We start from the raw sequence: 225487 nt of genomic DNA on the forward strand, positions 1-225487 counted from the left end.
CCTGCTGCCGTTCTTCCAGCTCTACACCACCATGGGGCTGATGGACACGCACATCGCGGTGGCGCTGGCGCACCTGCTGTTCAACGTGCCGCTGGCGGTGTGGATTCTGGAAGGTTTCATGAGCGGCATTCCGCGCGAAATCGACGAGACGGCCTATATCGACGGCTACAGCTTCCCGCGCTTTTTCCTCACCATCTTTCTGCCGCTGATCAAGGCCGGGGTGGGGGTGGCGGCGTTCTTCTGCTTCATGTTCAGCTGGGTGGAGCTGCTGCTGGCGCGCACGCTGACCAGCGTGAACGCCAAGCCCATCGTGGCCACGATGACGCGCACCGTGAGCGCGTCGGGCATGGACTGGGCCACGCTGGCGGCGGCGGGAGTGCTCACCATCCTGCCGGGGGCGGTGGTGATCTGGTTCGTGCGCCACTACATCGCCAAAGGCTTTGCCATGGGCCGCGTGTAACGCGGTGGGAGACCCCTATGTTCAGTTGGATGGTCTGGACCACCCCGGTGGCCGTATTTTTTAGCTGCATCGCGCTGATGCTGGTGGGCATGACGGTGTGGGAAATCCGCAGCCCCACGGTGCAGCGCAAAGGCTGGCTGCCGATCGAAACCACGCGCGGGGACCGCCTCTTCATCGGCCTGCTGCTGGCGGCCTACATCAACCTGGCATGGGTGGGGCTGGGCGAGAAGATGGTGCAGTGGTTCGGGCTGGAGCAGGAGCCTTCGGTGTGGATCAGCTTTGTGCTGTCCATGCTGGTGCTGGCGCTGGTGATGCGCAAAGGCTGACGGGATGGTGGCAGAGGCGCTGCGGGTGCGGCGCCGCTGCCCAGCGAACAGGTCTGGCCCGATCCTCCCCCGTGGCCGGGATCCATGTGACGGCGGGGAGCGCTTGCAAACACACCAACAGGAGACAGCTATGAACGTGCAATTTCGGGCCATTGCCTTTGCCGCTGCGGCACTGGTAGCAGGCCATTCCGCCTGGGCCGGTGAAGCCGAGGCCAAGAAATGGGTGGACAACGAATTCCAGCCCAGCACCTTGAGCAAGGACCAGCAGATGGCCGAGATGAAGTGGTTCATCGAGGCGGCCAAGAAGCTGCAGGCCAAGGGGGTGAAAGAGATCGCCGTGGTGTCCGAAACCATCACCACGCACGAATACGAAAGCAAGACGCTGGCCAAGGCCTTCACCGAAATCACCGGCATCAAGGTGACGCACGACCTGATCCAGGAAGGCGATGTGGTGGAGAAGCTGCAGACCTCCATGCAGTCGGGCAAGAGCATCTACGACGGCTGGATCTCGGATTCCGACCTGATCGGTACGCACTACCGCTACGGCAAGATCATGAACCTGACCGACTACATGGGCGGGGCCGGCAAGGAGTGGACCAATCCCGGCCTGGACCTGAAGGACTTCATCGGCATCAGCTTCACCACCGCCCCGGACGGCAAGGTCTACCAGCTGCCCGACCAGCAGTTCGCCAATCTGTACTGGTTCCGCGCCGATCTGTTCGAGCGCAAAGACCTGAAGGACAAGTTCAAGGCCAAGTACGGCTACGACCTGGGCGTGCCGCTGAACTGGAGTGCCTATGAAGACATTGCCGAATTCTTCACCAACGATGTGAAGACCATCGATGGCAAGCCCATCTATGGCCACATGGACTACGGCAAGAAGGACCCGTCGCTGGGCTGGCGCTTCACCGATGCCTGGCTGTCCATGGCCGGCGCGGCCGACAAGGGCATTCCCAACGGCATGCCGGTGGACGAGTGGGGCATCCGCGTGGCGGATGACAAGTGCACGCCGGTGGGTGCCTCGGTCTCGCGTGGCGGGGCCACCAATTCGCCGGCCGCGGTCTATGCGCTGACCAAGTACGTGGACTGGATGAAGAAGTACGCGCCCAAGGAGGCCATGGGCATGACCTTTGGCGAATCCGGCCCCGTGCCGGCCCAGGGCCATATTGCGCAGCAGATCTTCTGGTACACCGGCTTCACCGCCGACATGACCAAGCCGGGCCTGCCGGTGGTGAACGCCGATGGCTCGCCCAAGTGGCGCATGGCGCCCGGCCCCAACGGCCCGTACTGGAAGCAGGGCATGCAGAACGGCTACCAGGACGTGGGCAGCTGGACCTTCTTCAAGAACCATGACGCCAACCGCACGGCCGCTGCCTGGCTGTATGCACAGTTTGTGACGGCCAAGACCACGAGCCTGAAGAAGACCATCGTGGGGCTGACGCCGATCCGGGAATCCGACATCCGCTCCAAGGCCATGACCGATATGGCGCCCAAGCTGGGCGGGCTGGTGGAGTTCTACCGCAGCCCGGCCCGCGTGGCCTGGACGCCCACCGGCAACAACGTGCCCGACTACCCCAAGCTGGCCCAGCTGTGGTGGAAGAATGTGGCCCAGGCCGTGACGGGGGAAAAGACGCCCCAGGCGGCCATGGACACGCTGGCGGAGGAAATGGACCAGGTGATGGCCCGCCTGCAGCGCGCCGGTATGGCCCAGTGCGCGCCCAAGCTCAACCCCAAGGGGGACCCGGCCAAGTGGCTCAGCGACCAGCATGCGCCGTGGAAGAAGCTGGCCAATGAAAAGCCCAAGGGCGAAACCATTGCCTACGACAGCCTGCTGAACGCCTGGAAGAACGGCAAGGTGCGTTGAGTGGGTCTGCTGCCTGCGCACCCTGGGCAGGCAGCAGCGCCAGGCAGGGCGTGTGCCAGGGGCAGCCCTGCCCGCAGTACGGCGTGGCGACGCCGTTTCTTTTTCGTATTGTGAATTTTTGCCGTGTAACGAGCAGAAGCGAAACAAAATTTCGCGCAAAAACGCGCACTAAAAACGAAAAAGAGCGAAAATTCTGTCTGCCCCTTTGGGTTTTTCCGTGGCGCAGCTGTTGTGACCCTGCGGGAAGGCCTTCACCAGATTTTTGCCCATGAACACCACCGCCCCCCAGTCTACCGACCGCGCCGCCCTGCTGGAGCGGCTGGCACAGCCCGAAACCTATGATCTGGCCATCATCGGCGGCGGTGCTACCGGCCTGGGCACGGCGCTGGATGCCGCTGCACGCGGCTTCAAGGTGGTGCTGCTGGAGTCCCACGACTTTGCCAAGGGCACGTCCTCGCGCGCCACCAAGCTGGTGCACGGCGGTGTGCGCTATCTGGCCCAGGGCAATATTGCCCTGGTGCGCGAGGCGCTGCACGAGCGCACCACGCTGCTGCACAATGCCCCCCATCTGGCGCAGCCGCTGGCGTTCGTGATGCCGTCCTACCGCCTGCTGGACACGCCGTTCTATGGTGCCGGCCTGAAGATGTACGACGCGCTGGCCGGCAAGGACGGCCTGGGCCGCACCGAATTCCTCAGCCGCGACAAGACCTTGCGCTTTCTGCCCACGGTGCGCGGCGAAAGCCTCAAGGGTGGCGTGAAGTACTGGGATGGCCAGTTTGACGATGCCCGCCTGGCGCTGGCGCTGGCACGCACGGCTGTCGCCAAGGGGGCGCTGCTGGTGAACTACTGCCCGGCCAAGGAGCTGGTGCACGAAGCCGGCAAGGTGGCCGGGGTGGTCTGCGAAGACGCCGAAACCGGCCGCCGCTTCACCGTGAAGGCGCGTTGCGTGGTCAATGCCACCGGCCCCTGGGTGGATCTGTTCCGCCAGCAGGATGCCGAGCTGCTGGGCAAGCCGGTCAAGCCCATGGTGGCGCCCAGCCAGGGTGTGCACGTGGTGGTGGACCGCGATTTCCTGCCCTCGGACCACGCGCTGCTGGTGCCCAAGACGGCCGACGGCCGGGTACTGTTTGCCGTGCCCTGGCTGGGCAAGGTCATCCTGGGGACCACCGATACGCCCCGCAACGACCTGGCGCGCGAGCCGCAGGCCTTTGCCGAAGAGATCGAATTCATCCTGCGGGAAGCCGGCAACTACCTGAGCCGCCGACCCACGCGGGCCGACATCCGCAGCATCTGGGTGGGCCTGCGCCCACTGGTCAAACCGCAGGACGATGACGGCGAGAACACCAAGAAGATCAGCCGCGAACACACGGTGCTGACCAGCAAGTCCGGTCTGGTGACCGTGACCGGCGGCAAGTGGACCACCTACCGGGCCATGGCCGAGGATGTGCTGTCCGAATGCTTCAGCCAGCGCCTGCTGGATCCGCGTGCCGGCGGCGTGACCGTGCACCTGCCGCTGGTGGGGGCCCCCGCCGCAGGCACCGTGCGCCACGGCATGAATGCCGCCCAGGGGCTGCACAGCTATGGCACCGAGGGGGAGGCCGTGCAGGCGCTGCCCGGTGCCGGTGTGGAGCTGGTGCCTGGCCTGACCGAGGCCATGGTGCGCTTTGCCGTGCGCTTTGAGTATGCGCGTACGGTGGAAGACATGCTGGCGCGCCGCAGCCGCCTGCTGTTCCTGGACGCCCGCCAGGCCGCTGCCGTGGCGCCGCGTGTGGCCGAGATCCTGCAGGAAGAGTTGGGCCAGGACCCCCGCCTGGAAGATTTCCTGGCATTGGCGCAGCAGTACCTGCCTGCTGGCGCCTGAGGGCAGGGCGCCCTTCGGCCGCGGTCCCGGGTGGCTGTTGCTGCGGCGTTCTCCGTCCGGGCCGCACCACGCACCCCACAAGCCGCTTCGGAATGGAGCGGCTTGTGCGTTTCTGGTTTCTGGCAGGCTATTGCGTGTTGCGCCTTTTTTGCGCAGAACGCATTGTTGCAAGGGCCGCGGCAGCTATGGTTTTTTGGGTGTGTCGACGCCGGTGCGGGATGCATTTGCGCAACAGGGGAATGCCTGGCTAAACGCTTGACGCATAAAGGAATTTCTGCGACAATCACAGGCTTCACATGTAAAAGTGTGAGCTTTCTGCCCAGCGGGAAGCCTTTCGGAATGGTCCGAGAGGTGGACGACGGGCCCAAGACTGACCGGCTGTTTTGTTCAGCCCTTGAGAAGTTCTCTGGGGCTGTCGAGATTGCTGGAGCAAGTTGGGAATATTGAAATGATCCAAACAGAATCTCGTTTAGAGGTTGCCGACAACACCGGCGCGAAGTCTGTCCAGTGCATCAAGGTGCTGGGCGGTTCTCATCGTCGCTACGCAAGTGTTGGCGACATCATCAAGGTGAGCATCAAAGAAGCCGCTCCGCGTGGCCGCGTCAAAAAAGGCGAGGTCTACAGCGCTGTGGTGGTGCGCACTGCCAAGGGCATCCGTCGTGCTGACGGTTCGCTCGTGAAGTTCGACGGCAATGCCGCCGTACTGCTGAACGCCAAGCTGGAGCCTATCGGCACCCGCATCTTTGGCCCCGTGACCCGTGAACTGCGCAATGAGAAGTTCATGAAGATCGTGTCCCTGGCCCCTGAAGTTCTCTAAAGGAAAAGCACCATGAACAAGATTCGCAAGGGCGACGAAGTCATCGTGTTGGCTGGCCGTGACAAGGGCAAGCGTGGCGTCGTTTCGCTGCGCAAGGATGACTCCCACCTGGTGATCGATGGCATCAACCTGGTGAAGAAGCATGTCAAGCCGAACCCCATGAAGGGCACCACTGGCGGCATCGTGGAAAAGGCCATGCCTATCCACCAGTCCAACGTGGCTATCTTCAATGCTGCGACCGGCAAGGCCGATCGCGTGGGCATCAAGGTGAACGCCGACGGCACGCGTGCTCGCGTGTTCAAGTCCAGCGGCGCCGAAATCAAGGCTGCCTGAGGAGTAACACATGGCACGACTGCAAAAACTCTATCGCGAAAAGATCGCGGCTGAACTGAAAGAAAAGTTCGGCTACACCTCCGCTATGGAAGTGCCCCGTCTGACCAAAATCACCCTGAACATGGGTGTGAGCGAAGCCGTGGCCGACAAGAAGGTGATGGACAACGCCGTGGCTGACCTGACCAAGATCGCTGGTCAGAAGCCTGTGGTGACCAAGGCCAAGAAGGCTATCGCTGGTTTCAAGATCCGCGAAGGCCAAGCTATCGGCTGCATGGTGACCCTGCGTGGCGTCCAAATGTACGAATTCCTGGACCGTTTCGTCACCGTGGCTCTGCCCCGCGTGCGTGACTTCCGTGGTATTTCGGGCCGTTCGTTCGACGGTCGCGGCAACTACAACGTTGGCGTCAAAGAACAGATCATCTTCCCTGAAATCGAATACGACAAAGTGGATGCTCTGCGTGGTCTGAACATCAGCATCACGACTTCGGCGAAGAACGACGAAGAGTGCAAGGCACTGCTCGCTGCGTTCAAATTCCCCTTCAAGAACTGAGGCAGCGCATGGCTAAGAAAGCTTTGATCGAGCGCGAACTGAAGCGCGAAAAACTGGCCGCTAAGTATGCTGCCAAGTACGCAGAATTGAAGGCCATCGCCGGCGACGCCAAGCGTTCCGACGAAGAGCGTGACGCAGCCCGTCTGGGTCTGCAAAAGCTGCCCCGTAACTCGAACCCCACTCGCCAACGTAACCGTTGCGAAATCACGGGCCGTCCCCGTGGCACATTCCGTCAATTCGGTCTGGGCCGCGCCAAGGTGCGTGAAATGGCCTTTGCTGGTGATATCCCCGGCGTGACCAAGGCCAGCTGGTAAGCAAGCAGGAGAGATACAAGATGAGCATGAGTGATCCTATCGCCGACTTGCTGACCCGCATCCGCAACGCCCAAATGGTGTCCAAGGCCACCGTGTCGGCTCCTTCCTCCAAAGTGAAGGTTGCCATTGCACAAGTGCTGAAGGACGAGGGCTACGTTGACGGTTTCGAAGTCAAGACCGAAGACGGCAAGTCTGAACTCGTTATTACCCTGAAGTACTACGCCGGTCGCCCTGTGATCGAGCGTATCGAACGTGTGAGCCGTCCTGGCCTGCGCGTGTACAAGGGCAGCAACGCAATCCCCCAGGTCCAGAACGGTCTGGGCGTGGCCATTGTCACCACTCCCAAGGGCGTGATGACCGATCGCAAAGCACGTGCTACCGGTGTCGGCGGCGAAGTGCTGTGCTATGTGGCCTAACGGACATTAAGGAGAAATACTGAAATGTCTCGCGTAGCAAAAGCTATTGTGACCATCCCCGCTGGCGTGGATGTGTCTTTGAATGCTGACTCCATCAAGGTCAAGGGCAAGGGCGGTGATCTGTCCCTGGCTATGAACGCTCTGGTGGCTATCAGCAATAACGACGGCAAGCTGTCGTTCGCACCCGCTAATGACTCCCGTGAAGCTGACGCTCTGGCCGGTACTTTCCGCCAGTTGGTCAACAACATGGTCAAGGGCGTGACCGAAGGCTTCGAAAAGAAGCTGTCGCTGATCGGCGTGGGCTACAAGGCCGCTGCACAAGGTTCCAAGCTGAACCTGGCTGTGGGCTTCTCGCACCCCGTCAACTTCGAGATGCCTGCCGGCATCACCGTTGCTACCCCCACTCCGACCGAAATCGTGATCAAGGGTGCTGACCGCCAAGTGGTGGGTCAGCTGGCTGCTGAGATCCGCGCCGTTCGTCCTCCCGAGCCTTACAAGGGCAAGGGCATCCGCTATGTGGGTGAGAAGGTCGTGATCAAAGAGACCAAGAAGAAGTAAGGAGCTGCATTATGTTGACCAAGAAAGAGCAGCGTCTGCGTCGTGCACGTCAAACCCGCATTCGCATTGCACAGCAAGGCGTGGCGCGTCTGAGCGTGAACCGCACCAACCTCCACATCTACGCCTCCGTGGTGTCGGAAGATGGCACCAAGGTGCTGGCTTCGGCCTCCACTGCAGAAGTCGAAGTGCGTTCGCAAATCGGCGCTGCAGGCAAGGGTGGCAACGTGGCCGCCGCCACGCTGATCGGCAAGCGCATTGCTGAAAAGGCAAAGGCTGCTGGCGTGGAGAAGGTGGCTTTCGATCGCGCTGGTTTCGCATACCACGGCCGCGTGAAGGCCTTGGCTGAAGCCGCTCGCGAAGCGGGCCTGCAGTTCTAAGCGGAGCGGATAGAAAATGGCAAAGTTTTCCCCCAAGGTGCAAGACGAAGGTCGTGACGACGGTCTGCGCGAAAAAATGATCGCGGTGAACCGCGTCACCAAGGTTGTGAAGGGTGGCCGTATCCTCGGCTTCGCTGCACTGACCGTGGTTGGCGACGGTGATGGCCGCGTGGGTATGGGTAAGGGCAAGTCCAAGGAAGTGCCCGCAGCCGTGCAAAAGGCAATGGAAGAATGCCGTCGCAATCTGGTGAAGGTTTCGCTCAAGAGCGGCACCATCCACCACTCTGTGATGGGTCACCACGGTGCTGCTCGCGTTGAGCTGCACCCCGCCCCCAAGGGTACCGGCATCATCGCTGGCGGCCCGATGCGCGCTGTTTTCGAAGTGGTCGGTATCACCGACATCGTGGCCAAGAGCCACGGCTCTTCGAACCCCTACAACATGGTTCGCGCCACGTTCGACGCTCTGCAAAACGCTACGACCCCTGCGGAAGTGGCTGCAAAGCGCGGCAAGTCGGTTGAAGACATCTTCACCGCCTGATCGGAGTTCAGCACATGACAACGCAACAAACCGTGAAGGTGCAATTGGTGCGCAGCCCCATTGGCACCAAGCAAGATCACCGCGCTACCGTGCGCGGTCTGGGTCTGCGCAAGCTGAATAGCATCAGCGAACTGAAGGACACCCCTGAAGTGCGCGGCATGATTAACAAGATCGCCTACTTGGTGAAGGTTCTCTGAAAGGATTGATGATGGAACTCAATAGCATCAAGCCTGCAGACGGCGCCAAGCACGCCAAGCGTCGCGTGGGTCGCGGTATCGGTTCTGGTCTGGGTAAGACCGCCGGCCGTGGTCACAAGGGTCAGAAATCGCGTTCGGGTGGCTACCACAAGGTGGGCTTCGAAGGCGGTCAAATGCCTCTGCAGCGTCGCCTGCCAAAGCGTGGCTTCAAGTCGCATCTGCTGAAGTTCAATGCAGAAGTGACCCTGTCCGCTCTGGAGCAACTGGGTCTGGCTGAAGTTGATCTCGCCGCACTGAAGCAAGCTGGCCTGGTGCCCGCTATCGCTCAGGTGGTGAAGGTCATCAAGAGCGGCGAAATCAGCAAGGCTGTGAAGCTGAGCGGTATCGGCGCTACTGCTGGAGCCAAGGCTGCCGTTGAAGCTGCCGGTGGCAGCTTCGCTGAATAAGATCTGAAAGAAGACATCCGTGGCTACTAGCGCAGCGCAAATTGCAAAAACTGGCAAGTTCGGTGACTTGCGTCGCCGACTGGTTTTTCTGCTGCTCGCGTTGGTCGTGTACCGCATCGGGACTCACATCCCGGTGCCGGGGATCGACCCTGCGCAGCTGCAACAGCTGTTCAATGGCCAGCAAGGCGGTATCCTCAATCTGTTCAACATGTTCTCGGGCGGTGCCTTGTCGCGCTTCTCGGTGTTCGCTCTGGGGATCATGCCGTACATCTCGGCATCGATCATCATGCAGCTGATGTCTTATGTCATCCCGACATTCGAACAGATGAAGAAGGAAGGTGAGGCGGGTCGTCGCAAGATTACCCAATACACCCGCTATGGCACTTTGGGCCTGGCAATCTTTCAATCCCTGGGTATTGCAGTCGCTCTGGAAAGCCAAGCAGGTCTGGTGTTTGCTCCAGGCATCGGTTTCCGCCTCACGGCGGTGGCCAGCCTGACAGCAGGCACCATGTTCCTGATGTGGTTGGGTGAGCAGATCACGGAACGTGGTCTGGGCAACGGCATCTCCATTCTGATCTTTGCTGGTATCGCCGCAGGCCTGCCCAGCTCGATCGGTGGATTGCTGGAGCTGGTGCGCACCGGTGCCATGAGCATTCTGGCCGCGATCATCATTGTTCTCGTGGTGGCTGGCGTGACGTATTTCGTCGTGTTTGTCGAGCGAGGCCAACGAAAGATCCTGGTGAATTACGCACGCCGTCAAGTCGGCAACAAGGTGTATGGTGGCCAGTCTTCGCACTTGCCGCTGAAGCTGAACATGGCAGGTGTGATTCCTCCCATCTTCGCTTCGTCCATCATCCTGCTGCCCGCAACGGTGGTGAACTGGTTCAGTGCAGGGGAGTCCATGCGCTGGCTGAAGGACATCGCAGGTGCTCTGACCCCCGGTCAGCCCATCTATGTGATGCTCTATGCAGCCGCCATCATCTTCTTCTGCTTCTTCTACACCGCCCTGGTTTTCAACAGCCGGGAAACTGCGGACAACCTGAAGAAGAGCGGCGCCTTCATCCCCGGGATTCGTCCTGGTGACCAGACGGCTCGTTACATTGACAAGATCCTGGTGCGTTTGACACTGGCTGGTGCTGTCTACATCACCTTTGTGTGCTTGCTGCCCGAATTCCTGATCCTGAAGTACAACGTTCCGTTCTACTTCGGTGGTACATCGCTGCTGATTATTGTGGTGGTGACCATGGACTTCATGGCACAGGTGCAGAACTACATGATGTCTCAGCAGTACGAGTCACTGCTGAAGAAGGCCAACTTCAAGACATCTGGCAATTAAGCAAGAAATGGTCTATCCTTGCGGGTTCGCCCGTAAGGTGCCCCAACCTCGTGAAGAGCCCTGCGCAATTCTTGTCGGTCACAGGCAGTGTCCAGGACAAGAAAGAGCTCGGATGAAAAGTTTTAGGAGAATGAAATGAGAGTTTCGGCTTCGGTCAAGAAAATCTGCCGCAACTGCAAGATCATCCGCCGCAAGGGTGTGGTGCGCGTGATCTGTACCGACCAGCGCCACAAGCAGCGCCAAGGTTGATTGAAAGTATTAGAGGACTACTAATATGGCACGTATCGCCGGCATTAACATCCCGCCGCACAAGCATGCTGAAATCGGCCTGACCGCCATCTACGGCATTGGTCGTACCACTGCACGCAAGATCTGCGAAGCATGCGGCATCGATTACTCCAAGAAGGTCAAGGACCTGACTGACGCTGATCTGGAAAAGATCCGCGACCAGCTGACTCCCATGACCCTGGAAGGTGACCTGCGTCGCGAGACCACGATGAACATCAAGCGTTTGATGGACATCGGTTGCTACCGTGGTTTCCGTCATCGTCGTGGCCTGCCCATGCGTGGTCAACGTACCCGCACCAACGCTCGCACCCGCAAGGGTCCGCGCAAGGGCGCAGCGGCACTGAAGAAGTAAGGATTGAGAGATCACTATGGCAAAGTCTCCTTCTAACAACGCAGCTCAACGCGTGCGCAAGAAAGTTCGCAAGAACATTTCTGACGGTATCGCTCACGTTCACGCTTCGTTCAACAACACGATCATCACCATCACCGACCGCCAAGGCAACGCTCTGTCGTGGGCCTCGTCGGGTGGCCAGGGCTTCAAGGGTTCGCGCAAGTCGACTCCCTTCGCTGCTCAGGTCGCTTCGGAAGTGGCCGGCCGTGCTGCTATCGAACAAGGCATCAAGAACGTGGACGTGGAAATCAAGGGCCCCGGTCCTGGCCGCGAATCTTCGGTTCGCGCCCTGGGTGCTCTGGGTATCCGTATCACTTCCATCTCGGACGTGACACCGGTTCCCCACAACGGCTGCCGCCCTCAAAAGCGTCGTCGTATCTAATCTGTACTGAAGACCACCGCCGCCCTGGGTGTTTCACCCTGGGCGGCTCCCGTGCGTTATTGGCACGGTAGATGAAACAAAGGAAATCAAGTGGCACGTTATACCGGCCCCAAGGCCAAACTCGCCCGCCGTGAAGGCACCGACCTGTTCCTGAAGAGCGCTCGCCGCTCCATCGCGGACAAGGCCAAGTTCGACTCCAAGCCCGGCCAACACGGTCGCACCTCCGGTCAGCGTACGTCTGACTTCGGTCTGCAACTGCGTGAAAAGCAGAAGGTCAAGCGCATGTACGGCGTGCTGGAAAAGCAATTCCGCCGCTACTTCGCTGAAGCCGATCGCCGCCGCGGCAACACCGGCGCCATGCTGCTGACCCTGCTGGAAAGCCGCCTGGACAACGTGGTGTACCGCATGGGCTTCGGCTCCACCCGCGCTGAAGCACGCCAACTGGTGTCGCACAAGGCCATCACCGTGAACGGCAAGTCCGTGAACATTCCTTCCTTCATGGTCAAGGAAGGCGATGTGGTCGCTCTGCGCGAAAAGTCCAAGAAGCAAGCCCGCGTGGTCGAAGCCCTGCAACTGGCTTCGCAAGTTGGCTTCCCCGCTTGGGTGGAAGTGAGCCTGGACAAGGCTGAAGGTACCTTCAAGAAGGCTCCTGACCGCGACGAATTCGGCGCCGACATCAACGAATCTCTGATCGTTGAACTGTACTCGCGTTAATTTTCCCGGTTTTTAGCAACCCGTCCCTACGGCGCGAGGCATCGCGCCGTAGGTGCTTCACCAGCCTTACCGGTGTAACGAGCCGGGGGTATTGAGAGGAAGTCTGCATGCAAACAAATCTGCTGAAACCCAAGACGATCAATGTAGAGCAGCTGGGCCACAACCGTGCCAAAGTGACCCTGGAGCCTTTCGAGCGCGGCTACGGCCATACGCTGGGCAACGCCCTGCGTCGCGTGTTGCTGTCGTCCATGGTGGGTTATGCAGCGACGGAAGTCACGATTGCTGGCGTGTTGCACGAGTACTCGTCCATCGACGGTGTGCAAGAAGATGTGGTGAGCATCCTCCTGAACCTCAAGGGCGTGGTGTTCAAGCTGCACAACCGTGATGAAGTCACCCTGAGCCTGCGCAAAGACGGCGAAGGTGTGGTCACCGCTGGTGACATCCAGACTCCGCACGATGTGGAAATCATCAACCCTGATCACGTCATCGCCACCCTGTCGCAAGGCGGCAAGCTGGATATGCAGATCAAGGTGGAAAAGGGCCGTGGCTATGTGCCCGGTAACGTGCGCCGCTATGGTGACGAGTCGACCAAGTCGATCGGCCGTATCGTGCTGGACGCATCGTTCTCGCCCGTGCGCCGCGTGAGCTACAACGTGGAATCCGCTCGCGTGGAACAGCGTACCGATCTGGACAAGCTGGTCGTTGAAATCGAAACCAACGGCGCCATCAATGCCGAAGACGCCGTGCGCGCATCCGCCAAGATCCTGGTGGAACAACTGGCTGTGTTTGCACAGCTGGAAGGCGAGTTCGGTGAAGGCGGCATCCTGCAAGCCGGCGGCAACCAACGTGCCAACGCAACGTTCGATCCGATCCTGCTGCGCCCTGTGGATGAGCTGGAACTGACCGTTCGCTCGGCCAACTGCCTGAAGGCAGAAAACATCTACTACATCGGTGATCTGATTCAGCGCACCGAAAACGAGCTGCTCAAGACGCCTAACCTGGGTCGCAAGTCGCTCAACGAAATCAAGGAAGTCCTCGCTTCGCGTGGCCTGACCTTGGGCATGAAGCTGGAAAACTGGCCACCCGCTGGCCTGGAAAAGCGTTAATTAGACGCTTTTTTCAGCATCACGCTATAATCTGCGGCTCCCCACCCGAGAGGGTGGTGGGCCGCAACATTTATACAGTGCACCGGGCAGTACCTGATACGGCTTGCCCGCAAACATCAAATCAAAGGAAAGCACCATGCGTCACGGTCACGGCCTCCGCAAACTGAACCGCACTTCGTCTCACCGCAAGGCGATGCTGCAAAACATGATGAATTCGCTCATCGAGCACGAAGCCATCAAGACCACCGTCCCCAAGGCCAAGGAACTGCGCCGCGTGATCGAGCCCATGATCACCCTGGCCAAGGTTGACTCCGTTGCCAACCGCCGTCTGGCTTTCGACCGTCTGCGCGACCGTGACAGCGTGACCAAGCTGTTCAACGTGCTGGGTCCCCGCAACGCCAAGCGTCCTGGCGGCTACACCCGTATCCTGAAGATGGGCTTCCGCGTGGGCGACAACGCTCCCATGGCCTATGTGGAACTGGTTGAGCAAGAAGAAGTGGCTCAAACCCAAGCTGCAGAATAATTCTGTGCTATAATTTGGACATATCGCGAGGTGGAGCAGTCTGGTAGCTCGTTGGGCTCATAACCCAAAGGTCGTTGGTTCAAATCCAGCCCTCGCAACCAAATTCATCAACGCCTGCTGGAAACAGCAGGCGTTTTTGTTTTTGCATCTCCCATGCCCCATCGGAGCATCGGCTCCGCCGGCGTCGCATGGGTCTGGAGGCACAGCCGGCACGATCTGTGCAGCGCTGGAGAGCGGGCGCCCAGGCATTCGCCGTGCACCGGTGCTGCGGGGCAGTGCAGGACCCACGCAGCGGCCTGTATCTGCTGGCTTTGCACATATGCGCCGCATGCGCCTTGCTACCAGGCGCATGCCTTTGTCTTGAATCTGAAGCGGTTGCGGCAGCGACCGCGCCTCTTTGGAAGAAATGCAGCCCGCTTTCGGCAGCGGCTGCCCCCGGAATTCGCTATGCAGACCCTCACTGGCACCACCCTTGGCATCGACTTTGGCACCTCCAACTCCGCCATGGCCTGGCGCCAGGGCGCGCGTACGGCACAGCTGCTTGCGCTGGAAGGCGGCGCCACCGGCATGCCCACGGCGCTGTTCTTCAATACGGAAACCCAGGGCACGCACTTTGGCCGTGACGCCATGCGCCAATACCTGGCGGGGGAAGACGGTCGGCTGATGCGCTCGCTCAAAAGCCTGCTGGGCAGCAGCCTGCTGCAAGACAAGACGGCCGTGCATGGCCAGATGGTCAGCTACCAGGACATCATTGCGCTGTTCCTGAAGCAACTCGCCCAGCGAGCCCAGCGGGAGCTGGGCGGCTTGCCCGAGCGCGTGGTGCTGGGCCGCCCGGTGCATTTTGTCGACGCCCACCCCGAGCGCGATCGCCAGGCGCAGCATGCGCTGGAGCAAGCCGCGCAGGCCGCTGGTTTTGCGCAGGTGGAGTTCCAGCTGGAGCCCATTGCCGCCGCGCTGGACTACGAACAGCGCCTGGAGCGCGAGACCGTGGTGCTGGTGGTGGACATCGGCGGCGGCACCTCCGACTTCACCGTGGTGCGCCTGGGGCCGCAGCATGCGGGCAAGCCCGACCGCACGGCCGACATCCTGGCCACCAGCGGCGTGCACATCGGCGGTACCGATTTTGACCACCGCCTGAGTGTGGACACGGCGATGCCGCTGCTGGGCCTGCGCCACACCGGGCCCAGCGGCCGCGAAGTGCCCAGCCGGGTGTTCTACGACCTGGCCACCTGGCACCTGATCCAGTGGCAGTACAGCCCCAAGGCGCTGCGCGATGCGCAGGCCCTGCGCACCGACTACCGGGACCCGCAGCTGCACCAGCGCCTGATGGCGGTGCTGGAAGAACGCCTGGGCCACCGCCTGGCCGATGCGGTGGAGCAGGGCAAGATCCAGGCTTCCAGCACCGGCGGCGATGCCCTGCTGGACCTGGGCTGGCTGGAAACGGGTCTGCAGACCGGCATCACCCAGGACGGGCTGCACCGCTCGCTGCAGGCACCGCTGGTGCAGGTGGTGGAGTGTGCCCAGCACTGCGTGCAGCTGGCGGGTTTGCCGGCCGGGGGCGTGGATGCCATCTACCTGACCGGCGGTTCGTCTGCACTGCGTACGCTGCGCGATGCGCTGGCCCAGGCCTTCCCGGCCGTGCCCCAGGTGGAAGGCGATCTGTTTGGCGGGGTGGCCACCGGCCTGGCTTACGCCTGAGGCCGCGCGCAGCGCCTGTCCAGGCGCTGCGCCTGCTTATGCGGCTTCGTCGCCGTCCTGGTCCGCACGCTTGAGCTGCAGCGCCAGGTCATACAGCTGGTTGCGGTTGCCGCCGGTGATGTCGGCCGCCAGCTTGACGGCGGTCTTGGTCGGCAGCTCGGCCAGCAGCAGGCGCAGCACCCGTTCGGCGTCGCCGTCGTCCTGGTGCACGGCCACCGGGTGCAGCACCACCACAAACTCGCCCTTGGCGCGGGTGGCGTCGCCATTCAGCCAGGCGGGCAGGTCCTGGGCGGCATGGGTGCTGATCTGCTCAAACTGCTTGGTGATTTCGCGCGCCAGCGTCACCGGGCGCTCACCCAGCACGGCCAGGGCCTTGGCCAGCTCGTGGATGCGGTGCGGGGCTTCCAGCAGCACGGTGCAGCGCGGCTCGGCCGACAGCCGCTGCACGGCGGTCTGGCGCTCGGCATTCTTGGAGGGCAGGAACCCGGCAAACACAAAGCCGCCATCGGTCTGGCCCGGCGGCACGCAGCCGGCCACGCTGATGGCGCTGGTGATGCTGCTGGCACCCGGCAGCGGCATGCAGCGCAGCCCGGCCGCCTGCACGGCGGCGCACAGGCGCGCGCCGGGGTCGCTGACGCCGGGGGTGCCGGCATCGCTGACATAGGCGATGCGCTGGCCCTGCTGCAGGCGTGCGATCACGCCGGCGGCGGCTTCGGCCTCGTTGTGCTGGTGCACGGCCAGCAACTGGCTGCCGGGGCGCTCCAGGCCATAGCTGCGCAGCATGCCCTGGGTGTGGCGCGTGTCTTCACAGGCCACGGCGTCGACCAGCTGCAGCACATGCAGGGCGCGCAGCGAGATGTCGGCCAGGTTGCCGATGGGCGTGGCCACCACATACAGCGCGCCCTGCGGATAATTCTGGGCAGCCGCTGCCTCGCGGGCAGCATGCAGGGCCGGAGCGAAAGAGGTGCTCAATGGGTTTCCTTGGAAAAAAGCCGCCGCTGGAGGCAAAAAAGCCGCCGCCGGAGGCGGCCACAGGCCGCACGCCGGGGCAGCAGGCCGAAGACCGGGCGTTGCGCCATGCGCTGGCGCGCGGCTGGCGGCTGATAGAGCGCAATTATCGGACGCCTGGGCGCGGTGGGGGCGAGATAGACCTTATCTTGCGTGCCGCGGATGGCATGGTGGTGTTCGTGGAGGTGCGCAGCCGCACCAGCAGCCAGTTCGGAGGGGCCGATGGCAGCATCCATGCGGCCAAGCGCCAGCGCATCGTGCTGGCCGCCCGCCACTGGCTGGCGCGCCAGCCGTCGGTGCCGGCCTGCCGCTTTGATGCGGCCCTGGTGCAGCAGGACCAGCTGCAGTGGCTGGAGGCGGCCTTCGACGCAGAATGAGGCCGGGCGGCAGCGCCTGCGGCCCGCCGCTGCCGGGCTTCGTTGCCCCAGGGGCGTTGCACACAGTGCCAGCACAAACTTTCTGCTACCAAAGGTATAACGCAGCACAGGTATCATCGCAGCCCATGCTAGAGCTACGTATCCAACAGCATTTCATCGACAGCGCCGACCTGAAATACCAGGCCGCCCAGGCGCTGAGCCAACCCATTGCCTTGGCCGTGCAGGCCATTCTGGCCAGCGTGACCAGTGGCGGCAAGGTGCTGGCCTGCGGCAGCGGCGTGTCCGCCAGCCAGGCCCAGACCTTTGCCACGCTGTGCGTGACCGGCTTCGAGCGCGAACGCCCCGAGCTGGCCGCCATGGCCCTGGGCAGTGATGGCGGGCTACTGGGCGGCTCGGCCGGTACGGCGCCGGGCTCGCAGTATCTGGCGCGCCAGGTGCGTGCGCTGGGTCAGGCGGGCGATCTGCTGCTGGTGATCTCGGTCAGCGGCAACGACCACAGCCTGCTGGAAGCCGTGGATGCGGCGCACGAGCGAGAAATGATGGTGGTGGTGCTCAGCGGCCATACTGGCGGTGCCCTGGCTTCCCGGGTGCGCGAGACCGATGTGCTGATCTGCGTACCGCATGAGCGGGCTGCGCGCGTGCGCGAAGCCCATGAGTTGGTGGTCCATTGCCTGTGCGACGGCGTGGACACACAGTTGCTTGGCGAACAGGAGATGTTATGAAGCGAATGGGTTCCCCTCTGGTACGCGCAGTCTTGGCTGCGGCAGCCATCACTGCAGGCCTGTCGGGTTGCGTGCCCCTGGTGGTCGGCGGCGGCATGGCCACCGCCGCACTGTCGGCGGCCGATCGCCGCACGACCGGTACGCAGGTGGAAGACCAGGGTATCGAGCTGCGGGCGCAGGACCGCATCCGCCAGTCCCCGCTGAACGAGCGCAGCCGCGTCAACATCACCAGTTTCAACCGCAAGGTGCTGATCACCGGCGAAGTGCGCAACGAGCAGGACAAGCAGGAAGTGGCTCGCATCGTGCGCGATGTGAACAATGTGGACGGCATCCACAACGAGCTGGAAGTGACGCCGTTTTCCTCTTCGCTGGGCCAGCGCAGCAAGGACACCATGATCACCAGCCAGGTCAAGGGCAGCCTGATCAATGCGCGGGATCTGCAGGCCTCGGCCATCAAGGTGGTGACCGAGATGAACGTGGTCTACCTGCTGGGCATCGTGACCGAGCGTGAGTCCCGGCGCGCCGCGGAAATTGCCCGCGGTGTGAACGATGTGCGCAAGGTGGTGCGGGTGTTCGAGCTGACCACCGAAGATGCACTGGCCAACTACATGCCCGGCAGTGCGCCGGTGACGCGCGACCCTGCGGCAGAGAACTGACCGCCAGGGTTGCTACGCCAAACGCCAAATGCAGAGCGGCAGCCGTGAGGCTGCCGTTTGTTTTTGGGGGCAGCCCGAAGCTGCACCGATCAGCGCAGGCGGCGGATCAGGCTGGAGGTGTCGTTGCGACCGCCGTCCATGGCCTGCACATCGGCGTAGAACTGGTCCACCAGAGCGGTCAGCGGCAGGCGGGCGCCATTGCGCTTGGCCTCGTCCAGCACCAGACCCAGGTCCTTGCGCATCCAGTCCACGGCAAAGCCGAAGTCGAACTTGCCTTCCACCATGGTCTTGCCGCGGTTTTCCATCTGCCAGCTCTGGGCCGCGCCCTTGCTGACCACGTCCAGCACCTTGTTCACATCCAGTCCGGCCTTTTCACCGAAGGCAATGGCTTCGGACAGGCCTTGCACCACGCCGGCAATGCAGATCTGGTTGACCATCTTGGTCAGCTGGCCCGCGCCGCTGGCGCCCATCAGCGTGAAGGCGCGCGAGAAGCACTGGGCCACCGGGGCCACGGTGTCGAACACGCTCTGGTCGCCGCCGCACATCACCGTCAGCGCACCATTCTGGGCACCGGCCTGGCCGCCGGAGACCGGGGCGTCGATGAAATGCTGCCCCTGGGCCTGTGCCGCGGCATACAGCTCGCGGGCCACTTCGGCCGAAGCGGTGGTGTGGTCGACAAAAATGGCGCCCGCCTGCATGCCGGCCAGGGCACCGTCGGCGCCCAGCACCACGGAACGCAGGTCGTCGTCATTGCCCACGCAGCAGAACACGATGTCGGCGCCCTGGGCCGCCGCACGCGGCGTGGCGGCTTCGGCGCCGCCGAATTCGGCCACCCAGGCCTGGCGCTTGGCGGCACTGCGGTTGTACACGGTGACCTGGTGGCCTGCCTTGGCCAGGTGTCCGGCCATGGGGTAGCCCATGACGCCCAGGCCCAGGAAGGCAACTTTGCGGGAAGGAGTGGCAGCGTAATCGCGGGGGGTGATGCTCGACATGTCGGTGGATCAGAAAGGCAGAAAGCAGCGCACAGACGCTGCGGCGAAGCCCCCATGGTGACACAGGCGGCCCCGCTTGTCGCCCCTTCTTGCGACAGATCAGACACTGGTGAAGTGGACGCCGGCGGGGCCCTGCTCCGGTCCCGGGGGCGGGTTGTGCGGGCTGTCTCCAGGTGGCACAAGGGTTTGGTACGCTCCACGGCTTATGACGACCATAGCCGAGAACCTTCAGCGCATACACAGCCGCATGGCACGCGCCTGCGATGAGGCACAGCGCCCCCACGCCAGCGTGGGTCTGCTGGCCGTGTCCAAAACCTTTGGTGCCGATGCCGTGCGCGAGGCGGCGCTGGCCGGCCAGCGCGCCTTTGGCGAGAACTACATCCAGGAGGCGGTGGACAAGATCGCCCAGGTGCGCGCCATGGCCGATGTGCCCCCGCTCACCTGGCACTGCATAGGCCCGATCCAGAGCAACAAGACCCGGCTGGTGGCCGAACACTTTGACTGGGTGCACACAGTGGACCGGCTGAAGATTGCCCAGCGACTGTCTGACCAGCGGCCTGCCGGCCTGCCGCCGCTGCAGGTCTGTCTGCAGGTGAATGTGGACGGAGGCGAGACCAAATCCGGCTGCAGCCCGCAGGACGCGCTGGCACTGGCCCAGGCCGTTGCCGCCCTGCCGCAGCTGCAGTTGCGCGGGGTGATGAGCATTCCCGATCCCCAGCCTAGTCCCGAGGCCATGCTGGCCGTGCACCAGCGGGTGGCGGCCGTGTTTGCGCAGATCCGCGCCAGCGGCCTGCCGGGGCTGGAGACCTTCGACACCCTGAGCCTGGGCATGACCGACGATCTGGAACTGGCCGTACAGGCCGGCAGCACCCTGGTGCGCGTGGGCAGCGGCATCTTTGGCCGCCGCAGCTACCCGGCAGCGCCTGTCGCCTGAGTGCGCGCCACCGTGATGGCCTGCGCCAGATCAGCCGAAGGGGGACAGACGGCATATTAAGATGGGGACATACCTGTCCGACCCGGTGGCCACAGAGCCACCCGCCGGACCTGATCCATAGCTCAAGGAGATACCCCTTCATGCCCGGACTGTTGCCCGATATCGATCCCGATGGACTGCTGGAATTCTCGGTGGTCTACACCGACCGCGCCCTGAACCACATGTCCAAGCGCTTTGCCGGCGTGATGCAGGACATTCTGGGGACGCTCAAAGAGGTCTACCACGCCCACACCGCTGTGCTGGTGCCTGGCAGCGGCACCTTTGGCATGGAAGCCGTGGCGCGCCAGTTCGCCAATGGCGAGAAGGTGCTGATCGTGCGCAACGGCTGGTTCAGCTACCGCTGGACGCAGATCTTCGACGCCGGCAACTTTGGCCTGGGTGGCGGTGCCGTGGTCTGCAAGGCGCGCAAGCAGGGCGAAGGCAGCCAGGATCCGTGGACACCCTGCCCCGCACAGGACGTGGCCGACACCATCCGCGCCGAGCGCCCCAAGGTGGTGTTCGCCCCCCATGTCGAGACGGCCAGCGGCATCATGCTGCCCGACGACTACATCCGCACCATCGCCGATGCGGCCCATGATGTGGGCGCGCTGATGGTGCTGGACTGCGTGGCCTCCGGCGCCATGTGGATCAACATGGAAAAGACGGGCGTGGACGTGCTGATCAGTGCGCCGCAAAAGGGCTGGAGCAGCTCGCCCTGCTGCGCCATGGTGATGCTCTCGGCCCGTGCACGCGAAGCCATCGAACACACGCAAAGCTCCAGCTTCTCCTGCGATCTGAAGAAGTGGATGCAGATTGCCGAAGGCTACGAAAAAGGCCAGCACGCCTACCACACCACCATGCCCACCGACGCCCTGGTGCGCCTGCGCGACGTGATGCTGGAAACCCGTGCCTACGGCTTTGAGAAGGTGCGCGAGGAACAGATCGCCCTGGGCGACCAGGTGCGCAAGCTGCTGGAGTCGCGCGGTTTCCCCAGCGTGGCGGCCGGCGGATTCAAGGCCCCGGGTGTGGTGGTGAGCTACACCACCCACCCCGACATCCAGAGCGGCAAGGCCTTCCTGAATGTGGGTCTGCAGACCGCTTCGGGTGTGCCGCTGATGTGCGACGAAGGTCCGGATTTCAAGACTTTCCGCATCGGCCTGTTTGGCCTGGAGAAGTGGCACAACGTGGACCGCACCGTGGGCCATCTGCGCGATGCGCTGGACCGCATCGGGGTGTGATGCCCTCTGAGTCGGTGTGTGCCTTTCCCTGCTCCGGCGGCGCCGCAGGGGCAGCCCCAGCGCGGTGCACCGGCCTGTTCTATGGTTGAAAGGGCCGTTCCGGTGCAGCGCATGCGCGGGCACGGCCCCAGTGAAAGGAAATTCCCATGTTTGTACGCATTGCAGGCGCTGCCTGCCTGATGGGCGCGATGCTGGCCGGTCACGCATTGGCACAGTCGCAACCGGTGACCTCGGCCAGCGGCCTGGTCTATGAAAGCCTGAAGGACGGCACGGGCGCAAGCCCCAAGGCCACGGACAAGGTGAAGGTGCATTACCGCGGCTACTTTCCGCAGACCGGCGCGGATTTCGACAGCTCCATCACCCGGGGCGAGCCGATCGAGTTCCCGCTCAACGGCGTGATTCCCTGCTGGACCGAAGGTGTGCAGAAGATGAAGGTGGGGGGCAAGGCGCGCCTGACCTGCCCACCGGGCATTGCCTATGGCAGCCGTGGTGCGGGCCGGGTGATTCCGCCCAACGCCACGCTGATGTTTGAAGTCGAGCTGCTGGGCATCAACGGCAAGTAAGCGCCGCGGCGTGCCGCCGGTCGGCGACCGCTTCCGCCCGATGCCGCGCTGCGGGGCGCATCGGGTGCAGGGGTATGGCCTGCGGCACGGTGGCTCAGGCTGACGAGGAGTGGGCATGCGCGGGCCCGCCCACGCCCACGCGGTCCATCTGCCTGGGGCGGGGACAGCCTTGCGGCAGGCCCCGCCCGTGGACTTACTTGTAGAACACCTCGACCGGGCCCTTTAGCTTGATCAGCAGCGGGTAGCCCTTGCGGTCGACGGTCTTGCCGGCAGGCACACGCACCCAGCCTTCGCTGATGCAGTATTCCTCCACATCGAAACGCTCCTTGCCGTTGAAGCGGATGCCGATGTCGTGCTCAAAAATCGCGGCCACATAGTGGGGGCTGCGCGGGTCGATGGACAGGTGGTCGGGCAGTTCGGGGCGGGTGTCGCTCATGTTGCAGGTCGGTCAGAAAGTTGTGAATGCCCGGATTGTCCGGGATTTGCCTTGGCCCTGGCGCCCGCTGCCGTGCTGCGGCTGCGGGAGCGCCCTACACCGGGCAGCCACCAACGCGTGCTAGGCTGAAACCGCCGCTGGAGCAGATGGGCTGCTGCAGCGCGCCGGAGTGAACCGCACGCCTATGAGTTCGACTGCATCCGCACTGCAACGCGCCAAGCGCCTGGCGCTGGGTCTGCTGCTTCTGGTGACGGCCGTGTTTGTGGCCACGCATTTTCTGCCGCAGACGCTGCTGGTGCGCTGCCTGCAGTCCATGGCCGAAGCTGCCATGGTGGGTGCGCTGGCCGACTGGTTTGCGGTGTCGGCACTGTTTCGCCACATCCCCATTCCCTGGGTGCAGCGGCACACGGCGATCATCCCGCGCAACAAGGACCGTATCGGCGAGAACCTGGCCGTTTTCGTGCGCGACAAGTTCCTGGATGCGCCCTCGCTGGTGGCGCTGCTGCGCCGCCACGATGCCGCCCAGTCGCTGGCTGACTGGCTGGGCGCGCCCTGCAACAGCCAGATGCTGGGCCGCCAGCTGGCCCGTCTGGCCCAGGCCGGGCTGGAGATGGTGCAGGATCGGCAGGTGGAGCGGTTGCTGACCCAGACGCTGCGCAGCGTGCTGGCGCAGGTGGACCTGTCGCGCTCGCTGGCCACGGTGCTGGGGGCGTTGACGCAAGGCGGTCGCCACCAGGCGGTGCTGGACGATGTGCTGCGCCGCATCGGCGGCGTGCTGCAGCAGGCCGATACGCACCACTTCATTGCCGAAGCCATCGTGCAGTGGCTCAAGCGCGAGCACCCATTGAAGGAAAAAATGCTGCCCACCGACTGGCTGGGCGACAAGGGGGCCGAGTTGGTGGCCCAGGCACTGGAAAGCCTGCTGGACGACATCGCCCACAACCCCCAGCACCGCATGCGCGAGGCCTTCGATGCGGCCGTGCAGCGGCTGATCGTGCGGCTGCAGAACGACCCGGACTATGCGGCGCGCGCCGAGCAGGTGCGCCACTATCTGCTGCACGACGAGAAGCTGGCCGCCTATCTGCGCGACCTGTGGGGCGGCATGCGCCAGCGCCTGGAGGCGGATCTCGACAACCCGAAATCCCATATCGCGCGCAAGCTGGGTGGCCTGGGGCGCTGGCTGGGTCTGTCGCTGGCACAGGATGCGGCGCTGCGCCGCTCCATGAACGAACGGCTGGAGCGCTGGGCGCAGGCGCTGGCGCCCGAGGTATCGGAATTCATTGCCCGCCACATCCGCGAAACCGTGCAGCGCTGGGATGCACGCGAGCTGTCGGCCCTGGTGGAGCAGCACATCGGCAAGGACCTGCAGTTCATCCGCATCAACGGCACCTTGGTGGGCGGCGCCATCGGGCTGCTGCTGTTTGCCTTCAGCCATCTGCCCGAACTGCTGCGCAGCATGCCGCGCTGAGCCTGCCTCACGTCAGCGGTTGGGGGGCGGTTGCCAGTGCCTCCTCGGCGAGAGTGGCAAACACCAGCCGCACTTCCAGCCCCTGTGCCTTGCCGGGCGGGGGCGACAGCAGCTCCAGCTGGGCGTTGTGCCGGTCGGCGATGCTGCGCACAATCGACATGCCCAGCCCATAGCCGATGTGGCGGGTGTCACCGCGCACATGGCGCTCCAGGATCTGCAGGCGCTGTGTCGCATCCAGGCCGGGGCCGTCGTCGCGCACGGCCAGGGCCGGTGGCTGGCGCAGCACGGTCAGCACCACTTCGCCGCTGGAATAGGTGAGGGCGTTGTCGATCAGGTTGCGCAGCGCAATGGCCAGCGTGTCCATGTCGCCTTGCACCCAGACCGGGGCCGCGTCCTCGGGCGGCTCCCAGTCCAGCCGGCGCTGGGCGCGGGGGTGCTGCCAGAATTCCTGGGCCATGGTGGTCGCCAGCTGCAGCAGGTCGACGGTGTGAAAGCGCGCCGTGTTCCCCGCTTCGGCGCGTGACAGCTGCAGCAGGCGCTCAGTCCGGTGGCTCAGGGTTTCCAGGGCGGTCAGGGCGGTCTGCGCCTCGCCCACGGCAATCTGCGTGCTGCCTTGCAGCTGGGCCTGCTCCACCGCCGTGTGCAGCCGCAGCCGCACGGAGGCCAGCGGGGTGCGCAACTCGTGCGCGGCATTGGCGGCCAGGGCGCGTTCCACATCCAGCGCCTGGTGCAGGCGGTCCATCAGCTGGTTCACGCCTTCGCCCACCTGGCGCAGTTCCAGCGGCAGGTCCTGCAGCACCAGGGGCTGCAGATTGCTGCTGCTGCGCTCTGTGATCTGCTGCTGCAGCCATTGCAAGCTGCGCAATTCCTTGCGCGCAATGTGGCGGATCAGGCCGGCCAGCACCGGCAGCATCAGCAGCAGCACGGTGATCAGTCCGGTCAGCGTGCCGCTGCGGACTTCGGCACGTTCGCCCAGCGGGTCGGCCAGCTGCAGCCACAGGTCATCCTGCGGGGTGTACAGCGTGTAGATGCGGTGTTCGATGGAGTTGTGAAACCCCGGTTTCAAGGGGGCATCGAACGGGGTGATGGGGGCGCCGCGCGAGCGCAGCAGCACCTTGCCGTCGGGGGTGCGCAGCTGCAGCAGCAGGGGCTCCGGGTGGTCATCTCCGGGCACTTCGCCCATGGTCAGGATGTCCTGGCCCGGGGTGTCCGCATCGATGCGCGACTGCCGGACGTCCAGCAGGGCAGGGTAGAGCTGGCGGTGGGCGCTTTCCACCAGTTCGGTGTCGAAGTTGTGCTGGATCTGGGAATCCACATACCAGGCGACCAGGGCCGTCCCCAGCGCCCAGACGGTGATCACCGCCACCACCAGCGGGCGGGTCAGGCGGTAGGCCAGGCTAGCGGGAGCGGGCTTCATGCCACCGCCAGCCGGTAGCCCGTGCCGCGCACGGTCTGGATCAGGGGGCTTCCCAGTTTGCGCCGCAGCCGGCTGATGAACACCTCCAGGGTGTTGCTGTCCGAAGTGCTGTCCCATTGGTAGAGCGCTTCCAGCAGCCGTTCGCGGGTGAAGGTCTGTTCCGGCCGGCTGGCCAGCACGCGGAGCAGGGCCCATTCCTTGGGGGTGAGCACCACCGGCAGGCTGTGGACCTTGACCACCTCGCGTGCCAGGTCGATGCTGACCGGCCCGCGCTGCAGCACCGGGCTGGCCTGGGCGCTGCGACGGCGTTCGATGGCGCGCAACCGGGCCAGCAGCTCTTCGGGGTCATAGGGTTTGACCAGGTAGTCGTCAGCGCCGGTGTCCAGGCCGCGGATGCGGTCGCTGACCTGGTCGCGGGCGGTCACCACCACCACGGTGGGGGGATCGTCCCGCCGGGGCAGGTGCTGCAGCAGCTCCAGGCCATCGCCGTCGGGCAGGTTCAGGTCCAGCAGGATAGTGGCGTAGTGGGTCACGGCCACCAGGGCGCGTGCAGTCGTCAGGTCGGGGGCCAGGTCCACCTTGAATTGCTTGCTGTGCAGATAGCCCAGCACCGCCTGGGCCAGGGCTGCATCGTCTTCCACCAACAGTATTCGCATGGTGCAGGGTCATGAACGGAAAGCACCAGTGTAGAGACGCTGGCGGCCCGAGTTGGAAAAAAGCCGTTCAACCCGAAAACTGAACGAAAACTGAACGAGCGGTTCACTGCGGGTTCAGCTTGTGGGCCTACCGTACGGGCCCATGCACAATATGTTTCCCGGCCGCGGCGATGCCATGCCTGCGGTGGCACTCCCCACGTCCGATTCCGTTCCTGCCGATGCTGCACTGCCGCATGTCGGTCGCCGCTGGCGTTGGCCCGTGCTGCAGCTGTCGCCCCGCACTGTGGCCGGCGTGCTGGTGCTGTGGTGCACCTTGCTGTTGAACCAGGCCCTGTGGCAGAAGCTGGCGGGGCTGGCCGATTTCTCGGACCCCTGGATGCTGCGTCGGGCGGTGATGGCGGTGTTGGTGGGCTGTGCCACCTATCTGTGGTTCATGTTGTGGTCCTGGCCGCGCCTGCGCCGTGGTGCCTGGAGTGCCACCCTGCTGCTGGCCGCAGTGGTGCAGTACTACATGCTGCACTATGGCATGGTGATGGACAGCAGCATGGTGCGCAATGTGATGCAGACCAACTTCACCGAAGGTCTGGCGCTGTTCAGCCCGGTCCTGCTGGTGCATGTGGCGGTGTTTGCCGGTCTGCCGGTGCTGTGGCTGTACCGCGGGGTGCGCTGGCAGGAAGGCCGGGGGCGGCGTGCCTGGGGCCTGTCGGCACTGGCGGTGCTGCTGGCGCTGGGGACCCTGCTGGGCGGCAGCGTGGCCATGTACCGCCAGCTGGCGCCGCTGATCCGCAACCACACGGAAATCCGCTTTCTGATCAACCCCCTGGCCACGGTGGTGTCGTTCGCGCAGGTCACGCTCAAACCCATCTTCAAACCGAACCGGCCGTTCCGCGCCATCACCGAAGGTGCTGCCCTGGGCAGCAGCTACGGTGCGGCATCTGCCGTGGCGGCTGCCACGCACAAGCCGCCGCTGCTGGTGCTGGTGGTGGGGGAAACCGCGCGTGCCGACCACTTCGGCCTGAACGGCTACCCGCGCGACACCACGCCCGAGCTGGCGGCGCGCCAGGTCATCAACTGGCGCCAGGCCTGGTCCTGCGGCACCAACACGCTGGCATCGGTGCCCTGCATGTTCTCGCACCTGGGCAAGTCGGGCTACGAAGGCCGCAAGTTCGAATACGGCAGTCTGGTGGATGTGCTGCAGGCCGCCGGCCTGGGGGTGGACTGGCTGGACAACCAGTCCGGCTGCAAGGGCGTGTGCGACCGCATTCCCCATGCCCAGGCCGACCAGGTGGCCACGCCGGCCGAAGTCAAGCAATGGTGCAAGGACGGGGAGTGCCTGGACCAGCTGATGGTGGGCCTGCTGGACCAGCGCCTGCAGGCCCTGCCCGAGGCCGCACGCAGCAAGGGCGCGGTGCTGGTGCTGCACCAGATGGGCAGCCACGGCCCGGCGTACTACCGCCGCTCCAGTGCGCAGACCAAGCAGTTCAAGCCGGAGTGCACCACGCACGTGACCTCGGACTGCAGCCATGCCGAACTGGTCAATGTGTATGACAACAGCATGCGTGAAACCGATCTGTTTCTGGCCAAGACCATCGATTGGCTGCAAAAGAAGCAGGACCAGTACGCCACGGCGCTGATGTATGTGTCGGACCATGGCGAGTCCTTGGGCGAGAACGGTCTGTACCTGCATGGCCTGCCTTATGCGATCGCCCCCGACACGCAAAAGCATGTGCCCTGGGTGCTGTGGCCCGGCAGCCTGCAGGCGCGCACCGGCATGAAAGAGGCCTGCGCCCGCTCCGGAGCGGACCAGCGCATCACGCACGACAACTACTTCCACACCGTGCTGGGCATGCTGGATGTGCGCAGCCCGCTCTACAAGCCGGAGCTGGACATGCTGGCCACGTGCCGTTCCTGACGCCGCACGAAGGCGTGGCGGACCGCACCACACCAAAGGGGGCTCTATCGCCCCCTTTTTTTGTTCCCGCTGCCCGCCCGTAATCAGCGATGCGGTGGGCGGGGCGTGGGTGCCGTTTATGGCGTCGGAATGGCGCTGCCCGTGGCGGCATGGGCCTGGTAATGCACGGCCGGCTGGCCGCAGGGACGCCCGGCCAGCGCCGCATTCAGGCGTTCCAGCATGGCCGATGTGGCAGGGGCCGGGGACGCATCGGCCCGCCAGTCCGGCCGCACGAACTGCACCCAGCCCACCCAGGCCAGCAGTTGCAGCAACTGGCTGACCGCGCCGGGCTGTTGGGCATACAGCGGCAGTTGCACCAGCTGGGCATAGCTTTGCGGGCCCTTCTGCAGCGCCGCCAGCAGCGGGGCCACATGTGCCATGGGCATCTGCACCGGACCGATGCGGGTGTCGAGCGTGAAGGCTGCCGGCAAGGGCACCTGCAACGAGGGTGCTGCCGGTAGCCGGGCGATGCGCTGTGCCAGCAAGGCGTGGCGGTGTGCGTCGGCAGACAGCACGTTGCCTTGGGGGTGCTGGCGCTGGTAGAGGTCGCGGCGCTGGTTCTGGTTGCGGGCAATGTCCTTGAAGGTTTCCTGGGCGGCCACGCTGCAGCCTTGCTGGCGCAGGCGGTTCAGCAGCGGCAGGGACTGTTCGGGCAGCGACGCACCGTCGATGTTTTCCAGCAGCGTGGCACTGCCGGCGTAATCACAGCCGGAGCGTGCGAGATCGGCCATGACATCGGCCACGTGCAGGGACTCCCAGTGCGCGTTCAGAAATTCATGGGCGATGTAGCGGCGGTCCATGCCGCGCAACTGGCCCAGTTCCGCCGCAATGCGCGGATGTTCGCTGCAGTAGCCGGTGCCGGCTTCGGTCATCTGCTGCAGCAGGGCCAGGCCGGCATCGGCCTTGTCCGTGGAGCCGCCGGCCATGCCCTGCGTGGTCAGGTGTGCCAGTTTTTGCGCGGCGGCCATGGAGGCGGAGCCGGGCTGGCTCATATAGGCCAGGTACAGCACACCGCCGGGCTGCAGGTGGCGTTCCAGCAGCTGGCGCAGGGCGGCGCGGTTGCTGGCGCTGATCCAGGAGTACACCCCGTGGCTGACGATGAAATCACAGGGGGGCAATGCGGCATCGGTCGAGTGCAGCGCGGCCTCAAAGCTCTGGCACACGAAGCGCACATTGGCCACGCCCACCGCCTGTGCCAGGGCCTGTGCCTGGGCGATGGCATCCGGATTGAGGTCCAGTCCGATGAATTGCCCCTGCGGGTTGGTGGCGGCCGCAATGACCGTGCTGATGCCCGTGCCGCAGCCCAGTTCCAGCCAGGTGTAGGGCTGCTGCAGATCAGGTGTGCGGCGCCCCAGTGCCTGCAGGGCGCTGCACAGCCAGACGGGCATGAGCTCGCGGTGGAAGTAGTCGGGGTAGGCCACGTCGGTGACGTAGCCATCCAGGTGCGCGGCAGGGGATGTCATGGGGCGGCAGGGGGAAGAAACAATGCAAAAGCCTGCAGCCAGGGCTGCAGGCTTGATGGTGTCACAGCTGCGGGTGCGCGGGCTGCCCGGGTGGGCAGGTCTACGCGTCCTGCAGTCTGCGACCAGCGCCGGAAGTGCCCCTGCCGGGTACAGCGCCGGGGCTGCACCGGGCACAGGGGCGCGCGGCTTAGAAGCGGCCGGTCAGCGACACGTAGTAGGCACGGCCCAGTTCGTTGTAGGTGGAGGCGCCTGCGGCGGAGTTGTTGGACTCGCGGTACAGGCGCTTGTCCGCCAGGTTGGTGATGCCGAAGTTCAGCGCATAAGACTTGTTGATCTTGTACTGTGCGCCAATGCCGTACAGGGCGTAGGAGCTCACTTCCTGCAGCTGTGCTCCGGTGGAGGCCGCACCACCGGTCTGGATGGTGCGCGGTTCCTGGCGGCCGTAGAACGTGGCGTTCAGCTGGGTCGACCAGTTGGCGTTGATGGTCCAGTCCAGTGTGGAGTTCACGGTGTACTTGGGAATCACGGACAGCGGTTGGTTGCTGTCCTTGTTGTGGTTCTTCAGCATGTAGGTGAAGTTGTTCACCAGCTTCAGCGTGTTGCCGTTCTTGCCATCCAGCGGCACGGTCAGATTGCCTTCGAAGCCCTTGACGATGGCCTTGCTGGCATTCATCCACTGGTAGACCTGGGAGGTGCCGACCACGACCGGCGTGCCGTCGTTCATTTCGGCGTAGATCTTGTCCTTGTAGTCGTTCTGGAAGTAGCTCAGGCTGGCGTCCAGACCGTTGTGGTTGGTGTACGCAACCCCCAGTTCCTTGTTGATACTGGTTTCGGCCTGCAGATCGGGGTTACCCACGACGTAGCAACCACCGCCCAGGCTGGGCGAACTCACCGGGCAGCCATTGCCCATGGTGAAGTACAGGTAGTTGTTGTTGGTCTGGTACAGATTGGGCGCCTTGAAGGCACGGGCGATACCGCCCTTGACCTGCCAGCTGTCGTTCAGCTGGTAGGTGGCATTCAGGCTGGGGCTCCAGTTGTTGCCCGACTGGCTGTGGTGGTCAAAGCGCACACCCGGGGTCAGGATCAGGTTCTGGATGGGTTCGAAGTTGTCTTCCACGAACAGCGCGAAGTTTTGTGCATCGGACTTGCCGCTGCGGGTGCCTGCGCTGCCCACCAGGCCACCGACGTTGTTGGCGCCCGTGCCCGTCGTCTGGCTCATGGCTGCGGCATCGTCCAGCTTCTCGTTGCGGTACTCGAAGCCCGTGGTCAGCATGTGCGTGGTGCCGCCCAGCTTCAGCGGGGTGTTCACTTCCCCGGACAGGAAGTAGTTGCCCAGCTTGGAAGTGATTTTGTCCGTAGTGCTGCTGATGGAGCCTTCGGGGCCACCGGCCAGCGCCACGGGGTTTTGCCAGCGGCGGGTGTTTTCGTACTGGAAGATCAGGCGCGAGGTGCCCCAGTCCCATTTGCCGCGGTGGGTCACACCCAGGGTGTTGCGGTTGGTGCGGTTGGTTTCCTGGCCCAGCAGCGATTCGCGGATGGGTGCATTGGCGTCGATGCTGACGGCGGTTTCACCGGCGTATTCGTTGGTCTGGCGGCTGGCGCCCATCTCGAACTCCAGCACCTGCTGGGGCGTCAGGTCCCAACGCAGCAGGGCGTTGATGTCCTTGTTCTTCACACCTTCGCGGCCGGCGGGGGCCATGGCGGTGGTGGTGGAGGCAGTGCGGTTCAGGTCGGGGCTGTCCGCATCGCTGTGGGCCATGTTGCCGAACAGGCGGAAGGACAGGTTTTCTGCCAGCGGGCCGGACAGGTTGAAGCTGCTGCGCTTGGTATCGCCTTCCTTGGAGTCTTCCTGGAACTTGCCGTAGACGGTGACCGAGCCTTGCAGCTTGTCGGTGGGCTTCTTGGTGATGATGTTCACCACACCACCGGCGGCGCCCGAACCGTAGCGTGCGGCCGCAGGGCCACGGATGACTTCGATGCGCTCGATGGCTTCCACCGGGACCCAGTTGGAGTCGCCACGGGTGTCGCGCTCGCCGCTTCGGCCCATCTTGGCGCCATTGCGCGATTGCACGGGCTTGCCGTCGATCAGGATCAGGGTGTTTTCCGGGCCCATGCCGCGCAGGTCGATCTGGCGGTTGTTGCCGTACTGGCCGGAGGCGGAGTTGCCGGTCAGGTTGACGCCCGGCATGGTGCGCACCAGCTCGGAAATGTCGTTGGCGGGAGCGCGTTCGGTCAGCTCTTCCTGGGTGATGACGGACACGCCCAGGGCCTGTTTGAGTTCTTCTTCGGCGGTGGCGCGGACCGTGGTTTCACCCAGCACGGTGTCGGTGGCGGCCTGGGCAGCGGTCAGATGGGCGGCCATCGCAATGGCGGAGAGGGCAAAAAGGCGGAAATTCAGTGAGCGGGACATGAAGCTGCAGTAAAGAATTCGTTAACAGGAATCGTTCTCATTACATTGTAGTTACATGCTGTACGATCGCGAATTGTTCTTGTTTGCATGTTGTTGTTTTTTGCTAAAAAAAGCGTGTTAAATAGCGATGGATGCTGCAGGAAGTTGTGAATAGTCAACTTCATTGAAAGGAATGCCATGCTTGGAACCCCTCTGACTCCGTCGCGCCGCCACTGGTTGGCTGCTGCCCTGGCAGGCGCCTGCGGCTGGGGAATGGCTGCCGGCGCCTGGGCGGCCAGCCCCGCTGCGGCCCAGGCGCCCATTGCCATCGCGCATGCCAAGGGCGTGACCCGGGTGCCTGCTGCACCGCAGCGCGTGGTGGTGTTTGATCTGGGGGCGCTGGACACCATGCACACCCTGGGCCTGCCGGTGGCCGGGGTGCCCAAGGCGCAGTTTCCGGACTATCTGCAAGGCTATGCCGCTGCCCGCTATCCCGTGGCAGGCAGCCTGTTCGAGCCGGATTACGAGGCGCTGAGCCGGATCCGGCCGGATCTGATCATTGTGGGCGGCCGCTCCGCCGCCAAGTACGAGCTGCTGCGCAAGATCGCGCCCACGGTGGACTTCTCGGTCAACAACCAGCAGATGCTGCAGGACATGGGGCGCAATGTGACGGCCCTCGCCAGCCTGTATGGCAAGCAGGCCCAGGGCCAGGCGCTGGTCGACCGGATGCAGCAGGAGGTGGCGGGGTTGCGCCAGCTCTCCAGCCAGGCGGCGCCCGGGCTGCTGCTGATGGCGGTGAACGACAAGATCATGCCCCAGGCGCCGGGTTCACGTTTCGGCTTTCTGTTCGATGTGCTGGGCGCACAGTCGGCCCTCACCGCACAGCAGTTGCCGGCGCGCGGCACGGCCTATACCTTTGACGATGTGGCCAGGCTCAACCCGCAGTGGCTGTATGTGATCGACCGCAACACCGCCACCGGGCAGGCGGCCGGCGGCGGCGCCATCATCCCGTCGCAGCAGGTGTTCGACAACGTCCAGGTCAAGGGCACGGCGGCCGGCCAGAAAGGGCAGGTGGTGTTTCTGGATCCCAAGGGCTGGTATCTGATGGGCAGCACCGGCCCCACGGCCTTGCTGGGCAATGTGGTCCAGCTCAAGCAGGTCTACCAGGCAGCCGTCCGGTAAGCGGAGGTCACCTGGGGCGGGAAGGGTCGGCCCGGAGTGTCAACCGCCGCGGCCTTCTGCAGGGCCACCGCTGCCGTGCTGGCTCTGGCCGGCATCGGCTTCATCGCCATGCAGCAGGTGTTCGCCGATCTGGCGCCAGGCCTTGGCGGCGTCGTGCTGGCCAGCAAAGTGGTGGCAGCTGGCGGCCGTCATGGCGATGCGGCCGTTGCTGGGCTCCAGGTCGAATGCCTTTTCGCACTGGGCGGCGGCATTGGCCCACATCACGGGCGCGTTGGGCGATTCGTCCTTTTGCAGGGCATGGGCCTCGGCCATCCAGGCCTGGGCCAGGCGGAAAGCCGCCTCAGCCTGCTCGGGGTCGGCCTGGTGGGCGCGGTAAAACTCCTTGCCGGCGGCCTGCCACAGGGCACGTGCCTGGGTGAAATCGGCGGTGGCAATGTGCTGGGCCTCGCGCACCAGCGCGTTGCCTGCTTCCATATGGGGGCGGTAACTGTCTTGAGACATGGGGGGCATTGTCGCCTGCCTTGGCATGCAGTGGGAGATGATGCGCACTTGATGTAGCACAGATATCTGGCATCTAGGCGACACCCGGTGTGGGCGATAGGCAGCATGTGCGCGCAAACGTTCACCACTGCAGGCAGGGAACCAGATAATCGCCCGCATGCTGGAGCAGATTCGACGCGACCGACGCCTGGGCACCACGGTGCTCCTGCTGTGCGTTGCGCTCTGGCTGGTGGCGCTGTGGGCCGGGGTGCGCGTGCGCGCCATGCCCGGCCCGGCACCAATGGCGGCCATGGCGCCTGCCAGCCTTGCCGAAGCCCATGGCACTGGCCATACCGGCGGCTCCCACGGCTCCCATAATGCCCAGCAAACCCACGACAGCCACGATAGGCACAGTGCGGCGGAGCCGGACGCAGGCAGTGCATCCGAACCTGCGCATGAGCACGGCGGTCACCATGGTCCGGATTGCGTGCTGTGCATCGCCCTCAGCCCGCCGGCCTCGGTGGCCGTGCTCGTCTACCGTCCGCCTGTGCCACGCCAGGGACTGGGATGGCACGCCCCGGCGCAGCCGCCGCTTTCGCGCCTGGCCGCTGCGCCGCTGCCGGCACGCGGTCCGCCCGCAGTCTTCCACGCCTGAGTGCGGCATGCCGTAGCGCATGCCGCGAACTTCCCCGTTTTGAAGCCCTGCCGACCGCGTGCGGAGGGTGCAGGCCGCATGGCCTGTGCCTGCCTGCGCCGGTGGGCGGCGGCGTGGATTTCGCATGCCAACTTATTCCGTTTTTCCCCGGGCCGCGGCTGCGCGTGCCCCGCAGTTCCGTTTCCGCTGGTCGCCCTGCGCCCTGGTCTGTGTGCTGGCCGGGTTGCCAGCCATCGGTATCTCCAGTGCCGCTGTGGCGGCCAACGCCAACGCCAGCGACACGGCGCAAGCGACACCAGACGCCCCCGGCCGCGCACTGGGCGAGGTGGTGGTCACTGCGGTGCACGACCATTCCCCCGTGCAGGTGGTGGCCGACCCCAAGCAGCCGCGCCAGCCGATTCCGGCCAGCGATGCGGCCGACTACCTCAAGACCATTCCCGGTTTTTCGGCCGTGCGCAGCGGCGGGTCGAACAGCGACCCTGTGTTCCGCGGCCAGTTCGGATCGCGCCTGCCGCTGCTGACCAACGGCACCAACCTGATCGGTGCCTGCCCGGCGCGCATGGATGCGCCCAGCTCCTATATCTCGCCGGAGACCTATGACCAACTGACGGTGGTCAAGGGCCCGCAGACGGTGGTGTGGGGACCGGGTGCCTCGGCAGGGGTGGTGCGTTTTGACCGGCTGCCGCCCCAATTCACCGAACCCGGAGCCCGCCTGTCTGCCAGCCTGCTGGGTGCAAACGGTGGCCGGAACGACCAGACCGTGGACCTGGAGGCCGGCAACGCCCAGGTCTATCTGCGTGCCACCGCCAACCATTCCCATGGGCAGGATTACAAGGACGGCAACGGCCGCCGCGTGCCTTCCGGCTGGGACAAATGGAATACCGATGTGGCCGTGGGTTTCACCCCCGACGCCCACACCCTGCTGGAGCTGAGCGCCGGCGCGGGCGATGGTGAAGCACGCTACGGCGGCCGCAGCATGGACGGCACACAGTTCCGCCGCGACAGCTGGGGCCTGCGCTTTGAAAAGCAGCACCTCACGCCCTGGCTGGCCAAGCTGGAGGCGCAGATCTACCGCAACCAGGCCGACCATGTGATGGACAACTACACGCTGCGCACGGCCCCCACCACCGGCATGATGGCGGGCGGCATGGCCAGCAATGTGCGCCGCACCACCACCGGAGGCCGGGTGGCGGCGACGCTGCTGCCGGCTGACGGTTGGCAGCTGGTCACCGGTTTTGACGCCCAGCGCAGCCCGCACGACAAGCGCAGCGGCACGCCCAGCCTGTCCTACGACACCCAGGCATGGACGCGGGATGCCAAGTTCGCCAACTGGGGCTGGTTTGCCGAGCTGGGCTGGCAGGCCAGCGAGCGCACGCGCTGGGTGGGCGGGCTGCGCCTGGACCAGTCCGAGGCCTGGCGCTATCCCACCAGCAGCAGCGGCATGGGTGGAATGGGTGGAATGGGGGGCATGGGCGGTATGGCCGCTGCCACGGCCGACAACGACCGCGACCGCAGCGCCATGCCCAGCGGGTTTGTGCGCTGGGAGCAGCAACTGGCGTCCGGCGCCACGGTCTATGCCGGCCTGGGCCATGTGCAGCGCTTTCCGGATTACTGGGAACTGATCTCGCCCAGCAACAGCGCCGCCACGGCAGGCAATGCCTTTGCCAGCCTGAAGCCGGAAAGAGCTACCCAGCTGGATGTGGGCGGGCAGTGGAAGGGCGAGGGCTGGCAGGCCTGGGCATCGGGCTATGCCGCCGTGGTGCAGGACTACATCCTGTTCGACTATGTGGGCATGGCCTCCAATGTGCGCAACGTCGACGCACGCCGTGCCGGTCTGGAACTGGGGGGCAGCCGCCAGCTGAGCACCGCCTGGGCGGCGCAGGCCACGCTGGCCGGCACCTGGGCGCAGAACCGCAGCGATGGCCGGCCACTGCCGCAGACACCGCCGGTGGAGCTGCGCCTGGGGCTGGACTACGCCCAGGGTCCCTGGACTGCCGGGGCGCTGTGGCGCCTGGTGGCGGCCCAGCACCGCGTGGCACAGGGGCAGGGCAATGTGGTGGGGCAGGATCTGGGGGTCAGCGCCGGGTTCGGCGTGCTGTCGCTCAACACCAGCTACCGCGTGAACCCGCAGCTCAAGCTGCTGCTGGGCGTGGACAACCTGTTCGACAAGGCCTATGCCGAGCACCTGAACCTGGCGGGCAACGCCGGCTTTGGTCTGCCCGGCAACACGCGCATCAACGAGACCGGTCGCACCTGGTGGTTGCGCGCCGACATGAAGTTCTGACGCAGCCTGCAGGGACGGCACCAGGCGGTCCCCGCGTGCGCGCGGTGGCCCGCGGTGACCCACGGTGGCCGTGCTGCACGGGGTTACGATCGGCCGTCCTTCTCTCTGACAGCCCCGCCCATGGGCGGGGCTGTGTGCAAACTTCACCATGACATTCAGCGAACTTCTGGAGGCCGTGCGCGGCGCCTATACCGACACCCTGTCCCAGGCCGTGCAGCAGCAGGCCTGCCATGTGGAGCCGGCCTTGCGCACGGCGGACGGTGCGCTGGCCACCGAAGGGGAACTGGGCCTGCCTTGCCGCTTGGATGCCATCGTGCAGCAGGACGGCAACAGCCTGACCGTGGATGCGCGCAGCCGTCTGCAGTTCGATCCGGTGCAGCTGCAACTGGCTGGCACGGCCGTGACCATGGTGCCGTTCACCTGGGACTGGCTGCAGTTGGAGGTGCAGGGCCTGGGCCGGGACCGGGTGGCGCATACGCTCCAGGACTGGTTCTGGCAGGGGTTCGACGCCGAAGACCAGAATGCCCTGGCGGCCGATGGCCTGTATGGCGTGCTGCACTTTCTGTCGGACCTGCAGCCAGCCGGCGAAGGCTGGCGCAGTGCGGTCGACCTGGGCTCTGCCCCGGCCGAGGCGCTGGAAGAGCTGCTGTGGCGGCTGTCCGATGCCGGGGCGACCCAGGTCGCGCTGGGCTGAGGTCGCCCGGGTCTGCGGGCGGCGGGCGCTGTGGAATATAAAGATGATTTGTTTATAAGTAAGTCGAAATTTATTCGTTTTCAGAATGAAGAGGGCTTTCTAGACTGGCTTCCAACGTCATCCGACCGCCAGAAAAAGGAAGCCCGCCATGTCTGCCGTTCTCGCCACCTACGATTTCTCCCGTCCCTCCCGCCTGCAGGAGGCGGCGGTGCCGCCGCAGGATTTTGTGATCCGGCCGGCCCCGGGTGCCGCAGGCAATCTGGGGGCGGAAGTGGTCGGGCTGGACCTGTCCCGTCCGCTGTCGGATGCCGACTTCGAACGCCTGCAGCAGGCGCACTGGCAGCACCATGTGCTGGTGTTCCGCGACCAGCGCATCACCCCGGCCCAGCAGGTGGATTTCAGCCGCCGCTGGGGCCCGCTGCAGATCCATGTGCTGCGCCAGTTCCAGCTGGCGGGCCACCCCGAAATCCTGCAGGTCTCCAACATCCGTGATGCCCAGGGCCAGCCGGAGGGGCTGGGCGATGCCGGGCAGCTGTGGCATTCCGATCTGTCGTACAAGGAAAAGCCTTCTCTGGGCAGCCTGCTGCACGCGCAGGAACTGCCCAGCGAGGGGGGGGACACCCTGTTTGCGGACCAGCATGCCGCTTATGACGCGCTGCCGCAGGCCGTCAAGCAGCGCCTGGAGGGGCTGCAGGCCGAACACAGCTACCTGCTGCACTACGAAACGCTGCGCGCCAAGAGCCCCTGGCGCCCGGCGCTGACGCAGGCGCAGGTCGATGAGGTCAAGCCGGCCGTCCACCCCGTGGTCCACACCCATCCCGGCAATGGCCGCAAGGCACTGTTCGTCAGTGAGCATTTCACCAGCCGCGTGCTGGGCCTGACGGATGACGAAAGCCGCGATCTGCTGGACCAGCTGTTTGCCCACAGCGTGCAGCCGCAGTTTGTCTACCGCCACCAGTGGCAGCCGCACGACCTGGTGTTCTGGGACAACCGTTCGGTGCTGCACCTGGCCAGCGGCACGCCGGAACACCTGCGCCGCAAGCTCTACCGCACCACGGTGGAAGGCGATACGCCCGTGGCCTGATGCCGCGCACTGCCTGTGCTGCCCCGCAACGCTGCAGATGCCGCACCGCCGGGGAGCACTCTTGATTCCACCGCCCATGCTGCGCCATTGCGTGGCGTGAACGGGTTGCTTTGACGCTGCAGGAGCAGGTGTTGCTGCTGCTAACACTGCTCCGCAGCCTCCGTCTGGACTTCACCTTCACCATGAAAAAAATCTTTCACCTCCCCGCGCTGCGCCGTTCCGTGACCGGCACCCTGGCCGCTACCGCGGTGCTGGCCGCCGCCATGGCTGCACCTGCCGCCCATGCCAAGGAAGGCCAGCTGCGCATTGCCCAGCAGTTCGGCATCGTCTACCTGCTGCTGAACGTGGCGCAGGAGCAAAAACTGATCGAAAAGCACGGCAAGAGCCGGGGCGTGGACATCACGGTGGACTTTCTGCAGCTTTCCGGCGGCGCAGCCATCAACGATGCCCTGCTGTCCGGCAATGTGGATATCGCCGGGGCCGGCGTGGGCCCGCTGTTCACGCTGTGGGACCGCACCAAGGGCAAGCAGAACGTCAAGGGCGTGGCCTCGCTGGGCAACTTCCCCTATCTGCTGGTGAGCAACAACCCGGCCGTCAAGACCATTGCCGATTTCAGCGACAAGGACCGCATTGCGCTGCCGGCGGTGGGCGTGTCGGTGCAGTCGCGCATTCTGCAACTGGCATCGGCCAAGCAATGGGGCGACGCACAGTACAACAGGCTGGACCGGTTGCAGGTGGCCATTCCCCACCCCGAGGCAGCCGCGGCCATCATCAAGGGCGGCACGGAAATCACCGCCCACTTCGGCAACCCGCCGTTCCAGGAGCAGGAGCTGGCCGCCAACCCACAGGCGCGCGTGGTGCTGAACTCGTACGACGTGCAGGGCGGACCGGCCTCATCCACCGTGCTCTACGCCACCGAGAAGTTCCGCAACGACAGCCCCAAGACCTACCGTGCCTTCCTGGATGCACTGCACGAGGCGGCGCAGTTCGTGCAGAAGAACCCGGAGCAGGCGGCCGATATCTACCTGAAGGTCACTGGCGGCAAGCAGGACCGCAAGCTGGTGCTGGACGTCATCCGCAGCCCGCAGGTGCAGTTCACCGTGCAGCCGCAGCGCACGCTGGCGCTGGGCCAGTTCCTGCAGCGTGTGGGGGCCATCAAGGCCACGCCGGCACAGCTGTCGGATTACTTCTTTGACGATCCCCGCGTGGCGGGCGGCAACTGACGCGGCGCCGGTTTTCCGCTTGGGAGAAATGACGATGACACGCTTTGCAGCGGTGCGCCAGCGCTTCTGGCAGCAACTGGCAGCCGAATGGGAAGGCCCGGCCGGGCTGATGGCCGGGGGCCATTGGCACACCGATCTGGCCGAAGCCGCGGCCGTACCCGCCGCCGTCATGCCGTGGCCGACCCATGCGGCGCCGGTGCACAGAACGGCCGTGGGGCAGGAGGCGGCAGCATCTGCCGCCGCTGCCGCAGGCGAAGTGTCGGCGCACGCAGAGCACGGCACCCAGCCGCTGCTGCAGGTGCAGGATGTGAGCCTGGTCTACGCTACCACGCGGCAGCAGGTGCGGGCCACGCACCGGGTCAGCCTGGATGTGTTCGAAGGCGACCGCTTTGTGCTGCTGGGCGCTTCGGGCTGCGGCAAGAGCAGCCTGCTCAAGGCGCTGGGCGGCTTCATCACCCCGGCCGAAGGGCAGATCCTGCTGGACGGCCAGCCGGTGCACGGGCCCGGTCCGGACCGGGTGGTGGTGTTCCAGGAGTTTGACCAGCTGCCGCCCTGGAAGACGGTGCGCGAGAACGTGATGTTCCCGCTGCTGGCCTCCGGCCAGCTGCCACGCGCAGCGGCACGCGAACGCGCCGATGCCGTGATCGCCAAGGTGGGCCTGGCGCAGTTTGCCGATGCGCACCCGCACCAGCTGTCCGGAGGCATGAAGCAGCGCGTGGCCATTGCCCGTGCGCTGGCCATGCAGCCGCGCGTGCTGCTGATGGACGAGCCTTTTGCCGCGCTGGATGCGCTGACCCGCCGCCGCATGCAGGAGGAGCTGCTGGCGCTGTGGGAGGAGTTCCGCTTCACGCTGGTGTTTGTCACCCATTCGATCGAAGAGGCGCTGGTGGTGGGCAACCGGATTGCCATCCTCTCGCCCCATCCGGGTCGGGTGCGGGCCGAGGTCAACAGCCATGCCTTCGATCTGGCCAGCCAGGGCAGCGAAGCCTTCCAGGCCACGGCCCAGCGCATCCACCGCCTGCTGTTCGAGGCGCCGCCCGTGGCCGCTTCGCCCACCGCTCCCGGTGCGCAGCCGCCGTCGGCGGCCCCGCCCGTGCGGGAGGCGCGCGATCTGGCGGACGGTCTGCAACCCACCTGGGCCACCATGCCCGTCAGCCTGTGAGCACGCCATGAGCACGATCACCGCTATCCCGGACCGGAATCCCCAGGCGGCCACCCAGCCACCGGTGCGCCCGGAATACGAACGCGCGCTGGAGCCTCTGGGCACGGTCGCTCCCACCCAGCCCCTGTCCTGGTTTGCCCGGCTGTGGGGACTGGCCGCCGTGCGCCGGGGGCTGATCCTGGCCGTGCTGGCGGCGCTGTGGCAGGCGCTGGCGCTGTGGCAGGACAACGATCTGCTGCTGCCCACGTTCACCGCCACGGTGCGCGCTCTGGTGGAAGGCTGGGCCAGCGGCGAGCTGCTGGGCAAGGCCGTGGCTTCGCTGGTGGTGCTGGTGCAGGGCTATGCGCTGGGTATTGTCGGTGCGCTGGTGCTGACCACGCTGGCGGTGTCCACCCAGCTGGGGCGCGATCTGCTGACCACGCTGACCAGCATGTTCAACCCGTTGCCCGCGATTGCGTTGCTGCCGCTGGCGCTGCTGTGGTTCGGTCTGGGCCAGGGCAGCCTGCTGTTCGTGCTGGTGCATTCGGTGCTGTGGCCGCTGGCGCTGAACACCTATGCGGGCTTCCAGGCCGTGCCCGAGACGCTGCGCATGGCGGGGCGCAACTACGGACTGTCCGGTGTGCGCTATGTGCTGCAGATCCTGATTCCGGCCGCGCTGCCGTCGATTCTGTCGGGCCTGAAGATCGCCTGGGCCTTTGCCTGGCGCACGCTGATTGCGGCCGAGCTGGTGTTCGGTGCCTCCTCCGGCAAAGGCGGGCTGGGCTGGTACATCTTCCAGAACCGCAACGAGCTCTACACCGACAAGGTGTTTGCCGGCCTGCTCACCGTGATTGCCATCGGCCTGCTGGTGGAGACCCTGGGCTTCCACACGCTGGAGCGCCTGACGGTGCGCAAATGGGGCGTGCAGCGCTGAGCACTGCCTGGGCGCCGGTCTCGCGGTTCGCCTGGGTGCGGCGCCGAAGGGTGTTGCCGGGGCGGTAGACGGCAGGTTCTGGCAGCATGCAGGGAGGTGCTGTGGGGCGCCGCCTTCTGAAAGCCTGCTGCCATGACATTGCCACACCGTGTTTCCTCCGTCGCCTGTGCATGGCTGCTTCTGGCATCGGCCGGGGTGCAGGCCCAGGTCCAGACCGCCTACCCCGATGCCGCGGCCAGTGACCCGGCCCGCATGGGGTGGATGGTGGGGTCGCCGCCGCCTGCCGACCGCGTGCTGCGTTTTGACGATGGTTCGTACTTCCGCTTTCCGGCACTGCGCTGGAGCGTGGCCCATTTTCGCCAGCTGATGCCCACGGTGAATGTGTCGCGCGGGCTGGGAGCCCCTGTGGCGCTGCCGCGTGCGTTGCGCCGTGATATCGATGCGCTGCAGTTCCTGCCCCTGGGGTCCGACCAGCCCATGAGCTGGGAGCAGTCGCTGGCCGCCAATTACACCGACGGGATCGTGGTGCTGCACCGCGGCCGCGTGGTGTACGAGCGTTACTTCGGTGCGCTGCAGCCCCAGGGCCAGCATGCGGCCATGTCGGTGACCAAGTCGTTCGTGGGCACGCTGGCCGCCATGCTGGTGGCCGAAGGCCGGCTGGACCCGGCACGCCGCGTGGCCGACTATGTGCCGGAGCTGGCGGCTTCCGCCTTCGGCAGCGCCACCGTGCGCCAGGTGATGGACATGACCACCGGCATCCGCTTCAGCGAAGACTATGCCGATCCCAAGGCCGAAGTCTGGGCCCATGCGGCCGCAGGCAACCCGCTGCCCAAGCCGGCGGACTACAACGGCCCGCGCAGCTATTACGAGTTTCTGCAGACGGTGCAGCCGCTGGGCACGCATGGCGCGGCCTTTGGCTACCGCACGGCCAATACCGATGCCCTGGGCTGGGTGCTGGCGCGGGTTTCCGGGCAGTCGGTGGCCGAGCTGCTGTCCGACCGCATATGGAGCCGGCTGGGCACCGAGCAGGATGCCTATATGACGGTGGATGCCACCGGTACGCCTTTTGCCGGCGGCGGCCTGAACCTGGGCCTGCGCGACATGGCACGGTTCGGAGAGATGCTGCGCAATGGCGGGGTGTTCCAGGGCCGGCGCATTCTGCCGGCCGCTGCGGTGGCCGACATCCGCCGCGGCGGCAATCCGGCCGATTTTGCGCAGGCCGGCTACCGCCAGCTGCCCGGCTGGTCGTACCGGAACATGTGGTGGGTGACGCACAACGCCCACGGGGCCTTTGCCGCGCGTGGCGTGCATGGCCAGACCCTCTACATCGATCCCCAGGCCGAGATGGTGATCGCGCGGTTTGCATCACACCCGGTGGCCGGCAATGCGGCCAACGACGCCACCTCGCTGCCGGCCTACCATGCGCTGGCGCTGCACCTGATGCGCTCCGGCAAGGCGCCCTAAGGCGGCCTAGCGGGTCAGGCCATCTGGCTGATGGTCTTTCGAAAACGCGCGAGGGACAGGGCGAACAGCGCAGCGCCGATCACGGCCAGTGCGGCAAACGGCTTCCACACCACGTCCAGGCCTGCGCCGCGGTAGAGGATGGCCTGGCCCAGTTCCACAAAGTGCGTGGTGGGCGCCAGCAGCATGATGTCCTGCACCAGCTGGGGCATGGATTCGCGCGGGGTCATGCCGCCGGACAGCAGCTGCAGCGGCAGCAGGGTCAGCACCATCAGCAGGCCGAACTGGGGCATGGAACGCGCCACCGTGGCCATGAAGATGCCCATGGCCGTGGTGGCAAACAGGCACAGCGCCGCGCCGGCCATGAACAGCGGAATGCTGCCTTCGATCGGCACCTGCAGAAAGCCGCGCACCACCAGATTGAGCGACACCCCGGCCGCCACCAGCACCACCGCCCCCATGGACCAGACCTTGGCCAGCATGATCTCGGTGGGGGTGACGGGCATCACCAGCAGGTGTTCGATGGTGCCGTGCTCGCGCTCGCGGATCAGGGCCGCGCCGGTCAGGATGATGGACAGCATGGTCACGTTGTTGATGATCTGCATCAGCCCGCCGAACCAGACCTTGTTCAGCGACGGGTTGAAGCGCGCACGCAGCTCCAGATCCACCGGCAGCGCGCTGGCCGAGCGGTGGCGCTGGGTGAATTCAGTGATTTCGGCCGTGACGATCTGCTGGATGTAGCCGCTGCCCGAAAACGCCTGGCTCATGCGGGTGGCGTCCACATTCAGCTGCAGCTCGGCCTTCTTGCCGGCCAGCACGTCGCGCTGGAACCCGGGGGGAATGGTCAGGGCAAAGGTGAAGCGGCCGGCATCCATGCCGGGGTCGACCTGCTGCCATTCCAGCATCTGCGGGGGCATGAACTGCGGCGGATAGAAGGCCGAGCTGATGCGAGCCGACAGCGGCGACTGGTCCTGGTCCACGATGGCGATGGGCGCGTGGTGCAAGGTCTCGGGCATGGCCGAGGCGGAGGTGTAGACCGAGGCGGTGAAGGTGTAGACGATGAGCACCAGCATCACCGGGTCGCGCCACAGGCTCCACAGTTCCTTGACGCCCAGGCGCCAGATGTTCTTCAGGCTATGCAGCATGGCATGGCTCCCCCTGCATGGTTGGGTGGTTCGTGCGGGGCGCCGGGCCCGCAGGCGGGATGCCTGGGGGGACCCCGGTCGCATGCCCGGACCCCGTTCGCCAGCGGCAGCGCGCCGGCGCCGCTCCGCCGCGAGGCGGCCGTCGCCCCGCCCCCGCGCAGCGAGCGCGTGGGGAGAAGGCGGACAGCGACGCTGGGCGGTGTTCCATCATTTTTCCTGCTTGGGCAGTGCCCAGATGGCAATGCCCATGATCACGGGGATGGCCAGCAGCAGCGGCACATAGGCGCTGCCCAGGTCGTGCAGGCCCAGGGCCTTGCTGAACACGCCCCGGCTGATGGCGAACATGTGGGTGGCGGGGTAGATCTCGCCAATCCAGCGGCCCGCGCCTTCCAGCGAGCTGACCGGGTCGGTGAGGCCCGAAAACTGTGTGGCCGGAATCAGGGTGCCCAGCATGGCGAAGAACAGGGCGGCGATCTGGCTGCGGGTGACGGCCGAGGCCAGCAGCCCCATGCCGGTGGCGATGATGGCAAACAGCACGGCGGCCAGTGTCAGCGCCACAAAGCTGCCGGTCATGGGCACGCCAAAGGCGAACACGGCCATGGCGCACATCAGCAGGTAGTTCAGCAGCGCCAGGGCCACATAGGGCAGCTGTTTGCCCAGCAGGAATTCCGTGCGGGTCACGGGCGTCACGTACAGGTTGACGATGGAGCCCAGCTCTTTTTCACGCACCACGGCCAGGGCGGTGAGCATGGCGGGGAACATCAGCAGCAGCATGGGAATCACGGCCGGCACCATGGCCGGCAGGCTCTTCACGTCCGGGTTGTAGCGAAAGCGCGTTTCGATGGAGACCTGGCTGCCCATGCTGGCCCCCGTGCGCTCGCGCACCTGCTGGGCCAACCAGTGCTGGTGCATGCCCTGCACATAGCCTTTGACGGTCTCGCCACGCTGGGGCATGGCGCCGTCGAACCAGGCGCCCACGGCCACCGGGCTGCCGCGCAGCACGTCGCGGCCGAAGCCCGGCGGGATCTCGATGGCCAGTGCGATGGCGCCGCTGCGCATGCGCTGGTCCAGGTCCTCGTAGGAGGTCAGTGGAGGCTGCTCGATGAAGTAGCGCGAACCCGACAGGCTTTGCGTGTAGCTCTGGCTCAGCGTGCTCTGGTCACGGTCCAGCACGGCGAATTTCAGGTCCTCCACATCCATGCTGATGCCAAAGCCGATCACCACCATCAGCACCAGCGATCCCACCAGGGCCAGCGTGGCGCGCACCGGGTCGCGCTGCAGCTCCAGCGATTCGCGCCACAGATAGCTCCACAGGCGCTGCAGGCTGAAGCGGGCAGGGTCCTTGCCGGCATCCGGCGCCGTGACGGCAGGGGCGGCCGTCGAGGGGGCAGCGTCCTTGGGGGCATCGAGCTGCGGCGCCGCCTCGCCCGAGGCTTCGACCAGATAGCCGATGAAGGCCTCTTCCAGGGTGGCTGCGCCGCGCTTGGCGGTGAGCGCGGCGGGCGTGTCGCTGTCCAGCACCTTGCCGGCGTGCATCATCGACATGCGGTCGCAGCGTGCGGCCTCGTTCATGAAGTGGGTGGAGATGAAGATGGTCACGCGGTCGCGGCGCGACAGCTCCACCAGCAGGCGCCAGAACTGGTCGCGCGCCACCGGGTCCACGCCCGAGGTGGGCTCGTCCAGGATCAGCAGTTCGGGCCGGTGCACCATGGCCACGGCCAGCGACAGGCGCTGGCGCAGGCCCAGGGGCAGCTTGTCGGGCAGGTCCTGGCGCTCTCCGGTCAGGCCGAAACGCTCCAGCATCTCCTGCACGCGTGCCGGCACATCGGCTTCGGGTACGTGGAACAGCCGGGCGTGCAGCACCAGGTTCTGTTCCACCGTCAGCTCGCCGTAGAGCGAAAACGCCTGCGACATGTAGCCCACGCGCTTGCGCGTGGCGATGTCGTTGGGATTCACGGCCTTGCCGAACAGCCAGGCCTGGCCTTCGCTGGCCGGCATCAGTCCGGTCAGCATCTTCATGGTGGTGGACTTGCCGCAGCCGTTGGAGCCGAGAAAACCAAAGATCTCGCCCCGGCGGATGCGGAAGTTCACATGGTCAACGGCGACAAAATCGCCGAAGCGCATGGTCAGGTCCTGGGCCTCGATGGCGATGTCTTCCGCGCCGCCGGTGCCGGCGGGCAGCGGGGGAATCACCACTTCGGCGTGGCCGCGCTTCTTGGCTTCGGGCAGCAGGGCAATGAAGGCCGCCTCCAGCGACTGCGTGGCGGTGCGTGCCAGCAGCTCGGCCGGTGTGCCGGTGTCCAGCACCAGGCCGTCGTCCATGGCCACCAGCCAGTCAAAGCGCTGGGCCTCGTCCATATAGGCCGTGGCCACCAGCACGCTCATCTGCGGGCGGGTGGTGCGGATGCGCTGGATCAGATCCCAGAACTGGGCGCGGGCCAGCGGGTCGACGCCGGTGGTGGGCTCGTCCAGGATCAGCAGGTCCGGATCGTGGATCAGTGCACAGCACAGCCCCAGCTTCTGCTTCATGCCGCCCGAGAGCTTGCCGGCCGGACGCTGCAGGAATTTCTTCAGGCCGGTGCTCTGCGTCAGATCGTCGATGCGGGCGCGGCGCTCGGCCGCATCGTGGCCGAACAGGCGACCGAAGAACTGCAGGTTCTCTTCCACCGACAGCGTGGGGTACAGGTTCTTGCCCAGGCCCTGGGGCATGTAGGCGATGCGGGGGCAGACGCGGTCGCGGTGCGCCTTGCTGCGCATGTCGCCGCCCAGCGCCCAGACTTCGCCCTGCTGCACCGCGCGGGCGCCGGACAGCAGCGACAGCAGACTGGACTTGCCCACGCCGTCCGGGCCGATCAGGCCCACCATGCCGCCCGCGGGAATGTCCAGCGTGATGCCGCGCAGGGCCTCGGTGGCGCCATAGCGCAGGTGCACATCCTGCAGCCGGGCCGCAGGCGGGGCGGAGAGGGAGATGGCCATGCGCGCTTACTCCGGCAGCTTCACCTGCAGGTGGGCGGGCCACTGGGCGCCGGGTTCAGCCAGCACCCAGGCCTGGCCGGGCAGGCCGGTCTTGACCTGCTTGAGGTGTTTCTGCAGCAGCTCGGGGTCGATCTGGGCCCTGACGCGGAACATCAGTTTCTGGCGCTCGCTGGCGGTTTCCACGGTCTTGGGGGTGAACTGGGCCGTGCTGGCCACAAAGCTCACGGTGGCAGGAATTACCCATTGCGGCGCGGCGTCCAGCACGATGCGCACCTCCGAGCCCAGCGCCACGCGGCCGGCCACGGTTTCGGGCAGGAAAAAGCCCATGTAGACGTCCGACAGGTCCACCAGGTTCAGCACCTTGCCGCCGGCACCCAGCACCTCGCCGGGCTGGGCCAGACGGAACTGCACGCGTGCATCGCGCGGTGCGGTGAGCTGGCTGTCGTCCAGTTCGGCATCGACGCGCTGCACGGTGGCGGCCGCGGCCTTGACGGCAGAGTCCGAGCCGGTGACGTCGGCACGGGCCGCCTCGATGGCGGCCTTGGCGGCGGCGGCCTGGGCCTGGGTGGCCTTGAGTGCGGCTTCGGCGCCGCGCACGCGGGCACGGTCATCGTCCAGCTCCTGCACGGCGCTGGCGCCTTCCTTGGCCAGGGTTTCGGACCGGGCCAGGCGGCGGCGGGCCGCGTCCAGCTCGGCTTCACGCTGGCTCACCATGGCCAGTGCAGCGGCGTGGTCGCTTTCGCGCAGCGCCACCTGGGCCTTGGCGGCGGCCACGGTGTGCACGGCACGGTCCTTGCCGGCCACTGCTTCGGCGCGCTGGGCCTGCAGGGCGTGGATCTGCATGCGTGCCAGCAGTTCGCCGGCCTTCACGAACGCGCCTTCGGTGACCAGGATCTCTTCGACCCGGCCGCCGAGCTTGGTGGCCACGTCGATCTCGGTGGCCTCGATGCGGCCGTTGCCGCTGGCCAGGCCGGCATCGGCATGGCTGGCCTGCCATTGCTTCCAGGCGTAGCCGCCGGCCAGCACCAGTGCGGCGGCCACGGCCACCAGGGTCAGGGATTTCTGGGTACGGGGGGACAGGGACATGGCGGTGGACTTTGGTTAGGGGTTCACGGGGGCCGGTGCGCCACCCAGGGCCGTGTACAGGCTGACCTGGGCGGTCTGCAGCGCGTAATGGGCCTGCACCGCCTGCTGGGCGGCGGTGAGCAGGTCGCGCTGGGCATCCAGCACATCCAGATAGGGCGAGGCGCCGTTGTCGTAGCGCAGCTGGGCCAGGCGGGCGCGTTCCTGCAGCACCTGCAGGTTGTCGCGCTGCACCTGGGTCTGGCGGGCCAGGTGGTGGCGGGCGGACAGTGCATCGGAGACTTCGCGGAAAGCGGTCTGCACGCTGCGCTCGTAGCTGGCCACGGCACTGTGCTGGCGCACGGCCGCCAGGTCCAGGTTGGCGCTGCGGCGGCCGCCATCGAAGATCGGCAGCGAGATGCTGGGGGCAAAGGTCCAGGCCTGGCTGCCGGAGCCGAACAGCCCGTCGAGCTGGGCGCTGGCCGTACCAAAGCTGCCGGTCAGTGCAATGCGCGGAAAGAACGCGGCGCGTGCGGCGGCCACCTGGGCGTGGGCGGCCTGCAGCTGGTACTCGGCCGCGACGATGTCCGGCCGGGCCTGCAGCAGGGCCGAGGGGAGGCCCACCGGCACGGCGCGGAACACGGAGGCCCCTGCAGGCAAGGCCGGCAGTTTGGCCAGCTGGGCCGTGGGCTGGCCCGTCAGCTGCGCCAGGCTGTGGGCGATCTGGGCACGTTCCTGTTCTAGCGAGACGGCCAGCGACAGCGCCTGGTTGTGCAGGCTTTGCACCTGGGTCAGCGCGTACTTGGAGATGCTGCCCACTTCATAGCGGCGGGTGAAGATGCGCAGCGTTTCTGCCCGGCTCTCGACGGTGCTGCGCGCCAGGCGCAGGCGTTCGTCCAGCTCGCGCAGCGCCAGGTAGCTGCGCGCCACCTGGCCCAGCAGGCTGAGCTGGGTGGCCCGGGCGCCTGCGGCAGTGGCCAGGTACTGCTGCAGGGCGGCTTCGTCCAGGCTGCGCACGCGGCCCCACAGGTCCAGCTCCCAACTGTTGAGGCCCACGAACACCTCGTGGTCGCTGCCGGTGACCGGGCGGCCGCTGACATTCAGGTCACCCGGCACGCGGGCGCGGGCGTGGCTGCTGCCCACCGCCAGCGTGGGAAAACGGTCGGCCCGCTGGATGCCATGGGCGGCACGGGCCTCTTCCACGCGCAGCAAGGCCAGACGCAGATCGTGGTTGTGGGCCAGGCTCTGTTCCAGCAGCTGGGCTAGCGTGGGATCCTGCACCATGGCGCGCCAGTCCGGCAGGACGGCATCTGCAGCGGCGGTGCTGCCGACAGGACTGTCTGTGGGCCACTGGCCGGGCACCCGGGGCACAGCCACTGAGCAAGGCGGTGCACAGCACGGCAGCGACCCAGGTGGGGCGACCCAAGAGGGGCGTAAATACAGGTGTTTGCATGGCAAGGCACTCGGTATGGCCAGTTCAAGACCGGCACATGGGCCACGGGACCATGGCCCTTGTTACTTGACAGTGTCATTGCCAAGCCTCGGGCCTGCCTTGAGTTAAGTCAAGCGCGCTACCGACTGGTCGGTTTTTAGCGACACATCGATCGCGTGCTGCATGGAAGGTTCGTGTGCAGTGCGGTCAGGGACGCAGCAGGCGCAGCAGCAGGGCCTGGTGCTGGGGGCGCAGCGCGTCCAGCTGGGAGGGCGTCAGCGGCTGGCCGCTGGCCAAAATCATGAACACGCTGTGCAGCAACGGTACCAGCAGCAGGCTGCAGTCCAGCGGTGCCGGGTGGGCGGGCAGCAGGCCCTGGTCGATGGCGCGCTGCATCAGGCGTGTGTGGGTCTGGGCATGCAGCTGCAGCATGCGCTGGTGCCAGTCCCGCATGGCAGGTGGCAGGCGCGGGCTTTCGGCCAGCAGCAGGCGCAGCACGGGCAGGGTGGTGGGCTCGGCCAAGCGTTGCAGCGTGTGGTCCACGAAGGCATTTACCAGCTGCTCCAGGGTCTGCACATGATCGGGCCACCAGTCCTGCTGTTCCACCAGGGGGCGTTCCAGCAGGGTCTGCAGCAGGGCCTCCTTGCTGGGGAAATGGGCGTACAGCCCGCCCTTGGACAGCTGGGCCGCCTGGGCGATGTCCTCCATGCGGGCCGCGGTGTAGCCCTGGCGCGAGAACTCGGCAAGGGCGGCGTCCAGGATCTGCTGAATGCGGACAGCGGTCGGCAGGCGTTGGCGGCGTGGTGCGGTGGGCATGGTGCGTGCGCAGGTGGAATCGCCGCAGCCGGTGATCACACCGGTGGCGGCAGGCGGTTGAGCGCCATCTTGCACCAGGCCCGAAAGAGTTTGCCTGCGCTGGCGCAACCTTTGCCAGGTGTGCCTGGCGGTGATGCCTTCGGCGCAGGGGCGCGGGCCACGCTTTGTACCCGGATGTCAGGCCGGGCGGGCGGCTGGCTGCTGCGCCAAGGCCCCCGCCGCGGCCATGAGGCCATGGGCGCCCCAAGGCGGCTGGCAGCCGTCAGAATCGGGGCAGATCGGGGTGGCTGATCTGCCCGCCACGCACCAGCATCTTGCCGTATTCGGCGCAGCGGTTGTGGGTGGGAATCACCTTGCCGGGATTCAGCAGACCGGCCGGATCGAACGCGGCTTTCAGCGCAAACATCTGCAGGTTCTCCTCGGTGGTGAACTGGGTGCACATGCTGTTGAGCTTTTCCACGCCCACGCCATGCTCGCCCGTCACCGTGCCGCCCATGGCCACGCTGGTTTCCAGAATGTCGGCACCAAACAGCTCGCAGCGGTGCAGCTCGTCCGGATCGTTCGCATCGAACAGAATCAGCGGGTGCAGATTGCCGTCGCCGGCGTGGAACACGTTGGCGCAACGCAGCTGGTACTTCTTCTCCATCTCCTGGATCGACAGCAGGATGTCGGCCAGGCGCTTGCGCGGAATGGTGGAGTCCATGCACATGTAGTCGGGGCTGATGCGGCCCGATGCCGGGAAGGCGTTCTTGCGGCCGCTCCAGAAGCGCATGCGCTCCTCTTCGCTGTTGCTCACGGTGATGGCGGTGGCGCCGGCATTGCGCAGCACGGCGCTCATGCGGCCGATTTCCTCTTCCACCTCTTCGGGCGTGCCGTCGGATTCGCACAGCAGAATGGCTTCGGCCGTCAGGTCGTAGCCGGCCTTGACGAAGTCTTCCACGGCGGCCGTCATGGGCTTGTCCATCATCTCCAGACCGGCCGGGATGATGCCCGCCGCAATCACGGCGGCCACGGCGTCGCCGGCTTTGCGCACATCGTCGAAGCTGGCCATGATGCAGCGCGCCAGCTGTGGCTTGGGCACCAGCTTGACGGTCACTTCCGTCACCACGGCCAGCATGCCTTCGCTGCCGATCATGGCGGCCAGCAGGTCGTAGCCGGGGGCGTCCAGCGCGTCGGAGCCGAACTCGACCGGCTCGCCTTCGATGGTGAAGCCCTTGACCTTCAGCACGTTGTGCACGGTCAGTCCGTATTTCAGGCAGTGCACGCCGCCGGAGTTCTCGGCCACATTGCCGCCGATGGTGCAGGCGATCTGGCTGCTGGGATCGGGGGCGTAGTACAGGTTGAAGGGCGCGGCCGCCTCGCTGATGGCCAGGTTGCGCACGCCGCACTGCACCAGGGCCGTACGGCTGAAAGCGTCCACCTTCAGAATCTTGTTGAACTTGGCCAGCGACAGGGTCACGCCCATGGCATGGGGCATGGCGCCGCCGGACAGTCCCGTGCCCGCACCGCGTGCCACCACGGGCACCTGCACGGCGTGGCAGGCCTTGAGCACGGCCTGGACCTGGGCATAGGTCTCGGGCAGGCAGACCACCAGCGGACGCTGGCGGTAGGCGGTCAGGCCGTCGCACTCGTAGGGAGTGGTGTCTTCGCTCTGGTAGAGCAGGGCATGCTCGGGCACATGGGCGCGCAGGGCGGCGACCACTTCGGCCTGGCGGGCGGCGCGCTCGGACGCGCTCGGGGTGTGGGTGGGGCTGGCTAAGCTCATAGCCTGCCACTGTAGAGGAAGGCGGCCCGCCCGTGCGTGAGTTTTCTTGCAGCCCCGTGTGAAATGGTGCGGAGCGGCAAGGACGACCGTTTCTGCGGGGGCGTCCGTGCCGGCAGCACGCTAGGGCGGTGCCCCGCGCCTGCCTGGCCGCAGGCCGGCTTCACCGCGTGGCGCAGCTTTTCAGATGGCCTTGCTGACCCATTCGGCAAAGGCCGCACATTCCCAGCGGTCCATGGTGCCGGTGCGCCAGCACAGGTAGTGGGCATGGGGACTGGGCACTTCCAGATCGAAGAGGCGCACCAGCGCGCCGTTGTCCAGCCAGGGGGCGCCCAGCTTGAGCCGTACCGGTGCCACGCCCATGCCGGCCGCCGCAGCGTCGCACAGCAGGCCGATGTCGTTGAACTGAGAGCCTTCGGAGGGTTCGGGCCAGGCCAGGCCGGCGGCGTCCAGCCAGGTGCGCCAGGGCTCCAGCGGGCTGCGCAGCAGGGGCACGTTTTCCAAGTCGGCCGGGGTGTCGAAGGGGCCGTAATCGCGCACGAAGGCGGGCGAGGCCAGCGGGGTCAGCACATCGCGGGCGATTTCCATGTGCTCCACGTCAGCGTAGTGGCCGGGACCGTAGCGCACCATCAGATCGGCGTCTTCGGCCACCACGTCCAGCAGCGGGATGGCCACCTGCAAGGTCAGGTCGATCTCGGGGTAGGCCGCGGTGAACTGGCTCAGCCGGGGAATCAGGATGCAGCGTGCAAACGTGGGCGTGACAGCCAGCTTGAGCCGCCGCCGCCCCGTGGGCATGCTGGCGCCGGGAAAGCGCTGCAGCGCGCCCAGGCCTTCGCGCACCTGGGCCAGGTAGGCGCTGCCGTCGGTGGTCAGGGAAAAGTCGGCCCGCCCGAACAGGCGGGTGCCCAGGGTCTGCTCCAGCTGCTTGACGCGGTGGCTGACGGCACTGGGCGTGACGCACAGCTCCTCGGCCGTCTGGGTCACGCTGCGCAGGCGCGCCAGGGCCTCGAAGGTCAGCAGGCACTGGATGGGCGGAATCCGCCGCGCCGCACTGCTGTTGAAGAAGGCCTGCGGCGGCGTGGTCACCGGCAGCTGCGGCGGTTTCGAGGCGGGCGAGACCATGGGCCGGGTGTCAGCGGAAAACGACGGTCTTGGTGCCGTTGAGGATCACGCGGTGTTCGCTGTGCCACTTCACGGCACGGGCCAGCACCTGGCTTTCGGTGTCGCGGCCGCGGGCGGTCAGGTCTTCCACGGTGTCGGTGTGGTCGGCACGGGCCACGTCCTGCTCGATGATGGGGCCTTCATCCAGGTGCGCCGTCACGTAGTGAGCGGTGGCTCCGATCAGCTTCACGCCCCGGTCATGGGCCTGGTAGTAGGGCTTGGCTCCCTTGAAGCTGGGCAGGAAGCTGTGGTGGATGTTGATAGCACGGCCAGACAACTTTTGACACAAATTATCCGACAGGACTTGCATGTATCGTGCCAGCACCACCAGTTCTGCGCCTTCCGCCTCGATAATTTCCATCTGGCGTGCTTCGGCCTGGGCTTTGGTGGCCGCGGTCACGGGGATGTAGTGGAAGGGAATGTTGTAACTGGCTGCAAGTTGGTAGAACTCGCGGTGGTTGCTGATGATGGCGCGGATGTCCACGGGCAGCAGGCCGGACTTCCAGCGGAACAGCAGGTCGTTCAGGCAGTGGCCTTCCTTGCTGACCATGATCACGGTTTTCATGGCTTCAGAGCGGGCGTGCAGGCTCCATTGCATCTGGAAGGGCTCGGCCATTTCGGCGGTGGCGGTCTTCAGCGTCTGCATGTCCTGGCTGTCGCATGCGAATTGCACGCGCATGAAAAACAGCCCGGTGGCGTTGTCGTTGTACTGGGCAGCCTCTTCGATGTTGGCGCCCTGTTCCAGCAGAAAGCCGGAGACAGCATGCACCAGGCCGCGGCGGTCAGGGCACGAGAGAGTAAGAATATAGGCTTGGGTCATAGCCCTGCAATTGTCGCAGCAAGCTGGGGCAAGCCAGGGATTGAGGTAATACATGCAGCAAGAGGGCTCTGTCCCGCAATTGGCCCCGTGGCGGGCCATGGCTTTTTATGTGGCATTCGGCCTGCTCTGGTTTGGGGCTGCCGAGGTGCTGGCTCCGCATTGGGTGGACGACCCGGTGGCTTTGCCGGGGCTGCTGCGCTGGAAGACCTATATCTTTGTCTTCATCACCGGTTTGCTGGCCGCCTGGCAGGTGCGGCGCATGATGCGCGCCGAAGCCGCTCGCGTGGCCACCATGCAGGAGTTTTTCCACATCGTGCGCCATGCGCCGGTCGGCATTGCCCGCGTGGAGCCTGGAACCGGCCATGTGCAGTGGGCCAACGGCCGGCTGTGCCGCATGCTGGGCCTGACACTGCAGGAGCTGGCACTGCGGGACTTCCGTGCGCTGGCGCCGTCCCGCGATGAAGGTGAAGCGCAGGAACAGATGCGCCGCCTGCTGAACGGCGAGATCGACCACTACCAGAACCAGCGCACGGTGCGCAACGCCGAAAACGGCCGCAGTGCCACGGTGCTGTGCACGGTGGCCGTGGTGCGCAACAACCACGGTACGCCCATGCTGGTGCATGTGCTGCAGGACCTGAGTGAGATCGAGGCCGCCCGCCAGGCCATGGACTACAGCACCCAGCAGCTGCGGCTGGCGCTGGACGGCAGCGGCAGCGGCATGTGGGACTGGGACATGGAACGCCGCCGCTACACCTTCTCCGACGGGGTCGCGGCCATGCTGCGCTACACCGGCAAGGACCTGGCGCATGACGTGCGCTTCAAGGAACTGCTGCACCCGGAGGACCGCGAACAGGTGCACCGTGCCGTGGCCCAGGCGCTGCAGACCGGCGCCCTGTTCGAAGTGACGGCGCGGGTGCGCTGCTTCGATGGCGAATACCGCTGGTTCCAGGCGCGCGGCACGCGCCACCTGGATGCCCAGGGCCGGGTGCTGCGGTTCTCCGGCATCTTCACCGACCAGACCGAACACCGCCGGGAGCAGGATCGGCTGCGCCTGGCCGCCACCGTGGTGGACAACACCATGGAAGGCGTGGTGGTGACGGACTCGCAAAGCCTCATCCTGTCGGTGAACCCCGCGTTCACCCGCCTGCTGGGCTATACGGAGCAAGAGCTGCTGGGACGGACGCCGCGCGCGTTCAAGTCCGGGCGCCACGGCCAGGCGTTCTACCAGGGCATGTGGCAGGCGCTCAACCAGACGGGCCACTGGCGGGGCGAGATCTGGAACCGCCGCAAGAACGGCGACATCTTCCCGGAGCGCATGTCGCTGAGCGCCGTGTACGATGCCCAGGGCGCCGTCACCCACTATGTCTGCATGTTCACCGACATCTCCGAGGAGAAGGCACAGCAGCAGCGGCTGGAGTTCCTGGCCCACAAGGACCCGCTGACCGGCCTGTCCAACCGCTCCTGGTTCGGCCAGGAACTGGAGCGTGCAGTGCAGCAGGCCCGCCAGGGCAGCGAGCAGATGGCGGTGCTGCTGCTGAACCTGGATCGTTTCAAGGATGTGAACGACAGCTACGGCCATCTGGTGGGGGACGAAGTGCTCAAGCACATTGCCCGCCAGGTGCAGGGCGCACTGCGCCCCGGCGACATGATCGGCCGCATGGCGGGCGATGAAATCATCGTGCTGGCCCGCGAGCTGCATGGCCATGGCGACGCGGAAGAAATTGCCGAGCGCCTGATCCGGGCCGCCGCTCAGCCCTGGCATTCCCCGGACGGCTTTGCGGTGGTGGTCAGCGTCAGCGCCGGCATCTGCATGTTTCCCGAACATGCCGACACCACGGCCTCCCTGCTTCAGGGGGCTCATGCCGCCGTGTACGGCGCCAAGGAAGGGCGGGGCGAAAGCAGTGCCTGGTGCTTCTACGACGAAGGCATGACCGCTTCCGCGCGCGAGCGCATTGCGCTGGAAGCCAAGCTGCGCCTTGCCATGGGCCTGGGGCAGATGCAGCTGTACTACCAGCCGCAGGTGGACATTGCCAGCGGCCGCATCGTGGGCGCCGAAGCCCTGCTGCGCTGGAACGAGCCGCAGGAAGGCTTCATCTCCCCGGCGCGCTTCATTCCGGTGGCGGAAAGCTCGGGCCTGATCGGTCCGCTGGGCGAGTGGGTGATCCACGAAGCCTGCCGCCAGGCGCAGGCCTGGCGCATGCAGGGCCTGCCGGAGGTGTCGGTGGCGGTGAACGTGTCGCCGCACCAGTTCCTGCTGACCGATGTGGCCGGCTGCACCGCCCGGGCCCTGCAAAGCTCGGGCTACAGCGCCCAGGCGCTGGAGCTGGAGATCACCGAAAGCGCGCTGGCCGAGCGGCCGGACGAAGCCCTGGCCGTGCTGCGCAAGCTGCGCGAGCTGGGCGTGCGCCTGGCGATCGATGACTTCGGCACCGGTTACTCGTCGCTGGCCCACCTCAAGCGCTTTCCCATCGATGTGCTCAAGATCGACCAGGGTTTCATCCGCGACATCCCGCACAACGGCGACGACATGGCCATCAGCCGGGCCATCATCGCCATGGGCCGCAGCCTGGACCTGCAGGTGCTGGCCGAAGGGGTGGAAACCGTGCAGCAGCTGGACTTTCTGCGCAGCAACGGCTGCGATGCCTTCCAGGGCTATCTGTGCAGCAAACCCTTGCCTGCGGCCGAGTTTGCGGCGCTGCTGGCGGGCAGCGGGGGCACGGCGCGGATGGCCGGCCATGCCGTCCAGCCGGTGGCGCTGACGGCCGATGATCCCGGCACCGACAGCCTGTAAATACCAGAAAAAAAGGCGCGCGTATGTGACGGCCGACATGCGCGCGCATTCCACGGGACATGCCGGGGCACTGGCCCGCGGCAGGTCAAACAGCGGCACAATAGCGTCTTCATTTCAAGCCTTGCCCCCTGCTGCCTTCAGCAGGCCGGATGCAGGGCTTTTTCTCGTTCATTCCCCCTTGTTTGCCCCGCGTGCTCCGCTGTGAGCAGGCTGCGCCGCTGCGTTGCAAAAATGGTACGTGGCGACCGGGAACGGCCCCTGCGCCCTGTATGGATTCGCAGATGTAGGAGCCCAAAACTTGGGGCATGATGGACAGAATTTGACGGTTATTTTGGATTGGCAATGGCTGCAGCCCCCCGGCTTGCAGATCCCCTAAAGGGTGTGGAAAACAATGAAGCGCGAAGACATGAACGTGGCTGCACAAAACGGTTTGACGGAACAACCCATCAGCCTGGACGTGCTGAAGGAAAAGTACCTCAAGGCCGGTGAATCCGGCATGGAAGACCTGTTCCGCCGTGTGGCCCGTTCGCTGGCCTCGGTCGAGAACGAAGACCAGCGCGCCGCGCAGGAAGCCCGTTTCCTGCAGAACCTGCGTGCCGGCGGCATCGGCGCCGGCCGCATCATGAGTGCCGCGGGCACCAACATCCAGGCCACGCTGATCAACTGCTTCGTGCAGCCCGTGGGCGATTGCATCCAGGGTGTGGACGACGAAGGCTTCCCCGGCATCTACGAAGCGCTGCGCGAAGCGGCCGAAACCATGCGCCGCGGCGGTGGTGTGGGCTATGACTTCTCGCGCATCCGCCCCCGTGGTGCCGAGGTGAAGGGCACGGCCTCCATGGCTTCCGGCCCCTGCAGCTACATCAATGTGTTCGACCAGTCCTGCTCCACCGTGGAGTCGGCCGGTGCCCGCCGTGGAGCCCAGATGGGCGTGCTGCGCATCGACCACCCCGATGTGCAGGAATTCATCACGGCCAAGCGCACCCCGGGCCGCTGGAACAACTTCAACGTGTCCGTGGGCGTGACCGGCGGCTTCATGCAGGCCGTCGAACAGGACGCCGACTGGGAACTGGTGCATGGCGCCAAGCCCGGTGCCGGCCTGATCGCCAAGGGCGCCCGCCAGCGTGCCGACGGCCAGTGGGTCTACAAGACCGTCAAGGCCCGCGCCATGTGGGACAGCATCATGAAGTCGGCCTACGACTTCGCCGAACCCGGCATCCTGTTCATCGACAACATCAATACCGACAACAACCTGTCGTATTGCGAAACCATCAATGCCACCAATCCCTGTGGCGAGCAGCCCCTGCCGTCCTACGGCTGCTGCGATCTGGGCCCCATCATCCTGACGCGCTTCGTCAAGAACCCCTTCGGCATCCACGGCACGGCCGAGTTCGACTTCGCCGCCTTTGAAGAAGTGGTGGCGACGGAAGTGCGCATGCTGGACAACGTGCTGGATGCCACCTTCTGGCCGCTGCCCCAGCAGCGCGACGAAGCCATGGCCAAGCGCCGCATCGGCGTGGGCTTCACCGGCATGGGCAACACCCTGTGCATGCTGAAGCTGCGCTATGACAGCCCCGAAGGCCGCGACATGGGCGCCCGCATCACCGAAGTGATGCGCAACGCCGCCTACGCCGCTTCGGTGGAGCTGGCCAAGGAAAAGGGCGCGTTCCCCAAGTTCGACGCCAAGGGCTATTTGAAGGCCGGCACGTTCGCCAGCCGCCTGCCCAAGGCCCTGCAGGATGCCATCAAGAAGCACGGCATCCGCAACAGCCACCTGCTGTCCATCGCGCCCACGGGCACGGTGTCGCTGGCCTTTGCCGACAATGCCTCCAACGGTATCGAGCCGCCGTTCTCCTGGACCTACACCCGCCGCAAGCGCGAGGCCGACGGCTCCACCAGCGAGTACACGGTGGAAGACCACGCCTGGCGCCTGTACAAGGCCATGGGCGGTGACGTGAGCCAGCTGCCCGAGTACTTCGTCTCGGCCCTGGAGATGAGCGCGGCCGACCACATCGCCATGATGCAGGTGGTGCAGCCCTTCATCGACACCTCGATCTCCAAGACCGTGAACATCCCCGAAGACTACCCCTTCGAGGACTTCAAAAACCTGTACCTGGGCGCCTGGAAGGCCGGCCTCAAGGGCTGTGCCACCTACCGTCCCAACTCCATCCTGGGTGCGGTGCTGGAAACCACCAAGCCCAAGGAAGAAGCCAAGCCGGCTGCCGCTCCCGCCAAGGAAGAAGTGCAGGTCGTGATCGACCCCATGCGCACGGTGATCGAAAGCCGTCCCAAGGGCTCGCTGTCGGCCGTGACCGACAAGATCGAGTACTGGACCCAGGAAGGCCAGAAGCGCCTGTACCTGATCGTCTCTTTCCTGCCCGTGGAACGCCCCGAAGGCGGTACCGTGGACCGTGCCATCGAGTTCTTCATGCCCGTGGGCCAGAACGGCGAATCGCAGCAGTGGATCACCTCCAGCATGCGCCTGCTGTCGCTGGCTGCACGCGGCGGTTTCCTGGAGCGTGCGCTGGAAGACATGCGCAAGGTGGTCTGGGATCGCGGCCCAGTGCGTCTGGGCACGTTCGAGCGCCCCGACGGTGCCCGCGTGCCCATGTGGCACGACTCGGAAGTGGCGGCCATCGCCTACGCCATCCAGCAGATCCTGGCCGAGCGCGCCCGCTCGCCCGAGCAGCTGCAACTGGCGCTGACCGATGCGCAGGAAGCCGTGACCCCCAGCGTGCACGAGCAGCACAGCGACAAGGCCGGCGCCCAGCTGATGGCCGGCAAGAAGTGCCCCGAATGCGGTGCCCACGCCATGATCCGCAAGGATGGCTGCGAGTACTGCACCTCCTGCGGCCACCTGGGCAGCTGCGGCTAAGCCCAGGCCCGCGGTGAAGCCCCTGCATGCAGTGGGCTTGTCGACACGAACGGCGGCTTGCATCAATGCAGCCGCCGTTTTTTTGTGCACCATGGCAGACAGCGGCGGATTGCAACCGCCCCGAAGGATGAACCCATGACCAGCCGTGTGGCCCTGCCCGGCCTGCGCTCCCCCGGTGCGGGCTTTGACCAGCCGTTCGAGATGCTGGGCGCCTGCCATGAGCGGGTGCAGCGCACCCTGGATCTGCTGCAGCGCCTGCAGACCTACCTGGCCGAACAGGGCGTGGACGACAGCGCACGCCAGGCCGCGCGCGATGTGCTGCGCTATTTCGATGTGGCCGCGCCCCTGCACCATGAGGACGAGGAGCTGCACATCTTCCCGCCCTTGCTGCAGCCCGGCACCGACGCCGGCACCCAGGCCGTGGTGCGCCAGCTGCAGCGTGACCACGTGGCCATGGCCGCCTGCTGGGCCCAGGCCCGTATGCCGCTGCAGGCACTGGCCGGCGGGGTGCAGCAGGCTTTTTCGGCGGCGGACCAGGCGCTGTTGCAGCGCTTTGCGGGTCTGTATGCCGACCACATCCGGCACGAGGAAGGGCAGGTCTACCCCGCGGCCCGGCAGCTGGTGGACGCGGCAGGCCAGCAGGCCATGGGGCGTGAAATGGCGGCGCGGCGCGGGGGCTGAGCCCCGCCGTGCAGGGCCCGCCCTGCTGCACGTGCGACAGCGAAGGGATGGCGTACTTTGGTTTTGATAGCTGCCAGGGCTCCAAGAGCAGGCAATAGAAGCCCATTCGGCGGAAAATTTGCTGCAGCGCACAAGCCGGTGATACTGGGCGCTTTGTTGCTTTCGCCACCCCGCGCGCTGCATGCCTGGGCATGCACGCCCTGCGCCGGGGCTGCTTTCTGCCCCGCCTACCCTCCATGCCCCGACTGAACTTTGCGACCCGCGCGGCGCTGACCCTGGCCCTGGCCTGGGCCGCCGCACTGCTGTGTACGGCGCTGCACACCCCGCTGCCCTGGATGATCGGGCCGCTGCTGGCCACGGCCCTGTGTTCCATGACCGGCGCCCCCACGGTCAGCTGGAACGTGCTGCGCAACCTGGGCCAGTGGACCATGGGCACCGCGCTGGGCCTGTACTTCACGCCCCAGGTGGCGCGCATGGTGGGCAGCCTGTGGTGGGCCATCGGCCTGGGCATTGTCTGGGCGCTGCTGCTGGGCTGGGCGTTTAGCGCCTGGCTGTACCGGCACAATGCCGCACGCATGCCGCAGGTGCCGGCGCCGCAGCTGCGCGCCACGGCCTACTTTGCCGGGGCCATTGGCGCGGCGTCCGAGATGACCTTGCTGGCCGAGCGCGAACATGCCCGCACCGACCTGGTGGCCGCCAGCCACAGTCTGCGGCTGTTGATCGTCACGGTCAGCATTCCGTTTGCCTTGCAGTGGCTGGGGGCGCAGCCACTGCCCGACCTGATGCCGGCCGCCATCCGCACCGTCCAACCCCTGGGGCTGGCGTTGCTGGCGGGATTGACGCTGTGCGGGGTGGCGCTGATGCAGCGCACCGGCCGGCCCAACCCCTGGTTCCTGGGGGCGCTGGGCGTGTCCGTGGGGCTGACGGTGGCCGATGTGCAGCTGTCGGCGCTGCCGGTCAGCTGGGTGAATGCGGCGCAGCTGGTGATCGGGGTCAGCCTGGGCGTGCGCTTTCGGCGGGAATTCCTGCGTGCCGCACCACAGTGGCTGGGGTCGGTGGCCGTGGGCACGGTGGGCCTGATGGTGGTGTGTGCCGGTTTTGCCTGGCTGCTGCACTGGGCCACAGGCCTGCCCTGGGTCACGCTGGTGCTGGGGACTTCCCCTGGCGGCATTGCCGAGATGGCCATCACCGCCAAGGTGCTGCAGCTGGGGGTGCCGGTGGTCACCGCCTTCCAGGTGTGCCGCCTGATTGCCGTGCTGCTGCTGGTGGCGCCGATGTACCGGCGTCTGTATCCGCAGCATTGAGGCGTTGTCAGTTCCGCGGGGCTGAATACCACGCTGCACGGTGAGACATGGTGTCGCCCGCGGCGCAAAAAAGCCGCAGCAGCCCGAAGGCTGTGCGGCGGGAAGCCCATGCGGACATGGGCGGTACCGGATGGATCCGATGTGCTAATCAGTACCGTGCATCGGCAGGTTTCTTGCCGTTGGGCCAGTCCTTGAGCTTGGGCGCAAAGTCCGGGCGCGGCTGGTGGCTGAAGTACTCGGCCACGTCCACGGCGTCCTGGTCGGAGAGGCCGCCCTGGCCCAGCGGGAAGTTGCCGTGGAAGGCGATGGGCATGTTGCGCTTCACAAAGGCGGCGGCGGTATAGGTGCGGGCCAGACCGGCGCCGATGTTGAAGGACTCATCGCCCCACAGCGGCGGATAGACCCACTGGCCCTTGGCGTTCTTGATGCCTTCGCCGTCGGCGCCATGGCACAGCGCGCACTGCTGGGTGTAGATCTGCTTGCCGTTTTCCGCATTCGGAATGATCTGCTGGCTGATCTTGCCCACGCCCCGGCCTTCGACCTTGTCTTCGGGCTTGGTCTCGTTGCGCATCCAGTCGAACAGCGCGACCATGGCCTTCATCTCGTCCGAGTCCAGCGGCAGCGGCTTGCCGTTCATGGAACGCAGGAAACAGCCGTTGATGCGGTCTTCCAGCGTGATCACCCGGCCGGCGCGCGGCGCGTAGCTGGGGAAGAAGGCCGAGATGCCGATGTAGGGCGAGCCGTCGGCCACGGTGCCTGCGTTCAGGTGGCAGCTGGCGCAGTTCAGCGCATTGCCCACGTTCTTGGGTAGCAGGTCCCGCGTTTCGATGTTCAGGCGCGCGCCATAGACCAGCTGGTCGGCATTCTTCTCGTCCAGCATGCGGGCCAGGCGCGGGGTTTCGAAGGGGCGGCTGTTTTCGCCCTTGGCGTCCAGCGTCTTGCGCAGCGATTGCACATCCCGGGCCTGGACCTCGGGCGCATCCTTGCGGCCCCAGTTGCGGCGGGTGAAGTTCAGGATGTCGGCAATCTCCTGGTTGCCCAGCTGGGCGAAGGCCGGCATGGTCAGCGGGCGGCTGTGCGCCTGGGTCACGGGGGTGGTCCAGCCGGTCAGCATGATGTGGATCAGCGTGCTGGCGTTGTCTGACTGCAGCGAGCGGTTGCCGGCCAGCGGCGGGAAGATGCCGTCCACGCCCGCGCCGTCCGAGCGGTGGCAGTCCGCGCAGAACTGCAGATAGCCCAGGCCGCCGCGTGTGCGGTACAGGTCGGCCGGCACGTTGTAGTGCGCGGCGGCCGTAGTGGCCAGCGCCTCGGTGCTGCCCACGCTGCGTGCGGGAATAGCAATCACCGGCGCCGGGCCCTGGGCCACCTGCATGGGCAGGTCGTTCTTGCCGGCCGGCAGGGCCTTGAGGTAGGTGCCGATGGCCAGCAGATCGCCGTCGCTCATGTACTGGGTGCTGTGCTGCACCACGTCCACCATGTTGCCGGAGACCGAGCCATGGCGGTTGCGCCCGGTCTTCAGCAGCTCGGCCGTTTCCTGGGGCGTCCACAGGTCGCGCAGGCTCAGTGCGCGCCAGCCTTCCACGGTTTCACCGGCCAGGAACAGCGGGCCGTTCGGGCCTTCGCTGGTCATGGTCTTTTCCTGGAAGGCGATGCCGCGCGGGGTGTGGCAGGCGCCGCAGTGGCCCAGGCCCTGCACCAGGTAGGCGCCGCGGTTCCATTCGGCGCTCTGGCCGGCCTGGGGCTGGAAGGGGGTGTCGTCCAGGAACAGCCAGTTCCACAGTGACAGGCCCCAGCGCTGGTTGAAGGGGAAGCCCATCTCCGATGGCTGGTTGACCGCCTGCACCGGCGTCACGCCCTGCATCAGGTAGGCATACAGGGCCTGCATGTCGTCCTCCGTCATCTTGGCGTAGGAGGGGTAGGGCATGGCCGGGTAGAGGTTGCGGCCGTCGGCCGCCACGCCCTTGCGCATAGCACGATCGAACTGCGCAAAGCTGTAGCCGCCCATGCCGGTGGCCTTGTCGGGCGTGATGTTGGTGGAGTAGAGCTTGCCGAAAGGCGTCTCCAGCGCCAGGCCGCCGGCCATGGGGGCGGTCTTGCTGCCGGTGTGGCAGGCCACGCAGTCGCCCAGACGGGCCACATAGCGGCCACGCTCCACCAGGGTGCGCTGCTCGGCCGTCAGGTCGGCGGCGTAATCGGCGGGCAGGTCGTCAATGACCTGGGGTGCAGGGGCCGGGGCGTGCTCCTGCACGGCGGCGGTGGCCAGGTGCCAGCACACGCCCAGCACGGCGGCCAGGGGGACAAGGCCATATTTGTAGATGATTTTCATGCCATTTTCTCCACACGGGATAAGGTGGTGGGGTGATATTGCCTTCACTGCATGTCATAAAAATAAAATCATGCGCTGCTGCGTTGATGTGCATCAGCCAAATAATGCATTTTCCACGTGCCATGAAAATCAGCCACCCAGGGCATCAACACCTCGCCGTGCTAGTGGCAGGGTGTGCTGTGGGTGGCTGCGGAGGGCGCGCTGGAGGCGCCGGATTCAGTGCGGATGCAACAGGGTTGTGCTTGGCGTGCTATGAAGAGTGAAGGTGTATTGCACCCGATTATCGGCAGTCGGCGCGAGAATAAATCGATTGGCACAGCGATATTCTCAGAAAAATTGCATGCTTAATGGGTGGTTAATTATTCTGGTTTAAGAAAATAAATAATGCCTGCTTGAATATCCCAATGATTATTGGGAACGGGTGTGCTGACCGGCATCCCGGTAAATACGGGCGCCATGAAAAAAGCCACAGCCCCGGGATCGGGACTGTGGCCATGTGCTGTGGTTGGGCGGTGGCCCAGGCTCAGAAGCTGTAGGCCAGGTTCATGCCGGTGCTCCAGCTGCGGCCGGGGGCGCCTTCGTAGTAGCGGCTGTTGCCGTCGTTGACGATGACCGAGCCCACGTACTGGCGGTCAAACAGGTTGTCCACGCGGGCAAAGGCACGCAGGGTCCAGGGGCCCATGACCTTGCGGTAGCCCACGCTGGCGGCGGCCACGGTGTAGCTGGGGGCGGCTTCGCTGTTGGCGTCGTTCACGAACACCTTGCCCATGTGCTCGGCGGACACGCCCACCGTCCACTCGGGGGTAATGCGGTAATCCAGCCCCAGCCACAGGTGCTGCTTGGCCAGGCCGGGCAGGAAATTGCCGGCCGCGGCAGTGCCCGATGCCTGGCGGAACGTGGCGTCCAGGTAAGTGTAGGCGGCCTGCAGCTGCAGCTGTGGCGTCAGGCGCAGGTCGCCCTGCAGTTCCACGCCCTGGCGGCGGGTATCGCCGGCATTGCGGTAGGTGGTGCGGCCTCCCGCGCTCAGGTCGCTCACAATCTCGTCGCTGGTATTGGAGCGAAAGATGGCTGCGCTCCAACTGCCTCGCACGTCTCCGGTCAGGCGCTGGCGGTAGCCCACTTCGTACTGGGAGCTCACGCTGGGCTGCAGTGCGGTATTCATGCCGCTGCCGTCGTTGCGGTAGGACATCTCGGCGAGGGTTGGCGTCTCAAAGCCTCGGCCCGCGCTGGCGTACAGCGTCTGGTTGGTGCTCAGTTGGTGGGCCAGCGACACCACCGGCAGGGCTTTGTGCTGGCTGGTGCTGTCGGAGTCATCGGGGTTGCCGGGGCGGATGAAGCGGTCATCAATCTCAAACTTGACTCGGCTGTAGCGCAATCCGGTGTCCAAGCTCCAGCGGGGGGCCAGTTGCCAGGTGGCTTGCACATAGGGGTCGATGTTGGTGATGGTATTTTTTTCGTCGCGGCTCAGATTGCCTTTTACGCCAATGGCTGTTGGCGCATTGACATTGCCCGTGTAATTCTTATAGCCCTTGCGATCTTCTTGCACGTAGTCCATGGCCAAGCCCGCTGTCACTGTGACGGGGATAGGTGCATCGCTAAATTTTCCTGTCCAACGCGCATCGACACCGGCGTAGTCACGAGACATATCGATCACACCACCCGCGTGCTTTGCATTCTCTTGAATGGCATAGCCAGAGCTATTTTTCAAGGGTATAGATTGGTACTGCTCCATAGACCGGTGCCCGGCGTATGCAGTCAAGGCCACACTGTGGGTGCCATTGAATTTGCGCTCATAAGTGGCGCCCATTTGGGTCTGCTTGAGCGACTTGCGGGTGTCGAAGCTCTCGGCGACAGGGGCATTGCCGTTGTCTGAGTCCATAGAGGCCCGGCGCGGGTTGGCTTGATATTGCTTCCAGGTCAGGCCCTGGGGATCCTGTGCATCCGACTCCATGGTGTTGGCGACGATGGTCAGCTGTGCATCGTCACCGATGGCGGTGCTCAGCTTGGCATTGGCGATGTTGCGGTCGGCGGCGCTGTGGTCGCGGTAGCCATCGGTGAGAAAGCGGCTGGCGCTGAGCACATAGCTCAGGCCCTGGGCCGTCTGGCCGCTGGCCTTGGCCGACAGGCGCTTCTGGCCGTTGCTGCCCACGGCGAAGCCGCCTTCCACGCTGGGGGCGCCGGTCGGGGTTTCGGTGTACATGCTGACCACGCCGCCGGCCGAGTTGCCATACAGCGCCGAGTACGGGCCGCGCAGCACTTCCACGCGCTCCAGGCTGGCAATGTCGATGTGCGAGAGCGAACCCTGGCCGTCTGGCATGGTGGCGGGAATGCCGTCCACATACAGGCGCACGCCGCGCAGGCCGAAGGTGGAGCGCGCACCGTAGCCGCGCACGGACAGCTGCAGATCCTGGGCGTAGTTCTGGCGGTTCTTGATCTGCAGGCCGGGCACACTGGCCAGGCTTTCGGACAGGTTGACCTGCAGCTGGCGGTCGCGCAGGGCTTCGCCGTCGAGCACGGTGGCGGAGGTGGGCAGGGCCTGCAGGCTGGGGCTGCCGGCCGCAGAGCGCACTTCGGTGGTGGCCATGACCGCGTCTGCGGTCGGGGTCTGTGCGGAGGCAGCGGCACAGCACAGGGCGCAGGCTGCCGCAATCAGGGAGGGGGACGTGGTGAGATGCATGGGGGAGTCAGGGTGGGCACCGCGCCATGCCTGCGAACCCCAGGCGGGCCGCTTGCCGCTCCCATCATGGTAGTAACCCTGGGTCTTGTGTGCAGGCGTTGCCCACGATAAACGCGTTGCGGACAGGGTCGGTGCCTTCGCCGCAGGCCGGGTGCCAGGCACAAAAAAGGCCGCTGGTGCGGCCTTGGGGGGAGGTGTAATCAGGGGTCAGTGCACCAGCACCGGGTTCTGGGCCAGGCCGGAATACAGCTCCAGCGTGTCCTCGACTTCTTCCTGGGTGGGCGATTCACGCTGCCACTCCAGGATGACTTTCTGAAACATCTCGGCCCAGGAGCCGTCCAGGTAGACCTCCTTGCCCGAGCGTTTGTCCACGATTTCGAAACCGTGGCGGGGCATGGGAGGTGCCGGGGTCTTGCCGTCGGCGAGGGTGATGGCGGAGGGTGTCTCCAGCTCGGGCTGCATGTGCAGGACCACAAAGGAATCCGAGTCGTAAAGCATTTGCATAAATAGCACCTCCTGTTGCCTGTTGCAGGCTCTAGATGGCCGCCGTGGCGGCGGTTTCAAGGGGGAGTCCCTTGGTCCGGTCGTCACAGTCCCAGTATTCCATGGAAATGCCCTGGCGCGCAGGATGCTTGCACAACACCCTTGTGGGCGGTATTCAAGGGCTGCTGTGGGATTGCAGCCGCAGGTCGGCGTAGTCGCCGTTGCTTTCGCTCAACCGGATGCGCACCGGCAGATAGCCCAGTGCCGGGGCCAACCAGAGCTCGGCTTTCTGGTCGCGGCCGTTGCGCGGCAGGCGTTCAAGGCGCAGCGTGTCCAGCGCGCCGCCCGGCAGCTCCAGTGGCTCGGCGCCGTGCATCTGGAAGGTCCAGGGCTCCACGGCCTTGGTACTGGCCGTGGGCAGGGTGATTTCAGCGCCGGCGGGGTAGCGCTGTGGTGCGGCGGCCAGCAGGCCGGCCAGCTGCAGGAACACGCTGAGCCGGTCCTGCGTGCCGGGGGCGATGCGGGCCAGCGGGGCCTCGGGCTCGAAACGTGCCAGGCCGGCGACCCAGTCCATGCTGGCTGCACGCAGCTTTTTGCGCGCCCGGTCTTCGAAGCGGTCGGGTTGCAGGCCGCTGGCGGTGATCTGCCCGCGGCTGGCCTGGGAGCGTGTGCCCAGCAGGAAGGCACTGATCTCCTGGCTGGCCTGGTAGGACGGGCCTTGGGGCTGCCACCGCAGCCTGGCGCTGGCGCTGTAGCTGAAGCCCTTGACCTGGCCCTGTACCTGGAACACCAGCTGTTGGGCCGGTGGCGCCTGGTAGGCCAGATCGGTCTGCCGTGGCTGGCCGGGGGCGGCGCGCAGGCTGATGCCCTGGGGCGGGGCATTGGCATTGCCCGGCGGGGAGCTTGCGCTGTCCTCGTCGTCTTCGTCGTCCGCCGGCGCGGGCGTGGTGGACGGTGCGGCTTCGGCGGCGGCATTGTTCCCCGCAGGCTCCGGCATGGCGTCCGGCGTCGGTTCGGGCGCTGCCACAGGCTCCGGTACGGGTTCCGGCGCAGGCGGTGGAGCGGGCTGGGGGGCTGGCGCCGGAGGGCGTGGCTTGGGTGCCGGGGCGGGCTTGGGGGGCGGCGGAGGTGGTGGAGGCGGGGGCGGCGCAATGCTGCGGGTGTCAAACACCGGCGCAGTGTCGGTTGTAGGGGCTTTGGCGGTGGTCTGTCCCCAGGGCAGATCGTTTAGCAGCCACCAGTGGGCGGCGCCCACCACAACGGTCAGCAGCAGAATCACCAGGATGCGGCGGCGCATGCTCGGACCTTTCAACCGGCCGCCGTGGGCGTGGGCTGCACGGGCGACACCATGGCGCGGTGGCCGAGGTCGTGCGACAGCTGCTGCGCCATGGACTGCAGCGGGGTGTGCACGCTGCCGCCCCAGGCGGTGTCGAAACCGGCCGTCGCTCCCAGGCTGAGAATGCCCAGTGCCAGGTGGCCGCTGGCGTTGAACACCGGGGCGCAGAACGCCGCAGTGCCCGGCAGCAGGGTGTCGATCACGTGGGCGCAGCCCTGCTGGCGTATGCCAGCCAGCAACTGCTGCAGTGCGGCATCGGTGCGGGGGAGGTCGCTGCGTGCGCTGCTGCCGGCCTGCAGCAGTTCAGCGGCCAGCAGCGGCGCGGTGAGTGCCGGCGGCATCCAGGCGGCAAAGCAGCGGCCGGTGGCAGAGCTGAGCAAGGGCATCACATCGCCCAGGCGCAGATGGGCCACCACAGCCTGGGGGCTGGGTTCCCAGTGCACCAGGGTGGGGCCGCGGTTGCCCCAGACGGCCAGGGCCAGCGTGTGCGGAATCTGCGCCTGCAGTGCCGGCAGGCGTTCGCGGGCCAGGCGCACCGGGTCCTGGCGCTGCAGCGTAGCCAGGCCCAGGTGCAGGGCGGCCGGGCCCAGGTCGTAGCGGCCGCGTGCGTCCTGCACCACCAGGTCCAGGCGCAAAAAGCTCACCAGGTAGCGGTGGGCCTTGGCGGCACTCATGCCAGCGGTGCCTGCCAGGTCCTTGAGCATCAGCGCGCGCCCTGCGCCGGCCAGTGCCTGCAGCAGGGTGAAGCCCACTTCCACCGATTGGATGCCCGCGCGTTCCTTGTCCATTGCACTAGAATTTTGTTTAGTTAAATCCATTTCACTGAACGTAATTCTGGCAGACCGCAGCGGTCTGCGGCATGGAGGCACAGGCCAATGAAACTCGCCACCTACAAAGATGGTTCCCGTGACGGCCAACTGGTCGTCGTCTCGCGCGATCTGCGGCTGGCCCATTATGCGACTGGCATCGCCAGCCGGATGCAGCAGGTGCTCGATGACTGGGCTTTTCTGGCCCCGCAGCTGCAGGACCTCTACCACCAGCTCAACCACGGCAAGGCCCCGCATGCCTTCCCGTTCGACCCGCAACAGTGCATGGCGCCGCTGCCGCGCGCCTACCAGTGGGCAGATGGCTCGGCCTACATCAACCATGTGGAGCTGGTGCGCAAGGCGCGCAATGCGGAGGTGCCGGCCAACTTCTACACCGACCCGCTGATGTACCAGGGCGGCAGCGATGATTTCATCGGGCCGTGTGACGACATCGTGGTGCCCAGCGAGGCCATGGGCATCGACTTCGAAGCCGAAATCGCCGTGGTCACCACCGATGTGCCCATGGGCAGCACGCCGGTCCAGGCGCTGGACGGTATCCGCCTGGTGATGCTGGCCAACGATGTGAGCCTGCGCAACCTCATTCCCAACGAGCTGGCCAAGGGCTTCGGCTTCTTCCAGGCCAAGCCGGCCACGGCCTTCAGCCCGGTGGCGGTGACGCTGGACGAGCTGGGCGACAGCTGGAAGAACGGTCGCCTGCACCTGACGCTGCAATCCACCTGGAACGGCCGCAAGGTGGGCATGTGCGATGCCGGTGAGGACATGACCTTCCACTTCGGCCAGCTGATTGCCCACATCTGCAAGACGCGCAATGTGCGGGCCGGCTCCATCATTGGCAGCGGCACGGTCAGCAACCCCGGGGTGGAAACCGGCAAGGGCAAGGCCAAGCGCATGGAATGGCCCAAGGGCTACAGCTGCATTGCCGAGAAGCGCTGCATCGAAACCATCCAGGACGGGGCGCCGCAGACCGAATTCATGAAGTTTGGCGACACCATCCGCATCGAGATGAAGGGCAAGGACGGGGCCAGCCTGTTTGGTGCCATCGACCAGAACGTGGTGCCGCCCGGTGCCGATCGGGGTGATGGTGCCGATGACGAATAAGCCAGAAAGGAACCAACAGCGCATGCAGCACGGCAACCCGATGCGGTCTCCCTGGAAGCGCCGCTTGGCGGCCGCGCTGCTGGCATGGGGCGCAGGCTGGGGGCTGGCACAGGCTGCAGCGCCTCCGTCCGGCAAACCGGCCCCTGCGGCGCAGGGCTGCCCGCCCACGCTGGTGGCGCCCAGCCAGCAGGAGCTGGTGCTGTTGCAGCGCCATGCGCGCGACCGCGGCATGCTCTGGAAGCTGGAGCATGGCGGCCGCACCAGCTGGCTGTACGGCACCATCCACGTCAACAAGCTCGAATGGATGATGCCCGGACCCCGCACCATCCGGGCGCTGATGGGCGTGGACCGCCTGGCGCTGGAACTGAATCTGCTGGACCCGGCCGTGCTCCAGGCCTTGACCGAAGGCCTGCGCGCCCGCAAGGGGGCACCGCCGCTGCCGCCGGCGCTGCAGCAACGCCTGGACCGCCAGCTGCAGGCCGCCTGCATGCCCGAGGCCCTGGCCCCGCTGCGGCCCGAGGCCCAGCTGGTGACGCTGCTGACCATGGTGGGGCGCCATCAGGGGCTGGATCCGCAGCTGGGGGTGGACCTGGTGCTGGCCGGTGCGGCCCATGCCCAGGGCAAGCCGGTGATCGGGCTGGAAACCCCGGAAACCCAGCTGCGTGAGCTGGTGTCCGACGACCCGGCCGAGGTGCAGCGCAGCGTGGACAGTGGCTTGCGCCAGCTGGAGCGCGCGGACGCGCCACAGCAACTGGCGCGCCTGGTACAGGCCTGGGCCGATGGCGATGTGCGCCAGCTCGAACGCTATCCGCAGTGGTGCAACTGCCTGAACACGGCGGAGGAGCGCGCCGATTACGCCCGCCTGATCGACGGCCGCAACCCGGGCATGGCCCGCGCCGTTGCCGAGCAGCTGCGTGCCGGCCACACCCTGTTTGTGGCCGTGGGCGCCATGCACCTGGTCGGTCCCCAAGGCCTGCCTGCGCTGCTGGCGGCGCAGGGCTTTGACGTGCAGCCGGTGGCATGGGGCAGCAGGACGCCGGGCGGCGCTGCGGGCACTTCTGGCGTAAAAAAGGCGCCCGCGCAATAGCGGCAAGCGCGGGCGACGGACCCGCGCGGATTGCGGCAGCATGGAGGCCAGAGCGGCTTCCGCCGCCCACAGGAGGCAGAGCATGGATCGCAGACAGTGGCTGGCCGGCACCGCAGCGGTGGCGGCCGGCGGACTTTGGGGGACACGGGCGCTGGCGCAGACCGCTGCCCCCGGCCTCGCCGGCTGGCCGCGCCAGAGCATCCGGTGGCTGGTGCCCTATCCGCCGGGCGGTGGCACCGATGTGCTGGCCCGCACCGTGGCCGAGGCCATGCGCCCAGCACTGGGCCAGCCCATCGTGATCGAGAACAAGCCCGGCGCCTCCACCAATATCGCGGCCCACCAGGTGGCCACGGCGCGGGCGGACGGCTACACCCTGATGTCCGCCGACAATGCCGTGCTGGCCTTCAACGAACACCTGTTTCGCAAGCTGCCGTTTGAGCCGGCCCGGGACTTCAGCTACATCGGCGGCATCAGCCGCTTTCCGCTGGTGTTGGTGGTGAACCCGGCCTTTCCGGTGCAGACGGTGGCCCAGTTGCTGGAGCGGGCCCAGGCCCAGCCGGGCGGCATCCATTACGCCTCACCGGGCAATGGGTCTCCCCACCACCTGGCCATGGAGCTGTTCAAGCAGCGCACCGGGGCACAGCTGACCCATGTGCCCTACAAGGGCGCGGCACCGGCCGTGGCCGATGTGATGGGCGGGCAGGTGCCATGCATGTTTCTGGACCTGGCCGCCGGCCTGCCGCTGATGCAGACCGGCAAGGTGCGGCCGCTGGCCAGCGGCTCGGCCCAGCGCCTGGCTGCGCTGCCCCAGGTGCCCACGCTGGCCGAAGCGGGAGTAAGCGGTGCCGAGGTCTATGCCTTTCAGGGCGTGCTGGGCCCGGCCGGCATTCCCACGGCGGTGGTCGAGCGGCTCAATGCCGAGCTGAACCGCGCCCTGGCCAGCCCCGCCGTGGCGCTGCGCCTCAAGGAACTGGGCATGGATGCGCTGGCCGGCAGCCCCACCCAGTTCTACACCCAGGCGCGCGAAGAGGCGCGGCGCTGGGGCGAGATCATCCAGCGGGCGGGTGTGCAGCTGGATTGAGGGGTAAGGCCTGCCGCCATGGGCACCGGAGTGTGCAGCCGTGCGCTGGGCCATGGTTGAAAAATTCTTTGCAACCACGGGCCAGAGATGGGCGGTGGCGCCAGGGAGGGCATGCTCCGATCTGGCAGGGCTGCAAAGCGTTTTTCAATAGGTACACCGCCGCAGGGCGCAGGCGCTGCGTACGGGAGCCCGCAGCACCCTGGACGCGCGAGCTAGACGGTCTCCGCCACTTTCCTGCCCGGCATGAAGACTTTCACCCGGTTGCGGCCGGCGCGCTTGGCGGCGTAGAGCATGTTATCGGCCTGCTTGAAGACCGTGGGCATGTCGCTGCTGCCATCGGGCCAGCTGGAGACGCCCTGCGAGATGGTGATGTGGCCCACGTTGGGCAGCTCGGTGCTCTCCACCAGCAGGCGCAGGCGTTCGGCCACCTGGGCGGCAATGTGGCGGGGCGCACCGGGCAGCAGGATCACGAACTCTTCACCGCCCACGCGGCAGGGCAGATCGTCGATGCGGGAGACATCGCGCATCTGCAGGGCCAGGTGCTTGAGCACGGTGTCGCCCACGTCGTGGCCGAAGCTGTCGTTCACCCGCTTGAAGTGGTCAATGTCGATGGCCAGCACCGCAAACGGCGTGCGGTTGGCGGCAAAGCTGGCCAGGGCGGTATCCAGGTGGCGGCGGTTGCCCAGGCCGGTCAGCGGGTCGGTGTGCACATCCTGGCGCAGCTTGGTGATGTTCTTGTGCAGCAGGCCCAGGCCGACCAGCATGGCCTTCTTCAGCTCCTGCGCTTCGTAGTACCAGGACTGGACGGACTGGATGGTCTGCGCCGTCTCCGGGCGGTCCATGGTGTGGGCGCCATTGGCCAGCTGGCGCAGCGGCTGGGCGATGCGGCGTGCGCCCCACCAGATCAGCAGCAGCAGCAGCACAGTCAGCGGCAGCGTCTTGTAGAGCATGGTGCGCATCAGCGCATCCAGCGGTGCCAGGGTGGCGCTCTGCGGGCGCTGGGCCACGATGCCCCAGCCCGCGGATGGCACGAAGGCGTAACCGGCCAGCATGGGCACGCCCTGGCTGTTGGTGATGGCGATGCGCCCCGAGTGGCCGCTGACCGCCTGGTCGATGGCTTGGTTGCCGGTGACCGTATCCCCCACGCGCTGGCTCTGTGGGTGGTAGATGATGCGCTTGGCCTTGTCCACCACGTACAGGTAGGAGCCGTCCTCGTAGAAATGTTCGCCCAGCAGCTTGTCCAGCATGCTTTCCTGCTTCAGGTAGATGCTGCCACCCACGGCACCCAGGTAATCGCCCTGGGAGGAAAAAATGGGCTGGGACAGAAAGATGATCAGATTGCCTGCCGTGGACATAAAAGCCTGGCTGATCACCGGGCCCTGCGTGCGCAGCGAATCCTGCACAGCGGTGCTGGTCAATGTCCTGCCCTTGATCTGCAGGGTCTCCGGCGAGGTGGCCAGCACCGTGCCCAGCGGGTTGTAGATGGTGACGGAATTGAAGCTTTGGGTCTGCAGGCGCAGGCGCGTGGCTTCCTCCATCAACTGGTGCTCATCCTCCATGTGCTCGGCCAGCAGCTTGGCGGTGTACGCCAGCTGCTGCAGTGCCGACTGCAGGAAATCGTCGGTGCTTTTGGCCAGCTTGCGGGCGTAGGCGGCGTTGCTGTCCTGGGTGGTGTCGATCAGCTGCTGGCGCTGCACCGTGTAGCCCGCGTAGAAGGTGTTGGCAAACGGCAGGAGGGCGCTGCACAGTGTCAGGCCCAGGATGAGGCGGCGTAAGTCCATGGCGCAGGGACAGGGCGGAGGTCCTGCCCGTCAAAAAGCGGCTAACCGGTAGCCAGACGGAGGCTGCGGCATGCAGCGTGTGCGGGGGCGGAGCGACCTGGGCCGTGTCTGCGGAACGCAGTCCCCGCCGATGAACGGATTATGCGTGGGACCGGCGACCAGCGTTGTAGGCTGGCCGCCACGGCGGTGCGGAATTGCGCCGCGGCCGGGTGTGCTGCGCCGATGCGTGCAGGTACGCACGCAGGCCAGCGTGCCAGGATGTGCCCTGCCGCCGAGGGGCACCCCTGTCTGAGGTCGTGAAAGAAAGCGCAGGCTGAACCCCGGCACCCGCCGCCCGCGCCGCAGATGCCGGAGGAGCTGCCGATCAGTAGTGCACCACGATCTTGCCGAAGTGCTGGCCGGTCTGCTGGTGGGCAAAGGCGGCGGGCAGTTGCTCCAGCGGGTAGCGGCTGTCGATGACCGGCTTCCAGGCAAACTGCTCCAGCGCACGCACCATGTCCTGCTGGTGTTCGCGGCTGCCCACGATCAGGCCTTTGAGCGTTTGCTGCTTGCCCATCATCTCCGCCGTGGGCACGGCGCCGGCAAAGCCGGTGAGCACACCGATCAGTGCGATGTGGCCGCCGGGCGCACAGGCGCGGATGGACTGCGGCAGCGTGCCGGGGCCGCCCACTTCCACCACGATGTCCGCACCGCGCCCGCCGGTGGCGGCCAGCACGGCATTGCCCCATTCGGGCTGGTCCTTGTAGTTGATGACCACGTCGGCGCCCAGGGCCGTGAGCTGTTCGGCCTTGGCGTGGCTGGAAGTGGTGGCAATCACGCGCGCCCCCATGCTCTTGGCCATTTGCAGCGCAAAAATGGAGACACCGCCGGTGCCCAGCACCAGCACGGTCTGACCGGCTTGCAGGCCGCCGTCCACCACCAGGGCGCGCCAGGCCGTCAGGCCGGCCGTGGTCAGCGTGGCCGCTTCTTCATGGCTCCAGCCGCGGGGGGCATGGGTGAAGGCGGTGGCCGGCAGGGTGACGGATTCGCGTGCAAAGCCATCCACGCCGTCGCCGGGCACCAGCTTGAAGTCGGACGGGACATGGCGGCCGGCCAGCCAATGCGGGAAGAAGGTGGAGACCACGGCATCTCCCACGGCGAACTCGGTCACGCCCGCGCCCACGGCGGTGACCACGCCCGCGCCGTCGGCCATGGGAATGCGACCGTCGGCTGTGGCCCCGGGGCGGCTGGCGACCAGCAGGTCGTGGTAGTTGAGCGAGCTGGCGTGCACGCGCACCTGGATTTCGCCGGCGGCAGGCGCGGCGGCAGCGGGCAGCTCCACGGGGACCAGGTGGTCGAGGCCGCCGGGGGCGGCAATGTGCATGGCTTTCATGGCAATCCTTGGGTGAGAAATACGATGGGGTGTATGGTGCAATGCAGCGGCTGGCAGCGCCAGAACCGACATATTTGTGGGGTAGTATTAAAAATGTAAGTAATGCGCCAGCAAAGGCTTTGCGCTACGCTGCCGGGCTGCGGCATGCCTGCCCCGCACCACCCAGGAGGACCGTGATGAAACGTTTGAATCGCAAGAGCGGCTGCGCCGTGGAGGTGACGCTGTCCGTGATGGGCGGCACCTGGAAGCCCATCATCCTGTTCCATCTGCTGCATGGCAAAAAGCGCTTCAGCGAGCTGGACCGCCAGATCGGCGGCATCACCCAGCGCATGCTGACGCTGCAGCTGCGCGAGCTGGAAGAGGCCGGGATTGTGGAGCGCACGGTGCACGCCGAAGTGCCGCCCCGCGTGGACTATGCGCTGACCGCGCTGGGCCAGACGCTGCAACCGGTGCTGCTGGCCATGCGCCACTGGGGAGAGACCTATGCGCGCGAGCACCTGCAGGAAGATGCCGCCCCTGCGCACTGCACCATGGACACCGAGGCCGCCGTGCCGCTGCAGCGCGCGGCATAGGCACCAGAGGGCCTGCGGCCAGCGGAACAGGACCCAGCGCGCAGGAACGCTGGCTCCTGCGCGCTGGCTGGGCCGCCACCGGGGCGGCGGCGTGGCTTACTTGCCGGCGGTCAGCGTGGTGTAGCTGTGGATCAGGTTGCGGTAGTCGGGGATGTGGTTGCTGAACAGCTGGCCCAGGCCCTCGATGTCATTGCGCCAGTCGCGGTGCAGTTCGCAGGCCGCGCCGAACCAGGTCATCAGCTGGGCTCCGGCCTGCTCCATGCGGCTCCAGGCGGCCTGCTGGGTCATGCTGTTGAAGGTGCCCGAAGCATCGGCGATGACGAACACCTCGAAACCTTCTTCCAGGGCCGACAGCACCGGGAAGGCCACACAGACTTCGGTCACCACGCCGGCGATGATCAGCTGCTTCTTGCCAGTGGCCTTGACGGCCTTGACGAAGTCTTCGTTGTCCCAGGCGTTGATCTGGCCAGGGCGTGCAATGTAGGGGGCGGTGGGGAATTTTTCCTTCAGCTCGGGCACCAGCGGGCCGTTGGGGCCGGTTTCAAAGCTGGTGGTCAGGATGGTGGGCAGCTTGAAGTATTCCGCCATGTCGGCCAGGGCCAGGACATTGTTCTTGAACTTGTCCGGGTCGATGTCGCGCACCAGGGACAGCAGGCCGGTCTGGTGGTCCACCAGCAGCACGGCGGCATTGTCTTTGTCGAGGCGAACGTAAGGCTTCTTGCTCATGGGAGTCTCCTTGGGAACGGGGGGAAGAATCCGGCGGGCGGGCCCGCCGGAGGAAAAATGGATGGTCAGTGGGCCAGGGTGGCGCCGGAGCTGCGTGCGGCTGCCGGCATGCGCCCGAAGCGGCCGCTGCGGAAGTCGTCCAGGGCCTGGTCAATCTCGGCCTCGGTGTTCATCACGAACGGGCCATGGCCAACCACGGGCTCGTCAATGGGCTCACCCGACAGCCACAGCAGTGTGACTTCGTTGTTGGCCTCCAGCTCCACCACATCACCGGCACGGTCCATGTGCACCAGCTGGCCGGCACGCACCACGTCCTGGCCGTTGACCATCACCGTGCCGTGCAGTACCACCAGCGCCAGCGTGTGGCTGGGCTGGGCATGCAGCTGCGTGCTGGCACCGGCATTCAGGCGCACATCCCACACATTGATGGGAGTGAACGTACGGGCCGGGCCATGGGCGGCGGCAAAGTCACCGGCAATCACACGCACCGAGCCGGCGCCGTCGGGCAGCGCCACGCGGGGAATGTCGGCGTTCAGCAGGGTCTGGTAGCCGGGGGCGGACAGCTTGTCCTTGGCCGGCAGATTGACCCACAGCTGCACCATCTCGAAGGCGCCGCCCTGTGCGGCATAGGCTTCGGAGTGGTACTCCTCGTGCAGGATGCCCGAGGCCGCTGTCATCCACTGCACATCCCCGGGGCCGATGGTGCCGCCTGCGCCGGTGGAGTCGCGGTGGGCGACTTCACCGTCGTAGACGATGGTCACGGTCTCGAAGCCCCGGTGCGGGTGGGTGCCGACGCCGCGGCGGCCGGTGGTGGGCGTGAACTGGTGCGGGCCGGCATGGTCCAGCAGCAGAAACGGGCTGAGGGCGCGGCCATGGTCGCCGTAGCTGAACAGCGAGCGCACCGGGAAGCCATTGCCCACCCAGTGGGGACGGGGGCCGTCGTATACACCCAGAATCTTCTTCAGCATGGCGCTCTCTCCTTGGTCGGTACCGCTGCAGCGTGGGGCTGTCAGTGGTGCGTTGAACATGGATGAAGTATGGAATCAGAACGATGTTCGCGGTAGACTGCAAAAAATCACTGCAGCGTTCTATTTTTGAAACAATGAAACTGCCCGACCTCAACGACCTGTACTACTTCGCCCTGGTGGTGGAGCACGGCGGCTTTGCGCCTGCCAGCCGCGCCCTGGGCATCCCCAAATCCAAGCTCAGCCGCCGCATTGCCCAGCTGGAAGAGCGCCTGGGGGCCCAGTTGCTGCTGCGCTCCACACGCAGCTTTGCCGTGACCGAGGTGGGCAAGCGCTACCACGAGCACTGCCGCGCCATGCTGACCGAGGCCGAGGCGGCCGAGGAATCCGTGGCCATCACCCATGCCGAGCCCTGCGGTGTGGTGCGCATGAGCTGCCCGGTGGCCCTGCTGGCGGCCCAGGTGGGCAAGATGCTGGGCGCGTTCATGGTGCTGCATCCACGCGTGCAGTTGCAGGTGGATGAAACCAACCGCCGCGTGGATGTGGTGGCCGAAGGGCTGGACCTGGCCATCCGCGTGCGTCCGCCCCCGCTGCAGGATAGCGATCTGGTGCTGCGCACCCTGGCCGAGCGAGGCCAGTGCCTGGTGGCCAGTCCGGCGCTGCTGGCGCAGTGCGGTCAGGCGGCGGGCCCCATGGATTTATCGCACTGGCCCAGCCTGGAGATGGGGCTGCCCCAGGAGACCCACCGCTGGGTGCTGCTGGGGCCGGGGGGAGAGCGCGCCGAGGTGCGCCACCAGCCCCGGCTGGTGACCCAATCCATGCTGGCGTTGCGCGATGCCGCCCTGCAGGGGGCGGGCGTGGTGCAGCTGCCCCGCATGTTCATCCAGGCCGAGCTGGACAGCGGCGCCCTGGTGCAGGTGCTGCCGGGGTGGGCACCGCGTGTGGAAATCATCCACGCTGTCTATGCCTCGCGCCGGGGCCAGCTGCCGGCGGTGCGGGCGCTGCTGGACTTTCTGGTGCAGCAGTTCCAGGCGCTGGAAGAGGACTGAGGCCGGCGGCGCACGCCCAGTGGCGCGAGGGCCAGGGGCCAAGGCCGAAGCGCCGGAGCCGGGCGCGGTGCGTTACGCCAGCCGTTCGACCTGCACAGCACAGTCGTAGAAGCAGGGCGCACGGCCGATGTCGGTCAGCTGCTGGTGCGTCAGCTCGTTCACATTCGTGCCGTTGGCGCCGTGCTTGCGCCACCACAGGCCCAGCCCCACCACCACGCCGGCACGGGCGCGGCCGTTCAGGCTGGCGTGGCAGACATGCTCGCCCCGGGCATTGAAGACGCGCAGGGCATCACCGTCGGCAATGCCGCGCGTGGCGGCATCGTCAGGGTGCAGCTCCAGCAGCGGGCGTTCTTCCATGCGCTGCAGGCTGGCCACATTCGCAAAGCTGCTGTTCAGGAAGTTGCGCGCCGGTGGCGAGATCATGGCCAGCGGGTAGGCGGCGGTCGGGGTCTCGTAGTTGGGTAGGTAGTCCGGCAGGGTGTTGATGCCCCGCTGGGCGAGCAGCGGGTTGTCGAATTCGCACTTGCCGGAAGGCGTGGCAAAGCCGCCTTCGGCGAACGGTGCATCGGCCACTGGAATGCGGGCAAAGCCGTGCTGAAGCAGCGCATCAAAATCCACCGTGGTCTGGGCGACGGCGGTGCGGCACAGATCCTCGTCGCTTGCGTGAAAGTGCGGTGCCGCAAAGGCCGGGTCGAGCCTGGCCATGTGCGCGGCCAGGGCGCTGAAGATCTGCGCATTGCTGCGCGCCTGGCCTTCGGGGGCAATGGCCGGGCGGTTCAGCAGCACATCGGTGTGGCCGTAGCTGCCGTGGATGTCCCAGTGTTCCAGCTGGGTGGTGGCGGGCAGCACATAGTCGGCATGGTCGGCGGTGTCGGTCAGGAAATGCTCCAGCACCACGGTGAACAGGTCTTCGCGGGCAAAACCGGCGGCCACCTTGGCCGACTCCGGGGCCACGGCCACGGGGTTGCTGTTGTAGACCACCACGGCCTCAACCTGGGGGCCCCAGTGTGCGTCCCCGGGATGCAGCAGCACATCGCCGATGGTGCTCATGTTCAGCGTGCGCGGACGGCGGTCACCCAGCAGCTGCGGCAGCTGCAGTGCCGCCTTGTTGAAGGGGGACACGCCCGAGCTGGACAGCAGCAGGCCGCCGGCACGGTGGCGCCAGGCACCGACCAGGGCCGGCAGGCAGGCGATGGCACGCACGGCATTGCCGCCCCCGCGCGCACGCTGCATGCCGTAGTTCAGGCGGATGGCGGCGGGCCGGGTGGTGCCGTAGGCGCGGGCCAGCGCCGTGATCTGTGCTTCCTGCAGCCCGCAGACGGCGGCGGCACGTGCAGGCGGCCATTCCAGCGCCCGGGCCTTCAGCGCATCCCAGCCCAGGGTGTGCCGGGCGATGTAGTCGTGGTCCAGCCAGTCGTTGCGGATCAGCTCGTGCATCAGCGCCAGGGCCAGCGCGGCATCGGTGCCGGGCAGCAGCTGGAGGTGCTCATGGCATTTGTCGGCGGTCTCGCTCTTGCGTGGGTCGATGCAGACCAGCCGGGCGCCGTTGCGCTTGGCCTCCTGGGCATAGCGCCAGAAATGCAGGCTGCTGGTGATGGCGTTGCTGCCCCAGATCAGGATCAGCTGGCTCTCGGCAAAGAACTCCACCCGCATGCCCAGCTTGCCGCCGTAGGTGGCGGTCAGGGCCTCGCTGCCGGCACTGGCGCAGATGGTGCGGTCCAGCAGACTGGCGCCCAGCTGGTGGAAAAAGCGCCGGTCCATGCTTTCGCCCTGTACCTGGCCCATGGTGCCGGCGTAGCTGTACGGCAGGATGGCTTCGGGGTTGTGCTGCGCAATCGTGTGCAGGCGCCGGGCGATGTCGCCCAGGGCCTCGTCCCAACTGACCGGGGTGAACTGGCCGCTGCCTTTGGGGCCGCTGCGCTTGAGCGGCTGGAGCACCCGGTCCGCGTGGTAGGTGCGCTCCGTGTACTTGCTGACCTTGGCGCAGAGCACGCCGCCGGTGTGCGGATGGTCCGCGTTGCCCTGCACGCGCGTGGCCACGCCGTCGATCACGGTGGTGCGCAGCGAGCAGGTGTCCGGACAGTCGTGGGGGCAGGCGCCGGTGACGGTGGTGACAGCGGAGTCGGGGAGAGCAGACATGGCGGTGGGGGCGGTCGTGGGGAGGAGGCGGGGCAGACCGGGGCGGTCTGGCCCTGCACAGGTTTTTTGCGCATTTCACCACGTCCTGTGCCGTGCGCCGTGCATATGCATATCTGCTGCAGTGCAGCAGGCTGGCGCGGTGCGCAGCCGTTCCCGCCGTGGCCGGCCGCTTGCCGCGCAGCTCCCGGGCCTGGGCTGCGGCGGAAGGGGCGATACTGTGCGGCAGCGGAGGCGGTTCCTCCGCAGGGGAGTGGAGAGATGGGCAAAGCCATGCGTATTCTGGCGCTGCTGGGCGTGCTGGCGGCGGCCTATTTCGCGTACCGCTACGGCGTGCGCTGACGGTTGCACGGTGCACGATGGCATGAAATATGAACGCAGCGCGCGCAGGGTGAATGGGTGCTGCTATGCTTTTTGTCGCAGGCCCTGCCCGCTGTGCGGGTGGCAGGCCCTGGCTGTGTGCCAGCGCTGCCCGCCCTGGATTTTTGGAAAGACCGCTGTATGTCCCTGACCGCATTCCTGGCCGACCAGGCCCCCCAGATCACCGCCATCCGCCGTGACCTCCACGCTCACCCCGAGCTGTGCTTCGAAGAAGTGCGTACCGCCGACCTGGTGGCGGCCACGCTGACCGGGTGGGGCATTCCCGTGCACCGTGGCCTGGGCACGACCGGGGTGGTCGGCATTCTGCACGGCCGGGACGGTGGCACCAACGGCAAGGCGATTGGCCTGCGCGCCGACATGGATGCCCTGCCCATGCAGGAGTTCAACACCTTTTCCCACGCCAGCCAGCATGCCGGCAAGATGCACGCCTGCGGCCATGACGGCCACACCGCCATGCTGCTGGCGGCGGCCCAGTACCTGGCAGCCCACCGCGACAGCCTGGACGGCACGGTGTACCTGATCTTCCAGCCGGCCGAAGAGGGCGGTGGCGGCGCGCGCGAGATGGTCAAGGACGGGCTGTTCACCCAGTTCCCGATGCAGGCCGTGTTCGGCATGCACAACTGGCCCGGCATGCGCGAAGGCACGATGGCGGTGGGCCCCGGCCCGGCCATGGCGTCCAGCAATGAATTCAAGATCGTGGTGCGCGGCAAGGGCGGGCATGCCGCCATGCCGCACATGGTGCTGGACCCGGTGCCGGTGGCGGCACAGATCATCACCGCGCTGCAGACCATCGTCAGCCGCAACGTCAAGCCCATCGAGGCGGGCGTGGTGTCGGTCACCATGGTGCACGCCGGCGAGGCCACCAATGTGGTGCCCGACAGCGTGGAGCTGCAGGGCACGGTGCGCACCTTCACGCTGGAGGTGCTGGACCTGATCGAGCGCCGCATGGAAGAGGTGGTGCGCGGCACCTGCGCCGCCCATGGCGTGCAGTGCACGTTCGAGTTTGTGCGCAACTACCCGCCGACCATCAACACCGCGCCCGAGGCGGACTTTGCCCGCCGCGTGATGGCCCAGGTGGTGGGCGAGGCCAATGCACTGCCCCAGGAACCTTCGATGGGCGCGGAGGACTTTGCCTTCATGCTGCTGGAAAAGCCCGGTGCCTACTGCTTCATTGCCAATGGCGACGGCGACCACCGCGCCATGGGCCACGGCGGCGGCCCGTGCACCTTGCACAACCCCAGCTACGACTTCAACGATGCGCTGATCCCGCGCGGTGCGGCGTTCTGGGTGCTGCTGGCCCAGCAGTGGCTGGAGCAGCCCACACGCTGAGCGCTGGCGCAGGCTGACCATCTGCCCTGGCGGTGGGCGGTCTTGCGGGGCGGAGGTGGCCGGGGCACCCTAGGGTAAAGCCGGATATGGCGAATGCGAACGATCGTGCTTTTTAAGCCGGTTTGTCGCTACACTGCAGGTATTCCATGACCCGCGAGGAGATGCCTTCCATGTCCGATCTGAACGCCACGTTCGAAGCCGCCGTTGCCAATTCCAAGACCCTGAGCGAGCGTCCCGACAACGCCACGCTGCTGAAGATCTACGCGCTGTACAAGCAGGCCACCGAAGGCGACAACGAGGCCAAGAAGCCCAGCTTCTCCGACATGGTGGGCCGCGCCAAGTGGGATGCCTGGGAAAAGCTCAAGGACACTTCGCTGGACGATGCCAAGCAGCAGTACATCGATCTGATCGAATCGCTGCGCTGAGCCTCTGCGTTTCTGCATCGCACACACAGCTTCAAGGTAGGCGGCCCGCCCGGGCCGCTTTTTTTATGGCTGCCGCAAGGGAGCGGCGGCGGGTTGGTGTGCGGGTGGCTGCACCGGCATCGGTGACCCAGGCCTCACCGCATGCGGGCAGCGAGGACCGGCAAGCCTGGATGGCCCCAGAGCCCCTGCGGCGTTGAAAGGGCCTGCGGTGCTTGCCATGGCGTGGGCATCCGGCCAGCCACTGCGTGGCACGGCGGCAGCGGCCCTGGCCCCGGCATCGCTCAGGCCGCCGCGGCCATGTCGTCGAACTGGGCGCGGAGCTTGGCTTCGATCTGGTCCTTGAACATGGCGGCCAGAAAGCCCAGCGAGGCGCGCAACTGCAGCGCGTCGGCGCTCACATGCAACTGGCCGTCGATGCCATTGCCGCTGAAGTGCAGCACATCGTGCTCGCCCCCTTCCTCGTAGCGGCATTCCACGCCGAACTTGGCCTGGGCCTTGTCGGCCCACAGACGGGCGTGCTGGCGGGCGGTGGGCAGGCCCAGGGTGTGGGGGCGGTCAATCTGGATGTCGGACACAGTCGGGATGCGGTGAAGTGGGGGGAAGCGCGGCGCACAGCGCCGCCTGGCGTTGCGCCGCCGGCAGCCGGGCCAGCGCGCGCACGGCATCATAAAAGCGCGGCCAATCCCCGCCGGCCTGCTGGTGCATGGATACGAAGGCCGGCACCCAGTCCTCGTAGGCGCCCAGTGCGGCAAAGCTGGCATTGTTGGCCTGGGCCACCCAGGCATCGGTCAGTGCCCAGGGATCGGTGGGCGTGGCCACGGCCGGTGCCGCAGCGGCGCGCTGGGCCAGCACGGCCTGCCATTCCTGTTGCCAGCCGGCCCGCAGCCGGGCGTAGCGCTGGTGAAAGTCCGCCAGCACCGTCCGCTTGCGTGCCGCAAGTGTGTCGGCCGACCAGGGGGAGCGGGCGTGTTCGGCATAGAGTTCCGCCAGGGTGGCACGGGTGCTGCGCGTCAGTTCGCGCCACTCCTGGCGGCGCAGTTCGGCCGCCGCAAAGGCGGCCTGCAGCGCGGGGGAGGCCTGCGTGGTCAGCCACTGCTGCGTGCCCAGGCGCTGCACAGCGGTGGCGAAGGATTCGTTGAAGGCCGTGTCGTCCTGCACATACAGCAGCTGGTGGGCCAGCTCGTGGAAGACCAGTCCGGCCAGTTCGGGCTCGCTCCAGCGGATGAAGGTGTTCAGCAGCGGATCCCCGCCCAGCCAGTTGAACCAGCCCAGCGTGGAATAGGCGGGCACGCCATAGACGTGCACTTCCAGTCCCTGCTGGCGCAGCCTGGCGGCGTGTTGCTGGGCATCGGCTTCGGCAAAGTAGCCGCGGTAGCCCACGCAGCCCAGCACCGGGTAGCACCAGCGGTGCAGTTCCAGCGCATCGTCGGGGGCGGCCACCACGTTCCACACCGCGCTGCTGCGGCCCAGATCGGCGTAGCGGCGGTAGCTGGCGTTGTCGGGCAGGGCCAACTGCTGGCTGGCAAAGCTGCGGATCTGCTGTGCGCGCAGCAGGCGCTGGCGCAGGGCGTCGGGCCGCTGCGGGTCTTGCGCGGCCTCGGCCACCGGGCGGGCCGCAGCCAGCATCCGTACCTGGCCGGCCGCTGCCTGCCAGTAGTAGCCCAGCGGGCTCTGGGCGGCACAGCCCGCCAGCAGCAATGCCGCAGCCAGGCTGGCGCCACTGCGCCGCCAGGGCATCGTGCGGCAGGGTCGGTCCGGGCTGACTACACTCTCAGCTTTGTTGCTTTGCGTATGGCGCACTCTGATGGATTGGTTCACGCTGTTTTTGGTGGTTTCGGTAGCTTTGTACCTGCTCAAGGTGCAGGAGCAAAGGCAGCGGGTTTTGCTGCTGGCCTCGTTTCTGGGCGGCACGCAGATTGAAAAGCTGCTGGGCACCTTGATGGACGGCTATCTGCGTGCCGCCGGAGAGCAGGATCCGCAGCGCCAGGCCCAGGTCTGGGCCGTGCTGGCGCAGAACGAAGAGAAGCTGGTGGGCCAGTTCCAGCGCTTTGCCGACGATTTTGCCCAGGTGCCGGACAACCGGGCCCGGGTCAGCACCCTGCCGCTGGCCTTGCCCTATTTCGACCGGATTGTGCCGGCGGCGTCCTTTGACATGCGCGAGGCGCTGCAGCTGCACGCCCAGGCCATCCGCGCCGCCTGTGGCGACGAGAGCATGACGCCGCAGCAGCGCAAGGAACGCGCCTTCACCATGACGGCCGAGCTGATGCTGATGCAGCACACCTGCCACTGGTTCTGCAAGTCGCGCACCGTGGCGTCGGTGCGGCTGATGGCCCGCCACAAGAGCAGCTACGAACAGGTGTTGCAGTCTGTGGCACCCCAAACCTTGTACGCTTACAAAAAGTTGCTTAAAACTGCATAAACTGCAGAATGGGTGCGGCCTGTGCTGCACCCGCACCCGCCAAGGCTGCGCACCCGGAAATGTGCGCCTGCGCAGCACGGCCGGGTCGGACATTTGCCATTGACGCACTGCAAGGCGTGCGAAGAATGGAGCGCCATGAAAGTCATGCTCTCCCAGCTGGAGGCGCGTCTGGCCTCACTCTCCACCCCTGTCCTTGTACAGCTGCCTGCCGGGCGGTGGATCGGACCGGAAGATGCCCCCGTGCGCCTGCGGGTGCGTTCGGCCCTGGCCCTGCCGTTCCTGACCGATGGGCAGATCGGTTCGCTGGGCACGGCGATCGTGGAAGGCCAGGTCGACGTGGAGGGCACCATGCGCGACGTGATGGATGCCGCCGCCGGCCTGCTGGACGGGGAGGACCCCCTCAAGCCGCAGCCCGGGCGCTGGACCAGTGCGGTGGGCAAGATGCGCTCCATGGCCATGCACACGCTGGTGCGGGATGCGCAGCAGATCGAGTTCCACTACGACCTATCGGATGACTTCTACGCGCTGTGGCTGGATCCGCGCCGGGTCTATTCCTGCGCCTACTACCGTGACCCCGGAATGACCCTGGCCCGGGCCCAGGAGGCCAAGCTGGACCATATCTGCCGCAAGCTGCAGCTGCAGCCGGGCGAGCGCTTTCTGGACATCGGGGCGGGCTGGGGCGGGCTGCTGCTGTGGGCGGCCGAGCATTACGGGGTGGAGGCGCATGGCATCACGCTGTCGCACAACCAGTACCACCATGTGCAGCAGCTGATTGCGCAGAAAGGCCTGCAGGGCCGGGTGCACGTGGAGCTGTGCGATTACCGCCAGAAGTCCGCTGCGGACCCGTTCGACAAGGTGGCGTCGGTGGGCATGTTCGAGCATGTGGGCCGGGCCAACATGCCGGAGTACTTCCAGACCGTCAAGAAACTGCTGCGGCCCGGTGGCATGGCCCTGATCCACGGGATCACGGCCGGCGGGGTGGACAACCACGAGCTGGGCGCCGGCATGGGCGAGTTCATTGGCCGCTACATCTTTCCCGGCGGGGAGCTGCTGCATGTGAGCACCGTGCTGCACGACATGGCCGGCAGCGGCCTGGAGATGGTGGACACCGAAAACCTGCGGCCGCACTATGCGCGCACGCTGTGGTCCTGGTCGGACGCGCTCGAGGCGCAGCTGACGCAGGCGGCCCAGATCCTGCAGCAGCAGGTGGCGCCCGAGCGTGCGGACAAGGCCCTGCGTGCCTACCGCCTGTATCTGGCAGGCTGCGCCATGGGATTCGAGCGCGGCTGGATGGCGCTGTACCAGATGTTGGTCATCCATCCGGACGGTGATTTGCGTCAAGGCAAGCTGCGTGGAGCACAATCGGCTTACCCTTTCCAGCGTGACTATATGTACCGATAAAAGGAGCAAGCACCATGGCCTATAAATTCAAATCTCGCGCAACCGCCGACCTCACCATGCTGGATGCCCCCGGCAAGCAGATTATGCTGGTCCTGGGCAAGACCCCAGGCGAGCCTGGCATCGTGACCGTGGAACAGATCCCCGGCGCCATCAGCGCCCTGGAAACGGCGGTGGTGGAAGACGAAAAGCGCCGCAAGGCCCTGGAGGAAGAGGTCAAGAACGGCAACCCCAAGGCCGGTGAAGCCCTGGCCAAGCTCAGTGACGAGCTGGGGGCCGTCAGCCTGCGCCAGCGCGTCAAGCCGCTGGTGGACATGTTCCGCGCCAGTGCCCAGGAGGGCAAGGACGTGACCTGGGAGCGTTGACCCGGGTCTGCTCCGCCTGTGCAGGATGCACAGGCCCTAAAAAAAAAAACGGTGCCAGAGGCACCGTTTTTTGATGGTGGCAGGCGCTGCGAGAGCAGAGCTGCCATGCCTGGCTTAGTCGGCGAACTGGCCGGCGGCCTTGATGACCTTGCCCCAGGCGTCGATTTCCGACTTCACGAATTCCTTGTGGCCGGTACGCTCCACGCGGTTGTCGGTGGCAACGATGGCACCCAGGCCTTCTTGCTTCTGGATGAAGGTGGGATCCTTCAGGGCTGCCTTCAGCGCCGTGTTGATCTGGGCCATGACGGCTTCCGGCGTGCCCTTGGGAGCGTACAGGCCGTGCCAGACGGTGACGTTGAAGCCCTTCACACCCGATTCGTTCAAGGTGGGCAGGTGCTTCAGGGCCGGGGTCTTCAGGCGTTCCTTGGTGGTGACGGCGTAGCCCTTGACCTTCTTGGCTTCGATCTGCGAGCTGGTATTGGTCGTCTGGTCGCACATCAGGTCGATGGTGCCGCCCATCAGGTCGGTGATGGCAGGCGCCGCGCCCTTGTAGGCCACGGTGGTCATCTGCACGTTCACGGCGCTCTGGAACATCAGGCCGCACAGGTGGCCGGCCGAACCCAGACCGGAGTGGCCCAGATTGACCTTTTCCTTGTTGGCATTGATCCACTTGCTCAGCTCGGCGTAGTTGGCAGCTTCCAGCGTGGGACGGCCCACCAAGGTCATGGGCACGTCGTTGATGATGCCCAGGAACTCGAAGTCGTTGAGCACATTGAACGACAGCTTGCGGTACAGCGAGGGGATGGTGGCCATGCCGATGTGGTTCAGCAGCAGGGTGTAGCCATCGGGCTGGGCGCGGGCCACTTTGGCGGCGCCGATGGTGCTGCCGGCGCCGGCAGCGTTTTCGATCACCACCGTGGCGCCGCCCAGGGGCTTGCGCAGGGCTTCGGCCAGATCGCGGGCGACACGGTCGGTCGGGCCACCGGCCGCGAAGGGCACCACGATGGTGATGTTCTTGCCAGCGGCAGGGAAGGCTTGGGCGTGGGCACCGCAAGCGGCAGCGGCGGCAACGGCCAAAGTGGCCAGACGGATGGTGCTTTTCATTGACTCAACTCCTACGAAAACAAGGGCGCCATGGTGTCTAACATCTGCCGTAATCGGCCTAGTACTAACCCGAGCGGTTGAGGGCACGGTTTTAAGAGCTACAAGCCGTTACGCATTGCGCTGCAAGCCTCAAGTGCTCCTTTTTTTGAAGTCAAGAAATTGGAAGAAACCAGGGGGGAGCACCACCGTGCGTCAGCAAGTTGTCAACAACTGTCGCATTTGCGTCAGCGGTGGCCGGGTGTTGATCTGGGGCATTGCGCGGTGGCCGTCGCGGCGCACGGATTGGGGGCAGAACACGGCCTGTATGGCCTTGGGGGCCAGGGATAGGCAAAAAAAACAGCATGGAGCCCGCCTGCGGGCGGTTTCCATGCTGCCGGGCGGACTGAGGCTCAGCGGTAGCTGCGCGCGTCCTCGATCACTTTGCCGTCATTGGGCAGGCTGCCGGGCGGCAGCAGCTGCACATCGCCGCGCAGCTTGGTTACGTCACGGATGGCGTCGCCAATCAGCCGGGCCAGGCCTTCGGCGGTTTCGGTGGTCTCCACCTGCAGCGCCATCTGGTCGTTGGCCATCTCGCCGCTGACCACCAGGCGTGCTTTCAGAATCTGCGGGAAGCGCTTGGCCACCTCGGCCACCTGGGCGGGATGCACGAACATGCCACGCACCTTGGTGGTCTGGTCGGCACGACCCAGCCAGCCCTTGATGCGGGCGGCGGTGCGGCCGGTGGGGCAGTGGCCGGGCAGCACGGCCGACAGGTCGCCGGTGCCGAAGCGGATCAGCGGGTAATCGGTGTTCAGCGTGGTGATCACCAGCTCGCCCACTTCGCCTTCGGCCACCGGGTCGCCGGTGCCGGGGCGCACGATTTCCACGATCACCCCTTCGTCCAGCACCAGGCCTTCGCGGGCGCTGGTTTCATAGGCGATCAGCCCCAGATCGGCTGTGGCATAAGCCTGGTAGGCGGCCACGCCCCGCTCGGCCAGCCAGTCGCGCAGCGAGGGCGGGAAGGCCTCGCCGCTGACCAGGGCCTTGGTCAGCGTGGGCAGCGGCACCGCCTGTTCGGCAGCCTTTTCCAGAATGATCTTCAGAAAGCTGGGCGTGCCGATGTAGCCGGCCGGACGCAGCTCGGCCATGGCCTGCACCTGCTGCTCGGTCTGGCCGGTGCCGCCGGGGAAGACGGTGCAGCCCAGGGCATGGGCACCGGTCTCCATCATCGAGCCGGCGGGCACGAAGTGGTAGGAGAAGCAGTTGTGGATCAGCTCGCCGGGGCGAAAGCCCGCCGCGTAGATCGCACGGGCCATGCGCCAGTAATCGCCACGCGTGCCTTCGGGCTCATAGATGGGGCCGGGGCTGCTGAACACGCGGGGCATCTGCCGACCGAAGCCGTGCGTGGCAAAGCCGCCGAAAGGGCTGTGGGCCAGGTGGTCGCGTTGCCGCTGCAGCAGCTCGTACTTGCGGGTCACGGGCAGCTGGGCCAGCGCTGCGCGGCTGGTGATGCGGCTGGCATCCACGCCGGCCAGGATCTGCGCAAAGGCCGGGGAATGCTGCTGGGCCTGGGCAATCTGCGTGGGCAGACGGGCCAGCAGATCGGCCTCGCGCTCGGCGGGGCTGCGGGTTTCCAGGGCGTCGTAGAACGAACTCATCTCAGGGCTCCTGCATGCGGGAAGAAGTTTTCAGAAAAAACAGGCTCTACCGCCGAAAGCAGGTGCGGTAGCAGCGGTGGATGCAGCAGCGGTGCCCGGCACCGCTGCGGATCAGGCCAGCCAGCGCTTGCGGCGCTTGTAGCTCTTGGCGTCCTTGAAGCTCTTGCGCTGGTCGCCGCCCACGCCCAGGTAGAACTCCTTGACGTCTTCGTTGCTGGCCAGGTCGCTGGCCGAGCCGTCCATCACGATGCGGCCGCTTTCCATGATGTAGCCGTAGTCGGCGTACTTCAGCGCCATGTTGGTGTTCTGCTCGGCCAGAAGGAAGGTTGTGCCTTCCTTGGTGTTCAGGTCCTTGACGATGTTGAACACCTCTTCCACGATCTGCGGCGCCAGGCCCATGGAGGGCTCGTCCAGCAGCACGATGTTGGGGTTGCTCATGATGGCGCGGCCAATGGCGCACATCTGCTGCTCCCCCCCCGAGGTGTAGGCCGCCTGGCTGGTGCGGCGCGTCTTGAGGCGGGGGAAGTAGTTGTAGACCTTCTCCAGGTTGGCCGCGATCTCGCCCTTGTCGGTGCGGGTGTAGCTGCCCGTCATCAGGTTTTCTTCGATGGTCAGGTGGGCAAAGCAGTGGCGGCCTTCCATCACCTGCACCACGCCGCGCTGGACCAGCTCGGCGGGCGACAGGTTCTGGATCTGCTCGCCGCGCAGCTCGATGGAGCCCTTGGTGACCTCGCCACGCTCCCCCTTGAGCAGGTTGGAGATCGCCCGCAGCGTGGTGGTCTTGCCTGCGCCGTTGCCGCCGAGCAGGGCGACGATGCCCTTTTCCGGCAGTTGCAGCGAGACGCCTTTGAGCACCAGGATGACGTGGTTGTAGATGACTTCAATGCCGTTGACATTGAGGACGATGTTCTTGGGTTCCATGTGCGTGCCTTTCAACCAATCGGCAGGCCTGCATGCCGCCGGAATGCGGGGAGCGAGCAGGACTGTCGGCTGGGCACTGCCGCACGGGGGCGGGCAGTGCCGGTGCGCAAGCGCGGGCGGCCGCGGCATGCAGCACAGAGGGCCGCATGCCGGGCCGGAGGCCCTTACTTGCAGTCAGCCGCGGCGCGGCGGGTGTGCTTCTTCTCGGCCAGGTACTTGTCGCCCTGTTCCTTGATCAGCGGCTCGATCACCTTGTCGTCGGACTGGTACCAGTCGGTGCCCATGTTCCACTTCTTGCCGTCCCAGGTGTGGATGCGGGCCGAGGTGGAACCCATGTGGTCGGCGCAGCTGGTCTTCAGCGGGCGCATCACCTGGTCAAAGCCCAGTTCCTTCAGGCGGGCTTCGGTCAGGTTCAGGTTTTCATAACCCCAGCGGACCTGCTCGCCGGTCATGGGCTTGCCCTTGCCGAACTTCTCTTGTGCCGTGCGGATGGCTTCCACCGTCAGCATGGAGATGATCATGCCGCGGGTGTAGAGCACGGAGCCGACTTCGTCGCGCGGGCCGGTGCCGGCCTTCTTGTCGTGCACGTGCTTGAGCACGTCCTGGGCCACCTTGGTGCTCTGGCCGTAACCGTTCAGTGCCAGGGTCTGGTAGCCCTTGGCGCCTTCGCCCACGTCACGGACATCGGGTTCGGCGCCGGCCCACCACACGCCATACAGCTTGTCACGCGGGAAGCCGGTGGCCTGGGCTTCCTTCAGCGCAGTGGAGTTCATCACGCCCCAGCCCCACAGCAGGGCATAGTCGGGACGGCTCTGGCGCAGTTGCAGCCAGGTGGCCTTCTGTTCCACGCCAGGGGCGGTCACGGGCAGCAGCTGCAGCTCGAAGCCATGCATCTTGGCGCGCTGCTGCAGCACGGGGATGGGTTCCTTGCCGAAGGGGCTGTCGTGGTAGATCAGCGCGATCTTCTTGCCCTTGAGCTTGTCCAGGCCGCCGGCCTTCTTGCCGATGTGCTGGATCAGGATGTCGGCGCCGGTCCAGTAGCTGCCCATGAAGGGGAAGTTCCACTGGAAGGCATTGCCGTCCTTGGCGATGGACAGACCGTAGCCCAGCGTGATCAGCGGGATCTTGTCCACGGGTGCTTTTTCGGTAAGCGCAAAGGTGATGCCGGTGGCCTGGGGGTCAAAGGCCGCCACATTGGGCTTGCTCTTCAGGCGTTCGTAACATTCCACGCCGCGGTCGGTGGCGTAGCCGGTTTCGCATTCTTCGTAGGTGATCTTCACGCCATTGATGCCGCCATCGCGCTCGTTGATCAGCTTCAGGTAGTCCTGCTTGCCGTTGGCCCATGGAATGCCGTTGGGGGCGTAGGCGCCGGTGCGGTAGGACAGCAGGGGGATGAACTGCTCATTGGCCTGGGCCGATGCGCTGCCGGCAAAACCGGCGCCTGCTGCAACCAGGGTGGCCGCCAGGGCCAGACGGGTGAACTTCATGGTTTGTCTCCTTGAATGGAATCGATCTAACGTCACCGAAAGCGCGCTGTGCGCGCACACACACCTTGCAAACTCAATCCGCATCAATGCGGGAAAGGCCAGACACGCATCTTTTGCTTGCCAATCGACCACAGCTTGGCCAGACCATGGGGCTCCACGATCAGGAACCACACGATCAGCCCGCCGAAGATGATGAATTCCGCGTGCGACACACCGGCCGTGGAGATCTCGAAGCCGAACAGACCGGCCACGGCAGGCAGTAGCAGGCTCAGGAAGATGGGCAGCACCACGATGAAGGCCGCACCAAAGAAGCTGCCCATGATGGAGCCCAGGCCGCCGATGATCACCATGAACAGCAGCTTGAAGGACACGTCCACCGAGAAGGCGGCGGGCTCCCAGGCCCCCAGGTGCACAAAGGCCCACAGCGCACCGGCCACGCCGATGATGAAGGAGCTGACGGCAAAGGCGCTGAGCTTGGCGTACATGGGGCGGATGCCGATCACGCTGGCGGCCACGTCCATGTCGCGGATGGCCATCCATTCGCGACCGATGGCGCCGCGCACCAGGTTCTTGGCCAGCAGCGCGATCACCACCAGCACTGCCAGGCAGAAGATGTATTTGGAGGTGGCCGATTCGATGGGCATGCCGAACACCTGCAGATTGCTCACCGACACCGAACCCGAGGGCGAGTCGTTGGTGAACCATTTGATGCGCAGGAACATCCAGTCACTGAAGAACTGCGCCGCCAGCGTGGCCACGGCCAGGTACAGGCCCTTGACCCGCAGGCTGGGCAGGCCGAACAGGATGCCGAAGAAGGTCGCGCACAGGCCGCCCAGGATCAGCGCCGGAATCAGCGGCATGCCGGGAATGCGGACGATGAAGTTGTAGGCGCCGTAGGCGCCCACGGCCATGAAGGCGCCCGAGCCCAGCGAGATCTGGCCGCAGTAGCCCACCAGGATGTTCACGCCCAGTGCGGCCAGCGACATGATGACCAGCGGAATCAGGATGGCGCGGTAGAAGTAGTCCGATGCAAACATCGGCACCACCAGGAAGGCCGCGGCGATCAGCAGCAGGATGGCCACCTTGTCCTGGCGGATGGTGAAGATCTGCTGGTCCGCCCGGTAGCTGGTCTTGAACTGACCGTTCTCACGATAGAACATGTGTGTCTCCTAATTGTTCTTGGGGTGGACTGGTCAGACGCGGTCGATGATCTTCTCGCCGAACAATCCCTGCGGACGGAACAGCAGGAACACCAGGGCCAGCACATAGGCAAACCAGATTTCGATACCGCCGCCCACATAGGGGCCCAGGTAGACCTCGGACAGCTTTTCGCCGACGCCGATGATCAGGCCGCCGATGATGGCGCCGGGGACCGAGGTCAGACCGCCCAGGATGACCACCGGCAGCGCACGCAGCGCCACGGTGGTCAGCGTGAACTGCACCCCCAGCTTGGAGCCCCAGATCATCCCGGCCACCAGGGCCACGATGCCGGCCACGCACCACACGATCACCCAGATGCGGTTCAGCGGAATGCCGATGGACTGGGCGGCCTGGTGGTCGTCGGCCACGGCGCGCAGGGCCCGGCCGGTGCTGGTCTTCTGGAAGAACACGGAGAGGGCAGCCACCAGGCAGGCGGCGATCACCGCAGCGATCACGTCTTCCTGGTTGACCATCACGCCGCCGTCAAACACCGAGTCCAGCAGGAACACCGGGTCCTTGGGCATGCCGATGTCGATCTTGTAGATCTCGCTGCCGAACAGCGTCTGGCCCACCCCTTCCATGAAGTAGGTGATGCCCAGCGTCGCCATCAGCAGGGTGGCGGCGTCCTGGTTCACCAGGTGGCGCAGCACCAGGCGCTCGATCACCCAGGCGCAGACGAACATGATCGCGGCGGCGATGATGAAGGCAGCGACGTTGGAGACGATCTTGTTCTCGATGCCGGTCCACTGCGGAATCCATTCCGCAAAGCGCGCCATCGCCAGCGCGGCGAACAGCACCATCGCGCCCTGGGCGAAGTTGAAGACGCCCGAGGCCTTGAAGATCAGCACGAAGCCGAGTGCCACCAGGGCGTAGAGCATGCCGGCCATCAGGCCGCCAAACAGGGTTTCCAGAAAGAATGCCATTGCGGGTCTCCCGTGTTCCGTGGTGTCAGTGGCTGGTGCCCAGATAGGCACGGATCACGTCTTCGTTGCTGCGCACTTCTTCGGGGGCGCCGTCACCGATCTTCTTGCCGTAGTCCAGCACCACCACGCGGTCGGAAATGTCCATCACCACGCCCATGTCGTGCTCGATCAGCACGATGGTGGTGCCGAACTCGTCGTTCACGTCCAGGATGAAGCGGCACATGTCCTGCTTCTCTTCCACGTTCATGCCGGCCATGGGCTCGTCCAGCAGCAGCACCTGAGGCTCCATGGCCAGGGCGCGGCCCAGGTCCACGCGCTTTTGCAGGCCATAGGGCAGCTGGCCCACCGGCGTCTTGCGGTAGGCCTGGATTTCCAGGAAGTCGATGATGTGTTCGACGAATTCGCGGTGGGCGATTTCTTCCTTCTCGGCCGGGCCGATGCGCAGCGCCTGCATCAGCAGATTGCTTTTGATCTTCAGGTTGCGGCCGGTCATGATGTTGTCGATCACGCTCATGCCCTTGAACAGCGCCAGGTTCTGGAAGGTGCGGGCCACGCCCATTTCCGCGACCTGGCGGCTGTTCATGTGGTCGAACTTGTGGCCCCGGAAGGTGATGGAGCCTTCCGAAGGGGTGTAGACCCCGTTGATGCAGTTGAGCATGGAGCTCTTGCCGGCGCCGTTGGGGCCGATGATGGAACGGATCTCGTGCTCGCGCACATTGAACGAGATGTCCGTCAGGGCCTTCACGCCACCGAAGCGCAGGCTGATGTTTTGGATGTCCAGGATGACATCGCCGATTTTTTTGTCTGTCATGGCTGCTTGCCTCGTTGCGGGTCAGGCGGCGGCGCGCGCGGCCGGGTAGGTCTTGACATCCAGGATCTGGAGCGTGGCGCTGACGCTGCCGGTGCGTCCGTCCTCGAACTTGACCAGGGTCTCGATGAACTGCTCCTTCTTGCCGCCATACAGCGCATCCACCAGCACGCCGTATTTGTCGGCGATGAAGTTGCGGCGGACCTTGCGGGTGCGGGTCAGCTCGTCATCGTCCGGGTCCAGTTCCTTGTGCAGCACCAGGAAGCGCGCGATCTGGGTGTCGGCCATGCCGGGCTCGGTGGCCAGATCGGCATTGACCTGGCCCAGGCATTCGGCCACCAGCTCCAGCACCTTGGGCTTGGAGGCCAGGTCCACATAGCCGCCGTAGGGGATGTTCTGGCGCTCGGCCCAGTTGCCAACGGCCTCGTAGTCGATGTTGATGAAGGCACAGACTTCGTCGCGGGCATTGCCGAAGCACACGGCTTCCTTGATGTGCGAGAAGAACTTGAGCTTGTTCTCGATGTAGTTGGGCGCAAACATGGCGCCGGTGTTCATCTTGCCCACATCCTTGGCGCGGTCGATGATGCGCAGGTGGCCGTCGGCATCCAGCACGCCGGCGTCGCCGGTGTGGAAGTAGCCGTTGTCATCGATCACCTCGGCGGTGGCGTCGGGGCGCTTGTAGTACTCCTTGAGCACCGACACGCCCTTGACCAGCACCTCGCCGTTGTCGGCGATCTTCAGCTCGATGCCGGGAGCGGCCTGGCCCACGGTGTTCAGCTTGACATGGCCGTTCTTCTGGATGCAGACATAGGCGCAGGTTTCGGTCTGGCCATACAGTTGCTTGAGGTTGATGCCGATGGAGCGGAAGAAGCGGAACAGGTCCGGGCCGATGGCTGCGCCGGCCGTGTAGGCCACGCGGATGCGCGACAGGCCCATCACATTGCGCAGCGGCCCGTAGATCAGCAGATCGCCCAGCTTGTACTTGATGCGGTCCAGTGCGCTCACGGGCTTGCCGTCCAGGATGTCGGCGCCCACGCGCTTGGCCAGCTGCATGCATTTTTCATACAGCCACTGCTTGCCCTTGGCCGCATCTTCCATGCGGATGGAGACCGAGGTCAGCATGCCCTCAAACACCCGGGGCGGGGCGAAGTAATAGGTGGGGCCCACCTCGCGCAGGTCGATGGTGACCGTGCTGCCGGATTCCGGGCAGTTGATGGTGAAGCCCGCCACCATCCACTGCGCCAGCGAGAACAGGTGGTCGCCCACCCAGGCCGGAGGCAGGTAGGACATCACATTGTCCGCAGGGTTCAGGCCGTCGACCTCCACCGCGCCGCGGGCCGAGCCGATGAAGCTGCTGTGCGTCTGACACACGCCCTTGGGTTTGCCGGTGGTGCCCGAGGTGTAGAGGATCACCGAGACGTCGGAGGCCTTCACCTGCTGCACCATGCTGTCCCAGACCCCGGGATGGGCCTGGTCCCAGGCGCGGCCCCGTTCCATCAGCTGGGCGGTGCTGATGAGGCCGGGCTGGTCGTACTTGCGCAGACCGCGGGGGTCGTCATAGATGATGTGGCGGATGCCGGGCACGGTCTCGCGCACTTCCAGCAGCTTGTCCACCTGTTCCTGGTTTTCGGCAAAGGCGAAGGCCACCTCTGCATCCTGCATGACGAAGGACATTTCCTGGGCCACGGCGTCCTGGTAGAGCGGAATGGGGACGCCGCCTATGCTTTGCACCGCCACAAAGCCCATGTACAGGTGGGGGCGGTTGTCGCTGATGAACGCCAGGTTCTGGCCCTTGGCCAGGCCCAGGTCGGCCAGACCGCAGGCCAGGGCGCGCACATCGCGAGCGACTTCGCCCCAGGTCCAGGTTTGCCAGATGCCGTACTCTTTCTCACGCAGGGCGGGCGCGTCGGGGCGCTCGGCGGCGTGCTTCAGGAGCAGATGCGGGAATGTGTTGCTCATTCCGGGTCCTCACAGGATGCTGGTTTCAGGCCGTTCCACCGGGCGCAAGCCCCATGGAGTGGTGGTGTTGCAGCGATGGTAGGAAGCGGTTTGACGCCGGGTTGTCTTTGCGATGACTTTCCGGGGGAAACTCCTTATCGGGAAAACACGCGCCGTCTGTCGGACGATCGCTGAAGTGCAGGCATATCGCCTTGCGGCACGTCACGGACGCTGGGCCAGCGGCGTAAATTTGTCGCCCGGAAGGCCGCTTTTGCACATTTGTCTGCCATGGCGCAAAGCCTGCTTACAAGCCTGGGGAAAACCCAATATTTTTGTAACCACAGATCGGGAGATGCTTGCAGCCATGAGTTCGCCACCGTCCCTCCACCAACGTCGCCGCGCCCCTTTGCCCCATGAACTGGACGAGATCCCCTGGCTGCGCCTGCTCCAGTCGCCCGAGCGCGAGCGGGCCATTGCCGATCTGCAGGTGGGCGAGGCCGAGGCCGGCGAGCTGATCTGTGCCGTCGGTCGTCCGGTCACCTACTGGTTCGGCCTGGTCGAAGGCCTGCTGAAGATGAGTGCCGACAACGCACAGGGCATGACCATGACCTTCACCGGCGTGCCCCCCGGTGGCTGGTTCGGCGAAGGCACGGCCCTCAAGCGCGAACCCTACCGTTACAACATCCAGGCCCTGCGCAAAAGCGTGGTGGCGGGCCTGCCCGTGGACACCTTCCATTGGCTGCTGGACCACTCCATTGGCTTCAACCGCTTTGTGATGAACCAGCTCAACGAGCGGCTGGGCCAGTTCATCGCGGCGCGGGAGATCGACCGCCTGAACAACCCTGAGGTGCGGGTGGCACGCAGTCTGGCCGCGCTGTTCAACCCCGTGCTGTACCCGGGCGTGGGGGTGGTGCTGCGCATCACCCAGCAGGAGCTGGCCTATCTGGTGGGTCTGTCGCGCCAGCGCGTCAACGAGGCCCTGGCGGCGCTGGAGGCCGAAGGCGTGATCCAGGTGGAGTACGGCGGGCTGCGGGTGCTGGACCTGGCGGGCCTGCGCGGGCGGGTGTTCGAGCCCGGCGGCAGCGCGGCAAAGCCCCGTGCTGCCGAGGTGCACAAGAGCCAGTCGAACGGCGGGGAATCGGCAGTGGCGCGACAATAGCGCCCCCATGTCCTCGACACCACCCAAATCCAACGATGCGGATAATTCCGCATCCCGGGCCACGCTGCGCGTGAAAGCCCCTGCCGCCGCGCCTGCCGCGGCGCCCGCTGCCCGCAAGCCCGGCCCCCGTGCCGGCGGCAAAGACTCCGGCGCGCCCCGTGGCGGTGCCGGCCGCCGTGACGACCGTCCCCGCCGGGATGACAGCCGCGGCGACCGCGAGGGCTATGCGCCCCGCGCAGACCGTGGCGACCGTTTTGAACGCAACGACCGTCCCAGCCGTCCCTACGCACCGCGTGACGGCCAAGGCGGCGGCCGCGACAGCCGTGGCGAAGGCGGCTTTGGCCGCCCGGACCGTCCCTACCAGCCGCGCGGCGAGCGCAGCGAAGGCTTCCGTGGCGACCGCGAGGGCTACGCACCCCGCGCTGACCGGGGAGATCGCGGCGGTGAGCCTGGCGACCGTTTCGAACGTTCAGACCGACCCAGCCGTCCCTACGCCCCGCGTGACGGGCAGGGTGGTGGCCGCGACAGCCGTGGTGAAGGCGGTTTTGGCCGCCCGGACCGTCCCTACCAGCCGCGCGGCGAGCGCAGCGAAGGCTTCCGTGGCGACCGTGAGGGCCATGCGCCCCGCGCCGACCGTGGCGATCGTTTCGAGCACAACGACCGTCCCAACCGCCCTTATGCCCTGCGTGACGGGCAAGGTGGTGGCCGCGACAGCCGTGGCGAAGGCGGCTTTGGCCGCCCGGACCGCCCCTACCAGCCGCGCGGCGAGCGCAGCGAAGGTTTCCGTGGCGACCGCGAGGGCCATGCCCCCCGCGGTGATCGTGGTGGTGAGCGTTTCGAGCGTTCGGACCGCCCCAGCCGCCCCTACGCCCCGCGCGACGGGCAAGGCGGTGGCCGTGACAGCCGTGGCGAAGGCGGCTTTGGCCGTCCGGACCGTCCCTACCAGCCCCGCGGCGAAGGCCCGCGTGGTGAGCGTGGCGGCGAGCGTTTCGAGCGTTCGGACCGCCCCAGCCGTCCCTACGCCCCGCGCGACGGGCAGGGCGGTGGCCGTGAAGGCTTTGCCCCCCGCGGCGATCGCCCGGAGCGCGGTGACCGCGAGCGCCGCCCCCAGCGTGACGACCGCGCTGCCCGCCCCGACCATCGCACCCGCGACGATTTCCGTGCCGAACGCCGTGCCGGCCCCCAGCCGGGCGAAGAGCGTTCCTACGGTGGCATCCGCACCTACCGCGCACCCGAAGCGCTGGGTGGCAAGGCCGCTCCGGTGAAGATCATCCGTCCCGAGCCCGTCGCGCCGCGCGAAGATGCGCGTCCCGGCGACGCCCGCATCAACAAGCGCATGGCCGAGATGGGCATGTGCTCGCGCCGCGAGGCCGATGAGTGGGTGGAAAACGGCTGGGTCAAGGTCAATGGCGTGGTGGCCGTGATGGGCCAGTTGGTGGTGCCCAGCGATCGCATCGAGATCGACCGCGCCGCCCAGGACCGCCAGGAGCAGCAGGTCACCATCCTGCTGCACAAGCCCATGGGCTATGTCAGCGGCCAGGCCGAAGACGGCCATGAGCCCGCCGTGGTGCTGATCAATCCCCAGACGCGCTGGAACCACGACACCAGCAAGACCCACTTCAACTTCAGCCAGCTCAAGGGCCTGGCGCCTTGCGGCCGTCTGGACATCGATTCCGTGGGCCTGCTGGTGCTGACCCAGGACGGCCGCGTGGCCCGCCAGATCATTGGCGAGGACTCCACCATGGACAAGGAGTACCTGGTGCGCGTGACCTATGGCGACCGGGAAGTGGACATCCAGTCCGTCTTCCCGCTCGACCAGCTGGCCCGCCTGCGCCACGGTCTGGAGCTGGACGGCGAGCCGCTGCAGCCCGCGCAGGTGGACTGGCAGAACCCCGAGCAGCTGCGTTTTGTGCTGACCGAAGGCAAGAAGCGCCAGATTCGCCGCATGTGCGAACAGGTGGGCCTGCACGTGGTGGGCCTGAAGCGCATCCGCATCGGCAAGGTGGTGCTGGGCAATCTGCCGGTGGGCCAGTGGCGCTACCTGGGTGCCAACGAGCAATTCTGATCCGGAAAAAGCGAGCGCCCTGGGCGCTCGCCCAGACGGACCGAAAAAAAGGAGCGCAAGGCGCTCCTTTTTTGTCCCCCATCGACGGCCAGGCCGCGCGGAGATGGATGCTCAATCGTCCTTGCCGTTGCTCAGCAGGGCCTTGTAGATGACCGCACCGACGATGGCGCCCCCGATGGGAGCCACCCAGAACAGCCACAGCTGGCTGACGGCGATGTCGGGGCCGAACACGGCCACGCCGGTGGAGCGGGCGGGGTTGACCGATGTGTTGGTCACGGGGATGGAGATCAGGTGGATCAGCGTCAGGCACAGGCCGATGGCCAGGCCGGCAAAGCCGGCGGCAGCGCGCTTGGCGGTGGCGCCCAGGATCACGATCAGGAAGATGGCGGTCATCACCACCTCGGTCACGATGGCTGCGGTAAGGTTATAGCCGCCGGGGGAGTGTTCGCCGTAGCCGTTGGTGGCAAAGCCTCCAATAGCCGCACCGGCCTTGCCGGTGGCAATCACAAACAGAATGCCGCCGCCCACAATGGCGCCCAGCACCTGCGAAATCACATAGCCCGGCAGTTCACCCCAGGAAAAGCGCCCGCCCACGGCCAGCCCCACGGAGACGGCCGGGTTGAAGTGCCCGCCCGAAATGGGACCCAGCGCATAGGCTCCGGTGACCACCGTCAGACCGAAGGCCAGCGCCACGCCGGCCAGGCCGATGCCCACCTCCGGAAATGCGGCGGCCAGTACGGCACTGCCGCAGCCACCCAGCGTGAGCCACAGGGTACCGATGAACTCGGCCGACCATTTCTTCAGATTGCTGTGCATGCGCATCCTCCATTTGCAGTTGCCACAAAAACGCCGGTCCATGCAGGTGGTTGCCGGTACTGGCGCGGATCATAGAAAGCGGCCGCTCATCGCGGGAGGGGACAACTGTCAAGAAACGTCCCCATCGTGGAAGCCCAGGCTAGCGCATGTCGGTGTCAGCGTGTAGCAGCCAGGCTCTTGAAACTGTGGCAGCAGGCCCTAAATGTGGCTGCGTCGTGGTCTATCGACACCAGGGCGTGGCGGTCATGCCACACTTGAGGGCTCGGTGGAGCCCCACCCCGATTTCGTATTTACCAGAAGAACCCCTATGAGCAAGCAAACCCATTCCTTCCAGGCTGAAGTGGCCCAGCTGCTGCACCTGGTCACGCATTCGCTGTACTCCAACCCCGAGATCTTCGTGCGTGAGCTGGTCTCCAACGCCTCGGACGCCTGCGACAAGCTGCGCTTCGAAGCGCTGAACGACAGCAGCCTGTACGGCGACCAGCCCAACCTGGAAGTGCGCATCGCCTTCGACGACAAGGCCAAGACGCTGACCATCACCGATACCGGCATCGGCATGAGCGCACAGGAAGCCATCGAGCACCTGGGCACCATCGCCAAGAGCGGTACCAAGGCCTTCATGGACAAGCTTTCGGGCGACCAGAAGACCGATTCCCAGCTGATCGGACAATTCGGCGTGGGCTTTTACTCCGGCTTCATCGTGGCCGACAAGATCACCGTGGAATCGCGCCGCGCCGGCCTGGCCGCCAGCGAAGGCGTGCGCTGGACCAGCTCCGGTACCGGCGACTTCGAAGTGGAGCAGATCACCCGCGAGCCGCGCGGCACCAGCGTGATCCTGCACCTGCGCGAAGACGCACGGGAATTCTTGAACGGCTGGAAGCTCAAGCAACTGATCACCAAGTACTCCGACCACATCAGCCTGCCCATCCTGATGGAAAAGGAAGAGTGGAAGGACGGCGAGAACGACCAACCCGGCGCCATGGTCAAGACCGGCGAATGGGAAGCCGTGAACAAGGCCAGCGCGCTGTGGACCCGTCCCAAGAAGGACATCACGGACGAGCAGTACGTCGAGTTCTACAAGGCCATCAGCCACGACTACGAAGCCCCGCTGACCTGGAGCCACAACCGCGTCGAAGGCAATACCGAGTACACGCAGCTGCTGTACATCCCGGCCAAGGCCCCGTTCGACCTGTACCAGCGCGACAAGCACGCCGGCATCAAGCTGTATGTGAAGCGGGTCTTCATCATGGACGACGCCGAAGCGCTGATGCCCCAGTACCTGCGCTTTGTGAAGGGCGTGATCGATTCGGCCGACCTACCCCTGAACGTGAGCCGCGAGCTGCTGCAGGAAAGCCGCGACGTGAAGCTGATCCGCGACGGCTCGGTCAAGCGCGTGCTGTCCATGCTGGAAGACCTGGCCCGCCACGACAAGCACGAAGCAGCGGCCGATGCCGAGGTGACCGATGTGGTCAGCGACGAAGACAAGGCCAAGGAAGGCAAGTACAGCCAGTTCTATGCCGAGTTCGGCGCCGTGCTGAAGGAAGGCCTGGGTGAGGACCATGCCAACAAGGACCGCATTGCCAAGCTGCTGCGCTTTGCCTCCACCACGCACGACGGTCTGTCCACTTCGCTGGCCGACTACAAGGCGCGCATGAAGGAAGGCCAGGAGGCCATCTACTACATCACCGCCGACACCCTGGCCGCCGCCAAGAACAGCCCGCAGCTGGAAGTCTTCAAGAAGAAGGGCATCGAAGTGCTCCTGATGACCGACCGCGTGGACGAATGGGCACTGAACTACGTGCAGGACTTTGACGGCACGCCGCTGCAGTCCGTGGCCAAGGGTGCCGTGGACCTGGGCAAGCTGCAGAACGAAGAAGAGAAGAAGGCGGCGGAAGAAGCCGCTGAAGCCTTCAAGCCGCTGCTGGCCAAGCTGAAGGAAGCGCTCAAGGACAAGGCTGAAGACGTGCGCGCCACCAGCCGTCTGGTGGACTCGCCCGCCTGCCTGGTGGTGCAGGACGGCGGCATGAGCCTGCAGATGGCCCGTTTGTTCAAGCAGGCCGGTCAGGCCATGCCGGAGAGCAAGCCGGTGCTGGAAGTGAACCCCGAACACCCGCTGATCAAGAAGCTGGACGGATCGGTGCATTTCCACGATCTGGCGCAGATCGTGTTCGATCAGGCGGTGCTGGCCGACGGCGGCATGCCGGAAGACCCGGCCGCCTATGTGAAGCGTGTGAACGCGCTGCTGGTCTGAGCCAGCGCTGAGCCTGCGGGCAGGCCGTCCGGTCGTCCGGTCTGCCCCGTGGATCCCCGACCCCGGCCCCTTGGGTGCCGGGGTTTTATTTTTTGGCGGGCTGTCCTAGCCCACCCGCGCCAGCCGGCGGTCCCACAGCACCACGGCCAGGGTGAGCAGACCCAGCGTGGCGCCGGCCAGGCTGGCGCCGCCCCAGCCGGCCTGCAGCCAGGCCCAGGCGCCCACGGCCGAGCCGCTGGCCGCCCCCACGAAGTAGGTGGTCATGTAGACCGCATTGATGCGCGAGCGTGCCTGCGGCTCCAGGGCATAGACCACGTTCTGGTTGCTGATGTGCAGCGCCTGCAGTGCGCCATCCACCACCAGAAAACCCAGCAGAAAGGCCCACAGGCTGTGACCGCCCTGCCACAGCAGGGTCCAGCCGAGCAGCATCAGCAGGCCGCCGGCCAGGGTGGTGGCCTGTTCCCGGCCCCGGTCGGCCATGCGGCCGGCCACATTGGCCATCAGGGCGCCGGCAATGCCGACGATGCCGATCAGGCCGATCTGTGTGTCGTTCAGCCTATAGGCCGGGCCGGCCAGCAGCAGGGCCATGGTGGAGAACAGCACGCTCACCGTGGCAAAGCCCAGCCCGCCAATCAGCGCCCGGCTGCGCAGGCGCGGGTGCTGGCGCCAGAGCTGGCCCAGCGACCGCAGCACGGCGCCATAGCCCAGCCGCACCACCACCGGGGCCCTGGGCAGGGCACGGGCCAGCAGCACGGTCATGGCCAGTGTGGCCACAGCGCCTACGCCGTACACCGCGTTCCAGCCGCCCAGGCCCGACAGCACACCGGCCACACTGCGCGCGGCCAGAATGCCGATCAGCAGGCCGCTCATGACCAGCCCCACGGCGCGGCCGCTGGTGCCCGGCGCGGCCAAGCTGGCCGCCATGGGCACCAGCACCTGGGCGGCCACGGAGAACAACCCCGTCATCCCCGTGCCCAGGGCCAGCAGCGCAAAGCTGTGGCTGGGGCCGCTGAGCCCGGACAGCGCCATGCCGGTGGCGGCCAGCACCATCAGGCTGAGCACCAGGCGCCGGCGCTCCAGCATGTCGCCCAAGGGAACGAGCAGCAGCAGGCCGAAGGCATACGACACCTGGGCCAGCGTGACGATGCTGGCGGCCTGGCCGTCATGCACGCCCAGTTCCTGGGCGATGGAGTGCAGCAGCGGCTGGTTGAAGTAATTGGCCCCCGCACACAGGCCGCAGGTGGCGGCCATCAGCACCAGGGTGCGGGTGGACAGGGGCGTGGGGGTCGTGGCGGCAGACACGGGGGCGGCGCTCACAACCACTCACAAAGGGCGCACGGCCGTGGCTTCCACCTCGATCAGCATGCCCGGCAGGGCCAGCTTGGGCACGGGAATCAGCGTGCAGGCCGGAAACGGCAGCGGCGGCTGGTGGGCCTCGCCCCAGTACCGGCGCAGCGCCTGTTGCCACAGGTGAAAGCGCTCCAGCGAATGGTCCACGATCAGCACCGTGAGCTTGGCGACATCGGCCATGTCCGCATGGGCGGCATGCAGGGCGGTCTGCACATTGGCCAGGGCCTGGTGGGCCTGGGCCGCAAAGTCGTCCGGCAGTTCGGCGGCCATGTTTTCGCCCCCCTGGCCGGAGACAAAGACCCAGCGCAGCGGCGATTCCACCCGTACCACATGGGTGTAGCCGTTGGGGGCGGCGTCATACAGCCCGGGGGGCTGCAGGTGCTGCAGGTGGCCGCTCTGGGAGGCGGGCAGGGCGGTGGGAGAGGAGGAGGACGGAGCAACAGCGGCAAGGGCCTGGGCCATGGAGGAGATTCCGAATCAAGAAGCGCGGGATGGGAGAGAGGGTGCCGTGGTGCCACACCAAAGCAGCACCCAAACAGGTTATATTCTTCAACCTCAAGTTCACTTGAGGTCAATAGCCTGGACCCATGCTTTGCAAGGCTTTTACGTACCGAAATCGACACATGCGAAAGGCTGTTAGCGATGTGGGAATCTACCGGCGCGCCGCGCCACCGCTGCGTGCAGCAGGCCGTGCCTGGCGAGAAGGCGGATGACAGCGGCACCGATGGCACGCTGCTGGCCGTGGGCGAGGTGGCCCGGCGCAGCGGCGTGCCGGTGTCCACGCTGCATTTCTACGAATCCAAGGGCCTGATCCACAGCGTGCGCACTGCCGGCAACCAGCGCCGCTATGCGCGGGTGGTGCTGCGGCGGGTGGCGGTGGTCAAGGTGGCGCAGCGCATGGGCGTGCCGCTGGCCGAGATTGCGGCGGCGCTGGACGCGCTGCCGCGTTGCACGCCCACCGCCCAGGACTGGCGGGCCTTGTCGGAACGCTGGCGCGGCGATCTGGATGACCGCATCCGCCAGCTGACGCAGCTGCGCGACCAGCTCGATGGCTGCATCGGCTGCGGCTGCCTGTCGCTGCAGGACTGCCCGCTGCGCAATGACAGCGACCAGCTGGCCCATGCCGGGCCGGGGCCACATTTCCGCTGAGTCCCCGCAGGGGGATCAGGCGGCAGCTGCCACGGCCATGGGCGGCAGGCGGTAGATGCGCCATAGCACCCACAGCGTGAGTGTGCCCATGGCGGCGCAGTACAGCGGCAGCGCGGTTTCCAGCCCCATGTGGTCGGCCATGCTGCCCAGTACCATGATGGGCAGCATGGAGCCGATGTAGCCAATCACCAGGTAGGTGGAAATCAGGCCGGAGCGGTTGCGGGCCTGTGCCACGCGGTTGACCAGCGACATGCCGCCGATGTTGCACAACCCGTGGCCCAGCGCCACGGTGAGCACGCACAGCACAAACAGCAGGCTGGAGCCCAGGTAGTTGTTGACCAGCAGGATCAGCATGCTGGCGGCCAGTGCACCCAACCCGGCCTGCGCGCACCAACGGCTGCTGCGGGCGCGGGACAGGAACTGAAACCCGGCGGACAGAAACAGAATCATGCCCAGTGCCAGCCCGGACACGGCCGGTCCATGCCAGGGGACCATGCGGGCCATGAAGCTGGGGGCCAGCGAGGCAAACAGGCTGAAGGCGCCAAAGGCCAGAAACACGCACATGCTGGCCAGCAGGTAGCGGCGGCGGTGCTCCGGTGCGGGCAGCGTGATCTGCGGCATCCAGCTGGGGGCCACCAGGGCGGGGTTGGGAGTGGGCACAGGCACCTGGTGGCGGATGCGGCCCAGCGCCACCACGGCCAGCACCCCCAGCAGCAGCGAAGGCACATAGGCCGTCAGCAAAGGCTGTGGCAGCCACTGCGCCACCACGCCGCCCAGCACCGGGCCCAGGCCAAAGCCGAAGGCAATGGTCAGGCTGGCCATGGCGGCGGCGCGCTGCAGATCGCCCTTGTTGTTGAGCTGGGTGAGCCCCAGCGAGGCCGAGGTGGTGATCATGCCGGAGGCCAGCCCGACCAGCACCCGCGCCACGGCAAAGCTGGCGTAGTTCCAGGCCAGCGCACTGAGCAGCGAGCCGGCCGTGACGATGACCAGCCCCCAGCGCAGCACGCGGACAAAGCCGTGCCGGTCCGACAGGCTGCCCAGGGTCAGCAGGCTGAGCATGGCGCCGGCCATGTACATGGCATAGACCAGGGTGATGTCACTGGTCTGCAGTTGCCACAGGGTTTGGTAGAGCGGGTAGAGCGGGCTGGCCAGGGCGGTGCCCATGACGCCCACGCACATGGAGAAGCACACCCAGGGATAGGGGGCCCATTTGATTTGCATGATCGGACAGTGAGTAAGGGAGGCGGCAGGTGCATTTCCATGGCCCTGCGCCGGGTATGGAGGCGGTCGGTCGGTGGAAGACCGCTGCCTGCATACAATTAAAAATGACTTTTCGGTCAATTTTGTGAATTCTAAGGAGAAAACCCGTGTCTGTGCCGCGCACTGCTGTCTGCAGCCCTGATGCCGTCCCGGAAAAGGACGGTGCGCCCGTGGCCGAGGCGGTGTGCCGCCGGCGCGGGCCCAGCCTGGACAAGACGGCACAGACGCAGCGCCAGATCACCGAAGCCGCGCTGGCCATTTTTCTGGAGCAGGGCATCACCCGCGCCACCATGGCGCAGATCGCGGCGCGGGCCGGCGTGGCCAAGGGCACGATCTACACCTACTACCCCTCCAAGGAGGCCTTGCTGCGCGGCGTGGTGCTGCAGGCCCTGGCGCAGTCGGCGGCCTACCAGCCGCTGTGCCGACGGCCGGGCGAAACCGCCCAGGCCTTGCTGCGCCGCAGTCTGCTGCCGACCATGGAGGCCATCGAGCGCAGCGACCGTGGGAGCCTGGCACGCCTGATACTGACCGAAGCCAAGCAGCACCCCGAACTGGCGCGGCTGTACAAGGAACTGGCATTCGACCCCTGGCAGCAGCATGTGCTGGGCATCTTGCAGCTGGCCTGTGAAGAAGGCGAGCTGCAGAGCCAGGCACCGGAAGACTATGCCCGCCTGCTGGCCAGTCCGTTCTGGATGGGGATGGTGCACAACGGCCTGCTGACGGACGACCCGCAGCAGCACGTGGCTATCGCGCCCTTGATGGAACAGCTGATTGCGTTACTGTTTGCCTCACCCCTGCCTTCTTCCTCCCAGCCTGTTCGGAGCCTGCCATGACACCCCACACCACCTTTGCCATTCGGGACGCACAGACGGCCAAGGCCCGGCCGCATGCGGGCCGTTCCCTGGCGGTTGTGCTGGGGCTGGCGGCGTTGTTGGCGGGCTGCGGCTCGGTGGGGGCTGGGGTGGGTGTGGGCATCCCGGTGGGGCCGGTGTCGCTGGGCGTCGGTCTGGGCAGCGGCGGCGTGAGTGCCGGGGTCGGCACCGGCTGGGGCCCGTTGGGCGTGGGGGTGGGAGTCAACCAGCGCGGTCAGGTGACGGGCAATGCCGGTGTGGGGCTGTCCACGGGCGTGGGTGGAGCGCGCGTGGGGGCCGGGGTCGGTACGTCGACCGTGCTGCATGACCCCGCCCGCGCGCCGGCACCGGCGGCTGCCACACCTGCCGGGGCGGCTACGGCGGAGCACACTGCACCGGCCGAGGCGCCGATGCAGTGGCGCGATTCCAGCGGGCAGGTGGTGCCCACCTGCCGCGTCGAAGGGCGCTGCTGAGCCGCTCGGGTCAGCGGGTGTCGGTCTGCAACTGGGCGTGCAGCTGGGCCAGGCCGCTGCGGGCACTGGATTGCAGCGCCGGCAGCAGCGCGATGGCCGATGGCAGATCGGTCGCATCGGCCAGTTGAGCGGCGAGCTGGCCCAGCCGCTCCAGCCCGAAGGTGGCGACGCTGCCGGCCACCAGGTGGCCCTGCTGGCGCAGCAGGGCGAGATCGCCCCGGGCCTGCTCCAGGGTGTCCAGGCGGTGTTCGAGGTCTGCGCTGAACTGTTGCACCAGGGGTGCCAGGCGCGCGCCCGGCACATGGCGGCGCAGGACTTCGACGGCCGCCGCAGCAAAGTCGGGGGCGGGCGCAACGCCGCAGGGCTGCAGCGCTTGCGGCGCCAGCGCGGAGGCACCAAGGCCCTGCTGCAAGGGCGTGGCGCTTTCCCCCAGCGTGCGTGCCAGGGTCTCCCACAGCGTGGCTTCCACAATGGGTTTGGCCACCAGGCCGTTCATGCCGACGTCCTGGCAGTGGCGCAGGTCTTCCGGGCGGGTGTGTGCCGTCATGGCCAGCACGGGCACATGGCGGTAGAGCGGGTGGGCACGCAGGCGGCGGCAGAAACTCCAGCCATCCAGCCGCGGCATCTGCAAGTCGATCAGGATCACGTCGTAGTGGTCCGAGGCATGCTGCAGCAGCCGCTCCCAGGCGAATTCGCCATCGCTGCTGCAGTCCAGCTGTGCCCCGCTGGGACGCAGAAAGCCCTGCAAGACCTCGAGGTTCAGGGCGTGGTCATCCACCAGCAGCATGCGCCGCCCCTGCAGTGCCGGAATGGAGGGCAAGGCCGAGGTGGCCGCTGCGGTGTCCGGGGCCATGGCCACCGCCAGGACCGTGGTGAACCAGAAGCAGCTGCCCTGGCCGGGGCGGCTGTGCAGGCCGGTCTTGCCATGCATCAGCTGTGCCAGCCGGTGCACGATGGCCAGGCCCAGGCCGGTGCCGCCAAAGCGCCGGGAGATGGAGGCATCCACCTGAAAGAATGGGCGGAACAGGTGCGCCGCATCGGCACGGCTCAGACCAGGGCCGGTGTCGGACACGCTCCAGCGCAGCAGCACCTTGGCAGTGGAGGCGGTCGGCAGGGCGGCCACCCGGATGCGGATGCGGCCCCGGGCCGTGAACTTGATGGCGTTGTGCACCAGGTTGAGCAGGGCCTGGGTGAGTCGGTACGGATCTCCGCAGAGCCAGGGCGGGACCTGGGGCGCGACCTTGCAGTCCAGCTGCAGGCCTTTGGCATGCAGGTCTTCCTGGCACATGCGGCGCACATCGTCGATCACCTGGTCCAGCGCGAACACCGTGTGCTCCAGCGTGACCCGGTGGGCGTCGAGCTTGGAGAAATCCAGCACGTCGTTGGCCAGGCTGCGCAGCAGCCGGCCGGCGCGGTCCAGGTTGTCCAGCTGCTGCTGCTGTGCCTGGGGCAGGGACGCGCGCTGCAGCAACTGGGTCATGCCCAGCATGGCATTCAGGGGGGTGCGGATCTCGTGGCTGATGGTGGCCAGAAAACGGGACTGCTCCAGCGCGGCGGTTTCCGCAGCCTGCTTGGCCTGGGCCAGCGCCAGGGACTGGTTCTTTTCCTGGGTGATGTCCAGCCAGCCGCCGTTGAACAGCACGCTGCCATCCGGCAGCCGCCGGGTGCTGGCCAGGATCTTGAACCAGGTGGCGCCGGGCAGCCGTGGCGGGGTCACCAGCAGGTCGTGCGTGACCGATTCCAGCGTGTGCACGCTGCGCATGAACTGCTCCCACAGCGCCGGTTCCTGGTGGGGGGTGAGCGCGTGGCGCACCACCGCTTCCCAGCGCGGCGTGACAAAGCGCAGGTCGCTGTGTCCCTCCCGCGTGAGGTGCAGCTGGAAGATGGCCACCGGCACCGCGCCGGTCAGCTCCAGCAACTGCTCGGAGAGCAGCTGCGAGGCCTGGGCCTGCAGCACCTGCGCCGACAGCATCTCGTTGTGGAGCATGCTGTCGCGAAAGCCCTGAAGTGTCATGGCCATGGTGCCCACTTCATCCTGGCGCTGCTGGGGCAGGGGAGGGAGGTGGTAGTCCCGCCGCAGCAGGCGCTGCATGCTGCGCGTCATCTGCGCAATCGGCTGGGAAATCCAGCGCACGGCGGAGGCCGCGGACAGGGCGCTGACCAGGCAGATGGCGGACACCACGGCCAGAATGATCAGCACGATGGCTTCCTGGCGGGCCACGCGCTGGGCTTTGCCCAGATCGGTGTAGAGCTTCTGGGTCAGGTACTGCAGCCGCTCGATGTCCTGGCGCAGGATGCGCATGGCGGGCGTGAAGTTGTATTCGATCAGTCCCTGGGTCAGATCGTGGTCGTCGGCCGATGCGGCATCCACCACGGCATGGCCCAGCAGGAACAGGCGCTGGGAGCGCTGGTCCAGAAACTCGATTTCCAGGGCCAGCTCCGGGGAACGGCGGGCAATGCTGCTGAGTTCGTGGCGCAGGTCCATCTGGATCTGCAGCAGCTGTTGGCGGATCTGCGACAGGTCGAACAGCTCCTGCGCGGCAGGGGCGCTCAGGATCTCGCGTGTGGCATCGCTGAGGTAGACCGCAATGGTGGCCAACTGCAGGGTGTTTTGGGTCTCCTGGTTCAGCCGCGTGTAGTAGCGCGCGTCCACCTTCTGCCAGAGCAGCATGGCGCTGATGGCAATCACGGCGGACAGCGTGCCCGTCAGGCCGACCAGGGCCGCCGTCTTGGTGGCCAGGGGCAGATTGGCCAGCCACCGGCCCAGGCGCTGGCCTGCCGACCACCGCATCTGCGCAGCGCGCTCTGGCAAGGCCATGGGATCCGGGGCTTTCATGCGGTGCGAAGGGGGGGGGGAAGGGTGGGGGCACCCCGGTGGCAGTACCGTGCGGGTGTACCGGCCGATTCTGCCGTGCTTACAGCCGTTCCAGGCGGTAGCCGGTGCCATAGACCATTTGCAGGGCGAACCGGCAGGGGTGTTGGAGGTCATGGCTGAGGCCCAACTGCAGCTTGCTGCGCAGCTGGGAGATGTGCGTGTCCAGCGAGCGGGTTTCCACCGCCGGCTTGCCTTGCCAGAACAGCTGGTGCAGTTGCTGGCGGGTGACCAGCTGGCCGGAGTGGCTGAACAGGTGCTGGGCGATGGCGTATTCCCGTCCCTTGAGGGCGACACGCTGGGCGCCGAATTCGACGTGGCGGCCATCCGGGTCGAAACGGTAGGGGCCGAACTGCGGCGTGTGCGGGCGGCCCGGGCGGTAGGAGCGGCGCAGCAAGGCCTGGACCCGGGCCATGAAGACCGGCAGCTGCAGCGGCTTGGACATGAAGTCGTCGGCACCGGCTTCCAGGGCCTGCACCAGGTCGCGCTCCTGCTGGCGCTGGGTGGCAAACAGGATGGGCAGCTGGGCGCCATAGTGCTGGCGTGCCGCCCGGACCAGCTCCGGGCCCTGCATGTCGGGCAGCAGCCAGTCCACCACCAGCATGCCCAGATCCGGGTTGCAGCCCGGCTCCAGGAAGGAATGGGCATCGGGGAAAAGGCGCACCTGGTGGCCCGCGTGTTCCAGTGCTGCCTGCAGCAGACACTGCATGCTGCTGTCGTCATCCACTATGGCTATCAGCATGGTGTCCTCGGATGGAAAGCCCAGAGCGTACCGCTGTCTGGGGAACGTTGAAACAAAATGTTTCAATATCCGCCATTCAAATCGCCAATGGTTCTTCTTCCATGGTCAGGACCTGGGACAGCAGGATAGAAGTTTGTTCCAGCCAGTAGGCTTCGGTTCCAAACCAGGGGAAGGCGCGGGGAAATGCCGGGTCCTGCCAGCGCTGGGCCAGCCAGGCGCTGTAGTGGATCAGGCGCAGCGTGCGCAGCGGCTCGATCAGGCGCAGTTCGCGCCGGTCGAAGTCGCGCAGCTGCTCATAGCCTTCCACCAGGGTGGACAGCTGTTGGCTGCGTTGGCGCCGGTCGCCGGACAGCAGCATCCACAGATCCTGCACGGCCGGGCCCATGCGGGCATCGTCCAGGTCCACGAAATGGGGGCCGCCCTGGCCGTTGTCGTCCACCGGCGTCCACAGGATGTTGCCGGGGTGGCAGTCGCCATGCAGGCGGATGGCGCGCACCGGGGTCTGCGCCAGTGCGTCGCGGGCCATGGCCAGTGCGGCCTCGCAGGCCGCCTGCCAGCGCGGCCGCACATGGGGCGGGATATCACCATGGGCCAGCAGCCATTGCAGCGGGGCGGCGCCCATCTGCTGGGCGTCCAGCGTCGGACGGTGGACAAAGTCCTGCTGGGCGCCGACGCTGTGCAGGCGGGCCAGAAAGCGGCCAATCCATTCCAGCGTGTCCCAGTCATCCAGCTCCGGCGTGCGCCCGCCGCGCCAGGGGCTGACGCTGAAGGCAAAGCCTGCATGCTGGTGCACGGTGCGGCCCTGCAGCTCCAGCGGGGCGACCACGGGGACTTCGGCCTGCACCAGCTGGCGCGAGAAGTCATGCTCCTCGGCGATCTGTGCCGCCGTCCAGCGCCCGGGCCGGTAGAACTTGGCCACGACTTTGCTGCCATCGTCCAGGCAGGCCTGGTAGACGCGGTTTTCGTAGGAGCCCAGGGCCTGCAGGCGGCCGTCGGGCCACAGTCCGGTGCCGGACAGGGCGTCCAGCACGCAGTCGGGCGTCAGCTGCGCATAGGGGTGGGTGGATTCGGTGGTGCTCATGCGGCCACATTGTCGTGTGCGTTCAGTGCCGCAAATGGCAGATGTTGTTTCACCAGGATGACGGTGCACGGGGCATCGCGGGCCACTCTCATGGGCACGGTGGCCACCAGGCGCTGCATCTGCAGGCCGTGTGTGGCGGCCCCCAGGATCATCAGCCCCACGTTGTTGCCTTCGGCATAGCGCACCAGGGCCTGGGCCACGTCGGTGGCTTCCAGCACGTGGTAGCTGACACCATGGCCGTGCAGGTCCAGCGGCTGTGCCCACTGCTTGAGGCGTGAGCGGTGCTGCCGGTGCAGCGTGGTTTCGCTGCGCTGGGCATCGGTGCTGCTGCTGGCCGAGGGGGAAATCACCGTCACCACGGCCAGCCGGGCGCCGGGGCGTATGCCCAGCGAACGGGCCACGGCCTGGCGCAGCGAGTACAGCGTGGCATCCGTCACGTCCTGGTGGGGGACGGCCACCATCAGGATGGGGCGTTCGCCGATCTGCTCGCTGGGCAAGGGGCTGGGTCGGTATTCCATGCCCGCCGCGCGCACCCAGCGCCGCAGCTTGGCACCCAGGGACAGGCCGTGCAGCCGCTGGCTGCGTTCGGTCAGCGGCACCTGTTCGGGGTGCTGCAGGTCAAAGGCCAGCTGGGCGGCCGTGGGGTAGCGCTGGGCGGCCTCGGGCTCCAGGCAGCGCAGGATGATTTCCTGCATCCATTCCGGCAGGTCGGGGCGCAGTGCGCGCGGCGGCTCGGGCGCCATCCACATGCGCTGGCGCAGGCCGCCGCTGGTGGCCGGGTTGCCAAAGGGCAGCTCGCCGGTGACCAGCTCGTACAGCATCACGCCGATGGCAAAGATGTCGCTGCGCAGGTCCCCGCGCACGCCCACGATCTGTTCGGGGGCCATCCAGGCGGGCGAGCCCACGGCCTTGCGCAGCTCTTCGGCCAGCAGGTCGGGGTAGTGGGCGTGGCAGGACAGGCCAAAGTCCAGCAGCACGGCGGCCCCGTCTTCCTTGATCAGCACGTTGCCGGGCTTCAGGTCCAGGTGGCAGCAATTCTGCTGGTGCAGGCTGTGGGCGGCCTGGGCCATGGCCGCCCCCAGCTGGGCCACCTGGTGCAGGCTGGGGCGCTCGGGCTGGTCCAGCCAGTGCTGCAGCGTGTGGCCGTGCACCTGCTCCATCACGATGTAGGGCAGGCGCAGCAGATCGCCGGCGGCCACAAAGTGGGGCACATGCGGGCCGGTCAGCACCGGGTGGATCTGCAGCTCGACCTCGAAGCTGACGATGTTCTCGGCCCCGTCCCCCGCCGTCATGCGCGGGATCTTCATCACCAGCGGAAAGCCGGGGCTGCTGGCGGCCTGGCGCGCACTGGCGTATTCCACGGCATAGATGTGGGCCATGCCGCCTGCGTGGATGCAGTCGAGGATGCGGAAACCGTCGACTTCGGTGCCGGGTGCGAGCTTTTTCATCGTCCCTCCTGCAGGCGCAGGGCAAATGCTTCGGGCAAGGGGGTGGCGCGCACCGCGCGGGCGGCGGCCTCGTGGTCGTAGGCCACGCGGTGGAACGTCAGGGTGAAGGCCATTTCGTCGAACAGCGCGTACATGGCACGGGTGTCGCCATCGCGGGGCTGTCCGCAGGAGCCGACGATGGCCAGCCACTGGCGGTAGGGTGGCACCGGCACGGGCACGCCGGGCTGGGGCGTGAAGCGCATGAGCTTGGCCGTCGGGGTCAGAAAGTACAGCGCCTGCTCATGCACATGGCCGCTGAAGACATAGCGGATATTGGGATCCAGCTGGGTGGCGGCGCTCATGCTGCGCTCGGCCGCCGCGCTGTTGTCCACGTAGTGCCAGCGCTGCGGGCCGTCGGCACTGGCATGCACCAGCAGCACCTGGCCGGCCTGGAAGGTCAGCGGCAGTGCGCCCAGAAGCTGGCGCTGCGCGGGGCTGAGCTGGTCGTGGGTCCACTGCGCGCCCTGGGCCCCTACATGGGTCACCTGTTCGGGCGGGTTCACGGCAATGGCATCGTGGTTGCCCTGCACGGCCCAGGCGCCTTGCGCCACTTCCTGCATCACCTGTTCCAGCACGGCCGCGGGTTCGCCGCCATAGCCCACCAGATCGCCCAGAAAGGCGACGCGCGTGGCGCCCTGGGCCCGCGCGTGCGCGAGGCAGGCCGTCAGGGCCTGGCGGTTGGCATGGACATCGGAGATCAGTGCGAGCTTCATGCCGCCCATCTTGGGCGCCCAAGCTGGCGGTGGGCTTGCAAGCGGTCTACGGGTTTGACCTAGGGGGCGGGCGCAACGGATCCAGGAGGCTGCTGTGTGAGGCGGGGCCTGCACTGGCACACTGCGGGCATGTCCGATGCTTTCCCTTTGTCCCAGCCCTGCGAAGACCGCGACTTTACGGACTGGCACCAGAACTGCCCCTGGTGCGCCGTGTGGGTGGTGTGGATTGCCTCCGAGGCCGTGGATGCCACCATCCAGGCGGCCCGCCACGCGCTGGGCGATGCGTTGCTGTCGCGCTATGCCCGCCAGCCCCACCTGACGGTGGCCTACCGCGGGCTGTGCGACGAAATGGCCCATGTGGCGGCCGAATTCGGCCCTGCCCAGCTGCAGGCCGATCTGGCGGCCCTGCAGGCGCTGGCCCAGCCGCCGTTTGCCGTCCAGCTGCAGGGCGTGGGCAGCTTCACCACCGTGCCCTATCTGGGTGTGGGGCAGGGTGCGGACATCCTGGCGCGCTTGCACGATGCGCTGGTGCCCTGGCCGCCGGCGCCGGGCTGGCATTACGTGCCGCATGTGACGCTGGGACATTACGCACGGGCCCTGCCGCTGCTGTGGGCCGTGGACCAGTTGCACACCGTGGGCGTGGGCCAGCCTCTGCTGCCGCTGGAGGTGCAGCAGCTGGCGCTGGTGCGCTATGCCAGCCATGACATTGCCGGCCCGCTGGTGCTGGAAGGGCTGTGGGATCTGCAGCAGCAGCGCTATCTGCCGCAGCCCGGTGCACTGTGGGGAGCAGGCTGAGGCGCCCATGAAAAAACCGGGCGCCAGGCCCGGTGGGGTTGCGGAGTGGCAGACACTCCATGCCCTTTGCTACGCACAGCCTCTGCGGCGCAGGACCGCAGAGGGGCGGCTCAAAACAATCTTCAGGCGATCTTCAGCGTCACGTCGATGTTGCCGCGCGTGGCGTTGGAGTAGGGGCAGACCTGGTGGGCAGTGTCCACCAGTTGCTGGGCCTGGGCCGAGTCCATGCCGGGCAGGTGGATGGTCATGCGCACGGCAATGCCATAGGCCTGGCCCACGGGGCCCAGGTCCACTTCGGCGTCCACGGCCAGGTCCTGGGGCAGTGCCAGTTTCTGGCGTGCCGCCACGGCCTTCATCGCGCCGATGAAGCAGGCGGAATAGCCCGCGGCAAACAGCTGCTCGGGGTTGGTGCCTTGGCCGGCACCGCCGGGGGAGGACAGGGCAATGTCCAGGCGGCCATCGTCGGTGCGCGAAGCGCCATCACGTCCGCCCGTGGTGTGGGCGTGGGCGGTGTAGAGAACTTTGTCGAGCTGTGCCATGGTGTCTTCCTATGCAAGAGTGTCCGGCAGTGCGGACGGGTGGAGGAAATCGTCTCTCTTCATTACCGGCGCGGCACCAGCTGCGCACGCAGGGCGTGGAGCTGGCCGGTGAGCGCCTGCAATTCGGGCAAGGTGCACTGCGTGCTCTGCAGCACGCAGGCGGGGATTTTTTCTGCCGCACTGCGCAGCGCGCGGCCGGCGTCGGTCAGCGCGATGCGCACGCGGCGCTCGTCCTGCGCATCGCGCAGGCGTGTCAGCAGGCCCGCCGATTCCAGCCGCTTGAGCAGCGGGGTCAGCGTGCCGGAGTCCAGGTACAGGCGTTCGCCCAGTTCCGACACCATGAGCTGGTCGCCTTCCCAGAGCACCAGCATGACGAGGTACTGCGGGTAGGTCAGGCCGATGTCTTCCAGCAAGGGCTTGTAGAGCTTGGTCATGGCCAGCGATGCCGAGTACAGCGCAAAGCAGACCTGGTTGTCCAGCTGCAGCAGTCGGGCACTGTCGGGGAGGAGGTCGGAGTCGGAACGCATGGGTAAATTATTGCCTGCAATTAAATTGTGTGCAATTTAATTGCGATGCCCATGCTGCCAGCAGGGCGGAATGCCGGCCACGCCACGCCACGCTGCGGCCGGCATGGCTGCGGCTAGGTTCCGGTGAACCGTGCCGGACGCTTTTCGATGAAGGAGCGCACGCCTTCGGCCGCGTCGTCGCTGTGGGCCAGGCGCTGCTGCACGGGGATGAAGTCCGCCACGGCCGCAGCCTGGCCCAGCTCGATGGCCTTGAGCACGTTCTGGCGCGTGGCCACCACGGCCTGCGGGGCCTGCTGGGCAATACGTTCGGCAATGCGCAGGGCTTCGGCCAGTTCCTGGCCGGCGGGCAGCACTTTCTGTACAAAGTTGCAGCGCAGGGCTTCGGCACTGTCGAACTCGTCCCCGGTCAGCAGGTGCAGCATGGCATTGCCCACCCCGGCACGTTCGGCCATGCGCAAGGTGGCACCGCCCGTGGGCATGATGCAGCGCTGCACTTCCAGCTGGGCAAAGCGGCAGTTGTCGGCCGCCACCACGATGTCGGCGCCCAGCATCAGCTCGATGCCCACGGTGAAGCAGATGCCCTTGACCGCGGCCACCATGGGCTTGGCGCGGCGGCGGTAGCCCACCAGGCCATAGTCGTGTGGCTCCACCAGCCCGGGCGGGATGGCTTTCTTGCCGCCCTTCAGATAGGCCGACATGATGGGCAGGTCCAGGCCGGCGGTGAAGTGCTCGCCAAAGGCGTGCAGCACGCCCACGCGCAGCGCCGGCTCGTCGTCCAGCCGGGTGTAGGCCTCGGCCAGCTGCTGGAACATGGCGGGCGTCCAGCCATTGCGTTTGGCCGGGCGGTTGATGCCGATCAGCAGCACATGGCCGCGCACTTCGCAGTGGATGCTGCCCTCGGGTGGGGGCGTCGGGGTTTCGATGGCAAGGGGCATGACAGGTCTCCTGCGCCGCACCTTAGGGTGCCCCACGGCCGGGCGCAGTCGCCCAGAAGACGAAAAGCCCGCGACCTGTCTCGCAGGTGTCGCGGGCTTGGCAGCGAAAACCGGCGGTGGCGCTGCGTCAGCGCACACCGGCCAGGGTCGCTTTAGTAGGTGTACACACCCTGGCCGGTCTTGCGGCCCAGGCGGCCGGCGGCCACCATTTCACGCAGCAGGTAGCTGGGGCGGTACTTGCTGTCGCCGAACTCTTCCAGGTAGACCTCCATCACGGCCAGGCACACGTCCAGACCGATCATGTCGGCCAGGGCCAGCGGGCCGATGGGCTGGTTGCAGCCCAGCTTCATGCCGGCGTCGATGTCTTCGGCGGAGGCCGTGCCTTCGCTCAGCACCTGGAAGGCTTCATTGATCATGGGCACCAGAATGCGGTTGACCACAAAGCCGGGGGCGTTCTTGACGGTGATGGGCGACTTGCCCAGCTTTTCCGACAGGGCCTTGACGGCGTCGTGCGTGGCGTCGCTGGTCTGCAGGCCGCGGATGATTTCCACCAGCGCCATCATGGGCACGGGGTTGAAGAAGTGCATGCCGATGAACTTGTCGGCGCGCTGGGTGACGGCACCCAGCTTGGTGATGGAGATCGACGAGGTGTTGGTGGCCACCAGCACGTCGTCATCCAGCAGCGCGTCCAGCTGCTTGAGGATCTTGACCTTCAGCTCGTAGTTTTCGGTCGCGGCTTCGATCACCAGCTGGGCGCCCTTGAGGTCGTCATAGCTGGTGGAGGTCTTGATCAGCGACAGGGCCTTTTCCTTGTCGGCGGCGGTGATCTTTTCCTTCTTGATCAGGCGGTCCAGGCTGCCGGACACGGTGGCCACGCCTTTTTGCACGGCGGCTTCGGAAATGTCCACCATCACCACGTTGATGCCCGACACGGCGCATGCCTGTGCGATGCCGTTGCCCATGGTGCCTGCACCCACGATGCCCACTGTCTGGATTGCCATATGAAAAGTCTCCTGAGAAAGAAAAAAAGCTCGGGCGAGATGGTATCGAAATTCCGTGGCATCCCCGTTAATGTGTAGCCCACTGTGCTGCTCGACAAGGCACGGATGGGACATATCCAATGCGAGACTACATCGTGATCGGGGGAGGGGCTGCGGGCTCGGTGCTGGCCGCGCGGCTGAGCGAGGAGCCTGGCACCCAGGTCTGCCTGCTGGAAGCGGGGCCGGAAGACGCCAGCCCGCTGCTGCGCTGCCCGGCAGGCCTGGCGCTGCTGCCCAAGACGGGGCAGTACAACTGGGGGTTCGCCACCACCCCGCAGTCCGGTCTGAACGGGCGGCGCGGTTACCAGCCCCGGGGCAAGGTGCTGGGCGGCTCCAGCGCGATCAACGCCATGATCTATATCCGGGGGCTGCCGTCCGATTTCGACTTCTGGGAGTCCGCAGGCAACCCGGGCTGGGGCTGGGATGACGTGCTGCCGTATTTTCTGCAGGCCGAAGGCAACAGCCGGGGCGCAGACTGCTGGCATGGCGCAGAGGGGCCGCTGCAGGTGAGCGATCTGCAGTCGCCCGACGCGCTGAGCCAGGCGTTTGTGCAGGCCGGCATGCAGGCGGGCTACCCGCGCAACACGGACTTCAATGGCCACAGCATGGAGGGCGTGGGCCTCTACCAGGTGTTCCAGCGCCAGGGCGCACGCTGCAGCGCCTACCAGGCCTATCTGGCGCCGCACCGCAGTCGCCCCAATCTGGAAGTGCGCACCGGCGCCCAGGTGTTGCGCATTCTGCTGGACGAAAACCGCCGCGCCTGCGGGGTGGAGGTGCTGTGCGGCGGCCGGCGCGAAACCCTGCACTGCCGGCGCGAGGTGCTGCTGTGCGCCGGCGCGCTGCAGTCGCCGCAGCTGCTGATGCTCTCCGGCATCGGCCCGGGGGCGCATCTGCACGCACTGGGCATGCCGGTGCAGGTGGACCTGCCCGGCGTGGGGGCGCACCTGCACGACCACCCGGATGTGACGGTGGTGCACAGCCTGCCGGGCACGGCGCTGGGCGTGGGGGTGTCGCTGCCCGGCCTGCAGCGCATTGCCCGGGGCGCATGGGAGTGGCGCCAGCACCGCACCGGCATGCTGACTAGCAATCTGGCGGAAGCGGGTGGCTTCATCCGCAGCCGGCCTGCAGAGCCGGAAGTGGACCTGCAGCTGCATTTCCTGCCCGGCAAGCAGGCTGACCATGGCCGGGGTCACCCCTGGGGGCATGGTTTCAGCTGCCATGTCTGTGTGCTGCAACCCGCCAGCCGGGGCCAGCTGCGGCTGGCCAGCCCGGACCCGATGGCGGCGCCGTTGATCGACCCGCAGTTTCTGTCCCATCCCGACGACATGGCGCGCCTGGTGCGCGGGGTACAGCGGGTGCGGGAGATACTGCGCCAGCCGGCGCTGGCGCAGCTGGGCGGACGGGAGATGGCGGAGCTGGACGCGGTGCAGGACGAGCGCGCCATCGCAGACTGGGTACGCAAGCGGGCCGATACCATCTACCATCCGGTGGGCACCTGCCGCATGGGGGTGGGTCCGCAGGATGTGGTGGACAGCCAGCTGCGCGTGCATGGCGTGCAGGGGCTGCGGGTGGTCGACGCCTCGGTGATGCCGCGCATCACCAGCGGCAACACCCAGGCCCCGACGGTGATGATTGCCGAGCGTGCCGCTGCGCTATTGCGCCATTTCGCCGCCGCGTGAAGCGCCGAGGTGAGCGCCTGCTTGGGGTGCAGGGCTGGCGGGGGTGGCCGGAATTGTTGCAGCGCAATAATTTATCGGGGTATAAAGCGTCATAGTCGTTTTGCGCAGCTTTGACTTGTGTCAAGCAGGGCGGAGTTGCTTTTGGTTTTCCGGGGCTTATTGCCGAGAATTGGTGCTTGTGCATCCATTTGTAAACCCGAGACACTGAGGCCATTTCATGGAGAACACCCCCTTCGCCGTGCCGGCGATCGATCCCAGCAAACAGCTTGATGACCAGGTGCAGGCGCAACTGAGCCGCCTGTGCATGGGCTTGTCGCCCATTGCCCTGGGGCTGGCGGCAGCCGACTGGGCCATGCACCTGGCGGCGTCGCCCGGCAAGCAGATGGCGCTGGCACACAAGGCGGTGGAACTGTCGCGCGAAGCGGTGCAGCGCAGCCTGACGCCCGCCAATCCCGAGACCCCGGAAAAAGACACCCGTTTCAAGGACTCCGCCTGGTCGCAGTGGCCGTACAGCGCGCTGAAGGAAGGTTTCAAGGCCAGCGATGCCTGGTGGCGCGAGGCCACCAAGGTCGACGGCATGACCCGCCACCACCGCCACATGGTGGATTTCTTTGCCCGCCAGGGCCTGGATGCGATGTCCCCGTCCAACTGGGCGGTGACCAATCCCGAGGTGCTGGCCAAGGCCCGCGAAACGCAGGGCGAAAGCCTGCGCAAGGGCTTTGAGCATTTCACCCAGGACCTGAAGGCCCTGCGCAAGGCCAAGGCCGATACGCCGGCCGAAGCGCTGGAGCCGCTGGAATTTGCCGTGGGCAAGGATGTGGCCTGCACGCCCGGCAAGGTGGTGTTCCGCAACCACCTGATCGAGCTGATCCAGTACCTGCCCACCACGGCCAAGGTGCAGGCCGAGCCGGTGCTCATCGTGCCGTCGTGCATCATGAAGTACTACATCCTGGACCTGTCGCCCGGCAACTCCATGGTCAAGTACCTGGTGGACCAGGGCCACACGGTGCTCATCGTCTCCTGGCGCAACCCCGATGCTTCGGACCGCGACCTGAAGATGCAGGACTACCTCTCCAGCGGTGTGCTGGCGGCGCTGGAAGCCACCAAGGCCCGCACCGGTGCGGCACGCGTGCACACCATGGGCTATTGCCTGGGCGGCACCTTCCTGGCCATCGTCGCGGCCACCCTGGGCCGCCTGGCGCGCAAGAAGCCCGGCGCCTGGAGCGCCAAGGAAAAAGCCCTGGTGCCTGCCGACCTGCCGGAGCTGGCCTCCGTCATGCTGCTGGCGGCGCAGACCGATTTCTCCGAACCCGGCGAGCTGGGGGTGTTCATCGACGACGACCAGCTGGAGAGCCTGCGCCGTTCCATGGCGGAAAAAGGCTATCTGTCGGGACGGCAGATGGGCGGCTCCTTCCAGTTCCTGGCCTCCAAGGACCTGGTCTGGTCGCGCAACACCAGCCGCTATCTGCTGGGCGAGGAAGACAGCAGCTTCGATCTGATGAGCTGGAATGCCGACCAGACCCGTCTGCCGGCGCGCATGCACACCGAGTACCTGACCTCGCTGTTCCTGAACAACGCGCTGGCCAACGGCCAGTACCGCTTTGCCGGGGCCACTGTGGCGCTGATGGACATCAGCGCGCCGATGATGGTGGTGGGAACCACGCGCGACCATGTCTCGCCCTGGAAGTCGGTCTACAAGATCCACCTGCAGACCGATACGCATGTGACCTTTGTGCTGGCCGCCGGCGGCCACAACGCGGGCATTGTGTCGGAGCCCGGCCGCCCGCGCCGCAGCTACCAGATCGCCAGCGTGGAAGACGGCCAGGGATGGATCGATCCCGACGACTGGGTGGCCCAGGCGCCGGTGATCCAGGGTTCCTGGTGGGAAGCCATGCACGCCTGGATCAGTGCCCGCTCCGGCGCGGCGATCCAACCTCCCGCCATTGCGGCGGAAAACGTGGTGTGTGATGCACCCGGTGACTATGTGATGGTGCGCTATGCAGACTGAAAACACGACAACCGAACTGGCCCTGCAGGAACATGTGGAGCGCCTGAGTGCCTCCATCGAGCGGCTGAACGCCCGCATTGCACGCCTGGCCACTGCGCTGGATGTGTCGCTGGACAAGGACAGCGAGGTGGAGCGGGTGCTGCAGCGCGAAACCAGTGCGCCCGGCGATACCCGCCAGCACCGCATGCGGGAAGAGCTGCGCGGCCTGCTGGTGCTGCGCTACGGCGTGACCACGCGCTTCACCCAGAAGCTGGGTGCGGAAGTGACGCGCGACCTCTTCATCTACGCCGAAGAAAAGCTGCTGCGCGAGGGCTTCCGCCCCGGCGCCGACGGCATCGATCTGCGCGCGCTCGAAGCAGAAGCGGCCTGATTCCCCATTTTTGATAGCGGCCTGCGCGCACTCAAGCGGCGTGCAAGGCGAAAAACCACCAAAGCGCCAGAGAGCGCTGCGGCCCCGCTTTACCCCGAAAGATCCTCTGACCATGACACAAGCGTCTTCCTCCTTCACTCTGCAAGGCAAAAAAGGCCTGATTCTGGGCATTGCCAACGACCACAGCATCGCCTGGGGGTGCGCCAAGATGGCCGTGCAGCAGGGCGCCCAGGTGGTGGCATCCTGCCTGAACGACAAGGCCCGCAAGTATGTGGAGCCGCTGACCCAGCCGCTGGGGATTGATCTGGTCAACTGCAATGTGGAAACCGAAGGCGAGCTGCAGGCCCTGGTGGACCATGCGGTCAAGACCATGGGGCAGATCGACTTCGTCATCCATTCCATCGCCTGGGCGCCCATGGAGGACCTGCACGGCGATGTGGTGGACAGCTCGCGCGAAGGCTTTGCCCGCGCCGTCAGCGTGTCCTGCCACTCGTTCGCCGAAGTGGCCAAGCTGTGCGCGCCGCACATGCCCAATGGCGGCAGCATGCTGTCCATGACCTACCTGGGCTCCGGCGAAGCCGTGCCCAACTACGGCCTGATGGGGCCGGTCAAGGCGGCGCTGGAATCGATGGTGCGCTACATGGCCATGGAGCTGGGGCCGCGGAACATCCGCGTGCATGCGGTGTCGCCCGGTCCCATTCTGACCCGTGCGGCCTCGGGCATTGCCGAGTTCGACAAGCTGATGCAGACCGCCATCGACAAGGCGCCGCTGCAGCGCCTGGTGACGCTGGAGGAAATTGCCAGCCTGTCGGCCTTTTTGTGCACCGACGCCGCGTCGGGCATGACCGGCCAGACGATCTATGTGGACGCCGGCGTCCACGCCATGGACTGAGCGCGTCCCCACCGCCAGCAGCGCGGGTGCCGCGCCGCCTTTTTCGTACAGTTTGACCGAGGTATCCCATGAACATGCAGAACCCGCACATCGACGAATGGATGGAAAACGTCACCTATGACGAGCTGAGCGTGGGCCAGAGCGCCCGCCTGGTGCGCACGGTGACGGTGGAGGACATCCAGGCCTTCGCTGCCGTCTCGGGCGACATCAACCCCGCTCACCTGAACGCCGAATACGCCGATGCCACCATGTTCCACGGCGTCATTGCCCACGGCATGCTCGGTGCGGCACTGATCTCGGCCCTGTTCGGCACGCAGTTCCCCGGCCCCGGCACCATCTACCTGGGCCAGGAGCTGAAGTTCACCAAGCCGGTGCGCATTGGCGATACGCTGACCGTGCTGGCCACGGTGACGGAAAAGGACGACGAGAAAAAGCGCATCGCCGTGGACTGCCAGGTCAGCAACCAGAAGGGCGAGGTGGTGCTCAAGGGCGTGGCCCGCCTGATGCCGCCCACGCAGAAGGTGCGTGTGCCCCGGGTCAACGCCCCCCAGATTCAGCTGTTCGACCCTGAAGCGCGTCAGAAGGCGCTGCTGGCCCGCACCGAAGGGCTGGACGCCGTGCGCTGCGCCGTGGTCCACCCCTGTGATGAAGGCTCGCTCAGCGGTGCCTTGGACGCGGCACAGCACGGCCTGATCGTGCCGGTGCTGATCGGCCCCGAAGGCCGTATCCGCCGCGTGGCCGAAGAAGCCGGCCTGAGCCTGGAAGGGGTGGAGATCCTGCATGTGGAGCACAGCCATGCGGCGGCCCAGCTGGCGGCCGAGATGGCCGCCAACAAGGACGTGGAAGTGCTGATGAAGGGCAGTCTGCACACCGACGAGCTGCTCAAGGCCGTGCTGGGTCAGCCTGCGCTGCGCACCGGACGCCGCCTGTCGCATGTCTTCCGCTTCGATGTGCCGCTGTATGCCAAGCCGCTGCTGATCACCGACGCGGCGATCAACATCCGCCCCACGCTGCCGGAGAAGGCGGACATCATCCAGAACGCCATCGACTTTGCCCGCATCATGGGCACGGAAGCGCCCAAGGTGGCGGTGCTGTCGGCCGTGGAAACCGTCACGCCGACCATTCCGTCCACCATCGACGCGGCGGCGCTGTGCAAGATGGCCGACCGGGGCCAGATCAAGGGCGGGCTGCTGGATGGCCCGCTGGCCTTCGACAACGCCATTTCACCTGAGGCCGTGCGCATCAAGGGGATTGACTCGGCCGTGGCCGGGCAGGCCGACATCCTGGCCGTACCGGACCTGGAAAGCGGCAACATGGTGGCCAAGCAGCTGGAGTACCTGGCCGGCGCTTCCGGCTCGGGCCTGGTGCTGGGCGCGCGCGTGCCTATTGCGTTGACCAGCCGTGCCGACGGCCCCACGGCCCGCGTGGCGTCTGCCGTGCTGGCCGTGCTGGCCGCGCACGACAGCCGCAAGAAGCAGGAAGCCGACGCGTGGAAGAGCGGACACTGAACCGCTGACTGATGGGGCCAAGCGGCCGCTGAGCCGCCGCCCGACCGCCATCCAAGGAGAAAACAATGGCCATTCTTGCCGTCAATGCCGGATCGTCCTCGCTGAAGTTCTCGCTGCACCCGCTGCAGGGCGGACAGGTGCAGCCCCATGTGCTCTCGGGCAACATCCAGGGGCTGGAGCCCGGCGGCACGCCGGCCATGGGGTGGACCTATCTGGGCAAAAAGCACCAGGAAGCCCTGGTGGTGCCTGCCGGCACCGCCCCTTTTGTTGCCGCACTAGAGAGCCTGCGCGCCCTGGTGCAGAAGCTCGAAGCCGCGCCCGACATCGAAGCGGTGGCCCACCGCGTGGTGCATGGCGGTGGCGTGTTCACCGAAAGCGTGCTGGTCACCAAGGAGGTGCTGGAACGCCTGGCCTGCTTCAATTCGCTGGCACCGCTGCACCAGCCGCACAATCTGGAAGGCATACGCCGCTTTCAGGCCGCCTTCCCGCAGTTGCCGCAGATTGCCTGTTTCGACACCGCCTTCCATGCCACCATGCCCGAGGTGGACTACGCCTTTGCCCTGCCCAAGGCGCTGCAGGAAGAAGGCGTGCGCCGCTATGGCTTTCACGGCCTGTCCTACCAGTACATCATGGGCATGTTGCTGGAGCACACCCTGCGCGGCCGTGGCCGCGTGGTGATGGCCCACCTGGGCAACGGTGCCAGCCTGTGCGCGGCGCTGGCCGGCTCCAGCGTGGCCACGACCATGGGCTTTTCGGCCCTGGACGGCTTGATGATGGGCACGCGCAGCGGCTCGCTGGATGCCGGGGTGCTGCTGTACCTGATGGAGCAGGGCTGGACCCATGCCCAGATGGAAAAGCTGCTCTACAAGCAAAGCGGCCTACTGGGGGTGTCCGGCATCTCGGCCGATATGCGCACGCTGCGCGCCAGCGACAGCCCGGATGCGGAACGTGCCATCCTGCAGTTCACCCACCGCGTGATCCGCGAAAGCGGTGCGCTGATGGCCTGCCTGGGCGGTCTGGATGTGCTGGCCTTTAGTGGCGGCATCGGCGAGAACGATGCGGTGCTGCGCGAGCAGGTCTGCAACCGCCTGGCCTGGACGGGGCTGCGCATCGATGAAGAGCGCAACCGCAATGCCGATGGCAAGGCGGCTTACGCCATCCATGCGCCCGACAGCCGCGTCGAAATCTGGGTCATTCCCACCGATGAAGGCCGTGTGGCGGCGCGCGAAGCGGCGCAGCTGCTGCAGACACTGAAGGCGGGTGGCCAGACCACGCCGTCGCTGGCACCGGCTTCCGTGGCCTGAAGCGGCATGCCCCACCGTGCGGAGGGGCCGCGGGGGCCCATGCGCGCCAGCGTGCGCAGCGGATGGCGCAGCACAGCGCCCGCTGCGCCGCCCGACGGGGAGGCCTGACAGCCTGGGCGCCAGGCGCCCGGTCCGGCAGGTTCTTGCTTACTGGAACGCCACTTCGTCGAAGCTGCGCAGCTTGCGGCTGTGCAGGCGTTGCGAGCCGCCCTGGCGCAGCAGTTCTACCGCGCGCATGCCGATGCGCAGATGCTGGTCCACACGCTCGCGGTAGAAGTGGTTGGCCATGCCCGGCAGCTTGATCTCGCCGTGCAGCGGCTTGTCGCTGACGCACAGCAAGGTGCCATAGGGCACGCGGAAGCGGAAGCCGTTGGCGGCGATGGTGGCGCTTTCCATGTCCAGCGCCACGGCGCGGCTCTGGCTGAAGCGGCGCTGGGGCAGGTTGTCGGGCAGCAGTTCCCAGTTGCGGTTGTCGGTGCTGGCCACGGTGCCGGTGCGCATGATGCGCTTGAGGTCGGGCCCTTCCATGGCCGTCACATCGGCCACGGCCTGCTGCAGCGCCTGCTGGATCTCGGCCAGGGCGGGAATCGGCACCCACAGCGGCAGTTCTTCGTCCAGCACATGGTCCTCGCGCACATAGGCGTGCGCCAGCACATAGTCGCCCAGCTCCTGGCTGTTGCGCAGGCCGGCACAGTGGCCCAGCATCATCCAGGCATGGGGGCGCAGCACGGCAATGTGGTCGGTGATGGTCTTGGCATTGGCCGGGCCCACGCCGATGTTGACCATGGTGATGCCGCTGTAGTCCTCGCGCACCAGGTGGTAGGCCGGCATTTGCGGCAGGCGGGGCGGTGCGGCACCCAGTTCGTCGATGGCCTGGGTTGGCAGCCCCGTCCGGCGGGTGACCACGTTGCCGGGCTCGATGAAGGCGATGTATTCGCTGTCTTCCTTGGCCATTTCGGCATGGCCCAGGCGGATGAATTCGTCGATGTAGAACTGGTAGTTGGTGAACAGCACAAAGTTCTGGAACCATTCCGGCGCGGTGCCGGTGTAGTGGCGCAGGCGGTGCAGCGAATAGTCCACGCGCGGCGCGGTGAACAGCGACAGCGGGAACGCCTGGCCCGGCTGGGAGCGCCAGGTGCCGTTGGCAATGCCGTCGTCCATGGCTTCCAGGTCGGGCAGGTCGAACACATCGCGCATCAGGATGCGACGTTCGGGGGACAGGCTGCCTTCCACATGGTCGTTGTCGGCGAACGAGAAATGGATGGGAATGGGCTGCTGGCTCAGCCCCACCTGGATGTCCACCCCATGGTTCTTGCGCAGCAGGCGGAACTGCTCCTGCAGGTAGCGCGCAAACAGGTCGGGGCGGGTGATGGTGGCGTCGTAGCGGCCCGGGCCCTCGACAAAGCCGTAGGCCAGCTTGGTGTCGGCGCGCGCCACGGTATGGGTTTCGATGCGCACCAGCGGGTAGTAGGCGTGCACCGGTGCGGAGAGCTGCTCTCCCGCGACAAAGCGGCGCATGGCATCGCGCAGGGTATCGACCTGCTCCTGGTAGAGCGCCTGGACGCAGGCCAGTGCAGCGAGCGGGTCGTCAAAACGGCGCATGCGCGCCGCAGAAGAAGTGTCTGGGGCAGGGTAGGGCATACCTTATTGTGCGACATTCGTGTGACAGCTGCGTGGCTGGGCTGGCGCAGCGGTGCGTGCCGACAACGGCCGTGTCCGCTGTCCGCATGGTCCACGGCAGGGCCGGCGGCGCGGCACAATGCAGCCGCCGACCTGCGCACGCAGGCCAGGCCATGGCCGGTCAGGGGACGGGTGCAGGCCGGATGGAGCAAGGAAGATACGGAAATGCTGAGCGTGGTACAGCGCGTCAAGACGGCGCGGGTGGAAGTGGACGGCCGGATCACCGGCCAGATTGAACAGGGCCTGCTGGCCCTGGTGTGCGCCGAACAGGGCGATACCGAGGCCGAGGCCGACAAGCTGCTGGCCAAGATGCTCAAGCTGCGCATCTTCCAGGACGATGCCGGCAAGATGAACAAAAGCCTGCAGGATGTGGGAGGCGGCCTGCTGGTGGTCAGCCAGTTCACCTTGGCGGCCGACACCAGGGGCGGCAACCGCCCCAGCTTCACCGGCGCGGCCGCTCCGGCCGAGGGTCAGCGCCTGTACGACTATTTCGTGGCACAGGCGCAAGGCAGCCACCCGGTGGTCCAGACCGGCATTTTTGCCGCCGACATGCAGGTGCACCTGGTCAACGACGGGCCGGTGACCATTCCGCTGCGCATAGCGCCGGCGGTGGCCGCAAACGGCCACTGAGCCGGGCCGCTGCCGGCGCTGGCGTACCCGGGCGGGGTGCCGGCTCACTGCATGGCGGCCCTGCACAAAGCCCGGGTGCCCGGGATAATCGCGGCATGAACACTTCCTCCAGCGCCGCCCAGGCCACCGCACCCACCGCTTTCTCGGCGCTGCCCCTGTCCCCCGAGATGCTCGCCAATCTGCAGCAGCTGGGCTATGCGCAGATGACGCCTATCCAGGCGGCCAGCCTGCCGCTGACACTGCAGGGCAAGGACCTGATTGCCCAGGCCAGCACCGGCAGCGGCAAGACCGCCGCCTTCGGTCTGCCCATGGTGGACCGCCTCAATCCGCGCTGGTTTGCCGTGCAGGCGCTGGTGCTGTGCCCCACGCGCGAACTGGCCGACCAGGTGGCCACCGAGGTGCGCCGCCTGGCCCGCGCCCAGGACAACATCAAGATCGTCACCGTCTATGGTGGCGTGCCGTCGCGCAACCAGATCGCCTCGCTGGAAAACGGGGCCCACATCGTCGTCGGTACGCCCGGCCGGGTGATGGATCTGATGGAGCGCGGCAAGCTCGACATCAGCAACCTCAAGACCCTGGTGCTGGACGAGGCCGACCGCATGCTGGACATGGGCTTCCTTGGCGATATCGAGACCGTGGTGCGCCAGTGCCCGGCCGATCGCCAGACGCTGCTGTTCTCGGCCACCTACCCGGACGGCATTGCCAGCCTGGCCACCCGCTTCATGCGCGACCCGCAGACCGTGAAGGTCGCCACCCAGCACAGTGCCAACAAGATCGTCCAGCGCTGGTACGAGGTGGATGCCAACGACAAGATCTACACGGTGCCCAAGCTGCTGGCGCATTTCCGCCCCGAGTCGAGCATTGCCTTCTGCAACACCAAGCAGCAATGCCGCGAGGTGGTGGCCGAGCTGCAGGCCCAGGGCTTCAGCGCACTGGCGCTGTTCGGGGAGCTGGAGCAGCGCGAGCGCGACGAGGTGCTGGTGCAGTTCGCCAACAAGAGCTGCAGCGTGCTGGTTGCGACCGACGTGGCGGCACGGGGCCTGGACATTGCCGATCTGTCTGCTGTCATCAATGTGGATGTGACCCCGGATCCCGAGGTGCACATCCACCGCATCGGCCGCACCGGCCGGGGCGACGCGGAAGGCCTGGCGCTGAATCTGGTGTCCATGGACGAAATGGGCAGCGTGGGCAAGATCGAGCAGCTGCAAGGCCGCGCTTCGGAGTTCTTCCCGCTGGAGGGGCTCACGCCGGCCGCCGGCGGTGAGCTGCTGCCGCCGATGGTGACCATCCAGATCATCGGCGGACGCAAGGAGAAGATCCGCGCTGGCGACGTGATGGGCGCCATGTGCGCCGACTTCGGTTACACCCGCGAGCAGATCGGCAAGATCAGCGTGAACGACTTTTCCACCTATGTGGCAGTTGACCGCCATATCGCCTCGGCGGCCTGCGCCAAGCTGAATGCGGGCAAGGTCAAGGGCAAGACGGTGAAGGCGCGCCTGCTCTGATCCCCTGGCCCCATGTGCTCTGGACCGCCTGGAGGCGGGTGGTGCGCGCAGGCCGGACGCAAAAAAGGCCTGGCAGCACGGCCAGGCCTGGGGGACACGGCAGGTGCTGCCGGATGGCTTATTTCAGCAGGCCTTGCACCTTGGCCAGTGCGGCCTGGCCGCACTTGTCGTCCAGGTGGCCGCCGGGGGCGCCGGCAATGCCCACGGCGCCGATGACTTCGTCACCGGCCTTGACGGGCAGGCCACCGCCCAACAGCAGGTAGCCCGGGATATGCACCAGATTGGCGGCACCGGGGTTCTTTTGTGCGCCTTCCATCATCGCCAGGGTGTTGTTCTTGGCGGATGCCGAGGTGAAGGCCTTGAGGCGGCTGCCTTCCAGCGTGTGGGGGCCGGCGTTGTCGGCACGCTGTACGGCACGCACGGTGCCGGCGCGGTCGACCACGGTGGCGGTGACGGCATAGCCATCGGCCGCGCAGGCGGCCACGCTCTGGGCCGCGATCTGGTTGGCCAGTTCCAGCGACATGTTTTTTTCCACGCGCACAGCCTGTGCATGGGAGGCGCTGGCGATCAGGCCCAGGCCCAGAACGAGTGCGGAAGAGAAGGTGCGGCGCATAGCAATTTTTCCTCAGTGAAAAGTGGCGCGCAGACAGTGCAGCGCTCGGTTGTCACTGTAAAAATTGCAGCAGCCAGGCGCCATTCGTGCGGCTACGCCCGGGCCTGCGTAGAACTACGGAGCGAGCGGCGTCGGCGGCTGCAGGCCGCGCACGCTACAGCTCCGTCAGCGGGGCATAGCGGCGAATCAGCCAGGCCAGCGAGGGTGCCTGCAGCTTGGCGAACAGATTGGCCCGGTGGGTTTCCACGGTGCGGGGCGACACATCCAGCGCACGGCCGATTTCCTTGTTGGTCAGTCCCTGCACGATCAGGGCCAGCACCTCGCGCTCCCGGGGCGACAGCTGGGCGTAGTGCTCCTGGGCCGCGCGGTCGGCCTGGGTCCGGGCGCGCAGGCGCACGTGCTGGCGTACCGCCGTCTGCAGGGCTTCCAGCAGCACTTCGTCATCGACGGGCTTTTCCAGGAATTCGGCCGCACCGCCCTTGAAGGCCCGCCGGCACATATCGACCGTGCCATGGCCGGTGAGCAGAATGACGGGCTGGTCTACCCCTTGCTCCATCAGCTGCGCCAGCAAGGCCAGCCCGCTGACGCCAGGCATGCGCACATCCAGCACGATGGCGCCGATGGACTGGCGGTCGAAGTGCGCGGCGAACAGCACTGGGTCGGCCCAGCTTTGCACCCGCAGGCCCACGGTGCTGATCAGCAGGGCCAGGCTGTCGCGCACGGCCTGGTCGTCGTCCACCAGGTGGATCAGTGGGGAGTGTTGGTGGTCACCGGATTCGGGCATGGAAGACATCAAGGGGTATCCGCGGCGCGGGTGGGCATGGCAGGCAGCTGCAGCTCGAAGCAGGCGCCGCACAAGGGGCCGCCGTCCGCCAGCCGCAGCTGGCCGCCCATGGATTCGGCCAGACCCTGGCTCAGCGTCAGCCCCAGGCCCAGACCCTGGGCGCGCGTGGTGGCAAAAGGGGTGAACAGGCGCTCGCGCAGCTCCGGGGCAATGCCGGGGCCGTTGTCCTGCACGGTCAGCAGCAGGTGCCGGCCCTGCGGGCGGTGTTGAATCAGCAGCTGCCGCTCGGCCGCGGGCACCTGCTCCATGGCCTGCAGGGCGTTCAGCAGCAGGTTGTGCAGGATTTGCTGCAGGGCAATCGGGTCGGCCTGGGCGGGCGGCAGGGGCGGCGTCGGCACCGGCGCCTGGCATTGCACCTGGCGCTGGCGCAGTTCGGGCTCCAGCAGGTGAAGGGCATCGGCCACGGCCTGTGGCAGCGGCACGGCCTGGGACTGCGTGGCGGTATCGGGCCGTTCCACCAGACGGCGCAGCCGACCGATCACGGCCGAGGCGCGCTTGGCCTGCTCGGCGGCCTGCTGCATGGCCTGGCGCGCGGCGTCCACATCCGGCTCGGCGTCGTCCAGCAGGCGGCGTGCGGCCTGGCTGTTGGAGAGGATGGCGGTCAGCGGCTGGTTCAGCTCATGGGCCATGCCGGCGGCCAGTTCGCCCAGGGTGTTGAGGCGCGCAATCTGGCCGTATTGCAGCAGCTGTTCGGCCCGCTGGCGGGCGGCGCGTTGCTGCCAGGCGGCCCGCAAGGCAGCCACTGCCAGTGCCCAGGCCAGTGCCCAGACCAGCATGCTGGGCCACGGCAGCAGGCGCGGGTGCAGCTTGTAGCGTTCATGCAGCTCCAGCACTTGGCTGGGGGAGGACAGGGTCTTGCTGACGGACAGGGCCCAGCCGGGCGCCTGGGCATCGTCCGCGCCGTGCTGCAGCACCAGGCTTTGCGCGCCTTGTGCCAGCCAGATGCGCACCGGGCTGTGGCTGGCGGGATAGGGCCATTCATCGGCGGGCACGGTGGCGTGCAAGTCCAGTTTCAGCGCGTAGCTGGCGGGCTGGCCGGCCTGGACCACAAACAGCTTGCCCTGGGCCAGGCGGCTGGCGTCCATCTGCGCATGGCCGCTGGCGGCGGACTGCTGCTCCAGCGCCTGCAGGTCCGCCGGCCAATGGGCCGGCCAGGGCTGGTCGTTGCGCCGCTGGGCCACGCCCAGCACCTGGGGGTACAGCGTGGAGAGCCCGCTGCTGCCGGCATTGGCCGCGGCATCGCCGGACAGGGCCGGCTGCAGCAGCGACAGCGTGGCCAGAATGGCATCGTGCTGCGCCAGCTGCTGGCTCAGCAGCCGGTGGGCCACGCGGGCATTGGTGGTGAAGGTTTCGTGCAGTTCCTGCAGGCGTTGCTGGGCCAGCCACGCGGCGCCGCCGCCTGCGGCGAGTGCCCAGGCCAGCAGCCATCCAAGCCATGGGCGCTTCCAGTTCATGGCGCGGATTGTGGCATCCGAAAGGATCCTCCGGCACCGGTGGGGGCGTCCATGCCCGCCGCGCCGCCGTGGCCCCGGGCGCGCGGATGCGGCCGGGTCAGCCCTTGGCGAAGAACAGGCCGGCCATCACCAGGCCGGTGGCCACAATGCCCCAGCGCAGCACGGGCGCAGGGATACGGCGCGCCACGCGGGCGCCGCCATAGCCGCCGGCGGTGGCCGCCACCATCATCAGCAGGGCCTGCGGCCATTCCACAATGCCGCCGACGGCGTAGATGGCCACGGCAATGGCCGTCAGCAGGGCGGAGACCACGTTCTTCATGCCGTTCATGGCGTTCAGCTGGGTCTGGCCCAGCAGGCCGAACAGGGCCAGCAGCAAGATGCCCAGGCCACCGTTGAAGTAGCCGCCGTAGATGGCCACGGCCAGCATGCCCAGGGCGGCCTTGCCGGCGGACGGGGCGGCGTGCGCCGCGTTTTTGCCGGCGGCCCAGGCGCGCAACTGCGGACCGAAGGCGAACAGGGCGGTGGCGGCCAGCAGCAGCCAGGGCACCACCTTGCGGAAGGTCGCATCGGGCGTGAACAGCAGCAGCGCGGCGCCGGCCGATCCGCCCAGCAGCGACAGTGCCACCACCTGCCGCATGGACAGACCGGGGGGCGGGGCCATGTCGTCCTTGAAGCCCCAGGCCCCGGCGGCGTAGCCGGGCAACAGGGCCACGGTTCCGGTGGCATTGGCCACCACGGGCGGCACGCCGGTGAAGACCAGAGCGGGCAAGGTCAGAAAGCTGCCGCCGCCTGCCACGGCGTTCAGCGCGCCGGCCACAAAAGCGGCGGCCAGCAAAAGTGCGATATGGCTCGCAGGGCCCAGGCCCAGAGCTTCCATGCAGTTGTCTCCCTATCGGTGTTGTTGTGCGGTCGGTGCTCCGGGGCGGTCTGCAGCCAGTACCCCGTGGCGCGATCTTAGGGGGAGGTGCGGCGCGGTTTGGCTCGGCTGCAGCAAAGCAGTTTTGCGCGAACCACTTAAAAGCTTATTTGGAAATAAAGAAGTTGTTAAATATTCTTTTGAGGAATAAAAAAGACTTCGCAGAATGCGGCTCCTGCCTTCAAGGAGTGTCCCGTGAACCTGCACCGCCATCTTTTCTGCACCGCCTGGGCCGCCTGCGCCATGGTGGCCGTGCCGCTGACTGCCCTGGCGCAGGGGCCGGACTACCCCGCCCGCGCGGTGAAGCTGCTGGTGGCGAACGGCCCGGGCAGTGCCCCGGACATCCTGGCACGCCAGGTGGGCCAGCAACTGTCCAAAGGCTGGAGCCAGCCGGTGCTGGTGGAGAACAAGGGTTCGGCCGGCGGTGTCTCGGCGGTCGATGCCGTGGTCAAGTCCGCGCCGGACGGCCACACCTTGCTGGTGGGCGGAGACGGAGCCATCACCATCATGCCCCACCTGCAGCAGCACCTGCCGTATGACGTCAAGCAGGATCTGGTGCCCATCATCAAGCTGGGCCAGGTCGATTTTGTGCTGGTGGCCCACCCGCGCCATGGTTTCAAGACCGTGCAGGACCTGGTGAAGGCCGCGAAAGCCAGGCCGGGCGGGTTGAACTACGCGTCGGCCGGTACGGGCAGCGCCCTGCACCTGTCGATGGAGCTGCTCAAGCAGCGCGCGGGCTTTTTTGCCACCCACATCCCCTACCGGGGCGGCCCACAGGGACTGCAGGATGTGCTGGCCGGGCAGGTGGATGCCATGTTCATTGCCGTGGCGCCGGCGCTGGCGCATATCCAGAGCGGCAAGCTGGTGGCGCTGGCCGTGTCGGGTGCGCAGCGCAATCCGCTGCTGCCCCAGGTGCCCACCGTGGGCGAGACCTATGCGGGCTACCAGTCGGCCACCTGGTTCGGCCTGTTCGCCCCCAAGGGCACGCCCCAGCCGGTGCTGCAACAGCTGGCGCGCGATGCCGGCCAGACCCTGGCCGATCCCCAGCTGCGCAGCCAGCTGGCCCAGCAAGGCATTCAGACCACCGGCGAGACGCAGCAGGCATTTGCCCGGCAGGTGCAGGGCGACTATGTGCGCTACGCACAGCTGGTGCAGGCGATCGGCTTGAAGCTGGAGTGAGCGGCGGCCAGGAGGAGGCCGCCCGAGGTTGTGTGGCGCGCAGCGCCGTGCCTACTTGGCGTACGGGTCGGCGTAGCCCAGCTCGGCCATGATGTCGGTCTCGTAGGCCTCCATCTCGTCGGCATCGGCCTCGCTGGTCTCGTGGTCCCAGCCCTGGGCGTGCAGCGTGCCGTGCACCAGCAGGTGGGCGTAATGCTCTTCCAGGGTCTTGTTCTGTTCCTGCGCCTCGCGCTCCACCACCGGGCCGCAGATCACCAGGTCGGCCATCACCGTGGGTTCCTGCTGGTAGTCGAAGGTCAGCACATTGGTGGCGTAGTCCTTGTGGCGGTACTCGCGGTTGAGCTGCTGGCCTTCTTCGGTGCCGACGATGCGCACCGTCATTTCGGCATCCACTGCCAGCGCATGGCGGATCCATTTCGTGACCAGACTGCGGGTCAGCAGGGCGCGGTGGGCGGCCAGGTTGTCGAACTTGCCAAACTGCAAGGAGAGTTCTAGTTGGTTGAGAGCCATATCAAATGTCCAGTGTGCGCGCTCCGTCCGGGCGCCTGGCGCCGCCCATGCCGTGGGGCAGACGCCCGGCAGCGCCGGATCGCCGCCAGGGCGGCCGGGTCGATTGAGGCCAGGGCGCGAAGCGGTGCGGGAGGTCAGCGGGCGCGGCCGGTCCCGTTGGCGTCGTAGGCGTCCACAATGCGCGCCACCAGCGGGTGGCGCACCACGTCGGCGCTGGTGAAGCGGTTGATGGAGATGCCCTTGACCCGCTTGAGCACGCGTTCGGCGTCGATCAGGCCGCTCATCGCCCCCTTGGGTAGGTCGATCTGGCTCACGTCGCCCGTCACCACGGCCTTGGCGCCAAAGCCGATGCGGGTGAGGAACATCTTCATCTGCTCGGGCGTGGTGTTCTGCGCCTCGTCCAGGATCACAAAGGCGTTGTTCAGCGTGCGCCCGCGCATGAAGGCCAGCGGCGCGATCTCCAGCGCATTGCGCTCGAAGGCCTTCTGCACCTTGTCGTAGCCCATCAGGTCGTACAGCGCGTCGTACAGCGGGCGCAGATAGGGGTCGACCTTCTGTGTCAGGTCACCGGGCAGAAAGCCCAGGCGCTCGCCGGCTTCCACAGCCGGACGGGTCAGCACAATGCGCTGCACGGCGCTGCGCTCCAGCGCGTCCACGGCGCAGGCCACGGCCAGGTAGGTCTTGCCAGTGCCGGCCGGGCCAATGCCGAAGGTGATGTCGTGCTTGCCGATGTTTTCCAGGTACATGGCCTGGTTGGGCGTGCGTGCGCGCAGGTCGGCGCGGCGGGTGGTCAGTTGCACGGCGGTGGCGTCGGGCTCCAGCATCTCGGCGTCGCCGGCCAGCATCAGCTGCAGCGTGTCGTCGGAGATGGGGGCGTCGGCCATTTCATACAGGGCCTGCAGCAGCTCCATGGCCTGCTGGGCCTTGGCCTTGGGGCCGTCCACCTTGAATTGCTCGTGGCGGTGGGCGATCTTGACCTGCAGCCCCACTTCGATGGTGCGCAGGTGGGCATCGGCCGGGCCGCAGAGATTGGCCAGGCGCAGGTTGTTGTGGGGTGTGAAGGTGTGGCGCAGTATCACGCGGATAATTCCATCCAATGTGCCGCTACCACAGCGGCGAAAGTAGCGGTAAAAGCAGCGGCTTAAGGAAACCAATGATAGGCAAACTGACGGGCACCCTGATCGAGAAGAACCCTCCCGAGGTTCTGCTGGACGTGCATGGCGTGGGCTATGAGGTCCAGGTGCCCATGAGCACGTTCTACAACCTGCCCGGGCTGGGCGAGAAAGTCAGCCTGTTGACGCACTTTATCGTGCGCGAGGATGCGCAGCTGCTGTATGGGTTTGCCACCCCGCAGGAGCGTCAGACTTTTCGCGAGCTGATCAAGGTCAGCGGCGTGGGGCCGCGCACCGCGCTGTCGGTGCTGTCGGGTATGGGGGCCGACGATCTGGCCCAGGCCGTGACGCTGCAGGAAGCCGGTCGCCTGGTCAAGGTGCCTGGCATCGGCAAGAAGACGGCAGAGCGCTTGCTGCTGGAGCTCAAGGGCAAGCTGGGCGACGCGATCGGCGGCAGCGGTGCGGCGGCCCAGATCAAGAGCGATGCCCAGGGGGACATCCTGCAGGCCCTGGTTGCGCTGGGCTATTCCGACAAGGAGGCCACCGCCAGCCTCAAGGCGCTGCCGGCCGATGTCGGTGTCTCCGAAGGCATCAAGCTGGCGCTCAAGGGCCTGACCAAGTAGGCACGGCTGCCCGGCCATGCCCGCCGTGGCGGGAGCGCCGAGGGGCGGCTGGGCTTATTTGCGGGCTGCGGCCTGCAGCTTTTCGACTGCGGCCCGGGTCTGCGCCACATGGGCCTCGGGGTCGGAGCCGATGTGCACGAACTTCACCTTGCCGTCCTGGCCGATCACGTAGGAGATGCGGTCGGCACGCGCCGGGTTCGCGGCGGCTGCGGCGTCGTAGGCCCGGATGGTCTGGGCCTGGGGATCGGAGGCCACGGCAAACTGGTCGCGGCAGGCTTCGGTGGAGAAGCGCTGCAGCGTGGCGATGTCGTCGTGCGACATGCCCACCACGGTGGCTCCCAGCGCGGCGAACCGGGGCGTGGCCTCGGCAAAGGCATGGGCCTCCAGCGTGCAGCCCTGGGTGAAGGCCTTGGGGAAGAAGTACAGCACCACCGGGCCTTTTTTCAGCGTGGCAGCCAGGTCGAACGTAAAAGGCTTGCCTGCCACGGCTGCGGGCGTGGTGAATGCGGGCGCGGCGTCGCCCACCTGGAGGGCCGCCTGGGCCTGGGCGGCGCACAGCAAGGCCAGTGCGGCCGCCGTCTTCAGCACGCGGGGAAAGGTCATGGCAGTTCCTGAAAAAGAGTGCAAAGGGGCTGCCAGCATGCCACGGCCGGCCACGCTGGCATAGCGCAGACCGCACGCCCTGCAGGGCGGCAGGGCCATGCAGTGACCCAATCCCGCCACGGCGGCGCAGGGTGGTGCAGACACGGCACAATCCCTATCATGACCATTGTTGTTGAAGATCTGGGCCCGGCATCGGAGCCTGCGCCGCGCATGGTGTCGGCGGGTGCTGTTTCCAAGAGCGAGGAGCAGCTGGAGCGCGCCCTGCGCCCCAAGATGCTCGAGGAGTACGTGGGCCAGCAAAAGGCGCGCGAGCAGCTGGAAATCTTCATCGGCGCGGCCCGCAAGCGCGGCGAGGCACTCGACCACGTGCTGTTGTTCGGACCGCCCGGCCTGGGCAAGACCACGCTGTCCCACATCATTGCGGCGGAGCTGGGGGTGAACCTGCGCCAGACCAGCGGTCCGGTGCTGGAAAAGCCCAAGGACCTGGCGGCCCTGCTGACCAACCTTGAAGCCAACGATGTGCTGTTCATCGACGAAATCCACCGGCTCAGCCCCGTGGTGGAAGAAATTCTCTACCCGGCACTGGAGGACTACCAGATCGACATCATGATCGGTGAAGGCCCGGCGGCGCGCAGCATCAAGCTGGACCTGCAGCCCTTCACGCTGGTGGGCGCGACCACGCGGGCCGGCATGCTGACCAACCCGCTGCGGGACCGCTTCGGCATCGTGGCGCGGCTGGAGTTCTATACGCCGGAGGAGCTGGCGCGCATCGTCACCCGCAGCGCCGGTCTGCTGGGCGCGCCCATTGATGTGCCGGGGGCACAGGAGATCGCCAACCGCTCACGCGGCACGCCGCGTATCGCCAACCGCCTGCTGCGCCGGGTGCGTGACTATGCCGAGGTCAAGGGCGACGGCAGCATCACCCAGGACATGGCGCGCAAGGCGCTGTCCATGCTGGATGTGGACCCACGCGGCTTTGACGTGATGGACCGCAAGCTGCTGGAAGCCGTGGTGCACCGCTTTGATGGTGGCCCGGTAGGGGTGGACAACATTGCCGCCAGCATCGGCGAGGATGCCGGCACCATCGAGGACGTGATCGAGCCCTATCTGATCCAGCAAGGCTATCTGCAGCGCACGCCACGCGGGCGCATTGCCACCAAGGCGGCCTACGCCCATCTGGGCCTGGTGCAGCCGCCGTCGGTGGCGGGCGGCTTGTTCGGCGACTGAGTGCTGGCGGGCGCTCGAGGGGGCTGCACTGGGCGCCCTCGGCGGCGGTGCCGGCCGGTGCCTCAGGCCTGCTGGCTGGTTTGCAGCATGCCGTGCACGATCAGCCACTGGGCGGCGTAGTAGGTGCCCAGCACCCCCAGCCCCGCCCAGGCCAGCGGGTGCACAAAGCGGTCGACGGCCAGCAGCGTGTCGCTGAGCATGAACAGCAGCGCCCCATAGGCCACGCAGCGCGCCGCGCGGCTGGCGCGCACCAGGGCTCGGCCCACGGCCTGCGCGGCCATCAGCGCGATCACCAGCACATAGGCGGCCACGGGCAGGCGCAGTTCCGCGGGCAGATGGTCCCACAGCATGCTGTAGACCCCGGCGGCCAGCAGCAGGCAGGCCGCCAGCGGGGTGCGCCGCGGCAGCCAGGGGGCATCCAGCGCAAACAGCCGGATGTAGCAGACATGGGCGCACAGGAACGCCACCAGACCGGGGATGAACAGCCCGTCCAGCATCAGGCAGACATCCCCCGCCAGGCTGAAGGCCAGGGCCGCCAGCAGCCAGTGGCGCGCCCGCAGCCGCCGGGCGCTGCGCGGGGCAAAACGCGGGGCACAGACCGCCAGCAGCGCCGCCACCATGGCCAGCGGCTTGAACAACCGGTGCAGCTCCACCCAGCCGGCCTGGGCCGTGAGCATGGCGCCAGCCCCCACCGCCAGCAGAACCCATTGCCAGACATGGATGCGGCCAGGGGGCATGAAGATGGTGCGCATGGTGGGCAAGGCAAGTGGCATTGGCCGCAGTGTGCCGCGCAACGGCGGGGGCGGCATGGGGTGCTTTCCCCGTGGTGCGCCGCTGCAACGCGTGCCGGCAGTCCGCACAGCTCGCTCGGTCCGCTCTCGGTGGGCGCGGGCATGAAAAAGGCTGCCGAAGCAGCCTGTGTGTGGCGCGGTCGCCTTCAGCTGTCGCTGCCCCGCGCTTCGATGGCGCGGTTGATGCCCAGGGCCGCCAGTGTGCAGATGGCGCCGGACAGCAGGTACAGGCCCACGGCCACCGGGCCGAAGCGCGAGGACAGGCCCAGCGCCACCAGCGGCGCAAAGGCGGCGCCCAGCAGCCAGGCCAGATCGGACGAGTAGGCTGCGCCCACATAGCGCAGGCGGCGGGAGAAATTGGCCGTCACGGTGCCGGAGGACTGGCCGTAGGACAGGCCCAGCAGCACAAAGCCCACCAGGATGAAGGTGTTCTGTCCGGCGCTGCCGCCATCCAGCAGGAAGGGGGCAGCAAAGCTGAACAGACCGATCAGCACCGCCATGGTGCCCAGGGTGTTGCGGCGGCCAAAGCGGTCGGCCAGCTTGCCCGACACCAGAATCCCCAGGCCGGCCAGCAGGCCGCCCAGCACCTGGGTCCAGAGGATGCTGGTGACGCTGTCTTCGCCGAACATGGTCATCCAGGACAGCGGGAACACCGTGACCAGGTGGAACAGAGCAAAGCTGGCCAGGGCCGCCAGGGCGCCGATCAGCACGTTGCGGCCTTCACCGCTGCGCGTCAGCTCGAAGGTGGGTACGGGCTCCAGTTCCAGCTTTTCCAGCAGGCGGGTGTAGGACTGGCCCACCACCAGCCGCAGGCGTGCGAACAGGGCGACCACGTTGATCGCGAAGGCCACGCAGAAGGGGTAGCGCCAGCCCCATTCCACAAACTCTTCGTGGCTCAGCGCCTTGTAGAGGTAGGCAAACAGTGCCGCTGCCACCACAAAGCCCAACGGGGCGCCCAGCTGGCCGATCATGGAATACCAGCCGCGCTTTTCGGGTGGGGCGCTCAGTGCCAGCAGCGACGGCAGGCCATCCCAGGAGCCGCCCAGGGCCAGCCCCTGCAGGATGCGGAACAGCACCAGCAAGGCGATGGCATAGCGGCCCAGGTCAACATAGCCGGGCAGCAGTGCCATGCCCACCGTGGCGGTTCCCAGCAGGAACAGCGAGATGGTCAGCTTGGTGGCACGGCCCCAGCGCTGCTGGATGACCATGGAGATGGCGGTGCCGATGGGGCGGGCGATGAAGGCCAGCGAGAACACGGCAAACGACGCCAGCATGCCGTTGAGCAGGGTGTAGTGGGGGAAGAACACGTGCGGGAACACCAGCACGCAGGCAATGCCGAAGACGAAGAAGTCGAAATACTCGGACGATCGGCCGATGATGACGCCGGCAGCGATTTCGCCGGGAGAAGCCTCTTCGTGCGTGTCGGCGTCGGACAGGTCTTCCGAGCCATGGAAACCGCCAGCAGGTGCGATGTTCGGATAAGCGAGGCCACTCATGAAACACACTCCTATGAGGTTGGTGTGCCTCCCTTCTACGCCCTTGGGCAGGGGCTCGCAATCGGATAAACGGCTTTTTAGGGGAAGTTCCCGATCTTGACGGCCATCAAGTGGCGACGGGCGGCAGCTGGAGGGCGGTCAAGACCCGGCTGTCAGCAGGGTTAGTGGCCAAAGTGCGCTGCCCCGGCGGAGGGTAAGGCGCGTCCTGGGGTTAGTGTGTAAGCGTTAACCCGTGCCGTTCAAGCAGAAAAAAATGCCGTGGAAACAAAGAGTTAAGGACTTTTTGCCGCGAGGGGCATAAAACGCCTAACTGATGTGCTTCGGCCTTGCAATGACCCAGCGCAGGGCTGCGGTGGACAAAATGTCCAATCGCAAAAAACCTTGATCGAAGTAAATTCGCAACGTCTTGTAATCCGCGCCGACATCCGTCTGTGCGTGTCTTTTTGCGTCTATAGCATGTTTCAATCCAAGGAAATCCGTGGGCCCGCGTGGCTCGCGGCGGCCGCCTTGATAGCCAGTCTGACTGGTTGCAGCAAGGCCGTCGTACTCAATCCCGCAGGTGACATCGCAGCCCAGCAGGGCCAGCTGGTGGTGACTGCCACCCTGCTGATGTTGATCATCATCGTGCCGGTGATTCTGTTGACGCTGTTGTTCGCCTGGAAGTATCGCCAGTCGAACACCGAAGCCGAATACGATCCCGAATGGCACCATTCCACGGCCCTGGAGCTGGTGATCTGGAGCGTTCCGCTCATCATCATCATCGCCCTGGGCGCGCTGACCTGGATCAGCACCCACAAGCTCGACCCCTACCGTCCGCTGGACCGTGTGTCTGAAACTAAGGCCTTGGCGCCCGAAATCAAGCCCCTGGAAGTGGAAGTGGTGGCCATGGACTGGAAGTGGCTGTTCTTCCTGCCCGAGCAAGGCATCGCCACGGTGAACGAGCTGGCTGCACCGGTGGATCGCCCGATCCGCTTCAAGCTGACCGCCACCTCCACCATGAATGCGTTCTATGTGCCTGACCTGGCCGGCATGATCTATGCCATGCCCGGCATGGAAACCCAGCTGAATGCGGTGATCAACAAGGAAGGCGTGTTCCACGGCTTGGCATCGCACTACAGCGGTGCCGGTTTTGCCGGCATGACCTTCAAGTTCCACGGTCTGAGCAACGAAGGCTTCGACGCCTGGGTTGCCAAGGCCAAGGCCGAAGGCCAGCCCCTGACCCGTGACGCCTACCTCGACCTGGCCAAGCCCAGCGAGCGGGATCCCGTGAAGCGCTTCTCCAGCGTGGAAGACGGCCTCTACAGCAAGGTGCTGAACCGTTGCGTGGAAGACGGAAAGATGTGCATGCACCACATGATGGCCATCGACGCTGCCGGCGGCGAAGCCTACATGAAGGCCGCAGGTCTGAACCTGCCCCAGGACGTGTGCACGGTCCAGAACGCTGACCGCGTGGTGGCCCTCCTGGACCAACGCGATCAACCGGGTGCTGTGGCACAGCAGTAAGCATTGACGGCGGTCTGGCCTGCGCCTGCGAGCGGGGCCGCCACTTAGCAAGAGACTCGATATGTCTGGAAATACAACCTTGCCCAACGATCCGCTCATCGGGCGGATCAGCTGGGACGCCGTACCGATGGCGCATGAGCCCATCGTGTTATGGACTTTCATCGCCGTGGTCCTGGGTGGCCTGGTGATGATGGCGGCACTGACCAAGTTCCGCCTCTGGGGCCCTCTGTGGCGCGACTGGATCTGCTCGATCGACCACAAGAAGATCGGCATCATGTACATGATCCTGGGTCTGGTCATGTTCCTGCGCGGCTTTGCCGACGCGGCCATGATGCGTCTGCAGCAGGCCATGGCCTTCGGCGACAACCTGGGCTACCTGCCTCCGCACCACTACGACCAGATCTTCACCGCCCACGGCGTGATCATGATCTTCTTCGTGGCCATGCCTTTTGTGACCGGCCTGATGAACTATCTGGTGCCGCTGCAAATCGGTGCGCGTGACGTGTCCTTCCCGTTCCTGAACAACTTCAGCTTCTGGATGACCACGGCCGGTGCCGTGCTGGTGATGATCTCCCTGTTCCTGGGCGAGTTCTCCACCTCGGGCTGGCTGGCACTGTCCAATCTGGGCAACCAGAGCGGAAGCACCGGTCTGGATTACTACATCTGGGCATTGCAGATTGCCGGTGTGGGTACGACGCTGTCGGGTATCAACCTGATCGTCACCATCATCAAGATGCGCGCCCCCGGCATGAACCTGATGAAGATGCCCGTCTTCGTCTGGACCTCGCTGTGCACCAACGCCCTGATCGTGGCGTCCTTCCCCATGCTGACCGCGGCCCTGGTGCTGATGTCGCTGGACCGTTACCTGGGTACCCACTTCTTCTCGAACGACTTCGGTGGCAACGCCATGTTGTACGTGAACCTGATCTGGATCTGGGGTCACCCTGAGGTGTACATCCTGGTGCTGCCGGCTTTCGGCGTGTTCTCGGAAATCGTGGCCACCTTCAGCAAGAAGCGTCTGTTCGGTTACACCTCCATGGTGTACGCGACGGTGTGTATCACCATCCTGTCCTACCTGGTGTGGCTGCACCACTTCTTCACCATGGGTTCGGGCGCCAGCGTGAACACGTTCTTCGGTATCACGACGATGATCATCTCGATCCCGACGGGCGCCAAGATCTTCAACTGGCTGTTCACCATGTACAAGGGCCGCATCAAGTTTGATCTGCCCATGATGTGGACCGTGGCCTTCATGTGCACCTTCGCCATCGGCGGCATGACCGGCGTGCTGCTGGCAGTGCCTCCGGCCGACTTCGTGCTGCACAACTCGCTGTTCCTGATCGCGCACTTCCACAACGTGATCATCGGCGGCGTGGTGTTTGCCGTGTTCGCCGCCATCAACTACTGGTATCCCAAAGCCTTCGGCTACAAGCTGGATGTGTTCTGGGGCAAGTGCTCGTTCTGGCTGTGGCTGGTGGGCTTCTGGGTGGCCTTCACGCCCCTGTACATCCTGGGCCTGATGGGTGTGACCCGCCGTGCCAACCACTTTGAAGATCCGTCGCTGCAGATCTGGTTCATCATCGCTGCGCTGGGCGCCGCCATGATCGCCGCCGGTATCGGCTGCTTCCTGATCCAGCTCGTCGTCAGCTTCTTCAAGCGCGACCAGCTGCGTGACGAGTCCGGCGACCCATGGGGTGGCCGTACGCTGGAGTGGGCCACTTCCTCGCCCCCTCCCCAGTACAACTTTGCCTTCACTCCCGTGGTGCACGACATCGATGCCTGGTGGGACATGAAGAAGCACAGCTACCAACGTCCGCTGACGGGCTTCCAGCCCATCCACATGCCCGCCAACACCGGCGCCGGCGTGGTGATCTCGGGCCTGTCGCTGGTATTGGGCTTTGCGCTGATCTGGCACATCTGGTGGCTGGCAGGCGTGTCGTTCGCAGCCGTGATCGTGGCTTCGATCATCCATACCTTCAACTACAAGCGTGACTTCTACATCCCGGCCGCCGAAGTGGTCGCCACGGAAGAAGCCCGCACTCTGCAGCTCGCTCGCCATGTCTGATATCCGTCATAACGCAGGCGCCGCAGGCGCCCTGGCTCCGCGGGAATACCACCTCGCGCACGAGCCCCATCCAGAGAACGGCACCTCGCTGGGCTTCTGGCTCTACCTGATGAGCGACTGTCTCATCTTCGCTGCCCTGTTCGCCACCTTTGGCGTGCTGGGTCGCAACTATGCCGCCGGCCCCACGGGCAAGGAACTGTTCGACCTGTCGCTGGTGGCCATCAACACGGCCTTCCTGCTGCTGTCGTCCATCACCTTCGGCTTTGCCATGCTGCAAAAGCAAAAGAAGAACGTCAGCGGCACGCTGACCTGGCTGGCCATCACCGGCGTGCTGGGTCTGTGCTTCCTGGGCGTGGAACTCTATGAGTTCCACCACCTGATCCACCAAGGTGCCACGCCCCAGCGCAGCGCCTTCCTGTCGTCGTTCTTCACGCTGGTGGGCACCCACGGCCTGCACGTGACCTTCGGCCTGATCTGGCTGGTCACGCTGATGATCCAGATCAGCAAGCACGGCCTGATCGAAGCCAATGTGCGTCGCATCAACTGCCTGTCGATGTTCTGGCACTTCTTGGACGTCGTCTGGATCGGTGTGTTCACCTTTGTGTATCTGATGGGGGTGCTGTAAATGAGCGCACACGACCTTCACGCCGGTCATGGCGACCATCATGACCACGATGATCTGCACGTCACCATGGGTGACTACGTCAAGGGCTTCATCCTGGCGGTGATCCTGACGGTGATTCCGTTCTACCTGGTGATGAGCGGTGCCATCGAGGATCGCGCCACCGGTCTGGTGGTGCTGGGTGCCTTTGCCATCGTTCAGGTGGTGGTGCACATGGTGTACTTCCTGCACATGAACGGCAAGATCCAGGGTGGCTGGACCATGCTGTCCACCGTCTTCACCGCGGTCTTCCTGGCCATCGCCGTGGCCGGTACGCTGTGGGTGATGTACCAGATGAACGCCCACATGATGCCGACGCACGAGAGCGCTCCGGCAGTCAGCCAGCCCGCCGCGGCGGAAACGGCTGCGCCTGCGGTGCAAGCGCCTGCCGCAAGCGAAGCGGCTGCACCGGCTCCTGCCGAGCAGCCTGCCCATGGTGCCCATGGCAGCAACTAATGACGGTTGAAACTTCGGGGGCGCGCAAGCGCACCCGCTCCACCTTCACGAAGGCGGTGCTCGCGTTAGCGGGCATCGCCCTTTTTATTTCCTTCCTCAGCCTGGGGACGTGGCAGGTGCAGCGGCGCGCATGGAAGCTCGATCTCATCGAGCGCATCGACCAGCGCGTACATGCCCAGCCGGTGGCCGTGCCGTCACCGGCCGACTGGCCCCGGGTCAGCAAGGAAACCCACGAATACCTGCCGGTGTCCGCGCAAGGCCAGTGGCTGGAAGGGCGCAGCGTGCTGACCCAGGCCGTGAGCGAGCTCGGTGCCGGCTTCTGGCTGCTGACGCCGCTGCAGCAGGCCGATGGCTCCCAGGTGCTGGTGAACCGCGGTTTCGTGCCGACCGCAGAGCGCAAGGCGTTTGCCGACCGCATTGCGGCCGCTGCCCCCGGTACCGCCGGTGCCGCCGCCGAGACGGTGGCCGTGACCGGCCTGCTGCGCCTGAGCGAGCCCAAGGGCGGCTTCATGCGCGAGAACGCTGCGGCCGAAGACCGCTGGCATTCGCGCGATGTGGCGGCCATTGCCGCTGCCAAGGGGTTGGCGCAGGCCGCGCCGTTCTTCATCGACCAGGGCCTGCCCGGCCAAGCCGTGGCCGAGAACCAGTGGCCCCGCCCCGGCATGACGGTGATCCAGTTCAGCAACACCCACGCGGTGTACGCGCTGACCTGGTACGGCCTGGCGCTGATGGTGCTGCTGGCCGCCTGGCTGGTGGTGCGCCATGAGCGCCGCGCGCGCGAGGACGCCGCTGCGTAAGAACGTGGGCTGCCTGCGGCTTTCTACCGTCCTGCCGAGGGGATTCCCAACGGCAGGGGTGGTGCCAAGGGCACAGGCAGCGCTTCTTTTTGAGGTACTGGCGCAATAGCCGTATGCACAGCGCCCCCACCCGGCGCAGGGACAACGGGGCGCGGCGCACCTGGGCACAATCATCGGGTGCTGTTTGCTGCCGAACCTTCCTCCTCCCGCGTTGAACGCAACACGGAACGCAAGAACCTGCGCCTGCTGATCCAGCTGCGCTGGCTGGCCGTGGTGGGGCAGGTCATCACCATCTCGCTGGTGCATTCGGGCATGGGCATTGCCCTGCCGCTGCTGCCGATGATGGCCGTGGTCTCGGCCCTGGCGCTGACCAATCTGGGCTATATGCTGTGGCTGCAGTGGCGCCCGGCCACCGTCACGCCCCGGGTGCTGTTCGGGGCCTTGCTGGCCGATGTGGTGGCCCTGGCGCTGCAGCTGTACCTGAGCGGGGGGGTGAACAACCCCTTCATCTATCTGTTCCTGCTGCAGGTCATTCTGGGCACGGTGTTGCTGCGCCCGCAGTACGCCTGGGCCATGGTGGGCATCACCGCCGTCTGTGTGGTGGCGCTGGCGTTCTGCTACCAGCCGCTGCCGGTGGTGCTGGGCGGGGGGCTGCCCAATCTGTACACCCTGGGCCTGCTGATCTGCTTTGCGCTGACCACCATCCTGATGGTGGTGTTCATCACCCAGGTGGTGTCCAACCTGCGCCAGCGCGACAGCCGCCTGGCCGACATGCGCCAGCGCGCCAGCGAGGAAGAGCACATTGTGCGCATGGGCCTGCTGGCCACCGGCGCGGCCCATGAGCTGGGCACGCCGCTGGCCACCATGTCGGTGATCCTGGGGGACTGGCAGCACATGCGCCAGGTGCGCGAGGATGCCGACATGATGGCCGATCTGGCCGAAATGCAGGAACAACTGCTGCGCTGCAAGGCCATCGTCAACGGCGTGCTGCTGTCGGCGGGCGAGACGCGGGCGGCCGGGCTGGAATCGACCACGCTGCTGCAGTTCCTGGAGCAACTGGTGGCGCGCTGGCGCCAGCACCACGAACCCGAGAAATTCTTCTTCACCCACCAGCTCGAACGCGATGTGCCCATCCTCTCGGATACCGCGCTGGAGCAGGTGATTTGCAATGTGCTGGACAATGCTTTCGAGGCATCGCCGCAGGAGGTGCACCTGCACCTGGAACGCAGCGACGACCAGCTGGAACTGGTGGTGCGCGACCTGGGCCCCGGCTTCACCGAGGCCATCCTGGCCAACCTGGGCAAACCCTACCAGTCCACCAAGCAAGGCCGTCCGGGCCGGGGCGTCGGGCTGTTCCTGGTGGTGAACGTGGTGCGCTCCCTGGGCGGCAGCGTGCAGGCCGGCAACCGCATGCACGGCGGTGCCGAGGTGCGCATCCGCCTGCCGCTGGCATCCATCACTCTGGAGAACGACCATGGACACCCCACGCCAATTGCTGCTGGTTGAAGACGATGCCGCCTTCGCCCGTACGCTGGCGCGCTCGTTCGAGCGGCGCGGCTACCAGGTGATCCAGGCCTCCAGCGCGGAAGAGGTGGCCGAGCTGCTGCAGGTGCACCGCCCGCAGTATGCGGTGATGGACCTGAAGCTGGCGGGCAATGCCTCGGGCCTGAGCTGCGTGCAGATGCTGCACCAGCACAACCCCGAGGCGCTGATCGTGGTGCTGACGGGCTTTGCCAGCATTGCCACCGCCGTCGAGGCCGTGAAGCTGGGTGCCTGCCACTACCTGGCCAAGCCGTCCAATACCGACGACATCGAAGCCGCGTTCGGCCGCCTGGAAGGCGATGCCGAGGTGGAGCTGACGGCGCGGGCCACCAGCATCAAGACGCTGGAGTGGGAGCATATCCACGAGACCCTGGCCGAGGTGGATTTCAACATCTCCGAAGCCGCACGCCGGCTGGGCATGCACCGCCGCACCCTCGCCCGCAAGCTGGAAAAACGCAGGGTGAGCTGAGGCTGCTGGCCTGCGCTTCGCAGCGCACAGCACAACAGCACAGATCGCCGTTGAGGCGATGCCGGTCTGCCCGGGTGGATCGGGCCCGCGCCGGGAGGTGTTGGCGGTTTGCCGCACAATCCCCCTGCCTGCGCGTTGGCCACCCCGGGACCGAGGCTGAAGCTGGCGACCCACAAAAAAGCCCGCTGCGGGTACAGCGGGCTGGGGTGTCTGTCGGGCGGAGACCTTTTTTCGGCGTGTCAGTACACCGTGCCCACCAGATAGTGGTCGATCAGCAGGGCGGCAAACACGCCGCTGAGGTGGATCAGCGAGAAGCGGAAGGTCTTGCGTGCCAGCGCGTCGGAATAGTTCATCCACAGGCGCAGCGCATACCAGCTGAAGCCCAGGCACAGCACGCTGGCCACGGCCAGGTAGAGCCAGCCGCTCATGCCGAAGATGACCGGCAGCAGGCAACCGGCAAACAGCACCAGCGTGTACAGCAGGATCTGCAGCTGGGTGTAGCGCGGGCCGTGGGTCACGGGCAGCATGGGCAGGCCGGACTTCTTGTAGTCTTCCACGCGGTACAGCGCCAGGGCCCAGAAGTGGGGCGGGGTCCACAGGAAGATGATCAGGAACAGGATCAGCGCTTCGGGGCCCACATCGCCGGTCATGGCGGCCCAGCCCAGCACGGGAGGCATGGCACCGGACGCGCCGCCGATCACGATGTTCTGGGGGGTGGCGGGCTTGAGCACCACGGTGTAGATCACCGCGTAGCCAATGAAGGTGGCCAATGTCAGCCACATGGTCAGCGTGTTGGTGAAGGCCAGCAGGATGGCCGCACCCACGGTGCACAGCAGGGCCGAGAAGGCCAGTGCCTGCTGCGGCGAGAGCTCGCCCTTGGCCGTGGGGCGCCAGCTGGTGCGCTTCATCCGCGCATCGATATGGCGTTCCACCAGGCAGTTGAAGGCGGCGGCCGCGCCGGCCACCAGCCAGATGCCGATGCAGGCCACGGCCATGTGCACCCACTGGGCGGCGGTGGGCAGGCCGGGGACGGCCAGCACCATGCCGATGAAGGCGCAGAACACGATCAGCTGCACCACGCGGGGCTTGGTCAGGGCGTAGAACTGGGTCCACCGCGACGGGGAGGTAAGGACTTCGGCATTCATGCGCGAGCTCTCCGGGCGCCTTGGGGCGCATGCAAAACAGAAACAGAAGGGGCGGTGCGGGTGGCGGCCAGCGACCAGGTCAGCACCAGCACCAGGGCGGCGGCGCCGCCGGTGTGCAGCACGGCGGCCACCAGGGGCCAGTCCAGCACCACGTTCGACAGGCCGGTGGCCACCTGCAGGGCCAGCAGGCCCAGCAGCCATTTGCGCTGCACGGCCAGCACGGGCTGCTGGCGCAGCTTCCAGGCCAGGGTCAGCAGGGCCACCACCACGGCGTAGGCCAGCAGGCGGTGGACGTAGTGGATGGCGGTCAACGCCTCGAAGTGGATGGGGTTGCCATTGGCCTGCAGGCCCAGCGGGCGCCACAGCTCGAACGCCTGGCTGAAGTCCATGGCCGGCCACCAGCTGCCCTGGCACTGCGGGAAGGTGGTGCAGGCCAGCACGGCGTAGTTGGTGCTCACCCAGCCGCCCAGGGCCGCTTGCAGAAACACCAGGGCCAGGCAGGCCATGGCGCCGTGGCGCAGGGCGGCTGGCAGCGGGGCGGGTGGGATGGCGTTGCCGAACTGCTGGTGGGCCACGGCCTGCACGCACAGCAGCATCAGCAGCACCGTGCCACCCAGCAGGTGCAGGGTGACGATGGCGGGGAAGAGCTTCATGGTCACCGTCAGCGCGCCGAATGCGCCCTGGAGGCAGACCCAGAACAGCGTGAACGAGGCCCAGGCCGGGTGCATGGCCCCGCGCAGCGGGCTGCGCAGGTGCTGGCGCCAGGCCAGCACGGTGAGGGCGATGATCAGCACGCCCACGCCGGTGGCCAGGTAGCGGTGGATCATTTCCACCCAGGCCTTGCCATGGGTGACCGGGCCGGTGGGCATGGCGGTCTGGGCGGCGGTGATTTCCGCGTGTGCGCCCAACGGGCTGGCGTTGCCGTAGCAGCCGGGCCAGTCGGGGCAGCCCAGGCCGGAGTCGGTCAGCCGGGTGAAGGCGCCGAACAGCACCAGATCGAAGGTGAGGAACAGCGTGAGCACCGCCAGCGCCTGCCAGCGGCGCTGGGCCCCGGCATGCCGGTTGCGGCGCCAGACCCACAGCAGGGGCACCAAGGCGATGAGGGTGCCGAGCAGCATCAACTCCAGCACGGGTGCCAGATCGTAGAGTGCCTGCTCGGTCATCAATGCTCCTTGCCTGATAGCTACAACTGCAGGTGGTTCAGACCTGCAGCACAAAATTCGCCCCAACCGGCCAGCGGTCCAGGGTGGCCGGTGAGGGCCGGGGGGGTGTCGCAGAGAAAGGTGGCATGCACCCATCATGGCGTGGGCCCGACAGGCTGTGTGCTGGGGGCAACCCCGCCACGGCCGCACCTTCTGGGACGAAGGTGGTGGCAACCCGGACACGGCAAAGCCGCACCATCCACGGCACGGCGGCACCAAAAAACTGCGCGTTGTTTGATGTGCCGCAATTTTACCGGGCTGCATTGGTGCTTGGTGTGGGCGTGGACAATCTGTCCACACCGGCGCCCTCGAAAAGGGACTCCACGGCGCGGTCCGGCGCATGCACCCTGGCCGCAACGGCCCATGCCGTGGCGGTGCGGCGGCGGTTCCTGTGACAGGTTGTCGAAGAGGGGTTGAAAAAATCTTTTCAACCCGGCGGTACGTCCATCCTTGGGGCGATGCGAGCAGCGTCGCACGGCATGCGCGGATTGAAAAAATCTTTGCAGTCTGCAGGAACGCCGCATACCGGGCGATGGTCTGGTGTTCCACTCACCGCCGGCTTCGTCGCGGTTGCGCGTGCCCGCAGCGCCAGGGTCAGCGCTTGCCCAGCGCGTCCTTGATCTTCTGGTCGGTCTTGTACTGGCTCAGCGCGTAGACGGCCCAGATGGCCGCAGGAATCCAGCCGATCACCGTGATCTGCAGGATCAGGCACAGCAGGCCGGAAAACGGACGGCCGATGGTGAAGAACACGGAGAAAGGCAGCAGCAGGGCCAGAAGCAGTCGCATGGCGTATTCAGTCGGGTCGAAGGGGCAAAGGGGCCGCAGGGTGCGGCCACCGCTGCGCATTATCGGCAGCGGCGGGGTGCGCCGCCGGCGCAAGGTCATCCCTGGGCGGTGTCCCAGGCGGTGCCCACCTGCGCGGCCTGCATGCAGGCGTAGAGCTGGGTGCCGCCATGGTTGGCGCCGGGCCAGACCTGGTAGCTGCAGTCCAGACCGCGCACGGCCGCCAGGGCCGCAGGCAGATCGGCTGTGTTGCCCAGGCCCAGCGCACGCGCTGCCTGGGCGGCGGCTTCGCGCTCGGGATTGGCCGGGTGGTTGGCAGGGCGGCGGCCGGCCAGCTCTTCGCTGCCCTGGCTCAGGTGCAGGCTCAGGGCGCCGGGCAGCGCCTGGCCCTGCTGGCCGTAGCGCGCAATGAAGCGCTGGCATTCCTGTACCACCACCCCATCGCCCCACCACAGCGAGGGGCTGGCTGCCACGTGGCGCTGGAACATGCCGGGGCGCGTGAGCAGGGCGTGTAGCGTGCACAGTCCGCCATAGGAATGGCCGACCAGGGTTTGCCGCTGGGGATGGAGGGGCAGGGCGGCGCGCAGCAGCGGTTGCAGCTGCTGGGCGATGAAGTCCAGGAACACATCGGCCCCGCCCTGGGCGCGGCCCTGGCTGTCGGGGCCCACGCCGTTGTACGGCAGGGTGTAGTCATAGGTGCGGGCGGTGCGGTCGTGCACCTCGCCGCTGTGCTCCGGCAGTGCATGGCCCAGGCCCACGACGACGGCGCTGCCGCTGCGCATTTCCGGTCCGCGGGCGCTGCGGTTGTGTACCAGCTGGGCGATGAAGGGGAACATCAGATTCCCGTCCAGCACATAGATCACCGGCCAGCCGCCAGCCGGTGCCGTGCCCTCCGGGACATACACCAGCACGCGGTGCTGGCGTGCCGCGTTGCTGCCCGGCAGCGGGGCGGCCGGCAGGTCGAAGCTGCGCACCCCCGGCATGGACCAGGGCTGCCAGTGTTGCGCGTTGGACGAAGGCGTCATGGATGCTGTCGATTCCGCCTGGGTGGCACAGCCCGCCAATGCCAGGGCCGGGGCGGCGAGGGCGCCGGTGAGCCAGTCACGGCGGGAAGGGGTATACGGGCTGGAGGCAGACAATTCAGACATGGAGAGCAATCACGGCAAGAGCGAAATACGGGCGCACGGCAGCAGATGCCGTGCATCCGCCGGAGTGTATTTGATATTCATTCGCAATAAGAGCGTGAGCGGCCGGCGATGGCGCTGCAGCTGGGGCGGCAGCGCGGCGGTAGGCCTCTGCAGCGGGCATGCCGTGTGCGCCAGCGACCATGGCGGCGCTGCCCGGACCCGTCGCCCAGGCGGTTGGCCGCCGCAGGCCGGGCGGGCATACTCAGGCGCTTGTGATGAGGAGTTTCCAAGCATGACCACTTTCACCCTGAGCAGTCCCGACATTCCCGCTGGCGGCAGCGTGCCCGCCCACTTCGAGGCCGATGTGTTTGGCTGCGGCGGTCGCAACGAATCGCCCGTGCTGCAGTGGACCGGTGCCCCGGCCGACGCCCAGAGCTTTGCCGTGACCGTGTACGACCCGGACGCACCCACCGGCAGCGGCTGGTGGCACTGGCTGGTGGTGGACCTGCCCGCAGGCACCAGCGAACTGTCGGCCAATGCCGGCGCCAAGGGCAGCAGCACCTTGCCCGCTGGCGCGCGCCAGATGCGCAACGACTACGGTGCCTTTGCCTGGGGCGGCATGTGCCCCCCGCCCGGTGACAAGCCGCACCGCTACATCTTCACCGTGCACGCGCTGTCGGTGCCCAAGCTGGACATCCCGGACGACGCCACGGCCGCGCTGACCGGTTTCATGGTCAACGCCACCACCATCGCCAAGGCGTCGTTCACCTCGACCTACGCCCGTCCGGCGTAAGGGATCGGTTCAGCCGCCCTGCACCGGGCGGCCCATGGCAGACAGCCGGGCTGGAGGATCCAGTCCGGCTGTTTTTTTGTGCGTAGTGCACGCCGGGTGGCGGCCGCTCGCGTTCAGCTGAAGACTTCGTCGCGGGCGCTGTCGGCCAGGTGGGAGACATCGCCCCAGCCGACCAGGCTCAGGCCGCCCGGGGTCCACAGCAGGCGGTTGATAGCGGCGTTGCCGAGTTCCCAGGTGCGCGGGGCCTGCAGGTCCTGGTGGGTGGCCAGGCGGTAGAGCACGTCCATCACGCCGCCGTGCGCCACCAGGGCAATCTGGCCGCCGGTGTGCTGGGCGGCCAGCCGCTCTACCGTGTGCTGGATGCGGCTTTTCAGCATGGCCAGCGATTCGCCCCCGCCATCGGGCACGAAGTCCGGGTCGCGCTTGCGCCAGCGCAGCGCCTGCTCGGGCTGCTCGGCCTCGATTTCCTTGAAGGTGCGGCCTTCGAAGCTGCCGAAGCAGCGTTCGCGCAGACCGCTGTCCAGCACCAGGGGCGCGCCGGTGGTGCCGGCCACGGCCTGGGCGGTGGTCTGGGCGCGGGCCAGGTCGCTGCTGTAGATGGCGTCCAGCCGTTCGCCCGCCAGTGCCTCGCCGGCGCGTGCCGCCTGCCACAGGCCGATGTCGTTGAGCGGAATGTCCAGGTGGCCCTGGATGCGGGCGTCCACGTTCCAGGCGGTTTCGCCGTGGCGGATGGCAATGATGCGGGTGGCTTGCATGCGGAAAAGCCCTGGCACACAGCAGGCTGCGCCGAGGCGGGAAAACCAAGGATCGGTGCGCACCCGCAAGGGCGGCCCGGCGTTCGGCCCATGGGCCTGTCAAACCATTGTCACGCAAAAGCGGCAGGGGGGCTGCGGTCGCGGTTTTGCTGCACTGCATGAGCGAGCGCCGTGTAGGGAAATAGCCCGCATGCAGACCTTTCCGCTAGCCTTGTCTGACATCTTTGGCGGCGCTGCCAGCCTTCGTGGCCTGCGATGCTGTCAGCCGGTGGTCAGCTTGCACGGACGGTACGGTAGCCAAGCCTGCTACAAATAAAAAAGCGTGCAGCGGCCTAGGGAAACTCCCAAAAGCTAACTACTAATTCGAATAAAAAACAAGATATAACATCATTCTGGTTATATGTTGCACTGGCCGGGTACGCATCTTGCTGCCGGCTGCATTCCCTCTCGACTGCCCGTTGCGGGCACTGACCTTTCTCGGAGACTTTCATGACCTTGAAGACCCTGGGCACTGCCCTGCTGGCCGCTGGCCTGTTGACTTCGGTGGGCCTGGCCCAAGCGGACACCGTGCGCTGGGCACGTTCGGCCGACGTGACCACGCTGGACCCCCATGTGTTCAACACCGGCACCAACTTCGTGCTGATGCACCAGATGTATGAAACCCTGGTGAACCGCAGCGCCGACGGCAAGCTGGAGCCCACGCTGGCGCTGTCGTGGAAGATGACCAGCGACCCCAGCGTGTGGGAGTTCAAGCTGCGCCCGAACGTGAAGTTCCATGACGGCACGCCGTTCACCGCCAAGGATGTGGTGTTCTCGCTGAACCGTGCACGGGGCCCGAATGCGCAGGTGAAGTCGCTGCTGGCTTCGGTCGAAGACATCAAGGCCGTGGACGACCTGACGGTGCACGTGAAGACCAAGGGCCCGAACCTGATCTTCCCGAACAACCTGACCAATCTGTTCATCATGAGCGAGAAGTGGTCCAAGGACAACGGCGCCGTGGATACGCAGGACGCCACCAGCAAGACCGAAAACGGTGCCACGCGCGCCGTCAACGGCACCGGCCCCTATGTGCTGGCCAGCCGCGAAGTCGATTCCAAGACGGTGATGAAGCTCAACCCCAACTACTGGGGCAAGGGCAAGGCCCCGCTGCAGGTGACCGAGCTGGTCTATCTGCCCATCAAGTCGCCCGCCACCCGTGTGGCCGCGCTGCTGTCGGGTGAAGTCGACTTTGCCCAGGACATTCCTGCGCAGGACGTGGCACGCCTGAAGCAGGACAGCAAGCTGCGCATCAACGAAGGTCCGGAAAACCGTTCCATCTTCCTGGGCCTGAATGTGGGTGCGCCCGAGCTCAAGAGCAGCAATGTGAAGGGCAAGAACCCGTTTGCCGACCCCAAGGTGCGCCAGGCGGTGGAGCTGGCCATCGACCGCGACGCCATCAAGCGCTCGGTGATGCGCGGCCTGTCCATCCCTTCGGGCGTGATGGCGCCGTCGTTCGTGAATGGCTATGAAAAGGCCATGGCCGCCTATCCCAAGGCGGATGTGGCCAAGGCCAAGGCCCTGCTGGCCGAAGCCGGCTACCCCAACGGCTTTACCGTCACGCTGCACACCCCCAACGACCGCTATGTGAACGATGAAGCCATCAGCACGGCCGTGGCCGGCTTCCTGGGCCGCATCGGCATCAAGACCGAAGTCTCGGCCCGTCCCATCGCCATGCACAGTGTGGGCATCGTGAAGGCGGAAAGCGACTTCTACCTGTACGGCTGGGGCGTTCCCACCTATGACTCGGCCTACATCTTCGACTTCCTGGTCGCCACCCGCGGCAAGGAAGGCCGTGGCGCCCAGAATGCCACGCACTACAGCAATGCCGAGCTGGACAACAAGATCATCTCGCTCTCGTCCGAAAGCGACAAGGCCAGGCGCGATGCCACGATCAAGCAGATCTGGGACGTGGTGCAGAAGGAGCGTTTCTACATTCCGCTGCATGACCAGGTGATCCACTTCGCGTCGGTCAAGAAGATCAACGTGCCGGTGCACCCTGACAACGTGCTGCACTTCAAAGACGTCAAGTTCGTGAAGTAAAAGTCTATGCTGGTCCATCTGCTGCGCAGGCTGGGCCAGTCAGTCTTGGTACTGCTGGCCGTCTCCTTTATTTCCTTCATGGTGTTCCGCCACATCGGCGATCCCACCATCAGCCTGCTGGGCGAGGACGCAACGCTCGAAGAGCGCGAAGCGCTCACCGAAGAGCTGGGTTTCAACAAGTCCGTTCCCCTGCAGTACCTGCACTATGTGGGCAAGGTGCTGCAGGGCGATCTGGGCATTTCCTACCGGCTCAAGCGGCCGGTGGCCGACATCATTGCCGAGCGTCTGCCCGCCACGCTGGAGCTGGCGTTGACCGCGGCGGTCTTTGCGCTGCTCATCGGTGTGGTGCTGGGGGTGTACACCGCGCTGCGGCGTGAAGGCTTTTTCAGCCGCGCCATCATGACGGTGTCGCTGGTGGGGGTGTCGCTGCCCACCTTCCTGATCGGCATCGGCCTGATCTACCTGTTTGCGGTGGAGCTGCGCTGGCTGCCCTCGTTCGGACGGGGCGAGACGGTGAAGATCGGCGGCTGGGAAACCGGGCTGCTGACCGCCTCCGGCCTGGCGGCCATCATCATGCCCGCCATCACGCTGGGCTTCTACAACATGACCTTGATCATGCGGCTGGTGCGGGCCGAGATGCTGGAGGTGCTGCGCTCCGACTACATCCGCTTCGGTCGTGCACGCGGCCTGAAGGAACGGGATCTGTATTTCGGCCATGCGCTGCGCAACACGCTGATTCCCGTCATCACCATTGCCGGTCTGCAGATCGGCTCGCTGATCGCCTTTGCCATCGTCACCGAAACCGTGTTCCAGTGGCCGGGTGTGGGCCTGCTGTTCATTTCCTCCATCCAGGGCGTGGACGTGCCCTTGATCGCCGCCTACCTGATGTTCATTGCGCTGCTGTACGTGGTGATCAATCTGCTGGTGGACTTTTTGTACGTGCTGGTGGACCCCCGCCTGCGAAAGAAATAAGGGGGCAGCATGACTGACACCGTGAAACAAGAAGTGGCGCAGCCGCTGCCGCGCGGCTGGAAGGCCAGCGATTCGCCGGTCAAGCGCGCCTTTGCCAAGTCGCGCCTGGTGCAGGTGGCCTGCGGCACGCTGCTGCTGATCGTGCTGGCCACCATCTTTGCGCCTTTGCTGGCCTGGCAGAACCCGTTCGATCCGGCCAACCTGGATTTGATGGATGCCTTCACCGCTCCCTGGAGCCAGGGCATGGGCGAGGCCTTCTACCCGCTGGGCGCGGACGACCAGGGCCGCGATGTGTTCAGCGCCATCCTGTATGGCCTGCGCATGTCGGTCTTTGTGGGCGTGTCCGCCGTGGCGCTGTCGCTGATCATCGGCGTGCCGCTGGGGCTGATCGCCGGCTACGCCGGCGGCTGGTTCGACACGCTGCTGATGCGCATCGCCGACATCCAGCTCACCTTCCCGGTGATCCTGGTGGCCCTGCTGATCTTCGGCATTGCCCGCGGCCTGCTGCCCGAGGGCTACCGCGACGACATGGCGGTGTTCGTGATCATCGTGGCCATCGGCCTGTCGGACTGGGTGCAGTACGCCCGTACCGTGCGCGGTGCGGTAATGGTGGAAAAGCAGAAGGATTATGTGCTGGCCGCCCAGCTGATCGGCCGTTCGCAGACTGCCATCCTGACCAAGCACATCCTGCCCAACCTGCTGGCGCCGATCCTGGTGATTGCGACCATCAGCTTTGCCCACGCCATCGTGGCGGAATCCACGCTGTCCTATCTGGGCGTGGGCCTGCCGCCCACTTCGCCTTCGCTGGGGACCTTGATCCGCATCGGCCAGGGCTTTCTGTTCTCGGGGGAGTGGTGGATCCTGCTGTTCCCCTCGCTGGTGCTGCTGGCGCTGGCGCTGTCCGTCAACCTGGTCGGCGACTGGCTGCGTGACGCCCTGAACCCCAAGCTGCAATGACCATGACCACTGACACCATCCCTACCGTGGCTGACGGTGATGTGCCCGTGCTGCGGGTGCGCCACCTCAGCGTCACCTTCGATACCTACAAGGGCCCGGTGCATGTGCTGCACGACGTGTCCTTCGACATTGCGCGCGGCGAAATCCTGGGCGTGGTGGGCGAATCGGGCGCAGGCAAGTCCATGACCGGCTCGGCCGTCACCGGCTTGATCGAACCGCCGGGCCGCATCTCCGGCGGCACGGTCGAGCTGTTTGGTCAGCGCATCGACCAGCTCACCGGCGAAGACCTGCGGCGCATCCGCGGCAAGCGCATCGGCACCATCTTCCAGGACCCGCTGACCAGCCTGAACCCGGTCTACACCGTGGGCCGACACCTGGTGGAAACCATCCGCACCCATTTGCCCGTCAGCGAGAAAGAGGCCGAGGCCCGCGCGCTGGCGCTGCTGGAGGAAGTGGAGATTCCCCATGCCAAGGAACGCCTGGCGCAGTACCCGCACCAGTTTTCCGGCGGCATGCGCCAGCGGGTGGCGATTGCGCTGGCGCTGTGCGCCGAGCCCGAGCTGATCATTGCCGACGAGCCCACCACGGCGCTCGACGTGTCCGTGCAGGCACAGATCATTGCCTTGCTGCGCAAGGTCTGCAAGGAGCGCGGTGCCGCAGCCATGCTGATCACCCACGATATGGGCGTGATCGCCGAGACGGCCGACCGTGTGATGGTGATGTACCAGGGCCGTGTGCTGGAGACCGGCCCCGTGCGCCAGGTGCTGGATGCGCCGCACGAGCCCTACACCCAGGTGCTGATGGCGGCCATTCCCAGCGTGCACCAGCGCGTGGTGCGCCTGCCGGTGCCCGAAGTGGGGGGCGGACCCGTTCCGGCGGCCGTGCCGTGGACGCCCAAGGCAACGGCTGCGGAGGCCCAGGGGGCCGGTGCGAAGCCGCTGCTGGAGGTGCAGAACCTGGGCAAGGACTACGACCTGTCCAGCGGCTGGCTGGCCCGGCTGCTGGCGCGCGAGGAGAAGAAGATCCTCAAGGCCGTAGACGGTGTGTCCTTCAGCATCCGCAAGGGCACGACGTTTGGCCTGGTGGGGGAGTCCGGCTCGGGCAAGTCCACCGTGGCACGCATGGTGGCGGGGCTGACGCCGCCCACGCGCGGCACCATCCTGTTCGACGGCGTGGACAAGTGGAGCCCCGCGGCCCAGACCGTGGCCATGCGCCGGCGTTTCCAGATGATCTTCCAGGACCCGTATGCCAGCCTGAACCCCCGTTGGACGGTGGAGGAGCTGATTGCCGAGCCACTGCAGGTGCTGGGCATCACCCGCAACAAGGACGAAACCGCTGCACGCGTGCAGGAGGCGCTGCGCCGCGTGCGCATGAAGCCGGACGACGCCAAGAAGTACCCGCACCAGTTCTCCGGCGGGCAACGCCAGCGTATCGCTGTGGCGCGTGCCCTGGCCAGCCAGCCTGAATTCATCATCTGCGATGAGCCCACGTCCGCGCTGGACGTGTCGGTGCAGGCCCAGGTGCTGAACCTGATGCGCGATCTGCAGGACGAGTTCGGCCTGACCTATCTGCTCATCAGCCACAACCTGGCGGTGATCCGCCACATGTGCGACGACATCGGCGTGATGCAGCGCGGCAAGCTGGTGGAAGCCGGTGAGGCCGCTGCCGTGCTCGACGCCCCGCAGCATGCCTACACCCGCGAGCTGATGGCGGCGATTCCGGACATTGCCCACGTGCATGCCTGAACCCGGTGCCCGTCATGGACGGGCACCGCTGCCAGCCCCCTCCAACGAGGCACCGGCCTGCGGCTGCAGCGCCGCGCGGGGTCAGTCCTGTGCCCTGTCCTGTGTGGCGGCCTCGGGGTTGACGAGCTGCGTGCGCAGCGTGGTCAGGATTTCTTCGGACAGCGCCGGGTTGCCGGCCGCCGTGGCGCGTGCCAGCACCAATGCGCCCACCATGCTGGACAGCATGGTGATGGTGCGTGCGCGTTCCTCGGGCGTGGCAGGGCGTTGGTCGCGTGCGCTGGCAGGCATCAGGGCGCGGGCAAAGCGCTGGATGTTCTGCTCCACGCCCTGGGCAAACACCGCTGACATCTCCGGCCCGGCGCGGGCCGCATCCACGGCCAGCGCCGCAGCAGGGCAGCCGTTGCCAGGGTGGTCGCGGTGGGTGGTGGACAGGTAGCTGTCCACCAGGGACTGCAGCAACTGCTCGGGCCCGGCGTCAGCGCGCGGTGTGTCCAGCGCCTCCAACGGCGTGATGGTCCAGTCGAAGGCCCGCAGGCAGGCCTCGCGCGCCAAGGCATCCTTGGACTCGAAATGGCGGTACAGCCCGCCGTGGGTCAGGCCGGCGTCGCGGGTGATGTCGGCCACGCCGACGCCGGCCAACCCGTGCTCCCGGTACAGGCGGGCGGCGGCATCGACGATGCCGGCGCGGTTCTCTGCAGCTTGTGCCTTGGATACTTTCATGGTTTTAGATGATGCTAATCATCAAAACAATTATGATGATGCCTCTCATCATAAGTGCCGGGCTTCCCGGCTGCCTACCATGAAGCAGTTTTCCCTCTCCATTGCCCTGCCGCTTGTGGCGCCGATGCTGGCCGGAGGCCGGGCATGAGCCGCCGCGTCGTGATCACCGGCCTGGGGCTGGTCTCGCCCCTGGGCTGTGGCGTGGAGCTGGCCTGGCAGCGTCTGCAGGCCGGGCAGTCCGGCATCCGTGCGCTGGATGCGGCCGTGTGCGACGGCATCGACACCCGCATCGGCGGACGCGTCCCGGGTCTGGAAGAAGACCCCGAAGGGGGCTGGAACGCCGATGCCGTGGTGTCGGCCAAGGACCAGCGGCGCATGGACCGCTTCATCACGTTCGCACTCGGGGCGGCGGACCAGGCGCTGGCCCAGGCCGGCTGGCACCCGCAGGACGAGGTGGCGCGGCAGCGCACGGCCACGGTGATTGCATCCGGCATTGGCGGCTTCGGGGCGATTGCCGACGCCGTGCGCACCACCGACACCCGGGGACCGGGGCGGTTGTCGCCCTTCACGGTGCCGTCGTTTCTGGTGAACCTGGCGGCCGGTCATGTGTCGATACGCCATGGTTTCAAGGGACCGATTGGCGCGCCCGTCACCGCCTGTGCGGCCAGCATCCAGGCCGTGGGCGATGCGGCGCGGCTGATCCGGGCGGGCGAGGCCGATGTGGCCTTGTGCGGCGGCAGCGAAGCCTGTATCGACCGAGTCAGCCTGGGCGGCTTTGCGGCGGCCAAGGCGCTGTCCAGCGGCTTCAACGACCAGCCTGAAAAGGCCTCGCGCCCCTTCGATGCAGCACGGGACGGCTTTGTGATGGGCGAGGGTGCCGGCATGCTGGTGCTGGAGTCGCTGGAGCATGCACTGGCCCGTGGTGCCCAGCCGCTGGCCGAAGTGCTGGGCTACGGCACCTCGGCCGACGCGTACCACATCACCGCCGGCCCCGAGAGCGGGGAAGGTGCGTTGCGGGCCATGCAGGCGGCGCTGGCCCAGGCCGGTCTGCAGCCTGGGCAGATCCAGCACCTGAACGCCCATGCCACGTCCACCCCGGTGGGGGACCGGGGCGAGCTGGCGGCCATCCGGACCCTGTTTGGCGCCGCCATGGCGCAAGGCCAGGGGCCGGCCATCACCGCCACCAAATCCGCCATCGGGCATTTGCTGGGGGCGGCTGGGGGCGTGGCCAGTGTGTTCACCGTGCTCGCGCTGCGCGACCAGACCGTGCCACCGCTGCTGAATCTGGCGCAGCCCGATGCCTGGGCTGAGGGCATGGACCTGGTGCGTGGCCAGGCACGGCCGGTGGCCATGGCGCATGCGCTGCTCAACGGTTTTGGCTTTGGCGGTGTCAATGCCTCGCTGGTGCTGGGGCGCTACCCGGGCTGAGCCTCGGGGCGGTACGCGGCCATGAAAAAAGGCTTGCCGTAGGCAAGCCTTTGGTTCCTCTGGCGCCATCCGGCAGCGCTGGCGCTGTGGTCTGCGCCAGCGCTGCGAGATTCAGAGCAGTGACTGGGCATTGTTCAGCACAAAGTCGCAGGCTTTTTCCTTCACGTTGCTCTTGACCTTGTCCAGGCTGAAGCTCTTGCCGTCCGAACCGGTGACCATGCCCATCAGGCCGTTCTGGTAGCCCTGGTCCTTGGGCTCTTCCTTCTGGCCCAGGCCCAGCTTGCCCAGCAGCTGGTCTTTCACCTGGCTGGCCTTGTCGGCGTTCAGGTAGTTGTTCTTCATGCAGTAGGTGATCACGCCGGCGGCATTGCTGGCCGTGCCCGATCCGGTCAGGCCGCCCAGCCCCAGGGCCGACAGTCCGGCCGCACTGCCAGTGCTGCCGCTGTTGCCGCCCAGCAGCCCGCCCAGACCGGAGCTGCTGCCTTCGCTGGCTGCGCTGCCCGAGCCACTGCCCAGCTTGGAGGCACCGTCGCGCAGTGCATCGCCCCAGCCTGCGGCCTGGGCGGGCAGGGTGGCGGCGGCGAGGGTGGCGGTCAGCAAGGCGGTGGCAAATGCGGTTCTCATGGTGTGTCCTTTGCAGCAGCGCCCGGCAAGGTGGTGGGAGCGGAGGCTCGGCGCGGGCGAGGACTGCAAGGTAGCACGCTGCCAGGGCGACGTCATGCCGCAAATGTGGAAGATTGCAACGCCGTTGTCACAGTTTGTGTGTCCCCGCGCGCGCGGGTGTCCGGGCACGCCAGGGCCGGGCGCAGCGGTGCTTGGCCCCGGACGGCCGCCGCTCAGTCGAGCAGGGCTGCCACTTCCTGGGGGGTGAGGTAGCGCTGGAACTCCACATGCGGATCCTGCGCGGCGTGACAGGCGCTGGTGAAACCGGACCAGCGGCGGCTGCAGCCGCCTTCGCCGTCCAGCGCGATCAGCACGCGCAGGCCCTGGCGGGAGGCAAAGCTGCGCAACGGGGCTTCGCCCCAGGCCCAGGCCATGGGATTGACCAATTGGCCCCCGGCATAGGCCGTGGCCTGCAGCCACTGGAAGGCCGCGGTGTCCGAGTCGGCGTCGTCGTCCACATCGCCGTCTACATCGCTGTCCATATCGGCAGTCGGGGCGCCATCGGATGCGTCGGATGCAGCGTCTGCGGCGTCCCAGATCTCCGGGCGCACGCGCAGTGCCTGGCCGTGGTGGCGGATCAGCCGCTGCAGCATCGAAAACGCATGAAAGCCGTTGTTGGCGGCATGCACGCGGGCGATGAAGCCCGTGCCCGATGCTGGCAGCACCACGGCCAGCGCGTCCTCGTAGCTGATGTCGGCGGCCAGCACCAGGTAGTACAGCTGCTCGAACGGCAGGCTGTCGCTGCGGTGCAGGGTGGCCAGCAGTGCTTGCAGTGCGCTGTGGGCCAGAAAATCGGCATGGTTGCGCCGATCGCGCAGCACCATGGTCATCAGCGGCAGCACCAGCAGGTCGGCCGCTTGGTGCAGCAGCTCTACTTCCCAGCGCTGGTCGCGGGGGACGGCGGCCATCTGTGCCTGGGCATCTTCCCAGGCCTGCAGCGCCGCGGGGTCGGGGGGCTCTGTGTCGTCCTCTTCCACCGCTTCGGCGCAGTAGGGCTGCAACTGCTGCAGCCAGCGGTACAGCAGGTCCAGGGCCACCGGGAACAGCACGCGCGGGTCGGCATCGTCCTCCACCAGAGTGCCGCACATCAGGGCCAGCATGGCCGCGCGCTGGGGCGGCAGCTCGGGCAGCAGGGTGGCGCAGCCTTGCAGGATGGATGCGGTGTGCAAGGGATCGCGGGCCCGCTGGTAGAGCGTGGCCAGCGCGGGGCGGGCGAAGAAGGTGGCGATGGTTTCCTGTGCATCGGCGCAGGACAGGGGCTGGCGCAGCAGGGCCAGCAGATCGGCGGGGAAGTCGGCGGTGTCCAGAGGCATGGCGGTGGATGGTAGCCGAGTGCGTGGCGTGCACCGCGCAACCGTGCGGCTGGTAGCGCCTCCTGCCGGCGCCGCCGGCAGCGATCACGCGGGCCGCAATTGGCCGTGCAGGTCGATGCGCAGCCTGCGCGGCCCCTGGGGGGGCTGCGGGGCGTGCAGCGCCTGCTGCATCAGGCCCGCCAGGGTGCGGGCCACGGCCGGGTGCTGCTCCAGGTGGGCGGCCACGCGGTGGTCGGCCCCTTCCAGCACGATGTGCTGCAGGCGGGCGCCGGCGGCATCGGCCAGGGCGCTGAACACCTCGGCGGGGATGGGACTCCACACGGTGTGGTGGCTGCCATCGGGCCGCTGCAGCGTGGTTTCTCCGGCGGCGCGGCCGGCCGGGGCGCCGTGGGCCGTGGCCTGCAGGCCGTCCCATTCGCCCTGGACCAGCAGCAGCCGGCCGGCAAACCGGCGCACAAAGTCCAGCGAGCGCGACTGCAGAAAGCCGAAGGGGGTGGAGATCGCCTCCCGGAACGGGGCGCCAAAGTGGGGGGCGCTCCAGGCGGCTTCCGGGTACAGCGCCGGGCCGCACAGGGCCAGCACCTGGATCTGGTCGGCATGGTGTTCGGCCACGCGCATGGCCAGTGCGCCGCCCATGCTGGAGCCGTAGACCATGCGCAGTTGCGGTCCCAAGCGCGCGGCAAAGCGCAGCGCTTCCTGCAGGTTGTGGGCCAGCGATGTCTGCTCTACCGGCATCGGCGAATCCGGCCCGTGGCCGGACAGGCTGGGGGCCATGCTGCCCACGCCCAGCTGCTGCAGCGGTGCCAGCAGGCCGTTCAGGCGCTGGAGATTGGAGCGCGCACCGTGCAGGGCCAGCAGCGGGCAGTCGGCTGCCGCCCCGGCGGGGCGCAGCTGACCCGGCAGGCGGTAGCCCGCAAATGCTTCGGAACAGGCTGCGGTGGCGGCGTCGGCAGCCAGTACGTCCGGGGCCTCATCGACTCCCTGTGCGCCGCGCGCGTTCACGGTGTGCTGCGCGGCGCGGTGGCGGGTGTAGCACTTGCCGGTGTGGCGGCAGCCCCGGTTGCCCCCGGGGCCTGGTTGGCTGGCAGTTGCTGGATGGTGGAGCGCACCGCGCGGTCGCCCTGGGGCGGATGGGGGAAGCCGGTCAGCGCGGCGTCGAACAGCACGCTGTAGATCACGCGGTCGTCGGTCCAGACCTCGTCATAGGCGGCCGAGGTCTCGTAGACGATTTTCTGGGTCTGCTGGTCGCGCATCACCAGCTTGACGGAGCGGTAGTACACCATGGGGGGCGCGTCCATCATCCAGCTCATGCCCATGCCGCCGCCCCAGCGGCCGCCATAGCCCAGGCCCCAGCCAAACATCGGGCCGGGCGGGCCGTAGTACGGCCAGTTGTTGGCCCGGCCGTAGCTGGCTGCGGCCATCACCTGGACCACCAGCTTGGCCTTGCCCGGGGTTTCGTCGCGGGTCAGGCCCACGCGCTGCAGCGACTGTTCCGCCTGGCGCTCGATCAGCGCAAAGCTTTGCTGCTGGGCCATGGAAGGCAGCAGCTCCATGCGGTAGGTGGGGGGCACGGGCAACTGGGCCAGCGTGGAGTAGCTGCTGACGCTGCTGGTGATCTCGCGCGGGCCGGAGGCGCAGCCGGCCAGTGCCAGCGCGGCGGCTGCTGCGACGGCCAGTGCCAGGCGGCGGGATGTCAAAAGGTGGTGCGACATAGAAAGCTCCCGGTCGGTGCGGCGGCCGTGCAGGCCGCCTTCATGCAGATTGTGACCCGTTTGTGGCCTGGCAAGTTCCGGGCCGCTGCGCAGGTGCAGGCCGACGGGCACAAAAAAACCCCGCAGAGCGGGGCTGGATGCCGGGGCAGGCGAGGGCCATGCCCAGAGGGCACAGGGCGGTCAGCCCAGCTGCACCACCTGCAGGCCGCCGGGCAGGGCGGAGGCGGTCGGCAGCTCTTCGTGGTCGAAAGCCATGTCGCCGTTCGGGTCGGCAATGCCAGTGGCCTTGGCGTCCTTGAAGTTGTGCAGCTGGGGATCCATCATGTGCGTGGTCACGATGTTGCCCATGGCGCGGAACATGCTCTCGATGCGGCCGGGGAATTTCTTGTCCCACTCGCGCAGCATTTCGCCGATGGCCACGCGCTGCAGGCCGTCCTGGCTGCCGCAGAGATTGCAGGGGATGATGGGGAAGTTCTGGTACTGCGCCCAGCGGGTGGTGTCCTTCTCGGGCACATAGGCCATGGGGCGGATCACCACATGCTTGCCGTCGTCGCTGACCAGCTTTGGGGGCATGCCCTTCATGCGGCCGCCGTAGAACATGTTCAGCATCAGTGTCTGCACGATGTCGTCGCGGTGGTGGCCCAGCGCCACCTTGGTGCAGCCCAGCTCGTCGGCCACCTTGTACAGGATGGCGCGGCGCAGGCGCGAGCACAGGCCGCAGGTGGTCTTGCCCTCGGGCACCACGCGCTTGACCACGCTGTAGGTGTCCTGGGTTTCGATGTGGTAGTCCACGCCGATGGACTTGAAGTACTCGGGCAGGATGTGATCGGGGAAGCCGGGCTGCTTCTGGTCCAGGTTCACGGCCACCAGGTCGAACTTCACCGGCGCGCGCTTTTGCAGCTTGCGCAGGATGTCCAGCAGCGTGTAGCTGTCCTTGCCGCCGGACATGCAGACCATGATCTTGTCGCCTTCTTCAATCATGTTGAAGTCGGTGATGGCCTTGCCCACTTCGCGGCACAGGCGCTTTTCCAGCTTGATCTGTTCGCGTTCGATCTTGATCTTGCCGGGCTTGGCGTCGGCGGCGGTGGTTTCGTCTGCCGCGGGTTCTTCGGCAATCCAGGGGTTGTCAGTCACAGCATTCATGGGGTTCACCATTGTCCGGTTTCGATGCGAATGGCCACTTCGCAGTCGTCAAAAATTTCCAGTTTTGCAATCTTCACGCGCACGCCGTACACGCCGGGCAGCAGCATCAGGCGCTGGGCCAGCTTGCCGATAAGGCTCTCGAGCAGGTTCACATGCTCGGCGGTGCACTCGTCGATGATGATCTGGCGCACCTTGCGGTAGTCCAGCACATGGGTGATGTCATCGTCCTGCGGGCGCAGCGGCTGGGGGCCCAGGTTCAGCTCCGCGTCCACCTGAATCGGCTGGGGCGCGGTTTTCTCGTGGGCCAGAATGCCCAGATTGGCGTTGAAACGCAGGCCGGTGAGGGTCAGCGTCTGGCTGCCTGTCGCAGCGTGGGTCATGGTTGTGCTTCGGTTAAAAGCGCTGCAGCGTCCGGGCGCAGACGGAAGGTCTCCACGCCCACGGCCTCGCAGTCGGGGTATACATCGGGTTTGCTGGTGGCCACGCGGGCGGCCACCACACCGGGGTGGGCCAGCAGCGCGTCCAGGATGGCATCGCCCAGGGTTTCCTGCAGCCCGATGTGTCCCTGGCCCACGGCCCGGTGCACCACCTGGCGCACAAAGTCGTAGTCCACCACTTCCTCGATGGCATCGCGCTGCGGCGTGCTGGTGTGCAGCGGCACGTACAGATCGATGTCAAAGCGCATGCGCTGGGGCGCTTCGCGTTCGAAACCGTGGATGCCGATGGACGCCTGCACCTGCAGGCCGCGCAGAAACAGCCGGCGGCATTGTGCCAGCAAGGCGGAAACAGCGTGCGGGCTGGGAAATGGCGAGGTCATGGGGAAATAGTGAAAAAGTGGGCGTGGGTGCCTCTGGCGGTGCTCAGGCGCCGTTGTGGACCATGAACATCACGTCGCGCTCCAGCGGCACCAGATGCTGACCATTGTCCACGCTGAGGGATACGCCCGTGATGGCCGGGTTTTCGGCCAGGAATACCGCCGTGCGCGCCACATCGGCTGCCGCCAGCGGGCGGCGCAGCAGGTTGACGCGGGCAGCGCGCTGGTAATTGGCTTCGCTCTGCGGGCCGCTGGGGTACATCAGTCCCGGTGACAGGCCCACCACCCGCACGGCGGGCGCCAGTGCCTGGGCCTGCAGCACCACGGCCCGCTCCAGCGCCAGCTTGCTCAGGGTGTAGGAGAAGTAGTCGGGGTTGAGGTTGTGCACCTTCTGGTCCAGCACATGGATGGCGACCGGGCTGTGGGGGCCGGCCAGCGGTGTCCGGCCCAGGCGCACCGCCCATTCGCCGGCCAGGGACAGCGGTGCCAGCGTGTTGGTGTGCAGCTGGCGGTCGACCCGGCCCCAGTCCAGGTGGAAGTCCTGGGCGCTGTCGGGTTCGAAGGTGGAGGCACTGTTGACCAGGGCCGTGGGCAGGGTGCCGGTGGCAGCGGTGAAGGCATCCAGCAGGGCGGGCAGGGCGGCGCGGTCGGCCAGGTCCGCCTGCAGGGCCACGGCCTGCACGCCCAGGGCGCGCAGCTCGGTGCAGGTGGCCTCGGCCGCCTCGCTGCTGCGCAGGTAGTGGCAGGCCACGTTCCAGCCGGCGCGGGCAAAGGCCAGACAGAATTCGCGGCCCAGGCGCAGGCCGCCGCCGGTGATCAGAACCCAGGGTGTCATGTGCGGGGGGCTTTCGTGTGCAGCGCGTGCCAGACGCCGGCCATGAAGAAGGACAGATCCTGGATGAAATACAGGCGCTGTGCCGGCTCCAGCAGGAAATCCTTGGGCAGGCTGCGGTAGAGGATCAGCGCCTGGCAGTCGCTGCCGTCGGCGCACTGCAGCTTGCCGGGGCTGGGGTTGAGCAGGTAGCCCTCGGCTTCGGCGCCCTGCAGGGTGTGGGACAGCGGGCCCAGGACAGGGTCGCCCAGCTGCACGCGCTCATGCAACTGCTGGCCCAGGGTGCGAGGAAAATCCTTGCCCAGCAGCTGGTGGGTCAGGCCCAGCAGCTTGGCGTCGCTGTTCTGGCCGAAAACCAGGGCCAGCACGACCACCAGCACCGGCAGTGACAGGGTGATGAGCTGCATGGCGCGCGAGGCCATATCGTCTTTTTGTGCCCAAAGCCCGTAGGCCAGCATGGTCAGGCCGCCGACAACGACGACAATCATCAACCCGAAGATGACGACGCGCGCCCACAACGGCAGCACCAGCAGGCGCAGCCAGCGCAGCAATTCACTTGAAAGACCCAGTTGGTTGGTAGAGGCAGCGTCGCTCACAAGGCATACATTGAAGGTGGAAGACCCAGGTCTTCCGTCGGGAAGAGACCTGCATGATGGAAAGCTCCGAAAGTTTACCGGGCGCCCTGGCGTCGCACATCCAAAACGCCATGGCCCAGCAGGGCGGCTGGCTGCCGTTCGACCGGTTCATGGCGCTGGCGCTGTACCAGCCGGGCCTGGGCTATTACGCCAACGACCGCGCCAAGTTCGGCCAGATGCCCCAGTCGGGCAGCGATTTCGTGACCGCGCCCGAACTGTCCCCCATTTTCGGCCAGTTGCTGGCCGTACAGCTGGCCGAGGCGCTGGTCAGGACCGGTACCGACGAACTGTGGGAATTCGGTGCCGGCACCGGCGCGCTGGCGTTGCAGCTGCTGCTGGCCTTGCGGGCGCAGGGCGTGCCCGTGCGCCGCTACACCATTGTCGATCTGTCCGGCACGCTGCGGGCGCGCCAGCAGGAGACGCTGGCCGAATTTGCCGGTCTGGTGCATTGGGCGGATGCCTTGCCCGCACAGTTCAGCGGCGTGGTGCTGGGCAACGAGGTGCTGGACGCCATGCCGGTGCAGCTGCTGCAGCGCACCCAGGGGCGCTGGCATGAGCGCGGCGTGGTGGCGGATGGCGCCGGCTTTGCCTGGCAGGACCGGCTGACCGAGCTGCGCCCACCCCTGGAGATCGAGGGCGCGCACGACTACCTGACCGAGATCCACCTCCAGGGCGATGCCTTTGTCCGCACGCTGGGCGAGCGGCTGCAGCGTGGTGCGGCCTTTTTCATCGACTACGGCTTCGGCGAGAGCGAGTACTACCACCCGCAGCGCCACATGGGCACGCTGGTCTGCCACCACCTGCACCAGGTGGACAGCGATCCGCTGGACAAGGTGGGCCTGAAGGACATCACCGCCCACGTCAACTTCACCGGCACCGCCGTGGCGGCGCAGGACGCCGGTTTTGACGTGCTGGGCTACACCACCCAGGCGCATTTCCTCATCAACTGCGGCCTGCAGCAGAAACTGGAGCAGCTCACGCTGGCGCAGCGCGCTCCGGCGCTCAAATTGATGCTGGAGCACGAAATGGGCGAGTTGTTCAAGGTGATCGGACTGGTCAAGGGTGTGCAGGCCTGGGAGGCCTGCGGTTTTGCCCAGGGTGACCGCACCCACCGCCTGTGACGGCGAGAGAGAGCCCCCTCCCATGATCCGCTGGATGCTGCTGATGTTCATGGTGCTGGTGCTGGTCAACAGCGCCACCGGCTGGGTGCGCAAGATCGGCCTGGGCCGGCTGCCGGGGGATGTCACCCTGCGTCTGCTGGGACGTGAGATTTTTCTGCCCTGCGCCAGTTCGGTGCTGCTGACGGTGGGGCTGTTCAGCCTGGTCAAGCTGGTGGCCTGGCTGATGTGAGGAGGTCCAAGGCAGCTTGGGCCCCACCCGGCTTGCAAAACCGGCATCCGGCGTCACCTACAGACATTGCTTTCGACCACGGAACGAGGAACCGCATGACCACGCCCGAGACCCTGCACATCGTCTGCCCCCATTGCCACAAGACCAACCGGGTGGCGGCGGAGCAACTGACCAGCGCGCCCGATTGCGGCAGCTGCCACCAGCCGCTGTTCACCGGCGCTCCGGTTGAACTGGACGCCGACAGCTTTGCCCGGCAGGTGGGGCGCAACCAGATTCCGGTGGTGGTGGACTTCTGGGCACCCTGGTGCGGTCCCTGCCGCATGATGGCCCCGGGCTATGCCCAGGCTGCCCAGCAGATGGAGCCGGCCGTGCGCTTTGCCAAGCTGGACACGGAGGCCTTCCCCCATGTGGCCGCACCGTTCAACGTGCGCAGCATTCCCACCATGATCGTCTTCAAGGGCGGCCAGGAAGTCGCCCGCGTCTCCGGCGCCATGCCGCCGGGCGAGATCATGCGCTGGGTGCAGTCGGTGGTGTAGGCCCCTGGCGGGGGGCCGTCCAGGGATTGCAGCCCGGCGGGCGCCAGACCACGCAGCCGCTCAGGCCGGTACGGTGTGCGAGGCCGCCAGTCGCTGCAAGGCCGACACCAGCGCGGCGATGTCTGCTTCGCTGGTGTGCCAGGCCACCGAGGCGCGCACCACGGCGGTCAGGCCCCGGGCCTGCATGTCCAGCGGGGTGTAGCCCATGCCGCTGGCGGCCACCTGGATGTCCTGGGCCAGCAGGGCCTGCTGTACCTGGGCCGGGGTGTAGCCCTCCAGCGTGAAAGGCACGATGCCGCAGCCCGCAGGCGCATCCGGCAGGCTGTGCAAGCGCAATCCCGGTACCTGCGCCAGGGCAGCACGCAACTGGGTGGCGCGTTGGGCAATGGCGGCAAAGCGCTGCGGCCAGCCCTGGGCCTGTGCGGTATCCAGTGCGGCCAGCAGGCCGAGCCGCAGGGCCATGGAGGCTTCCGACTGCTCCAGCACCCGCGCATCCTGGCGCAGCACCGGGCCGGTGGGCGTGATGGGGCAGGACACATGGTCCACCGTCATGGGCTGCAGCCGGGCAGCAAAACCGGGTTTCAGGTACACCAGCCCCGTGCCGCGTGGGCCGCACAGCCATTTGCGGCCGGGGGCCGTCAGCGCATCGCACTGCAGCGCCTGGACATCCACGGGGATATGGCCCAGTGCCTGGGCCGCGTCCACGATGTGGGGAATGCCGTGGCGGGCGCAGAGCTGGCCCAGGGCAACGGCGTCATACACCGTGCAGCCGTTGGCGGGAACCCAGGTGAGGGCGACCAGCTTGACGCGCGCATCCACCGAGGCCTGCAGCGCCGCCATGTCCAGTGCACCGCCGGGCGTGCAAGGCATTTCCTCGACCACGCAGCCGGTGCGCGCCTGCAACTGGCGCAGCATGGCGTAGTTGCCGCCCCATTCCCCGGGGGTGACCAGCACGCGGTCACCGGCCTCCAGCGGCAGCGCACCCACGACGGCGCACCAGCCGTGGGTGTTGCCAGTGGTCAGTGCGATGTCGGTGGGCTGGCAGTGCAGCAGTTCGGCCAGCCGGGCATAGAGCTGCTGGAGCTGGGGCTGCACCTGCTGGGAGGCAATGTAGGCGCCCAGCGCCTGCTCGCGCTGCATGTAGTGGGAGACGGCGTGGAGCACGCTGTCCGGCATCAGACCGCCGGCGGCTTGGTTCAGGTAGTGCATGGAGTCGGTGGTGGGCTGGCCTGCCCAGGTGGCAGGTTGTGCCTCCATGCTACCGCGTGGCGGTGCGCTGACCGCTTTTTCTGGGCAGGGTGCGCATTGCCGCCCTGGATGGCCGGACAGCCCCAGGGGACGTGCCCGTGCGTAATTCAGTTCCAGGAGCTGCGGGAGCCCCGCTGCTGCCAGCCTGCCGGCGCCGGTACGCCGTGCTGGAACACTCCATCCCAGGCAATCAGCGCTTGCTGGCGCAGCGGCTGGCCCAGTTCGTCGGCCAGCAGCAGTTCGGCGCAGGCGTAGACGCGGGAGATCAGGCCTTCGCGCGTGCGGGCGCGCACCAACAGGCCGGGCAAGCAGCTGCTGGTGGCGCTGTAACAGCCGGTATCGGAATTCCGCTGAACCTGCACACGCAACAACAGGACTGCACCTTGGCGGCCGCACCAGCGCCACAGCGGAAAGCCTACGGGATACATCGTTTTCTCCTGCCCGCAGCGATGGTCTGCGGACGTGATTGCGGGGGCAGCACGCCTCCAGAATGGGGGCGCGGCTGCCAAGACTGCGCGTATGGTGCGGCGCACACATGAATATTGGATGAATCGCGGAACAGATGCGGAGGGGCGTTCAGCAGCGCAGCACCGTGTAGCGCAGGCGGGCCAGGGACAGGGTGTGCTCGGCTTCGGCCTTGACGTCGGGTTTGGCGCGTCGGACGGCGCGCTCCAGCACCGGCAGGCGGGTATCGAGGGCGCTGCATTCCAGCTTGGCCGCAAAGGACAGCTGGCTGCGCCGTGCCGCGATGGCCAGCTGTTCAGGGGTGAGGTTGAGGTTGGGCGACAGCGCCACGGGCCGCAAGGGCTGGGCGGCAGGGGCGGATTCCGGGCGGTACAGCAGCTGCAGGCGTGCGTCTTCCACCGCCAGGCTGCCCGCAAGGCTGCCGCCGAGGCCCAGGGCCAGCGCAATGCCAAGGATCACAGCGTGCAGAGAGGGCATGGTGGTGTGGAGGTGGAACAAGACCCTCCATGGTGCGCGCGGTACCGTGGCATGGCGCAGGCGTCAGCCGGGTTCGGACGTCCGCAGCGTGGCCAGTTCCGCGTCGGTGAACACGCGCGACCGGGTGAGAAAGGCCTTGCCCTCGGGCCCTTCCAGCGAGAAGGTGCCGCCGCCGTGGGTCTCGATCACGTCGATGATGAGCTGGGTGTGTTTCCAGTAGGCGAACTGCGAGACGCTCATGTAGAACGGCAGGCCGCCGATCGTGCCCAACTGCACGTCGCCGGGGCCGATGGTCAGCTCCCCTTCGATATAGCAGTTGGCCGCGCTGTTGTCGCAGCAGCCGCCAGACTGGTGAAAGAACAGGTGCGGCCCGTGCTTGGCCCGGAGCAGTTCGATCAGCTCCAGCGTCGCCGGGGTGGCAATGACACGCTCGACCATGGTTGTCTCCTGTGAATGCACCGCCACCAGCGGGTGCTGCTGGCGGTGCAGGCGCTGCAGCCGGGGCTCAGGTGGCGATGTCCAGCACCACCCGGCCTTCGATCTGGCCCTGGTGCATGCGGGCAAAGATGTCGTTGATGTTTTCCAGCTTGTCGGTGGAGACCGTGGCTTTCACCTTGCCCTGGGCGGCAAAGTCCAGCGACTCCTGCAGGTCCAGCCGGGTGCCGACAATGGAGCCGCGCACCGTGATGCCCTTGAGCACCATGCTGAAGATGGGCAGCGGGAAGTCGCCCGGAGGCAGGCCATTGAGCGCAATGGTGCCGCCGCGGCGCACCATGCCCAGCGCCTGCTCGAAGGCCTTGGGTGACACGGCCGTGACCAGCACGCCGTGCGCCCCCTCGATTTCCTTTTGCAGATAGGCCGCCGGATCGGTGTTCTTGGCGTTGACCGTCACCGTGGCGCCCAGCTTGCGGGCCAGTGCCAGCTTGGTGTCGTCGATGTCCACGGCCGCCACATTGAAGCCCATGGCCTTGGCGTATTGCACGGCCATGTGACCCAGCCCGCCCACGCCGGAGATCACCACCCAGTCGCCGGGTTTGGCTTCCGTCATCTTCAGGCCCTTGTAGACCGTGACGCCGGCGCACAGCACGGGCGCGATCTCGATGAAGCTCACATTCGACGGCAGGTGGCCCACATAGTTGGGGTCGGCCAGCGCATAGTCGGCAAAGCCGCCGTTGACCGAGTAGCCGGTGTTGGTCTGCGATTCGCACAGCGTTTCCCAGCCGCCGATGCAATGCCGGCAGAAGCCGCAGGCACTGTGCAGCCAGGGCACGCCCACGCGGTCGCCTTCCTTGACGTGCTTGACGTTCTTTCCCACCGCTGCCACATGGCCCACGCCTTCGTGGCCGGGAATGAAGGGCGGGTGGGGTTTGACTGGCCAGTCGCCTTCGGCGGCGTGCAGGTCGGTGTGGCAGACCCCCGAGGCGGCGATCTTCACCAGGATCTGGTCGTCGGCCGGGCGGGGGACCGGCATTTCTTCGATGGTCAGCGGTTTGCCAAAAGCGCGCACCACGGCAGCTTGCATGGTCAGGGGAAGCGTCATCCGAACATCTCCTTGAAGCAAGGGGCGCAGCCGCCATGAGGCCGGATACGCCCAGGGCAAGAGCCTGCACATTCCAGGTCTGTGTCTGCTGGTATGGCAGGGCATAGGGCCCCCGGGCCAGGCTGCCCGGTGCGGCATCCATCGTGGAAACCGATAAAAGGTAGGTTGCCATGGTGCAGCTTGCGCACCATCGGCATGGGTGTCAAGTGCGGGGAGGCTGGGGAGGTGCCTGCTGCAGGCCTTGTCTGACCTGCAGCAGGAAACAGCAGGAAACAGCAGGAAACAGCAGGAAACAGCAGGAAACAGCAGGAAACAGGGCTTCAGAAGAAGCCGAGTTTCTGCTCGGAGTAGGAAACCAGCAGGTTCTTGGTCTGCTGATAGTGGGACAGCATCATCTTGTGGTTCTCCCGTCCCACACCCGATTCCTTGTAGCCGCCGAACGCAGCGTGTGCCGGGTAGTGGTGGTAGCAGTTGGTCCACACGCGGCCGGCCTTGATGGCGCGGCCCATGCGGTACGCCACATTGCCGTTGCGGCTCCACACGCCCGCCCCCAGGCCGTAGAGGGTGTCATTGGCCAGGGCCAGGGCTTCTTCCTCGGTCTTGAAGGTGGTCACGGCCAGCACGGGGCCGAAGATTTCTTCCTGGAAGATCCGCATCTTGTTGTGGCCCTTGAAGATCGTGGGCTGCACGTAGTAGCCGCCTTCCAGCTCCGGGCCCAGCTGGGCCTGGGCGCCGCCGATCAGCACCTCGGCGCCTTCTTGCTTGCCCAGGTCCAGATAAGACAGGATCTTGGTCAGTTGCTCCTTGCTGGCCTGTGCGCCCATCATGGAGCTGGGGTTCAGCGGGTCGCCATGCTGGATGGCGGCCACGCGTTTGAGCACTCGTTCCATGAATTTTTCATAGATGGATTCCTGGATCAGCGCACGGCTGGGGCAGGTGCAGACCTCGCCCTGGTTGAAGGCAAACAGCACCAGGCCTTCGATGGCCTTGTCCAGAAAGCTGTCGTCCTGGTCCATCACGTCGGCAAAGAAGATGTTGGGCGACTTGCCGCCCAGCTCCAGGGTGGCCGGAATCAGGCTGTTGGCCGCTGCCTGGGCAATCACCCGGCCGGTGCTGGTGGAGCCGGTGAAGGCGATCTTGGCAATGCGCTTGCTGGTGGCCAGCGGCATGCCGGCTTCGCGGCCAAAGCCGTTGACGATGTTCAGCACCCCCGGCGGCAGCAGGTCGCCGATCAGGCCGGCCAGCACCAGGATGGAGATGGGCGTGGATTCCGCGGGTTTCAGCACCACGCAGTTGCCGGCGGCCAGCGCAGGCGCCAGTTTCCAGGCGGCCATCAGGATGGGGAAGTTCCAGGGAATGATCTGCCCGACCACGCCCAGCGGCTCGTGGAAGTGGTAGGCCACGGTGTCGTTGTCGATCTGGCTGATGCCGCCTTCCTGGGTGCGGATGGCGCCGGCAAAGTAGCGGAAATGGTCGGCCGACAGCGGGATGTCGGCATTCAGCGTCTCGCGGATGGCCTTGCCGTTGTCGATGGTTTCCACATAGGCCAGCAACTCGCGGTTGGCATCGATGCGGTCGGCAATCTGCAGCAGGATGTTGCTGCGCTCGGTGGCCGAGGTCTTGCCCCAGGCATCGGCAGCCGCATGGGCGGCATCCAGCGCCTTGTCGATGTCGGCGGCCGTGCTGCGGGCCACCTTGGTGTAGACCCTGCCGTTGATGGGCGTGACCACGTCGAAATACTCGCCATTGCTGGGAGGCACCCACTGGCCGCCGATGTAGTTGTCGTAGCGGTCTTGGTATTTGTGCAGCGCACCGGACTGACCGGGAAGGGCGTAGGCCATGGCAAATCTCCAGCAACAAAAGGACACAGGGGGTGGATGGGTGTGGGCGTGTTCCCACGAGGCTGTGGGACCCAACCCCTTCATATTCCTCCGTCGTCCTGCCCCCGGGAGAGGCGGTTTTCCCTTGCGGGTGTTCCCGCAGCGCAGCACAGGCCCCGGTGTGCCGGGTTCAGTGCGCCGGGTGCAGGGCGTGCAGCGCGGCGGCCACGGCCTGTTCCCGGGCCTGGGCCACGGCGTCGCCAATGGCCTTGCCTTTCAGCCCCCGCTGGGCGGCGGCCTGGGCCACGGGGGCTGTCTCCACGGCCAGGGCAGCATCCAGCGCGGCCTGCAGGCGCGGGCGCTGGGGGTAGGCCGCGTTCTCAAAGCCGGTGCGCCCGCGGGCATCGCATTCGCAGGCCAGCAGGGCTTCGGCAAAGCGCGCCGGCTTGCGGATGGCATCGCAGCGTTCCAGCAGGCGCAGCACGGCGGCGGCATTCAGCTCGCTGCTGCGATGGATGTTGCCGTGCTCGCGCGCCACCACATCGGCCAGTTCCCGGCAGTCATTGGGCACGCGCCAGCGCTCGCACACGGCCTGCAGCAGCCGGGCGCTGCGCTGCTCGTGGCCGATGTGGCGCGGCAGCACATCGGCCGGCGTGGTGCCCTTGCCGAAATCGTGGCACAGGCAGGCAAAGCGCACCGTCAGCGGGGCGTCCAGCCGGGCTGCCATGTCCAGCACCAGCATGGCGTGCACGCCGGTGTCGACCTCCGGGTGGTATTCGGCGCGCTGGGGCACGCCCCACAGGCGGTCCAGCTCGGGCAGCAGGCGCTGCAGCGCGCCGCAGTCGCGCAGCAGGCCGAACATGCGCGAGGGCTGTGCTTCCATCAGTCCGCGGCTGATCTCCTGCCAGACGCGCTCGGGCACCAGGTGGTCGACCTCGCCGGCGTCCACCATCTCGCGCATCAGCTGCAGGGTTTCGGGGGCCAGTGTGAAATCGGTGAAACGCGCCGCAAAGCGTGCCACGCGCAGGATGCGCACGGGGTCTTCGCGGAAGGCATCGGTCACATGGCGCAGCACCCGGGCCGCCAGATCGGCCTGGCCGCCATAGGGGTCGCACAGGGCGTCTGCGCTGTCCCAATCCGCGGGTGCGGCGATGGCATTGATCGTCAGATCGCGCCGCGCCAGGTCTTCCTCCAGCGTCACATCCGGGGCGGTGTGGACCACAAAGCCGCGGTAGCCGTGGCCGTTCTTGCGCTCGGTGCGGGCCAGCGCATACTCCTCGTGCGTATCGGGGTGCAGGAATACGGGGAAGTCCCGCCCCACCGGGGTGTAGCCCCGGGCCGCCATGTCCTCGGGCGTGGCGCCCACCACCACCCAGTCGGTGTCGTGAAAAGGCCGCCCCAACAGGCGGTCGCGCACTGCGCCGCCAACCATATAGATCTTCATGGCCGAAGTGTAGGCGGGGGCGCCATGCCCTGCAGCCGGTACCCGGGCGCCGCTGCTGGACCCCGGGATGGCGTGCCGGGTATCAGGGCTGGGGCAGGCTGCGCTCGGCCAGCATCCCGCTGGCGGTGCGGTAGGGCTCCTCGAACTCGCGGAAGTCTTTTTCCTCCAGTGCGGCACGGGTCCATTCGCGCACGGACGGCAGGGCCAGCACGCGCTGCACATAGGGCTGGATGTGCTGGGGCAGCGGCAAGGCGTAGCGGTCCAGCCGCAGGCAGACCGGGGCGAAGAAGGCGTCGGCTGCACAGAAGTTGCCAAACAGCAGCGGTCCGCCGTGGGTGGACAGCTGCTGGCCCCACATGTCGATCAGGCGGTAGACATCGTCGCGCACGCCAGCCTGCTCGGCCCAGATCCGGGCGCCCACTTCGGGCAGATGGGCTTCCACATTCATGGGGCAGTGGCTGCGCAGCGCGGTGAAGCCGCTGTGCATTTCGGCGCACAGGCTGCGGGCGCGGGCCCGGTCGGCCACCGGGGTGGGCCAGACGCCCGCCTGCGGAAAGCGTTCGGCCAGGTACTCGGTGATGGCCAGGGTATCCCAGATGGCCAGCCCGTCGTCCACCAGCAGCGGCACCTTGCCGGTGGGGGTCAGCCCCAGCATCGTCTGCTTGAAGTGCGAATCCGGGGCAAAGCTGTCGAAGCGCACCTTCATCTCTTCAAATGGAATGCCCAACTGGCGCAGCACCAGCCAGGGCCGCAACGACCAAGATGAGTAGTTCTTGTTGCCTATGTACAGCTGAAGCATGGGCCGACCTTTCTGTGCCGAGAATGCGTGCAGGGGGCGGGGGAGCGCATGATGTCCTACTGTAGCCGCAGCGCTACATTTGCGGTGTGTAATCGGGCGCTATGCATACCTCGGCCCTTGTCATGTTCTCGGGCGGTCAGGACTCCACCACCTGCCTGGCCCACGCCCTTTCCAAGTACGACCGCGTCGAAACCCTGGGGTTCGACTACGGCCAGCGCCACCGGGTGGAGTTGCAGGCGCGCCACACCGTGCGCGACCGGCTGCGCGCCCAGTTTCCGCAGTGGGCCCCCCGGCTGGGCGAAGACCATGTGCTGACGCTGGATGTGCTGCAGCAGATCGGCGGCTCGTCGCTCACCGAGGATGTGGCCTTTGCCATGCAGGCCGACGGCCTGCCCAACACCTTTGTACCCGGGCGCAATCTGCTGTTTCTGACCCTGGCCGGTGCACTGGCCTACCGGCGCGGGCTGCAGGTCATCGTCACCGGCGTGTGCGAGACCGATTTCTCCGGCTACCCCGATTGCCGCGACGACACCATGAAGGCCATGCAGCTGGCGCTGAACCTGGGCCTGGAGCGGCGGCTGCGCATCGAGACGCCGCTGATGTGGATCGACAAGGCCCAGACCTGGCAGATGGCACAGGACCTGGGAGGAGACGCGCTGGTGGAGCTGGTCGTGCGCGACACCCACACCTGCTACCAGGGCACGCGCGATGCGTTGCACGACTGGGGCTACGGCTGTGGCAGCTGCCCGGCCTGCGAGCTGCGCGCCAAGGGCTGGCAGCGCTGGCGGGCGGCGGCAACAGACTGAGCGACTGCCGCGCGGCAAGCCCGCAGCCCATGGCCCGCTCGCCAGTTGTCTTCAGCTCAGAGTGGGTACTTCCTTGCGGTCTGCCTGCAGGCCTGCTTGGGCATGCGGCTCAACGCGCCGTGTGGGTGCCTGGCCGGGGACGCAGACCACGTTCCTGCAGCTCGCCCTGCAAGGCGGTGAGCTGGGCGGCCAGCCAGGCCTGGCTTTCGGGAAGGTCCCGCAGGCAGTCCCAGAGGGCATGGTGCTGGTCCGGTGTCAGCGCCTGCGGGCCCTGGCTGCGGCCAATGGCCATCAGCCGCTGTGCTTCGGCGTAGGAGATGCGTGACTCGGAGACGGGGGGCGCAGGGGCATCCTCTACAAGACGGCCTTCCTCCAGGGGAGGGGTGGCAGCGCCGGAGGGGAAGGGTTCCGCAGCGCAGACGGGAGCAGGCGGAGCCGCAGGCTCCGCATCCAGGTCGGCAAACAGGTCGCGCGTGGGGTCCATGCCCGGCCCGCTGGCGGCGCGGGCGTCGTTGGCAGCGGGACGGGTGGGCCGGGCCATTGTGGGCCTCAGCGGGTGGGCAGATCCGGCAGGGGCCAGACCACACCGTTGTCGTTCAGCAAGGCGTCCAGCGGCTGGTCGTGGGCCTCGGGCTCGAAGTCGTCCACATAGGCTTCGCGAAAGCCCAGTCCCACGGTGAAGGGCTTGGGCCGCAGCGTGGCCAGGGTGCGGTCGTAAAAGCCACCGCCATAGCCCAGGCGGTAGCCGCCGGTGCCGTAGCCCACACAGGGGACGAACAGCAGCGTGGGCTGGATCACCTCGGTGTCCTTGGGCTTGGGAATGCCGTAGGCGTCTTCCTCCATGGGGCAGCCCGGATACCAGACGTGGAAGGTCAGCGTCTTGTGTTCCTTGTTGATCACCGGTAGGCCGATGCGGCGGCGCAGGGGTTTGTCCAGCAATTCCCCATCCTCTTTCCAGCGGTGCAGAATGGGCAGCGGATCGAATTCGCCCTTGATGGGCCAGTAGGCGCCGATCACGGTGTCCGGGCGATCCACCAACCAGATGCGCATCACCTGCTGCAGCAGGTCGCTGCGGTGTAGGCGATCTTCCATATTCCGGCGCTGTTCCACCAATCGGCGGCGTAGGGCTGTTTTGTCCATCACATAATTCCCCCATGCATTGGCTGAAGATTCTGACACCGCTTTGCGCGGCCTCCCTGCTTTCCGTCGTTCCCTCTTTGGGTTTTACCCAGACGACCGGGGATGATGTGCTACTGCAAATGCAGCAAGCCTTCCGCAAGGGCGACAAAGCCGCGCTGGCGCGGCTGTTGCCAGCCGCCCAAGGCCATGCGCTGGAGCCCTGGGCCGCGTACTGGGAGCTGCGCGTGCGTCTGGATTCCGCCACACCGCAGGAGGTCCAGGCCTTTTTGCAGCGCTGGCGCGGTACCTACCAGGAAGACCGCTTGCGCAACGACTGGCTGCTGCAGCTGGGCAAGAACCGCGACTGGACCACCTTCGCGCAGCAGCACGCGGATTTCCGCATGCAGGACGACCGCGAGGTGCGCTGCTACGCGCTGACAGCGGATCTGCTGCAGGGCAAGGCACCGCAGAACATCGCGCAAGAGGCAGTGCGGCTGTGGCACACGCAGGGCGCGAACGACGACGGCTGCGCCAACCTGGCCGCCACGCTGTACGCCAACAAGCAGCTCAAGGAAGAGGTCATCTGGCAGCGTGCGCGCCTGGGCGCAGAACTCAACCGCCAGGGCCAGGCCAGCCGTGCCGTGGGCATCGTCGCGCCGGAGATGCAATCCCAGGTGGGCGATGTGTTTGCCTCGCCCATCAAATACCTCAGCGGTACCAGCAAGAACGCGCGCGGCAATGTGCGGCGCGAACTGGCCCTGCTGGCCATCATCCGCATGGCCGCCAACGACCCGTCCCAGGCCGCCGACCAGATGAACGCGCGCTGGGCCAACCAGCTGCGCACCGAGGAACGCAACTGGGCCTGGGGCTTGATCGGCAAGATGGCCGCACGCAAGCTGGACCCCACGGCCGTGACCTACTTTGACAAGGTCACGCGCAGCAGCGATCTGGACGACGACGCCCTTGCCTGGAAGACCCGTGCCGCGCTGCGCGCCGGCAACTGGAGCTTGGCACGCAAGGCCATCGACGGCATGAGCAGCACTGCCCAGGCCGACCCGAGCTGGGTCTACTGGAAGGCCAAGGCAATCGCCTCCGGCCGCGTGGTGACCGAGCACGAAAAGAACGAATCGCGCGCCCTGTTCGAGCGCATTGCCGGCGTGGACGGCTTTTACGAACAGCTGGCACTGGAAGAGCTGGGCCAGCGCGTGACCGTGCCGCCGGCCCCGCAGCCGCTGACGCCGGCGGAAAAAGAGGCGGCCGAGAAAAACCCCAGCCTGAGCCGCGCGCTGTACGCCATCCGCATGGGGCTGCGCAGCGAAGGCGTGCGCGAATGGAACTACGCCACCAACCTGCACGACAGCGGTGGCATGGGCGACCGTGCGCTGTACGCCGCCGCCGACCGCGCCTGCCGCGCCCAGGTGTGGGACCGCTGCATCAACACCAGCGAACGCACCCGCGGCTTCATGGACTGGAAGCAGCGCTACCCCATGCCTTTCCAGGAGACGGTGCTGGCGCGCTCGGGCAACATCGGGCTGGATCCTGCCTATGTCTATGGCCTGATCCGCCAGGAGAGCCGTTTCATCATGGATGCGCGCTCCGGTGTGGGCGCCTCCGGCCTGATGCAGGTGATGCCTGCCACCGCCAAATGGACGGCGCGCAAGATCGGCATGAACGACTTCACGCCCGGCATGATCAATGACCGGGACGTCAACATCCAGATCGGCACCGCCTACCTGAAGCTGGCGCTGGACGATTTCCAGGGCTCCATGGCCATGGCCGCTGCCGGCTACAACGCCGGCCCCGGCCGCCCGCGCAACTGGCGCAACGGTCCGGTGCTGGATGGTGCAATCTGGGCCGAGAACGTACCGTTCACCGAAACGCGTGACTATGTGAAGAAGGTACTGGCCAACACCACCAACTACGCCGCACTGATCACCGGCCAGCCCCAGAGCCTGCGCGCACGCCTGGGCACCGTCGGTCCCAAGCCGGTGGAGGCACCGGCCGACAACGCCGAGCTGCCGTGACTCCTCGTGTCCACCGGCACGCTGCTGGCGCTGGCCGCAACGCTGGTGCTGGGCTGGCGCGCCAGAAAGCCCTGAGCTAAGCAACCTGTGGTGGACCGCAAGCCGCTTTCCATGCCGTGAGACGGGGGAGGCGGCTTTTTTCATGGGGTGCCAAGCCGTCAGCGGTTGTGCAGCACCCCGCCCTGCACGGCGGCGGCGCCGGAGCGCTCCAGCTCGTGCACCAGGCTCTGTGCCCAGGCGGTGGGCGTGTCGGCGGCAAAGTAGCGGGTGTGCAGCGTGCGGAAGTAGGGGGTGGCCAGCATCCACCGGAGGGCGTCGGCCGCGGCAATCTGCTGCCATTCCAGCAGCTTGTATTTCAGCAGCACCTTGGCGGCGTAGCGCGCGTGTTTGCGCGGATCGGCCACAAAGCCGGTCAGCTTGCGTCGTGCCTCGGTCAGGGCTGCAGCCACATCGGTGAACAGCGCGCCGTGGCCGGGCAGCACCACGGCGGGCTGCAGTGCCTCGATGATGTCCAGCGTGGCACCGACCTCGGCAAAGGCGTGGATGCCTTCGATCTCGGGGAAGACCACGCCAAAGCCGTGCTCCCACAATGCATCGGCCGAGATCAGCAGGCGCCGCTCGGGCTCGAACAGAATGACGGAATGCGGGTCGTGGCCCGGTGCCGCATGCACCTGCCAGGGGCGGCTGCCCAGCATGACCTCGGTACCGGCCTGCAGCAGTCCCTCCACACGAAAGCGCGGACAGTCCTGGCCGGTGGGGCGGTAGCTCAGCCTCTCTTCGTCCCAGACGCGGACCGCGGCGGCTTCGCCTGGGGGGATCCAGGTCTGCACGTCCGGGTAGGCGGCCTGCAGCGCCGCATTGCCGCCGCAGTGGTCGCTGTGCAGGTGGGTGTTGAGGATGCGCGCCAGCGGCAGGGCCCCCAGGCTGTCCTGCACCAGGGCCACGGTTTGCTCGGCATGGAGGCAGTAGCCGGTGTCCACCAGCGCGGCGGCGCTGTCAGGCCCGCTCGCCTGGAACAGGTAGTTGTTGGCGGACAGCCAGCCGCGTTCGAGGACAGTGATTTCAGGCCAGAGCAGGGGGGCAGCAGTCATGCAGTCTCAGCAAAGCAAACCCCGCGCCACCGGAGCGGGGTGCGGGGCATAGAGGAGGCACAGCGGGCAGGATCAATGCGGCGCTGGCGCAGCCGGACTGCGCAGTTCGCGCCGCAGGATCTTGCCCACATTGGTCTTGGGCAGCTCGTCGCGGAACTCCACGAAGCGCGGGCATTTGTAGCCCGTGAGGTGGGCGTGGCAGTGGCGAATCACCGCTTCTTCGGTCAGCGATGGGTCATTGCGCACCACGAACACCTTCACGGCTTCGCCCGAATGTTCGTCAGGCACTCCGATGGCCGCACATTCCACCACGCCGGGGCACAGGGAGATGACGTTCTCGATCTCATTGGGGAAGACGTTGAAGCCACTGACCAAGATCATGTCCTTCTTGCGGTCGATGATGCGGGTATAGCCTTGCTCGTCCATGACGCCGATGTCGCCGGTGCGCATGAAGCCGTCGGCGGTGAAGGTCTTGGCAGTTTCCTCGGGCTGGTTGTAGTAGCCGGCCATCACGTTGGGGCCGCGGATGCAGATTTCGCCGGATTCGCCCAGCGGGCGGTCGTTGCCTTCGTCGTCCTTGATGGTGATGTCGATGCCCGGCAGCGGCAGGCCGATGCTGCCGGTGAAATGCTGGGATGTCACCGGGTTGTTGGTGCCGATGGCGCAGGTCTCGCTCATGCCCCAGCCTTCGATCATGGGGCAGCCCGTCACCTGCTGCCACTGCTTGGCCGTGCCTTCGCTGGCGGCCATGCCACCGGCCTGCGAGGCGCGCAGCTGTGAAAAGTCCAGCGTGCGGAACTTGGGGTTTTGCAGCAGGGCGTTGAACAGCGTGTTCACCGCCGGCAGGATGTGGAATGGACGCTTGGCCAGCACATCGACAAATTTGGGGATGTCGCGCGGGTTGGGAATCAGGCTCAGGCTGGAGCCCTGGCGAATGGCGAGCAGGCACAGCGTGAGCGCGAAGATGTGGTACAGCGGCAGTGCGGCGATGCTGTGGACTTTCGACAGGTCTGGCAGGCCCTTGAGCGCGGGGGCAAACCAGGCTTCGGCCTGCAGCGTGGCGGCGATGATGTTGCGATGGGTCAGCACTGCGCCCTTGGACAGGCCGGTGGTGCCGCCGGTGTACTGCAGGAAGGCGATGGAGTCGTGCGTGGCCTGGCTGGGCTGCAGCGTGCGGTTGGTGCCCTGGGACAGCGCATCGCGGAAGTGGGTGAGCGTGCGCCCTTGCAGCGGCAGATCGAAGGGCGGCACCATCTTGGCCAGGTGGCGCACGGCAAAAGTGATCCAGCGGCCGAACACCGGGCCCAGCAGATCTCCCATGGAGGTCAGGCAGACATGCCGGACCTGGGTGCGCTCCAGCACCTGGGCCAGCGTGTGGGCAAAGTTCTCCAGAATCACGATGGCCGTGGCGCCGGAATCCTTGAGCTGGTGTTCCAGTTCGCGCGGGGTGTAGAGCGGGTTCACATTCACGCAGGTGTAGCCGGCACGCAGCACGGCGGCCATGGTCACCGCGAACTGCGGCACATTGGGCAGCATGATGGCCACGCGAGCACCGGGCTCCAGTCCCAGGGTTTGCAGCCAGGCGCCCAGGCGGGCGGAGAGCCGGTCCAGTTCGGCATAGTCCATCCACACATCCATGCAGACCGAAAACGGATGGCTGGCATGGCGCTTGAAGGACTCCTCCAGCAAATCGGCCACCGAGCGGTACTGGGTGGTGTCTATGTCAGAGGGCACGCCTTCGGGGTAGTGCTGCAGCCAAATGCGGTCCATGCTTTCTCCTGTTGCGGGGAAATGGGTGACAAAAAGTGTGTCCATTCTGTGTGGCTGCCTGGGCTGCGCCATCGGGCTTGTCCTAGGGATTAGGGAAGGTCCGCAAAGTGCGCGCGGGGCGGCACAGGCCTGCATGGTCACAATGCAGGCAGGAGGAACTGACCCATGGTGGCCTGGTGGTTGCGGGGAATGACACTGCTGAATCTGGCAGTGCTGGTGGTCTGGCTGGCCTGGGCCTGGCCGCAATCGGTGCCATGGGCGCTGGGCGGGGCGTTGCTGTGGGCGCTGGCGGGGCGCTGGTGGCTGGGGCAGCAGTTTGTCTGCCTGGCCCTGGTGCGGCGCAGCCGAGGCGAGCCGCCGCTGCCGTTGGCGACGCTGTTGCGGGCCTGGAATGCGGAATGCCGCGTGTCGCTGCGCGCCTTTGGCTGGGACATGCCCTGGGCCGAGCACGCCCAGGCGGACTATGTGCCCGACCGTCCGCCGGGCCGGCCCGTGGGCAGCGCTGGCGTGGTGCTAGTGCATGGCTGGCTCTGCAACCGTGCTATCTGGGCCGATGCGCTGCACCAGCTGCGTGCCGCAGGGGTGCCCTGCATCGCCGTCAGCATGCCGTTGCTGCTGCACCGTGTGGGCACGGGCCGGGCGGTGCTGGACGGTGCGGTCCGGTGCATGCAGGCGGCCACGGGCCGGGCGCCGGTGGTGGTGGCGCACAGCATGGGCGGGCTTGTGGTACGGGACTGGCTGCGCAGCCTGACGGATGCCGATGCCCCCCACCGCCCGCAGCAGGTGGTGACGGCGGGCAGCCCCCACCACGGCACCTGGATGGCTTACTGGGCACTGGGGCCGAATGTGGCGCAGATGCGCCCCGGCAACGCCTGGCTGCAGCAACTGCAGCGGGACGAGGCACGGCCCGGCAGCACGGCCAGCCGGGTGCAATGGCATTGTGCGCTGTCCGATACGGACAATATGGTCTTCCCCGGCACCACGGCCTTGCTGGAAGGCGCCACGCCGCTGTGGCTCAACGGCATGGCCCATGTGGAGATGCTGCAGGCCCCGGCGCTGTGGACGCTGGTGCGCCAACTGGTGGCGCAGGAGCCACAGGCCCGGCCAGCGGGGCGCCCGATGGGTGGGATAGAGACCGGGAATGCGCAGGCCGAGGCCCGGTCCATCATGTAGACGGCTGTACCCGGCGCTGCCTGTGCGCAAGGCGGTGCGGGGTCAGGCGGTTGGCGTATGGCTGGCGGGCTCAGGCGCAGCGGGCGTGGTCGGTGGCACCGGCGCCGCATCGGCCCGGTTGCGCACCAGGTGGATGTCCGTGGCCGAGGACAGCGCAATGCCTTGCTCGGCGGTCTGGCGCAGCAGCTCGAACAGCAGGTCGCTGCGCGTGCTGTAGACCTGGCGCGGGCTGGAGACATGGCCGAAGCTGGTGATGTTGATCACGCTGCCGCTGAGCGAGTCCACGTACATCGACGGAGCCGGGGCCTCCAGCACGGCTTCGTGGCTGCGGTAAATGCCCAGCAGCAGTTCCTTGAGGCGGACCACATCGGTGCTCAGCGGCACCGCAAAAGCGATGGAAATGCGGCCCAAGGCGCCGTCCATCGTCAGGTTCTGCACGGACTTGGTGATCAGCTCGGAGTTGGGAACGATCAGCGTGGACTTGTCGTCGGTCTGGATCTCGGTGGCCCGCACGCTGATGCGGCGGATGTCGCCCACCTGGTCGCCGATGCGCACGCGGTCGCCCAGCTTTACCGGGCGCTCGGCCAGCAGGATCAGGCCGGAGACAAAGTTCTGCGTGATGGCTTGCAGACCGAAACCGATACCCACGGACAGCGCACTGGCCAGCAGCGCCACTTTCTCAAAGCCGATGCCCAGTGCGGCCAGCGTCCACAGGCCCGAAAGGATGATGCCCACATAGCGGGCCACCGTGCTGATGGAGTTGCGCGCGCCGATGTCCAGATCGGTCTTGGGCAGATAGGTTTCCACCAGCCAGTGCTGCAGCACGCGGAAGACGGTCAGGCCGATCACCAGCACCACCAGTGCGCGGCCGATGGCCATGGGCTTGAGCACGGTGTCTCCCACCGGCAGCCCACCCTGGGCGGCGCTGGCCGTCCAGCCCAGTAGGCTGCTGGCATTGCCAAAAGGCGCAGTCAGTGCGGCCAGGCCCAGCAGCAGCAGGCTGACGCGCAGCAGGGCCGACAGCAGCACGCCCACCTGTTCCACCCGGGTGGGGCGCAGGCCCATGCCCTGGGCCAGACCGCGGCCGGGGCGGCTTTCCGGTGAGAAGAACCAGGTGCACAGGTCGTCGGCAAACTTCATCAGCAGCGACGTGGCCAGCACCACCACGGTGATCCACACCATCTGCGTGGCCACGAACACCGAGAAGTTCAGATAGCCCAGCAGGGCCGCCACCAGGGCGGCCAGCACCGTCAGATGCCCGCCCAGCCAGGCGAACATCAGCCAGCTGCTGCGCTGCACGGGACGGCCGGCGTCTCCATGTTCGCCCTTGGTGGCGGGCGCGGCCAGGCGCTGGCGCTGCTGGGTGATGGTGACGAGCACCGACAGGATCAGGCCCACATAGGTCAGCGCGATCAGCCCGTCCAGCGCCACCGTGCTCACCGCGCTGGTGCGTGCGGCAATATCCACGGCATTTAGCATCATGGCGAACCAGGTCAGGAAGGCGGCGCCCCAGGCGTAGCGGGTGAGGGTGGGGGCGGCAATGTCGTCGATCGCCAGCAGGCGCCAGCTGGGGCGCTTGGGCACCAGCGTGCTGGCACTGATGGACAGGAAGAAGGCCGCCACGAAGGCCGCCTGGATCCAGGCGTCGGCCACGCTTTGCAGGCGCGGCGTGATGGCATCGATGGCACGCAGGTGTTCGATGAACACCAGGCTGGCCAGGCCGGGCAGCACCGTGCCCACCAGCAGCAGCCACACGGCCAAGCCGGTGCGCCGCAGGCGGCCGTCCGGGGCGCGCTCCGACGCGGCATAGCGGTAGCCCAGGTGGCGCAGGCCCATGCGCAGCGGGAACAGCAGCAGCAAGGCCAGCACGATGCCGCGCAGCGGCATGGCCCAGCCATGTTCAGCAATCGCCGCGCGGAAGCTGGCCTGGCCCAGGCGGGTGAGCCCGCTGATGCGCTGCAGGTCCAGCGGCAGCTGTTCGGAGAATTGCTTCCACAGCGCGGGCGACAGCGGCGACAAGGCCTTGCTGGCGATCTGGGCGTTGAACTGCTGGGTGCGCAGCTTCTCGATGGATTCGGCCGTCTGCGCAGCTTCCACCGACAGCAGCTTGCCGCGCTTGATGGCGGAGTCCAGGTCGCCGTGTTCCTGGGCCAGCTCCTTGCGCTGGCGGGTGAGGTCGGTGCTTTCCTCCACCCCTTCGACCTTGGTGCCGAGCTGCTCCACCCGCTGGTCCAGCTGCTTGAGCAGCGGCTCCAGGGCGGTGACGGCGGCATCGGCGTCGCGCTTGGATTTCAGCGCCTGATCGGCCAGGACTTGCAGCGTGTCGGAGGTCTCGGCGTCGTCCAGCGATTTGCGCACCTTGTCGAGCGAGGCCGCGGCGGCCTGGATCTGTGCCTGTGGCGTGACCTGGGGTTCGGGAGGGAGCAGCGCGTCGGCTGCATGGGCCACACCCATGCAGCCCAGCAGGGCCAGATGCAGGGCCAGCAGCCAGCGCAGCAGGCGGGTGGGGCAAAAGGACAGGATGGAAGTCGGCACAGTCAAAGCGGTGAAAAACAAGGGGTGCGGTGGATGGGACACAGGCGCTGCGCGCGGCACAGCCGTGCCGGCCTGCGCAGAAAAGCCGATGGTCGTGACTATAGGCACTGTACGTGCATAGCGGTTTCGGCGTGTGACGCCTGGACGGGACGGCGCCGCTGCGGCAGCTCCCAGGTGCGCAGCGGCCGGCCTTGTGCGGCGTACGGGCGGGAGCGGCGCGCAGGCCTGCTGCTTGCAAAAGGGGAGCTGCCGGTGGGGTTGTGCGGGCTGTTGGTGATGCAAATGCACACCAAATGAAGCACGATCGCACAGCAGCTGCTATGAAAAACAGACTGCTCCCAGCGGCATGTGCCGCTGAGCGCGCCTCAGACCGAAATGCTGGCCTCGCCCGGCAGCCGCTCATCGGCCGCGATCTCCGGCAGCTGACGCAGCCGGTCATACAGCGGTGCAAAGTCGTTGCTGGCAAAGTCCAGCAACTGCTGCAGGTCGTCGATGACGAAATAGGTGTGCTGGTAGTCGTCGATGCGGTAGCGCGTGCGCATGGTGCGCTCCAGCTGCAGTGGCAGGCGCTGGGGAATGGGGCTGGTGACGCTGTAGGCCAGTTCGCCGGCGGAGCTGAGGATGCCCGCGCCATAGGCCTTGATGCCGTCGGCTTCACGCACCAGTCCGAATTCGATGGTGTACCAGTACAGGCGCGCCAGCAGCTCGGTGGCGCCCAGATCGGCCGCCTTGAGCCCCCCCGCGCCATAGGCCTGCATGTAGTCGGCCAGCACCGGATGAAAGAGCAGCGGCACATGGCCGAACAGGTCGTGAAAGATGTCCGGCTCGACGATGTAGTCCAGCTCGTCCCGGGTGCGGATCCAGTCGGTCACCGGAAACCGGCGCTGGCTGAGCAGGCGGAAGAAATCCACTTCCGGAATCAGCCCGGGCACGCCGACGAGCTGCCAGCCGGTGGCAGCCTGCAGGCGGGTGTTGATGTCCTCGAAGTGTGGAATGCGCTCGGATGCCCCGAGCAGGGGAAGGCAGGCGATGAAGTCGCTGCTGGCCCGCCCGGGCAGCAGCGCCCGCTGGCGGGCGTAGAGCTGGCGCCAGGTGGCGTGCTCCACCTCGGTGTAGGCCGCATAGTTCTGCGTGCAGGTGTAGTCGCTGGCCGCACGGCTGTAGTCTCCGCGCGGCGGGCGGCTGGACTGGCCGTAGACGACAGGGCGGACTTCCATGGTGGCTCTCCTGACAGATTGGATATCGCAACGTGGCTGGAAGTTCTGGTGTCCCCGCTCAGAGCACACCCCGGCGCATCTGGTCGAGTTCGATGCTCTCGAACAGCGCCTTGAAGTTGCCGTTGCCAAAGCCGTCGTCGCCCTTGCGCTGGATGAACTCGAAGAAGATCGGCCCGAGCTGGTTCTCGCTGAAGATCTGCAGCAGCAGCTTCTGGCCCGTGCCGTCGATCAGGATCTTGCGTCGCTTCAGCTCGGCCAGCGGCTCGCCATGCTCGGGCAGGCGCTTGTCGATCAGTTCATAGTAGGTGTCGATGGTGTCGAGCAGGCGCACGCCGCTGGCACGCAGGTGGTCCACGGTGGTGTACAGGTCGTCCGAGCCCATGGCGATGTGCTGGATGCCTTCGCCCTGGTACATGTCCAGGTACTCCTGGATCTGGCCGGCTTTTTCTTTGCCTTCCTCGTTGATGGGGATGCGGATCTTGCCGCAGGGGCTGGTCATTGCCTTGCTCTTGACACCGGTGACCTGGCCTTCGATGTCGAAGTACTTGATCTCGCGGAAGTTGAACAGGCGCTCGTAGAAGCTGGCCCATTCCACCATGCGGCCGCGGTGCACGTTGTGCGTCAGGTGGTCGATATAGGTCAGGCCATGGCCGGGTACGTGCAGCATGTCCTGGCTGCTGATGCCCGGCAGGGGCACAAAGTCCACGTCAAAGAAGCCGATGTTGCCGATATCGCCGGGTTGTGCGTCGCCTTTGCCGCGCCAGCGGTCCACCAGGTAGATCAGGCTGTCCCCCACGCCCTTGATGGCGGGGATGTTCAGCTCGCCCGGGGTGGCCGTGCCGGCATAGCCCCAGGCGCCCAGGGCGATGGCGCGCTCATAGGCGGCCTTGGCATCGTGCACGCGGAAGGCAATCGCGCAGACGCTGGGGCCGTGCAGGCGGGCAAAGCGCTGGGCAAAGCTGTCGGGCTCGGCGTTGACGATGAAGTTGATCTCGCCCTGGCGGTACAGCAGCACGTTCTTGTGGCGGTGGCGGGCCACGGCGCGAAAGCCCATGCTTTCGAACACCTTGCCCATGGCCTGGGGGTCGGGGGCGGCAAATTCGATGAACTCGAATCCGTCCGTGCCCATGGGGTTGTCCCAGGCGGAGGTGCTGTCGGAAGCGGCGGCGGGCAGGGGGGCGTTCATGGCGGTCTCCTGTGTGCTGTGGGGCAGTGATGGTCACCAATGTAGATTTGCTGCGCGTCAAGAAAGCTGCGTCCTGTGCGGAAGGCAGGTGGTGGGTGGCAGGAAAAATGCGCCGAATGTGGTTTTGCTGCATATTTCCCAAGCTTCTAGGGTTAATACTTAGCTGTTTGGTATAAAATCCTGCGTCATGAGTTCACTCCACGCAATAGACAAGCTTGACCGCGCCATCCTGCGCCGGTTGATGGAAAACGGGCGCGAAACCTATGACGTCATCGGCGAGCAGGTGGGCCTGTCGCCCAGTGCCGTGCTGCGCCGGGTCAAGCGGTTGGAGGAGTGCGGCGTCATCGACCGCTATGTGGCCCTGGTACCGCCCGAAAGCGTGGGCCTGGGCCTGACGGCCTATCTGAACGTGCGCCTGGAGAAGAACACCGAGACGCACAAGCGCAACCCCATGGACCTGTTCAAGGCCAGTGTGCAGACCTGGCCTGAAGTGGTGGAATGTGCTTCGCTGACCGGAGAAATGGACTATCTGCTGCGCGTGGTGGTGTCCGATATGCAGCACTACAGCCGCTTCATCATGGATACGCTGCTTAAGCACCCCAGTGTGTCGGATTGCAAGACCAGCTTTGTGCTGGACCGTGTCAAGGGCACTACGGCAATTCCGCTGTAACTGCGGCCCCGACCGAAGGGGCTGCTTGTGGCAGCGCAAACAAGGGCGGTGCAGGGGTAGATCCCGGGTAAACCCTGTGGCAATGTTGCCACCGAACGGCGGAATGTCCTTATTTATGTTGCAATGCAGCAATTCGTGCAGGCCGGCACTTTCCGGCCACAGGTTGGTCAACGTGCCCCGAGGGGCCCTAAACGGAAAGAGTGGGGAAGTGTCATGAGCAGTGAATGGCTGTCTGCCTCGTTGAGAGCAGGATCGAGCATCTTTTTGCCCCGGTTCGCCTCGAACCGCCTGCCCAGTCTGGTGCCCATCCGCGAGCTGGCACCGCGCCACCGCGACCGCATCCTGGCCCACCTGCTGAAGCTGGACACCGGTGACCGCTATCTGCGCTTCGGCTACGCCGCCAATGACGAGCAGGTCAAGCGCTATGTGGAACAGCTCGATTTCGAGCGCGACGACATCTTCGGCATCTTTAACCGCCGCCTGGAGCTGGTGGCCATGGCCCATCTGGCGTATGTGGACCTGGCCAACCACAGCAACTGCGCCGAGTTCGGCGTGTCCGTGCTCAAGAGCGCCCGGGGCAAGGGACTGGGTGGCCGTCTGTTCGAGCGTGCGGCGCTGCATGCGCGCAACCATGGCGTGGACATGATGTTCATCCATGCACTGTCCGAAAACACGCCCATGCTGAAGATTGCCCGCAGCGCCGGGGCCAAGGTGCAGCGTGACGGCACCGAGTCGGAAGCCTATCTGCAGCTGCCGCCGGGCGATTTCGACTCGCGCATGGCGGAGATGGTGGAGACCCATGTGGCCGCCGTGGACTACCAGTTCAAGAAGCAGGCCAAGCAGTTCTGGGAGATCCTGGCCGATGTGCAGGAAATCCGCAAAGGTGTGCAGGAAGGCCGCCACCAGGCCGGCGAGTAAGGTTTGACTCTCTGTCATCCCCAAGGGCTGCCCATGCTGGGCGGCCCTTTTTCATGGGCAGGCCATGCCTGCCCTGGGGGCCTGCGGTGGGCCGGCGTGCACCATGCCGCAGCAGTGCCTGGGGCATGGGCTTGCGGGGTGCATGGGGCCTGTGCGGGGGAATCCGCTATCCTAGGAGCCTGTTTCACTACCGCACGTCCTGCACCTCTGTCTGTGTCAGACCCCCACCCGCAGCGCTCTTCCGACCGCGAAGACAAGCGCAGCTTTCTGCAGAAAGTCGTCGAGTTCATCAATCCCGGTCCCGACAGTCCCGGTGAACTCATCGAAACCCTGGCGGATGCCGAAGACAACGAAGTCATTGGCGCCGACTCCCGCGTGATGCTTGAAGGCGTCATCCGCATGGCCGACATGACAGCCGGTGATGTGATGGTGGCCGCGCCGCGCATCGACTTTCTGGACATCAACGAAACCTACGAAGCCCTGCTGCACCAGGTGATCACCACGGCGCACTCGCGCTTTCCGGTGTACGAGGGCGAGCGGGACAACATCATTGGCGTGCTGCTGGCCAAGGACCTGCTCAAGCTGCAGCGCTCGCCGGGCCTGAACCTGCGCGCGCTGCTGCGACCGGCCATTTTTGTGCCGGAGAGCAAGCCGCTCAACGATCTGTTGCGCGTTTTTCGCAGCAACCGCAACCACCTGGCCATGGTCATCGACGAGTTCGGTGCCACTGCCGGTCTGGTGACCATCGAGGATGTGCTGGAAGAGATCGTCGGCGAGATCGAGGACGAATTCGACATTCCGGAGGAAGAGGGCGACATCTTTGCGCTGGCCGATGCCACCTACCGTGTCGCCGGCCGCACGCCGGTGGAGCGCGTGGCCGAATTCTTCGGCGTGGCGCTGGTGGCCCGCGACCCGGAAGAGGAATTTGACACCATCGGCGGTCTGGTGGCCCATGCGCTGGGCCATATGCCGCGCCGCGGCGAGCACTGGGAGAGTGCCGGTCTGCGCTTTGAAGTGCTGCACGCCAAGGGCGGCGCGGTGCACTGGTTCAAGGTCACGCGCCTGGGCTCGGGCGATTAACTGCTAATCTGCGGGGCCCGCGCCGCTGTGGCGCAGCCCTTGCGGTGGCAGAGCGTCCTGATCCTGGAACCAGGGAGCTGCCGCCGGGTGCCTCCCGCGCCGTGCCCGCTGTTCCCTGACTTCACCCGCCCATGCCTTCCGTGTTTGCCCCTTCTTCACACACCGCTGCCACCCACCGTTTTCTGGGTTGGGGCTGGTCCGCCGGCATGCTGCTGGCCGGTGAGCTGCAGGCCATGTCTCTGGCCTGGCCGGGTTCGGGCCAGGCCCTCTGGTGGCTGCAGCTGCTGAGCCTGGCGGCACTGGCGACCGGCCTGCTGCATGCGCCCACGGCGCGCAGCGCGGCCTGGCGCGGTTTTGTCTTTGCCACGGCCTGGCTGGCAGGCACCTTCTGGTGGCTGTTCATTTCCATGCACACCTATGGCGGCCTGCCGGCGCCGCTGGCGGTGCTGGCGGTGCTGGCGCTGGCGGCCTTTTTGGGCGCGTACTACGCGATTGCCGCCTGGGGCTTTGTGCGGCTGCGGCCCATGCAGCCTGCCTGGGCTGCCCTGGTGTTTGCCGCCTGCTGGACGCTGGCGGAGCTGGCGCGCGGGACGCTGTGGACCGGTTTTCCCTGGGGCGCTGCCGGCTACGCGCATGTGGACGGGCCGTTGGCGGCCCTCCCACGCTGGGTGGGCGTCTACGGCACGGGCGCTGTCGCGGCCTGGTCGGCCATGCTGCTGGCCCAGATGCTGGCCACGCCGGCACGCCGTGCGCTGCGCTGGGCAGCCCCGCTGGTCCTGACGGCCGGTGCCGTCGCCGGTTTAGGGGTCTGGCAGCAACGGGCGCTGGCCGAAGGCGATGCCCAGGCCCTGGCCGAAGGCCGCCCGGTGCTGGACGTGGCCTTGCTGCAAGGCAATATTCCACAGGATGTGAAGTTCGAGCCCGGCGAAGGCATTGCGCTGTCGCTGAACTGGTACGGCCGCCAGTTGCTGCAGCCGGCCGCGCCGCTGGTGGTGGCGCCCGAAACCGCCATTCCGCTGCTGCCGCGCCAGCTGCCCGAAGGCTATCTGGATGCCGTCACCGCGCCCTACCGCTACCAGGAAGCTGGAACCGGCGCCCATGCGGCGCTGGTGGGCATGCCGCTGGGCGACGAAGAGCACGGCTATGCCAATGCGGTGGTGGGCTGGCAGCCCGGTGCCGGGAGCAGCTACCGCTATGACAAGCACCATCTGGTGCCGTTTGGCGAGTTCATTCCCCCGCTGTTTCACTGGTTTGTGCGCATGATGCACATTCCGCTGGGCGACTTTGCCCGGGGCGCCGTCGCCCAGCCTCCCATGCTGTGGCAGGGCGAGCGCCTGGCGCCGAATATCTGCTACGAAGATTTGTTCGGCGAGGAGCTGGGCGCACGCTTTGCCGACCCGGCCCAGGCGCCCACGGTGTTCGTGAACATCAGCAATATTGGCTGGTTTGGTGACAGCCCGGCCATTGACCAGCATCTGCACATTAGCCGCATGCGCTCCTTGGAATTCGAACGCCCCATGCTGCGCGCCACCAACACCGGCGCTACAGTGGCGATCGATCACCGCGGGGTGGTCACCCACCAACTGCCGGCTTTCGAGCGGGGCGTGCTGCTGGCCACCACCCAGGGCAGGGAACATTTGACCCCCTATGCCCGCTGGGTGGCTGCGGCCGGTCTGTGGCCGCTGGGCCTGCTGTGCGCCGCTGTGCTGGCGCTGGCGGGGTGGCTGCTGCGCCGCAGCAAATAGAAAGTTCGACCTGGGTCACAGGGTTTGTGGTGCACGGACAACAAAGAGCTTCGATAATGCCCGCCTGCGGCGCCCGTACACTCAGCGGCGAGCACAACATAAAAACGCGCTGGCAATCCGCCGCGCTGGAGTAAGTTTGACAATGGCCGAATCTTTTTCCTACGAACAACTGATCGCTTCCGGTGAAGGCAAGCTGTTTGGCGCCGACAGTGGCCGCCTGCCCCTGCCTCCCATGCTGATGTTCGACCGCATCACCCATATCTCGGAAGATGGCGGTGCCCATGGCCTGGGCAAGATCGTGGCCGAACTCGACGTGAACCCCGATCTGTGGTTCTTCAAGTGCCACTTCCAGGGCGACCCTGTCATGCCAGGCTGCCTGGGCCTGGACGCCATGTGGCAGCTGATCGGTTTTTACCTGACCTGGCTGCGCCTGCCCGGCCGCGGTCGCGCCCTGGGTGCCGGCGAAGTGAAGTTCACCGGCGAAGTCGGTCCCGACGTCAAACTGGTGACATACGAGATTGATATCAAGCGGGTGATCAAGCGCAAGCTGAACATGGCCATTGGCGATGCACGCCTGCTGGCCGATGGCAAGGAAATCTACGTGGCCAATGACCTGCGCGTGGGTCTGTTTCTGCGCGAAGGGGACGGCCAGGGAACGGCAGCATGAGCAAGAAGCGGGTAGTCATCACCGGCGCGGGCATCGTCTCGTGCATTGGCAACGACCTGGAGACGGTCGAAGCGTCGCTGCGTGCCAGCCGCTCGGGCATCAAGGCCGTGGCCAAGTTCACCGAACTGGGCTTGCGCAGCCAGGTGGGCGGTGTGCCGGAAATCGACATCGAAGCACGCATTGACCGCAAGCAGCTGCGCTTCATGGGCGACGCTGCGGCCTACTCGCAAATTGCGCTGGAAGACGCCATCAAGCAGGCCGGGCTGACGCCCGAGCAGGTGAGCCATCCGCGCACCGGCCTGATCATGGGCTCCGGCGGCGGCTCGCCGGCCAACCAGATCGAGGCGGCAGACACGCTGCGCGAGAAGGGCATCCGCCGCGTGGGACCGTACCAGGTCACGCGCTGCATGAGCTCCACGGTGTCGGCCTGCCTGGCGACCAATTTCAAGGTCAAGGGCATCAACTACTCCATCACCTCGGCCTGTTCGACCTCGGCCCACTGCATCGGTGCGGCGGCCCAGCAGATCGCCTGGGGCATGCAGGACGTGATGTTCGCCGGCGGCGGTGAAGAGCTGTCCTGGGGCATGTCGCTGCTGTTTGACGGCATGGGTGCCATGTCCAGCAAGTACAACGAGACGCCCGAGAAAGCCTCGCGCGCCTATGACGCCAACCGCGACGGTTTTGTGATTGCCGGCGGCGGCGGTGCGGTGGTGCTGGAAAGCCTGGACCACGCCCTGGCCCGCGGCGCCCACATCCTGGCGGAAGTGGTGGGCTTCGGTGCCACCAGCGACGGTGAGGACATGGTGGCTCCTTCGGGTGACGGCGCCATTGCCTGCATGAAGCAGGCCATGGAAAACGTGGACGCGCCCGTGGACTACATCAACACGCACGGCACATCGACCCCGGTGGGCGATATGCAGGAAGTGCGTGCCATGCGCGAGCTGTTCGGCGACAAGGTGCCTCCGTTTTCGTCCACCAAGTCACTGACCGGCCACTCGCTGGGTGCGACGGGCGTGCAGGAAGCGATCTACTGCCTGATCATGCTGAACAAGGGCTTTATCGCCGGTTCGGCCAATGTGGAAACGCCCGATCCGCTGCTGGGCGATATGCCTCTGGTCACGACCACGCGCGATGCCCAGCTGAAGACCGTGCTGTCCAACAGCTTTGGCTTCGGTGGCACCAACGCATCCCTGCTGCTCCAGCGCTGGGACGGCCAGTAAGCCGACTGCGGCCCCGCCGATTGCAGCCCAACCGGTTGCGGACCGGAGTGGCCTCCATGACAAAGCCCTGTGTGCACACACAGGGCTTTTTTCTTGTGGCCGGTTGGCCCATCAGCCCATGACAGGCGCTGCCGACGCACAGGGCGTGGTCAATGTGGGCGTTCCCGGCTGGCGGCAAGGAAGGCCGCAATCAGCGGCGCCTGGCTGCGGCTGTGCAGGCAGTACAGGTATTCGGGCAGGTGGGGCACGCTGCCGGCAAAGGCCAGTACCACCAGGTCGGGGTGTGCCGAGGCCTCATGCCGGGCAAACACGCTGATGCCCATCTGGCGAATCACGGCCTCGCGTATGGCCTCGCGGCTGGCAATCTCCAGCACGCGGCCCGGAGGCACGCCGGCGTCGGCCAGCAGCTGCTCGGTCAGCCGGCGGGTCACCGAGCCGGGCTCGCGCAGGATCAAGGTTTCGCCGGCCAGATCCGCCACGTCCACGGACGGGCGGCGTGCCAGACGGTGGCTGCGGTGCACCAGCAGGGCCAGCGGGTCCTGGCCCAGTTCCAGCCGCAGCAGGCGTGGATCGCTTTCCGGGGTGGACGAGGTGGCCAGATCCACCTGGTAGGCCGCCAGTGCCTGGCCCATCTGCTGGGAATTGCCGCTGACCATCGACACCTGCACGCGCGGGTACTGCTGGGCAAAGCGCTGCACGATGTCCAGCACGTAATACGGTGCCGTGGCCCCGATGCGCAATTGCCCGCCCTGGCTGCCATCGCCTGCGTGGCGCAGCGCCGACTCCACCTCCACGGCGCGCAGCAGCAGCAACTCCACCTGCGGCAGCAACTGCAGGCCTTCCCCAGACACGGTCAGCCGCCCGCCCTGGCGGTGGAACAGCTCCACGCCGTAATGCGCCTCCAGCGCGCGGATCTGCGTGGTGACGGTGGGCTGGCTCAGCCCGAGGTGGCGTGCCGCCAGCGTGATGCTGCCCAGCCGGGCCACCCAGAAAAAGGATTGCAGTTGCGTGACAAACATGGTGTGTGGCGCCGTCCGGCAGGGACGGCTGCCGCATTTCACCATGGCGGCCTGGACCGTGGCGCATCTCCCACTGCGATGGGGACCCAAATTTGCCAATAGGCGCTTCGGCAGATTTCGGTTCTGTGACACGCAGATTTCACATGCGATTTCTAGAGTGCAGGGCAGGGAGTTGGCCGTGTGGGTCGGCTCCGCAAAGGTTTCCATTCCCACCATTTTTCAGGAATCTGCCATGCGCCATGCCCTTGTTTCCCCCCCCCGCCGCCTTGCCCTGCTGACCGCTGCCGCCTGGGCGCTGCTGGGTGCAGCCGGCCAGGCGCTGGCCGCCAAGACCGAGCTGCTGGTCTATTCGGCCCTGGAAGCCGACCAGATCAAGGCCTACAAGGTCGGTTTCGAAAAAGTGCACCCCGAGATCGAGCTGAAGTTTGTGCGCGACAGCACCGGCATCATCACGGCCCGCCTGCTGGCCGAGAAGGCCAATCCCCAGGCCGACGTGATCTGGGGGGTGGCGGCCACGTCGCTGATGCTGCTGGACAAGCAGGGCATGCTGGCTCCCTACGCCCCCAAGAACCTGGGCAAGGTGCGCGCCACCATGCGTGACCCGGCAGCCACGCCCACCTGGGTGGGCATGGATCTGTGGTCGTCGGCCGTGTGTGCCAACACCGTGGAGGCAGCCAAGCGCAAGCTGCCTGCCATCACCAGCTGGGCCGATCTGACCAAACCCGAATTCAAGGGCACGATCACCATGCCCCACCCGGCTTCCAGCGGTACCGGCTACCTGATGGTGGCGGCATGGCTGCAGATGATGGGTGAGGACAAGGGCTGGGCCTATATGGACGCGCTGCACAAGAACATAGGCGTCTATACCCACAGCGGCTCCAAACCCTGCCGCCAGGCCGGTGCGGGTGAGTTCCCCGTGGGCCTGAGTTTCGAGTACCGGGCCAACAAGACCAAGAAGGACGGTGCGCCCATCGACATCGTCTTCCCCAGGGAAGGCCTGGGCTGGGACGTGGAAGCCACGGCCATCATGAAGACCAGCAAAAAGCAGGAGGCCGCCAAGGCCCTGGCCGACTGGGCCGTGACGCCCGAGGCCAACCAGCTCTATGCCGCCAACTTTGCCGTGCTGGCCTTGCCCGAGGCCCAGGAAAAGCATGAATTCATTCCGGCCGATCTGGAAAAGCGCCTGGCCAAGAACGACTTCAACTGGTCGGCCGCCAACCGCGAGCGCATCCTGACCGAATGGGCGCGCCGCTATGAAGCCAAGGCGGAAAAGAAGTAACCACCGCTGGTGCCTTCTCTCTGTGGCCCATGGTGCATGGAGGGGAGGTGGGCACGCTCTGCAGAACGGCCTGGCCATGGCGCCGTGGCCGGGCGGGTGGGCTGTCTGTTGTTTTTGACGTTGAAAGAGATACATGCTGCGCATTGACCATATTGCCAAGCAGTACAAGGACACGCCCGTGCTGCGCGGCATCGACCTGGCGGTCGATGGCGGCGAGTTCGTCAGCCTGCTGGGGCCTTCTGGTTGCGGCAAGACCACGCTGCTGCGCATTCTGTGCGGCATTGAGCAGGCGGACGAGGGCCGAGTCCTGTTTCAGGGCGAGGACATCACGCGCTGGCCGGCGGCACGCCGGGGATTCGGGGTGGTGTTCCAAAGCTATGCACTGTTCCCCAATCTGACGGCGGCGCAGAACGTGGCGTTCGGCCTGCGGGGGCAGCCTGCGCACCAGGTCCAGGCCCGTGTGCAGGAAATGCTGGCCCTGGTGGGCCTGGGCGCGCAGGCGCAGCGCTACCCGGCACAGCTGTCCGGCGGGCAGCAGCAGCGTGTTGCACTGGCCCGTGCGCTGGCCCCCCGCCCCCGCTTGCTGCTGCTGGATGAGCCCCTGTCCGCACTGGATGCCCAGGTACGCACCGAGCTGCGCAGCGAGATCCGCCGACTGCAGCGTCAGCTGGAGATCACCTGCATCATGGTCACGCACGACCAGGAAGAGGCGCTGTCCATGGCGGACCGGGTGGTGCTGATGCACCAGGGGCGCATCGAACAGCAAGGCTCGCCCGAGCAGCTCTATGCCCAGCCGGTCAGTCACTTTGCGGCCGGGTTTGTGGGGCGCATGAACCTGCTGCCCGCGACGGCGGAGGCGGGTCACATGGTGCGCGTGGGGGAAGGACGGCTGGATTGCAGCACGGCGGGTTTTGTACCCGGTGATGCGGTGCTGGTGGGTGTCCGGCCCGAAAGCGTGGTGCTGCACCCGGCCCAGCCGATTGCACTGGCCAATCTGTTCCGCGCCCGGGTGATGGAGTCCTCGTTCCTCGGTTCGATGGTGCTGGTGCGGGTGTGCAGTCCCACGCTGCAATGCCAGATCGATGTGCAATGGCCGCTGCGCCACGATGCCCGGCTGCCCGACTGGTTGCAGGGGGAGGTGCTGGTGGAACTGCCCGCCGCAGCGCTGCAGGTGCTGGCGGCGCCAGAGGCCTTGCGGAGGGCTGCATGATGGCGGCCGCGACACCGGCCCTGCCACTGGGGGCCGATCCGGTGGTCCCCTCTGCAGTGCCGCACACTGCCCGGCGCCACCAGGATGCAGGTCCTGCCGCGCCGCGGCCATCCCGCACCTTCCATGGGGAAAGGCTCTGGCTGGGGGTGCTGGTGCTGGGCCTGCTGGGTGTGCTGCTGATCGCGATTGCCTTGCCGGTGGGGGCGTTGCTGGGCCGCAGTTTCTGGTCGGCCGACGGACAGTTCTCGGGTCTGGCGCAGTACATGGCGTATGCCCGAACACCGGGGGTGGCGCAGTCCCTGTTCAACAGCCTGTGGCTCTCGGCCACCAGCAGCACGCTGTGTGTGGCGCTGGCCTATGGCTATGCATACGGTGTGGTGCGCAGCTGCATGCCGCTGGCCGCATGGTTCCGCGCCATCGCCCTGGTGCCGCTGCTGGCGCCGTCGCTGCTGATGGCCATCAGTCTGATCTACCTGTTCGGCGCCCAGGGGCTGCTGAAAAGCTGGTTGCTGGGTGGTTCGGCTTACGGGCCTTTCGGCATCATCCTGGGCTCGGTGCTGTGGACTTTTCCGCATGCACTGATGATTCTGTGCACCACGCTGGCGTCGGGCGATGCGCGGCTGTATGAGGCCGCAGCCACGCTGGGTGCGGGCCGCTGGCGCAGCTTCTGCCAGGTCACGCTGCCGTCCAGCCGCTACGGGCTGTTGATTGCCTGGATCGTGGTGTTTGTGCTGGTGGTGACGGACTTTGGCGTGCCCAAGGTGATTGGGGGCAACACGCCCATGCTGGCCACCGACATCTACAAGCAGGTGATTGGCCAGCACAACCTGTCCATGGGGGCGGTGGTGGCCATGCTGCTGCTGGTGCCTGCCGGCCTGGCGTTCGCTGCCGAACGCCATCTGCGCGCGCGCCAGGCCGCCACCATGGCGGTGCGTGCCACACCGCTGGTGCCGCAGCCTGCGGCGCTGCGGGACCGTGCGTTGCTGCTGTACTGCAGCCTGGTGGTCATGGGGCTGCTGGCGGTGATGGGCACGGCCGTGCTGGCTTCGCTGGTCACCTTCTGGCCCTACAACCTGAGTCTGGGGTTCAGGCACTACCAGTTCGACATGATGGACGGCGGCGGCTGGGCCAGCTATGGCAATTCGCTGGCGATGGCGGCGGCAACCGCGGTGGTGGGCGCGCTCCTGAGTTTCCTGAGTGCCTACCTGGTGGCCAAACCGACGGGCTGGGCGCGTGCGCGCCAGTGGCTGCATGGCGTGGCTACGCTGCCGATGGCGGTGCCCGGGCTGGCGCTGGGGCTGGGTTACATCCTGTTCTTCAATGCCGCCAGCAATCCGCTGCACTTTTTGTATGGCTCGCTCGGCATTCTGGCGCTGTGCTCGGTGGCGCATTTCTTTTCGGTGGCGCATATCACCCAGCTCACGGCCTTGCAGCAACTGGATGCCGAATATGAGCGCGTGGCCGATTCCATGGGCGTGCCGTTCTGGACGGTGCTGTGGCGTGTGCACCTGCCGGTGTGCCTGCCGGCAGTGATGCAGGTGGCGGGCTACTTCTTTGTGAATGCCATGACTACGGTATCGGCCGTCGTCTTTCTGTATGCACCCGAAACCTCGCTGGCCTCGGTGGCGGTGCTGGCCATGGACGATGCCGGCGACATTGCACCCGCTGCCGCCATGGCCACGCTGATCTTTGCCACGGCGGCGGTCGGGCGCGTGCTGATTGCCGCACTGGATGCCTGGACACAGCAACGAACCCAGCACTGGCGCCACCGCTGACCGCGCCGCGCGGCTCGTTCCCCACTCTCCTCCCGTGGACTTCCCTGTGCCCTGCCTTCTGGTGGGGCGCCAGGGCGCTCCTTTGCCTTTTGTTTCCTCTCTTGGCTGTTCATGCTATGAAAAATTACGATCTGATCGTCGTCGGTGCCGGTATCGTCGGCCTGGCCCATGCCTATACCGCGGCGGTCCGCGGCAAGTCCGTGCTGCTGATTGAGCGCGACAGCGCCTGTCTGGGTGCCTCCATCCGCAACTTCGGCTTTGTCACCATCACCGGCCAGCGTGCCGGTGACCACTGGCAGCGGGCCCTGCGTTCACGCGCCATCTGGGCCGATGTGGCGTCGCAGGCGGGGATCGATGTGCTCCACTCCGGCCTGTGGCTGACCGCACGCCGCCCGGCGGCGGCGGCTGTGCTGGAGGCCTTCATGCGCACCGACATGGCCGTGGACTGTGCGCTGCTCACGCCGGCCCAGGCCGCCGAGCGCCACCCTGCACTGCGCACCGAGGGGCTGCAATCGGTGCTCTACAGCCCGCACGAGCTGCGTGTGGAGTCCCGCACCGCCATTCCGATGCTGGCGCAGTGGCTGCAGCAGGCGCTGGGGGTGGATTTCCGCTTCAGCGAGACCGTGACGCAAGTGGCCACGCCGCGCGTTACCACGTCACGCGGCAGCTACCACGCCGAGCGTGTGGTGGTCTGCAACAACGCCGATCCCGGAGGCCTGTTTGCAGACGCCTGGACGGAGCACCAGGTGCAACTGTGCCAGCTGCAGATGCTGCGGGTGCAACCGCAGGCCGGTTTTGCGCTGCAGGGCTCGGTCATGGGCGATCTGAGCCTGGTCCGCTACGAAGGCTATAGCGCACTGCCGGAGGCGGCGGCACTGCGTGCCGAGCTGGAGCGGGACGAGGCCGAAAGCCTGGCCCATGGCATCCACCTCATCGCCGTGCAAAGCGCCGATGGCTCGCTGGTGGTGGGGGACTCCCACCACTACGGACCGGCGCCGTCGCCTTTTGCCAGCGAGGCGGTGGACCGGCTGATGCTGCGCCATCTGCGCGAAGCATTGCGCCTGGAAGGCGACCATGTGGTGGAGCGCTGGGTGGGGACCTACCCGGTGTCGCCCGATGCGCCCTGCCTGGTCAAGGCCCCTGACGATGCGACGCGGGTGGTGGCTGTGACCAGCGGTTCGGGGGCCAGCACGGCGTTTGGCCTGGCCGAAGAGGTGTGGAGCGGCTGGTAAGCTACTTGCTGCGGCCTGGAGTCCGACCGGGTACCGGGACCCACCGCAAAACCCCGGGTGTTGGCAATCCGGAAAAGCGCACGCTGCGCTGGAATGTTGCGCAAAAAGAAGTGGCTTCCCTGCGGGAGGCACTGCTGCGGCGAGCGAATAGTTGCTGCGCTGCATCATTGGATGGGTGCTCACGGGCGGTTGCACCTGCACGCTGGGCATGGCGCCCTAGAATGCGTGCAGGCGCCGGGCCGGCTTTGCACGCAAAGCCGGGTCTGGCGGTTTTGTCTGCCACCGCTGCGGGTTTTGCCCGAATCCACCATGAAGCTCGCGATCCTGGACCGAATTGGCACCCTTCACCCCGAGGGGGAGGACGCCGTGGTGGGCGCGCGGGACTGGCAGCCCCAGGCCGGGGTGCTGGACGCGATTGCCCAGCTCAATCGTGCCGGCTGGCATGTGGTGATCGCCACCAACCAGCCGGGGTTGGGGCGGGGCAACTTCGATGTGAACGAGCTCAACGCCGTGCACCAGCGCATGCAGCGCGAACTGGCCACTGCCGGAGCACGGGTCGAGGCCGCGTTCTTCTGTCCCCATGCCCCGGATGAAGGTTGTGCCTGCCGCAAGCCCGCGCCAGGTTTGCTGCAGCAGATTGCCATCCGCTACGGGGCCGAGCCGCATGAAATATGGGTGATTGGCCAGGACCATGCCCATCTGCAGGCAGGAGCGGCCATCGGTGCCCACCTGGTGTGGGTGGAGCAGGGCAGTGGCGTGGCCACCATGCCGGCACCGGCCCTGCCACAGGCGGTGCAGCACTATGCCGACTGGGCGGAACTGGCCCAGGCCCTGGCCCCTGCGGCGACCGAAGCGCCGGCACCGTCCCCTTCCGTCTGACGCAAAACCGCGCAAGCCTTATCCTCTAGGGTCTGACGCCTGTGTCAACCGACTGTTTCTGACATCCATGCCTTTTCTCCGTTCCCTGTTGCACATGCTGTTCATGTGCGTCACCGTCATTCCCTACACCCTGGTCATCCTGCTGCTGCGGTTGTGCGGGGCCTCGCCCGACGCGCGCTGGAAAGTGGCCCGGGCCTGGTTGGCACTGTGCGTGGACGCGGCGGGCTGGTTCTGCGGTGTGCGCTACCGTGTGCAGGGCATGGAGCATCTGCCGAACAGCGATACCGACGGCGTGGTGCTGCTGTCCAAGCACCAGTCGACCTATGAGACCTTCCTGCTGCCGGCCATCATGCCGCGGCCGCTGGCCTATGTGTTCAAGAAGGAGCTGCTGCAGATTCCGTTCTTCGGCTGGTCTATCGGCAGCCTGGACATGATCCACATCGACCGCAAGCACGGTTCGCGCGCGTTCCACAAGGTGGTGGAGCAAGGCAAGCGCCTGCTGGAAAAAGGGGTATGGGTCATCATGTTCCCCGAGGGAACCCGCATGGCGCGCGGCGAAGTGGGGGAATACAAGACGGGCGCCACCCGTCTGGCCATCATGGCCGGCAAGCCGGTGGTGCCGGTGGCGGTGACGTCGGCCAAATGTTGGCCACGCAAGGCATTTGTCAAGACCCCCGGCGTGGTGGACGTGTCCATTGGCAAGCCCATTCCCACGGTCGGCCGCAAGCATGAAGAGCTGATGGCCGAGGTGCAGGCCTGGATCGAAGCTGAGATGCGCCGCCTGGACCCGGAGGCCTACCCGGCCGTCCCTGCGCCGCTGCCTGCGCCTGCACAGGGCTGAGCCACCGCGCGCGTACGGTCCACGGCAGGCTGCATGCCCCATCGCTTTTCCACTCCAGCCCGGCGTGCGCCAGCGGCACTGGCTTCTGTCGCCAAGCAGGTGCCGCAGGTGGGTGGCCAGGCGCTGCTGTGGGGGGGGCAGGACTTTCAACACCCCGCGGCCACGCACCAAATTCTGCTGCGGGACGGCACGCGTGTGGCCTACCGGCTGGAGCGCGCCATGCGCCGCAGCATCGGTTTTCAGGTGGGCGCAGAAGGCCTGGCCATCCGTGCACCGCGCTGGATCTCGCTGGAGCAGCTGGAGGCTGCCATCCATGAAAAAGCGCGCTGGATTGTGCAAAAGCTGCAGGAACAGCGCGCACGTTCCGACCAGGCACAGGCCCAGCGCATCGCCTGGGCCGATGGCGCCGTGCTGCCTTTTCTGGGCGGCCAGATCACCTTGCACCTGCACCCGGCTGCACTGCGCGGCGGAAGTTTGCTGGCGGTAGGTGAAGGCGCCTGGGCGCTGCATCTGCCGGTGGCCGCGGACGCCGGTGCCGCCCAGGTGCGCGCTGCAGTGGCCGCCTGGTGGCTGCGCCATGCGCGCAACCTGTTCACCGAACGCCTGCGCCACTATGCCCCGCAACTGGGGGTGCAGTGGCGCAGCCTGCGCCTGTCCAACGCGCGCACGCGCTGGGGCAGCGCCAAGAGCGACGGCAGCATCATGCTGAACTGGCGCTTGCTCCACTGTCGCATGGCCGTGCTGGACTATGTGGTGGTGCATGAGCTGTCCCACCTGCGGGTGATGGACCACAGTCCGCGCTTCTGGGCCACGGTGGCAGAGGTCACCCCCGACTATGCGGCCCTGCGGGCCGAACTGCGCGAGCACGCTTCACCGTTGTGGGCCTGAGCGGCGGCGTCAGGTAGTTGGAAAGCGCCGCCCCTGCAAGTGGGTGGCGCCGATGAGCGGTGGAGTCCCTGGCAAATAGCGGGGGGCGGCAGCCGCGCATTGTTTGCATGGGTTGGGGCCGGCAACTGGCTGAAACCCGCATGATGGCAGTGCTGCCCGCTGTGCAGCAAGCTCCGCAGCGCGCACAATGCGCACCAACGTTGCCAGGCCGCACATGGCCTTGGCATGATTTGACGGATTTTTTGCTTCAGGACTACATATGACAGCCTCCGCCACCGATCTTCAGGTCACTCCCGCAGCGGGCTATGCCGGCGATATTCCTGCGCCTCTGGCCTGGCAATGGGTGCAGGCCGGACAGGCTGTGCTGGTAGATGTGCGCACCGATGCCGAGCGCGCCTGGGTGGGCCAGGTGCCCGGAGCCATTCCCGTGGCGCTCAAGCAATGGCCGGGCATGCAAGCCAACCCCGACTTTGATGCCCAGCTGCGCGCAGCGGTACCGCCCGGTGGCAAGGTCGTGCTGCTGTGCCGCAGCGGCGTGCGCTCCGTCGCAGCGGCCCAGCGTGCGGCGGCGCTGGGCATTGAGGCCTACAACATCCTCGAAGGCTTTGAAGGCGATCTGGACGCCCACAACCAGCGTGGCCAGAAAAGCGGCTGGCGCAAGCAGGGCCTGCCCTGGCACCAGTGAAGCGCCAAGCACCCATGAAAAAAGGCTCCCGACGGGAGCCTTTTTGACAGCGGTACAGGGCTTACAGGGCCGGAATGCGCAGTTTCTGGCCGGGGTAGATCTTGTCGGGGTGCGACAGCATGGGCTTGTTGGCTTCGAAAATCGCAGGGTACTTGTTGGCATCGCCATAGTATTTCTTGGCGATGGCCGACAGCGTGTCGCCGCGCACCACGTCGTGGTACTGGGCTTCGGGTTCGGGGTGGGTGACGGACATCTGGTTGTCCACACTGGTCACGCTGGAAACATTGCCGCAGCACAGGGTGACTTTTTCCTTGGCTCCCTGGGTGGGCGCCACGCCGGTCACGGTGACCTTGCCCTGGCTGCCGTCATAGGTGACCTGCAGATTGCTCACGCCCAGGTTCTGGGCATTGATGTACGTGGCAATGGCCTGCGCGGCCTTGGCATTCAGGTCGTCCGCTGGGGTGGCTGCGTTGGCATCCTTGCCGCCGAACAGCTTTTCGCCGGCTTCCTTGATGAAACTGAAAAGTCCCATGGATTGACTCCTTGAAGTGGTGGACAGGGAAGAAAACCGCCCCACTGTAGCGGCAAATCCGCGCTTGGCAAGACAGGGCCGGCGGCTGTTCCATTTGTTCACAATTGCCCGTGTGGCGTGTCTTGTATGAGACGTTGCTGTCCGGTTGGGAAACAAAAATACAGATAATCCGCCGCATGACTTTTCTGGCCATTGACATCGGCAACACCCGCTTGAAGTGGGCCATGTACGACGATCACCGCCCCGGGGCTGCGCTGCTGGCCCATGGCGCGGAGTTTCTGGAACATATCGAGCGCCTGGCCGAAGGCTGTTGGGCCGGCTTGCCAGCGCCCACGCGCATGCTGGGCTGCGTGGTGGCGGGGGATACCGCCAAACGCCGGGTGCACGACCAGATCGAGCTGATGCTGGGCTGGACCCTGGAGCCGCAGTGGGTGGTGCCGTCGGTGGAGGAAGCCGGCGTGGTCAATGGCTACGACCATCCTTCGCGCCTGGGGGCCGACCGGTGGGTGGCCATGATCGGTGCGCGCCACCAGATGCTGCAGCAGGGGCCGGCCAGGCCGCTGATTGTGGTGATGGTGGGCACGGCGGTGACGGTGGATGCGCTGGACGCCGAAGGCAATTTTCTGGGGGGCTTGATCATCCCTGGCCACGGCATCATGCTGCGCGCGCTGGAAGGCGGCACGGCGGGTCTGCATGTGCCGACCGGCGAAGTCAGGTTGTTTCCCAAGAACACCAGCGATGCACTGACCAGCGGCGGGACCTATGCCATTGCGGGAGCGGTGGAGCGCATGTACCAGCATCTATCCCAGCACTGCGGGGCGGAGCCTGCCTGCATCATGGCCGGGGGCGCTGGCTGGAAGATGGCCCCCAGCATGACGCGTCCCTTTCAGTTGCTGGACAACCTGATTTTCGATGGCCTGCTGGTGATGGCGCAACGGCGCTGGGGCTGACATCGGCGCAATGCCTGCGTGCACGTGCGCTGCAGGAGAATATCTGGGGTCGATGCAATCCCCGCATGAGGCCGTGCGAGGCAGAAAAAGCTGCTTACCCTGGCTGAAGAGTGCAGTGGGATAATCGGTTCACATTCTCAGAAAAAATCCTTCCATGATTCTTGTCACCGGTGGCGCCGGCTTTATTGGCGCAAATTTTGTTTTGGATTGGCTGGCTACACAGCAGGAGCCGGTGGTCAATGTGGACAAGCTGACCTATGCCGGCAATGTGGAAAACCTGGCCTCGGTGCATGGCGATGCGCGGCATGTGTTCGTGCAGGCGGATATCGGGGACAGCGCCGTCATGGATGTGTTGCTGGCCCGTCATCAGCCGCGTGCGGTGATCAACTTCGCGGCCGAAAGCCATGTGGACCGTTCCATCCATGGTCCGGAAGACTTCATTCAGACCAATGTGGTGGGCACGTTTCGCCTGCTGGAAGCCGTGCGGGGCTACTGGAGTAGGCTGCAGGGCAATGCCAAATCGGATTTCCGCTTTCTGCATGTGTCGACGGACGAGGTCTACGGCACGCTGTCGCCTTCCGATCCCGCTTTCACGGAAGAGAACAACTACGAGCCCAACAGCCCGTATTCGGCCAGCAAGGCCGCCAGCGACCATCTGGTACGTGCCTGGCACCACACCTATGGCCTGCCGGTGCTGACCACCAACTGCAGCAACAATTACGGCCCGCTGCATTTCCCTGAAAAGCTGATCCCGCTGGTGATCGTCAATGCGTTGGCCGGCAAACCGCTGCCGGTGTACGGCGACGGCATGCAGGTGCGCGACTGGCTCTATGTGCGTGACCACTGCAGCGCCATCCGCCGCGTGCTGGAAGCGGGAAAGCTGGGCGATACCTACAACGTCGGGGGCTGGAACGAACAGGCCAATATCGACATTGTCAAAACCGTGTGCGCCCTGCTGGACGAATTGCGTCCGCGCGCCGACGGCAAGGGCTATGCCGAGCAGATCACCTATGTAGCCGACCGCCCGGGGCATGACCGCCGCTACGCCATCGATGCCCGCAAGCTGGAGCGCGAACTGGGCTGGAAGCCGGCAGAAACCTTTGACACCGGCATCCGCAAGACAGTGCAGTGGTATCTGGACCACCCGCAATGGGTCGCCAACGTGCAGTCCGGTGCTTACCGCGACTGGGTGCAAAAGCAATACACCGCCACCGCAGAGTGAACATGAAGATTTTGCTGCTGGGCAAGGACGGTCAGGTGGGTTGGGAGCTGCAACGCAGCCTGGCACCGCTGGGGGAGCTGGTGGCGCTGGGGCGGCACGCTGCGGACGGGCTGTGCGGCGATCTGGGCCATCTGGAGGGCCTGGCGCAGACGGTGCGCCAGCTGCGGCCCGATGTGATCGTCAATGCCGCCGCCCACACGGCGGTGGACAAGGCCGAGTCCGAGCCGGAGCTGGCACGCGCACTCAATGCCTTGGCGCCAGGGGTGCTGGCCCAGGAAGCCAAGGCAGTGGATGCTTTGCTAGTGCACTACAGCACCGACTATGTGTTCGATGGCAGCGGCTCCGTGCCACGGCTTGAGACCGACGCTGTCGCTCCGCTGTCGGTATACGGTCGCACCAAGCTGGAAGGGGAGCAGCACATCCAGGCTTCGGGCTGCAGACACCTGATCTTTCGCACCAGCTGGGTCTATGCGGCGCGTGGCGGCAATTTTGCAAAGACCATGCTGCGCCTGGCGCAGGAGCGTGAGTCGCTGACGGTGATCGATGACCAGTGGGGAGCCCCCACCGGAGCGGACCTGATTGCCGATGTGACGGCCCATACCATCCGGCAGGTGGTCCGCTGTCCGCAGGACGCGGGCCTGTACCATCTGGTAGCGCAGGGTGAAACCACGTGGAATGCTTATGCCCGCTATGTGCTGGCGCAAGCCCAGCAGGTGCAGCCTGCGCTGGCGATCCAGGCCAGGGAAGTTCGCCCGGTGCCCAGCAGCGCCTTTCCGACACCGGCCCAGCGGCCGCACAACTCACGACTGGACACCCGCAAGCTGCAAGCCACATTCGGCTTGCAGCTCCCTTCCTGGCAGCAGGGCGTGACGCGCATGCTGCATGAAATTTTGTAATTCCGTTTCTTCAACGCCATGACATCTGCACGCAAAGGCATTATTTTGGCGGGTGGCTCCGGCACCCGTTTGCACCCTGCCACCCTGGCCATCAGCAAACAGCTGCTGCCCATTTACGACAAGCCCATGATTTATTACCCGCTCAGCACGCTGATGCTGGCGGGTATTCGTGAAATTCTGATCATCAGCACGCCGCAGGACACCCCGCGTTTTGAACAGCTGCTGGGTGATGGCAGCCAATGGGGCCTGCAACTGCAGTATGCGGTGCAGCCTTCCCCCGATGGCCTGGCACAGGCCTTTCTGATTGGCGAGGAGTTTCTGGCTGGCGCCCCCAGTGCCTTGGTGCTGGGCGACAACATTTTCTACGGCCATGATTTTCAGGGGCTGTTGAAGAACGCAGAAAGCCAGTCCGCCGGGGCGACGGTGTTTGCCTACCATGTGCAGGATCCGGAGCGCTATGGCGTGGCGGAATTCGATGCCCAGGGCCAGGTGCTGTCGCTGGAGGAAAAGCCGGCCCAGCCCAAATCCAACTATGCGGTCACCGGCCTGTATTTCTACGACAGTCAGGTGGTGGACATGGCCAAGTCGCTGCAGCCTTCGCCTCGTGGCGAGCTGGAAATCACCGACCTGAACCGCCTGTATCTGGAGCAGGGGCAGTTGAATGTGCAGCTGATGGGCCGGGGCTATGCATGGCTGGATACCGGCACGCACGACAGCCTGCTGGAAGCCGGCCAGTTCATTGCCACCCTGGAGCAACGCCAGGGCTTGAAAGTGGCCTGTCCCGAAGAAATTGCCTTCCGTTCCGGCTGGATTGGTGCCGCACAGCTGGAGAAGCTGGCGCAGCCGCTGCTCAAGAATGGCTATGGCAAGTATCTGGTGCAATGCCTCAAAGGCGGTGTGCGATGAAAGCCACCCCTACCGCGATCCCGGACGTGATGGTGGTGGAACCCAAGGTGTTCGGGGATGCCCGCGGGTTTTTCTACGAGAGCTTCAACCAGCAGGCTTTCAATGCCGCCACTGGCACCAATTTCGAGTTTGTGCAGGACAACCACAGCCGTAGCCGCAAAGGGGTGCTGCGTGGCCTGCATTACCAATTGCCTCCACATGCCCAGGGCAAGCTGGTGCGCGTGGTGCGTGGCGCCGTCTGGGATGTGGCGGTGGATATTCGCCAGGGGTCTGCAACCTTTGGCAAATGGGTGGCCGAGGAATTGACGGAGTACAGCCACAAGCAGTTCTGGATTCCCCCAGGATTTGCCCATGGCTTCGTGGTGCTGAGTGAGTCGGCCGATTTCCTCTACAAGACCACGGACTACTACGCGCCCGAGTCGGACCGGGGCGTTGCCTGGAATGACCCGCAGATTGGCATTGCCTGGCCGGATTTGGGCATGGATTGGCTGCTGTCGGAAAAAGACCTGAAGCAGCCTTTGCTGCAGGATGCGGATACCTTCATCGGATAAGGCACGGCACCATTGCACCACCCAAAAAGAGCTGCCAGTGGCAGCTCTTTTTTTATTCATCTGTCATCTGTTATCTGTTCTGTGCCAGGCCCAGCACGATCAGCAACAGCAGTACAGCGCATAGCACGGCGAAGCTGATCTTCACCCAGCTGTATGGGCGCTCCCCCGCAATCTGGCCGGTATAGCCATTGGCCACGATCTGGTAGGTGGTGCGGCCATAGGTGTAGCCCACCAGCCATACGGGCACCAGTGTGTGCTTGAAGGTTCTGCCGGTGTATTGGCGCTGCACCTGCAGATTGCGCATGGTGTCGCCGGGCACCTGGCGGGCGCACAGGCTGCGCAGCTGGGCATCCATGTCCTGCTCGTTCAGTTGTGCGGCTTTGGACAGGTCGACCTGGTAGCGCTCCACCGTCCAGCCACGGACGAATTCAGGGGTGTAGGGCTTGAGGTCGGTGGTGGTCGGAAAGGGCTCCACCTGGCGCAGCAAATCGGGTTGCACGCCGACGGTGCCGGGCACCAGCGCGTCGTCGAAGAAATGCTGCAACTGGCCGGAAGCCGATTCCCAGCGCACATGGCGCACCTCGCGGGTTTGCTGCGTGCCATCGGCATCGCGGTAGGTTTCGGTTCTGTAATAGTAGTAACCAGCCTCGGCCTGCCATTGGGCAGTGGCATGGGCATCAAAGGTCCAGTAAGGCAGGTAGATGCCGTGCAGCGTATCGGTCAGCGCTGCGGTTTTGAGTGTGCTGGGCGCGAACCAGCGGCTGCCATACCACTGGCGGATGCGGTCGCGGATCTGCCCGTCACTGATCTGGAACGGCAGGATGCTCTGCGGCGTGATGGCATCGTTGCGCTCTTCGTGTGCCACGATGGCCGGCGAGCCGCAGAAGTCGCAGCGCTGGGCTGCCGTCTTGTTTAGGAAGACCGAGATGGCACGGCAGTTCTGGCACTGCACCTCGTAGCGCGCATCGGTGCCCCAGCCGCGACCGCTGGCAGGGTTGCGCAGGGCTTCAGCCAGATCCTGCTCCACCACGGCGCGGCCCAGCTCTTCGCGCGTGGCTTCGCTCCAGGGCGCGGTGGTGCCGCAGTACGGGCATTTGAGTGCCTGGGCCTTGGCATTCCATTCCAGATTGCCACCGCACTCCGGGCAGGGGTGCTTGCGCACCATGGTCGGCGGGGCTGCTGGCGCAGCGGGGGCATGGCTGGAGGAGGTGGGGGCAGTGTGGTCGGTCACGGCGCAAAAATATCAGGTGCACTGCACAGGCTCTTGCTGCTGGCACTCTGGCCAGGGCGCCGCGCACCGGCCGCCTGGCAGGTTTCCCTTCAGTGGGCAGCACTGGGTTGTGGTACGCGGCCAAGCCGCTGAGAGGGCGTTGATTTACCCGCGCAGGAACTCATCGAGTGCCGCCTGGCCAATCCGCCACTGGCTGCCGATCTGGCGCGCTTTCAGGTGACCGGCCTGGATTTCGGCCAGTACATCGGCTTCGGCCACGCCCAGTACCTGGGCGGCCTGGGCCGGGGTGAAGACCTGCATGGCCGCTGGTGCGGGGGCAGCCTGGGTGTGCGCCGCCTGTGCAGCTTCAGGTGAGAAAGGGTCTGCAGAAGAAGCGCCTGCTCCGGAAGCCCCGTGCGCCCCTGCTGCGCCGCCTTGCATGCTTTTCATCATCTCCTGCGCCATGCCGAAGCCCATGGCCATGGTGGCGGGCAGGGTGGCTGCCGCTGCGCCTTCACTGCCGTTCGCCATGGCCTGGCCCATCTGGTATTTCACGTAGTCATTCAGGTTGCCGATGGCCCCCATGCTGGAGCGCTTGTCGATGGCCTGCTCCACCTCGGGCGGCACGGACACGTTTTCCAGGATGAAGCTGGTGATCTCCAGGCCGTACTTGTCGGTGACAGCCGGGTTGATGATCTGCAGCAGCGCATCGCCCAGGTCGCTGTAGCGGGTGGCCACGTCGAGCACCGGCACCTGGGCCTTGGCCAGTGCTTCGGTGAAGATGCTGACAATGCGCGAGCGCATGGTGTCGGCAAATTCGTCCAGGCGGAAGTTCTGGTCCGTGCCCGCCACCTCTTTCAGGAACTTAGCCGGCTGAACGATGCGGAAGTCATACGTGCCAAAGGCGCGAATGCGCACCACGCCAAAGTCCTTGTCACGTAGCATGACGGGGTTGGATGTGCCCCATTTGTTGCCGGTGAACAGGCGTGTGTTGAGGTAGTAGACATCGCACTTGAACGGCGACTGGAAGCCATGTTTCCAGCCCTGGATGGTCGAGAGGATGGGGATGTTCTGCGTGGTCAGGGCATGCTTGCCCGGTCCGAACAGGTCGGCGTACTGGCCTGCAGAGACAAATTGCACCTGCTGCGATTCGCGCACGATCAACTGGGCGCCGTTCTTGATCTCCTTGTCCTCATCCGGCCAGCGGTAGGACAGGGTGTCGCGCGAGTCATCGGTCCACTCGATGATTTCGATCAGCTGGTTTTTGATGATATTGAACAGATTCATGCCAAACCTCGCAGGCAGGTGGGAAAGTGGGCCATTGCGCGGTCATTGTAGAACTTGGGCTGTTGGCAGAGATGATTGCGAGTATCAAAAGCGTAGCTGTTGGCGCCCCTGTAACAAGGTTTTGAAAATGATTAATTTGGGAGATGCAAGAAAGACGGGCGTAGTGCGCTCCTAATTTGTGCGTTCCGCTCATTCGTGTAACACCGTAGCCCGGTCTGGCTTCGTGAATACAGGGCGGCAGGCCTAAAATCACTCCTTTCGCGCGCGTAGCCGTGCCGCTGGTTTGTTCCTGGCGGTGGGGCACCCGCCTCCATAACGATAGATAGAGGGTGTAGCCGCCCGTCGTCTGCACCGATCCGAATAGCCCGTCATGCTGACCTTCCAACAAATCATTCTGAAACTGCAGTCCTACTGGGCCGATCATGGTTGTGCATTGCTCCAGCCCTATGACATGGAAGTCGGCGCCGGTACCTCGCACACCGCCACGTTCCTGCGTGCCATCGGTCCGGAGCCCTGGAAGGCCGCCTATGTGCAACCCAGCCGCCGTCCCAAGGATGGCCGCTATGGCGAGAACCCCAACCGCCTGCAGCACTACTACCAGTTTCAGGTGGTGCTCAAGCCGGCTCCTGACAACATCCTGGAGCTGTACCTCGGCTCGCTGGAAGCCCTGGGGTTTGATCTGAAGAAGAACGACATCCGCTTTGTCGAAGACGACTGGGAAAACCCCACCCTGGGTGCCTGGGGCTTGGGCTGGGAAGTCTGGCTCAATGGCATGGAAGTGACCCAGTTCACCTATTTCCAGCAAGTGGCCGGCATCGACTGCAAGCCCGCCACCGGTGAGATCACCTACGGCCTGGAACGTCTGGCCATGTACCTGCAGGGCAAGGAGTCGGTGTACGACCTGGTCTATACCGATGGCCTGAGTTACGGCGACGTGTTCCACCAGAACGAAGTGGAGCAATCCACCTACAACTTCGAGCATTCGAACGCCGAGTTCCTGTTCAGCGCCTTTGCTGCGCACGAAGGCACGGCCAACCAACTGATCGATGCCCAGCTGGCGCTGCCTGCCTATGAGCAGGTGCTCAAGGCGGCCCACACCTTCAACCTGCTGGATGCCCGCGGTGCCATCAGCGTGACCGAGCGTGCCGCCTATATTGGCCGTATCCGCAATCTGGCCCGTGCGGTGGGCAAGAGCTATCTGGACAGCCGCGCGCGCCTGGGCTTCCCCATGGCGCCCAAGGCCCATGCCGACGAAGTGCTGGCCGAATTGGCCAAGGCCGCAGAGCAGGCCGCCAAGAAAGCGGCCTGAAGCGCCGCTACTGCAGACCGTCCACTTACACGTAATTTCAGCTGCTTTGAGCCCATCTGGTGAGCTTGAGCGGCTATCCAAATCATCATGAACGCATCGAATCTACTGGTTGAACTGTTTGTCGAAGAGCTGCCACCCAAGGCACTGCAAAAGCTGGGTGATGCTTTTGCCGCCGTGCTGTTTGACCAGCTCAAGGCCCAGGGCCTGCTGGCGTCGACCGAATCGCGCCTGACGGCCTATGCATCGCCCCGCCGGTTGGCGGCCCACATCACCGAAGTGCTGCCCCAGGCCGACGACAAGGCGGTCTCGCAAAAGCTGATGCCTGTGGCTGTGGGCCTGGACGCCGATGGCAAGCCCACGCCCGCGCTGCTCAAGAAGCTGAGCGCGCTGGGTGCGGACGCATCCGCTGTGGCCGGTCTGAAGCGCCAGGGCGAAGGCAAGGCCGAAGCCCTGTTCTACGAATCCACGGCCAAGGGTGTGCTGCTGACCGACGGCGTGCAGAAAGCGCTGGACGAAGCGCTGGCCAAGCTGCCCATTCCCAAGGTCATGCGTTACCAGTTGCAGGATGGCTGGACCAGCGTGCACTTTGTGCGCCCGGCCCACGGGCTGGTGGTGATGCATGGCACCGAGGTGCTGATCGGCGTGAAGGCCCTGGGCCTGACGGCCGGTACGGCCACCCACGGCCACCGTTTTGAAGCGGCCGTGGACCCTGTGGTGATCCGCAATGCCGACAGCTATGCCGAGCAACTGCGCGAAGAAGGCGCCGTGATTGCCAGCTTTGCGGAGCGCCGTGCAGACATTGCCCGGCAATTGCAGGCCGCGGCCGAGCGCATCGGCGGTGGCGTGCGTCCCATTGAGGATGAAGCCCTGCTGGACGAGGTGACGGCCCTGGTCGAGCGCCCCAATGTGCTGGTCTGCGAATTTGAGAAGGAATTTCTGACAGTGCCCCAGGAATGCCTGATCCTGACCATGAAGGCCAACCAGAAGTACTTTCCGCTGCTGGACGCCAGCGGCAAGCTGACCCATCAGTTTCTGATTGTCAGCAACATCCAGCCCCAGGATGCATCGGCAGTCGTCGGTGGCAACGAGCGCGTGGTGCGCCCCCGTCTTGCCGATGCCAAGTTCTTCTTCGACCAGGACCGTAAGAAGACCCTGGCCAGCCGCGTCGAGCTGCTGGATAAGGTGGTTTATCACAACAAGCTGGGTACCCAGGGTGAGCGTATCGCCCGTGTGCGTGCCATTGCCAAGAGCATTGCCCAGCAACTGGGCAACCCCGAACTGGGCCGCCTGGCTGATCAGGCCGCCATGCTGGCCAAGACCGATCTGGTGACCGACATGGTGGGGGAGTTCCCCGAGCTGCAAGGCACCATGGGCCGCTACTACGCCCTGAACGACCAGTTGGACCTGGCCGTGGCCGATGCCATTGAAGACCACTACAAGCCCCGCTTTGCAGGCGACGAACTGCCGCGCGGCGATGTCGGTGTGGTGGTGGCGCTGGCCGACAAGCTGGAAACCCTGGTCGGCATGTTCGGTATCGGCAACCTGCCCACCGGCGACCGCGACCCCTTTGCGCTGCGCCGCCATGCGCTGGGCGTGATCCGCATGCTGGTGGAAAAGGATCTGGAGCTGGATCTGGAAACGCTGCTGGTCAGTGCCTTGCCCGCCTTTGGCGACAAAATCACCGACGCTACGTCCCAACTGGTCGAATTCGTCTACGACCGCCTGGCCAACATGTTCCGCGAACAAGGCTACAGCGCCCAGGAAATCGAAGCCGTGCTGGCACTGCACCCCCAGCGCCTCTCCGATGTGCAAAAGCGCCTGGAAGCCGTGCGCGCGTTTGCGGCGCTACCGGAAGCACCTGCATTGGCCGCGGCCAACAAGCGCGTGAGCAACATTCTGAAGAAGGCGGAAGAAGCGGTTCAACCCCAGGTGAACGCAGCGGTGCTGGTGGAGCCGGCCGAAAAAGATCTGTATGCCGCGCTGCAACAGGTGGCCCCCAAAGCCGAGCAACAGTTTGCTGCAGGTGATTACACCGCCAGCCTGCAGACCTTGGCAGCATTGCGCGCTCCTGTGGATGCGTTCTTTGAGCATGTGATGGTGAATGCGGAAGACGCAGCACTCAAGGCCAATCGCCTGGGCTTGCTTGCCACGCTGCACCAGGCCATGAATCGTGTTGCTGATTTGTCGAACCTGATTTGAATCTATTTATAAATAGAGGATCTATGAAAGAATATAAAATTTCCGGTAATGGAAATATTAATGTTTCTAAGTCTGCAAAGATAGGCAATGATGTTCAATTCATATTCCAATCGCCAGGAAATATATCGATTGGAGATTATTGCTCGATAGGTGATGGGGTTAAATTCATATGTTCAGGCGGTGATATTTTCATCGACGACTGGACCACACTGCACGATAACTGTCTGGTATTGAGTGGTGAGTATGTGAAGATTGGAGAGCATTGCTGGTTCGGGCAGAACTCGGTAATCGATGGTAGTGGTGGTATTTCAATCGGGCGTGGTGTGCGGGTTGGAATGTATTCGCAACTCTGGTCCCATGTTGCTGCCGGCGAGCAAATTGAAGGCTGCACCCTTTTCGGGAGACGACCTGTTGATATTGGGGACGATGTCTGGCTGGTTGGTTCATGTATTGTTGCATCTGGAGTGACCCTTGGGAAAAGAACGGTTGCCCTGATCGGCTCCAATATAACCAAGTCCTTTCCTCCTAATGCGGTGATTGCAGGGTCCCCTGCCCAGGAAAAAAGTAATTTAAGTTTTTATAAAGATATTTCCCTGGATGAGAAATGGGATCTGCTAAAAGAATGGATGCAAGCCTATTGTGCAGACAGCGGGTTGATGCTTGACGTCACAGAGGATTTTCTACATGTGAGGAATGAAAAATCGACCGATGGTGGGGAAGTCGTTTTTTCAAAATACAAAGATGGTGCAATGGATATGAGGCTCAAGTCGCTCTCCACAGTCTGTTGTGTTGAGGACAAAACATATAATAAGAAATTTTCAGAATTGGAATATAAGGTTTTGAAGTTTCTTTCGGGGAACAAAGCAAGATTCAATAAACTGGGGGAGTAAATGCTACCTATTGTTAAAGTTGCACTGCCTGCCGCAGATGAGTTGATGCCTGCGCTGGAAAAAACGCTCTACAGCGGGCAAATTGCCGAGGGCGAGCAGGTTTATGAATTTGAGAAGCAATTCTCTGAAAAATTCAACATAAAGAATGTTTTGGCCATGAGCAGCGGCACTGCCGCCCTCCATGCGGCCTTGAAACTCTGTGGGGTTGAGCCGGGTGACGAAGTCATCTCAACGCCAATGACGGCAGAGCCCACAAATCTGTCGATTTTATATTGTGGTGCGAAAGTCGTATGGGCTGACATCGATCCCCAGTTGGGTGGCATGGACCCCGAGTCAGTCAGGTCCAAAATAACCGACAAAACAAAAGCCATACTTTGCGTGCACTATGCAGGTTATCCTGTGAATCTCGCCGAGTTGAAATCCATCGCTAATCAGCATGGAATTCCATTGATTGAAGACTGTGCACATGCCCTGGGGGCATTGTATGCAGGCAAGCATGTGGGCTTGGTGGGGGATTATGCGATCTACTCATTTCAGGCAATCAAGCACATGACCACGATCGATGGTGGTGTACTGGCCATTGCCAATCCTGAAAAAATGGAGGAAGCCAAGAAATTCAGATGGTTTGGAATGTTAAAAGGCGTTCCTCGAACCGAAGTCAATATTTCTAGTGTTGGCTATAAATACAATATGAATAATGTTGTAGCCACCATTGGTCAGATTCAGCTCAGAAACATAGCAAATGTTTTGCAGCGCCATATTGAAAATGGTAAATATTTCGATGAAATGTTTGCCAAAGTGGCGGGGGTTGATTTTGCCAAATGCGACGCAAATGCTGAGCCAAGTTATTGGCTCTATACGCTGCTAAGCGATGAGTCGGAAGATCTTGAGAAAGCCCTGAACGCAGCCGGGATTTCCGCTTCCAAATTGCACCGACCCAATAATTATCACAGTATTTTTGACGGATCTAAAACTGATCTTCCTGGATTGGATAAGTTCTATAAACGCTTGTTGCATCTGCCTTGCGGTTGGTGGGTCAGCGACGAGGATCGTGCTCTTATCGTTGAAACGGTGAAAAAAGGGTAGATTCTATGAGCGTACAAGAGAGTTTGATTCCTCTGTTCTATCCTGTCAGGCTCCCCGAAATGGAGAGTGCCGCTGTCGATGTGATAAGGTCTGGGCAAATTGCAGCCGGCCCCAAGGTCGATGCATTCGAGAAAAAATTCCAAGAATACTCCGGATGCACAAATATCGTTAGTACAAATGATATGACGAGTGCTTTGATCATTGCACTTAAGTTGGCGGGAGTGAACGCAGGTGATGAAGTTGCGACGTTGGCGTTTTCTTGCCTTTCTTCAAACTCTCCCATAGCCGTCATTGGCGCTCAGGCCAAATGGATCGATATCGATCCACAGAATATCTCCATGTGCCCAAGGGATTTGGAGAAAAAGATTTCATCCAAAACCAAGGCTGTTCTGCTCTATCACATTGCAGGCTATCCAGCAAAAGTTGACGAAATTTCTGCGATCTGCCGGGCAGCAAATATTCCGTTGATCGAGGATTGTAATAATGCACTGGGTGCAATGTTCAATGATCAGCAGATAGGTACGTTTGGCGATTTTTCGGTGTTTTCGTTTTATCCAAACAGACAGATCAATGGATTGGATGGTGGTGCCCTATATTGCGCGGATGCGGGGCAGGCACGGCAAGCGAAAAAACTGCGACGTTTTGGGGTTGATTTTTCAACCTTTAGAGATTCCCGTGGAGAAATCAATCCTGATTCGGATGTTGAATGTATTGGATATTCCGCCTCTTTCAGTCAATTGAATGCCGCAGTTGCACTCTCTCAATTCCCAACCGTTTCTTCGCGTCAAGCAAAGGTGCGGGAAAATGCCAGGAAATTGACAGAACGACTGAGCCATCTCAAAGATATCCAGCCAATTCCAGTGGTGGAAAATGGAATCTCAGCATACTGGGGGATGCTGGTCTATGCCGAGCATCGTGATGCCATTTTGATGAAATTGAAATCCAATGGAGTGTTGGCATCAATAATGCATCAGCGCAATGATGTTTATACCGGATTTAATCAAATTAATGATTCCCTCCTTGGAACAGATTTCGTGATGGATAAAATCATGGCCTTGCCGTGCGGCTGGTGGTTGAATGATGAAAACATAGAGAAGATCGCGGAAACATTAGAGTCAGCAATTAATTGAATTCGTGATAAAACAAAAAATCAACGCACTACTAAAATCAGCAAATATTCTTGATTTATTAATGTTGTACATTAGTAAATCAGGTGCGATTGTGGTCGGTGTATTCATACTGCCTTGGTACCAGCAGCTTTTGGGGGCATCGGCATTTGGATGGGTTGCATTGATTTTTTCTCTGCAAACATTTTTGATTATGCTGGATTTGGGCGTATCAACGATTGTTGGGCGGGACATCGCAGCCAGTGAAAATGCAGAATCTCCCAAGCTCGTCTGGCGGGCGGGAGAATGGGTTCTGCATTCGCTGTATTTGATATTATTTTTTCTTAGCAGTGTTGCTTATATATTTTTCGATTTTTATTTATCTTTCTTGCAAGTGACATTGTGTCTGATTTTTTTCTGGTCGCTTACTGTTCAGAATGCAGGCCAGTCGGTGTTGCTGGCTCGAAAAGAGTATCGTATTGCAGCGCTGATCCAAGCAGCCGGAGTCCTGGCTCGGGCCATTGCCACGCTGGCTGCACTGTATTACTACAAGGCAGACATCAATACTTTTCTTTTTGTCCAAGTATTGTTTGCAATCGCTCAAATGTGTATCACATCCGCAGCTTGCCGGAAGATCTTGCATGAATCCATTGTTGGCATTGATGTGGAAAAAATAACATCGGTCGCCAAGAGTATTTTCATGAAAGGGCGACCGCTCGTTTTCTTTGGTATTTCAGGAGCGGCGGTTCTACAGTTGGACAAAATCATCATCGGATCATTTTCAAAGCCAGAACTTCTTGCTTCATACTATTTAGCTATGACGTTGTGCCTTGTTCCTGTCAGCGTTCTGGCAGGACCTGTAGCACAGTATTTTCAGCCAAAAATCATTAGAAGTTTCATTTCGAAAGATATTCTTCTGTCGGAGCAGCAGATAAAATCCATGCTCACAATCCTTATCGGAGTTGTGGCACTGCCTTCGGCTATTCTGTGGATAAATAGAGAGATAATAATCCATGCGTGGCTGCATGGGCAGCCCAATTCTGCCGAAGTGGCTCACTATGCCGGAGTCTTGCTGCCTGGAATCGCATTGGGTGCCCTGGGCTATGTCCCATATACTTTATTGGTGGCGGGACAAGATTACAGAGCGCTGGCGCTCATGTCCGTTTTCATGACCGTTTGCACGCTTGCCGCGGTGACTTTCTTTGCCAGAACAAATAACATCTTGGCGATTTGCTGGGCGTATACGCTTTACCATAGCATTTCCATGCTTATTTCTTGGGCCAGAGTTTTTTATTTAAAAGCAGAATTGAACATCCCTTATGCAGCGCGTGCCGCTGCATATGCTTTTTTCCTGGTTTTTTCCGTTGTTGTTGTCTTGTCTGCAATAGCATTGGGAAAAAATATCTATTACTCGTGAAATTATCGGTCTAATATGCTAAAAGATAAAGTTCTAATGATCACTGGTGGTACAGGGTCATTTGGGAATACGGTTCTCAATCGATTCCTGAATACGGATATCAAAGAAATTGTAATATTCAGTCGCGATGAAAAAAAGCAAGAGGATATGCGTATTGCACTGAATAATCCGAAAGTAAGATTTCATATTGGAGACGTGAGAAATTACGAGAGCATTTCACGTGCAATGGTTGGTGTCGACTAT

The 225487-nt window shown here is 65.8% G+C and carries 210 protein-coding genes and 1 tRNA gene (2 of these 211 cut by a window edge); 118 read left to right on the forward strand and 93 right to left on the reverse strand.

What is annotated here, in order from left to right; genetic code table 11:
• From KW830_RS19345 to KW830_RS19455, 23 genes are all read left to right on the forward strand, one after another.
• Positions 1-460, forward strand: partial view of a carbohydrate ABC transporter permease gene (locus KW830_RS19345; protein WP_066541333.1) — the 3' portion only. The gene continues 353 nt to the left of window position 1, outside the view; 460 of the gene's 813 nt are visible here — the last part of the coding sequence; the start codon falls outside the window, past its left edge; it ends in the stop codon at positions 458-460.
• A gap of 17 nt (positions 461-477) precedes the next feature.
• Entirely contained in the window at positions 478-786 is a 309-nt protein-coding gene (locus KW830_RS19350; RefSeq protein ID WP_066541332.1) for a DUF2160 domain-containing protein, read from the forward strand.
• 130 nt (positions 787-916) lie between these two features.
• A complete protein-coding gene (locus KW830_RS19355; protein WP_192334821.1) occupies positions 917-2650 on the forward strand; it encodes an ABC transporter substrate-binding protein in 1734 nt (577 codons plus the stop codon).
• Positions 2651-2918: 268 nt separating this feature from the next.
• A complete protein-coding gene (locus KW830_RS19360) occupies positions 2919-4511 on the forward strand; it encodes a glycerol-3-phosphate dehydrogenase/oxidase (RefSeq protein WP_218334114.1) in 1593 nt (530 codons plus the stop codon).
• A 448-nt stretch (positions 4512-4959) separates the two neighbouring features.
• Positions 4960-5328 (forward strand): 50S ribosomal protein L14, encoded by a 369-nt coding sequence (gene rplN, locus KW830_RS19365; RefSeq protein ID WP_016449173.1) that lies wholly within the window; start codon positions 4960-4962, stop codon positions 5326-5328.
• A 12-nt stretch (positions 5329-5340) separates the two neighbouring features.
• Positions 5341-5661 carry a 50S ribosomal protein L24 gene (gene rplX / locus KW830_RS19370; protein WP_066541323.1) on the forward strand — a complete coding sequence of 107 codons (321 nt, stop codon included), beginning with the start codon at positions 5341-5343 and terminating at the stop codon, positions 5659-5661.
• Between the two features lie 10 nt (positions 5662-5671).
• Positions 5672-6211 carry a 50S ribosomal protein L5 gene (gene rplE, locus KW830_RS19375; protein ID WP_066541321.1) on the forward strand — a complete coding sequence of 180 codons (540 nt, stop codon included), beginning with the start codon at positions 5672-5674 and terminating at the stop codon, positions 6209-6211.
• 8 nt (positions 6212-6219) lie between these two features.
• Positions 6220-6525, forward strand: coding sequence for a 30S ribosomal protein S14 (gene rpsN, locus KW830_RS19380; protein WP_066541319.1), 306 nt, complete (start codon positions 6220-6222; stop codon positions 6523-6525).
• A 20-nt stretch (positions 6526-6545) separates the two neighbouring features.
• Positions 6546-6941 (forward strand): 30S ribosomal protein S8, encoded by a 396-nt coding sequence (gene rpsH / locus KW830_RS19385; protein WP_066541317.1) that lies wholly within the window; start codon positions 6546-6548, stop codon positions 6939-6941.
• Between the two features lie 24 nt (positions 6942-6965).
• Positions 6966-7499 (forward strand): 50S ribosomal protein L6, encoded by a 534-nt coding sequence (gene rplF / locus KW830_RS19390; protein ID WP_066541315.1) that lies wholly within the window; start codon positions 6966-6968, stop codon positions 7497-7499.
• Between the two features lie 11 nt (positions 7500-7510).
• Entirely contained in the window at positions 7511-7876 is a 366-nt protein-coding gene (gene rplR, locus KW830_RS19395) for a 50S ribosomal protein L18 (RefSeq protein ID WP_066541313.1), read from the forward strand.
• A 16-nt stretch (positions 7877-7892) separates the two neighbouring features.
• On the forward strand, positions 7893-8414 hold the full coding sequence (gene rpsE / locus KW830_RS19400; protein WP_066541309.1) for a 30S ribosomal protein S5: 522 nt from the start codon (positions 7893-7895) through the stop codon (positions 8412-8414).
• Between the two features lie 14 nt (positions 8415-8428).
• Positions 8429-8611, forward strand: coding sequence for a 50S ribosomal protein L30 (gene rpmD / locus KW830_RS19405; RefSeq protein ID WP_066475638.1), 183 nt, complete (start codon positions 8429-8431; stop codon positions 8609-8611).
• 11 nt (positions 8612-8622) lie between these two features.
• Positions 8623-9057, forward strand: a complete 435-nt coding sequence (rplO, locus tag KW830_RS19410; RefSeq protein WP_066541308.1) for a 50S ribosomal protein L15 — start codon at positions 8623-8625, stop codon at positions 9055-9057.
• A 19-nt stretch (positions 9058-9076) separates the two neighbouring features.
• Positions 9077-10393 carry a preprotein translocase subunit SecY gene (secY, locus tag KW830_RS19415; protein ID WP_066541306.1) on the forward strand — a complete coding sequence of 439 codons (1317 nt, stop codon included), beginning with the start codon at positions 9077-9079 and terminating at the stop codon, positions 10391-10393.
• A 135-nt stretch (positions 10394-10528) separates the two neighbouring features.
• The gene (gene rpmJ, locus KW830_RS19420; RefSeq protein WP_003050535.1) at positions 10529-10642 is read left to right on the forward strand and encodes a 50S ribosomal protein L36; all 114 of its coding nucleotides are present in this window, start codon (positions 10529-10531) and stop codon (positions 10640-10642) included.
• A gap of 25 nt (positions 10643-10667) precedes the next feature.
• A complete protein-coding gene (rpsM, locus tag KW830_RS19425) occupies positions 10668-11033 on the forward strand; it encodes a 30S ribosomal protein S13 (RefSeq protein ID WP_218334115.1) in 366 nt (121 codons plus the stop codon).
• 16 nt (positions 11034-11049) lie between these two features.
• Positions 11050-11454, forward strand: a complete 405-nt coding sequence (rpsK, locus tag KW830_RS19430) for a 30S ribosomal protein S11 (RefSeq protein ID WP_066541302.1) — start codon at positions 11050-11052, stop codon at positions 11452-11454.
• 90 nt (positions 11455-11544) lie between these two features.
• Positions 11545-12168, forward strand: a complete 624-nt coding sequence (gene rpsD / locus KW830_RS19435) for a 30S ribosomal protein S4 (protein ID WP_066541300.1) — start codon at positions 11545-11547, stop codon at positions 12166-12168.
• A gap of 107 nt (positions 12169-12275) precedes the next feature.
• Complete coding sequence (rpoA, locus tag KW830_RS19440; protein WP_066541298.1) at positions 12276-13274, forward strand: DNA-directed RNA polymerase subunit alpha; 999 nt, start codon at positions 12276-12278, stop codon at positions 13272-13274.
• A gap of 136 nt (positions 13275-13410) precedes the next feature.
• Positions 13411-13797: a 50S ribosomal protein L17 gene (rplQ, locus tag KW830_RS19445; protein WP_066541296.1), complete on the forward strand. Its 387-nt coding sequence runs from the start codon at positions 13411-13413 to the stop codon at positions 13795-13797.
• Positions 13798-13821: 24 nt separating this feature from the next.
• Positions 13822-13898 (forward strand) — tRNA-Met (locus KW830_RS19450).
• 346 nt (positions 13899-14244) lie between these two features.
• On the forward strand, positions 14245-15495 hold the full coding sequence (locus tag KW830_RS19455; protein WP_066541294.1) for an Hsp70 family protein: 1251 nt from the start codon (positions 14245-14247) through the stop codon (positions 15493-15495).
• Between the two features lie 36 nt (positions 15496-15531).
• On the opposite strand, the gene rsmI is transcribed toward KW830_RS19455, so the two are convergent.
• A complete protein-coding gene (rsmI, locus tag KW830_RS19460) occupies positions 15532-16467 on the reverse strand; it encodes a 16S rRNA (cytidine(1402)-2'-O)-methyltransferase (RefSeq protein ID WP_218334116.1) in 936 nt (311 codons plus the stop codon).
• Here rsmI and KW830_RS19465 point away from each other — a divergent pair.
• From KW830_RS19465 to KW830_RS19475, 3 genes are all read left to right on the forward strand, one after another.
• Complete coding sequence (locus KW830_RS19465) at positions 16467-16880, forward strand: YraN family protein (RefSeq protein ID WP_218334117.1); 414 nt, start codon at positions 16467-16469, stop codon at positions 16878-16880. The two genes, rsmI and KW830_RS19465, sit on opposite strands and share 1 nt — an antisense overlap.
• A 125-nt stretch (positions 16881-17005) precedes the next feature.
• On the forward strand, positions 17006-17602 hold the full coding sequence (locus KW830_RS19470; protein WP_066541284.1) for an SIS domain-containing protein: 597 nt from the start codon (positions 17006-17008) through the stop codon (positions 17600-17602).
• Positions 17599-18258, forward strand: a complete 660-nt coding sequence (locus KW830_RS19475; RefSeq protein ID WP_172591761.1) for a BON domain-containing protein — start codon at positions 17599-17601, stop codon at positions 18256-18258. The genes KW830_RS19470 and KW830_RS19475 overlap by 4 nt, the downstream gene beginning before the upstream one ends.
• An 89-nt stretch (positions 18259-18347) precedes the next feature.
• Here the strand turns inward: KW830_RS19475 and KW830_RS19480 are convergent, their stop codons facing one another.
• Positions 18348-19250, reverse strand: coding sequence for an NAD(P)-dependent oxidoreductase (locus KW830_RS19480; protein WP_218334118.1), 903 nt, complete (start codon positions 19248-19250; stop codon positions 18348-18350).
• 205 nt (positions 19251-19455) lie between these two features.
• Between KW830_RS19480 and KW830_RS19485 the strand changes: the two genes are divergently transcribed.
• The 3 genes from KW830_RS19485 (at position 19456) to KW830_RS19495 (ending at position 22024) form a co-directional block, all read left to right on the forward strand.
• Positions 19456-20184, forward strand: a complete 729-nt coding sequence (locus KW830_RS19485; RefSeq protein ID WP_218334119.1) for a YggS family pyridoxal phosphate-dependent enzyme — start codon at positions 19456-19458, stop codon at positions 20182-20184.
• Between the two features lie 140 nt (positions 20185-20324).
• Positions 20325-21461 (forward strand): aminotransferase class V-fold PLP-dependent enzyme, encoded by a 1137-nt coding sequence (locus KW830_RS19490; protein WP_218334120.1) that lies wholly within the window; start codon positions 20325-20327, stop codon positions 21459-21461.
• Positions 21462-21640: 179 nt separating this feature from the next.
• On the forward strand, positions 21641-22024 hold the full coding sequence (locus KW830_RS19495; RefSeq protein WP_255578914.1) for an FKBP-type peptidyl-prolyl cis-trans isomerase: 384 nt from the start codon (positions 21641-21643) through the stop codon (positions 22022-22024).
• A 193-nt stretch (positions 22025-22217) separates the two neighbouring features.
• Here the strand turns inward: KW830_RS19495 and KW830_RS19500 are convergent, their stop codons facing one another.
• Positions 22218-22460, reverse strand: a complete 243-nt coding sequence (locus tag KW830_RS19500) for a DUF3297 family protein (protein WP_066541273.1) — start codon at positions 22458-22460, stop codon at positions 22218-22220.
• A 184-nt stretch (positions 22461-22644) separates the two neighbouring features.
• Here KW830_RS19500 and KW830_RS19505 point away from each other — a divergent pair, with 184 nt between their 5' ends.
• Complete coding sequence (locus tag KW830_RS19505; protein ID WP_218334122.1) at positions 22645-23928, forward strand: DUF445 domain-containing protein; 1284 nt, start codon at positions 22645-22647, stop codon at positions 23926-23928.
• A 7-nt stretch (positions 23929-23935) separates the two neighbouring features.
• On the opposite strand, the gene KW830_RS19510 is transcribed toward KW830_RS19505, so the two are convergent.
• Both KW830_RS19510 and KW830_RS19515 read right to left on the reverse strand, forming a co-directional pair.
• Positions 23936-25345: an ATP-binding protein gene (locus KW830_RS19510; protein WP_218334123.1), complete on the reverse strand. Its 1410-nt coding sequence runs from the start codon at positions 25343-25345 to the stop codon at positions 23936-23938.
• Positions 25342-26001, reverse strand: coding sequence for a response regulator transcription factor (locus KW830_RS19515; RefSeq protein ID WP_218334124.1), 660 nt, complete (start codon positions 25999-26001; stop codon positions 25342-25344). Before KW830_RS19515 ends, KW830_RS19510 begins: the two co-directional genes overlap by 4 nt.
• Before the next feature lie 142 nt (positions 26002-26143).
• Here KW830_RS19515 and KW830_RS19520 point away from each other — a divergent pair, with 142 nt between their 5' ends.
• Positions 26144-27913 (forward strand): phosphoethanolamine transferase, encoded by a 1770-nt coding sequence (locus KW830_RS19520; protein ID WP_255578868.1) that lies wholly within the window; start codon positions 26144-26146, stop codon positions 27911-27913.
• Positions 27914-28029: 116 nt separating this feature from the next.
• On the opposite strand, the gene KW830_RS19525 is transcribed toward KW830_RS19520, so the two are convergent.
• Together KW830_RS19525 and KW830_RS19530 are read right to left on the reverse strand one after the other, a co-directional pair.
• Positions 28030-29415: a class I SAM-dependent methyltransferase gene (locus KW830_RS19525; RefSeq protein WP_218334125.1), complete on the reverse strand. Its 1386-nt coding sequence runs from the start codon at positions 29413-29415 to the stop codon at positions 28030-28032.
• A 187-nt stretch (positions 29416-29602) separates the two neighbouring features.
• The gene (locus KW830_RS19530; protein WP_218334126.1) at positions 29603-31825 is read right to left on the reverse strand and encodes a FepA family TonB-dependent siderophore receptor; all 2223 of its coding nucleotides are present in this window, start codon (positions 31823-31825) and stop codon (positions 29603-29605) included.
• A gap of 177 nt (positions 31826-32002) precedes the next feature.
• On the opposite strand from KW830_RS19530, the gene KW830_RS19535 reads away from it, so the two are divergent.
• The gene (locus tag KW830_RS19535) at positions 32003-32986 is read left to right on the forward strand and encodes a siderophore ABC transporter substrate-binding protein (protein WP_255578870.1); all 984 of its coding nucleotides are present in this window, start codon (positions 32003-32005) and stop codon (positions 32984-32986) included.
• Between the two features lie 39 nt (positions 32987-33025).
• Here KW830_RS19535 and KW830_RS19540 read toward each other — a convergent pair whose 3' ends face one another.
• On the reverse strand, positions 33026-33487 hold the full coding sequence (locus KW830_RS19540; protein ID WP_066541250.1) for a hypothetical protein: 462 nt from the start codon (positions 33485-33487) through the stop codon (positions 33026-33028).
• A 157-nt stretch (positions 33488-33644) separates the two neighbouring features.
• Between KW830_RS19540 and KW830_RS19545 the strand changes: the two genes are divergently transcribed.
• The 8 genes from KW830_RS19545 (at position 33645) to KW830_RS19580 (ending at position 42945) form a co-directional block, all read left to right on the forward strand.
• Entirely contained in the window at positions 33645-34121 is a 477-nt protein-coding gene (locus KW830_RS19545; RefSeq protein WP_218334127.1) for a hypothetical protein, read from the forward strand.
• 124 nt (positions 34122-34245) lie between these two features.
• Positions 34246-36405, forward strand: a complete 2160-nt coding sequence (locus KW830_RS19550; protein WP_218334128.1) for a TonB-dependent copper receptor — start codon at positions 34246-34248, stop codon at positions 36403-36405.
• 148 nt (positions 36406-36553) lie between these two features.
• Complete coding sequence (locus KW830_RS19555) at positions 36554-37099, forward strand: hypothetical protein (protein ID WP_066541244.1); 546 nt, start codon at positions 36554-36556, stop codon at positions 37097-37099.
• 148 nt (positions 37100-37247) lie between these two features.
• Positions 37248-38183 (forward strand): TauD/TfdA family dioxygenase, encoded by a 936-nt coding sequence (locus KW830_RS19560; protein WP_066541242.1) that lies wholly within the window; start codon positions 37248-37250, stop codon positions 38181-38183.
• Positions 38184-38446: 263 nt separating this feature from the next.
• Positions 38447-39406 (forward strand): ABC transporter substrate-binding protein, encoded by a 960-nt coding sequence (locus KW830_RS19565; protein ID WP_255578916.1) that lies wholly within the window; start codon positions 38447-38449, stop codon positions 39404-39406.
• A gap of 169 nt (positions 39407-39575) precedes the next feature.
• Positions 39576-40568, forward strand: a complete 993-nt coding sequence (locus tag KW830_RS19570; protein ID WP_218334257.1) for an ABC transporter ATP-binding protein — start codon at positions 39576-39578, stop codon at positions 40566-40568.
• 7 nt (positions 40569-40575) lie between these two features.
• Complete coding sequence (locus tag KW830_RS19575) at positions 40576-41481, forward strand: ABC transporter permease (protein WP_218334130.1); 906 nt, start codon at positions 40576-40578, stop codon at positions 41479-41481.
• 132 nt (positions 41482-41613) lie between these two features.
• Positions 41614-42945: a serine hydrolase gene (locus KW830_RS19580; protein WP_218334131.1), complete on the forward strand. Its 1332-nt coding sequence runs from the start codon at positions 41614-41616 to the stop codon at positions 42943-42945.
• 14 nt (positions 42946-42959) lie between these two features.
• Here the strand turns inward: KW830_RS19580 and KW830_RS19585 are convergent, their stop codons facing one another.
• From KW830_RS19585 to purU, 8 genes are all read right to left on the reverse strand, one after another.
• Positions 42960-44087, reverse strand: a complete 1128-nt coding sequence (locus tag KW830_RS19585) for an ABC transporter permease (RefSeq protein ID WP_066541237.1) — start codon at positions 44085-44087, stop codon at positions 42960-42962.
• Between the two features lie 207 nt (positions 44088-44294).
• Entirely contained in the window at positions 44295-47063 is a 2769-nt protein-coding gene (gene rbbA / locus KW830_RS19590) for a ribosome-associated ATPase/putative transporter RbbA (protein ID WP_218334132.1), read from the reverse strand.
• 6 nt (positions 47064-47069) lie between these two features.
• A complete protein-coding gene (locus tag KW830_RS19595) occupies positions 47070-48149 on the reverse strand; it encodes an HlyD family secretion protein (RefSeq protein WP_218334133.1) in 1080 nt (359 codons plus the stop codon).
• Between the two features lie 15 nt (positions 48150-48164).
• Positions 48165-49496: an efflux transporter outer membrane subunit gene (locus tag KW830_RS19600; RefSeq protein ID WP_370626160.1), complete on the reverse strand. Its 1332-nt coding sequence runs from the start codon at positions 49494-49496 to the stop codon at positions 48165-48167.
• Between the two features lie 268 nt (positions 49497-49764).
• Complete coding sequence (locus KW830_RS19605) at positions 49765-50373, reverse strand: TetR/AcrR family transcriptional regulator (protein ID WP_218334134.1); 609 nt, start codon at positions 50371-50373, stop codon at positions 49765-49767.
• A gap of 262 nt (positions 50374-50635) precedes the next feature.
• Positions 50636-52138, reverse strand: a complete 1503-nt coding sequence (locus tag KW830_RS19610) for an FAD-linked oxidase C-terminal domain-containing protein (RefSeq protein ID WP_192334806.1) — start codon at positions 52136-52138, stop codon at positions 50636-50638.
• Positions 52139-52318: 180 nt separating this feature from the next.
• A complete protein-coding gene (locus KW830_RS19615) occupies positions 52319-53257 on the reverse strand; it encodes a LysR substrate-binding domain-containing protein (RefSeq protein WP_083520620.1) in 939 nt (312 codons plus the stop codon).
• A gap of 10 nt (positions 53258-53267) precedes the next feature.
• Positions 53268-54116 (reverse strand): formyltetrahydrofolate deformylase, encoded by an 849-nt coding sequence (purU, locus tag KW830_RS19620; RefSeq protein WP_218334135.1) that lies wholly within the window; start codon positions 54114-54116, stop codon positions 53268-53270.
• Between the two features lie 97 nt (positions 54117-54213).
• On the opposite strand from purU, the gene KW830_RS19625 reads away from it, so the two are divergent.
• The 4 genes from KW830_RS19625 (at position 54214) to KW830_RS19640 (ending at position 61764) form a co-directional block, all read left to right on the forward strand.
• The gene (locus KW830_RS19625) at positions 54214-56907 is read left to right on the forward strand and encodes a GGDEF and EAL domain-containing protein (protein WP_218334136.1); all 2694 of its coding nucleotides are present in this window, start codon (positions 54214-54216) and stop codon (positions 56905-56907) included.
• 391 nt (positions 56908-57298) lie between these two features.
• Complete coding sequence (locus KW830_RS19630) at positions 57299-59779, forward strand: adenosylcobalamin-dependent ribonucleoside-diphosphate reductase (protein ID WP_218334137.1); 2481 nt, start codon at positions 57299-57301, stop codon at positions 59777-59779.
• Positions 59780-59914: 135 nt separating this feature from the next.
• Complete coding sequence (locus tag KW830_RS19635) at positions 59915-60460, forward strand: hemerythrin domain-containing protein (protein WP_218334138.1); 546 nt, start codon at positions 59915-59917, stop codon at positions 60458-60460.
• A 236-nt stretch (positions 60461-60696) separates the two neighbouring features.
• Positions 60697-61764: an AbrB family transcriptional regulator gene (locus KW830_RS19640; protein ID WP_218334139.1), complete on the forward strand. Its 1068-nt coding sequence runs from the start codon at positions 60697-60699 to the stop codon at positions 61762-61764.
• Between the two features lie 148 nt (positions 61765-61912).
• Here the strand turns inward: KW830_RS19640 and KW830_RS19645 are convergent, their stop codons facing one another.
• The 5 genes from KW830_RS19645 to KW830_RS19665 form a co-directional block, all read right to left on the reverse strand.
• Positions 61913-64090 carry a c-type cytochrome gene (locus KW830_RS19645; protein WP_218334140.1) on the reverse strand — a complete coding sequence of 726 codons (2178 nt, stop codon included), beginning with the start codon at positions 64088-64090 and terminating at the stop codon, positions 61913-61915.
• 523 nt (positions 64091-64613) lie between these two features.
• Positions 64614-66767, reverse strand: coding sequence for a TonB-dependent receptor (locus tag KW830_RS19650; RefSeq protein WP_255578873.1), 2154 nt, complete (start codon positions 66765-66767; stop codon positions 64614-64616).
• Between the two features lie 207 nt (positions 66768-66974).
• Positions 66975-67271 (reverse strand): DUF3567 domain-containing protein, encoded by a 297-nt coding sequence (locus tag KW830_RS19655; protein ID WP_066541219.1) that lies wholly within the window; start codon positions 67269-67271, stop codon positions 66975-66977.
• Between the two features lie 154 nt (positions 67272-67425).
• Positions 67426-68547 carry a DUF3108 domain-containing protein gene (locus tag KW830_RS19660; RefSeq protein WP_218334141.1) on the reverse strand — a complete coding sequence of 374 codons (1122 nt, stop codon included), beginning with the start codon at positions 68545-68547 and terminating at the stop codon, positions 67426-67428.
• A gap of 11 nt (positions 68548-68558) precedes the next feature.
• The gene (locus tag KW830_RS19665; RefSeq protein WP_218334142.1) at positions 68559-69374 is read right to left on the reverse strand and encodes an IclR family transcriptional regulator; all 816 of its coding nucleotides are present in this window, start codon (positions 69372-69374) and stop codon (positions 68559-68561) included.
• An 87-nt stretch (positions 69375-69461) separates the two neighbouring features.
• On the opposite strand from KW830_RS19665, the gene KW830_RS19670 reads away from it, so the two are divergent.
• The 3 genes from KW830_RS19670 (at position 69462) to KW830_RS19680 (ending at position 72679) form a co-directional block, all read left to right on the forward strand.
• Positions 69462-70511: a fumarylacetoacetate hydrolase family protein gene (locus KW830_RS19670; RefSeq protein WP_218334143.1), complete on the forward strand. Its 1050-nt coding sequence runs from the start codon at positions 69462-69464 to the stop codon at positions 70509-70511.
• Between the two features lie 22 nt (positions 70512-70533).
• Positions 70534-71598 (forward strand): TraB/GumN family protein, encoded by a 1065-nt coding sequence (locus KW830_RS19675; RefSeq protein WP_255578874.1) that lies wholly within the window; start codon positions 70534-70536, stop codon positions 71596-71598.
• A gap of 82 nt (positions 71599-71680) precedes the next feature.
• On the forward strand, positions 71681-72679 hold the full coding sequence (locus KW830_RS19680) for a tripartite tricarboxylate transporter substrate binding protein (protein ID WP_066541207.1): 999 nt from the start codon (positions 71681-71683) through the stop codon (positions 72677-72679).
• 212 nt (positions 72680-72891) lie between these two features.
• Here KW830_RS19680 and KW830_RS19685 read toward each other — a convergent pair whose 3' ends face one another.
• Both KW830_RS19685 and KW830_RS19690 read right to left on the reverse strand, forming a co-directional pair.
• Complete coding sequence (locus KW830_RS19685) at positions 72892-74460, reverse strand: sensor domain-containing diguanylate cyclase (protein ID WP_218334144.1); 1569 nt, start codon at positions 74458-74460, stop codon at positions 72892-72894.
• Between the two features lie 364 nt (positions 74461-74824).
• Positions 74825-75832, reverse strand: a complete 1008-nt coding sequence (locus KW830_RS19690) for an NAD(P)-dependent alcohol dehydrogenase (RefSeq protein ID WP_218334145.1) — start codon at positions 75830-75832, stop codon at positions 74825-74827.
• Positions 75833-76008: 176 nt separating this feature from the next.
• On the opposite strand from KW830_RS19690, the gene KW830_RS19695 reads away from it, so the two are divergent.
• Positions 76009-76404: a helix-turn-helix domain-containing protein gene (locus KW830_RS19695; RefSeq protein ID WP_066541201.1), complete on the forward strand. Its 396-nt coding sequence runs from the start codon at positions 76009-76011 to the stop codon at positions 76402-76404.
• A gap of 96 nt (positions 76405-76500) precedes the next feature.
• Here KW830_RS19695 and ycaC read toward each other — a convergent pair whose 3' ends face one another.
• A complete protein-coding gene (ycaC, locus tag KW830_RS19700; protein WP_066541200.1) occupies positions 76501-77130 on the reverse strand; it encodes an isochorismate family cysteine hydrolase YcaC in 630 nt (209 codons plus the stop codon).
• Between the two features lie 65 nt (positions 77131-77195).
• Positions 77196-78098, reverse strand: a complete 903-nt coding sequence (locus KW830_RS19705; protein WP_218334146.1) for a pirin family protein — start codon at positions 78096-78098, stop codon at positions 77196-77198.
• A gap of 134 nt (positions 78099-78232) precedes the next feature.
• Here KW830_RS19705 and KW830_RS19710 point away from each other — a divergent pair, with 134 nt between their 5' ends.
• On the forward strand, positions 78233-79144 hold the full coding sequence (locus KW830_RS19710; RefSeq protein ID WP_083520617.1) for a LysR family transcriptional regulator: 912 nt from the start codon (positions 78233-78235) through the stop codon (positions 79142-79144).
• Positions 79145-79216: 72 nt separating this feature from the next.
• Here KW830_RS19710 and KW830_RS19715 read toward each other — a convergent pair whose 3' ends face one another.
• Positions 79217-81283, reverse strand: coding sequence for a molybdopterin-dependent oxidoreductase (locus tag KW830_RS19715; RefSeq protein WP_218334147.1), 2067 nt, complete (start codon positions 81281-81283; stop codon positions 79217-79219).
• A gap of 498 nt (positions 81284-81781) precedes the next feature.
• Here KW830_RS19715 and KW830_RS19720 point away from each other — a divergent pair, with 498 nt between their 5' ends.
• Positions 81782-82990, forward strand: a complete 1209-nt coding sequence (locus tag KW830_RS19720; RefSeq protein ID WP_066541195.1) for a M20 aminoacylase family protein — start codon at positions 81782-81784, stop codon at positions 82988-82990.
• Positions 82991-83160: 170 nt separating this feature from the next.
• The gene (locus KW830_RS19725) at positions 83161-83415 is read left to right on the forward strand and encodes an acyl-CoA-binding protein (protein WP_066541566.1); all 255 of its coding nucleotides are present in this window, start codon (positions 83161-83163) and stop codon (positions 83413-83415) included.
• A gap of 281 nt (positions 83416-83696) precedes the next feature.
• Here the strand turns inward: KW830_RS19725 and KW830_RS19730 are convergent, their stop codons facing one another.
• Entirely contained in the window at positions 83697-83990 is a 294-nt protein-coding gene (locus tag KW830_RS19730; protein WP_272970701.1) for a polyhydroxyalkanoic acid system family protein, read from the reverse strand.
• Positions 83971-85152 (reverse strand): aminopeptidase, encoded by a 1182-nt coding sequence (locus tag KW830_RS19735; protein ID WP_218334148.1) that lies wholly within the window; start codon positions 85150-85152, stop codon positions 83971-83973. The genes KW830_RS19730 and KW830_RS19735 overlap by 20 nt, the downstream gene beginning before the upstream one ends.
• Before the next feature lie 67 nt (positions 85153-85219).
• On the opposite strand from KW830_RS19735, the gene KW830_RS19740 reads away from it, so the two are divergent.
• From KW830_RS19740 to KW830_RS19750, 3 genes are all read left to right on the forward strand, one after another.
• On the forward strand, positions 85220-85834 hold the full coding sequence (locus KW830_RS19740) for a hypothetical protein (protein ID WP_066541189.1): 615 nt from the start codon (positions 85220-85222) through the stop codon (positions 85832-85834).
• Between the two features lie 135 nt (positions 85835-85969).
• Positions 85970-87235 (forward strand): class I SAM-dependent methyltransferase, encoded by a 1266-nt coding sequence (locus tag KW830_RS19745; protein ID WP_218334149.1) that lies wholly within the window; start codon positions 85970-85972, stop codon positions 87233-87235.
• Between the two features lie 14 nt (positions 87236-87249).
• Entirely contained in the window at positions 87250-87597 is a 348-nt protein-coding gene (locus KW830_RS19750; RefSeq protein WP_218334150.1) for a DUF1840 domain-containing protein, read from the forward strand.
• Positions 87598-87711: 114 nt separating this feature from the next.
• Here the strand turns inward: KW830_RS19750 and KW830_RS19755 are convergent, their stop codons facing one another.
• From KW830_RS19755 to KW830_RS19790, 8 genes are all read right to left on the reverse strand, one after another.
• Complete coding sequence (locus KW830_RS19755; RefSeq protein WP_218334151.1) at positions 87712-88701, reverse strand: tripartite tricarboxylate transporter substrate-binding protein; 990 nt, start codon at positions 88699-88701, stop codon at positions 87712-87714.
• 389 nt (positions 88702-89090) lie between these two features.
• Positions 89091-90338 (reverse strand): phenylacetate--CoA ligase family protein, encoded by a 1248-nt coding sequence (locus tag KW830_RS19760; protein ID WP_218334152.1) that lies wholly within the window; start codon positions 90336-90338, stop codon positions 89091-89093.
• 111 nt (positions 90339-90449) lie between these two features.
• Positions 90450-91259, reverse strand: coding sequence for an ABC transporter ATP-binding protein (locus tag KW830_RS19765; protein WP_066541181.1), 810 nt, complete (start codon positions 91257-91259; stop codon positions 90450-90452).
• Between the two features lie 164 nt (positions 91260-91423).
• Entirely contained in the window at positions 91424-92746 is a 1323-nt protein-coding gene (locus KW830_RS19770; RefSeq protein WP_218334153.1) for an ABC transporter substrate-binding protein, read from the reverse strand.
• A gap of 83 nt (positions 92747-92829) precedes the next feature.
• On the reverse strand, positions 92830-93906 hold the full coding sequence (locus KW830_RS19775; protein ID WP_066541176.1) for a branched-chain amino acid ABC transporter permease: 1077 nt from the start codon (positions 93904-93906) through the stop codon (positions 92830-92832).
• A 33-nt stretch (positions 93907-93939) separates the two neighbouring features.
• Positions 93940-94869 carry a branched-chain amino acid ABC transporter permease gene (locus KW830_RS19780; RefSeq protein WP_066541174.1) on the reverse strand — a complete coding sequence of 310 codons (930 nt, stop codon included), beginning with the start codon at positions 94867-94869 and terminating at the stop codon, positions 93940-93942.
• A 25-nt stretch (positions 94870-94894) separates the two neighbouring features.
• Positions 94895-95680 carry an ABC transporter ATP-binding protein gene (locus KW830_RS19785; protein ID WP_066541171.1) on the reverse strand — a complete coding sequence of 262 codons (786 nt, stop codon included), beginning with the start codon at positions 95678-95680 and terminating at the stop codon, positions 94895-94897.
• 21 nt (positions 95681-95701) lie between these two features.
• A complete protein-coding gene (locus KW830_RS19790; protein WP_218334154.1) occupies positions 95702-97636 on the reverse strand; it encodes a long-chain fatty acid--CoA ligase in 1935 nt (644 codons plus the stop codon).
• 343 nt (positions 97637-97979) lie between these two features.
• On the opposite strand from KW830_RS19790, the gene KW830_RS19795 reads away from it, so the two are divergent.
• Positions 97980-98774, forward strand: a complete 795-nt coding sequence (locus tag KW830_RS19795) for a Crp/Fnr family transcriptional regulator (protein ID WP_218334155.1) — start codon at positions 97980-97982, stop codon at positions 98772-98774.
• Between the two features lie 7 nt (positions 98775-98781).
• On the forward strand, positions 98782-100839 hold the full coding sequence (locus KW830_RS21420) for a pseudouridine synthase (protein ID WP_255578877.1): 2058 nt from the start codon (positions 98782-98784) through the stop codon (positions 100837-100839).
• A gap of 111 nt (positions 100840-100950) precedes the next feature.
• Here the strand turns inward: KW830_RS21420 and aqpZ are convergent, their stop codons facing one another.
• On the reverse strand, positions 100951-101655 hold the full coding sequence (aqpZ, locus tag KW830_RS19805) for an aquaporin Z (protein WP_218334156.1): 705 nt from the start codon (positions 101653-101655) through the stop codon (positions 100951-100953).
• 307 nt (positions 101656-101962) lie between these two features.
• Between aqpZ and htpG the strand changes: the two genes are divergently transcribed.
• The gene (htpG, locus tag KW830_RS19810) at positions 101963-103906 is read left to right on the forward strand and encodes a molecular chaperone HtpG (protein WP_218334157.1); all 1944 of its coding nucleotides are present in this window, start codon (positions 101963-101965) and stop codon (positions 103904-103906) included.
• A gap of 105 nt (positions 103907-104011) precedes the next feature.
• On the opposite strand, the gene KW830_RS19815 is transcribed toward htpG, so the two are convergent.
• Together KW830_RS19815 and KW830_RS19820 are read right to left on the reverse strand one after the other, a co-directional pair.
• Complete coding sequence (locus KW830_RS19815) at positions 104012-105157, reverse strand: MFS transporter (RefSeq protein ID WP_218334261.1); 1146 nt, start codon at positions 105155-105157, stop codon at positions 104012-104014.
• A gap of 72 nt (positions 105158-105229) precedes the next feature.
• A complete protein-coding gene (locus KW830_RS19820; RefSeq protein ID WP_066541156.1) occupies positions 105230-105718 on the reverse strand; it encodes a RidA family protein in 489 nt (162 codons plus the stop codon).
• A 180-nt stretch (positions 105719-105898) separates the two neighbouring features.
• Between KW830_RS19820 and soxR the strand changes: the two genes are divergently transcribed.
• Positions 105899-106405: a redox-sensitive transcriptional activator SoxR gene (gene soxR / locus KW830_RS19825; protein WP_083520611.1), complete on the forward strand. Its 507-nt coding sequence runs from the start codon at positions 105899-105901 to the stop codon at positions 106403-106405.
• A 15-nt stretch (positions 106406-106420) separates the two neighbouring features.
• On the opposite strand, the gene KW830_RS19830 is transcribed toward soxR, so the two are convergent.
• On the reverse strand, positions 106421-107626 hold the full coding sequence (locus KW830_RS19830; protein WP_255578880.1) for an MFS transporter: 1206 nt from the start codon (positions 107624-107626) through the stop codon (positions 106421-106423).
• Positions 107627-107772: 146 nt separating this feature from the next.
• On the opposite strand from KW830_RS19830, the gene KW830_RS19835 reads away from it, so the two are divergent.
• Both KW830_RS19835 and KW830_RS19840 read left to right on the forward strand, forming a co-directional pair.
• Positions 107773-108498, forward strand: coding sequence for a TetR/AcrR family transcriptional regulator (locus tag KW830_RS19835; RefSeq protein ID WP_227657835.1), 726 nt, complete (start codon positions 107773-107775; stop codon positions 108496-108498).
• Positions 108495-108989 carry a hypothetical protein gene (locus tag KW830_RS19840; protein ID WP_255578882.1) on the forward strand — a complete coding sequence of 165 codons (495 nt, stop codon included), beginning with the start codon at positions 108495-108497 and terminating at the stop codon, positions 108987-108989. The genes KW830_RS19835 and KW830_RS19840 overlap by 4 nt, the downstream gene beginning before the upstream one ends.
• A gap of 10 nt (positions 108990-108999) precedes the next feature.
• Here KW830_RS19840 and KW830_RS19845 read toward each other — a convergent pair whose 3' ends face one another.
• The 5 genes from KW830_RS19845 to KW830_RS19865 form a co-directional block, all read right to left on the reverse strand.
• Entirely contained in the window at positions 109000-111825 is a 2826-nt protein-coding gene (locus KW830_RS19845) for an ATP-binding protein (protein ID WP_218334158.1), read from the reverse strand.
• 79 nt (positions 111826-111904) lie between these two features.
• Complete coding sequence (locus tag KW830_RS19850) at positions 111905-112603, reverse strand: response regulator transcription factor (protein ID WP_218334159.1); 699 nt, start codon at positions 112601-112603, stop codon at positions 111905-111907.
• 76 nt (positions 112604-112679) lie between these two features.
• The gene (locus tag KW830_RS19855; protein WP_218334160.1) at positions 112680-113684 is read right to left on the reverse strand and encodes a serine/threonine protein kinase; all 1005 of its coding nucleotides are present in this window, start codon (positions 113682-113684) and stop codon (positions 112680-112682) included.
• Positions 113681-115132, reverse strand: coding sequence for a bifunctional serine/threonine-protein kinase/universal stress protein (locus KW830_RS19860; RefSeq protein ID WP_218334161.1), 1452 nt, complete (start codon positions 115130-115132; stop codon positions 113681-113683). The genes KW830_RS19855 and KW830_RS19860 overlap by 4 nt, the downstream gene beginning before the upstream one ends.
• Complete coding sequence (locus KW830_RS19865) at positions 115129-115884, reverse strand: metallophosphoesterase (protein ID WP_218334162.1); 756 nt, start codon at positions 115882-115884, stop codon at positions 115129-115131. Before KW830_RS19865 ends, KW830_RS19860 begins: the two co-directional genes overlap by 4 nt.
• A gap of 129 nt (positions 115885-116013) precedes the next feature.
• Here KW830_RS19865 and KW830_RS19870 point away from each other — a divergent pair, with 129 nt between their 5' ends.
• A complete protein-coding gene (locus KW830_RS19870) occupies positions 116014-116679 on the forward strand; it encodes a 2'-5' RNA ligase family protein (protein ID WP_218334163.1) in 666 nt (221 codons plus the stop codon).
• Between the two features lie 122 nt (positions 116680-116801).
• Here KW830_RS19870 and KW830_RS19875 read toward each other — a convergent pair whose 3' ends face one another.
• From KW830_RS19875 to KW830_RS19890, 4 genes are all read right to left on the reverse strand, one after another.
• The gene (locus KW830_RS19875; protein WP_218334164.1) at positions 116802-117218 is read right to left on the reverse strand and encodes an organic hydroperoxide resistance protein; all 417 of its coding nucleotides are present in this window, start codon (positions 117216-117218) and stop codon (positions 116802-116804) included.
• 62 nt (positions 117219-117280) lie between these two features.
• The gene (locus tag KW830_RS19880) at positions 117281-117745 is read right to left on the reverse strand and encodes a MarR family winged helix-turn-helix transcriptional regulator (RefSeq protein ID WP_066541143.1); all 465 of its coding nucleotides are present in this window, start codon (positions 117743-117745) and stop codon (positions 117281-117283) included.
• Positions 117746-117858: 113 nt separating this feature from the next.
• Positions 117859-118680, reverse strand: a complete 822-nt coding sequence (locus tag KW830_RS19885; RefSeq protein ID WP_066541141.1) for a crotonase/enoyl-CoA hydratase family protein — start codon at positions 118678-118680, stop codon at positions 117859-117861.
• Between the two features lie 152 nt (positions 118681-118832).
• On the reverse strand, positions 118833-119681 hold the full coding sequence (locus tag KW830_RS19890) for a 3-hydroxybutyryl-CoA dehydrogenase (protein WP_218334165.1): 849 nt from the start codon (positions 119679-119681) through the stop codon (positions 118833-118835).
• Positions 119682-119800: 119 nt separating this feature from the next.
• Between KW830_RS19890 and KW830_RS19895 the strand changes: the two genes are divergently transcribed.
• The 6 genes from KW830_RS19895 (at position 119801) to KW830_RS19920 (ending at position 127481) form a co-directional block, all read left to right on the forward strand.
• On the forward strand, positions 119801-121399 hold the full coding sequence (locus KW830_RS19895; protein ID WP_218334166.1) for a GMC family oxidoreductase: 1599 nt from the start codon (positions 119801-119803) through the stop codon (positions 121397-121399).
• Positions 121400-121616: 217 nt separating this feature from the next.
• Positions 121617-123407 (forward strand): alpha/beta hydrolase, encoded by a 1791-nt coding sequence (locus KW830_RS19900; RefSeq protein WP_218334167.1) that lies wholly within the window; start codon positions 121617-121619, stop codon positions 123405-123407.
• Positions 123397-123777, forward strand: a complete 381-nt coding sequence (locus tag KW830_RS19905) for a hypothetical protein (RefSeq protein ID WP_218334168.1) — start codon at positions 123397-123399, stop codon at positions 123775-123777. The genes KW830_RS19900 and KW830_RS19905 overlap by 11 nt, the downstream gene beginning before the upstream one ends.
• A gap of 112 nt (positions 123778-123889) precedes the next feature.
• Entirely contained in the window at positions 123890-124669 is a 780-nt protein-coding gene (gene fabI, locus KW830_RS19910; protein WP_218334169.1) for an enoyl-ACP reductase FabI, read from the forward strand.
• A 68-nt stretch (positions 124670-124737) separates the two neighbouring features.
• Positions 124738-126177 (forward strand): bifunctional enoyl-CoA hydratase/phosphate acetyltransferase, encoded by a 1440-nt coding sequence (locus KW830_RS19915; RefSeq protein WP_218334170.1) that lies wholly within the window; start codon positions 124738-124740, stop codon positions 126175-126177.
• Between the two features lie 65 nt (positions 126178-126242).
• A complete protein-coding gene (locus tag KW830_RS19920) occupies positions 126243-127481 on the forward strand; it encodes an acetate/propionate family kinase (protein WP_218334171.1) in 1239 nt (412 codons plus the stop codon).
• 147 nt (positions 127482-127628) lie between these two features.
• Here KW830_RS19920 and KW830_RS19925 read toward each other — a convergent pair whose 3' ends face one another.
• On the reverse strand, positions 127629-129083 hold the full coding sequence (locus tag KW830_RS19925; protein WP_218334172.1) for an AMP nucleosidase: 1455 nt from the start codon (positions 129081-129083) through the stop codon (positions 127629-127631).
• A gap of 243 nt (positions 129084-129326) precedes the next feature.
• Here KW830_RS19925 and dtd point away from each other — a divergent pair, with 243 nt between their 5' ends.
• The gene (gene dtd, locus KW830_RS19930; RefSeq protein ID WP_218334173.1) at positions 129327-129791 is read left to right on the forward strand and encodes a D-aminoacyl-tRNA deacylase; all 465 of its coding nucleotides are present in this window, start codon (positions 129327-129329) and stop codon (positions 129789-129791) included.
• 95 nt (positions 129792-129886) lie between these two features.
• The gene (gene dbpA, locus KW830_RS19935) at positions 129887-131296 is read left to right on the forward strand and encodes an ATP-dependent RNA helicase DbpA (protein WP_218334174.1); all 1410 of its coding nucleotides are present in this window, start codon (positions 129887-129889) and stop codon (positions 131294-131296) included.
• Positions 131297-131414: 118 nt separating this feature from the next.
• Here the strand turns inward: dbpA and KW830_RS19940 are convergent, their stop codons facing one another.
• The 4 genes from KW830_RS19940 to KW830_RS19955 all read right to left on the reverse strand — a co-directional run bounded on the left by KW830_RS19940 (position 131415) and on the right by KW830_RS19955 (position 135084).
• The gene (locus KW830_RS19940) at positions 131415-131909 is read right to left on the reverse strand and encodes a heme-binding protein (protein WP_066541121.1); all 495 of its coding nucleotides are present in this window, start codon (positions 131907-131909) and stop codon (positions 131415-131417) included.
• A 154-nt stretch (positions 131910-132063) separates the two neighbouring features.
• Entirely contained in the window at positions 132064-132693 is a 630-nt protein-coding gene (locus KW830_RS19945) for a response regulator transcription factor (protein WP_218334175.1), read from the reverse strand.
• Positions 132694-132701: 8 nt separating this feature from the next.
• Positions 132702-134207, reverse strand: a complete 1506-nt coding sequence (locus KW830_RS19950) for a sensor histidine kinase (protein ID WP_218334176.1) — start codon at positions 134205-134207, stop codon at positions 132702-132704.
• 97 nt (positions 134208-134304) lie between these two features.
• A complete protein-coding gene (locus tag KW830_RS19955; protein ID WP_218334177.1) occupies positions 134305-135084 on the reverse strand; it encodes a sulfite exporter TauE/SafE family protein in 780 nt (259 codons plus the stop codon).
• A gap of 234 nt (positions 135085-135318) precedes the next feature.
• Here KW830_RS19955 and KW830_RS19960 point away from each other — a divergent pair, with 234 nt between their 5' ends.
• Positions 135319-136302, forward strand: coding sequence for a Bug family tripartite tricarboxylate transporter substrate binding protein (locus KW830_RS19960; protein WP_370626161.1), 984 nt, complete (start codon positions 135319-135321; stop codon positions 136300-136302).
• 51 nt (positions 136303-136353) lie between these two features.
• Here the strand turns inward: KW830_RS19960 and ybeY are convergent, their stop codons facing one another.
• Both ybeY and KW830_RS19970 read right to left on the reverse strand, forming a co-directional pair.
• Positions 136354-136812, reverse strand: a complete 459-nt coding sequence (gene ybeY / locus KW830_RS19965; protein ID WP_218334178.1) for an rRNA maturation RNase YbeY — start codon at positions 136810-136812, stop codon at positions 136354-136356.
• Positions 136813-136946: 134 nt separating this feature from the next.
• Positions 136947-137891 (reverse strand): PhoH family protein, encoded by a 945-nt coding sequence (locus KW830_RS19970; protein ID WP_066541111.1) that lies wholly within the window; start codon positions 137889-137891, stop codon positions 136947-136949.
• A 74-nt stretch (positions 137892-137965) separates the two neighbouring features.
• Here KW830_RS19970 and ruvA point away from each other — a divergent pair, with 74 nt between their 5' ends.
• A complete protein-coding gene (gene ruvA, locus KW830_RS19975) occupies positions 137966-138547 on the forward strand; it encodes a Holliday junction branch migration protein RuvA (RefSeq protein ID WP_066541109.1) in 582 nt (193 codons plus the stop codon).
• A 54-nt stretch (positions 138548-138601) separates the two neighbouring features.
• Here the strand turns inward: ruvA and KW830_RS19980 are convergent, their stop codons facing one another.
• A complete protein-coding gene (locus tag KW830_RS19980; protein WP_066541107.1) occupies positions 138602-139150 on the reverse strand; it encodes a peroxiredoxin in 549 nt (182 codons plus the stop codon).
• 159 nt (positions 139151-139309) lie between these two features.
• Between KW830_RS19980 and ruvB the strand changes: the two genes are divergently transcribed.
• On the forward strand, positions 139310-140377 hold the full coding sequence (ruvB, locus tag KW830_RS19985) for a Holliday junction branch migration DNA helicase RuvB (RefSeq protein ID WP_066541105.1): 1068 nt from the start codon (positions 139310-139312) through the stop codon (positions 140375-140377).
• Positions 140378-140439: 62 nt separating this feature from the next.
• Here ruvB and KW830_RS19990 read toward each other — a convergent pair whose 3' ends face one another.
• Together KW830_RS19990 and KW830_RS19995 are read right to left on the reverse strand one after the other, a co-directional pair.
• On the reverse strand, positions 140440-141129 hold the full coding sequence (locus KW830_RS19990) for a lysoplasmalogenase (protein ID WP_218334179.1): 690 nt from the start codon (positions 141127-141129) through the stop codon (positions 140440-140442).
• A 185-nt stretch (positions 141130-141314) separates the two neighbouring features.
• The gene (locus tag KW830_RS19995; RefSeq protein ID WP_066541101.1) at positions 141315-142664 is read right to left on the reverse strand and encodes an MFS transporter; all 1350 of its coding nucleotides are present in this window, start codon (positions 142662-142664) and stop codon (positions 141315-141317) included.
• A gap of 456 nt (positions 142665-143120) precedes the next feature.
• Between KW830_RS19995 and cyoA the strand changes: the two genes are divergently transcribed.
• The 7 genes from cyoA (at position 143121) to KW830_RS20030 (ending at position 150157) form a co-directional block, all read left to right on the forward strand.
• A complete protein-coding gene (gene cyoA, locus KW830_RS20000; protein WP_066541099.1) occupies positions 143121-144167 on the forward strand; it encodes a ubiquinol oxidase subunit II in 1047 nt (348 codons plus the stop codon).
• A gap of 61 nt (positions 144168-144228) precedes the next feature.
• Positions 144229-146232, forward strand: a complete 2004-nt coding sequence (gene cyoB, locus KW830_RS20005; RefSeq protein ID WP_115594617.1) for a cytochrome o ubiquinol oxidase subunit I — start codon at positions 144229-144231, stop codon at positions 146230-146232.
• The gene (cyoC, locus tag KW830_RS20010; RefSeq protein ID WP_218334180.1) at positions 146225-146857 is read left to right on the forward strand and encodes a cytochrome o ubiquinol oxidase subunit III; all 633 of its coding nucleotides are present in this window, start codon (positions 146225-146227) and stop codon (positions 146855-146857) included. Before cyoB ends, cyoC begins: the two co-directional genes overlap by 8 nt.
• Complete coding sequence (cyoD, locus tag KW830_RS20015) at positions 146858-147349, forward strand: cytochrome o ubiquinol oxidase subunit IV (RefSeq protein WP_218334181.1); 492 nt, start codon at positions 146858-146860, stop codon at positions 147347-147349. It begins immediately after the preceding gene.
• Complete coding sequence (locus KW830_RS20020) at positions 147349-148146, forward strand: SURF1 family protein (protein WP_218334182.1); 798 nt, start codon at positions 147349-147351, stop codon at positions 148144-148146. The genes cyoD and KW830_RS20020 overlap by 1 nt, the downstream gene beginning before the upstream one ends.
• Before the next feature lie 177 nt (positions 148147-148323).
• Complete coding sequence (locus KW830_RS20025) at positions 148324-149652, forward strand: ATP-binding protein (protein WP_227657834.1); 1329 nt, start codon at positions 148324-148326, stop codon at positions 149650-149652.
• Entirely contained in the window at positions 149621-150157 is a 537-nt protein-coding gene (locus KW830_RS20030) for a response regulator transcription factor (RefSeq protein ID WP_218334183.1), read from the forward strand. Before KW830_RS20025 ends, KW830_RS20030 begins: the two co-directional genes overlap by 32 nt.
• Before the next feature lie 239 nt (positions 150158-150396).
• Here the strand turns inward: KW830_RS20030 and cyoE are convergent, their stop codons facing one another.
• The 4 genes from cyoE to KW830_RS20050 all read right to left on the reverse strand — a co-directional run bounded on the left by cyoE (position 150397) and on the right by KW830_RS20050 (position 154435).
• The gene (gene cyoE / locus KW830_RS20035; protein ID WP_066541085.1) at positions 150397-151302 is read right to left on the reverse strand and encodes a heme o synthase; all 906 of its coding nucleotides are present in this window, start codon (positions 151300-151302) and stop codon (positions 150397-150399) included.
• Positions 151299-152465: a heme A synthase gene (locus tag KW830_RS20040; RefSeq protein ID WP_218334184.1), complete on the reverse strand. Its 1167-nt coding sequence runs from the start codon at positions 152463-152465 to the stop codon at positions 151299-151301. Before KW830_RS20040 ends, cyoE begins: the two co-directional genes overlap by 4 nt.
• A 633-nt stretch (positions 152466-153098) precedes the next feature.
• Positions 153099-153290 carry a YqaE/Pmp3 family membrane protein gene (locus KW830_RS20045; RefSeq protein ID WP_066541081.1) on the reverse strand — a complete coding sequence of 64 codons (192 nt, stop codon included), beginning with the start codon at positions 153288-153290 and terminating at the stop codon, positions 153099-153101.
• A 95-nt stretch (positions 153291-153385) separates the two neighbouring features.
• Positions 153386-154435 carry an alpha/beta hydrolase gene (locus KW830_RS20050; protein ID WP_218334185.1) on the reverse strand — a complete coding sequence of 350 codons (1050 nt, stop codon included), beginning with the start codon at positions 154433-154435 and terminating at the stop codon, positions 153386-153388.
• Between the two features lie 271 nt (positions 154436-154706).
• Between KW830_RS20050 and KW830_RS20055 the strand changes: the two genes are divergently transcribed.
• Positions 154707-155207 carry a YbhB/YbcL family Raf kinase inhibitor-like protein gene (locus KW830_RS20055; RefSeq protein ID WP_218334186.1) on the forward strand — a complete coding sequence of 167 codons (501 nt, stop codon included), beginning with the start codon at positions 154707-154709 and terminating at the stop codon, positions 155205-155207.
• A gap of 113 nt (positions 155208-155320) precedes the next feature.
• Here KW830_RS20055 and KW830_RS20060 read toward each other — a convergent pair whose 3' ends face one another.
• Positions 155321-155962, reverse strand: coding sequence for a histidine phosphatase family protein (locus KW830_RS20060; RefSeq protein ID WP_066541073.1), 642 nt, complete (start codon positions 155960-155962; stop codon positions 155321-155323).
• Between the two features lie 489 nt (positions 155963-156451).
• On the opposite strand from KW830_RS20060, the gene KW830_RS20065 reads away from it, so the two are divergent.
• From KW830_RS20065 to KW830_RS20080, 4 genes are read left to right on the forward strand one after another with little or no spacing between them, the layout of a single operon-like run.
• Complete coding sequence (locus KW830_RS20065) at positions 156452-158041, forward strand: ABC transporter substrate-binding protein (RefSeq protein ID WP_218334187.1); 1590 nt, start codon at positions 156452-156454, stop codon at positions 158039-158041.
• A 6-nt stretch (positions 158042-158047) separates the two neighbouring features.
• Positions 158048-159013 carry an ABC transporter permease gene (locus tag KW830_RS20070; RefSeq protein WP_218334188.1) on the forward strand — a complete coding sequence of 322 codons (966 nt, stop codon included), beginning with the start codon at positions 158048-158050 and terminating at the stop codon, positions 159011-159013.
• Between the two features lie 9 nt (positions 159014-159022).
• The gene (locus KW830_RS20075; RefSeq protein ID WP_066541067.1) at positions 159023-159970 is read left to right on the forward strand and encodes an ABC transporter permease; all 948 of its coding nucleotides are present in this window, start codon (positions 159023-159025) and stop codon (positions 159968-159970) included.
• Positions 159967-161715: an ABC transporter ATP-binding protein gene (locus KW830_RS20080; protein WP_255578889.1), complete on the forward strand. Its 1749-nt coding sequence runs from the start codon at positions 159967-159969 to the stop codon at positions 161713-161715. Before KW830_RS20075 ends, KW830_RS20080 begins: the two co-directional genes overlap by 4 nt.
• Positions 161716-161796: 81 nt before the next feature.
• Here the strand turns inward: KW830_RS20080 and KW830_RS20085 are convergent, their stop codons facing one another.
• The gene (locus KW830_RS20085; protein ID WP_066541061.1) at positions 161797-162435 is read right to left on the reverse strand and encodes a TetR/AcrR family transcriptional regulator; all 639 of its coding nucleotides are present in this window, start codon (positions 162433-162435) and stop codon (positions 161797-161799) included.
• On the opposite strand from KW830_RS20085, the gene KW830_RS20090 reads away from it, so the two are divergent.
• Positions 162434-162583 carry a hypothetical protein gene (locus KW830_RS20090; protein ID WP_172591763.1) on the forward strand — a complete coding sequence of 50 codons (150 nt, stop codon included), beginning with the start codon at positions 162434-162436 and terminating at the stop codon, positions 162581-162583. The genes KW830_RS20085 and KW830_RS20090 overlap by 2 nt on opposite strands.
• Positions 162580-163863, forward strand: a complete 1284-nt coding sequence (gene fabF, locus KW830_RS20095) for a beta-ketoacyl-ACP synthase II (RefSeq protein WP_218334189.1) — start codon at positions 162580-162582, stop codon at positions 163861-163863. The genes KW830_RS20090 and fabF overlap by 4 nt, the downstream gene beginning before the upstream one ends.
• A 111-nt stretch (positions 163864-163974) precedes the next feature.
• On the opposite strand, the gene KW830_RS20100 is transcribed toward fabF, so the two are convergent.
• The 9 genes from KW830_RS20100 to KW830_RS20140 all read right to left on the reverse strand — a co-directional run bounded on the left by KW830_RS20100 (position 163975) and on the right by KW830_RS20140 (position 170936).
• Positions 163975-164487 carry a DUF2501 domain-containing protein gene (locus KW830_RS20100; protein WP_066541050.1) on the reverse strand — a complete coding sequence of 171 codons (513 nt, stop codon included), beginning with the start codon at positions 164485-164487 and terminating at the stop codon, positions 163975-163977.
• A 212-nt stretch (positions 164488-164699) separates the two neighbouring features.
• Positions 164700-165839: a hypothetical protein gene (locus KW830_RS20105; RefSeq protein WP_218334190.1), complete on the reverse strand. Its 1140-nt coding sequence runs from the start codon at positions 165837-165839 to the stop codon at positions 164700-164702.
• Between the two features lie 84 nt (positions 165840-165923).
• Positions 165924-166841: an alpha/beta fold hydrolase gene (locus KW830_RS20110; protein WP_218334191.1), complete on the reverse strand. Its 918-nt coding sequence runs from the start codon at positions 166839-166841 to the stop codon at positions 165924-165926.
• Positions 166838-167551, reverse strand: a complete 714-nt coding sequence (locus KW830_RS20115) for a hypothetical protein (protein ID WP_255578890.1) — start codon at positions 167549-167551, stop codon at positions 166838-166840. The genes KW830_RS20110 and KW830_RS20115 overlap by 4 nt, the downstream gene beginning before the upstream one ends.
• 180 nt (positions 167552-167731) lie before the next feature.
• Positions 167732-168694: a tRNA 2-thiocytidine(32) synthetase TtcA gene (ttcA, locus tag KW830_RS20120; RefSeq protein WP_370626162.1), complete on the reverse strand. Its 963-nt coding sequence runs from the start codon at positions 168692-168694 to the stop codon at positions 167732-167734.
• Between the two features lie 5 nt (positions 168695-168699).
• Entirely contained in the window at positions 168700-169074 is a 375-nt protein-coding gene (locus KW830_RS20125) for a dihydroneopterin aldolase (RefSeq protein ID WP_066541042.1), read from the reverse strand.
• Positions 169071-169511: a dihydroneopterin aldolase gene (locus tag KW830_RS20130; protein ID WP_066541040.1), complete on the reverse strand. Its 441-nt coding sequence runs from the start codon at positions 169509-169511 to the stop codon at positions 169071-169073. Before KW830_RS20130 ends, KW830_RS20125 begins: the two co-directional genes overlap by 4 nt.
• A 43-nt stretch (positions 169512-169554) precedes the next feature.
• The gene (locus KW830_RS20135; RefSeq protein ID WP_218334193.1) at positions 169555-170343 is read right to left on the reverse strand and encodes an SDR family oxidoreductase; all 789 of its coding nucleotides are present in this window, start codon (positions 170341-170343) and stop codon (positions 169555-169557) included.
• Positions 170340-170936 (reverse strand): hypothetical protein, encoded by a 597-nt coding sequence (locus KW830_RS20140; protein WP_127446163.1) that lies wholly within the window; start codon positions 170934-170936, stop codon positions 170340-170342. Before KW830_RS20140 ends, KW830_RS20135 begins: the two co-directional genes overlap by 4 nt.
• A gap of 110 nt (positions 170937-171046) precedes the next feature.
• Between KW830_RS20140 and KW830_RS20145 the strand changes: the two genes are divergently transcribed.
• From KW830_RS20145 to trxC, 3 genes are all read left to right on the forward strand, one after another.
• Positions 171047-172096 (forward strand): class I SAM-dependent methyltransferase, encoded by a 1050-nt coding sequence (locus KW830_RS20145; RefSeq protein ID WP_255578920.1) that lies wholly within the window; start codon positions 171047-171049, stop codon positions 172094-172096.
• A gap of 22 nt (positions 172097-172118) precedes the next feature.
• Entirely contained in the window at positions 172119-172325 is a 207-nt protein-coding gene (locus tag KW830_RS20150; protein ID WP_066541035.1) for a DUF2905 domain-containing protein, read from the forward strand.
• A 95-nt stretch (positions 172326-172420) separates the two neighbouring features.
• A complete protein-coding gene (trxC, locus tag KW830_RS20155) occupies positions 172421-172861 on the forward strand; it encodes a thioredoxin TrxC (RefSeq protein WP_066541032.1) in 441 nt (146 codons plus the stop codon).
• A 60-nt stretch (positions 172862-172921) separates the two neighbouring features.
• Here trxC and KW830_RS20160 read toward each other — a convergent pair whose 3' ends face one another.
• The 8 genes from KW830_RS20160 to KW830_RS20195 form a co-directional block, all read right to left on the reverse strand.
• On the reverse strand, positions 172922-174118 hold the full coding sequence (locus KW830_RS20160) for an aminotransferase class V-fold PLP-dependent enzyme (protein ID WP_218334194.1): 1197 nt from the start codon (positions 174116-174118) through the stop codon (positions 172922-172924).
• Between the two features lie 98 nt (positions 174119-174216).
• On the reverse strand, positions 174217-174417 hold the full coding sequence (locus KW830_RS20165; protein WP_172591764.1) for a hypothetical protein: 201 nt from the start codon (positions 174415-174417) through the stop codon (positions 174217-174219).
• Between the two features lie 268 nt (positions 174418-174685).
• Positions 174686-175051, reverse strand: coding sequence for a hypothetical protein (locus KW830_RS20170; protein ID WP_127446162.1), 366 nt, complete (start codon positions 175049-175051; stop codon positions 174686-174688).
• 63 nt (positions 175052-175114) lie between these two features.
• Positions 175115-175489: a DUF779 domain-containing protein gene (locus KW830_RS20175; protein WP_066541024.1), complete on the reverse strand. Its 375-nt coding sequence runs from the start codon at positions 175487-175489 to the stop codon at positions 175115-175117.
• A gap of 67 nt (positions 175490-175556) precedes the next feature.
• Positions 175557-176591: an alcohol dehydrogenase AdhP gene (adhP, locus tag KW830_RS20180; RefSeq protein WP_218334195.1), complete on the reverse strand. Its 1035-nt coding sequence runs from the start codon at positions 176589-176591 to the stop codon at positions 175557-175559.
• Positions 176592-176911: 320 nt separating this feature from the next.
• On the reverse strand, positions 176912-178432 hold the full coding sequence (locus KW830_RS20185; RefSeq protein WP_066541020.1) for an aldehyde dehydrogenase family protein: 1521 nt from the start codon (positions 178430-178432) through the stop codon (positions 176912-176914).
• 169 nt (positions 178433-178601) lie between these two features.
• Entirely contained in the window at positions 178602-179855 is a 1254-nt protein-coding gene (locus tag KW830_RS20190) for a multifunctional CCA addition/repair protein (RefSeq protein WP_218334196.1), read from the reverse strand.
• An 82-nt stretch (positions 179856-179937) separates the two neighbouring features.
• Positions 179938-180654, reverse strand: a complete 717-nt coding sequence (locus KW830_RS20195; protein WP_066541018.1) for a glutathione S-transferase family protein — start codon at positions 180652-180654, stop codon at positions 179938-179940.
• Between the two features lie 101 nt (positions 180655-180755).
• Between KW830_RS20195 and queC the strand changes: the two genes are divergently transcribed.
• On the forward strand, positions 180756-181460 hold the full coding sequence (gene queC / locus KW830_RS20200) for a 7-cyano-7-deazaguanine synthase QueC (protein ID WP_066541017.1): 705 nt from the start codon (positions 180756-180758) through the stop codon (positions 181458-181460).
• 109 nt (positions 181461-181569) lie between these two features.
• On the opposite strand, the gene KW830_RS20205 is transcribed toward queC, so the two are convergent.
• Together KW830_RS20205 and KW830_RS20210 are read right to left on the reverse strand one after the other, a co-directional pair.
• Entirely contained in the window at positions 181570-182001 is a 432-nt protein-coding gene (locus KW830_RS20205) for a hypothetical protein (protein WP_098065945.1), read from the reverse strand.
• An 8-nt stretch (positions 182002-182009) separates the two neighbouring features.
• A complete protein-coding gene (locus tag KW830_RS20210; protein WP_066541015.1) occupies positions 182010-182600 on the reverse strand; it encodes a 5-formyltetrahydrofolate cyclo-ligase in 591 nt (196 codons plus the stop codon).
• A 14-nt stretch (positions 182601-182614) separates the two neighbouring features.
• On the opposite strand from KW830_RS20210, the gene KW830_RS20215 reads away from it, so the two are divergent.
• Entirely contained in the window at positions 182615-184603 is a 1989-nt protein-coding gene (locus KW830_RS20215; RefSeq protein WP_218334197.1) for a lytic transglycosylase domain-containing protein, read from the forward strand.
• 158 nt (positions 184604-184761) lie between these two features.
• Here the strand turns inward: KW830_RS20215 and KW830_RS20220 are convergent, their stop codons facing one another.
• Positions 184762-185694, reverse strand: a complete 933-nt coding sequence (locus tag KW830_RS20220) for an MBL fold metallo-hydrolase (RefSeq protein ID WP_066541012.1) — start codon at positions 185692-185694, stop codon at positions 184762-184764.
• 72 nt (positions 185695-185766) lie between these two features.
• Positions 185767-187464: an AMP-binding protein gene (locus tag KW830_RS20225; RefSeq protein ID WP_218334198.1), complete on the reverse strand. Its 1698-nt coding sequence runs from the start codon at positions 187462-187464 to the stop codon at positions 185767-185769.
• Between the two features lie 189 nt (positions 187465-187653).
• Between KW830_RS20225 and KW830_RS20230 the strand changes: the two genes are divergently transcribed.
• Positions 187654-188637 carry a triacylglycerol lipase gene (locus KW830_RS20230; protein ID WP_218334199.1) on the forward strand — a complete coding sequence of 328 codons (984 nt, stop codon included), beginning with the start codon at positions 187654-187656 and terminating at the stop codon, positions 188635-188637.
• A gap of 42 nt (positions 188638-188679) precedes the next feature.
• On the opposite strand, the gene KW830_RS20235 is transcribed toward KW830_RS20230, so the two are convergent.
• The 3 genes from KW830_RS20235 to hppD form a co-directional block, all read right to left on the reverse strand.
• Positions 188680-191172 (reverse strand): DUF3772 domain-containing protein, encoded by a 2493-nt coding sequence (locus tag KW830_RS20235; protein ID WP_280057863.1) that lies wholly within the window; start codon positions 191170-191172, stop codon positions 188680-188682.
• A 365-nt stretch (positions 191173-191537) separates the two neighbouring features.
• Positions 191538-192389 (reverse strand): phenylalanine 4-monooxygenase, encoded by an 852-nt coding sequence (gene phhA / locus KW830_RS20240; RefSeq protein WP_218334200.1) that lies wholly within the window; start codon positions 192387-192389, stop codon positions 191538-191540.
• Between the two features lie 58 nt (positions 192390-192447).
• On the reverse strand, positions 192448-193575 hold the full coding sequence (gene hppD / locus KW830_RS20245; RefSeq protein WP_066541006.1) for a 4-hydroxyphenylpyruvate dioxygenase: 1128 nt from the start codon (positions 193573-193575) through the stop codon (positions 192448-192450).
• A gap of 187 nt (positions 193576-193762) precedes the next feature.
• Here hppD and KW830_RS20250 point away from each other — a divergent pair, with 187 nt between their 5' ends.
• The 6 genes from KW830_RS20250 (at position 193763) to fabB (ending at position 199875) form a co-directional block, all read left to right on the forward strand.
• Positions 193763-194245 (forward strand): Lrp/AsnC family transcriptional regulator, encoded by a 483-nt coding sequence (locus KW830_RS20250; RefSeq protein ID WP_066541005.1) that lies wholly within the window; start codon positions 193763-193765, stop codon positions 194243-194245.
• Between the two features lie 213 nt (positions 194246-194458).
• Positions 194459-195163, forward strand: coding sequence for a GNAT family N-acetyltransferase (locus KW830_RS20255; protein ID WP_066541003.1), 705 nt, complete (start codon positions 194459-194461; stop codon positions 195161-195163).
• Positions 195164-195376: 213 nt separating this feature from the next.
• Positions 195377-196243, forward strand: a complete 867-nt coding sequence (locus KW830_RS20260) for an HlyC/CorC family transporter (RefSeq protein WP_066541001.1) — start codon at positions 195377-195379, stop codon at positions 196241-196243.
• A 206-nt stretch (positions 196244-196449) separates the two neighbouring features.
• Positions 196450-197988, forward strand: a complete 1539-nt coding sequence (lnt, locus tag KW830_RS20265; RefSeq protein ID WP_255578922.1) for an apolipoprotein N-acyltransferase — start codon at positions 196450-196452, stop codon at positions 197986-197988.
• Positions 197989-198124: 136 nt separating this feature from the next.
• Positions 198125-198655: a bifunctional 3-hydroxydecanoyl-ACP dehydratase/trans-2-decenoyl-ACP isomerase gene (gene fabA / locus KW830_RS20270; protein WP_345890527.1), complete on the forward strand. Its 531-nt coding sequence runs from the start codon at positions 198125-198127 to the stop codon at positions 198653-198655.
• Complete coding sequence (fabB, locus tag KW830_RS20275; protein ID WP_066540994.1) at positions 198652-199875, forward strand: beta-ketoacyl-ACP synthase I; 1224 nt, start codon at positions 198652-198654, stop codon at positions 199873-199875. The genes fabA and fabB overlap by 4 nt, the downstream gene beginning before the upstream one ends.
• A gap of 149 nt (positions 199876-200024) precedes the next feature.
• On the opposite strand, the gene KW830_RS20280 is transcribed toward fabB, so the two are convergent.
• On the reverse strand, positions 200025-200894 hold the full coding sequence (locus KW830_RS20280) for a LysR substrate-binding domain-containing protein (RefSeq protein WP_066540991.1): 870 nt from the start codon (positions 200892-200894) through the stop codon (positions 200025-200027).
• 232 nt (positions 200895-201126) lie between these two features.
• Here KW830_RS20280 and KW830_RS20285 point away from each other — a divergent pair, with 232 nt between their 5' ends.
• From KW830_RS20285 to KW830_RS20320, 8 genes are all read left to right on the forward strand, one after another.
• The gene (locus tag KW830_RS20285; RefSeq protein ID WP_218334202.1) at positions 201127-202173 is read left to right on the forward strand and encodes a putative 2-aminoethylphosphonate ABC transporter substrate-binding protein; all 1047 of its coding nucleotides are present in this window, start codon (positions 201127-201129) and stop codon (positions 202171-202173) included.
• 133 nt (positions 202174-202306) lie between these two features.
• A complete protein-coding gene (locus KW830_RS20290) occupies positions 202307-203383 on the forward strand; it encodes an ABC transporter ATP-binding protein (RefSeq protein WP_218334203.1) in 1077 nt (358 codons plus the stop codon).
• Positions 203383-205158 carry a putative 2-aminoethylphosphonate ABC transporter permease subunit gene (locus tag KW830_RS20295; RefSeq protein WP_218334204.1) on the forward strand — a complete coding sequence of 592 codons (1776 nt, stop codon included), beginning with the start codon at positions 203383-203385 and terminating at the stop codon, positions 205156-205158. The genes KW830_RS20290 and KW830_RS20295 overlap by 1 nt, the downstream gene beginning before the upstream one ends.
• 116 nt (positions 205159-205274) lie before the next feature.
• Entirely contained in the window at positions 205275-206390 is a 1116-nt protein-coding gene (locus KW830_RS20300) for a TIGR03364 family FAD-dependent oxidoreductase (RefSeq protein WP_218334205.1), read from the forward strand.
• A gap of 309 nt (positions 206391-206699) precedes the next feature.
• A complete protein-coding gene (locus KW830_RS20305; RefSeq protein WP_218334206.1) occupies positions 206700-207269 on the forward strand; it encodes an HAD-IIIA family hydrolase in 570 nt (189 codons plus the stop codon).
• Positions 207270-207336: 67 nt separating this feature from the next.
• A complete protein-coding gene (locus KW830_RS20310) occupies positions 207337-208110 on the forward strand; it encodes a 1-acyl-sn-glycerol-3-phosphate acyltransferase (RefSeq protein WP_218334207.1) in 774 nt (257 codons plus the stop codon).
• Between the two features lie 33 nt (positions 208111-208143).
• Positions 208144-208998 carry a M48 family metallopeptidase gene (locus KW830_RS20315; protein ID WP_218334208.1) on the forward strand — a complete coding sequence of 285 codons (855 nt, stop codon included), beginning with the start codon at positions 208144-208146 and terminating at the stop codon, positions 208996-208998.
• Positions 208999-209257: 259 nt separating this feature from the next.
• Positions 209258-209683, forward strand: coding sequence for a rhodanese-like domain-containing protein (locus tag KW830_RS20320; RefSeq protein ID WP_066540976.1), 426 nt, complete (start codon positions 209258-209260; stop codon positions 209681-209683).
• Between the two features lie 61 nt (positions 209684-209744).
• Here the strand turns inward: KW830_RS20320 and lysM are convergent, their stop codons facing one another.
• Positions 209745-210215: a peptidoglycan-binding protein LysM gene (lysM, locus tag KW830_RS20325; protein WP_066540974.1), complete on the reverse strand. Its 471-nt coding sequence runs from the start codon at positions 210213-210215 to the stop codon at positions 209745-209747.
• Positions 210216-210391: 176 nt separating this feature from the next.
• Between lysM and KW830_RS20330 the strand changes: the two genes are divergently transcribed.
• The 5 genes from KW830_RS20330 (at position 210392) to rfbC (ending at position 214740) form a co-directional block, all read left to right on the forward strand.
• On the forward strand, positions 210392-211165 hold the full coding sequence (locus KW830_RS20330; protein ID WP_066540972.1) for a type III pantothenate kinase: 774 nt from the start codon (positions 210392-210394) through the stop codon (positions 211163-211165).
• Positions 211166-211319: 154 nt separating this feature from the next.
• Positions 211320-212387 (forward strand): dTDP-glucose 4,6-dehydratase, encoded by a 1068-nt coding sequence (gene rfbB / locus KW830_RS20335; protein WP_066540971.1) that lies wholly within the window; start codon positions 211320-211322, stop codon positions 212385-212387.
• Positions 212388-212389: 2 nt separating this feature from the next.
• Entirely contained in the window at positions 212390-213283 is an 894-nt protein-coding gene (gene rfbD, locus KW830_RS20340; protein WP_066540970.1) for a dTDP-4-dehydrorhamnose reductase, read from the forward strand.
• Between the two features lie 18 nt (positions 213284-213301).
• Positions 213302-214189 carry a glucose-1-phosphate thymidylyltransferase RfbA gene (rfbA, locus tag KW830_RS20345; RefSeq protein ID WP_066540969.1) on the forward strand — a complete coding sequence of 296 codons (888 nt, stop codon included), beginning with the start codon at positions 213302-213304 and terminating at the stop codon, positions 214187-214189.
• A complete protein-coding gene (gene rfbC / locus KW830_RS20350; protein WP_066540968.1) occupies positions 214186-214740 on the forward strand; it encodes a dTDP-4-dehydrorhamnose 3,5-epimerase in 555 nt (184 codons plus the stop codon). Before rfbA ends, rfbC begins: the two co-directional genes overlap by 4 nt.
• A gap of 70 nt (positions 214741-214810) precedes the next feature.
• On the opposite strand, the gene KW830_RS20355 is transcribed toward rfbC, so the two are convergent.
• Both KW830_RS20355 and KW830_RS20360 read right to left on the reverse strand, forming a co-directional pair.
• Positions 214811-215905, reverse strand: a complete 1095-nt coding sequence (locus KW830_RS20355) for a zinc ribbon domain-containing protein (RefSeq protein ID WP_218334269.1) — start codon at positions 215903-215905, stop codon at positions 214811-214813.
• A gap of 210 nt (positions 215906-216115) precedes the next feature.
• Positions 216116-217237, reverse strand: coding sequence for an SPFH and helix-turn-helix domain-containing protein (locus tag KW830_RS20360; RefSeq protein WP_066540962.1), 1122 nt, complete (start codon positions 217235-217237; stop codon positions 216116-216118).
• A 370-nt stretch (positions 217238-217607) separates the two neighbouring features.
• Between KW830_RS20360 and glyQ the strand changes: the two genes are divergently transcribed.
• The 7 genes from glyQ to KW830_RS20395 form a co-directional block, all read left to right on the forward strand.
• Positions 217608-218546: a glycine--tRNA ligase subunit alpha gene (gene glyQ, locus KW830_RS20365; RefSeq protein WP_066540960.1), complete on the forward strand. Its 939-nt coding sequence runs from the start codon at positions 217608-217610 to the stop codon at positions 218544-218546.
• Between the two features lie 87 nt (positions 218547-218633).
• Complete coding sequence (glyS, locus tag KW830_RS20370) at positions 218634-220745, forward strand: glycine--tRNA ligase subunit beta (protein ID WP_218334209.1); 2112 nt, start codon at positions 218634-218636, stop codon at positions 220743-220745.
• A 23-nt stretch (positions 220746-220768) separates the two neighbouring features.
• The gene (locus KW830_RS20375; protein WP_115594619.1) at positions 220769-221635 is read left to right on the forward strand and encodes a DapH/DapD/GlmU-related protein; all 867 of its coding nucleotides are present in this window, start codon (positions 220769-220771) and stop codon (positions 221633-221635) included.
• A complete protein-coding gene (locus KW830_RS20380; protein WP_218334210.1) occupies positions 221636-222721 on the forward strand; it encodes a DegT/DnrJ/EryC1/StrS aminotransferase family protein in 1086 nt (361 codons plus the stop codon).
• A 5-nt stretch (positions 222722-222726) separates the two neighbouring features.
• The gene (locus KW830_RS20385; protein ID WP_083520606.1) at positions 222727-223851 is read left to right on the forward strand and encodes a DegT/DnrJ/EryC1/StrS aminotransferase family protein; all 1125 of its coding nucleotides are present in this window, start codon (positions 222727-222729) and stop codon (positions 223849-223851) included.
• A gap of 4 nt (positions 223852-223855) precedes the next feature.
• Positions 223856-225244, forward strand: coding sequence for an oligosaccharide flippase family protein (locus KW830_RS20390; RefSeq protein ID WP_218334211.1), 1389 nt, complete (start codon positions 223856-223858; stop codon positions 225242-225244).
• Positions 225245-225259: 15 nt separating this feature from the next.
• Positions 225260-225487, forward strand: partial view of a polysaccharide biosynthesis protein gene (locus tag KW830_RS20395; protein ID WP_066540951.1) — the start only. The gene runs 780 nt beyond the window's last position; only the first 228 of its 1008 coding nucleotides appear in the window; its start codon is at positions 225260-225262; the stop codon falls past the right edge of the window.

This window comes from Comamonas sp. CMM03 (assembly GCF_019218715.1).
Taxonomy (GTDB): domain Bacteria; phylum Pseudomonadota; class Gammaproteobacteria; order Burkholderiales; family Burkholderiaceae_C; genus Comamonas; species Comamonas terrigena.

Excerpts from the sequence above, each read along its gene's own strand:
- KW830_RS19350 (WP_066541332.1), top strand. The coding sequence starts at position 478 with ATGTTCAGTTGGATGGTCTGGACCACCCCGGTGGCCGTATTTTTTAGC.
- KW830_RS19355 (WP_192334821.1), top strand. The coding sequence starts at position 917 with ATGAACGTGCAATTTCGGGCCATTGCCTTTGCCGCTGCGGCACTGGTA.
- KW830_RS19360 (WP_218334114.1), top strand. The coding sequence starts at position 2,919 with ATGAACACCACCGCCCCCCAGTCTACCGACCGCGCCGCCCTGCTGGAG.
- rplN (WP_016449173.1), top strand. The coding sequence starts at position 4,960 with ATGATCCAAACAGAATCTCGTTTAGAGGTTGCCGACAACACCGGCGCG.
- rplX (WP_066541323.1), top strand. The coding sequence starts at position 5,341 with ATGAACAAGATTCGCAAGGGCGACGAAGTCATCGTGTTGGCTGGCCGT.
- rplE (WP_066541321.1), top strand. The coding sequence starts at position 5,672 with ATGGCACGACTGCAAAAACTCTATCGCGAAAAGATCGCGGCTGAACTG.
- rpsN (WP_066541319.1), top strand. The coding sequence starts at position 6,220 with ATGGCTAAGAAAGCTTTGATCGAGCGCGAACTGAAGCGCGAAAAACTG.
- rpsH (WP_066541317.1), top strand. The coding sequence starts at position 6,546 with ATGAGCATGAGTGATCCTATCGCCGACTTGCTGACCCGCATCCGCAAC.
- rplF (WP_066541315.1), top strand. The coding sequence starts at position 6,966 with ATGTCTCGCGTAGCAAAAGCTATTGTGACCATCCCCGCTGGCGTGGAT.
- rplR (WP_066541313.1), top strand. The coding sequence starts at position 7,511 with ATGTTGACCAAGAAAGAGCAGCGTCTGCGTCGTGCACGTCAAACCCGC.
- rpsE (WP_066541309.1), top strand. The coding sequence starts at position 7,893 with ATGGCAAAGTTTTCCCCCAAGGTGCAAGACGAAGGTCGTGACGACGGT.
- rpmD (WP_066475638.1), top strand. The coding sequence starts at position 8,429 with ATGACAACGCAACAAACCGTGAAGGTGCAATTGGTGCGCAGCCCCATT.
- rplO (WP_066541308.1), top strand. The coding sequence starts at position 8,623 with ATGGAACTCAATAGCATCAAGCCTGCAGACGGCGCCAAGCACGCCAAG.
- rpmJ (WP_003050535.1), top strand. The coding sequence starts at position 10,529 with ATGAGAGTTTCGGCTTCGGTCAAGAAAATCTGCCGCAACTGCAAGATC.
- rpsM (WP_218334115.1), top strand. The coding sequence starts at position 10,668 with ATGGCACGTATCGCCGGCATTAACATCCCGCCGCACAAGCATGCTGAA.
- rpsK (WP_066541302.1), top strand. The coding sequence starts at position 11,050 with ATGGCAAAGTCTCCTTCTAACAACGCAGCTCAACGCGTGCGCAAGAAA.
- rpoA (WP_066541298.1), top strand. The coding sequence starts at position 12,276 with ATGCAAACAAATCTGCTGAAACCCAAGACGATCAATGTAGAGCAGCTG.
- rplQ (WP_066541296.1), top strand. The coding sequence starts at position 13,411 with ATGCGTCACGGTCACGGCCTCCGCAAACTGAACCGCACTTCGTCTCAC.
- KW830_RS19455 (WP_066541294.1), top strand. The coding sequence starts at position 14,245 with ATGCAGACCCTCACTGGCACCACCCTTGGCATCGACTTTGGCACCTCC.
- KW830_RS19465 (WP_218334117.1), top strand. The coding sequence starts at position 16,467 with ATGGGTTTCCTTGGAAAAAAGCCGCCGCTGGAGGCAAAAAAGCCGCCG.
- KW830_RS19470 (WP_066541284.1), top strand. The coding sequence starts at position 17,006 with ATGCTAGAGCTACGTATCCAACAGCATTTCATCGACAGCGCCGACCTG.
- KW830_RS19475 (WP_172591761.1), top strand. The coding sequence starts at position 17,599 with ATGAAGCGAATGGGTTCCCCTCTGGTACGCGCAGTCTTGGCTGCGGCA.
- KW830_RS19480 (WP_218334118.1), bottom strand. The coding sequence starts at position 19,250 with ATGTCGAGCATCACCCCCCGCGATTACGCTGCCACTCCTTCCCGCAAA.
- KW830_RS19485 (WP_218334119.1), top strand. The coding sequence starts at position 19,456 with ATGACGACCATAGCCGAGAACCTTCAGCGCATACACAGCCGCATGGCA.
- KW830_RS19490 (WP_218334120.1), top strand. The coding sequence starts at position 20,325 with ATGCCCGGACTGTTGCCCGATATCGATCCCGATGGACTGCTGGAATTC.
- KW830_RS19495 (WP_255578914.1), top strand. The coding sequence starts at position 21,641 with ATGGGCGCGATGCTGGCCGGTCACGCATTGGCACAGTCGCAACCGGTG.
- KW830_RS19500 (WP_066541273.1), bottom strand. The coding sequence starts at position 22,460 with ATGAGCGACACCCGCCCCGAACTGCCCGACCACCTGTCCATCGACCCG.
- KW830_RS19505 (WP_218334122.1), top strand. The coding sequence starts at position 22,645 with ATGAGTTCGACTGCATCCGCACTGCAACGCGCCAAGCGCCTGGCGCTG.
- KW830_RS19510 (WP_218334123.1), bottom strand. The coding sequence starts at position 25,345 with ATGAAGCCCGCTCCCGCTAGCCTGGCCTACCGCCTGACCCGCCCGCTG.
- KW830_RS19515 (WP_218334124.1), bottom strand. The coding sequence starts at position 26,001 with ATGCGAATACTGTTGGTGGAAGACGATGCAGCCCTGGCCCAGGCGGTG.
- KW830_RS19520 (WP_255578868.1), top strand. The coding sequence starts at position 26,144 with ATGCACAATATGTTTCCCGGCCGCGGCGATGCCATGCCTGCGGTGGCA.
- KW830_RS19525 (WP_218334125.1), bottom strand. The coding sequence starts at position 29,415 with ATGACATCCCCTGCCGCGCACCTGGATGGCTACGTCACCGACGTGGCC.
- KW830_RS19530 (WP_218334126.1), bottom strand. The coding sequence starts at position 31,825 with ATGTCCCGCTCACTGAATTTCCGCCTTTTTGCCCTCTCCGCCATTGCG.
- KW830_RS19535 (WP_255578870.1), top strand. The coding sequence starts at position 32,003 with ATGCTTGGAACCCCTCTGACTCCGTCGCGCCGCCACTGGTTGGCTGCT.
- KW830_RS19540 (WP_066541250.1), bottom strand. The coding sequence starts at position 33,487 with ATGTCTCAAGACAGTTACCGCCCCCATATGGAAGCAGGCAACGCGCTG.
- KW830_RS19545 (WP_218334127.1), top strand. The coding sequence starts at position 33,645 with ATGCTGGAGCAGATTCGACGCGACCGACGCCTGGGCACCACGGTGCTC.
- KW830_RS19550 (WP_218334128.1), top strand. The coding sequence starts at position 34,246 with ATGCCAACTTATTCCGTTTTTCCCCGGGCCGCGGCTGCGCGTGCCCCG.
- KW830_RS19555 (WP_066541244.1), top strand. The coding sequence starts at position 36,554 with ATGACATTCAGCGAACTTCTGGAGGCCGTGCGCGGCGCCTATACCGAC.
- KW830_RS19560 (WP_066541242.1), top strand. The coding sequence starts at position 37,248 with ATGTCTGCCGTTCTCGCCACCTACGATTTCTCCCGTCCCTCCCGCCTG.
- KW830_RS19565 (WP_255578916.1), top strand. The coding sequence starts at position 38,447 with ATGGCTGCACCTGCCGCCCATGCCAAGGAAGGCCAGCTGCGCATTGCC.
- KW830_RS19570 (WP_218334257.1), top strand. The coding sequence starts at position 39,576 with ATGCCGTGGCCGACCCATGCGGCGCCGGTGCACAGAACGGCCGTGGGG.
- KW830_RS19575 (WP_218334130.1), top strand. The coding sequence starts at position 40,576 with ATGAGCACGATCACCGCTATCCCGGACCGGAATCCCCAGGCGGCCACC.
- KW830_RS19580 (WP_218334131.1), top strand. The coding sequence starts at position 41,614 with ATGACATTGCCACACCGTGTTTCCTCCGTCGCCTGTGCATGGCTGCTT.
- KW830_RS19585 (WP_066541237.1), bottom strand. The coding sequence starts at position 44,087 with ATGCTGCATAGCCTGAAGAACATCTGGCGCCTGGGCGTCAAGGAACTG.
- rbbA (WP_218334132.1), bottom strand. The coding sequence starts at position 47,063 with ATGGCCATCTCCCTCTCCGCCCCGCCTGCGGCCCGGCTGCAGGATGTG.
- KW830_RS19595 (WP_218334133.1), bottom strand. The coding sequence starts at position 48,149 with ATGTCCCTGTCCCCCCGTACCCAGAAATCCCTGACCCTGGTGGCCGTG.
- KW830_RS19605 (WP_218334134.1), bottom strand. The coding sequence starts at position 50,373 with ATGCCCACCGCACCACGCCGCCAACGCCTGCCGACCGCTGTCCGCATT.
- KW830_RS19610 (WP_192334806.1), bottom strand. The coding sequence starts at position 52,138 with ATGAGCTTAGCCAGCCCCACCCACACCCCGAGCGCGTCCGAGCGCGCC.
- KW830_RS19615 (WP_083520620.1), bottom strand. The coding sequence starts at position 53,257 with ATGGTCTCGCCCGCCTCGAAACCGCCGCAGCTGCCGGTGACCACGCCG.
- purU (WP_218334135.1), bottom strand. The coding sequence starts at position 54,116 with ATGACCCAAGCCTATATTCTTACTCTCTCGTGCCCTGACCGCCGCGGC.
- KW830_RS19625 (WP_218334136.1), top strand. The coding sequence starts at position 54,214 with ATGGCTTTTTATGTGGCATTCGGCCTGCTCTGGTTTGGGGCTGCCGAG.
- KW830_RS19630 (WP_218334137.1), top strand. The coding sequence starts at position 57,299 with ATGAAGCGCGAAGACATGAACGTGGCTGCACAAAACGGTTTGACGGAA.
- KW830_RS19635 (WP_218334138.1), top strand. The coding sequence starts at position 59,915 with ATGACCAGCCGTGTGGCCCTGCCCGGCCTGCGCTCCCCCGGTGCGGGC.
- KW830_RS19640 (WP_218334139.1), top strand. The coding sequence starts at position 60,697 with ATGCCCCGACTGAACTTTGCGACCCGCGCGGCGCTGACCCTGGCCCTG.
- KW830_RS19645 (WP_218334140.1), bottom strand. The coding sequence starts at position 64,090 with ATGAAAATCATCTACAAATATGGCCTTGTCCCCCTGGCCGCCGTGCTG.
- KW830_RS19650 (WP_255578873.1), bottom strand. The coding sequence starts at position 66,767 with ATGCATCTCACCACGTCCCCCTCCCTGATTGCGGCAGCCTGCGCCCTG.
- KW830_RS19655 (WP_066541219.1), bottom strand. The coding sequence starts at position 67,271 with ATGCAAATGCTTTACGACTCGGATTCCTTTGTGGTCCTGCACATGCAG.
- KW830_RS19660 (WP_218334141.1), bottom strand. The coding sequence starts at position 68,547 with ATGCGCCGCCGCATCCTGGTGATTCTGCTGCTGACCGTTGTGGTGGGC.
- KW830_RS19665 (WP_218334142.1), bottom strand. The coding sequence starts at position 69,374 with ATGGACAAGGAACGCGCGGGCATCCAATCGGTGGAAGTGGGCTTCACC.
- KW830_RS19670 (WP_218334143.1), top strand. The coding sequence starts at position 69,462 with ATGAAACTCGCCACCTACAAAGATGGTTCCCGTGACGGCCAACTGGTC.
- KW830_RS19675 (WP_255578874.1), top strand. The coding sequence starts at position 70,534 with ATGCAGCACGGCAACCCGATGCGGTCTCCCTGGAAGCGCCGCTTGGCG.
- KW830_RS19680 (WP_066541207.1), top strand. The coding sequence starts at position 71,681 with ATGGATCGCAGACAGTGGCTGGCCGGCACCGCAGCGGTGGCGGCCGGC.
- KW830_RS19685 (WP_218334144.1), bottom strand. The coding sequence starts at position 74,460 with ATGGACTTACGCCGCCTCATCCTGGGCCTGACACTGTGCAGCGCCCTC.
- KW830_RS19690 (WP_218334145.1), bottom strand. The coding sequence starts at position 75,832 with ATGAAAGCCATGCACATTGCCGCCCCCGGCGGCCTCGACCACCTGGTC.
- KW830_RS19695 (WP_066541201.1), top strand. The coding sequence starts at position 76,009 with ATGAAACGTTTGAATCGCAAGAGCGGCTGCGCCGTGGAGGTGACGCTG.
- ycaC (WP_066541200.1), bottom strand. The coding sequence starts at position 77,130 with ATGAGCAAGAAGCCTTACGTTCGCCTCGACAAAGACAATGCCGCCGTG.
- KW830_RS19705 (WP_218334146.1), bottom strand. The coding sequence starts at position 78,098 with ATGCTGAAGAAGATTCTGGGTGTATACGACGGCCCCCGTCCCCACTGG.
- KW830_RS19710 (WP_083520617.1), top strand. The coding sequence starts at position 78,233 with ATGAAACTGCCCGACCTCAACGACCTGTACTACTTCGCCCTGGTGGTG.
- KW830_RS19715 (WP_218334147.1), bottom strand. The coding sequence starts at position 81,283 with ATGTCTGCTCTCCCCGACTCCGCTGTCACCACCGTCACCGGCGCCTGC.
- KW830_RS19720 (WP_066541195.1), top strand. The coding sequence starts at position 81,782 with ATGTCCCTGACCGCATTCCTGGCCGACCAGGCCCCCCAGATCACCGCC.
- KW830_RS19725 (WP_066541566.1), top strand. The coding sequence starts at position 83,161 with ATGTCCGATCTGAACGCCACGTTCGAAGCCGCCGTTGCCAATTCCAAG.
- KW830_RS19735 (WP_218334148.1), bottom strand. The coding sequence starts at position 85,152 with ATGCCCTGGCGGCGCAGTGGCGCCAGCCTGGCTGCGGCATTGCTGCTG.
- KW830_RS19740 (WP_066541189.1), top strand. The coding sequence starts at position 85,220 with ATGGATTGGTTCACGCTGTTTTTGGTGGTTTCGGTAGCTTTGTACCTG.
- KW830_RS19745 (WP_218334149.1), top strand. The coding sequence starts at position 85,970 with ATGAAAGTCATGCTCTCCCAGCTGGAGGCGCGTCTGGCCTCACTCTCC.
- KW830_RS19750 (WP_218334150.1), top strand. The coding sequence starts at position 87,250 with ATGGCCTATAAATTCAAATCTCGCGCAACCGCCGACCTCACCATGCTG.
- KW830_RS19755 (WP_218334151.1), bottom strand. The coding sequence starts at position 88,701 with ATGAAAAGCACCATCCGTCTGGCCACTTTGGCCGTTGCCGCCGCTGCC.
- KW830_RS19760 (WP_218334152.1), bottom strand. The coding sequence starts at position 90,338 with ATGAGTTCGTTCTACGACGCCCTGGAAACCCGCAGCCCCGCCGAGCGC.
- KW830_RS19765 (WP_066541181.1), bottom strand. The coding sequence starts at position 91,259 with ATGGAACCCAAGAACATCGTCCTCAATGTCAACGGCATTGAAGTCATC.
- KW830_RS19770 (WP_218334153.1), bottom strand. The coding sequence starts at position 92,746 with ATGAAGTTCACCCGTCTGGCCCTGGCGGCCACCCTGGTTGCAGCAGGC.
- KW830_RS19775 (WP_066541176.1), bottom strand. The coding sequence starts at position 93,906 with ATGTTCTATCGTGAGAACGGTCAGTTCAAGACCAGCTACCGGGCGGAC.
- KW830_RS19780 (WP_066541174.1), bottom strand. The coding sequence starts at position 94,869 with ATGGCATTCTTTCTGGAAACCCTGTTTGGCGGCCTGATGGCCGGCATG.
- KW830_RS19785 (WP_066541171.1), bottom strand. The coding sequence starts at position 95,680 with ATGACAGACAAAAAAATCGGCGATGTCATCCTGGACATCCAAAACATC.
- KW830_RS19790 (WP_218334154.1), bottom strand. The coding sequence starts at position 97,636 with ATGAGCAACACATTCCCGCATCTGCTCCTGAAGCACGCCGCCGAGCGC.
- KW830_RS19795 (WP_218334155.1), top strand. The coding sequence starts at position 97,980 with ATGAGTTCGCCACCGTCCCTCCACCAACGTCGCCGCGCCCCTTTGCCC.
- KW830_RS21420 (WP_255578877.1), top strand. The coding sequence starts at position 98,782 with ATGTCCTCGACACCACCCAAATCCAACGATGCGGATAATTCCGCATCC.
- aqpZ (WP_218334156.1), bottom strand. The coding sequence starts at position 101,655 with ATGCACAGCAATCTGAAGAAATGGTCGGCCGAGTTCATCGGTACCCTG.
- htpG (WP_218334157.1), top strand. The coding sequence starts at position 101,963 with ATGAGCAAGCAAACCCATTCCTTCCAGGCTGAAGTGGCCCAGCTGCTG.
- KW830_RS19815 (WP_218334261.1), bottom strand. The coding sequence starts at position 105,157 with ATGGCCGCCACCTGCGGCCTGTGTGCGGGGGCCAATTACTTCAACCAG.
- KW830_RS19820 (WP_066541156.1), bottom strand. The coding sequence starts at position 105,718 with ATGGCCCAGGCCCTTGCCGCTGTTGCTCCGTCCTCCTCCTCTCCCACC.
- soxR (WP_083520611.1), top strand. The coding sequence starts at position 105,899 with ATGTGGGAATCTACCGGCGCGCCGCGCCACCGCTGCGTGCAGCAGGCC.
- KW830_RS19830 (WP_255578880.1), bottom strand. The coding sequence starts at position 107,626 with ATGCAAATCAAATGGGCCCCCTATCCCTGGGTGTGCTTCTCCATGTGC.
- KW830_RS19840 (WP_255578882.1), top strand. The coding sequence starts at position 108,495 with ATGACACCCCACACCACCTTTGCCATTCGGGACGCACAGACGGCCAAG.
- KW830_RS19845 (WP_218334158.1), bottom strand. The coding sequence starts at position 111,825 with ATGAAAGCCCCGGATCCCATGGCCTTGCCAGAGCGCGCTGCGCAGATG.
- KW830_RS19850 (WP_218334159.1), bottom strand. The coding sequence starts at position 112,603 with ATGCTGATAGCCATAGTGGATGACGACAGCAGCATGCAGTGTCTGCTG.
- KW830_RS19855 (WP_218334160.1), bottom strand. The coding sequence starts at position 113,684 with ATGAGCACCACCGAATCCACCCACCCCTATGCGCAGCTGACGCCCGAC.
- KW830_RS19860 (WP_218334161.1), bottom strand. The coding sequence starts at position 115,132 with ATGAAAAAGCTCGCACCCGGCACCGAAGTCGACGGTTTCCGCATCCTC.
- KW830_RS19865 (WP_218334162.1), bottom strand. The coding sequence starts at position 115,884 with ATGAAGCTCGCACTGATCTCCGATGTCCATGCCAACCGCCAGGCCCTG.
- KW830_RS19870 (WP_218334163.1), top strand. The coding sequence starts at position 116,014 with ATGTCCGATGCTTTCCCTTTGTCCCAGCCCTGCGAAGACCGCGACTTT.
- KW830_RS19875 (WP_218334164.1), bottom strand. The coding sequence starts at position 117,218 with ATGGCACAGCTCGACAAAGTTCTCTACACCGCCCACGCCCACACCACG.
- KW830_RS19880 (WP_066541143.1), bottom strand. The coding sequence starts at position 117,745 with ATGCGTTCCGACTCCGACCTCCTCCCCGACAGTGCCCGACTGCTGCAG.
- KW830_RS19885 (WP_066541141.1), bottom strand. The coding sequence starts at position 118,680 with ATGCCCCTTGCCATCGAAACCCCGACGCCCCCACCCGAGGGCAGCATC.
- KW830_RS19890 (WP_218334165.1), bottom strand. The coding sequence starts at position 119,681 with ATGGCAATCCAGACAGTGGGCATCGTGGGTGCAGGCACCATGGGCAAC.
- KW830_RS19895 (WP_218334166.1), top strand. The coding sequence starts at position 119,801 with ATGCGAGACTACATCGTGATCGGGGGAGGGGCTGCGGGCTCGGTGCTG.
- KW830_RS19900 (WP_218334167.1), top strand. The coding sequence starts at position 121,617 with ATGGAGAACACCCCCTTCGCCGTGCCGGCGATCGATCCCAGCAAACAG.
- KW830_RS19905 (WP_218334168.1), top strand. The coding sequence starts at position 123,397 with ATGCAGACTGAAAACACGACAACCGAACTGGCCCTGCAGGAACATGTG.
- fabI (WP_218334169.1), top strand. The coding sequence starts at position 123,890 with ATGACACAAGCGTCTTCCTCCTTCACTCTGCAAGGCAAAAAAGGCCTG.
- KW830_RS19915 (WP_218334170.1), top strand. The coding sequence starts at position 124,738 with ATGAACATGCAGAACCCGCACATCGACGAATGGATGGAAAACGTCACC.
- KW830_RS19920 (WP_218334171.1), top strand. The coding sequence starts at position 126,243 with ATGGCCATTCTTGCCGTCAATGCCGGATCGTCCTCGCTGAAGTTCTCG.
- KW830_RS19925 (WP_218334172.1), bottom strand. The coding sequence starts at position 129,083 with ATGCGCCGTTTTGACGACCCGCTCGCTGCACTGGCCTGCGTCCAGGCG.
- dtd (WP_218334173.1), top strand. The coding sequence starts at position 129,327 with ATGCTGAGCGTGGTACAGCGCGTCAAGACGGCGCGGGTGGAAGTGGAC.
- dbpA (WP_218334174.1), top strand. The coding sequence starts at position 129,887 with ATGAACACTTCCTCCAGCGCCGCCCAGGCCACCGCACCCACCGCTTTC.
- KW830_RS19940 (WP_066541121.1), bottom strand. The coding sequence starts at position 131,909 with ATGCGCCGCACCTTCTCTTCCGCACTCGTTCTGGGCCTGGGCCTGATC.
- KW830_RS19945 (WP_218334175.1), bottom strand. The coding sequence starts at position 132,693 with ATGCCCGAATCCGGTGACCACCAACACTCCCCACTGATCCACCTGGTG.
- KW830_RS19950 (WP_218334176.1), bottom strand. The coding sequence starts at position 134,207 with ATGAACTGGAAGCGCCCATGGCTTGGATGGCTGCTGGCCTGGGCACTC.
- KW830_RS19955 (WP_218334177.1), bottom strand. The coding sequence starts at position 135,084 with ATGGAAGCTCTGGGCCTGGGCCCTGCGAGCCATATCGCACTTTTGCTG.
- ybeY (WP_218334178.1), bottom strand. The coding sequence starts at position 136,812 with ATGGCTCTCAACCAACTAGAACTCTCCTTGCAGTTTGGCAAGTTCGAC.
- ruvA (WP_066541109.1), top strand. The coding sequence starts at position 137,966 with ATGATAGGCAAACTGACGGGCACCCTGATCGAGAAGAACCCTCCCGAG.
- KW830_RS19980 (WP_066541107.1), bottom strand. The coding sequence starts at position 139,150 with ATGACCTTTCCCCGCGTGCTGAAGACGGCGGCCGCACTGGCCTTGCTG.
- ruvB (WP_066541105.1), top strand. The coding sequence starts at position 139,310 with ATGACCATTGTTGTTGAAGATCTGGGCCCGGCATCGGAGCCTGCGCCG.
- KW830_RS19990 (WP_218334179.1), bottom strand. The coding sequence starts at position 141,129 with ATGCGCACCATCTTCATGCCCCCTGGCCGCATCCATGTCTGGCAATGG.
- KW830_RS19995 (WP_066541101.1), bottom strand. The coding sequence starts at position 142,664 with ATGAGTGGCCTCGCTTATCCGAACATCGCACCTGCTGGCGGTTTCCAT.
- cyoA (WP_066541099.1), top strand. The coding sequence starts at position 143,121 with ATGTTTCAATCCAAGGAAATCCGTGGGCCCGCGTGGCTCGCGGCGGCC.
- cyoB (WP_115594617.1), top strand. The coding sequence starts at position 144,229 with ATGTCTGGAAATACAACCTTGCCCAACGATCCGCTCATCGGGCGGATC.
- cyoC (WP_218334180.1), top strand. The coding sequence starts at position 146,225 with ATGTCTGATATCCGTCATAACGCAGGCGCCGCAGGCGCCCTGGCTCCG.
- cyoD (WP_218334181.1), top strand. The coding sequence starts at position 146,858 with ATGAGCGCACACGACCTTCACGCCGGTCATGGCGACCATCATGACCAC.
- KW830_RS20020 (WP_218334182.1), top strand. The coding sequence starts at position 147,349 with ATGACGGTTGAAACTTCGGGGGCGCGCAAGCGCACCCGCTCCACCTTC.
- KW830_RS20030 (WP_218334183.1), top strand. The coding sequence starts at position 149,621 with ATGGACACCCCACGCCAATTGCTGCTGGTTGAAGACGATGCCGCCTTC.
- cyoE (WP_066541085.1), bottom strand. The coding sequence starts at position 151,302 with ATGAATGCCGAAGTCCTTACCTCCCCGTCGCGGTGGACCCAGTTCTAC.
- KW830_RS20040 (WP_218334184.1), bottom strand. The coding sequence starts at position 152,465 with ATGACCGAGCAGGCACTCTACGATCTGGCACCCGTGCTGGAGTTGATG.
- KW830_RS20045 (WP_066541081.1), bottom strand. The coding sequence starts at position 153,290 with ATGCGACTGCTTCTGGCCCTGCTGCTGCCTTTCTCCGTGTTCTTCACC.
- KW830_RS20050 (WP_218334185.1), bottom strand. The coding sequence starts at position 154,435 with ATGTCTGAATTGTCTGCCTCCAGCCCGTATACCCCTTCCCGCCGTGAC.
- KW830_RS20055 (WP_218334186.1), top strand. The coding sequence starts at position 154,707 with ATGACCACTTTCACCCTGAGCAGTCCCGACATTCCCGCTGGCGGCAGC.
- KW830_RS20060 (WP_066541073.1), bottom strand. The coding sequence starts at position 155,962 with ATGCAAGCCACCCGCATCATTGCCATCCGCCACGGCGAAACCGCCTGG.
- KW830_RS20065 (WP_218334187.1), top strand. The coding sequence starts at position 156,452 with ATGACCTTGAAGACCCTGGGCACTGCCCTGCTGGCCGCTGGCCTGTTG.
- KW830_RS20070 (WP_218334188.1), top strand. The coding sequence starts at position 158,048 with ATGCTGGTCCATCTGCTGCGCAGGCTGGGCCAGTCAGTCTTGGTACTG.
- KW830_RS20075 (WP_066541067.1), top strand. The coding sequence starts at position 159,023 with ATGACTGACACCGTGAAACAAGAAGTGGCGCAGCCGCTGCCGCGCGGC.
- KW830_RS20080 (WP_255578889.1), top strand. The coding sequence starts at position 159,967 with ATGACCATGACCACTGACACCATCCCTACCGTGGCTGACGGTGATGTG.
- KW830_RS20090 (WP_172591763.1), top strand. The coding sequence starts at position 162,434 with ATGGTTTTAGATGATGCTAATCATCAAAACAATTATGATGATGCCTCT.
- KW830_RS20085 (WP_066541061.1), bottom strand. The coding sequence starts at position 162,435 with ATGAAAGTATCCAAGGCACAAGCTGCAGAGAACCGCGCCGGCATCGTC.
- fabF (WP_218334189.1), top strand. The coding sequence starts at position 162,580 with ATGAGCCGCCGCGTCGTGATCACCGGCCTGGGGCTGGTCTCGCCCCTG.
- KW830_RS20100 (WP_066541050.1), bottom strand. The coding sequence starts at position 164,487 with ATGAGAACCGCATTTGCCACCGCCTTGCTGACCGCCACCCTCGCCGCC.
- KW830_RS20105 (WP_218334190.1), bottom strand. The coding sequence starts at position 165,839 with ATGCCTCTGGACACCGCCGACTTCCCCGCCGATCTGCTGGCCCTGCTG.
- KW830_RS20115 (WP_255578890.1), bottom strand. The coding sequence starts at position 167,551 with ATGTCGCACCACCTTTTGACATCCCGCCGCCTGGCACTGGCCGTCGCA.
- ttcA (WP_370626162.1), bottom strand. The coding sequence starts at position 168,694 with ATGAATGCTGTGACTGACAACCCCTGGATTGCCGAAGAACCCGCGGCA.
- KW830_RS20125 (WP_066541042.1), bottom strand. The coding sequence starts at position 169,074 with ATGACCCACGCTGCGACAGGCAGCCAGACGCTGACCCTCACCGGCCTG.
- KW830_RS20130 (WP_066541040.1), bottom strand. The coding sequence starts at position 169,511 with ATGACCTCGCCATTTCCCAGCCCGCACGCTGTTTCCGCCTTGCTGGCA.
- KW830_RS20135 (WP_218334193.1), bottom strand. The coding sequence starts at position 170,343 with ATGACACCCTGGGTTCTGATCACCGGCGGCGGCCTGCGCCTGGGCCGC.
- KW830_RS20145 (WP_255578920.1), top strand. The coding sequence starts at position 171,047 with ATGGCCCAGCAGGGCGGCTGGCTGCCGTTCGACCGGTTCATGGCGCTG.
- KW830_RS20150 (WP_066541035.1), top strand. The coding sequence starts at position 172,119 with ATGATCCGCTGGATGCTGCTGATGTTCATGGTGCTGGTGCTGGTCAAC.
- trxC (WP_066541032.1), top strand. The coding sequence starts at position 172,421 with ATGACCACGCCCGAGACCCTGCACATCGTCTGCCCCCATTGCCACAAG.
- KW830_RS20160 (WP_218334194.1), bottom strand. The coding sequence starts at position 174,118 with ATGGAGGCACAACCTGCCACCTGGGCAGGCCAGCCCACCACCGACTCC.
- KW830_RS20170 (WP_127446162.1), bottom strand. The coding sequence starts at position 175,051 with ATGCCCTCTCTGCACGCTGTGATCCTTGGCATTGCGCTGGCCCTGGGC.
- KW830_RS20175 (WP_066541024.1), bottom strand. The coding sequence starts at position 175,489 with ATGGTCGAGCGTGTCATTGCCACCCCGGCGACGCTGGAGCTGATCGAA.
- adhP (WP_218334195.1), bottom strand. The coding sequence starts at position 176,591 with ATGACGCTTCCCCTGACCATGCAAGCTGCCGTGGTGCGCGCTTTTGGC.
- KW830_RS20185 (WP_066541020.1), bottom strand. The coding sequence starts at position 178,432 with ATGGCCTACGCCCTTCCCGGTCAGTCCGGTGCGCTGCACAAATACCAA.
- KW830_RS20190 (WP_218334196.1), bottom strand. The coding sequence starts at position 179,855 with ATGAAGATCTATATGGTTGGCGGCGCAGTGCGCGACCGCCTGTTGGGG.
- KW830_RS20195 (WP_066541018.1), bottom strand. The coding sequence starts at position 180,654 with ATGCTTCAGCTGTACATAGGCAACAAGAACTACTCATCTTGGTCGTTG.
- queC (WP_066541017.1), top strand. The coding sequence starts at position 180,756 with ATGCATACCTCGGCCCTTGTCATGTTCTCGGGCGGTCAGGACTCCACC.
- KW830_RS20205 (WP_098065945.1), bottom strand. The coding sequence starts at position 182,001 with ATGGCCCGGCCCACCCGTCCCGCTGCCAACGACGCCCGCGCCGCCAGC.
- KW830_RS20210 (WP_066541015.1), bottom strand. The coding sequence starts at position 182,600 with ATGGACAAAACAGCCCTACGCCGCCGATTGGTGGAACAGCGCCGGAAT.
- KW830_RS20215 (WP_218334197.1), top strand. The coding sequence starts at position 182,615 with ATGCATTGGCTGAAGATTCTGACACCGCTTTGCGCGGCCTCCCTGCTT.
- KW830_RS20220 (WP_066541012.1), bottom strand. The coding sequence starts at position 185,694 with ATGACTGCTGCCCCCCTGCTCTGGCCTGAAATCACTGTCCTCGAACGC.
- KW830_RS20225 (WP_218334198.1), bottom strand. The coding sequence starts at position 187,464 with ATGGACCGCATTTGGCTGCAGCACTACCCCGAAGGCGTGCCCTCTGAC.
- KW830_RS20230 (WP_218334199.1), top strand. The coding sequence starts at position 187,654 with ATGACACTGCTGAATCTGGCAGTGCTGGTGGTCTGGCTGGCCTGGGCC.
- phhA (WP_218334200.1), bottom strand. The coding sequence starts at position 192,389 with ATGGAAGTCCGCCCTGTCGTCTACGGCCAGTCCAGCCGCCCGCCGCGC.
- hppD (WP_066541006.1), bottom strand. The coding sequence starts at position 193,575 with ATGAACGCCCCCCTGCCCGCCGCCGCTTCCGACAGCACCTCCGCCTGG.
- KW830_RS20250 (WP_066541005.1), top strand. The coding sequence starts at position 193,763 with ATGAGTTCACTCCACGCAATAGACAAGCTTGACCGCGCCATCCTGCGC.
- KW830_RS20255 (WP_066541003.1), top strand. The coding sequence starts at position 194,459 with ATGAGCAGTGAATGGCTGTCTGCCTCGTTGAGAGCAGGATCGAGCATC.
- lnt (WP_255578922.1), top strand. The coding sequence starts at position 196,450 with ATGCTGCTGGCCGGTGAGCTGCAGGCCATGTCTCTGGCCTGGCCGGGT.
- fabB (WP_066540994.1), top strand. The coding sequence starts at position 198,652 with ATGAGCAAGAAGCGGGTAGTCATCACCGGCGCGGGCATCGTCTCGTGC.
- KW830_RS20280 (WP_066540991.1), bottom strand. The coding sequence starts at position 200,894 with ATGTTTGTCACGCAACTGCAATCCTTTTTCTGGGTGGCCCGGCTGGGC.
- KW830_RS20285 (WP_218334202.1), top strand. The coding sequence starts at position 201,127 with ATGCGCCATGCCCTTGTTTCCCCCCCCCGCCGCCTTGCCCTGCTGACC.
- KW830_RS20290 (WP_218334203.1), top strand. The coding sequence starts at position 202,307 with ATGCTGCGCATTGACCATATTGCCAAGCAGTACAAGGACACGCCCGTG.
- KW830_RS20295 (WP_218334204.1), top strand. The coding sequence starts at position 203,383 with ATGGCGGCCGCGACACCGGCCCTGCCACTGGGGGCCGATCCGGTGGTC.
- KW830_RS20300 (WP_218334205.1), top strand. The coding sequence starts at position 205,275 with ATGAAAAATTACGATCTGATCGTCGTCGGTGCCGGTATCGTCGGCCTG.
- KW830_RS20305 (WP_218334206.1), top strand. The coding sequence starts at position 206,700 with ATGAAGCTCGCGATCCTGGACCGAATTGGCACCCTTCACCCCGAGGGG.
- KW830_RS20310 (WP_218334207.1), top strand. The coding sequence starts at position 207,337 with ATGCCTTTTCTCCGTTCCCTGTTGCACATGCTGTTCATGTGCGTCACC.
- KW830_RS20315 (WP_218334208.1), top strand. The coding sequence starts at position 208,144 with ATGCCCCATCGCTTTTCCACTCCAGCCCGGCGTGCGCCAGCGGCACTG.
- KW830_RS20320 (WP_066540976.1), top strand. The coding sequence starts at position 209,258 with ATGACAGCCTCCGCCACCGATCTTCAGGTCACTCCCGCAGCGGGCTAT.
- lysM (WP_066540974.1), bottom strand. The coding sequence starts at position 210,215 with ATGGGACTTTTCAGTTTCATCAAGGAAGCCGGCGAAAAGCTGTTCGGC.
- KW830_RS20330 (WP_066540972.1), top strand. The coding sequence starts at position 210,392 with ATGACTTTTCTGGCCATTGACATCGGCAACACCCGCTTGAAGTGGGCC.
- rfbB (WP_066540971.1), top strand. The coding sequence starts at position 211,320 with ATGATTCTTGTCACCGGTGGCGCCGGCTTTATTGGCGCAAATTTTGTT.
- rfbD (WP_066540970.1), top strand. The coding sequence starts at position 212,390 with ATGAAGATTTTGCTGCTGGGCAAGGACGGTCAGGTGGGTTGGGAGCTG.
- rfbA (WP_066540969.1), top strand. The coding sequence starts at position 213,302 with ATGACATCTGCACGCAAAGGCATTATTTTGGCGGGTGGCTCCGGCACC.
- rfbC (WP_066540968.1), top strand. The coding sequence starts at position 214,186 with ATGAAAGCCACCCCTACCGCGATCCCGGACGTGATGGTGGTGGAACCC.
- KW830_RS20355 (WP_218334269.1), bottom strand. The coding sequence starts at position 215,905 with ATGGTGCGCAAGCACCCCTGCCCGGAGTGCGGTGGCAATCTGGAATGG.
- KW830_RS20360 (WP_066540962.1), bottom strand. The coding sequence starts at position 217,237 with ATGAATCTGTTCAATATCATCAAAAACCAGCTGATCGAAATCATCGAG.
- glyQ (WP_066540960.1), top strand. The coding sequence starts at position 217,608 with ATGCTGACCTTCCAACAAATCATTCTGAAACTGCAGTCCTACTGGGCC.
- glyS (WP_218334209.1), top strand. The coding sequence starts at position 218,634 with ATGAACGCATCGAATCTACTGGTTGAACTGTTTGTCGAAGAGCTGCCA.
- KW830_RS20375 (WP_115594619.1), top strand. The coding sequence starts at position 220,769 with ATGAAAGAATATAAAATTTCCGGTAATGGAAATATTAATGTTTCTAAG.
- KW830_RS20380 (WP_218334210.1), top strand. The coding sequence starts at position 221,636 with ATGCTACCTATTGTTAAAGTTGCACTGCCTGCCGCAGATGAGTTGATG.
- KW830_RS20385 (WP_083520606.1), top strand. The coding sequence starts at position 222,727 with ATGAGCGTACAAGAGAGTTTGATTCCTCTGTTCTATCCTGTCAGGCTC.